The organism is Sphingobium sp. TomTYG65 (genome assembly GCF_055395525.1).
Window position 1 is genome coordinate 887182 of sequence record NZ_AP027330.1, and the last position, 227944, is coordinate 1115125.

A 227944-nucleotide genomic window follows, 5' to 3' on the forward strand; every position below is an offset into this window, starting at 1 on the left:
ACCCTCATCGCTCGGTCGGTCGTCCAGATGCTCCTTGACGCGCACGTCGCCGAAATCCTCGATCAGCACCAAGCCTTCATCCAGGTCACGGGCCAATATGGCGGGCGCGGCAAAGCCCTGCCCCAGCAAATGCTCGGCAATGGCGATAAAGGGACGAGGGTCCTCATGCGGCGGCGGCGCGTCCATCAGCACGGCGCGGCGTGCGCCGTCAATCACCCGGAAATAGCGGCGGAAGGAGGCATCGCCCGCCAGTGGGACGATCGCCGCATGCTCCCAGCCAGCAGCGGCGAGGAAAGCGGGAGCGGCGGCGGGCGGGATCATATCTGCGACCATCGGTCCGTCCAAGCGTCCGGCACACACGCTGTCAAGCGCCGAGCGCCATCGGGTTCAATGTCGATGTGGAGCCGCAGCGCATCGGGCCAGGCATCCGGCCCCAGACGATCAGGCCACTCGACGATCAGCAGGCTGTCCATGAGATAGTCGTCAAGCGCCAGCTCCTCTGCTTCCTCCGCATGATCCAGTCGATAAAGATCGACATGCGCGACCGGCAGCTTCACTTCGGGCACATCATAGGGCTGGACGATGGCGAAGCTGGGGCTGGGCGCCTCCCCTTCCAGGCCCAGTCCTTCCAATATGCCGCGAGCGAGCGTCGTCTTGCCAGCGCCGAGGCCGCCTTCCAGTGCGACGACGTCACCGATCCGCGCCAGATCGGCAAGACGGCGTCCGAGCGTCAGCATGGCCGCTTCATTCGCCAAAGTCAGAACCGGATCAGCCACGGGGAAGCTCGATCACGGCCATGGTGCCCTGGCCCTGCTCGGACACGAGCTGAAGACTGCCGCCATGCGCTTCGGTCAATTGCTTGGCCAGCGGCAGGCCGATACCTGCCTTTTCCCCATTGCGTGCCTGTTCCGCGCGTGCGGCAGCATCGAACATCGTCGCCTGACGCTGAGAACTGATGCCCGGGCCGTTGTCCGACACGACCAGCCTGGCGCTTTCCGCACTGCCATCGCCGTGGAGCAGCACCCGCGCGCCTCGCCCGCTATAGCAAACGGCATTTTCCAGTAGGTGGTCGAGCGCCTGTCCGATCCTGCGGCGGTCGCCCTGAACCTGGCCCAGCGTTTCATGCAGTGACAGAGCGAGGTCTATCCCCTTCGCAGTGGCTTCGCTCTTGATGCGAGCGACGCACTCCTTCGCCAATTCAGCCAGATTGACGGGGCTGCGATCGATCGGCAGCGTTCCCGCCTCGCCCTGGGTCAGGTCCAGAACATTGTCGATCAACATCGACAGACGGTTAGTGCTCTGCAGGATACCATCGACATATTCCTTCGCCGACTCGCTGATGTCGCCCGCATAGCCCGCGCTCATCATCTCCGCGAAGCCGGCGATGGTGGTGAGCGGAGTGCGCAGTTCGTAGCTCATATTGGTGACGAAGGCGGTCTTGACGCGGTCAGCCTGCTCCAAGGCTTCGTTGCGGTCGCGCAGCACCTGTTCGACGCGGCGGCTGTCGGTAACGTCGAGCATGGTGAAAAGGGCGTTGCCGTCGGGCAGCGGGATCGCGGCAAATTCGAAAATCCGGCCATCCGCGAAGCCGACATGGCCGACGCGCTGCTTGCGCTCCACCGTCGCTGCACGGACCAGTTCGCGGACGAGATTGGCTTGTTGCGGCTTGGCAAGGCGCGACTGAACGGCGCGCATCAGTTCGTCGATGCGCGGATGCTGGGCCAGCAGGTCCTCGGAAATGTCCCAGATGGTCCGGAATCGGCTGTTCCACAGCGATAGGCGGCCGTCCGACGAAAACACGCCGATCGACTCGAACAGATTGTCGAAGGTCGCGGTGCGGACACGCAGCAATGTATCGCGCGCGCTAGAAAGCTGGACCTGTTCGGTGCGGTCTTCAAAGATAAGGAGGAGACCGCCGTCCGGCAGCGGCTGCGCATAGACGCGCAGGTGCGTGCCATCGGCCAGCAGCCAATTTTCCTCTCGCGGGTCGGGGGAGAGGAACCAATCCCGGCGTTCGGCGCGCCAGGCGGGGAAATCCCTATGCTCCGGCAAGCGGCGTGCTTCGCGCATGCGGTCCAGTACGCGTTCGAACATCGGATGCTCGGCCAGATGATCCTGGTCGAGGCCGAACAGGCTCATGAAAGGCTGGTTCCAGAAACGCAGCGTCCGATCGGAGCCGAAGCGGGCAACGCCTGCCGACAAGCGATCGAGCAGGTCACGCTGGGCATCTTCCAGTCGGCGATGCTCGACGCGCGCCTGCTCCAGCTCGTTCTGGTCCATCGCAAAGCCTGCGACACCCGCGTCACCCAGCGGCACATCGACGACGCGCATCGTGCGCCTTTCACCATCGATCGTCGCAGGGACCATGCGTTCTACGGCGCGGCTCTCCGTCAGGGCCTGCTCCGCTGCGCCTTCGGGGCTCAGTCCAGCGACCGTTTCGACCAATTCTATGCCTTGTGCGATCACCTCGGCCGCATTCTCCCCGTCGACCGCGCGCACATAGGCGGCATTGACCAAGCTGAGGCGCATGTCGGGCGTGCGATGCCACATCGGGAAGGGGGCCGCTTCGACAAGTCCCGCCAGCGCCTCAAGCGCGTCGCGGAGCTGCTCCACCTTGCTCTTGAGCGCCTGGATTTCGGATTGGCTGTCGGTTGCGTCAAAGATCCAAAGGACAACCCCGCCGCTTTCGGCCAGCACCGGCCCGGCAGGCGCCCCGCGAACGAGAAGCAGGCGCGATGAGCCTTCTCCGCGCACCGGCAGCGCGAAGCTGCGTCCTGCGCGCTGGGCGGCGGCGATTTCCTGTGCGAGCGCGGCGGCGTCCTCTGGCTCCAGCCCGCCATCGGTTGCGGTGAGTTCCGATACGAAGGCGGGCACCCGGTCCTTGCCCAGCCATTTGGCGAGGCGGTCTGCCGCTTCGATCCGGCCGTCGGCATGGATGATGACAGGGGCTGCGGGAGCGGAGGCGAGCAGGCTGGAAAGGCGATCGAACTTGCCTTGCGCCTGCATTCCTTCACGCCGCATGCGCTGACCAGTGGACAAGGCCCAGACCGCCGCCGCCAGCCATCCAGCCAGCACGATCCCCAATATGACGGCGGCGAACGGGGTCAATGACGTCATCGCGCCTGTTTACCCCTTGTCACGACCTGCCAGCCCCTCTGCATGATTATCAGGGGACTAACCCAAGTCGGCAGCAGCGTGAAGCGGGCAGTTGGAAGAAATGCGCCGGTTCGCCAGGCCAAGAGATATATTTCTTTTCGTCATGCCAGCGATAGCTGGCATGACGAAAAGAAAAAAGGGGAGACCTTCGCCTCCCCTTCCATGTTGCTCAGTAGCGATAGTGGTCCGGCTTGAACGGTCCTTCAGGCGTCACACCGATATAGGCGGCCTGCTTGGGGGTCAGCTTGGACAGCTTGACGCCCAGCTTCTCCAAGTGAAGCGCGGCAACCTTTTCGTCCAGATGCTTGGGCAGGACATAGACGTCGTTCTTATACTGCTCCGACTTGGTCCACAGTTCGATCTGCGCCAGCACCTGATTGGTGAAGGAGGAGGACATGACGAAGCTGGGGTGGCCGGTGGCGCAGCCCAGGTTCACCAGGCGCCCCTTGGCCAGCACGATGATCTTCTTGCCATCGGGGAACTGAACTTCGTCCACCTGCGGCTTGATCTCGGTCCACTGCATGTTGTTCAGACCGGCAATCTCGATCTCGCTGTCGAAATGGCCGATGTTGCAGACGATCGCCATATTCTTCATCGCGCGCATGTGGTCGACGGTGATGACGGATTCGTTGCCGGTCGCGGTGACGAAGATGTCGGCGCGGGTCGCCGCTTCTTCCATCGTCACGACTTCATAGCCTTCCATCGCGGCCTGCAGCGCGCAGATCGGATCGACCTCGGTTACCAGCACGCGAGCGCCGCCGTTGCGGAGCGACGCGGCCGATCCCTTGCCGACGTCACCGAAGCCGGCGACGCAGGCGACCTTGCCGGCCAGCATGACGTCGGTGGCGCGACGGATGGCGTCGACCAGCGATTCCTTGCAGCCGTAGAGATTGTCGAACTTCGACTTGGTGACGCTGTCGTTGACGTTGATCGCCGGGAAGGGAAGCTTGCCCTTCTTGGCCAGTTCGTAAAGGCGGTGGACCCCGGTGGTGGTCTCTTCCGACACGCCCTTGATCGCGGCGACGGTCTTGGTGAGGTAGCCCGGACGCTCGGCCAGGAAGCGCTTGAGCGTCGCGACGAAGATTTCTTCTTCCTCGTTGCCCGGCGTGAACAGTTCTTCCCCGGCTTCGACGCGCGCCCCCCACAGGGCGAACATGGTGGCGTCGCCGCCATCGTCCAGGATCATGTTGCAGGTTGTGTCACCCCAGTCGAAGATGCGGATGACATAGTCCCAATATTCCTCCAGCGTTTCGCCCTTCACGGCGAAGACGGGAATGCCGCGCGCGGCGATGGCGGCAGCGGCATGGTCCTGGGTCGAGAAGATGTTGCACGACGCCCAGCGGATCTCTGCGCCCAGTTCCGCCAGCGTTTCGATCAGCACAGCGGTCTGGATCGTCATGTGCAGCGATCCGGTGATGCGTGCGCCCTTGAGCGGCTTGGCAGCGCCAAATTCCTGGCGCAGCGCCATGAGGCCGGGCATTTCGGTTTCGGCGATCTCGATTTCCTTGCGGCCAAAAGCGGCAAGGTTGATGTCGGCGATCACATAATCCTGCGCCTGAGCGGCGGGTGCGGTGGCCACGAGCGGGTCTCCATTGGTCTAGAATGTGCCGGAGCCGCTCGACGAACGAAACGGCGGCGATGGGCTGCGCTTTACCAATCGCCGCCGTTGAAGGCAACTCAATATAAAGTTTTCTTTATGTTACTCACCCGCATCGCGAGAAGCGACTGCGACGGGCGCCCTGCTTTCCCTTTCCTTTCCGGCGATCGCCATCACCACGTCGCAGCGTGCGCCGGACAGATGCGGGGTGACGCCAGCGGCATCAGCCAATTCCAACAGGGCCGAACGCGTGGGCGGCAAGGCATTTGCCGCGTCCGTGATCGACTGGAGATCGCGGCAGGCAAGCCCATCGGCTCCCGCTCCATAAACGTTGGCGAGCTGGGTAACATAATTGTCGTAAGCGCCCAATGCGCCGACCGGACCAGCCACTGAGCGGAAATGTTCGCGCAGTTCATCGTTAACCTGTGTCAGCGCCTCCCGCTTTTCGCGGATGAGGCGATTATAAGCCGCGAGGAAATTGCTGCCGGTTGAGCGGCAACGAAGCGCCGATACCATCAGCATCATCTCGAAATCGCGGATTTGCGCGGCTTCCACGGCGACCGGCTTCCAGCAGGTCGCGGCGCTGGCCGGCGCAAGCGGCATCGCTGCGGCAATCACTGCCGCCACAAACTTCTTCATAATGTGAACCCCCGTGCAAATCTCCTGGCCCGAGGGTGCGCCCGTCCGCTTGCCGCATCATCAACAGACAGGGTTAGCGGAATTTTACCGCAATCGGTTCAGTTACGATGCAGAAACAAGCGACTTCTGCCGCCATCGTTTCGCAGGGGGATCGGAAAAGATTCGTGAAAAATCTTCGAGGATGTCAGGCTGACCCGGCACCGCTCACAAGATGGGAGGCATCGACTCCGGCGGCAGCATAGGCGGCGGCCCATTTCTTGTCGGCAGGAACATTGAACAAAATATCCGCCGTGCACTCGGAGGGAAACCAGCTTTCTCCAGTCATCTCCCGGTCCAGTTGCCCCGCGCCCCACCCGGCATAGCCGAGCGCAACGATGTAACGGCTAGGGCCGGTTCCCTCCGCAATGGCTTTCAGGATTTCCAGTGAGCCGGACAGGCCCCAATCGGGTCCGACTTCCACCATGTCATGGCCCTTCCAGTCGAGCGAATGAAGGACGAAGCCGCGTCGGGGTTCGACAGGCCCGCCGCGCAGCACGGGCAGATCGGGCACGTTACGTGCGTCGATATCGAAACTGTCGAGCAGATCGTGCAGCCCTACCCCTTCGATCTCATCACTGACGGCGATGCCCAGCGCGCCATTTTCATCATGGACGCAGATGGCAACGACCGAATGATCGAAACGCATATCTTCCATGCCCGGCAGCGCGAGCAGGAACTGACCGGCATAGGAGCGGGACTGGTTCATGGTGCGAATATACGCTGCCTTGCGCCTTTGCCAATGGCGGGCTGTCGTTCGCAAAAGGCGGCGCGGCACATTCCCAGTCTTGACAGGGAAGGCTGCAGCGCCGACCTCCCGCCGACTAACGGCAGGAGACAGATCATGAGCATCGCCAAGGGGGATCGCATTCCCACCACGACCTTCACCAAAATGACTGAAAACGGTCCGGAGCAGGTCTCCTCCGACGACTATTTCGCGGCGCGCACAGTCGCTCTCTTTTCGGTTCCAGGCGCCTTCACCCCCACCTGCTCAGCCAAGCATCTGCCCGGCTTTGTGGAGAAGGCCGAAGCGCTGAAGGAAAAGGGCGTGGATGAAATCGCCTGCACCGCCGTCAACGACGCATTCGTCATGGGTGCATGGGGCAAGTCAGCCGGCGCGGATGAGAAGGTCACCATGCTGGCGGACGGCAATGGCGATTTCGTCAAGGCGGTTGGCCTCACCATGGACGGCAGCAAGTTCGGCATGGGCACGCGCGGGCAGCGTTTCTCGATGATCGTCAAGGACGGCGTGGTCGCCGAGCTGAATGTCGAGGAACCGGGGAGCTTCAAGGTTTCTTCGGCAGACCATCTTCTGGGTCAGCTCTGACCCGATAGGGCCGCGCGGCGCTCTTTACCGCGCGGCCTTCGCTTTCTTCCGTCACATATCTGCGTTAGCATCGGTCGATGACCAAAAGCATTGGCAGCGCAGCGGTTGCGCAACTCGACCGAATCTACCAGACCTCTATCGGAAATCTGCGCGAGGCCATGCAGGCTTATGCGCGTGACGGTAGCGTGCCTCCGCCAGAGGCCAGGTCTGATCGCCGATATTGCTATCCTGAGCTGCGCATCACCCATAAGGCGGAAACGGATGCGCCGCCGCCCGGCAGGTCCTTCGCACGCCTTTCAAAGCCCGGCCTCTATGTGACTACCGTCACGCGCCCGGCGATGTTCGCTGATTATCTGGCCGAACAGATCGACCTGCTTGTTCGGGATTATGGAGTCGAGGTTGAGACGGGCGTCAGCGACCAGCAGATCCCCTTCCCTTATGTGCTCGACGGGCTCGATATCAGCGCACTCGACGGCACGCCCCCGACAGAGCTTGCGCGTCACTTCCCGGCGACCGAACTGGCCGAAATCGGCGACGAGATCGCAGATGGCCTATTCATGTTGGATGCCGAGGGACACCGGCCGCTGGCGCTGTTCGACGGACTGCGGACCGATTTCTCGCTCGCTCGGCTGAAACATTATACCGGCACGCCGGCCGAACATGTGCAGCGATACATCCTCTTCACCAACTATCACCGCTATGTCGATGAGTTCGTGGCATGGGCCTGCGCGGAATTGCAGCGGGAAGGGACGCCCTATACAGCACTATCCGGAGCAGGCGGCGTCTATGTGACGCGGGAGACCGCCGACCCCGCGCGGATGATCGCCGACAGCGCGTGGCGCAGGCACCAGATGCCAGCCTATCATCTGATCGCCCCTAACCGGAGCGGCATAACGCTCGTCAATATCGGCGTCGGTCCTGCCAACGCCAAGACGATTTGCGATCATCTGGCGGTGGTGCGCCCCGAAGCGTGGCTGATGATCGGCCATTGCGGTGGCCTTCGCCCCAGTCAGCGGATCGGCGACTATGTGCTGGCTCATGCTTATCTGCGCGACGACAAGGTGCTGGACGACATGCTGCCGCCAGAGATACCCGTGCCAGCCATCGCGGAAGTTCAGGTCGCCCTCGCCAAAGCGGCAGAGGCTGTGCTGGGCGGCAATGACGAAGAGGATTTCAGGCGGCGTCTGCGTACCGGCACTGTGGTCACTACCGACGACCGCAACTGGGAGCTTCGCTATTCCAGTTCCGCCTTGCGCTTCAGCCTGTCGCGAGCGGTCGGAATAGACATGGAGTCCGCCACCATTGCAGCACAGGGCTATCGCTTCCGTGTTCCCTATGGAACGCTGCTCTGCGTTTCGGACAAGCCGATCCATGGCGAACTGAAGCTACCGGGGCAGGCCAACCGCTTCTATGAGGAAGCGATCGCTGGGCATCTGCGGGTCGGCCTTATGACCTGCGAACTGCTGCGGCAGGAAGGGCCCAAGCTGCACAGCCGCAAGCTGCGAGCTTTTAACGAGCCGCCATTTCGTTAAGCCTCAATCGGTCAGGAAATCGACCATAGCCTGCCCCAACTCCTTCCGGGTGACGGCATTCATATGGTTGCCCGGAATTTCCACATAGCGTCCGTGGGGCAAAATCTCCGCCAATTCTTGGGCCACGCCATTATCCTGATCATCCGCGCCGCAGATGACTTCGGTAGGCTGCATGAAAGTGGCGATCGTCTCGGCGGGCGTATCGACGAACGTGTTGAGGATGTGGAGCATCGCCACCGGATCACCCTTGGTGGTCTTCAGGAACGCCTCCGTCATCCATTCCGAAGTACCGCGCTCGAACGTGCCGAGGTTGGAGAGGACATTCTTGTAATAGCCGCCCTTGTCGAGCGTTTGGACAAGGCCGCGCAGACCCATGCCCGCCAGAATGACCCGACGAGGCGTTGCGCCACGCGCGAGCATGCGCACGCTGGTGCGCGCGCCAAGTGAGTATCCGCCCAGATCATAGTCCTTGAGGCCCAGTTGTTCGACCACGGCCAGATTGTCTTCAGTCAGCGCGTCCGGCGGATAGGCGGCGGCATCATGCGGCTTTCCGCTTTCGCCGTGTCCGCGCAGATCAGGCATGATCAGGCGGAAACCAGCTTCAATCAGCCGGGCGGCGTGGCCATAACGAACCCAGTTGGTCCAGGCGTTGGAAAAATATCCGTGGATCAGCATCAGGTCCCGCCCCTCGCCCGCCACATGGACGGCGATGGGCAAGCCGCCCAGCCCCTTGATCTCCAGCTTTTCCATCGCGAGGTCGGTCATGGCTACTCCTTGGCGTCGTCCGCGTCGCCGGATATTGGTTGACCCGCGCCTTGTCGAGAGCCGCGCAGGCCCAGGTACATCATTGCAATGAATGCACCCATCTGGGCGGCGGCCATGTCCTTCTGCGGGTCCCCCACATCCCCCTGCTGGCCATTATACCAGTCTGCAGTTGCTCCCGCGGCTACGATCGTCAGCAGCCATTCAAAGATTTCGTAGATGGCGCTCACAAAGCCAATGACTGCGAAGCTGAAGGCCAGCGCCCACTTGGCAGACATGCTGCCCTGTCGCCGGGCGACTTCCGCGAAAGGCAGGGTCAGCAGCAGCCCGAAGGCGAAGTGGACAAGGCGATCATAGCCGTTGCGGTTCCACCCGAATGTGCGGGAAATATCGTGACCGCTGATAGAGCGCGCCCAATCGTCATAGGGCACATAGGAATAGATGTAGCGACCGCCCAGCGTGTGCAGCAGCAGAAAGATGAAGATGCATGTGAAGGCCCCGTTCGTCAGCGGCCAGCGGCGGAGTGCCCATGGCGCAGCGAGCGCCAAGACAAGCGTTGGTCCATGCTGAAGCGGGGCCAGTTCGGGATAGGGCTGATCAACCTGCGCTGCGGCAATGGCCGCGATCAGCAGCAGGATCATCCGGCGCTGCGCTATCGGAAGCTTCTTCCAGACAGCAGCAGCGCCGGAGATCATCTTGAAGGGCTCAGCCCTTCTTCAGGTGACGGCGGCCCAGCAGTTCCGCGATCTGCACGGCGTTCAGCGCAGCGCCTTTGCGGAGGTTGTCGCTGACGCACCAGAGCGACAGGCCGTTATCGACGGTCGAATCCTCGCGGACGCGGCTGACGAAGGTGGCATAGTCACCGACGCATTCAACGGGGGTGACGTAGCCGCCATCCTCGCGCTTATCGACCAGCATCACGCCCGGAGCTTCACGCAGGATGTCCTGCGCTTCCTTGGCCGAAATCTCGTTCTCGAACTCGATGTTCAGCGCTTCGGAGTGACCGACGAACACGGGCACGCGCACGCAGGTCGCCGTGACCTTCACCTTGGGATCGAGAATCTTCTTCGTTTCCACGACCATCTTCCACTCTTCCTTGGTGGAGCCATCCTCCAGGAAGACGTCGATGTGCGGGATCACGTTGAAGGCGATCTGCTTGGTGAACTTCTTGGGCTCAGCCGGATCGCCAACGAAGATGTTGCGCGACTGTTCGAACAGTTCGTCCATGCCGACCTTGCCCGCGCCCGAGACCGACTGGTAGGTCGCAACGACGACGCGCTTGATCTTCGCGGCGTCATGCAGCGGCTTCAATGCCACCACCATCTGCGCGGTCGAGCAGTTCGGGTTCGCGATGATGTTCTTCTTCACATAGCCGTCGATCGCGTCCGGGTTCACTTCGGGCACGATCAGCGGCACGTCCGGATCCATGCGGTAGAGCGACGAATTGTCGATCACGACGCAGCCAGCCGCAGCCGCCTTGGGCGCATATTCAGCCGTCGGACCGGAGCCCGCAGCGAACAGGGCGATGTCCCAACCGGTGAAGTCGAAATGTTCGATATTCTTGCATTTGAGCGTCTTGCCGGTGTCACCGAAATCCACATCGGTGCCCTGCGACCGGGGCGAAGCAACCGCCGCGATCTCGTCAATCGGGAACTCGCGTTCAGCGAGAATGGTCAGCATTTCGCGGCCCACATTGCCCGTGGCACCAACGACGACGACCTTGTAACCCATGACTAAAGACTCCACTCCATGCAAAATTGCGGAGTGCGCGCCATAGCGCCGTTCCGACAATTGTCCAGCATGAAGCGGCTTTGCGGCGGCAAAGCATCCCTATTGGGGCGGATGTTCAGGCTCTGCCCAATGCCGCGCCAGGAAATCCTCTATCGTGCGCCACAGATGGACGCTGATACCGGGGCCACCGACCCGGTGTGTTTGGCCCGGATAGACCATCATCTCGAAAGGCACCGCAGCCGCCTGCATCTTCGCTGTCAGCGCCGTCGTATTGTCGAAGACGACATTATCGTCCGACATGCCGTGGATCAGTAGCAGCGGGTCCGCTATCTTGACGGCCTCGTCCACCGCTCCGGAAGCCGGATAGGCGCTCGGCTTGTCCTGCGGCATGCCAAGATAGCGCTCGGTATAATGGGTGTCGTACAGTTCCCATCGCGTGACTGGAGCCCCGGCGATTGCCGCTGAAAAGACACCCGGCGCCTTCTCCAGCAGCTTCACGGACATATATCCGCCATAGGACCAGCCATAGGTCGCGATCCGCTGGGGATCGACATAGGGCTGAGCTTTCAGCCACTCGACGCCCTTCAGCTGATCCTCCACCTCGACCGTGCCCATTGCGCGGTAAAGATGGTCCTCGAACGCTTTGCCCCGATCCGGCGTGCCGCGATTATCGACCGCGAAGACGATCCAGCCCTTATCGACGAGATACTGGTAAAGCGGCGAGCCCCATTGATTGGTCACGACCCGTCCCGCTCCCGGCCCGCCATAATGGAGCATGAAGACGGGATAGCGCTTCCCCGCCTCCAGCGGCGGCGTCATGATGCGGGTGTAGAGCGTGGTTCCGTCCGCCGCCTTGATCGTGCCAAAGCTGGTCTTCACATGGCTGGCGAGATAAGGCGCATAGGGGTGGCTGCCCGTCACCGCATTTTCCGACAGCCATTGCAGCCGTTTGCCGCTGTTGTCGGCCAGATAGACCTGCTTCGGCTGATCCGTGTTGCTACGGGCGACAACAAGCCGGGTAGCCTCATTGTCCATGACAGCATCGTTCCACCAGCCATTGCTGGTCAGCTGACGGAGCGTGCCCTTGCCCGACAGCGGCGCGACATAGAGCTGCTGCTCCAACGGCGTTTCCCGATTACCGGTGAAATAGACCAGGCCCTGTTTCTCATCGACGGCCACCACTTCGCGCACTTCCCACGCGCCATTGGTCAGCGCCGCCCATTTGCCGCCGCGCACATGGTAGAGGTGGCCATGTCCCGTCTTTTCGGACCACCACAGGAAGCTGCCGTCGCTCAGCGAGGTGAAATTATTGCTGAGGTTGATCCAACTCTTGGCTCTTTCGGTCAGCAGGACCTTCGCCGTGCCAGTCGCCGGATCGACCGCGAGCAGGTCCAACCTCTTTTGGTCGCGGCTCTGGCGTTGAACGTAGAGGGTCTTACAGTCCTTCGACCAATCGACACGCGCCAGATAAATGTCGCTTTCCTGTCCCAGATCGACCTTTACCTGGCCCGACCCGTCAGGCTTCATGACATAGAGATCGACTAGCGCATTGGGCGTTCCGGCGGCGGGATAGCGCTGCTGATATACTTTCGTGCCCTCCCCGCCGATGGCTGTGCGCGTGACGATGCCCACCGGCCCCTCATCCACGCGTGCAACGGCGATCAGCGCTTCGTCGGGCGACCACCAATAGCCGGTGCGGCGATCCATCTCCTCTTGAGCGACGAACTCGGCCACACCCCAGCTTACCGTGTCGCTCGCACCTTGGGTCAGTTGACGCTCGCGGCCACCGATCGGCTGCACGAAAAGATTGCCGCCCCGCACAAAGGATACAAAGCCACCCTTTGGGCTAACGACGCCATTAAGCTCGCCGTCGGGTGTGTTGGTGAGCCGCGTCACGCCGCCATCCAGTGCGGCCAGGAACAGGTCGCCATCGACGGGGACGAGGATGCTCTTCCCATCGGGAGCCCAGTCATAACTGACGATGCCGGTGTTTCCCGCGATCGATCTGTCGCGCTCACGCTGCATCTTCTCGGCCTCGGACAGTTCCGCGCCGCTGCCAACCTTTTTCGAATCGACCAACATCCGTTCGGCGCCGGTCGAACTGTCGATCGCCCATAGGTCGAGCCGTTCCTTCTCGTCAGCTCGGGGCTTCAACAGCGTGACGAGCTTGCCGTCCGGCGACAATTTCAAGGCGCGTGGCTGGGGTCCGGATAGGTCGGGGCTGGCGAAGACACGTTCCAGCGTCAGCTTTTCCTGCGCTCCGGCTGGAACTGCGGCGGCCGCCAGCAGCGCGCCAATGGCCGCGCCGCTCTTCGCATAAGAGGAGATCGTCATCCCGCGAAATTAGCGCCGGGGAACCGAAAAGATCAATGCAGGGAAATAATCTTTCTTGACCACAACCAGGAAGGTCGTGGTGGGCGCGACAGGGATTGAACCTGTGACCCCACCCGTGTGAAGGGTGTGCTCTACCGCTGAGCTACGCGCCCCCTGAAAGGAGGATGCGGCCATTGGCACCCGTCACTGCTCCTGTCAAGCAGGCGGTGAAACCGAAATCGCAAATTGGGCTTATTGCCTTTTTATGAGGCCGCTATAGTGGCTGGATCAGAAAGGGAGCGACTGTCTATGCGTCAAACCATTGCCCTCGTAATTGCGGGGATTCTTCTCACCGGCCTGGCCGCTTGCAATACCGTTCAGGGTGTCGGCCGCGATATTGAATCTGTTGGCCGCGCGGGCGACCGCGCCATGTAAGCTGAGCGGCTATCGCTCAGGTCATTGAAGAACGCGGCTGGCCACGGCCGCGTTTCTTTCCAGCCGGACGCCGTCGCAATCCGGTTCGCCGCAATCGCACGCGGCCAAGGTGTAGCGGACGCCGCACATGACCAGCACATCATGATCGAAGGTGTAGTTGGATATCCCCGCGCGCTCGACTTTTTCTCGCGCTCTGGCCTTCAGAGACATCTGGATTTCCTCCCATTCACCGACCTTCATGATCCGTGCTGCTGTGCACAAAGTCAATTAACCGGGATTGGTTCCTGAACAGATCGTCATAATTCCGTCCAGAAAATGACACGATCCAGCGCCGCGCACCACTATGCTTGCGTGGTAGCCCTTTCGATCCCATATGCCGCGCCATGAACGACCAAAGCTCCAGTTCCATGCCGGTCTGGCATGGCACCACCATCATGTCGGTACGCAAGAATGGGAAGGTGATCGTGGCCGGTGACGGCCAGGTTTCCATGGGTCAGACGGTGATGAAACCGAACGCCCGCAAGGTCCGCCGACTGCATGACGGCTCCGTCATCGGCGGCTTCGCCGGAGCGACCGCCGATGCCTTCACCCTGTTCGAGCGGCTCGAAGCCAAACTGGAGCGACACAATGGCCAGTTGATGCGCTCCGCGGTTGAGCTGGCCAAGGACTGGCGCACCGACAAATATCTGCGCAATCTGGAAGCGATGATGATCGTCGCCGACAAGGAAGTGACGCTGATCCTGACCGGCAATGGCGATGTGCTGGAGCCGATCGGTGGCGTGGCGGCCATCGGTTCTGGCGGCAATTTCGCCCTGGCCGCCGCCCGTGCGCTGGTGGAATATGAGGAAGATGCCGAAACGCTCGCCCGCAAGGCGATGGCCGTGGCCGCGGAGATCTGCGTTTACACCAACGACCAGTTGGTCGTTGAAGAGCTTGCCTCTATTACCTGATCCCCCGTTCGGGCTGAGCCTGTCGAAGCCCCTCCCTTTTCTTCAAGAAAGAATGCCCTTCGACAAGCTCAGGGCGAACGGATGTCTAAAGAGATGAACGATAATCTGACCCCCAAAGCCATCGTCTCCGCCCTCGACGCGCACATCATTGGCCAAGCCGACGCCAAGCGCGCGGTTGCCGTTGCGTTGCGCAACCGCTGGCGCCGCCAGCGCCTGTCGCCCGATCTGCGCGACGAGGTGACACCCAAGAACATCCTGATGATCGGCCCCACCGGTTGCGGCAAGACGGAGATCAGCCGCCGCCTTGCTAAATTAGCCGACGCACCATTCGTGAAGGTCGAAGCCACCAAGTTCACCGAAGTCGGCTATGTTGGCCGCGACGTCGAACAGATCGTCCGTGACCTGGTCGAGGAAGCCGTGCGCCTGGAAAAGGATCGCCGTCGGGAGGCAGTCCGTGAGGCGGCTTCCGAAGCGGCCATGGGGCGGCTGCTAGATGCGCTGACCGGCAAGGAGGCGAGCGAAGCCACCCGCCTCTCCTTCCGCCAGCGGATCGAGAGCAACCAGATGAACGATGTCGAGGTCGAGGTGGAAGTCGCCGACAGCCCCTCCATGCCGATGGAGATCCCCGGCATGGGTGGTCAGATCGGCATGATCAACCTTAGCGACATGATGTCCAAGGCGTTCGGACAGACCCAGAAGAAGCGCCGTAAGCTGCGCGTGGCTGAGGCTTGGGACAAGCTGGTCGAAGAAGAGCAGGACAAGCGTCTGGACCAGGATGACGTCGCGCGCGTCGCCATTGCCAGCGCCGAACAGAATGGCATCGTCTTCCTGGACGAAATCGACAAGATCGCAGTCAGCGATGTGCGCGGCGGTTCCGTTAGCCGAGAAGGCGTTCAGCGCGACCTGCTGCCCCTGATCGAAGGCACGACGGTTTCGACCAAATATGGCCCGCTCAAGACCGACCATATTCTGTTCATCGCTTCAGGCGCGTTCCATGTGGCGAAGCCCAGCGACCTGTTGCCAGAGCTTCAGGGGCGCTTGCCGATCCGCGTGGAGTTGAAGGCGCTGACCGAGCATGATTTCGTCGCCATCCTTTCCGACACCAAGGCGAGCCTTGTTGCGCAATATCGCGCGCTACTGGCGACCGAGGGCGTAACCATCGACCTGACACCAGACGGCATCCGCGCGGTCGCGAAGATTGCCGCCGAGGTGAATAACGAGGTCGAGAATATCGGTGCTCGCCGCCTGCAGACGGTCATGGAAAAGCTGCTGGAGGATGTGAGCTTCGACGCGGAAGACCGGCAGGGCGAAACGCTGGTGATCGATGCGGCTTATGTGGAGAAGCAGCTGAACGAGGTCGCCCGCAATACGGACCTTAGCAAGTATGTGCTGTAACTAATCTCCGTTCGCTTGGGGCGAAGTCGAGAAGCGGCTGCGTGGCCGTACTCGACTGCGCTCGACACGAACGGCAGTCGCGCGTCAGTAACTCCGCCCAACCAGCACGCGCTCTACCGCCTTCTCGCCAGTAAAGATGCACACTCCGTCCGCCGCATCCGCATCCGTCGGCACGTTGCGCAACGTCAGCTTTTCACCCTTCAACCACTCGATCACCTTGTCGAGCGCAGGCCCAGTCGGCTTGGCCCATTGCACCAAAGCCCAACCCGGCTTCTTGGTTGAAGCAAAATAAGCCTTCAGCGCATCAAGTGAAGCGATGGACGTATCGATGTTATCCTGTAGCCGCGCCTGTGCCTGGGCGAACAACGCCTGCTGAATTTCCTCCAGCATGCCCGCCGCCGCGCCGACAAAGTCGCCCTTCGCCACGATCTGGCTGTCGAGCTTGCCGTCTTCGCGATAAAGGCGATCGCGGCGCAGCACGGACACATTGCCGCCCGCAACATCGCGGCCGCCGACCTCTATCACGATCGGCGCGCCCTTCTTCACCCAGCCCCAACGCTTGTTGGCAGCCTTGGCTGGCCGCTTGTCGAGAAGGGCGCGAACCGGCTCACGGAACACATCCTGCTTGTTCAGTTCCACAACCAGATCGCCGCAATAATCCAGGATCGCCGCATCCTCATCATTGTCGCGCAGCATCGGCACGACAACGATCTGATAAGGTGCGAGCCGTGGCGGCACGCGCAGCCCGTCATCATCGCCATGCACCATGATGAGGCCGCCAATCATACGGGTCGATACGCCCCAGCTGGTCGTCTGGGCCAACTCCTGCTGCCCTTCCGCATTCTGGAACTTGATGTTCTGCGCCTTGGAGAAGGTCGTGCCCAGGAAGTGGGAAGTGCCCGCCTGCAGCGCCTTGCCGTCCTGCATCATCGCTTCGATCGAATAGGTCGCGACCGCGCCAGGGAAGCGCTCATTTTCCGGCTTCTCGCCCGCCACGACGGGAAGCGCTACGCACTCCTCTGCGAAGCTGCGATAGACTTCGAGCATTTTCATCGTCTCTTCCATCGCCTCTTCGACGGTGGCGTGAGCGGTATGGCCTTCCTGCCAGAGAAATTCTGCGGTGCGCAGGAACATGCGCGTGCGCATTTCCCAGCGCACGACATTGGCCCATTGGTTGATCAGCACCGGCAAATCGCGCCAGCTCTGCACCCATCGGGAAAATGCTGCGCCGATGACCGTTTCCGAAGTCGGGCGAACGACCAAGGGCTCTTCCAGCTTCGCTTCGGGGTCGGGCACCAGCTTGCCGTCTTTTTGGATCAGGCGATGATGGGTGACGACCGCCATTTCCTTGGCGAAGCCGTCCACATGCTCCGCTTCCTTCTCGAAATAGGAAAGCGGGATGAAGAGAGGGAAATAGCAATTTTCGTGGCCGGTCGCCTTGATGCGATCGTCCAGCAACTTCTGCATCCGTTCCCAGATGCCATAGCCCCATGGCCGGATGACCATGCAGCCCCGCACGCCACTTTCCTCGGCCATGTCGGCTTCGGAAACGACAGCCTGATACCAAGCGGCGAAATCCTGTTCACGGGTAACGGAAAGGGCGTGCTTCACGGGTCCGGCCTTGCTCTGCTCTCTGAAGGAAGGCGCGCCATAGGCCAAGCGCGCCGTCCCGTCGAGCCCGAACGGTGGGCTCAGCTCAGCTTGTCGATCTTCGCATTCAGGGCTGCGAGTTGCGCCTTCAGGTCGGCGATCTCGTCATCCTTGTCGTCGCCAGAGGCTGCGGCGGCTGGAGTCGGCGCTGGCGACGCGCCAGGCATACCGGGCATGACAGGCATCCCCGGCATTCCGGGTACGCCACCAAAAGCGCTCGCCGCCGCCTCGAACATCTGCATGTTGCGCTTGGCGATCTCGGCCAGCGGTCCGCCGCCAAACGCGCCCTTCATCGCCTCCTGGAACTGCATCTGGTTCTTGCGGAACGCCTCCATCGACGCTTCCAGATATTGCGGCACCATCGACTGCATGGAATCGCCGTACATCGCGATCAACTGGCGCAGGAAGTTGACCGGCAGCATATTCTTGCCCCGCTGTTCCTCCTCCATGATGATCTGGGTCAGGACATTATGCGTAATATCCTCCCCCGTCTTGGCATCCACGACCACAAACTCGCGCCCCTCACGAGTCATTTGGGAAAGCAGATCCAGCGTGATGTAACTTGACGTTTCCGTGTTATAGAGACGCCTGTTCGCATATTTCTTGATGATGACCGGCTCTGATTCATTGGCGGTCTTGGTTTTGGCCATGGATTCCTCTCCCACACCTGCACATTCCGCATTAGCACAAGGGGTTGCCGCACCGCAACATGGGCCACGGCCTTTGCCCCTTTTTCTCAGCATTTTATGGCGCGAAACGGAGGATGATCCTGATCTTCGGCGGCTCGCCTTTCAGGGCCTGCGTAAATATCAATCCGCTGAACGCCCTCCGCCGCCGCCAAGCCCTGCTGTGTTCGCCGATGCAGGCAGCGCCAAATTGCTGCGCTACGGCAGGGAAAATGGCCGCTCGCCGGTTGTTTTCATACCCTCGCTCATCAACCCCCCGCAGGTTCTCGACCTTTCCGAGGGACGCTCCATGTTGCGCCACATGGCTGCAGCAGGGCACGACGCCTATCTGGTCGATTGGGGCCATCCATCGGCCAGGGATGCGGGCCTGGGTCTCGACCATCATGTGACGCAAAAGCTGTTGCCTATGCTGGAGGCGCTGCCGCGACCGCCCATCCTGGTCGGCTACTGCCTGGGCGGCAGCTTGGCCATCGGTGCAGCGGCCCTTGCTGATGTGAAGGGCATCGCCACGATCGCCGCGCCCTGGCAGTTTGACGGCTTCCCCGATGAGGATCGTAACCTGATCGGTTCCCTCTGGCGAGGCGCAAAGGCGACAAGCGAGCGGCTCGGCTACGTCCCCATGGAAGTGTTGCAGTCGGGCTTCTGGGCGATGGATCCCGCGCGGACGATCCGCAAATATGCCGCCTTCATGAACATGGAGCCGGGTTCGGAGGCAGAGCGCGCTTTCCTCGCGGTGGAGGATTGGGCCAATGGCGGTCCTCCCCTGACCTTCGCTGCCGGGCGCGAGCTATTCGAAACCTTCTATGGCGGCAATGTTACGGGACATAGCGAGTGGGTGATCGACGGCGTCAAAGTCGATCCATCGCAGCTCCGCTGCCCTACGCTCTCGGTCCGCTCTGCAACTGACCGGATCGTCCCCGCCAGCGCAGCGCCTGAGCTTTCGGACGGCTTCACCCTGCAACTTGGTCATGTCGGAATGATCGTGGGCAGCCGCGCCCGCGAACTACTGTGGGAACCGCTCTCCCTTTGGCTTTCAACCCATGGGGGATGATGATATTCCGGCGACAGGCCGGCCTCTTTAACAAGGATCAGGACATTGTCAGACATCGTCATCACCGCTGCCAAGCGCACCGCAGTCGGCAGCTTCATGGGCGCGTTCGGGTCCACACCCGCGCATGAACTCGGCCGTACCGCGATCGTGGCGGCGCTGGCGCAGGCCGGGGTCTCGCCTGACGAGGTCGATGAAGTCATATTGGGGCAGGTCTTGACGGCAGCCCAAGGACAAAATCCCGCGCGCCAGGCGGCAGTCAATGCGGGCATTCCGGTCGAGCGGACGGCGATCGGCCTCAATCAGCTGTGTGGGTCGGGACTACGCGCCGTCGCGCTCGCGGCTCAGGCGATCAAGGCCGGGGACGCACGCATCATGGTGGCAGGCGGGCAGGAAAGCATGTCGCTTGCGCCGCATGCCCAATATCTGCGTGGCGGCGCTAAGATGGGGCCGATCTCCCTAGTCGATACGATGACGCATGACGGCCTGACCGACGCGTTCAACAACTACCATATGGGGGTCACCGCCGAAAATCTGGCGGAGAAATATCAGATCAGCCGCGATGCGCAGGACCAGTTCGCCGTCGCCAGCCAGAACAAGGCGGAGGCTGCGCGCGCGTCGGGCCGCTTCAAGGATGAGATCGTCCCCGTCACGATCAAGGGGCGCAAGGGCGACACGGTGGTCGATGCCGATGAATATATTCGGGCAGGCGCGACGCTGGAGGCGATGCAGGGCCTTCGCCCCGCCTTCAAGAAGGACGGCACCGTGACAGCGGGGAACGCGAGCGGCATCAACGATGGTGCGGCCGCGCTGGTCCTCATGACGGCGACAGATGCTGCGCAGCGCAACGCGCCGGTGCTTGGGCGCATCGCTGGCTTTGCGACCTGCGGCGTCGATCCCGCGATCATGGGTATCGGCCCCGCCCCCGCGTCGCGCAACGCCCTAGCGAAGGCAGGCTGGTCGCTCGCCGACCTCGACCTGATCGAAGCCAATGAAGCTTTCGCCGCTCAGGCGCTTGCGGTTGGGCAGGAACTTGGCTGGGACCCGGAGAAGGTGAATGTGAACGGCGGCGCGATCGCGATCGGGCATCCGATCGGCGCATCGGGTGCCCGCGTGTTGACCACCCTGCTCTATGAAATGCAGAAGCGGGACGCGAAGAAGGGCCTCGCCACCCTCTGCATCGGCGGCGGCATGGGTGTCGCCATGTGCATCGAACGCTGAGCTAAGCTTCCCTTCGCAAAGACGGCCGCCGCTCCCATGGATCGGCGGCCTTTTCATGCGATCAGTACCAAAGCCGGTCGAAACGCTCGCCAAGCCCGGTCAGCAACTCATATTGCGACAAGCCAGAAAGCGCAGCCGCTTGGGGCAGCGCATAGTCGATATCCAGCCAATCGCCTTCCGCCAGTGATGGCTGGGCCGACACATCCACAGCGATCAGGTCCATCGACACACGCCCGACAACCGGCAGAGGAGCGCCTCCGGCCTCCACCATCCCACGGTCAGAAAATCCCCGCAGATAACCGTCGGCATAGCCGATGTTCAGCACCGCAATCTCCATGTCGCGCTCGGCCACATGGGTTGCGTTATAGCCGATGCTGTCGCCCGCAGGTACATGGCGCCTCTGCAACAATTGCGCCTGAGGCTGAACGACCTGCGCGATCTTCCCTACCGCCTCCGTCCGTGGCACGCCGCCATAAAGCGCCAGCCCCGGCCGCGTCAGGTCGAAAGCATAGTCCGGCCCCAGGCAGATGCCCGCGCTGTTGGCGAGGCTGTAACGCCGTGCCGAAACGCCGGACTTCAACGCTGTAAAGCGGTCGAGTTGGAGCTTGCTAAGGTCGGTATCCTCGTCAGCGGAAGCGAGATGACTAAGCAGCGTATCAACTGACAGCCCCTCGATCGCACCCGCAACATCACCGCGCCAGTCGAGCCCCAACCGGTTCATTCCGGTATCCACCATGACGTCGCAAACGCCGCCCCCGGCATCCTTCCAGCGCGCGATCTGGCCGGGCGTGCACAGAACGGGCCGCGCACGCGAAGCCAGTGCGACCCCCATATCCTCCGCGCGCACGCCATGCAGCACCGCGAGCGAAATCCCCTCATCCACCAAGGGTTCAAGAAGCCTCGCTTCGCCCCAATTGGACACGAAAAAATCGCGGCATCCCGCATCGAGCAAGCGCCGCATCACCTCTACCGCGCCGGTGCCATAGCCGTCCGCCTTGATCGCAGCGCCACAGGCTGCTCCGCCGCTGCTCTGCTGCAGCCAGCGCCAATTATTCACAAGTGCGCGGCCATCGAGGCGCAGGCGCAGCGGAGCGGTAAATGCGGTCATCGGCTTCGCGATAGCGGCATCCACGCCAAGCGTCGAGCCGTCACGCTCCTAGCTTCGCCCCACGCGTTTCCGGCAGCGCTATGAGGCAGGTGAGCAGCGCGACGGCTACTACGGCGATCGTGTACCACAGACCCGCATAGGGATCGCCCGTCCGTGCTACGATATATTGGCTGACCAGCGGCAGGAAGCCGCCGAAATAACCGGTGCCGATATGATAGGGGATGGACAGCGAACTGTATCGGATACGCGCCGGGAAATATTCCGACAGCAGCGCTGCCACCGGGCCATAGGTGGCGCCAGACAATGTCCAGAGCAGCAAAAGTGCCAGGAACAGCAGCATGGCGCGCGGCCAGTCAGGCTTCACGACGCCGAAATCATAACCACGGGCGGTGAGCGCCGCGTCCAGGCCCTCCGCGCTCAGGTCGTTCACGGCCGCACCGCCTATCGTCACCGTGGGGCGATCCGCCATGGCCTTTTCATAGGGGATGCCACGCTTCGAAAAATGGTCGAGCAGCTTCCCGCAAGCGCTCGGCTGCACCTTGGCGAACGGGTCGAAGCTGCAGTCCGGCCCAGCAACCACCACCGGCGCGCGTTCTGCCGCCTGGTAGAGCGCCGGGTTCGCGACGCTGCCCATGAAATGGTAAAGCGGCATCAGCAGCAGCAGCACCAGCGCATAGCCGATAATGATCGGCTTCTTGCGGCCTACGTGGTCCGACAGCCAACCAAAGAAGATGAAGGCCCCAATGCCCGCAAAGGCGCTGCCGCCCACCAGCAATTGTGCGATGCCGGGGGACACATGCAAACCGCTCTGCAGGAAATAGAGCGCCTGAAACATCACCGTATAGGCGATGACGGTGAAACCCGCCGCGATCCCGATCATCGCGACCAGCATCCGCCGTTTATTGCCGGGATAGGTGAAGGCTTCCTTGAGCGGATTGCGTGATTGCACCCCCGCCGTCTTCATCGCGGTAAACACCGGGCTTTCCCGCAGCATCAGACGCATCCACAGCGAGACGGCGAGCAATGCGAGCGAGAAGAGGAAAGGCAGCCGCCAGCCCCAGGCGTCCCATGCTGCCTTGCCGACGATCCATTGCGTTCCAACGACCACGATCAACGACAGGATAAAGCCGCCGATCACCCCGGCCTGGATGAAGCTGGTGTAGAAGCCGCGTTTGCCGGATGGCGCATGTTCGGCGACGTAAATGGCCGCTCCGCCATATTCACCGCCCAGCGCCAACCCCTGAGCAATGCGGAGCAGAATGAGGATGATGGGCGCCGCAACCCCGATGGTCGCCGCCGAAGGCGTCAGCCCCACCCCGGCCGTAGCTCCGCCCATCAGCACGATCGTGGCCAGGAAGGTATATTTCCGCCCCAGACGGTCACCGAGATAGCCGAACAATGCTGCACCCAAAGGCCGAAAGCCGAAGCCTATTGCAAAACCAGCCAGCGAATAGAGCAGTTCAACGGTTGGATTGTCGGTGGGAAAGAAGGCGCGCCCGATGATAGGCGCAAGCACGCCATAGATGTAGAAATCATACCATTCGAACACGGTGCCGATCGCGGAAGCGGAAATGACCAGCCGGTCCCGCCTTACGTCCATGACATAGCCGCTGTCGGCTACCCCCTCGCTCATCCCGCTTCATTCCCCCTATCGTTGCAAATTCTTTTAGAGGAACGTCGGCCTTCGGCAAGGATGGATGGCTTTGCAGATGATCTTGCCTATGATAATCGAACATAATCGTTCTTTAACATAATGGAGGGGTAATTTGAGCGCGAAACAAGGCTCGCTCAGCCGCAGAGAAATCATGTCCGGCGCTGCCTCGATCACTTTGTCAGGGGCTGTTGTGGCGGGACCGGCAAAGGCGACAAGGCCTGACTCGACCGCTTCAGACTGCCCCGCGGCCCGAACCTTTCCTCCTCCAGGTTCGATCAGCAAGCCGGCGCAAGATTATCTGCGAAAAGGTGCGATGCAGCCGCCACCCAGACCTGTTCCACAGCCCGCTGACGGAGCAAGCTGGCACGCCTATATCGCCGAAGGGAACAAGTCGCTCCCGGCGGAAGCCATTTTGAAGATGCCCGGAGTGGACGTCGAGACACGGCAGATCGGTAGCGCGACCTGCTACGTAGCCACCCCGCGGAACATTTCCGATGAGCAGAGGCGGAAAGCGCATCTCAGCATTCATGGGGGCGGTTGGATATTGTTCGGCGGCCGTGCCGCCATGGCTCTGGCGAAGGTCACCGCTATGCAGTTCGGCGGCGTCACCTTTGCCGTGGATTACCGCATGCCGCCTGATCATCCCTATCCAGCTGGTCTTGATGACTGTTTCGCAGTGTATAAGGCCCTGCTGGCAGAATATGGCGCGAAGAACATCCTGGTGTCGGGCGGCTCTGCAGGCGGCAATCTCGCTGCCGCATTGATGCACAAGGTGAGAGACGCAGGCTTGGAGAAGCCCAGCGCTCTTGTCCTTGAAACTCCCGTCACTGACCTCACAAATTCCGGCGATAGCTGGAAGGTGCTGAACGGTCTCGATCCCATATTGCGGGACCCCGATGGCGTCGGTTCAACCCAACTTTACCTGAACGGCAATGACCCGCATCATCCCTATCTCTCGCCGCTATTTGGCGAGTTGGGGAGCGCCTTTCCGCCTACTCATCTCGTCACCGGGACGAGGGACCGGCTGCTGTCCGACACGGTCAGGATGCATGCTGCGCTCAGGGCCGCTGGCGTGGAGGCTGACCTCTATGTCGCCGAAGCCATGCCGCATAGCGGCTTTGGCAAACAGACCCCGGAGGATGCGGCGGTACTGGCAGACACGCGCAAATGGTTGAAGGGACGCTGGTCCGCCAGCTGATCGACTGACAATTATCTAGGATAAATCGGTGCTCCCGCCTAACAAGGCGGGAGCAGGCGACAGTCTTATTCCATTTCAAGGATGATGGCGTCCACAGGCAGGCTTTCGCCCTGCGCTGCCGACACGCTCTTCACCACGCCCGACTTTTGCGCGCGCAGGATATTTTCCATCTTCATCGCCTCGATCACGGCGAGCGGCTGACCCGCTTCGACCTTATCGCCTTCCTTCACGTGCAACGCGACCAACAGGCCCGGCATGGGGCAGATCAGGAAGCGCGACAGATCCGGCGGGATCTTTTCGACCATGTGCTTGGCGAGCGGCGCAGCATGGGCGGGCAGAATGCGCAGCTTGTGGCTCGCTCCATGAGCGGTCAGCAGGAAGCCCGCACGGACCGGCGCAATCTTCACGGCCAGCTGTTCATCACCAAATTCCGCCTCGATCAAGCGGTCGCCCGGCGTATATTCGAGCGCCATGTCGATCGCTTCGCCATCGACCGTGACATCGTCGCCGTTGATGACGACATCATGCTCAGCGTCGCCGATCTTGACCTGCCATCCGGTAGGCGCCTTCAGCTTCTTTCCAAGCTGTCCATCGATGCGGCGAGCCCTGTCAGCCTGCGCCATCGCAGCAAAAGCACCGATGGCCGAAAGGCGCTTCACCAGCGTCTCCGATGCCGGAGCCCCCGTGAAGCCCTCCGGATATTCCTCGGCAATGAAGCCGGTGGTGATGTTGCCCGAGCGGAAGCGCTCATGCTGCATCAGTGCGGAGACGAAATCGATATTGTGACCCGGCCCTTCAATCTCGAACTGGTCGAGCGCAGCGATCTGCTTGTCGATCGCTTCCAGGCGGGTCGGCGCCCAGGTGATCAGCTTGGCGATCATCGGGTCGTAGAACATCGACACTTCGCCGCCTTCGACCACGCCGTCATCGACGCGTACGCCATCGACCGCTTCAGGCGGATTGTAGCGGATCAGACGGCCTGTCGAGGGCAGGAAGCCGCGATAGGGATCTTCAGCATAGACGCGGTTCTCGATCGCCCAGCCATTGATCTTCACATCTTCCTGACGGAAGCTCAGTTCCTCGCCATTGGCGACGCGGATCATCTGCTCGACCAGATCGAGGCCGGTGATCTCTTCGGTGACCGGATGCTCCACCTGCAAGCGGGTGTTCATTTCCAGGAAGTAGAAGCCGTCCCCGGTCTTGTCCGCGCCAGACACGATCAGTTCGACCGTACCCGCGCTGAAATAGCCGACCGCGCGCGCCAGGGCGACGCACTGCTCGCCCATCTTCTTGCGCATTTCGGGGCTGACGAAGGGCGACGGCGCTTCCTCGACCACCTTCTGGTGACGGCGCTGGATCGAGCATTCGCGCTCGTTCAGATAGACGATATTGCCATGCTGATCGCCCAGGATTTGGATTTCGATGTGGCGCGGGCTTTCGATGAACTTCTCGATGAACACGCGGTCGTCGCCGAAGCTGGCGAGGCCCTCGCGCTTGGTCGCCTCGAAACCTTCACGGACGTCCTGCTCGGAATAGGCCAGGCGCATACCCTTGCCGCCGCCGCCGGCCGAAGCCTTCATCATCACGGGATAGCCGATCTCGTTGGAGATGCGGACGGCATGTTCGGTGTCCTCGATCACGCCGACATAGCCGGGGACCACGTTGACGCCAGCCGACTTGGCGAGCTTCTTGGACTCGATCTTGTCGCCCATCGCCGCGATCGCGTTGGCGGGAGGGCCGACGAAGATGATTCCCTCTGCGTCCAGCGCCTTGCGGAAGCTCTCGCGCTCCGACAGGAAGCCGTAGCCAGGGTGAACCGCGTCAGCGCCGGTCGCCTTGCAAGCCTCAATGATCTTGTCAGCCAGCAGATAGGACTGTGCAGCGGGCGGCGGGCCGAGGTGTACGGCCTCATCCGCCATCAGCACATGAGGGCTGCGCGCGTCAGCGTCCGAATAGACCGCCACGGTCTTGATGCCCATCTTCCGCGCGGTGCGGATGACGCGGCACGCGATTTCGCCACGGTTCGCGATCAGGATCTTGGTGATTGCCATCTTTATCCTTGCCCCAGTCCTATGTGCTGCCGTTCGTTGGTCACTTATGCACCGCCGTCATGCCGGACTTGATCCGGCATCCCGCTATGTTCCCATGCAACGGCAGCCAGGAAGCGGGACCCCGGATCAAGTCCGGGGTGACGGGCTTGTGCGTTGATGTCTTACTCCGCCGCCTCCAGATGCCCGTGCGGCTGCGCCATCATTGGCGTCAGCCCGAGCTTGGAAAGCAACGCGCTATCCTTGTCGTCTCCGGCATTGGCCGCAGTCAGCAGCTTGTCACCGGTGAAGATGCTGTTCGCGCCCGCCATGAAGCAGAGCGCCTGGCAGGCCTCGCTCATGCTTTCACGCCCGGCGGAGAGCCGCACCATGGATTGCGGCATGACGATCCGCGCGACCGCGACGGTGCGAACAAACTCCACCTCGTCGATCTTGGCGAGCGGCGTGTCCTTCAGCATATCGCCCAGCACGGTGCCTTCCACCGGCACCAGCGCATTGATCGGCACGCTCTCAGGATGCGGCATGGTAGCAAGCGCATGGAGGAAGCCGATGCGGTCGCTCCGTGTCTCACCCATGCCGACGATCCCGCCGCAGCAGACATTGATGCCGGCGTCGCGCACATTTTCCAGCGTCTCGATCCGGTCCTCGAAGGTCCGGGTGGTGATGACGTTGGCGTAATTTTCCGGCGAGGTGTCGATATTGTGGTTGTAATAATCGAGCCCTGCGTCGGCCAGCTGCTTCGCCTGATCGGCCGACAGCATGCCCAGCGTCATGCAGGTCTCCATGCCCATCTGGCGCACGCCCTTCACCATTTCGATGAGCTTGGGCATGTCCCGTTCCTTGGGATTGCGCCATGCCGCGCCCATGCAGAAACGACCGGAGCCATGGTCCTTCGCCTGCGCCGCCGCCTGCAGCACAGCCTGAACGTCCATCAGCTTGGTGGCCTTCAGGCCGCTTTCCGCCTCGGTTGACTGGCTGCAATAGCCGCAATCCTCCGGGCAGCCGCCGGTCTTGATCGACAGCAGGGTCGAAAGCTGCACTTCATTGCGCGGAAAGTTAGCGCGATGGATCGACTGCGCTTCGAACATCAGGTCGTTGAAAGGCAGGTCAAACAGCGCGGCGATCTCGTCGCGGCTCCAGTCGGTGCGGGCGGTAGTCTGGGTCAAGCGGCTTCCTCCAGCCCCGCGGGGGGCATGTTGTGGCCGAGGAGACGCAGCACATCGGCCGCGCACTCCACGACGTTCGAGCCAGGTCCATAAATGCCCTGCACGCCCGCGTCACGGAGATAGTCATAATCCTGCGGCGGAATGACGCCCCCAGCGATCACCTTGATGTCGTTGCGACCCTTGTCCCGAAGCTGCCTGATGAGTTCAGGAATCAGCGTCTTGTGTCCCGCAGCCAGCGAGGAAGCGCCGACGACATCGACCCCGCTCTCCAGCGCCAGCACCACCGTTTCCTCCGGCGTCTGGAACAGCGGGCCCGACACGATATCGAAGCCCATGTCCCCGAAGGCCGACGCGATCACATTGGCGCCCCGGTCGTGGCCGTCCTGTCCCATCTTGGCGATGAGTAGTTTCGGCTTGCGACCGAGGCGCCGCTCGACGGCCTGCACACCGTCAAGAACCTGTTTCCAGCGACTGTCCTGTGCATAGGGCTTGGAATAGACGCCCTTCACCGGCGTCGGCACCGTGCCGTAGCGGTTGAAGCTGTCCTCCATAGCGGACGAAATTTCACCCAACGTAGCGCGCGCGCGCGCCGCTTCCACCGCATGGGCGAGAAGATTGTTCTCGATCGACTGCGGACCGGCAGCAGCCTGACGCAGCGATTCCAGTGCAGCCTGGCACGCCGCCTCGTCACGCTCCGCCTTGACCCGGTTGATCCGGGCGATCTGCGCTTCGCGGACCTTGGTGTTGTCGACTTCCAGCGTTTCCAGCAGGTCTTCGTTGGCGAGCCGATATTTGTTGACGCCGACGATGACATCCTCGCCCCGGTCAACGCGTGCCTGACGGGCGGCGGCGGCCGTTTCGATCATCGCCTTGGGCCAGCCCGCGCCGACAGCCTTCGCCATGCCGCCTTCGGCCCCGACGCGATCGATGATCTCCTGCGCAGCATCGACCAGCTGCTGGGTCAGCGCCTCGACATAATAGCTGCCACCCAGCGGATCGACCACATTGCACATGCCGGTCTCTTCCTGGATGACGATCTGGGTGTTGCGCGCGATGCGAGCGGAGAAGTCGGTGGGCAGCGCGATAGCCTCGTCCAGCGCGTTCGTATGGAGCGACTGAGTCCCGCCCAGCATGGCCGCCATCGCTTCGATGGTGGTGCGCATGACGTTGTTATAGGGGTCCTGCTCGGTCAGCGACACGCCGGAGGTCTGGCAATGGGTGCGCAGCATTTTGGACCGTTCGTCCTTCGCGCCAAGCTTCGTCATCGCCCGATGCCACAGTACGCGCGCGGCGCGCAGCTTGGCGATCTCCATGAAGAAGTTCATGCCGATAGCGAAGAAGAAGCTCAGCCGCCCGGCGAACTTGTCGATGTCGAGGCCCGAAGCGACGCCATATTTCACATATTCGATGCCGTCAGCGATCGTGAAGGCCAGCTCCTGAACCTGCGTCGCGCCCGCTTCCTGCATATGGTAGCCGGAGATGGAGATGCTGTTGAACTTGGGCATCTCGCGGCTGGTATAGCCGAAAATATCCGAGATGATCCGCATCGATGGTTCAGGCGGATAGATATAGGTGTTACGGACCATGAACTCCTTCAGAATGTCATTCTGAATGGTCCCGTCGAGCAGCTTGCGCTCGACCCCCTGCTCCTCGCCCGCGACGATGAAGAAAGCCAGGATCGGGATCACCGCGCCGTTCATGGTCATGGACACGGACATCTGGTCGAGCGGGATGCCGTCGAACAGGATCTTCATGTCTTCGATCGTGTCGATCGCCACGCCCGCCTTGCCGACGTCACCGACGACGCGCGGGTGATCGCTGTCATAGCCGCGATGAGTGGCGAGGTCGAAAGCAACGGAAAGCCCCTTCTGCCCCGCAGCAAGATTGCGGCGGTAGAAGGCGTTGGATTCCTCGGCAGTCGAAAAGCCGGCATATTGGCGGATCGTCCAGGGACGCCCTGCATACATCGACGCTTTGACGCCGCGCGTGAAGGGCGCGAAGCCGGGCAGGCCGGGATCGACGGTCACGTCCTCGGCCGTGTAGAGCGGCTTCACCGTGATCCCTTCCGGGGTCTCCCAGTTCAGATTCTTGCCCTTCACCTCCTTGGCGGCGGCGGCGGCCCACTGATCCAGCGTCGGCTTCTCGGTCATACCTATCATCCTACCCATTCGTCATGCCGGACTTGATCCGGCATCCCGCTTCCCTCGCGAGCGGGACGTAAACAGCGGGACCCCGGACCAAGTCCGGAGTGACGAAACTCAATGCGCCTCTTTCGGCGTCTCCATGATCTCGGTCAGCACCCCGTTCATATCCTTGGGGTGGACGAAGAAGATCAACGTCCCATGCGCCCCGATACGCGGTTCACCGAGTACCTTCTTGCCCAGCCCCTCGAACCACGCCTTGGCTTCATAAATATCGGGCACTTCATAGCACATGTGATGCTGCCCGCCCGCCGGGTTCTTGGCGATAAAGCCATGAATGGGCGAGTTTTCGCCCAGCGGCTCGATCAGCTCGATCTGCGTGCCTTCGGTCCCATTCACGCCCGGCGTATCAACGAAGCACACCTTCACGCCCTGCGCGGGCAGGTCGAAAGGCTCATGCGTCAGCGTAGCGCCCATGACATCGCGATAATAAGCCAGCGACGCTTCCAACGAAGGCGTCGCCACGCCGATATGATTCAAGCGACCAAGCTTCATGACAGCCAATCCTTACAGCGGAATATTGTCGTGCTTCTTCCACGGATTCTCCAGGCTCTTGTTGCGCAGCTTGCGCAGGCCAAGAGCAATCCGCTTGCGGGTCGAATGTGGCTGGATCACCTCGTCGATGAAGCCCTTGCTCGCTGCGACGAAGGGGTTGGCGAAGCGGTCTTCATATTCCTTCGTCCGATCCGCGATTTCTTCCGGCGTCTTGCCGCGGAAGATGATCTCCACAGCGCCCTTCGCGCCCATCACCGCGATTTCAGCGGTCGGCCAGGCATAGTTGAGGTCGCCGCGCAGATGCTTGGAGGACATAACGTCATAAGCGCCGCCATAGGCTTTGCGGGTAATCACGGTGATCTTCGGCACGGTCGCTTCGGCATAAGCGAAGAGCAGCTTCGCGCCATGCTTGATGATGCCCGAATGCTCCTGCGCCGTACCCGGGAGGAAGCCTGGCACATCGACGAAGGTCACGATGGGGATCTCGAACGCATCGCAGAAGCGGACGAAACGGCCCGCCTTCTTGGACGAGTTGATATCCAGCACGCCCGCCAGGACCATCGGCTGGTTCGCGATGATGCCGACCGTCTTGCCCTCGACCCGGCCAAAACCGCAGATGATGTTGCCCGCATGCGCCGGCTGCACCTCGAAGAAGTCGCCTTCGTCGATGACCTTCCGGATCAGCTCATGCATATCATAGGGCTGGTTCGCATTGGCAGGAATCAGCGTGTCCAGGCTTTCTTCGACGCGATCCCACGGATCGGCGCTCGGACGCTCCGGCACCGGCTCCTTGTTCGACGCAGGCAGGAAATCGACGAAATCACGAACCGAAAGCAGCGCCTCGATATCATTTTCAAACGCCAGGTCCGCCACGCCCGACTTGGTCGTGTGCGTGACCGCGCCGCCCAGCTCTTCCTGCGTCACGATCTCGTTCGTAACGGTCTTCACGACATCAGGGCCGGTCACGAACATGAAGCTCGAATCCTTCACCATGAAGATGAAGTCGGTCATTGCGGGCGAATAGACAGCGCCGCCTGCGCATGGGCCCATGATCACGCTGATCTGCGGCACGACGCCCGATGCCAGCACGTTGCGCTGGAAGATTTCGGCATAGCCCGCCAGCGAAGCCACGCCTTCCTGAATGCGCGCGCCGCCGGAGTCGTTAAGGCCGATCACGGGAGCGCCGACCTTCATCGCCATGTCCATGATCTTGCAGATCTTCATGGCGTGCCGTTCGGACACCGCGCCGCCATAGACGGTGAAGTCCTGGCTGAAGACGAAGACCAGGCGGCCGTTGATCGTGCCCGATCCGGTGACGACGCCGTCGCCCGGAATATGCTGCTCGTCCATGCCGAAGTCGATGCAGTTATGCTCGACATACATATCGACTTCTTCGAAGCTGTCTTCGTCCAGCAGGACCTCAAGCCGCTCCCGCGCCGTCAGCTTGCCCTTGGCATGCTGGGCGTCGATGCGGCGCTGGCCGCCACCCAGGCGCGCGGCTTCGCGCTTGGCTTCCAGCTGTTCGATAATGGCGAGCTTCGACATATAGAATATCTCTCCGGTGACGGCACGGATGGCTATGTTCGCCCCTTTCCCATCTTTCACGCTTTTCGCAAATGCAAATTTGCCAATTTGCAAATCACCACTTCGCAAATTATGGGCGGGGAATGGCAAGAGGCAATCGCATATTCGCAGGTCCACGGCTACGCCAGCTTCGTTTGGATCACCGGATGGACCAGGCCACCATGGCGCAGGCGCTCGGCATTTCGGTCTCCTATCTCAGTCAGCTGGAAAATGACGATCGCCCCCTGACCGCCAAGGTGAAGGCCGCAGTTGCCAGCGCCTTCCCTACCGATTGGGCGAGTTTCGACAGCCGCGAAGAGGAGCAACTGCTGGGCGCCTTCACCTATGCGCTCGCCCATCCCGAACTGCCCGGCCCGGCCATGGAGCCTGAGCGGATCGAAAAGCTGCACCTCCAGTTTCCCGAGTTCGCCGCCCGCTATATCGATCTCTACAACGCCCATATGCGCGCCAATGAGCGGATCAACATGATCGAGGAGGCGATCGCCAACGATCATGAGGTGCAGGCGCGTCTCCCTTGGGAAGCGGCGCGGGACTGGTTCCACGAAGCCGGCAACTATGTCCATGCGCTCGACTGCCTGGCCGAGGACATGGCGAAGAGCTTCACTGCGGGGCAGGCGCTCGACGAGGGTATGCTGGTAGAGGCGCTGGCGCGGCGGCATGGCATCGAAACGCTGATCGCCGACACGCCGGATTCCGCTTTGCGCGCCTATTCGTCCAGCGACCGCAGACTGTTCATCAATGCCGCGCTGCCGACCGAAAGCCGCAAATTCATGCTGGCCCATCAGCTCATGATGCTGGAGGGACAGGCCGTCATCGCCGATGTCGTCAATCGCGCTGCGCTTCCGGTCGAGGGCGCCGATCGCTTGCTGACGATCGGGCTTGGCAATTATGCTGCGGGCGCGCTGCTCATGCCCTACGCCGAATTCCGCGAAGCTGCGCGCGCTGTCCGCCATGACATAGATCGTCTCGCCCGCCGGTTCGGGGTCAGCTTCGAACAGGCATGCCATCGCCTTTCGACGCTCCAGCGGCCGGGGCTGCGCGGCATCCCCTTCTTCTTCTGCCGCGTTGATATGGCAGGCAACATCACCAAGCGGCACAGCGCGACCCGGCTCCAATTCGCCCGCTTCGGCGGCGCGTGCCCCTTGTGGAACGTGCATGAGGCGGTCGCCATCCCCGACCGTATCAACGTACAGCTCGGGGAGACGCCCGATGGCGTGCGCTATGTTTCCATGGCGAAGGGACTGGTGAAACCTTCAGGCAGCTATTCGCGTACGCCCCGCCGCTATGCCGTCGTACTGGGCTGCGAAGTCGCCCATGCCGCGAACTTCGTCTATGCGGACGGCCTGCAACTGGAGATGGAGGGGGCGGCGACGCCGATCGGCATCACTTGCCGCCTCTGCTCACGCCAGGGATGCGACCAGCGTGCCTTTCCCCCCGCCGATCGCCCGATCCGCGTCGATCCGGACAATCGGCAGATCGTCCCCTATTGGATAGGCTGAACGGCAACTGGGCAGTCCCAGCTTGGGGAAACTGGCCCTGTCGCTCGTTTCCTCACACGCTTAATCTGGACATATGAGCGACGATATTTTCTTGGGCGGCGATATTCTTACGGATTTGAAGGACAGCGGTTTCGCCCACGTGGATGGGTGTGACATGCGCGCCCTGCTAGGCTCTGACAACTTGGCGTGGTGCGCCTTTGCCGATAGCTGGAATGACCTTGGCCCTGACCTCTACATGGCCGACGGCGGTCGTTACCGGCGGCGGCGGCATGCTGCGTTGCTGTGCCAGAACGGCCGGTTCGTCCGTAAACCACATCAGCCCCATTTCCAGAGCCGCGACTATAATCCGCTGAACGGAGACGTGCAGCGCTGGTTCGAAGAGGTGCATCAGGAAACGGTGGACAATCCTGTCATGCAGGCCGTCTTCGCCTTTTGCGCGGACAGCTTCGGAGCGACCGGCGCCACGCCCTGGCACGTTGAAATGCACCAGTTCCGCATCGAAACGCAGGAAGGCCAAATCGGCCGCCCTACCCCGGAGGGCCTGCACCGCGACGGTGTTGATTGGGTGTTCGTCATGCTGATCGAACGCCGCAACGTTCGCGAAGGCGTGACCCGCATCGGCGCGCCGGACGGAACAGCGCTCGGCGAATTCACGCTCGCTCAACCGGGCGACACGGTGCTGATCGACGACCGCCGCATTCTTCACGGCGTTACCGAAATCCACGCCGTCGATCCCGACCTACCCGCCTGGCGCGACGCGCTGGTCGTGACGTTCGTCGCGGAGAGCTGAACCTCCCATCCCCGTTCGCGTCGAACGAACGAGGGCCAGCATCACTTCAGCAGCACTAACTCTTCCGCCATGCTCGGATGCAGCGCGACCGTATCGTCAAACTGCTGCTTGGTAAGCCCGGCCTTCACCGCGATTGCCGCCGCCTGCAAAATCTCCGGCGCGTCCGGACCGATCATGTGCAACCCCACGACGCGATTGGTCGTGGCATCGACCACCATCTTGTAAAGCGCCCGCTCCTCTCGCCCGGCCAGCACATTCTTCATCGGCCGGAAGTCGGACGTATAGACCTTGACCGTGCCAAGCTTGTTCTTCGCCTGCGCCTCGGTCAGGCCAACGCCAGCCAGCGGCGGGTGGCTGAACACGGCGGAAGGCACGCAGTCATAATCCACCGTCCGCGGATTGTCGCCGAACACCGTATCGGCAAAGGCATGCCCCTCGCGGATCGCAACCGGCGTCAGTTGCAGGCGGTTGGTGACGTCGCCCACCGCATAGATGCTCTCGCAACTGGTGCGGCTATAGTCATCGACCTTGATCGCGCCCTTGTCGTCCAGTTCAACGCCCGCACTCTCAAGCCCCAATCCCTCGACATGAGGCTGCCGTCCGGTCGCGAACATGATCGTGTCGCAAGGTATGGGATCGCCATTGCTGAAATGCATGCACAGCGTTCCATCCACATTTTTCTCGATCCGCTCCATCTGCGCATTGAAGCGGAAGACGATGCCTTTCATCGTCGAAATCTGCATCAGCCGGTCGCGGATCTGCTCATCATAGCCGCGCAGCAGCGTCGCCGACCTATTGACGATGGTCACATGGCTACCGAATTCGTTGAAGATTCCCGCAAATTCATTGGCGATATAGCCGCCGCCGACGATGATGATGCGCTTGGGTGCGTCCTCCAGGTGGAAGGCTTCGTTGGAAGTGATGCCATGCTCCGCTCCCTCCATCTCAGGGATGGCAGGCCATGCGCCGGTCGCGACGAGGATATATTTGGCGCTCACCTCGCGCCCGCTCGCCAGCTTCACGCTATGCGGCCCAGTGATGGTCGCGCGGTCCGAAATCAGTTCGACCTTGTGGCTCTCAAGCGTGTTCCTGTAGAGCCCCTCCAGCCGGTCGACATCGGCCAGCACATTGTCGCGCAGCACTTTCCATTCGAAATCGCAATCGGGCACATTCCAGCCAAAGCGCCGTGCATCCTTCAGGTCCTCCGCGAAGTGCGCGCCATAAATGAGCAGCTTCTTGGGCACGCATCCGCGAATGACGCAGGTGCCCCCGACCCGATATTCCTCCGCGACCGCAACCTTCGCCCCGTGCGCGGCCGCAACGCGCGATGCGCGAACGCCGCCTGATCCCGCACCGATGACGAAAAGGTCGAAATCATAGTCGCTCATGCCGGTCTCCCTCTGGATGTGGCGGGATATGGCGGGAGACCGGCCGAGATACAATCATCTAAGCCCCAAGAGCTTCTTAGAACTTACGCCACGCCCAGCGCCAGATCGATCAACGCCATCGTCGAGGGATCAAATCCCTTCGCCCCTTCGGCTTCGATCGACTTCGCAATCTCCTTGCCAAGCTCCACGCCGAACTGGTCGAACGGGTTGATGCCCATCAGCACCGCGTTGGCGAAGGTCCGATGCTCGTAAAAGGCGATCAGCGCGCCCAGGGCATCCGGCGTCACGTCATTCAGCAGAATGGTCGTCGAAGGCCGATTGCCGGGATAAGCCCGCGCCGGATCAGCCTCATTTTCCTTCCCCCGCATGAGCGCTGCGCCCTGCGCAAAGCAGTTCACCAGCAGCGCCCGGTGATGCGCAGGATCGAGCGCGTGTCCCGGCTCGATCGAAGCGACGAACTCCACCGGCGTCAGGATCGTGCCCTGGTGCAGCAACTGGAACACCGCATGCTGCGCGTCCGTGCCTACTCCGCCCCAGGTGATGGGCGCGCTCGGCCCGTCGAGCGGCTTGCCGTCGCGCGTAACGCTCTTGCCATTGCTCTCCATCTCCAGCTGCTGGAGGTAGGATGGGAGCAGCCTCAACCGCTCGTCATAGGCGAACAGCGCCCGCGTCTGGCACCCGAGCACCCGCGCATAATATTGATCGACGAAGGCCGCGATCAGCGGTGCGTTCTGCGCCGGATCGGACAGGCGGAAATGCCGGTCCATGGCCGCCGCGCCCTCCAGCAGGCTTTCAAACGCGTCCCAGCCCAGAGCCAGCGCCGCCGGAAAGCCGATCGACGACCAAAGCGAATAGCGACCGCCAACGCTCTCGGCGAACGGCAGGATGCGCGTTTCATCCACGCCCCATTCGATCGCCTTATCCGGGCTCGCCGTCAGCGCAATGACCTTGCCGTAGGGATCTTCGACGCCCGCCTCGACCAGCCAGTTGATGGCGCTCGCGGCGTTGAGCATTGTTTCGGTGGTGGTGAAGGTCTTGGACGCCACCGCGATCAACGTCGCCTCGGGATCAAAGCGGGAAATCGCCCGCTCCAGCGCCGTGCCGTCGACGTTGGACACGATCGCGACGTCATAGCGCGCTCCGTCGCCGCCCAGCGCATCGACGATCAGGTCGGGACCCAACGCGGAGCCGCCAATGCCGATATGCAGGATATGGCGGATCGGCCCCAAAGCCTCGCCTTCGATCGCATCGATCAGCGCGCGCATCCTGGCGTGCAGCATCTTGGCGCGGGAGACGCTTTGCGCATTGCCCTCTCCCCGCTCAGCGGGATGTTCGGCGGCACGGCCTTCGCTGTTGTTGATCGGCTCACCCGCGAAAAAGGCGTCGCGCCACCGGGCGAAGTCCATTTCCTCCGCCAGCTTGAGGAACCCATTCAAGGTTTCGCTCGTCAAATGGGTCTTGGACCAGTCAAAGCGGAGCGGCCCCTGTGTCAGCGTGAATTTGCTCAGCCGGTTCGGGTCCGCCGAGAAAATGGACTTCAACTCGGGCTGCGGGAGGGCGGCAATGGCCTCCAGTGCAGGGCTGGACATGAAAGGGTAAATCCTCTTTTCCGTTGATCGATACCGACGCTGCACCTGTCGATTCTCTTCTTCTTACTCAAGCGTAACGGCCAATGCACCGCCCCACGCGCTTGACGGCAGGTTTCCAACGCAGCAAAAGCCGCAGCGGCCTGTTTTCAAGGCAAATCGAAGGACTAGACGAACAGGCATGAGCGCAAAATCGGAAACGCGGGACTTCATCTGGTTCCTCGCAAAGCTGGCGGTCTTCGTCTTCATTCTGCGCAGCTTCATCGTCTCTCCGTTCAATATCCCGTCTGAATCGATGCAGCCGCGCCTGCTGATCGGCGATTATCTGCTCGTCGCCAAATGGCCCTATGGCTATTCGCGCTACTCCCTGCCCTTCAACCTGCCGCTCATTCCTGGCCGCATTCTCGCCTCCACGCCGAAGCGCGGCGATGTCGTGGTGTTCAAGGCGCCACCGAGCCAGAAGAACGACTATATCAAGCGCGTGATCGGCTTGCCCGGCGACATGATCTCCGTGCGCGGCGGCACCGTGTATCTGAACGGCCAGGCGATCCCGAAGCAGCGGGTTGCCGATCTGGTCATTCCGGTCACGCCCAACATGCTGGACGCCGCTGCCAAGGAAGGCAGCCCTTCCCCCTGCTATCGTCCGAAGTTTGAGGAAGAGGCGCCCGGCGGTGGCCGCCAGTGCCGCTATCCCCAATATCGCGAAACCCTGCCCGGCGGCAAAAGCTACAATGTTCTAGACCTAGTGCCCGATGGTGCTGCGGACGATCGCGACACCGTACTTGTGCCTGAAGGCCATCTCTTCATGATGGGCGACAATCGCGACCGCAGCGCCGACAGCCGCTTCCCCGCGGTCGAGGGCGGCGGCATCGGCCTGGTTCCGGAAGAAAATCTGGTGGGCAAGGCCATGATTTCGGTCTTCTCCACCGATGGCAGCGCAAACTGGCTGCTCCCCTGGACCTGGTTCACCGCAGCGCGCTGGGACCGGATCGGGGAAGGCTTTTGAGCAAGCCCGACACGGCAGGCTGGCTCGCCGCGTTGATCGGGCGAGCGCCGAAGGACGCCGTGCCTTTCCAGCAAGCGCTGACCCATGGCAGCGCAAACGCCGTCAATTATGAGCGGCTGGAATTTTTGGGCGACCGGGTGCTCGGCCTGATCATGGCCGAATGGGTCTATGACCGCTTCGCCGGAGAGCCGGAGGGAAAGCTTTCCCGGCGTTTCAACGCGCTTGTGTCCGGCGAAACCTGCGCCGAGGTAGCGCGGGCGGCCGGTGTGCCGACCCATCTCGTTCTCGGCAAGCAAGCCCGCGATGACGGCGCGGCCGACAGCGACAATGTGCTGGGCGACGTCATGGAGGCGCTAATCGGCGCGCTCTATCTCGAAGCCGGCCTGGAGGAGTCTCGCACGCTCGTCCGCCGCCTATGGGCCAACCGCGTTGACACCCAGGAAAGCGCGCCCAAACACCCCAAGTCCGCCCTACAGGAATGGGCCGCCGCCAACCGCCGCAAGCCCCCCGAATATGCCCTCACCGACCGATCCGGCCCCCATCATGCGCTGAAGTTCACCGTCACGGTCAGCATCAAAGGCGCAGGCGAAGCGAGCGCAACCGGCGGGTCGAAGCAGGAAGCAGAGACCGCAGCGGCCAAGGCGCTGCTGGAGAAATTGTCCGGCTGAGTCGCTTCCTCTGCCGACACCAATCCCCTATCGTGATCCCGGGCTTGAGCCCGGATCACGCCTCCCTCCGGCCGAGGAAGGAAAAAACGGGACCTCGGCTTCCGCCAGGATGACTAAACGAACGCGCGAACGGAATAGGTTTGGAACAGAATATCGATAATCAACGCTGCGGCGTCATCGCCATCGTAGGCGCTCCCAACGCGGGCAAATCCACGCTGGTCAATGCGCTGGTCGGCCAGAAGGTGGCCATCACCAGTCCCAAGGCGCAGACAACCCGCACCCGCGTCATGGGCGTCGCGATCGAAGATGACGCGCAGATCGTCCTGGTCGATACGCCCGGCATCTTCCAGCCCAAGCGCCGCCTAGACCGCGCCATGGTGCAGGCCGCCTGGGGCGGTGCCCAGGGGGCGGACCTCATCGCGCTCATCGTCGATGGGAAGGCGGGCCTTGGCCCCAAGATGGAGCCGATCGTAGAGGCGCTGACCCATCGGCCGGAGCGCAAATGGTTGATCCTCAACAAGGTCGACATCGCCATCAAGGAAAAGCTGCTGGTCCACACCCAGAAGCTCTACGAACGAATCGGCTTTGAAGAGACCTTCTTCATTTCCGCGGCAACTGGTGACGGCCTTGCCGAACTCAAAACCGCCTTCGCCAATGCCATGCCGGAAGGCCCCTGGCATTTTCCCGAAGATCAGGTGTCCGACGCCACCGATCGCATGCTAGCGGCAGAGATCACGCGCGAGCAGCTCTACCACCAGCTTCACGCCGAATTGCCCTATGCCGCCGCCGTGGACACAGAACAATATAAGGAGCGCGAGGACGGCTCGGTCGAAATCCACCAGCAAATCCTGGTCGGCCGCTCGAGCCAGCGCGCCATCGTCCTAGGCAAGGGCGGCCAGCGCCTCAAGGAAATCGGTTCGAAAGCGCGCGCCGAACTGGCGAACCTGCTAGGCGTCAAGGTCCACCTCTACCTCCACGTCAAGGTGAAGGAAGATTGGGAGGACGACCGCTTCATCTATCGCGACATCGGGTTGGATTGGGTGGAGTAACCTCCACCCCCGCCTTACTGCTTTACCGCCCTCTATCGCGCCATCCCCCCCCCCCGTTCGGGCTGAGCTTGTCGAAGCTCCTCCCTTCATCTCGGGAGAAAAGGAAGCGCCGCGACCAGCTGAGGGTCACTGGAGCCGAGCGGATTACTCCGCTGCCTCGGCCTTCTTCTTGGCAGGTGCCTTCTTCGCAGCAGGCTTCTTGGCCGCCGCCTTCTTAGGCGCGGCTTTCTTCTTTCCCTTCTTCGCCGGAGCCGCAGCAGCCCGCGCGTCGATCAGTTGCGCCGCTTCCTCCAGCGTCAAAGCCTCCTGCTCGACCGTCTTGGGCAGCGTCGCATTGGTGGTGCCGTCGGTCACATAAGGTCCATAGCGCCCCGCCATCAGCTTGATATCGGCCTCTGTGCGCGGATGCTTGCCCAGAACCTTTAGCGGCTCGCGAGAGGAAGAGCCCCGCCCGCCCTTGTTCGCCGCGTCAGCCAGCTTCGCGACGGCGCTGTTCATGCCCACCTCGAAAATCTCCGCGGTAGAAGACAGCCGCCCATATTTGCCGTCATGCAGCAGATAAGGCCCGAAGCGCCCAATGTTGGCCACGATCGGCTTGCCCGTCTCAGGATGCAGCCCGACTTCACGCGGCAAGCTGAGCAGCTTCACCGCCCAATCCAGCGTCAGCTCGCCATCGGGCAGGTCCTTGGGGATCGACCCTCGCTTTGCCTCCTTGCCCTCGCCCATCTCGATATAGGGACCAAAGCGGCCTGACTTCTTGACGATGTCCTGCCCGGTCTCAGGATGCTGCCCCAGCACCTCCGGCCCCGTATCCTCACCTTCCTTGCCACCCGGCTGCCCGAACTTGCGCGTATATTTGCATTCCGGATAATTGGAGCAGGCGATGAAAGCACCGAACCGTCCGCCACGCAGCGACAGCTGTCCATCGCCACAGAGCGGACAGGCGCGCGGGTTGGACCCGTCCGCCTTGGGGGGAAAGAGCATCGGCTCCAGGAACTTGTCCAGCTCGGCCGTGATGTCGGACGGCTTCTGCTCCATCACCTCGGCGGTCTTGGGCTTGAAGTCGCGCCAGAAGGCTTCCAGCACCGCCTGCCACTGCGCACGGCCGCCGGAAATATCGTCCAGTTCCTCCTCCAGCCCCGCCGTGAAGTCATAGGACACATAGCGTTCGAAGAAGCGTTCCAGGAAGGCCGTCACCAGCCGCCCACTCTCCTCGGCGAAGAAGCGGTTCTTCTCGATCCGCACATAGTCGCGGTCCTTCAGCACCTGAAGCGTCGAGGCATAGGTGGACGGACGCCCGATCCCCAGCTCCTCCAGCTTCTTGACCAGCGAAGCTTCCGAATAGCGCGGCGGCGGCTGGGTGAAATGCTGCTCGGCCGTCACCTTCTTCTTGGCCGGAGCATCGCCCTCAGCCATCCGCGGCAGCAGCTTGCTGTCGTCATCCTCGCTGTCGTCACGCCCCTCTTCATAGAGCGCGAGGAAGCCGGGGAAAATCACCACCTGACCCGTGGCGCGCAGAGCATGCTGGCCGGTGCCATCCACCAGGTCGACGGTCGTCCGCTCCAGCCGCGCCGAAGCCATCTGGCTCGCCAGCGCGCGCTTGAAGATCAGGTCGTAAAGCCGCGCATGATCGCCCGAACCCACCTTGTCCCGCGAAAACTCGGTCGGACGGATCGCCTCATGCGCTTCCTGCGCATTTTTGGCCTTGGTCTGATATTGGCGCGGCTTTTCGGGCAGATACCCCCCGTCATAGCGCTCCGCGATCGCCTTACGCGCTGCGGAAATGGCGCTGCCGTCCATCTGCACGCCGTCGGTACGCATGTAGGTGATCGCGCCGTCCTCATAAAGCTGCTGCGCGATCCGCATGGTGTGGCTGGCGGAAAAGCCGAGCTTACGCGCCGCTTCCTGCTGCAGGGTCGAAGTCGTGAACGGCGGCGGAGGGTTGCGCGAAACGGGCTTCGTCTCGACCTTCTCGACGGTGAAGCGTCCGGCCTCCACGTCCGCCTTCGCGGCCATGGCGTCACCTTCCTTCCCGATGGTCAGGCGGTCGATCTTTTCGCCCTTCCAGCGCACCAGACGGGCGGTGAAGCCCTGCCCGCCCTGCTCCATCTCGGCCGCGACCGACCAATATTCCTGAGCGACGAAGCTTTCGATCTCGCGCTCGCGATCAACGACCAGCCGCAGAGCCACCGACTGCACACGCCCAGCCGATTTGGCGCCGGGCAGCTTGCGCCACAACACGGGCGAGAGCGTAAAGCCCACCAGATAGTCGAGCGCCCGTCGTGCCCGGTAGGCGTCGATCAGATCCTCGTCCAACGCGCGGGGCTGCGCCATCGCTTCGGTCACCGCCTGTTTGGTGATCGCGTTGAACGTCACGCGATCGACCTTCTGCGGCAGCGCCTTCTTGGCGCGCAGCACTTCCTGCACGTGCCAGCTGATCGCCTCCCCCTCGCGATCAGGGTCAGTCGCCAGGATCAGGCGTGACGCCTTCTTGGCCTCATCGGCGATCGCTTTGAGCTGCTTGCCCTTGTCGCCATAATTTTCCCAACTCATGGCAAAGCCATTGTCGGGATCCACCGATCCATCCTTGGCGGGCAGGTCGCGGATATGGCCATAACTGGCCAGAACGTGGAAATCCCCGCCCAGATATTTCTCGATGGTCTTCGCCTTGGCCGGCGATTCAACGATGACAAGCTGCATTAATGCCCCGGTTTTTTGAGTGCTCTCACGTACACGCGCGAGTCTGGAAGGCGGTGGCGGTCTCCGTCAAGACCATCACGACAGGCTTACTTTACCGCCTGCATGCCGCTCAAGCCGCGCCGCCAGCTCCAGTTCCAGCAGCACGGTCTGGACGATAGCAGGACTGAGGCCCGAAAGCCGGATAATCTCATCCACCGGCGCCGGCGCATGACCGAGCAGCCCCAGCACAGCCTCCCGATCTCGCCCCGCGACATCGGACGAAACCGGTTCGCCAGCAAAGTCCAGCTTGCCCTGCCGCACCATCCGGCCATCGATCCCGCCAATCGCCTCGATCACATCCGCGCCATTCTGCACCAGCGTCGCGCCTTCGCGGATCAGCTGGTTGCATCCCTGCGCGCGTGGATCGGCTGGCGACCCCGGCACAGCCATGACCTCGCGCCCCGCCTCCACCGCCAGGCGCGCGGTAATTAGCGAACCAGATCGCGGCGCAGCCTCTACCACCACCGTTCCCGCAGCCAGCCCTGCGATAATGCGATTGCGTGCGGGAAAGTGCCGCGCAAGCGGCTGGATGCCCGAAGGATGCTCCGTCACCAGCAGCCCTTCGTTCGCCACCTGCTCCTGCAAATCGCCATTTTCTGGCGGAAACACCACATCCAGCCCGCAGGCAATAACCGCGATGGTGCCGGTCGCCACCGACCCCTGATGCGCAGCCGTATCAATTCCCCGCGCCAGTCCGGATACCACGACAGCGCCCTGCTGCCCCAGCTCCTGCGCAAGCGTCCTCGCAAAGCGACAAGCCGCCGCCGAAGCATTGCGCGCGCCCACCAACGCCACGCATTGCCGCGCCGTCAGCGCCACATCTCCCCGCACGATGAGCGCCGGAGGCGCGCCCTCCATTTGCTCCAGCAGGAAAGGATAATCCTTGTCGCCCATCAGTAGATAGCGCGCGCCCAAGGCCTTGCTGCGCGCAACCTCATGCTCGATGGCCGCGGCATCCGCTACACTGGCCTTGCCCCCGCCACGCGCCGCCAGTTCAGGCACCGCGCGCAGAGCATCGCCCGCCTTGCCGAAACGCGCCATCAGCTGCCGGAAGGTGACCGGACCGATACGGGGCGAACGGATCAGGCGCAGGCGATCGAACCGATCCTGCTCACTCACCCCTTCGACGCCCCGATCTTGGGTTCAGTCCCCTTGACAAGCCGCGCGATATTCGCCCGGTGCCGCCACAGCAGGATCAGCGCCAGCCCCAGCGTCACTGGAACCAGGTCGATCCGGCCCATGAACCACAACGCAATCGGCGCACTGATCCCCGCAGCCATGCCGCCGACCGACGACCATCGTGTCCCGAACAGCGTCCCCAGCCATACCAGGGCAAAGACGATTCCGGCGGGCCAATGTAAAGCCGTTACTACGCCCATCATTGTCGCGACGCCCTTGCCGCCAGAAAAGCGCAGCCAGATCGGATAGCAATGGCCGATAAAGGCCATTGCGCCCGCCATGGGCCCGCCGCCATCAACCAACGCCGCGCCGATCAGCACCGCCGCAGCCCCCTTCAGCAGGTCGAGCAGCAGCGTCGCGGCCGCGAGTCCCTTGCGCCCAGTGCGCAGCACATTGGTCGCGCCGATATTGCCCGACCCGATCTTGCGCAGGTCGCCCGCACCGGTGAAGCGCGTCAGTAGCAGACCGAAGGGGATCGAGCCCAGCAGATAGGAAATCAGCAGGACGAAAGCGGGAAGTAGCCAGGGAGGGTTCATGATCTCGCCGAATTGATTGCGGCGCGACCATAGCGTTCCGGCGGCCCGGGGCAATGCCAAAGGCGCAATCATCTCACCGCGACAAAACTCAACAGCTTGCCTGTTGCCGAGCCCCCTTGCGATGGTTAATCTAGGATAGAATGGTCGCCCGCGCAGTCGCGTACAAAAGTGCTCAAAAAATGCATATCGATGACGATCCCGCTATCGAGCAAAAGCGCGCGGATGCACGCCAGCGCCGGCTCCTCAAGGCACATATGCTTCACCCGCGTCACGGCAGGATCGACATCCTCGTGCGCGATGTGTCCGCACATGGGATAGGCGGCAAATGCGACATGGATCTGATGGCGGGGGAGGCGGTCACCATCTGCCTGCCCGCTCACCATCCCGTGCCCGGCCGCATCGCCTGGTGTGCACGGCGCGCGTTCGGCGTTCAGTTGGATGGTGGCATTGATCCCATCCTGGTTCGCAGTGCCTCCGAATCCGCGTCCCAACCCTATCAGCCACCGGAAAGCGCTATGCCTGCAGGCGATTTCAAGCGTCCAGGATTCGGACGGAACAGAAGAAGCTGATCTGGCCTCATCCACCCCAAGGCGCCTGTTGACAGCCTTTCTCTCTCCCGCGACATGTGCCCCATAATGAAAGTCGCCCCATCCGCCCCCCTGCTATTCTTCGATTCCGGTGTAGGCGGGCTCTCCATTCTCGCTCCCGCCCGCGCAGCGCTGCCGAACGCGCCGGTCGTATATGCCGCTGACAGCGCGGGCTTCCCCTATGGCACGAAGAGCGAGGCGGAAATCGCCGCCCGCGTCCCCGCCCTGCTCGGCCGCCTCGTCGAACGCTATCGCCCTCGTCTGGCTGTGATCGCCTGCAATACGGCTTCCACGATTGCCCTTTCGGCGGTCCGCGCTGCGCTCGATATCCCCGTCGTCGGCACCGTTCCGGCGATCAAGCCTGCTGCGCTTCTTTCCAAAAGCCGGGTCTTCGGCGTCCTCGGCACCGACGCGACCGTTCGCCAGCCCTATGTTGACCGTCTGACGGCGGAGTTCGGTGCTGATTGCACCGTGCTGCGCCACGGGTCGGCGGCCCTCGTCCAACTGGCCGAAGCCAAGCTGCGCGGCGAGACGCTAGACCCAAAAATCGCGCGCGACGCTCTGGCGGGGCTGATCGATCAGCCCGGTGGGGATCATATGGACACGGTCGTGCTTGCCTGCACCCATTTCCCGTTGGTGGAGGCTGAACTGGCCGCCGCCGCGCCGCAACCACTTACGTTCGTGCATGGCGGAGAAGGCATCGCCCGGCGCATCGCATACCTGACCCAGGGACAGGAATGGCCGGCGTCCCGTCCATTGGGCAAAGCCGTCTTCACCCGCCTCGACAATAGCGTCGCAACCCTCGCACCGGCCCTGGCCGACTTCGGCCTGACCCAGATGGAAGCATTGTGACGGGGTAGGACCTTTAGTCCAATCAAACTTCCTCTATCATTGTGATAGGTATTTCTCCCTAACTCTGCGAACGGTTATCGCTGGTAATAGCGCGCCGCAGCAGGTAAACGCACCGCCGGAAGGATGCGGGCCACAAGGGACTGGGCGTTACGTGAACTACAAGCATATCTTCGCACAAGCGATCGACCGGCTGCACAGCGAAGGCCGTTACCGCGTGTTCATCGATATCCTCCGGAACAAGGGCGCCTTCCCCAATGCGCGCTGCTTCCACGGCCATAACGGTCCCAAGCCGATCACGGTCTGGTGTTCCAACGACTATCTCGCCATGGGTCAGCATCCCAAGGTCGTCGCCGCTATGGAAGAGGCGCTGCACGATGTCGGCGCTGGTTCGGGCGGCACCCGCAATATCGGCGGCAACACCCATTATCATGTCGATCTGGAAGCTGAACTCGCCGATCTGCATGGCAAGGAAGCGGCGCTGCTCTTCACCTCGGGCTATGTCTCGAACGAAGCGACCCTTTCGACTCTTGCCAAGCTGCTGCCGGGCTGCATCGTCTTTTCCGACGAGCTGAACCACGCCTCGATGATCGCGGGCATCCGCAATTCGGGCTGCGAAAAGCGCGTCTTCCGCCACAATGACGTCGATCATCTGCGGGAGCTTCTCGCCGCCGAAGATCCCGACACCCCCAAGCTGATCGCTTTTGAAAGCGTCTATTCGATGGACGGCGACGTCGCCCCCATCGCCGCGATCTGCGACCTGGCCGACGAATATAATGCGCTCACCTATCTCGACGAAGTTCATGCGGTCGGCATGTATGGCGCGCACGGCGGCGGCATCTCCGAGCGGGACGAAGTCGCCCACCGCCTGACCATCATCGAAGGCACGCTGGGTAAGGCATTCGGCGTCATGGGCGGCTATATCGCGGCCGACCAGATGATCGTCGATGTGATCCGCAGCTATGCGCCGGGCTTCATCTTCACCACCTCGCTCTCGCCAGTTCTCGTCGCGGGCGTCCTCGCAAGCGTGCGCCACTTGAAGCAATCGAACGAAGAGCGCGAAGGTCAACAGGCCGCCGCCGCGACGCTCAAGCGCCTGATGGCCGAAGCGGGCCTGCCCGTCATGCCGTCCGTCACGCACATCGTCCCGCTGATGGTGGGTGACCCGGTCAAGGCCAAGCGGATCAGCGACATATTGCTCGCCGAATATGGCGCTTATGTGCAGCCCATCAACTATCCCACCGTCCCGCGCGGCACGGAACGCCTGCGCTTCACGCCCGGCCCGGCGCATAGCGTGGAAATGATGCAGGACCTAGTCTCTGCACTCGTCGAAATCTGGGACCGCCTGGAACTGGAAATCAGGAAGGCAGCCTAACATCGTCATCCCAGCGCAAGCTGGGATCTTGGGAGGCTATGGCGTGACATATCGCCTAAGATCCCGGCATCCGCTGGGATGACGATGTTAATGCTCAAACCCTGATCAACCCGCCCCGCACCGCATAGCCGCGATACAGCGCCCGGCTATGCGGAAATCCGCCCATGTCCGCCGCGACGCTTTCTAGCGCCTGCCTGATCCCGGCCCGCGGCGTAACATGAAACCGCTCTAGCCACCCGAATAGGGCGCGCTTCCACACCCCGGGCAACTCATCCTGCTGCCCGAAATCCACCACCTCCAGCCTCCCGCCGTCGGCCACGCACGACGCCGCCTGCCGCAATGCGCGCTGCCAGTCCGGGATCATCGACAGCGCATAGCTGATGAACACGCGCTCAAACGCTGCCCGCCCGAACAGCGCCCCCGCATCGAACGCACAGGCATCCCCGCGCGCCAGCACAACCCGATCCGTCATACCCGCCTTCGCCACTGCCTTGCGCGCAGTCTCAAGCATCGCCTCACTGATATCGACGCCGTAAAGCCGCGCCTCCGGCCAGGCCCTACCCGCCGCCATCAGATTCCGCCCAGTCCCGCAGCCAATCTCCAACACCGCGCCCCCGCGCGGCGGCACCAGATCTGCGATCAGCCCGTCGCGTCCCAGCAGATAATATTTGCGCGAAAGGTCGTAAATGTGCCGCTGATAGCGGTAGATGCTGTCCATCAGCCCCCCATCGGCCCTACTGTCCAGTCTGGCGCTCATCACGCGTCCTTCAGCACATAGAGATGGACGCCGCCATAAATGGCCGACCGGTCCCGCGCCGTGTAATCCAGTGACGCCTCCGCCGGGTAGTCCCAGCGAGACAGGAGCGCCTCATCAACCCGCCCGGGCAAAATGCTCGGCTCCCCCGCCGTCCGGAACAGCACTCGGGAGCCCGGCCGCGCCGTCCGCGTGATCTGCGCCCACAGCGCGTTCAGCTGCGCATCGTCCATCCAGTCCTGCGCATCCAGCAGCACATAGCGATCCGCCGACGCCGCCTCCTGCGCCGCCAGGAAGTCAGTGAAGTTCACATGCCGCACATCCACCCGCCCGGCCCGCTCCACCACGGCCGCATGGTTCGCCGCTTGCAAATAGGGCGGCAACGGCCCCTCACCCCCGGCATAGCCACGCCCGAACGCCTGCACCGCGAAATAATTGTCTTTAAGTTCAAAGCCGCAAGCCAGCTTCTCCAGCCGCGCCTTCAGCACAGCATCCATCCGTGCATCCCCCGCCAGCGCCTCATATTGCGCGGGAGGAATCCCCAAGCCGAACAGCGAAGCGGGCTGGCTGGTCAGCCACCGCATAGAGCCGCTATCGAACACCGGCGCCAGTTCCGTCTCGAAGATCGCCCGTTGTTCCTCCCGGCTCTTGGCGCCCAGCATCCGCCGGGGATTGACGCCATGCAACCGCGCCAGCACATGCGCCGCCCCTATGAAGCGCCCCAGCAGTCCATGCTTGTAAATACCGCGTGCAAATCCGCCGATCCGCCGCCGTCCCGTGAAGTCGCGCCCTTCCCAATAACGCCGCGTCGCATCATCCAGCACCGGAGCCACAAAGTCTCGATAAGCTGCCACATTCTCCCGGCAATCCGCCTTGGCGAAGAAGCGATGAAACGCCTCATGATCCGGCAATGCCCGCGCTGCCGCCAGCTTCAGCCGGTTGAGCGCTATATGCGCCGTGTTGAGGTCAACCGCCGTGATCTTCGCCGGATCAGCCGTCAGATAGCTCAGCACATTGCATCCGCCCGAAGCGATGGTGACTAGATGGCAATCGGGAGTGATCGCCAGCGCCTCCATATCCACCTCCGGATCTTCCCAGATCTGCGCGTAAACCAGACCCCGGAAGGCGAAGGTAAAAGCGCGCTCCAACAATCCCTGCTTCGACAAGTGCCGGTGCCGGTGCACCGCGCGCGTTATGTTCTGATGAGCCGTCGAAGCCATGGGCCGCCTCCTGCTGCCGGGTGAGTGTCGGCGCGCACCTAGGGCAATGGCGTGTCGGTCCCGTGACGATCGGGTTACGCCTGTATGAAGCCCCGCCGCCGCAGCCCCTTGCGGAACCGTTACGGCCCATCCCATCTTCTTGTCCCATGGCTCACTGGATCGAACCGCACCCGACCGGCATCTATGTCCGCCCCGCCGATGCGTGGATCGACCCTTCCGTCCCATGCGAGCGCGCGCTCGTCACCCACGGCCATGCCGACCACGCGCGCGGGGGCCATGGCCATGTCTGGGCCACCGAAGAAACCCTCGCCATCATGGCCCTTCGCTACGGCACCGCATCCGGGACCGCTGTCCCCTATGGCGAAGAAATCCGCATGAACGGCGTCACCATCAGCTACGTGCCCGCAGGCCATGTGTTGGGGTCTGCCCAGATTCTCCTCACCCATGCAGGTGAACGCGTGGTCGTCACCGGCGATTACAAGCGCCGCCCCGACCCCACCTGCAAACCGTTCGAACCCATCCCTTGCGACATCTTCGTGACGGAGGCGACCTTCGGCCTTCCCGTCTTCCGCCATCCCGACACCGGCAGCGAAGTCGATCGCCTGCTCGCCGCTCTGCATGCCAATCCGGACCGCTGCGTCCTTGTCGGCGCCTATGCCCTCGGCAAGGCCCAGCGCCTCATCTGCGAACTACGTGCCCGAGGCCATCACGACCCCATCCACATCCACGGCGCGCTGGAAAGAATGTGCGCCCTCTACGAACAGTTTGGCGTCGCCATGGGCGACCTGCGCCCAGCGACCGGCCTGCCCGCAAAGGACATGCGCGGCCGCATCATCGTCTCCCCGCCTTCCGCCCTCAACGACCGCTGGAGCCGCCGTCTGCCCGATCCCATCACCGCCATGGCGTCAGGCTGGATGCGCGTCCGCCAGCGCGCCCGCCAGCGCAATGTGGAACTGCCGCTGGTCATCTCCGACCATGCCGATTGGGATGAACTGACCGACACTATCCGCGAAGTCGCCCCCGCGGAAACCTGGATCACCCATGGCCGCGAAGAAGCCCTGCTCCACTGGTGCATGACCCACCAGATGCGCGCGAGGGCGCTCGAACTGGTCGGCCGCGAAGATGAGGATGAGGGGTGATGGAGCTCCACCACACCATCCGCTCGCTTCGAGCGAAGTCGAGAAGCGGGGAGCGCAGACATATCGTTTCTCGACTGCATTCGAAACAAACGGAGGCGGGCCAATGAGACAATTCTCCCAACTCCTCGACGGCCTCGTCTATACCCGCTCCCGCAATGGCAAGCTGGACCTCATCGCCTCCTACATGGCGAGCGCCCCCGATCCGGATCGAGGCTGGGCTTTGGCTGCCCTCACCGGAAATCTCGACATAAAGGCCGTCAAAGCCTCCACCATCGCCGAAATGACCCGCGCCCGCGTCGATCCCGTCCTCTTCGAAATGAGCCGGGACTATGTCGGCGACCTCGCCGAAACCGTAGCTCTCCTTTGGCCCAAGCCCGAAGATCAGCCGCAGGAAATAGACGACGGCTCCCTCACCCTGTCGGCGATCATCGACCGCCTCCACGCCACCAGCCGCGCCTCCGCCCCTCAGACCTTGGCGCAGATGATGGACCATCTCGACGCCTCCGGCCGCTTCGCCCTGCTGAAGCTCGCTACCGGCGGTCTGCGCGTCGGCATCTCCGCCCGCCTCGCCAAGACCGGCTTCGCCCAGGCATTCAACCTCGACGTCGATGATGTGGAGGAATGCTGGCACGCCCTCTCTCCACCCTACACCGCCCTCTTCGCCTGGGCCGAAGGGAAGGCCGACCGCCCAGACCCCGCAGGCACGCCCTTCTTCCGTCCCTTCATGCTCGCCCATCCTCTGGAGGCCGAAAGCGTTGACCTGACCGACTATGCCGCTGAATGGAAATGGGACGGCATCCGCATCCAGATCGTCGGGACGCCTAGCGAAACCCGCCTCTACAGCCGCGCGGGCGACGACATCACCGGCAGCTTCCCCGAAATCGCGGAGGCTTTCCGCCACCACGCTGTCCTCGATGGCGAACTGCTCGTCAAAGGCGAGTTTCAGGGCGGCGAAGCGGCAAGCTTCAACGCCCTTCAGCAACGCCTCGGCCGCAAGGCGGTAACGGCGAAGATGATGGACGAATATCCCGCTTTCGTCCGTCTTTACGACATATTGCTCGAGGCGGACGAAGACCTCCGCCCCCTTCCCTGGGAACAACGCCGCGCAGCCCTCGAAAACACCGTTCCCAAATTAGACCCGCACCGCTTCGACATTTCCGCTCTCATCGAAGCACCCGATTTCCAAAGCCTGGCCGACATCCGTTCAGGCGCCCGCGACGCCGCCATAGAGGGCGTCATGCTCAAGCGCCGCGACAGCCCCTATGTGGCGGGCCGCAAGGCCGCGCTCTGGTACAAATGGAAACGCGATCCCCTCACCGCCGATTGCGTGATGATGTACGCCCAGCGAGGCCACGGCAAACGCTCATCCTTCTATTCGGATTACACCTTCGGCTGCTGGACGGAGGACGGCGAACTGCTCCCCGTCGGCAAAGCTTATAGCGGCTTCACCGACGAAGAGTTGAAATGGCTCGACCGCTTCGTCCGCACCAACACGGTGAACCGCTTCGGCCCCGTCCGTGAAGTCGAAAAGTCTCTGGTGCTGGAGGTGGCGTTTGACAGCATCCACGAAAGCAAGCGGCATAAGTCAGGGCTAGCGATGCGCTTCCCCCGGATTGCACGGATCAGGCGGGACAAGCCTGCAGGAGAGGCAGATACGGTGGCAGGGCTGAGGAAGTTAGTGAGCTGAATCCACCGGCTCGCAACGGCTTGTACGCGCCCTAACAGAACCATAGGCTCCTGCACGTAAACGACAAAAGGGAGCCTGAAGAAAATGAGCATCGATCGAAGACAGGCGATAGCTGCCCTTTCGCTAACTGCATTGACCAGCATCTCCCTTCCTTCCACCAAGGTGCTCGCCAGGCCGGGACAGACGCCCTTCGCACCACAGGCCGGTCCTCGTGCGCGTGTGATGTTCGTCAATGACCTAAGCGGCGATGTCGATGGCCTGTTCGCTGCGATCCACGCGCTCTTGTCACCCTCGATCGATCTTCGCGGCATCATCGGGACGGGAACCGGCAACCGCACCGAAACCGCGGAAGATTCTACCGTCCTGGCGCAGGAGATGCTGCGCCTGACCGGCCGCGATGGCAAAGTCCCCGTCCACATCGGCGCCCCGCGCAAGCTGGCCACGGACAAAGCTCCAGACCGCTCGCCCGGCACGCAGGCGATTATCGATGAAGCAATGCGCGCGGACAGTGCTTTGCCCCTCTATGTCGCTGTAGGAGGCGGCCTGACCGAAGTAGCGAGCGCGATCATGCTCGAACCCTCGATCGCAGACCGCTTCACATTGGTCTGGATTGGCGGCACACTGGCCAAGGATGCGGCAGAGCGGGAGTATAATTTCGCCATAGATCCGCTTGCCGCACAATATATCTTCAACGAAACGGCCGTTCCCCTGTGGCAGGTGCCACGCGAAGCCTATGCCACATGCCTGGTGTCCGCTTCCGAATTGCAGGTCAATGTCGGCTCCTCCGGCAGAACGGGGCAGTGGCTTTATGAAAAGCTGCTTGCCGCCAATGCCAAAATGGCCGGGTTCCGCATGAATACGGGTGAAACCTGGATACTGGGGGACAATCCTCTGGTGGTGCTGACCGCCTTGACCGACTGGGTGCCCAGTCAGTTCGGACCCCGCCCCAAATATGAGCGAACCAGTTCCAGCGCCTTCAATGAAGTGCAGGCACCGATACTGGACCGCAACGGCAACCCGCAGCCAAGGCAGGACGGCCGAAAGATCCGCGTTTACAAAACTATCGATGTCCGGATGATGCTCGCCGACTTTTACGCGAAACTCCGCTTGGCTTCAGAGAAATAGCAAGTGCGTTGATAAACGGCGGCCAATCTGTTGATCTGCCAAGCAGTTGATCGGATAGATCGCAATCTTGAGAGGGAGCCTGCCTCATGCCCTACACCGGAAGCTGCCATTGCGGCGCAGTCACCTTCACCGTATCCGCCGATACGCCCGGCGAAGCCATGTCCTGCAACTGCTCCCATTGCCGGCGAAAGGGCTTCCTGCTCACCTTCGTGCCTGCCGACCAATTCACCCTGAACAGCGGCGCTGACAAGCTGACAGACTACCAATTCTACAAACACAACATCACGCACCAGTTCTGCAGCACCTGCGGTTGCCAAGCCTTCGCTCAGGGGAAGGGGCCAGACGGGTCAGCCATGCAGGCGATCAACCTGCGCTGTGTACCGGAAGTCGATCTCGACGCGCTCAAGGTCAACAAGGTGGACGGCGCCAGCTTCTGACGCCGCAATCCCTCGGCTCAGGAACCAAACCCCGGCGGCAGGAATGCCGCCATCGGCCGGGAACTGCCCGCTGATCCTTCAAGCACCGCCTGCGTGATACCAACGCCCCAACTGCTGTAGGCGACCACATCCGCGATGATCTGGGTCAGTACGATGGCGCCTACGCCCCACCACCACGCCGCATGCACCCTTCCATGTCGCCGCTTGTCGGCGATCATGCCGATCACCGGGAAGACCAACGTCACGACCATCATGATCCGCCACGCATTGGGCATGAACAGCGGCATCGGCAGCAGCCGTCCCAATCCTGGCCCGGTCAGGATCGACATTGCCGTCAGCATCAATCGCCGGTGCCAGCCCGTGTGACGGCGGCGACGCAACGCCACCATCACCATTGCGCCAAACAGGATCAACAGCATCGAATTGCTGAACAGAAACTCATTCTGGTCGAAGAAAAACGGGCCCCCGGTTCGCCGTAGCGCGGTGATCATGATGACAAACCCCATCACGATCATCAGCGGGACCCAGCCATAGGCGATCATGCCCAGCTTCCGGTGCAAAGCGATGCGATTTCCCGCGATCAGCCAGTTTTGTGCGACGTAGAGCGCTACCCATCCGAAAAAGACAAAGGCGTGAAGATGATAGACTGGCGGCACAGCAAAGGTGGATCGCCCCATCGCCAAGTTGACCGCAAAGCCCGCCACCACGATCGTCGCCATCACGATCGCCATCACCCGAAAAAATTGCCGCTCGGAATCCTGGAAACCGCGGCCAGGCGAAATATCACTGCTGATTGTAGCCATCTTTCCCTATCCCCATCGAGATTCCGGCGGGGACAAGTCTCACCTGAAAGGGAAAATGACGCAAGGGCAACGATGGATGATGGACAAGCTCCATGCCGTTGGTTCGAGCGCTCCTCCCACTCGTTCGTTTCGAGCTCAGTCGAGAAACCGCTATCGCAGCCCCCCTCTCCGCGCGGCGGGCCTACGTCCGAAAAGAACGGAGCCAAGGCAGACGCGCATGTCTGACTTTGCGCTGTAACGCCAACTCCCTATATGGGCGCTTTCGCGCATCGGGCGCGCTTCACGTATGGAGCAGTTGAATTGAGCAAGGTTCTGGTCATCGGCGCGGGCGGCGTCGGTTCTGTCGCGGTTCACAAGATGGCGATGAACCCTGATATTTTCAGCCACATCACGCTCGCCAGCCGCCGCATCATCAGCTGCGAGAAGGTCGCCGAATCGGTGAAGGCCCGCACCGGCGTCACTATCGACGTGGCCCAGGTGGATGCCGACAATGTCGAAGAGACGATTGCCCTCATCGAGAAGGTGCAGCCCAAGCTGGTCGTGAATCTGGCCCTGCCCTATCAGGACCTCGCGATCATGGACGCGTGCCTCGCGACCAAGACCGATTATCTCGATACCGCCAATTACGAGCCCCGCGACACCGCCAAGTTCGAATATAGCTGGCAGTGGGCCTATCAGGACCGCTTCAAGGAAGCCGGCATCATGGCGCTCCTTGGTTCGGGCTTCGACCCCGGCGTCACCAGCGTGTTCGCCAGCTACATCAAGAAGCATCTGCTCGACCGCATCGACACGCTCGACATTCTCGACTGCAATGGCGGCGACCATGGCCAGCATTTCGCCACCAACTTCAACCCGGAAATCAACATCCGCGAAGTCACCGCTCCCTCCCGCCACTGGGAAGGCGGCAAGTGGGTCGAAGGCCCCGCTCTGAAGCACAAGCAGGTGTTCGACTTCGATCAGGTCGGCGAAAAGAACATGTACCTCATGTATCATGAGGAACTGGAATCGCTCGCCAAACACTATCCCGAAATCAAGCGCATCCGCTTCTGGATGACGTTCGGCGATGCTTACCTCAAGCATCTAGAAGTGCTGCAGAATGTCGGGATGACGCGCATCGATCCCGTCATCTACAATGGCCAGGAAATCATCCCGCTCCAGTTCCTGAAGGCCGTGCTTCCCGAGCCGTCGAGCCTGGGTTCGACCACCAAGGGCAAGACCAACATCGGCGACATCGCCACCGGACAGAAGGACGGCCAGCAAAAGACGGTCTATGTCTATAATGTCTGCGACCATGAGGACGCCTATGCCGAAACCGGCAATCAGGCGGTCAGCTACACCACCGGCGTCCCGGCGATGATCGGCGCGGCACTCATGCTCACCGGCGCATGGAAGGGCGAAGGGGTGTTCAACATCGAACAGTTCGATCCCGATCCCTTCATGGACATGCTGAACAAGCACGGCCTGCCCTGGCAGGTGAAGGAATTGGATAAGCCGCTGGATTTCTGACGATCCCTCAGAGGATCGTCACCCCGGCCCTGAGCCGGGGTCCCGCTTCTTCTCCACCGTTGCTTGAGGCAGCGGGACCCCGGGTCAAGCCCGGGGTGACGGTGGAGGTGTCTGGAGTGGAACGACCCATGGAAACCAAAGCCGGCGACCCCGCCGCCTTCGCACAATTCGACCTCCACCGCGTCCCCTCTCCCGCCTTCGTCGTGGATGAGGCTGCGGTGCGCCGTAACCTCAGCATCCTGCGCGACATCGGCGATCGCGCGGGGATCAAGGTTCTTGGCGCGCTCAAGGCTTTCTCCATGTGGTCCCTCGGCCCCGTCGTCGCGGAATATCTCGACGGCGTATGCGCATCGGGCATCTATGAAGCCCGTCTCGGCCGGGAGGAATATGCTGGCGCCCACGGTGACAAGGAAGTCGCCACCTACTGCGCAGCCTATAAGCCGGACGATCTGGCCGAGATCCTCAAGATTTCCGACCACGTCATCTTCAACAGCCCTGGCCAAATTGCGCGCCTGAAACCGGTCATCGACAATGCTCGCATGAACGGTGTGAACTTCGACATCGGCCTGCGCATAAATCCCCTCCACGCGGAGGGTGAAGTGCCCAAATATGACCCCTCTCAGCCGCACAGCCGTCTGGGTTTCCCGATCGATCAGCTGCGCCCTGAACATCTGGACGGTGTCGATGGCCTCCACGTGCACAACCTCTGCGAACAGGATTTTCTGCCGCTCGAACGCACCTGGGCGGCGATCGAATCGCGCGTAATGCCGCATGTCCGCGGCCTCAAATGGCTCAACTTCGGCGGCGGCCATCATGTCACGCGCGCCGATTACCAAATTGACGACCTGATCGCCTTCCTGCTGCGGATCAAGGCGCAAACCGGCCTTGAACTCTATATCGAACCCGGCGAGGCCATGGCGCTCGACGCAGGTATTTTGATCGGCGAAATCCTCGACGTCATCGACAACGGCATGCCCGTCGCGATCACCGACATCTCCGCAACCTGCCACATGCCCGACGTCATCGAGGCGCCTTATCGCCCGGCCATGCTCCATGAGGAAATGGACGGCCCCGCCACTCGACTCGGCGGCCCCTCCTGCCTGGCAGGCGACATCATCGGCGACTACCGAGTCCCCGGCGGCGCGACTCCGGGGCGGCGGATCGCCTTCCTCGACCAAGCCCATTATTCGATGGTAAAGACCAACACATTCAACGGCGTGCCGCTGCCGGGCATCTGGCTTTGGAACTCAAAGACTGACGAACTCCAGGAAATCCGGCGCTTTTCCTACCAAGACTTCAAGTCCCGTCTCTCGTGACGCACATTTCATAGCTGGGCGCGCAACAAAATTTACACGCGCGCTTTACAGGGGGGACCCCTACGCATATATCGCCCTTCCGCTGCCCCATGGGACTTCCACCGCAAGGCAGCTTGTTTGCCACGACTACACTGGAGGTCCCTTGAGTTGCACAAGCACCATAGCGCGCTGGGGGTAGCAACCGCCCTCAAACCGGCAGCACCGGTAACGCTGATCCGCCCGCAGGCTGCGGCCCGCGCCGCCCGATTCTTCACTCAGAAGTTTCAGGGGCGCTCGCTCTATGCTGTAAAGGCCAATCCCTCTCCGGATCTGCTCCGGACCCTTTGGGACAGCGGAATAACGCATTATGACGTCGCCTCGATCGCCGAGGTTCGCCTAGTCGCGGAAACGCTTCCGCAGGCGAAGCTGTGCTTCATGCATCCGGTAAAGGCTGAGGAAGCCATTGCCGAGGCGTATAACATTCATGGCGTGCGCACCTTCTCGCTCGATACGCTCGACGAGTTGGCCAAGATCATGCGCGCAACCAACGACGCCACGGACCTGGAACTCTGCGTCCGCCTGCGCGTGTCTTCAGAACATTCGGAACTCAGCCTCGCGTCCAAGTTCGGCGCAGAGCTGGGCGAAACCCGCGAACTGCTGATGGCTACCCGTCAGGCCGCCGATGCGCTCGGCATCTGCTTCCATGTCGGCAGCCAGGCGATGAGCCCGCAGGCGTATAGCGACGCCATCGAACGCGTTCGTGCCGCCATCGTCGATGCAGCTGTCACGGTTGATATCATCGATGTCGGCGGCGGCTTCCCGTCCGTCTATCCCGGCATGGAGCCTCCTGCGCTGGAAGCCTATTTCGACGCCATCTACCGTGGCTTTGAAAGCCTGCCCGTCAGCTATTCGGCAGAATTGTGGTGCGAACCCGGCCGTGCTCTTTCGGCTGAATATAGCTCCATCATCGTTCGCGTAGAGCGTCGCCGCGGGACCGAACTCTACATCAACGATGGCGCATATGGCGCTTTGTTCGACGCTGCGCATATCGGCTGGCGTTTCCCCGTTGCACTGCTGCGCGAGGACGAGAGCGAGGCGGAGCTGACCGGCTTTTCCTTCTACGGCCCCACCTGCGACGACATGGACCATATGGTCGGCCCTTTCATGCTGCCAAACGATGTGGCTGCGGGCGACTATATCGAAATCGGCATGCTCGGCGCCTATGGCGCGGCGATGCGCACCGGTTTCAACGGCTTCACCTCCGAAGCCATCATCGAGGTTGAGGATGAGCCTATGGCCAGCCTCTACGCCGATCCGGTCCCCGCGCGCCGTCGCGCAACTGTCATCAAGCTGGGCTAAAAAGGCTCAAGCTCCCCTTTGGAGAGGGTGCCTGTCCCTCGCTGCAAATATGCGGCGAGGGACGATTTTTATCTCCGTCGGAAAGTCGCGGCCAGTTCGACATGTGTTGACCAGCGGAACTGCCCCACCGGCTTGACGCTCTCCAGCACATAGCCGCCAGCGACCAGATGCGCCGCATCCCGCGCGAAACTCGCCGGGTTGCACGACACATAAGCGATCAGCGGAACCGTCGACGCCGCCAGCTGCATAACCTGCTCCCGCGCCCCCGCGCGCGGCGGATCGATAACCACTGCCGCAAATCGATTAAGCTCCTCGGGCGTCAGCGGCCGCCTGAACAGATCGCGATGATCCGCCACCATCCGCCGCTGCGCACGGTTGCCCGCAAGCTTGAGCGACATCACCAAATCCCGCGCCCCTTCCGCAGCATAGACGGCCCGCCCGCTTCCGATCGCGAGGGCGAACGTGCCAAGACCACAGAACAGATCCGCCACCGCCCCTTGCGCAGGCAAAGCTTGACGCACAAACTCGACCAAGGCCGCTTCGCCATCCGGCGTCGCCTGGAGGAAGGCAAAGGCGGGAAAGCCCACCGCAACGCCGCCGAAGCTCACCGTGACTGGTTCAGGCTCCCATCGCACTTGCTGCCCATCACCCTCATCAATCGTCAGCCGTGCCAGTGTCCAGGCCGCCGCGAAGTCCCGCAGCGCCTCATCCGCTGCCAGTCCCTCGAGCCGGACGCCCTCCAGCAGCAGATCTATTCCCTGGTCCGTGATCGACATTCGGACATGCGCCGCCCTTTTGTCCGGCAGGATCAAAGGGAGCAACGCGCGAAGCGGTGCGATCAGCGCAAAGAGCCTCGGGTCCAATATCTCGCACATCTTGAGATCGATCAGCTTGTGACTGCCCGATTGAGCAAAGCCAATGACGATGCGTTGCCCTTCTCGCGCAGCCCGCAGCGAAGCGCGCCTACGCGTCCGAGGCGGCGAGACATGCGCCGGCAGCACGGTCTGCGCCGCGACCCCCTGTCCAGCCAAAGGCCCGGTAACACGCGCGGTGACAAAGGCGGCGAGACTTTCCTCATCCACATGCTGAAGTTCGCAGCCGCCACAAACCGGAAAGTGCACGCAGGGCGGTTCGGCATGATGCGGGCCGTATGATAGTCCGCCGTCCGCTAGTAGGCGATCGCCGGGGGCAGCAAGCGCTACATGCCGTCCACCGGCGGTCACGCCATCGCCTTTGGCGGCGATGCGAACGACAAGATCAGTATCGTTATGGGTCACAAGCGCGATGCGATAGCCGCTGGCAGCTGTGCAATCAAATCATCCGCAACAAAGGCCGCTCCAGCACGCCTCGCGGCTTCACAATGGAGCCATACGGCCTCGCATGCGGCCCGAAAAGGATCGGACGTGACGGCCAGCCTCCCCGCAACCAATCCCGCCAGCACATCGCCCGTTCCAGCTGTCGATAGCCAGGGCGAGCCAGTAGCCGAAACAGCAATCCGCCCGTCCGGGGAAGCAATCACGCTGTCGGCGCCTTTAAGGATAACCACCGAACGAGCGCGCTCCGCCGCATGCCGGGCGCGCGTGATCTTGTCGCCATTGAGATCAGCGAACAGCCGCGCAAATTCCCCTTCATGCGGCGTCAGGATCGAACCGGCGGGTATCGCATCTACTCTGCCGCCAAGCAGCGTCAGCGCGTCGGCATCAAGGACTAGCGGATATCCACAAATCAGGGCCGCGCCCAAACGTGAATTCGCGTCTTCATCTCGGCCCAGCCCCTGCCCGACAACCACCACAGCCAGTCGGTCATCGGCGAGGAGGTCCCCTAAGATCGCTGCGCTCTTGGCCTGTATCGTGACGATCGCATCCAATCCAACGGGGGCATCCTTGGGCGCAAGGTGACGCACCATGCCTGCGCCCGACCGTGCGGCCGCTTGAGCGGCAAGCCTTCCAGCACCCGCCATGCTGCCGCAAACGACCGCGACCAAGCCTCGGCTATACTTGTGGTCCGATGCAAGCGGCTGAACCAAATGCGGAGCGGACAGGCGATGCACTTCGTCCGGCGCAGCGATACCAATGTCCGCACAGACCAATCGACGAAAATAACCCGCCGCCGGATGCAGCATATGAGCCGGCTTCAGAGCTCCCAAAGCGATGCACACGCCGAAATGCGGCACGCGCGACAGCAATGCCCCGCTGTCGGTATGAACGCCACTCGGCACATCGATCGCATAGCTGAAGCTCGCCCGCCCGCTAAGCTCTAACAAACGGTCCGCAACGACCCCATCAAGTCCCCGGGAAAGCCCCGTGCCAAAAAGCGCATCGACGATCTGCGTAGCTGGCGCCGCTTCCCCCAACTGTTCAACAGGGCCATTCCACGCCGCTCGCGCCTTTTGACTCGACTCCGTCCTGCTGTCTCCCAAAGCGGCAACCCGCACAGGCACGCCGCGGGCGCGCAGCAGGCGGGCGATGACAAAGCCGTCGCCGCCATTGTTGCCCGGCCCGCAAAGCACCAGAAGGTCGCGCTTGGCCCCGCCGCGCCAGATGATCTCCGCTGCCGCTGCACCTGCCCTTTCCATCAATTCATATTCAGGAACACCGCTGGCGATTACCGCCTGCTCGGCCTCCCGCATCTGGGCAGCGGTCAGGACAGGCGTGCCTGTCATTGTTCAGTCGTCCCGGTAACGGTGGCGGGCAGACGATAACGGTCCCCACCTACCCCAATTTCGATCTGGCCCTTGTCGATGATGGCGACGTTCGCCGGTTCAGCGCCGTCCGCAGCAGCCAACCCCCGTCCATCATCCAAAATCGTGAACCGCCGAAATCCACCATCGGCATGGCGTAGGGTGAGCAGCGCGCCTTCCTGCTCAGCCCGACAACTTCGCGTCCACCCTGCCGCCGTTCCGATGGCGCAATCGGCAACGGCTTGATGGCTTGAGTACCCCGAAGCTACCGGCTCAGAATCACAAGCAGCCAGGGCGAGGCATAGCAGCCCCACCCCGGCGATCTTGTCAGATATCCGCATAGACATGGGTTTCGGCCTTCGCTCCGGGATGCGTCACCGCCCCCTTGTAAGCCGGTCCCACATTCTGTGCATAGCGCCACAGCGCGCCCGCCTGATAATCATTCTGGCGGGGTCTCCAATTCTTCTGACGCTCGGCCAGCACGGACTCGGACACCTTAAGGTCGATCGTCCCCGCCTCTGCATCGATGGCGATGATATCGCCATTTTCGACCAGCGCGATCGGGCCGCCCTCGGCCGCTTCTGGCCCGACATGGCCGATGCAGAAGCCGCGGGTCGCGCCTGAGAAGCGCCCATCGGTGATCAACGCGACCTTCTCGCCCATGCCCTGGCCGTAGAGCGCCGCCGTGGTGGACAGCATCTCGCGCATGCCGGGGCCGCCCTTCGGCCCTTCATAGCGGATGATGATCACAGAACCTTCGGCGATATCCCGCGCCTCAACGGCAGCGAAGGCATCCTCCTCGCAGTCAAAGACGCGGGCGGGCCCTTCAAACTGGAGCCGGTGCATGCCCGCCACCTTCACGATCGCGCCATTGGGGGCCAGCGTACCCTTCAGGCCGACGACGCCGCCCGTCGGAGTGATCGGCGACTTGACGTCATAAATGACCTTCTGGTCGGGGTTCCAGGTCACTTCCTCGATATTCTCGGCGATGGTCTTGCCCGTGACAGTCATGCAGTCGCCATGCAGCAGGCCGTTGTCGTGCAACGTCTTCATCAGCATGTAAACGCCCCCAGCGTCGTACATGTCCTTGGCGACATATTTGCCGCCCGGCTTCAGATCAGCGATGTAGGGGGTCGATTTGAAGATCTCGGCGACATCGAACAGATCGAAGTCGATGCCGCACTCGTTCGCCATGGCGGGCAGGTGCAGCGCGCCATTGGTCGATCCGCCCGTTGCCGCAACAATGCGGGCAGCATTCTCGAAAGCCTCACGCGTACAGATGTCGCGGGGCCGGATATTCTTCGCCAGCAATTCCATGACCTGACGCCCTGCAGCGACCGCGACTTCCTCGCGGCTCTTGTAGGGTGCGGGCGCCATGTTGCTGTTGGGCAGCGACAGGCCGATCGCCTCGCCAACGCATGCCATGGTGTTGGCGGTATATTGCCCGCCGCATGCGCCGTGACCGGGGCAAGCCACCTTTTCGAGCGCGATCACATCCTTCAGCGGGCAAGCGCCTGCCGCATATTTGCCGACCACCTCGAACACATCTACGACCGTGACATCACGGTTCTCGAACCGGCCAGGCAGGATCGATCCGCCATAGACGAAGATCGACGGAACGTTCAGGCGCAGCATCGCCATCATCATGCCCGGCAGCGACTTGTCGCAACCCGCGAAGGTCACGAGCGCGTCATAACAATGGCCGCGCACCGAAAGCTCAACCGAGTCCGCGATCACTTCGCGGCTCGCCAGCGAGCTTTTCATGCCCTGATGCCCCATGGCGATGCCATCGGTAACGGTGATCGTGTTGAAACGGCGGGGCATGCCGCCCGCTTCGTTCACCCCTTGGCGGCACCAATCGGCCTGCATGTCGAGCGTCGTGTTGCAAGGCGCGCTGTCGTTGCCAGCGGAGGCAATACCTACGAAGGGGCGGCCAATCTCTTCCTCGGTCAGGCCCATCGCATAATAATAGCTGCGATGCGGAGCCCGCTCCGGACCAACCGAGACATGACGGCTCGGCAGTTTCGACTTGTCGAACGTGTGAGACATAAAACCTACCCTTCTTGCGCGGCCTCCTTTCCAAAAAGGGACGAGTCACGCAAGGCTATTGCGGCATTGTAGCACGATGGGGCCTATTATGCTGGCGAAGCGGCTCTGCCCTTGCGGGTTAGCGACCAGGTCCTGCCGCATCTCGATCCCCAAATAGGGAATGCCGTTTGCCTCGGCATGTCGGTTCATCGTCGCGTTGAGCAGCTTACCCGAATAAGGGAGTTGATCCCCGACCTGCAGGCCAGCCTCCTCCAGCAGCGGAATGGCAATCCGCGCCGCGCGATCATCCTCATTATAGAGAACGCCGATGTCCCAAGGCCGTTCGGCATGAGGATCACTCGCCAGATTGGGCGTGAAGCTGTGGACCGACAGGATGAAAGGTGACGTCATGCCGTCCAGCAACCGCCCTATCTGATGGTGATAAGGATGGTGAAAGCGGATCATCCGCTCGGCCAGGTCGACCTGACGATTGCCCGGAATGACATGACCGTCGCTCATCACCGGCAGCAATCCGGGCGCATCGTCTTCGCGATTGAGATCAATCACCAGACGCGACACGCCGCCCAATATGGCCGTGCAGCCCAGTTGCTCCGCCAGCAGGCGACTGACCTCCGCCACGCCGATATCGATCGCGATGTGGTTGGTCAGCAGGGCCGCATCGATGCCAAGGTCGATGTCGGCAGGCACATGAGCCGAGGCATGATCCGCGATAATCAGCAGGTCGAGCGCCCCGCCGTCGATCTGTGTGAAAGCCTCTCTCACGCTCCCCCTATCTCCGTTTCCATGATCCACCAGCCAGGCCGTCGTGCGGCGAGCGCCTTGGCTGCTGCGCTCCTGCTTTCGGCTTGGTCAAATAGTGCGAAGCAGGTCGCCCCCGATCCCGACATGCGGGCGAGCTCGACGCCTGCCTGCCCGTGCAGCAACGCCAGCACTTCAGCGATAATGGGCGCCGCCTGGATTGCAGGCGGTTCCAGATCGTTGCGCCCCCTGACAACGAGATCTTCCAGCGTGCCGGCGTCGAGCGGCCCACGGTCCTGCTGATCCCAACCCTTGAAGACCTGCGCCGTTGAGAGCCCGACACCGGGATTGACCAGCAGCATCGGCATGCGCGTCAGTCCGTGCACTTGGCGCTGCTCCAGCACCTCACCGCGTCCGCGCACCATCTGCGTGACGCTGCTGATACACGCTGGAACGTCGGAGCCCAGCATCAGGCCGAACCGTTCCAACTCAGCTGTCGGCAACTGCGCTCCCCACAACCGATTGAGAAGCCGCAAAGCCGCGGCCGCATCCGCAGACCCTCCGCCGATGCCGGAGGCCACGGGCAAATTCTTTGTCAATCGGATCGCAGCGCCCCGCTTTCCGTCCAACTGCTCCTGCAACAGGCGCGCGGCCTTCATCACCAGATTGCCTTCGCCTGCCTCAAGCATGTCTGCGAAAGGACCGTCCAGCGTCAGGCTGATGCTTCCGTCCTCCGTGACCTCGGCCGCCAGCAGATCGCCATCACGCGCGAAAGAGAACATGCTTTCCAGTGCATGATAGCCATCAGCCCGCCGCTCCCGGACATGGAGGGCAAGGTTCACCTTCGCATAGGCCGTTTCCACCAGCATATCCGCGTCAAGGAGCGGCATATTCAGCCTTCATCCCTTCTCTCATCTTCGCATTGAGGCGCGTGGCTACATCGCCTTCCGCGAAAACCGCAGCCGCACGCCAGGCATAGCGCGCTTCATAGCGCCGACCGGCCGCCCATAAGGCGTCGCCCAAATGTTCGTTGATCGTGACGTCTGCTGGCGCTCCCTCAGCCGCACGTTGCAGAACTGGCACAGCCGCTTCCACATCGCCTGTCACGAACTGCGCCCATCCGAGCGAATCCGTAATGGAGGCGTCTTCCGGCTTGAGCGCGCTTGCCTTCTTCAACAACTCCAGCGCCGCCGGGACATTTTGACGCCGCTCGACCTGAGCGTAACCGAGATAGTTGAGGACCGCAGGCTCCTCCGGCGCCATTTTCGCGGCGCGTTCCAGCACCGCTCGGGCCTCATCCCACCGCCCGGCCTGCTCCAGTGCGCTTCCCTGGAACAGCAGCAACGCCCAGGGCGTCGCACCCGCTGGATATCGTGCCTCCGCCTTCCGGAAAGCATCTGCAGCGCCGCCAAAATCCCTCGCCTGGGCCAGCAATTGCCCAAGCCGTACTAACCTTTCCGGGTCCGCTCCGGGCGTCTCCGCCAACGGGCGGGCAAGCGCAATGGCAGCAGCGCTGTCTCCCGAGACCGCCAACGCATCGACCAGCGCGCCCTGCCCAAGCGAGCCGAACCAACCATCCGCCGCCACTTTGCGCGCCTGGAGCGCGCCCTCGTCGGCATAGCCTGCCTCGGTCAGCAACTGCGCCAGCGCGAGCGCCCCGTCTACCCCTTCCGGATTGGCGAAACTGGCGATCCTGGCCAGCCTGATCCCGAGCAGCCGCGTGCTGTCGTCCGACGAAATGTCCACCGCCAACCGCACCAGCAGCCGCGCAAAGCCCTGCCTAGGCGTCAGCGCGGCGCTTGCTTTCCCTGCACCGCGGCCACGCGCAACATCGGCCCGCGCGCGCGCATAAACGGCCTGAGTGTCGGGCAACAACGCCATGGCCTGCGCCTTCGCCCCCCGGCCGACCAACTGCGCAGCGAAAGTGAGTCTGAGTTCCGGCAAGTCCACGGTTCGCAACGCCAGCGCGCGATTGATTGCTGGCCCCGCTTCGACCAGATCGCCACGGGCCAGCGCCTGAAGCGCCACATGTTCATCAATATAGCGTCGTGCCAAAGACGCATAGCGATCCGCCGGGTCGATGCTGGGTGGCGCGCCCTTTCCTTCGCCCACGGCAATCCAGCTACGGACGATAGGCGCAAGAAAACCGAAATTGCCCTCACCGGCCATTCGGTCCGCCGCCTGTCGCGCACCGTTCCAATCCCTGCGCACCAGCGCATCGCACAGGAACAACAGCGTCCCGTCGCGGGGCAGCACGCCATTGCTGTCGAGAAGCCTGGCCGACCGCATAGCCAGCGCCATGTCCCCGCTGATCAAGCCGTGCAGGTAAGAGCGCCTGGCAACCTCAAGACTGGCCGGAGCCCCGGCCAGCGCATCACGATAGCTGCGCAGAGCTATCGCCGACGCGCCGTCGCTGTCTGCCAACCTGCCCCGTGCATAGGCATGCAGCGCGCTCGTTCGGTCCACCGACGCGCCAGCCGGAAAGACCGGCAGCATCGGCAACAGGATCGAAAAGAGCAGACGCCTACATGTTTGGATAGTTCGGCCCTCCACCGCCCTCGGGCACGACCCAGTTGATATTCTGCGTCGGGTCCTTGATGTCGCACGTCTTGCAGTGGACGCAATTCTGCGCGTTGATCTGGAAGCGCGGATTGCCCTCTTCCTGACCGACCACTTCATAGACGCCCGCAGGACAATAGCGCTGCGCCGGTTCGTCATAAAGGGGCAGGTTGTAGCTGATCGGGATAGACGGATCCTTCAGCTGCAGGTGAACCGGTTGATCCTCCTCATGATTGGTGTTCGACAGGAACACCGACGACAAGCGGTCAAAGCTGATGACGCCGTCAGCCTTGGGATAGTCGATCTTGTGACCGATTTCCTTCGGCCAGATCTTCTCGCAATCGGGCTTGTGCTTCATCGTGAAGGGCAAGCCGATCTTCAGCGTGCGCATCCACATATCGACGCCAGCCAGCAGCGTGCCGATCGTGTTACCGAACTTGGCGAGCAGCGGCTCGGCATTCTTCACCAGCTTCAGTTCGTCAGCGACCCAGCTGGAACGCAGGCGTGCTTCATAATCGTCCAGCACATCGCGCGCCCGCTCGTTCAGAATGGCCTCGAACGCTGCTTCGGCGGCCAGCATGCCCGACTTCATGGCGGTATGCGTGCCCTTGATGCGCGGCACGTTGACGAAGCCCGCAGAGCAGCCGATCAGCGCGCCCCCAGGGAAAACCAACTTAGGCACGGACTGCCAGCCACCCTCATTAATCGCGCGCGCACCGTAGGAGACGCGGCGACCGCCCTCAAGATATTCGCGGATGGCCGGATGCTGCTTCCACCGCTGAAATTCTTCGAACGGATAGAGATAGGGATTCCGGTAGCCAAGACCGACCACAAAGCCCAAAGCCACCTGGCCATTGGCCTGATGATAAAGGAAACCACCGCCATAGGCGTCCGTCAGCGGCCAGCCCTGAGTATGGATGACAAGACCCGGCTTGTGCTTCGCAGGATCGATGTCCCACAGTTCCTTCATGCCCAGGCCGTAAACCTGCGGCTCGCAATCCTTTTCCAGATCGAACTGCCGTTTCAGGATCTTGGTAAGGTGCCCGCGCGCGCCTTCAGCGAAGAAGGTGTATTTGGCATGCAATTCCAGGCCGGGCTGATAGTCGGCCTTCCGATTGCCTTCGCGGTCGATGCCCATGTCCCCGGTCGCGACGCCTTTTACCGATCCATCCTCATTGTAAAGGATTTCGGCCGCGGCGAAGCCAGGGAAAATCTCGACGCCCAGCCCCTCGGCCTGCTCAGCCAGCCAGCGGCAGAGATTGCCGAGCGAGCCGGTATAGGTGCCCTTGTTATGCATCCAGCGTGGCGTCGAAATATGGGGTACGGGCAGCTTGCCACGTTTTGTGAGGAACCAATGCTGATTGTCGCGAACCGGCACCTCCGCCAGCGAACAGCCCATGTCGCGCCAGTCTGGCAGCAGTTCGTCCAGCGCCTTGGGATCGATGACTGCGCCAGACAGGATATGGGCGCCGATTTCCGAGCCCTTTTCCAGCACGCACACGGCCAATTCCTGCCCGGCATCATCGGCCAGTTGCTTCAGCCTGATCGCCGCGGACAGCCCCGCCGGTCCCCCACCGACGATGACGATGTCATAGGGCATCGATTCCCGTTCGCTCATAGTCCCTCCATCGCGACGAGCCGGCTGGTTTCCCTCTCCTGTCCGGCTGCCGCATTACTCAAACGATTTACCACTCGCTGCCGATGAAGATTCTTGACCTCGGCGTCAACCTCTGGCCCTAGAAGATCGATGCGGGGAATAATGCAGGAAGACATGGCGGCCGCCGCCGGCGCCTATCTGGCGTGGTGGGATATGGCAGGCGTCGATTGCGCCACCGATGAGGCGCCCGTGAACTGGCTGCGTCCGGTGACCGCCAGCCCCTCGCCTTCGCCGTTCCCGGCCACTGCGCCCTCGGCAAAGCCCGCTACGCTCGAAGAATTCAGGACATGGCTTACCCAATCCCCCGATCAGCCTGAACGCCGCTGGCCCGGCACGCTGATCCTGCCCCAAGGGCAAGCGAAATCGCCGGTCATGGTGATAACGGACATGCCGGACCCGGTGGATATGGAGGCAGGATCATTGCTGGCCGACCGTGCGGGACGTCTATTCGACGCCATGCTCGCCTCCATCGGCCTTTCGCGCGACAACATTTATCTTGCGTCGCTCTTCTCCTCTCGGCCGCCGGGCGGCATGGTAGAGGCAGCAGACCTCAGCGTCGCGGCTGACCGCATGCGCAGCCATGTTTCGCTCGCAGCGCCCGACCGGCTGTTGATTATGGGCGACCGGACGATCCGCACCTTCCTTCCTGTCCAAGACAAGGCAGGAATGGATGATTTACACTTTTTTAACCATGATGGCGGCATTGTGCCTGCCCTTGCCACTTTCCATCCGCGGTTGTTGTTGGGACAACCGGCGGCGAAGGCGGAAAGTTGGCGGGCTTTGCAACGCCTGGCCGAGGAAATGCATTAGTGATTCGCGCCCTGACCCGATCGTCGTTCCTCGCCCTGGCCGCCATGGGAGCAGCAGCGGCCCTTCCCGCGCAGGCGGATACGAGCAGCTTCCCCACCGCCTTGAGCTCCAACGCACGATCCCCGCTGCAGGTCGATGACGCGGACAAAGCGCGCTACAACGCGATCTTCGCTGCTCTGGCAGGTCAGCAATGGGTCGAAGCCAAGGCGATGATACTGGCGCTCGATCCACAGGACCCGGTCCGGTCCGTCGCCCTCTCCGACCTTTACGTCGCGAAGGATTCCCCGCGCGTAGAGCTGTTCGACCTTCTTGAACTCATCAACAAATCTTCCTGGCTCCCGAACGCGGATCAGCTGTCGCGCCTGGCGCAAAAGCGCGGCGCGACCATTCTGCCCACCTTGCCTCAGGTGCAGAAGATGGTCTGGCTCGGCTCGGCTCCCCGCCGCGAATATGTTTCCGCGACGAAGACGGACATGGCTGCGCAAGCGCTCGTCGGGCAAATGACCACCTTCATAAAAAATGATGATCCCGCCGGCGCCGAAGCACTCCTCGCAGCTGGTGAAATGGGTCTCACACCTGAAGGGCTGACCGAAGTTCGCCAGCGCGTCGCTTGGTCCTATTATATCGAAAATGACGATGCGAATGCCCGCCGCATGGCAATCAAGGCGCTTGAAGCGCGCGCGGGCGGCGATTGGGCGGTACAGGCGCATTGGACCACTGGCCTTGCCTCATGGCGGCAGAATGATTGCACCGCCGCTGCGCCTGCCTTCGCCAATGTCGCCGCTATGGCCGGTAATGCCGACATGCGCGCTGCAGGCGCCTATTGGGCCGCCCGCGCCTATATGGTCTGCGGACAGGCCGAGAAAGTCGAAGCTCTGCTGAAGAGCGCCGCCCGTTCGGATGAGACTTTCTACGGCCTGCTCGCCCGCGAAACGCTGGGAATGCCGGTCGGTGGCGCGAAAGTTGCGCCGCGTTTCAGCATGGCTGATTGGCAGCAGTTGAAGGACAGCCCCAATGTGCGCGCCGCCATTGCCTTGGCGGCGATAGGACAGACGGCCAAGGCCGACCAGTTCGTGCGCCATCAGGCGCGTATTGGCGGCGCAGGCCAATATGATGCGCTGCTCCGCCTGGCTAGCGCGCTGAACATGCCCGCGACGCAACTCTGGCTCGCTCATAACGGCCCGGCGGGGAAGCAGCCCGACAGCTTCGCACGCTTCCCCGCGCCTGATTGGCGTCCAGACGGCGGCTGGCGCGTCGATCCCGCGCTTATCTATGCTCACACTCTTCAGGAGTCGGGCTTCCGCAGCGATGTCGTCAGCAGCGCGGGCGCGCGCGGGCTGATGCAGGTCCTGCCCGGCACTGGCAGCGACATGGGGCTGGCGTCCCCCGCACAACTCTTCGTGCCCTCCACCAACATGGAATATGGCCAGCGCTACCTGGAAAATCTTCGCAATATGAGCGCGACCGGCGGGCTGCTTCCCAAAGTGATGGCCGCCTATAATGCTGGTCCGCTTCCGGTTGAACGGTGGAACAGCGAAGTGAAGGACAATGGCGATCCGCTGCTCTTCATCGAATCGCTGCCCTATTATGAAACCCGCGCCTATGTGAACATCGTCATGCGTAATTACTGGATGTATCAGATCCAGGCCAAGGGCAGCGCCGAATGCTTGACAGGCATGGCGCAAGGCATGTGGCCGACCTTCCCCACCGCCAAAGGTGTGCGCATGGTCCGCCTGTCTCACAAGGGCAATTTGGCCGCGCCGAGCATTGCTGGCGGCTCCGACTGATGCCGATTGATGAAGACCGGATCTTTTTGCCGGTCCGCATCGCGCTTCTTACCGTGTCCGACACGCGCGGGCTGGCGGAGGATCGGTCCGGCGACATATTGGCAGAGCGGATAAAGAGCGCGGGCCACATATTGGCTGCGCGGCACATCGAAAAGGATGATCGCGCGGCGATTGTGGCGCGTCTGCATGCCTGGATCGACGATCCTCAAATTGACTGCATCATCACCACGGGCGGCACTGGCGTCACCGGCCGCGACGTAACACCGGAAGCTCTGGCGCAGGTGCAGGACAAAGAAATTCCGGGTTTTGGTGAGCTGTTCCGCTGGCTCAGTTATCAGACGATCGGCACCTCCACCATCCAGTCCCGCGCCACCGCCTGCGTAGCGCGCGGCACCTATATATTCGCGCTCCCTGGATCGACCGGCGCGGTGAAGGATGCTTGGGACGGCATACTCTCGAGCCAGCTCGACAGCCGTTTTCGTCCCTGCAACTTCGTCGAACTCATGCCGCGGCTCATGGAGCGCTAACCTAGCTCTCTTGCACTTATGTTCTCTTTATGTTCTAATTTCCTATGGCTGCGGAAAAAGGACGAGGTGCAACGCTGAACGGCGAAAGCCGCCGGTTCAATCTTGCCGAACATATCGCCGATGGCGATTGGCTCGACGCGCTGGAACTTATCGACGGGGCAAAGCCCCGCCGCCGGACTAAAGTGACGATCGAGCATCCCCGCACCATCATCAGCCGGAACAAGTCGCCCGACCTCTCCTTCGCACAATCGATCAACGCCTATCGGGGTTGTGAGCATGGCTGCATCTATTGCTTCGCACGGCCCACCCACGCCTATCATGACCTATCGCCCGGTCTGGATTTCGAAACCCGATTATTCGCAAAGCCCGACGCTCCAGCTCTGCTCAGGGCGGAGCTGTCAAAGCCGTCCTACTCTGTCTCACCAATTGCCATGGGGACCAACACCGATCCCTATCAGCCGATAGAAAAAGATTGGAAGATCACGCGGCAGTGCATTGAATTACTTGCGGAATGCCGTCATCCACTTTTCATCACGACCAAGTCGGACCGCGTGTTGCGCGACCTCGACCTCCTTACCCAACTAGCCAGCGATTGCCTCGTTGCGGTCATGGTCTCCGTCACGACATTGGACCCGAAAGTTGCTCGCACCCTCGAACCCCGTGCAGCCCACCCCCTCCGCCGCGTCGAAGCGATCCGTCAGTTAGCCGCTGCAGGTGTCCCCGTCGTCGCCAGTGTGTCGCCCATCATCCCGGCCATCACTGATCACGAAATCGAATCCATAATCGAAACCGTCGCCTCAGCAGGCGCCCGCGACGCCACCTTCATCCCCATCCGCCTGCCTCACGAAGTCGCCCCCCTCTTCCGCGCTTGGCTGCAGGAACATTATCCCGACAGATCCGCGCGTATTATGCACATCATTCATGAAATCAGGGGCGGACGCGATAATGATCCGAATTTTGGTACCCGAATGCGCGGTCAGGGAGTCTGGGCCGACCTCATCAGGACCCGCTTCATCAAAGCGCGAAAGCGGGCTGGCTTCTCCGGCGAGCGGCTAACCCTCCGAACCGATCTGTTCCGCCCTCCGCAGGGGCCACAACTTCAACTCTTATGATCAGGCGGTGGCCGCGATCAGCCTAAACCCCGACCGGCGGGTCCGCGCGCGATAGCCGTCCGCTTTCGGCTCCATCCGTTCAAAGCTATGAATGACCATCCCGGGGATCAGCGCGATAGCGTCCACCTGATCAGCGCCGATGAGATAATCGTCTCCCAGGAACAGCCGCGCCGCCTTCTCTCCAGCAATCGGCGCACGCAAAAACACCTCGCTCCGTCCCCCTTTGGCACTCGATAGTAGTTGCGCCAAAGCCTCGACCGCAGCCGGGTCTTGAGCGTCCACGACCAGTTCCATGCGCGACGCGCTGGCGAGTTGATGGAACTGCTCCACGCCGCGGATGGTAACCCGAGGCGTTTCCTCGCCCGGCATGCGATCCAGTTCCACCATCAACAACGCGCAATCACCTTCGCGCGCCATCTCCTCGATGGCCCTACAGGCGTCTTCCTCAAAGCAGCTAGCCTGAAACTGACCGCTGCTGTCAGAGAAGGTCGCCGCAGCATAGCGGGCCCCGCGCCGGGTTTCTCGCCAGCGGACGTCCTCCACCATCGCCGCCATGACCGCATTGGCACGCCCGCCCTCTGCCACTGGCTCCGCGCAGATCGCGCCATAGCTTTTCGCACCCCGCGCTTCTGCCAGATGCCGGTAGCGGTCAACCGGGTGGGCGGAGAAATAGAAGCCGAAGGCGTCCTTCTCTTGCGCCATGCGATCGGCCGTTGACCAAGTCTGATGCGGTGGGATGCGCACGTCGGCATGAGGTGTTTCCACATCGCCGAATAAACCACCCTGCCCGCTCTCCCGCGCTTCTGCTGCGCTCGCCGCAACGCTCAGGATGGTATCCGCCGCAGCATGGACGCCTGCACGGTCGGCGTGAATGCCGTCAAATGCTCCCGCCGCAGCTAGGCTCTCAAGCTGCCGGCGGTTGAGCAGGCGCGGCTCGATACGATCGGCGAAATCGTCAAGCGACTTGAACGGCCCGCCCGCATCCCGCTCTGCGACGAGTTGCTCCATCGCCTTTTCACCCACGCCCTTGAGCCCACCCAAGGCATAGCGCACGGCAAAGCCCAAGCGAGTATCTTCTCCGTCATACTCGACGGGCTCGACAGAAAAATCGGCAAGGCTGCGGTTGATGTCCGGCGCTAGGCAGTTGAGCCCCATGCGCCGCATATCATCGACGAAGACCGTCAGCTTATCCGTCAAGTGGATGTCGAAGGCCATCGAGGCGGCATAAAACTCGGCCGGATAATGCGCCTTCAGCCACGCAGTCTGATAGGCGAGCAGCGCATAGGCGGCCGCGTGAGATTTGTTGAAACCATATCCCGCGAACTTGTCGATCAAATCGAACAGTTCGTTCGCTTTGGCAGCTGGAATATCGCTCTTCGCACAGCCATCGACGAAGCGCGCCCTTTGCGCATCCATCTCCGCCTTGATCTTTTTGCCCATGGCACGACGAAGAAGGTCGGCGTCGCCCAGCGAATAGCCGGCCAGGATCTGCGCGGCCTGCATAACCTGTTCCTGATAGACGAAGATGCCGTAGGTCTCTTCGAGGATCGGCTTCAGCAGAATATGGGGATATTCGATGACTTCCTGGCCGTTCTTGCGGCGGCCGAACATCGGAATATTGTCCATCGGCCCGGGGCGGTACAACGACACAAGCGCGATGATGTCGCCGAAATTCGTCGGTCGAACGGCGGCAAGTGTCTTGCGCATACCTTCCGATTCCAACTGGAAGACGCCGACCGTGTCGCCACGCTGCAATAGTTCATAGACCGCCGGATCGTCCCAGCTCAGGCTGCTGAGATCGACCTCCACCCCGCGTCCCGCGAGCAGTTGCACCGCCTTTTGCAAGACGGACAGCGTTTTCAGGCCCAGAAAGTCGAACTTCACGAGACCGGCCCCTTCGACATATTTCATGTCGAACTGCGTCACGGGCATGTCGGAGCGCGGATCGCGATAGAGCGGTACAAGCTGGGAAAGCGGCCGGTCTCCAATCACGACGCCTGCGGCATGGGTCGAGCTATGGCGGGGGAATCCTTCCAGCTTCATCGCATAGTCGATCAGCCGCTTAACCTGACTATCATTGTCATATTCCGCCTTGAACTCGGCGACGCCGTTGAGCGTTCGTTCCAGCGTCCAGGGATCGGTGGGATGGTTCGGGACCAGCTTGGCGAGACGATCGACTTGGCCATAACTCATCTGCAGGACGCGGCCGGTATCCTTCAGCACGGCGCGGGCCTTCAGCTTACCGAAGGTGATGATCTGTGCGACGTGATCGACGCCGTATTTTTGTTGAACATAGCGGATCACCTCACCGCGCCGCGTTTCACAAAAATCGATGTCGAAGTCGGGCATCGATACGCGTTCGGGATTGAGGAAGCGCTCGAACAGGAGCCCCAGTTGCAGCGGATCGAGATCGGTGATGGTCAACGCCCAGGCGACGACAGAGCCTGCGCCGGAACCACGACCGGGTCCCACAGGAATGTCCTGCTCCTTGGCCCATTTGATGAAGTCGGCAACGATCAGGAAGTAGCCAGGGAACCCCATTTGGATGATGATATCGGTTTCGAATTTAAGCCGATCAAAATAGGGCGTTCGGGCTTCGTCATCGACGATACCGGCCTTCGCTAGGCGCGCTTCAAGCCCTTCCCTCGCCTGCTCGCGCAACATCTTAGCTTCGCCTTCAATATCGCCGGCGAGGCTTGGCAGAATTGGCTTGCGCTTCGGCGCGGCGACGGCGCACCGTTGCGCGACCAAAAGCGTGTTCGCCAGCGCTTCGGGGAGATCCTCGAACAGGCGCTTCATCTCGGCCGCCGGCTTCATCCAGGCATCGGGCGAGCTGGTCCGGCGATCAGGTGTTTCGACATAGGCGCCGTCCGCGATGCAGAGCATGACGTCATGCGCCTCGTGGAAGTGAGGCTCGGCAAAGCAGGTCGGATTGGTAGCAACCAAGGGCAGGTCACGGCTGTAGGCGAGGTCGAGCAGCGCGGCCTCCGCTTTCCCTTCAATGGGGTCGAGCCTACGGCAAATCTCAATGTAAAGTCGGTCGGGAAATAGCGCCTCAAGCCTGCTGGCATAATCCAGCGCCGCATCGGGCTGGTCTTCGGCGAACAAGCGGGCGAGCGCCCCTTCAGCACCCCCGCTGAGCGCGATCAGCCCGTCCGTTCGGCCTTCGAGCGCATCAAAGGTGATGTGGGGCACTTCTTCAACGGGCCGGTCGAGGTGAGCGAGTGACACCAGCGCGCAGAGATTGTCATATCCGGTCTCATCCTGAGCGTAGAGAGCGATCCAATCATGCACGGGAGCAGCATTGGAGGGCCTTCCGGGCCGCAAAATGCCCACCATCGCGCCGATGATTGGCTGAACCCCTTCACCCTTGCAGGCGTCGGAAAAAGCCATCGAGCCATAAAGCCCATTGCGATCCGTTATAGCCGCGGCAGGAAAGCCCAGCGCTCGCGCCTGCTTGGCGATCTTCTTGGGCTCAATCGCACCTTCCAACATGGTGAAAGAGGAAAAAATGCGAAGGGGGACGAAACCGGCATGAGGCATGGTGCAGTGATAGGCTGCACAGCCGATTCGATGCTAGCCCTTCATATGGAATGCTGTGGATAAGCGTTTCTGCCGCCAACTTTCGATCGCTGCTGTTCAATCACGCTTTTGAACCAGCTTTTCAGCGCATTAAGCAATCTCCAACTTCTCACCACTAGTTGGCGGCGCATGCGTTTGTCGACGATCACCAATTGGGCTTATGGCGCAACCGTTTTGCTGACCCTTGCGTCCGGCACGACCATGTTGATGGCGTCTGGTGCCGAAAAGGTGGAACGCGCAGCCGTCGAACGACGGGCGGTTTTCGATCAGCTTACCTCAACGCTCCTCGGAGATAGTTACCGGCAGACCGAACAGGCGCGAGCCTTTTCCATAACCGCCGATCCGACTCATATAATCGCGTATCGCCGGGAGAAGGCTGCACTCCGCTCCGTAGAGCACCGCATCAGCCAGTTGAAGGACGCAGGCGCGACAGAAACTGAACTCGCCGCCCTTCGTGATGCATTGCATTGGGCCAACGCACTCACGGACGAACAGGAAGCGGCGATCCATGCTGCAGAAGCGGGAAATAGGGATACTGCCCTTACCATCCTGTTCGGTGACGAATATGGGCGGGAATTGGACCGGATCGCCGCCCAGATCGGCAAATTCCAGTACATGCTCGATCAACGCACTGAAACGGCGATAGCGCGCGCCACCGCCACTGCCCGTCAGTGGCGTACCATGTCTGAGATCATGCTCGGCGCCACCGCACTGCTCTTCCTCTGCGTTCTCTATTTCATTCTCAAGCAGCGCATTTTGCACCCGGTCGTTCGCCTCAGCGATGTGGTGACACGCCTCGCCGCGCAAGACTTTGCCGCCACCCCACCCGAATTTTCCCATGTCGACGAGATCGGCGACATGGCTCAGGCGATCCGAATCTTCCGTGAGAATGGATTGGAGCGGCAGAGGCTGGAGAAGGAACGCGACGCCGATCGTATCATGCGCGACCTTCTCTCACGAATGACACAGCGCCTGCAGGGCTGTGACAGCAGTTCCGATCTCGTCGATGTGGTCCGACGGTTCGCTCCTGAGATCGCGCCCGGCTTCTCTGGACGGCTCTATATCCATGATGCTCGCCGTAATGCCGTGCGCCAGGCATGTGATTGGCTATCCCCCCTTCGGTCGGGAGAAGAATTTCCACCCTCTGCCTGCTGGGCATTACGCCGTGGCCAGATCCACCGCCCTGCAGGAAACATGATCGACATTGCCTGCGATCATTTGGGAGAACTATCCAGCGCTAGAAGCATTTGCATTCCCTTGTCGGCGCAGGGCGAAACCATCGGGCTGCTCTATTTTGAAGAACCGGAAAACATCGCCAACGATCAGATCGAGAGAACGGAAAAATATCTGGAAATGCTGGCCGAGAATATTGGTCTGGCCCTCGCCAACCTTCGGCTTCGCGATGCACTGCGCGAGATGGCTATGGTGGACGCTCTCACGGGACTGGCCAACCGGCGGCGTTTCGACATGGCGATTGAGGAGGAGGTGGCGCTCAGCAGCCGTAACCAGTCACCCCTCGCCTGCCTCATGGTCGATATCGATCTTTTCAAACGCTTCAACGACGCATATGGGCATGATGCGGGAGATGCGGTGCTCAAGGCTGTCGGCGGCGTGCTGGCAGACTCGCTGCGCGAGGACGGCTATGCCTTCCGCCTGGGAGGTGAAGAGTTCGTACTGCTGATGCCAGGCTTCTCCCTGGATCAGGCTTTTGCCCGCGCGCAGCAGGTTCAAGACCGCCTTCAGAGGCTCCAGGTGGAGCATGGCCGTCAGGAGCTTGGCCCAATAACCGCATCGTTCGGGCTGGCCGTTTATCCCGATCATGGCAAGCCTGGAGCATTAGTTCAGACTGCCGACGCGGCCCTCCTCCGTGCGAAGGCACAAGGCCGCAATCAGATCGTAGTCGCTACAGTCCGGGACGATATGTCAGCCCAAGCCTGACGCCTCTTCCAGCAAGCCTTCATGCAACCGCACCACGCGGTCCATTTTCTCCGCAAGCCGTTCATTATGCGTGGCGACCAGGGCTGCTGACCCTTCCTCCCGCACAAGCCGCAGGAACTCTGCCAAGACTACGTCGGCGGTCCGCTCGTCGAGATTACCTGTAGGCTCATCGGCTAGAATTAGGGCCGGCCGGTTGGCCAGGGCTCTGGCAACCGCGACGCGCTGCTGCTCGCCGCCGGAAAGCTGGCTTGGGCGATGGTCAAGCCTATGGCCAAGCCCCAATGACGTAAGGAGAGATTCCGCGCGAAGACTTGCCGCATCCATGTCGGTGTCGCGGATGACTTGCGGCAAAATGACGTTCTCCGCAGCGTTGAAGTCCGGCAGCAGATGGTGGAACTGATAGACAAACCCTAGGGCGTCCCTGCGCAATCGGGTTCGTCCGTCATTGTCGAGCCGCGCGGCCTCCTGACCATCGATCCGGATCGATCCGTCGAACCCCCCTTCGAGCAACCCAACAGCTTGAAGGAGTGTCGATTTCCCGGAACCCGAGGGGCCTAGTAGCGCAACGATTTCGCCCTGCCCCACGGTCAGATCAACTCCGCGCAAAACCTCGATCGTCACGCCACCCTGAGTAAAGCTGCGTTTGAGGCCGGTGACCTTCAGAATGTCATTCATAGCGGAGGACCTGCACAGGATCAGTATTGGCGGCCTTGAACGCGGGGTAGAGCGTCGCGAGGAAGCTGAAAATCAAGGCCATCAAACATATTATGGTGATTTCAATCGGATCCGGTTTGGCAGGCAATTCGGTTAAGAAACGAATGGAGGGATCCCATAGATTCTGCCCGGTGAGAAACTGGATCGCGTTCACCACGCTCTGGCGGAAGAATAGGAACGTGAACCCCAGTACCATGCCCGCAGCCATGCCTAGCGAACCGATGGTCACCCCGACGGTCATGAAGATTTTGACGAGGCCGGCTCGGCTCGCGCCCATTGTCCGCAGGATCGCGATATCCCGCGTTTTCGCTCGCACCAGCATGATCAGAGAAGAGAGGATGTTAAACACCGCGACGAGGACGATGATGGAGAGCACCACGAACATTGCTACGCGTTCGACCGCCAGCGCTTCGAACAGGGAGGCATTCATCTGCCGCCAGTCTGTAACCACCGCGCGCCCAGCCACCTTGCCCGCCAAAGGCTGCAATATCGCGCCCACCTGATCGGCATCAACGGTTTCAACCTCAATCATGCCGACCACATCACCCAGCAGCAACAACGTCTGTGCATCCTCCATCGGCATGACGACGAAGGCCTTGTCATAATCATAAACGCCAACTTCGAAGATCGCGGCCACTTGATAGGCAACCTGCCGGGGAACCGTGCCGAACGGCGTCGATCTGCCCGCTGGATTTATGATGGTTATGCTGTCGCCAAGCTGTAGGCCGAGATTTTCGGCCAGTCGGGACCCGATACCCACCTTGCCACCATTGGCCGTCAAGTTATCCAGGCTTCCGGCAAGTACCTTTGCTTTCAGTGTCGAGTTGTTGCGGATATCGCGCACAGTCATACCGCGGACTAGCACGGCTTCTACCCGCCCTTGGAAACTGCCAAGAAGCGGCTGCTCGATCAGCGGTGTGGCGCTAGTGACACCAGGCGTCGCCTGCGCCTCCTTCAGGATGGACCGCCAGTCTGGCAGACGTCCGCCATAGCCCTGAACCACGGCATGCCCATTCAATCCCACGATCTTGTCGAACAACTCTGCCCGAAATCCGTTCATGACGCTCATCACAATGATGAGAGCGGCAACGCCCAGCATCACGGCAGCCAGGCTGATGCCCGCAACCAGGAAGATGAACCCTTCCCCTTTGCCCGGCAGCAGATAGCGCTTGGCGATCATGCGTTCGTATCGAGATAAGATCATGATGGCGCGGACGGCCTTTTACGTGAGACGAGATCCTGCCCGTCTAGCAGGGTCTCATCTAACGGCAAGTATTGCGGATTGTTGCACCTCAGCCACAGGGGCGGAGGGAAAATTTTCCGCCGCGGAAATAGGCCGTGACAGCAGCCTGTCGGAGCCATAGCAAAGTCAGCGAAGCACAGGTTAATGGCCGTGGTTCAGGGATACTGCATCCCACTTCGAGCTTAGGGGGCTAAGAAGTGGTCGAGGCAGGCCAAGGGGGAGACGAGCAATCGTCCATTAGTGCCCGGATCGTGGAAACGCGGTCCGGGCACTTTTGATTCACCCCGCATCAGTCCCCTTGAATCCGCCCGCATTCCAACCATATCACTGACGCACGGCCGCCTTAAGGGGCCGGGCACCGTATCGCCGGATGCCTTTTCGGGTCCGGCATGTTCATTTTGCTCTGATGGAGATTATGACATGCGTGGTTTTGATCTTACCCCCTATCGTCGCTCAACCGTCGGCTTCGACCGTCTTTTCGACCTGATCGAAAATAACGCTCGGCTGCAGCAGGGCGACAATTATCCTCCTTTCAATATCGAGCGGCTTTCGGAGGATCGCTATCGGGTGACGCTGGCAGTGGCTGGCTTCCGCGCCGACGAAATCGACATCACCGCTCAGCAGAACCTGCTCCAGGTTGTTGGCCGCAAGGACGACAATGCTGGCTCGGATCGTTCCAAATTCCTGCATGTTGGCATTGCCAATCGCAGCTTTGAACGGCGCTTTGAGCTGGCTGATTTCGTGCGGGTGGAAAAGGCCGATCTTGCGGACGGCCTGCTGACCGTCGATTTGGTCCGCGAAATCCCGGAAGCGATGAAGCCCAAGAAGATCGCTATCAATGGTGGTCATCTTGTTGAGATCGGCAGCGATCGCGACGCCGCCTGATCAGCCATATTGAAAGATGAGATTTGGGCGTGGCCATCTAGCCACGCCCTTTTTTAGATCAGATTTCCACCTGACTGCCGAGTTCCACCACGCGATTCGTCGGCAGGCGGAAAAACTCCATCGCGCTTTCCGCGTTACGCAGCATCCAGGCGAAGATCTTTTCCCGCCAGAGGGGCATGCCCGGCTTGGCCGAAGGCAACAAAGTCTGGCGCGCCAGGAAGAAGCTGGTTTCCATCATCCTGAATGCCTGGCCGCAGCCAGTAACATTCTTAAGGGCGGCGGGCACATCAGGCTCCTGCATGAAGCCATATTGCAGGACCAGACGAAAGAAGCCCCTGCCCAAATCCTCCAGCTTGCAGCGCCCATCTTCCTCAACGACGGGCACGTCCCGGATTTTCACAGTCAACAGGATCACGCGCTCATGCAGCACCTTGTTGTGCTTGAGGTTGTGAAGAAGGGCATGAGGTACACCGTTGGAGGTTGAGGTCATGAACACTGCCGTACCAGGAACGCGCACCGCGCTGTTAGCAGCGGAAGCGACGAACACTGGGATCGGCATGGCGGCCTCCCGCAGCCGATCCTGAACCAACCGGCGTCCGCGCGACCAGGTCGTAAGCAGGGTGAAGACCACAAAGCCAATCAGCAGAGGGAACCAGCCCCCGTCCGGGACCTTCGTGAAATTGGCGGCGAGGTAAGCTCCATCGACAAGGAAGAAAACGGCCAGCAGCGGCGCTGAATAATACCAGCGCCATTGCCATAGGCGGTAGAGCAGCACCGTCAGGAGCAGATTGTCGATGAACATCGCGCCGGTAACGGCAATCCCATAGGCGGCGGTCAGGTTTGAAGAGGTCTGGAATACAAGCACCAGCAAGATCACCATGACCATCAAACCCCAGTTTATCAGGGGAATGTAGATCTGGCCCGCAGTCGATGCGCTCGTATGGGCAATGCGCAAACGGGGCATGAAGCCTAACTGGATGGCTTGCTGAGTGACTGAAAAGGCGCCCGAGATTACGGCTTGGCTGGCGATGATCGCAGCCATGGTCGCGAGGGCGATCAGCGGCAGTTGGGCCCATTGCGGAGCCAGATGATAGAAGGGGCTGTGGAGCGCTGCCGCGCCCTCGCGGAAGAGAAGAGCCCCCTGCCCCATATAGTTCATCATCAGCGCGGGCAGAACGAAGCAGAGCCAGGACACGCGTATCGGGTTCCGCCCAAAATGCCCCATATCCGCATAAAGCGCTTCGGCCCCGGTCACCGCCAGCACAACGGCTCCCAGCGCCAGGAAAGCGGGCAACGGGTCGGTCAAGAAAAACATGACGGCCCAGTAAGGATTTAGGGCATAGAGAATGCCGGGCGTCTTGACGATACTGATGACGCCGAGCGCCGCGATCGTGATGAAATAGATCAGCATGATCGGACCGAAGAGCGTCGCCACCCGGGTGGTCCCCAAGCCCTGTATCCAGAAGAGACCGACCAGAATTATGACTGCTGCAGGCAGGATCGCCGGAGCGAGCGCCGAATTATAGACGGCGAGACCCTCGACGGCGGACAGGACCGACACCGCCGGCGTGATCATGGAATCGCCATAGAAGAGCGATGTCGCAAAAACGCCCAGCAGCACAATACCGCGAGACCATCGTTGCGTCTTGGTCTGGCCGTTGATCAACGCGAGCAGTGCAAGGCTGCCGCCTTCCCCCTTATTGTCCGCGCGCATGATGATCGTGACGTATTTAAGCGTCACCACCAGCATCATGGACCAGAACATCAGGCTGATCACGCCCAGAATATGGTCCGGGTCCAGCGCGAGGTGATGATGTCCAGCGAAAGTTTCGCGGAAAGCGTAGAGCGGGCTGGTCCCGATGTCGCCGAACACGATGCCGATCGCGCCGACGACCAGCTTTAGCGTCGCCTTCTGACCCGCGTGGCTATGTCCTTGGCCCTCATCTTCATCGGCATGCGCAACGCCGCTCGCCAATTGGTCAGCCATGGAACAAACGCCGAATTGTCATGATCGTCAGACACCCGAGCCAAGGTAGCCTGCGGGACAGTCCCGCTCGCCCCTGAAAAACGCCGCGCCCTATCACGCTTGATTGGGCAGCGCAAATGATGGAGCGATGCCTCAAGGAGCCGACTGCGGACCCGCAGTTAGCATGGCGTCGATACGCGCGATATTGAGGTCCAGTTCCGCTTTGATCTTCGAACCCTCTGGCGCGCTCGCAGCCAATGGCGCCCAAAGCTCTCTTGCGGCTTGCAGCTGACCTGCCCTAGCCAAGGCGAGGCCGTAGAAGTAGCGGGGCGCGGGTCCCGATGGATCGAGAGCCATAGCGCGACGATAGGCAAAGTCCGCGCCGGGCGACACGACGCCGTCAGCATGGGCGACGAGCGCGTTTCCTAGGCCGAGCCACAGATTAGAATCATCAGGCGACTGCTTCAATCCGGCGAGCAGGACGTTTGCCGCCTCTTTGGTTTTGCCTTGTCTCCCGAGCCCATCCGAAAGCATCAGCCACTGCCCCGCCGGCCCATAGCGTTCAGCCATGCCGCGGCGTTGCTCAGCGAGTTGCTCATCAAACTGCCCCTCCCTGCTGAGGCCGGCCATTTTTGGCGCACCGGCCAGTCCAGGATGGCCTTGCCAGGCATAGCCGGCCAAGCCCAACAACAGCGCCGCCGCCGTGATTTCCCAGGCTGTGCGAGGAATCCGCCCGAGCGCTACCAAGGCCGCCATCAGAACAATCGCCAGCCCTGCTGCGATAATCCATCCTGTCACGACCGCCTTCCTTTCTTGATGCGGCCGCGCAACAGCAGCAGGCCGAGGCCGATCAGGAGTAAAGGCGCACCCCACAGAGGCCAAAGGACCGGATCGGCCGTGGGCTCATAGCTCACCCAATCGCCATAGCGCTCGATCAGCCATGCACGGATATGTTCTGGCTCTTCGCCAGCCATGATCCGCTCCCTGATCTGGGATCGCATATCCCCGGCAAGGCTCGCATTGCTGTCCGCAATCGACTGGCTCTGACAAGTCAAGCAGCGGATGGTTTCCATCAACGCCTTCGCTTTCCGCTCAAGCGCCGGGTCGCTGATCTGCCGATCCGCGTAAGGGGCTGGCGGAAGGGCCGACTGGGCCAGTAGCGGCGTGCTCAACAGTAGCGTGATCAGTGAGAGCAGCGTCTTCATCGTGCGTCCTTCAGCCGCTGCAAGATCATCGGAAGGTCGTCGGCGCGTATGTCGCCCACATGCTGATAGGTAATCCGGCCCTTCCCATCGATGACGAAACTTTCCGGCACTCCAGACGAGCCGATTGCAATCTGGACATTGCTACGCGCATCCAGACCGATGCGCGAATAGGGATTTCCGTACCGACGCAGGAACCGATCGACATCCGGCCGGGCGTCGCGGATCGCGATGGCATCAATTTCCACACCGGCGTCTTTCAGCGCCATGAGCTGCGGCGCTTCGGCGGCACAAGGCACGCACCAACTGGCAAAAATGTTAAGGAGGCGCGGCTGTCCCGTCGCCAATTCGGCGCTTGTCAACGGCGGTCGATCGCTTGCCGCCGCCGGAAGAGTGAACTCCGGAAGCGTCTTGCCGACTAGTTTCGATGTGATCACCCTGTCATCAGGCTTCAGGAGCCCACTGGCGAACAAGATGAAAAAGCCCGCAAACAGGACAAGGGGCAGCCAGATCAGCAGCTTCCTCATGCCGCTGCCGCCCTTGCCCGCCACTTGAGCAGCCAGCCCCTCCGCTCACGCCCGAGCAACGCCAGCGTCCCGCCGAGCGCGATCAATGCACCGCCCAGCCAAATGAGGGTGACAAAGGGCTTCCACCAAACGCGAAGCTGCCACCGGCCCTGATCTGCTTCCTGACCCAAGACAACGTAAAGTTGACCATTCCAGCGGGTCAGCAGGGCAGCCTCTGTCGTCGTGGTCGGCGGCGACGCGAAGAAGCGCGACTGCGGATGCAACATCACGGGCGATCCACCATTGCGGCTGACTTCCATGTCTGCCTGCAAAGCTGTCCAATTGTCGCCAGCTACCGGCGAAATCTGAAGCAGCCGCAGCTTCCAATCAGCGGCTTCTACAACATCGCCGGGTCTTACGGCCGCAAGCTTTTCTACCGTGAAGGCAGAATCGCTCGCCATGCCGGCCAGACTGACCGCGCATCCCAAATGAGCGATGACCATGCCCCAGGTAAAAAGGGGCGTGCGGCGCAGATTTCGCTTCCACAAGGGAGCGACACTCGCCGCACCAACTGCCAGTGCTATGACAAGGCCAAGGAAGGGCAAAACCCCTATCCTTCCCCATGCCAACGTTGCGAGACCGGCGACGACGAGCAGGGCGACAATGGCTGGCACGATCATGCGGCGCGACACCTCACTCAACCGGTCCCGGCGCCAGCGCGTAAGAGGTCCCGCGGCCATGACAATCATCAGGATGAGTGCGATCGGTCCGGCGATCCGGTCGAAATAGGGGGCGCCTACCGACACCTTGTGGCCGAAGGCTTCGGTCAGCAAGGGATAAAGGGTGCCGATGAGGACAAGGCCCAGTATGACCGAGAGCAACAGATTATTGACGACGAGCATCGTCTCGCGGCTGACAAGTTCGAACGGCGCACCTTCTCGAACAGCGCCCACGCGCCATCCGAACAGAGCGAGCGCTCCGCCAATATAAAGGCCGAGCAGCACAAGGATGAAGGTGCCGCGCTCCGGATCGACGGCAAACGCATGAACACTGGTCAATATGCCCGATCTGACGAGGAAGGTGCCGACCATCGACATGGAAAAGGCAATCACCGCCAGCATCACCGTCCAGGCCCTGAGCGCGTCACGCGTGGCGAGGACCGTCACACTGTGCAACAGCGCCGTGGCAGCAAGCCAAGGCATCAGAGAGGCGTTTTCAACGGGGTCCCAGAACCACCAGCCACCCCAACCCAACTCGTAATAGGCCCAATAGCTGCCCGCGGTGATCCCCAACGTCAGGAGTATCCAAGCGGCCAGTACCCAAGGCCGCATGGCTCGCGCAAAAGCCGCATCTACTTGGCGCGTGAGCAACGCCCCGACGGCGAAAGAGAAGGCAACGGAGAGGCCGACATAGCCGAGATATAGAGTGGGCGGGTGGAAGGCGAGCCCTGGGTCCTGCAACAAGGGATTAAGGCCTTGCCCGTCAGGCGCCGGCGGATTGATCCTGGCGAAAGGATTGGAGGCAAAAAGCAGGAAAGCGTAGAAGCCAAGGCTGATAGCGGCCTGCCCCCCGAGCGTCGCTATGTGGGTCTCGCGGCGTAATGCTCGTTCGAACAAGGCGACCGCCGCACCTGCCATCCCCATGACGGTGACCCACAGCAGCATGGACCCTTCGTGGTTACCCCAAGTTCCGGCAAATTTATAGAGCCAAGGCTTCATTGAATGGCTGTTGGTGACAACCAGCAGCACCGACATGTCGGACCGCATGAAAAGCGTGATCAGCGATACAAATGCAATCGCGGTCAGCAAACCCTGTGCGACAGCGACTGGCCGGACGGCTCCCAGCAGTTCCGGCTTATTGGCAGCAAGGCCGATACCCGACAACATCAGTTGAAGCAGCGCTAGCGCAGCGGCCAGCCACAGCGCCGCAAGACCGGCTTCAGCGATCATGCGTCATTCCTCAGAATGTCCGAAAAAGCTGCCGAATAGATGATGCTCACTGTTCGGCTTTCATCTCGTGAGTGTTCTCGTCATAACGCATGCCTTCCAGTTCGCGGGGCATGTAGCGCTCATCATGCTTCGCCAGCAGGTTAGTGGCGACGAAAGTACCGGCTCTGTCGAACGAGCCTTCGGCGACCACGCCCGATCCTTCCCGGAACAGGTCGGGCGCTATGCCCTTGAACATCGCTGAAACAGTGGCCTTCCCATCGGTGACGTCGAAATGGATCGTCACGCCGTCGGCCGCACGCTTTAGACTGCCTCTTACGACCATACCTCCCAGGCGAATAGCCTTGCCGGGCTCCACACCTTTCGTTCGAACGTCGGTCGGGGCGTAAAAATAGGCAGCCTCGTCCCGGAGCGCAGACGCCGCAAGCAGGCCCGCACCGATCAGCGCAAGCAAAGCCACCAACGCTAATATCAACCGTTGATGCTTGGCCTTCATGACTTATCCGAGAGTCTTTGCGCAGCGGCTTCGGCGTTCCGCATAGAGCGCCAGCAAGACAGGCATAGCACGGCCGTGCCTGAAAAGGTCAGCGCATAGGCGCCGATCACAAAGCCCCACTGGTTCATTTTGGCTATCCTCGCGCCAACCGCTGCATGCGCGCTTCCACCTTGTTGCGTGCCAATATCGTGCGCATCCGCATTAGAACGATAGCCCCAAACAACAGGGAAAAGCCGGTCAGAGTAAAGCCCAGCGGCCAAAGTAGTGACACATCGATGCTCGATCCGCGCAAGGTGATGCTGGGCCCCTGATGCAGGCTGTTCCACCACACCACGGAACGATTGATGATCGGTATGTTCACCGCACCCACTAACCCAAAAATAGCGGTCACCGGGCTCACGCCCCCCTGTTCCTGACGAGCGCTCGCATTGGCGAGCGCGATATATCCGAGATACAGGAACAGGAGTACCAGCATCGACGTCATGCGGCCATCCCATTCCCACCATGTTCCCCAGGTCGGGCGCCCCCAGATTGATCCCGTAGCGAGGCAAATTGCGGTGAACAATGCACCCGGCGCAGCGATCGCCCGCCCGGCGACGGCTGCAAGCGGATGCCTCCAGACCAATTGCATCAGCCCCGCGATCGCGATGCCCATCCACCCTGCCATACCCAGCCAGGCTGCAGGCACATGAATATAGAGTATCCGGACAGTATCGCCCTGCAGATAATCCGCCGGCGTGACGAACAAACCGCAGCCTGCACCCGCCAGAAGCAACAGCATGCCCGGCCAGAAGAGCCAGACAGTGAGCGGCCGTGCGATCTTTAGGAAGCGGGCAGGATTGGCGAAGCGATGCATTTGGAAAGGCTCTTTAGCCGCGCACAGTCCGCAATGCCAGTGGCGCTTTTAGCTCCTCTCAACGCAGAAAATCCGCAACCTAAACGGCAGAACAGGCTTTTTTGTTACTAGCAGGCGACAAATCGCAATCGAACCACTATATGCGCGCGGAGCAGCCCACTGAGGCGTACAGCATCGGCTATGGATCCGCGCGCACCCATGTTTACGACTAATCCGTTCGACGACGACAAGCTGCGTGAAGAATGCGGCATTTTCGGGGTCATTCAGGCCGAGACCGCTTCTGCGATCGCGGCGCTTGGCCTTCATGCGCTTCAGCATCGCGGCCAGGAAGCCGCAGGCATTACCAGCTGGGACGGTCATGATTTCCACACCCATCGTGCAATGGGCCATGTCGCCGGCAATTTCGACCGCGATGAGGTGATTCGCGGACTTCCCGGTGATACGGCTGTAGGCCATGTCCGCTATTCCACTACCGGGGAAACCTCGCTTCGGAACGTGCAGCCGCTTTATGCAGAACTCAACTCAGGCGGGTTCGCGATCGCTCATAACGGCAACCTCTCCAACGCGATGAAGCTGCGCCGCGAGCTTATCCGCCGTGGGTCCATCTTCCAATCGACGTCCGACACCGAAGTCATCATCCATCTGGTGGCAACCTCCACCTACCGGACGCTGCTGGACAAGTTCATTGACGCCCTGAAGCAGATCGAGGGCGCCTATTCGCTGATCGTCACGACACCCGAAGGCATGATTGCATGCCGCGATCCGCTCGGCATCCGGCCGTTGGTTATGGGCAAGCTGGGCGATGCCACCATCTTCGCCTCGGAAACAGTGGCTTTCGATGTCGTGGGCGCTGAACATCTGCGTTCAATCGAACCTGGCGAACTGGTTATCGTGACCCATGACGGCCAGATTCGCAGCCATCGTCCCTTCGGCGATGTGCACCCCCGTCCCTGCATCTTCGAACATGTCTATTTCAGCCGTCCCGACTCGATCGTCGATGGATCGAGCGTCTATTCGGTGCGCAAGGCGATTGGCGCTCAATTGGCGGTTGAAAATCCTGTGGATGCGGATCTGGTCATCCCGGTGCCCGATAGTGGTGTGCCTGCTGCCATCGGCTATGCCCAACAATCGGGAATCCCGTTTGAACTCGGCATCATCCGTTCGCACTATATCGGCCGGACCTTTATCCAGCCTGGGGACAAGGTCCGCCACCTTGGGGTCAAGCTCAAGCACAATGCTAACCGCGCGTTGATCGACGGTAAGCGCGTAGTGCTCATCGACGACTCGATCGTACGCGGGACTACCAGCCTCAAGATCGTGCAGATGATGCGGGAAGCTGGCGCCAAGGAAGTGCATATGCGCATCGCCAGCCCGCCAACGCGGCACAGCTGTTTCTATGGCGTTGATACGCCAGAGCGCACCAAGTTGCTGGCCCATCGTCTGGACATCGGCGGGATGCAGGATTTCATCCACGCCGACAGCTTGTCATTCATCTCGATCGACGGGCTTTACAAGGCGCTGGGAGAAGCGAAGCGCGCGGACATCCGGCCGCAATATTGCGACGCCTGCTTCACCGGCGATTACCCGACGACGCTCACCGATCAGGATGAAGTCGTGGTTCAGAACCAGCTAGAACTGCTGGCTGAGCGGGTCGTCTGATCCGTCACCCGAAACGGGCTGGCTGCTCGTCATGAGCAGCCCCCTTCCCACCTAACGAACCAGCCCTCTCGTCGGAGACGGGCGAATAGGATAGTTCATGTCCACTCTTCCTCTTTCCGGTAAGCTCGCTCTGGTGACTGGCGCTAGCCGGGGCATCGGCGCCGCTACGGCCGAAGCCTTGGGTGCTGCAGGTGCACATGTCATCCTGACAGCCAGGACGGTCGCTGGCCTGGAAGAGGTGGAAGAACGCATTCATAAGGCCGGCGGGCACGCCACTATTGCTCCCCTCGATCTTATCGATGGCGAGAGCATAGGACGGCTGTCACAGGCGGTGTCCGACCGCTGGCAAGCGCTGGACATCCTGGTGCTCAATGCCGCAACGCTGGGCAGCCTTGCCGCCGTACCCGCGATTGATGCGAAGGAATTTGCCCGGCTCCTGACGCTGAACATCGCCGCCCCTCAGGCGCTGATCGCCGCGTTCGATCCGATGCTACGCGCTAGTTCTAGCGCGCGCGTGATCGCCGTTACATCCTCCGTCGGGACCGCGCCCCGGGCCTATTGGGGCGGCTATGGCGCGTCAAAAGCCGCTCTTGAAACGCTGGTCGGCGCCTATGGCGAGGAGGTGAAAAATATCTCCGCGATCCGCACCCATATCGTCGATCCCGGCGCCACGCGTACCGCGATGCGGGCGCGCGCTTTCCCCGGGGAAGATCCGGCGACTCTCAAGGGCCCCGAAGTGGTCGGCCAAGCCATTGTCGATCTTGTCCTGGCTGACCGGCCGAACGGCTATCATCACCGCGTCGATTGATGCTCAGCGCGGCTTGACCAGCGTCACCTGCGCAACGTTGATCATGCCGCCGCGAAAACCGCCTTCACAATACATGAGGTAATAGCGCCAGAGCGCGACAAAATGCTGGTCAAAGCTCGGGGGGAGCAGGCCGCGATCGACGATCTGATCGAATCGCTCTCTCCAGCGGCGCAGCGTCTCGGCATAGTGCAGGCCAAGGTGGTTCACGTCACGCCATTCCAGCCCATTGGCCTCCGCGAGCGCCCGGAAACGGCTTTCGGAAATGAGCATGCCGCCCGGGAAGATATAGGTCTGGATGAAATCCGCGCTGCGGGCATATCGGCAGAAGATAGCGTCATCGATCAGAATATACTGGATCGCCGCCCTGCCGCCCGGCTTCAGCAGTCGCGTTACAGCGCCTAGATAGGCTGGCCAATATTCCTGGCCCACGGCTTCGACCATTTCGACGCTGGCGATCGCGTCATATTCACCTTGGGCGTCACGATAGTCCGTGAGCAGGATATTGGCGCCTGACCCCAGCCGCTCCCGCGCATAGGCAGCCTGTTCCGCAGAAAGCGTCAGCCCATCATAGCTTATACGCCAACGCGCCATCGCCTGTTCAGCCAAGCCGCCCCATCCGCAACCGATCTCCAGAAGGCTGCTTCCGTCCTTCAGATCGAGCCGATCCAATATGGCATCGACCTTGCGTTGCTGCGCCCTCTCCAAGCTTTCTTTCGGGTCATCGAGATCCCGAAACAGGGCGCTGGAATAATGCATCTGCCGGTCGAGCCAAAGGCTGTAGAAATCGTTCCCCAGATCATAATGATAAGCAATGTTCCGGCGCGATCCTTTGCGATGATTCCGCCGCGCCCAGTGGAACAGCCGACCGAACCATCGTCCCGGTCCGTTTGGACGCGCCACATTCCCCAAGGTCACGGCATTTGCCATGAACAATGCAAACAGGGGAACGGGATCCGGACTGGTCCAATCACCAGCCGCCCATGCCCGGTACCAGCCAGCAGAGCCGCCCGCAATCAAACGCAGCAAAGCGCGCCAACGAACAAGCCGGACCTCGCAAACCGGCCCGTCAGCGCGCCCGCCCAAGATCCGAAAGCTGCCGTCGGGCAGCATCGCTTCCAAACTTCCCTTGGCAAGCCCCGCGTCTATCCGATCCAACAAACGGTGAAACTGCGGCGCGACAAGACGTGATGTCCACCCCGCCGAGCGCTCGACCACAGAGTGGCGCGGGGAAAGTGCACGCCGTCCACGCCTGGGATCAATCGCATTCATAGCCGCACCTCTGCCCCTTGATCTCTCATTCCGTTAGTCCTGCTTTGCCGGTAAGCGGCCAATGCTCGCTCACGCGCCTCTCTGTGACCGATGCGCTTGGGCGGATAAGCGGAGGGACGCGCGTCATGTGATTCGGGATCGTGGATCGCCTTGTCGTCGAGGTGCGCCAATTCGGGCACCCACTGCCTAATATAGTCCGCTGCATCGAATTTTGGAGACTGCGTCAATGGCGCCATAATGCGTGTAAATAGATTGGCATCGACGCCGCTTCCTGCGACCCACTGCCAATTGACGCTGTTATTGGCGTAATTTGCGTCCACCAATGTGTCCCAAAACCATCGCGCTCCTTGGCGCCAGTCAATGAGCAAATGTTTGATGAGAAAGCTCGCGGCGATCATGCGAACGCGATTATGCATCCAGCCGGTAGTCCAAAGTTGGCGCATGCCTGCATCGACAATCGGATAACCGGTTCGCCCCTTCTTCCAAGCGGTGAAGTCAGCCTTGGCTTCGCGCAGGTCGCGCCAGGGCATCCGATCGAATTCCGATCGGGCATTTTGAGAGCCATAAGTGGATAATGCCCATATCTGCGTATGCGCATAGTCCCGCCAGATTATCTCCTTCAGGAAGGCGGTTGCATCGCCCGGAGCGCTGCTGACCCGATGCCAGACATAGGCTGGCGACACTTCCCCGAAGTGCAGATGAGGCGATAACCGCGATGTTCCTTCTATCGAAGGCAGATTGCGCGCGACATCATAGTCTTTCACCTCATCAAGAAAGGAGGCGACGTTTTGACGGGCGCCGGTTTCGCCAGGTGTCCAGTCCTGGCCGAAAGCCGCCGCCCAATCAGGGTTGGTGGGAAGCAGGCCCCAATCGTCCAGCGAATCACTCGCCGGCCACTTGGAAGGCGCATTTATATGCGACGGTGCAGGCTGAGGCTGGTGAGGAGGCATGTGAAGCATCGTAGCGCGCGCGAATGGCGTATAAATCTGATAGGGCGTCCCCCCAGACGTTTGGACGCATCCAGGCGGCAATAGCAGCATCCCATCGTGAAGTTGCAGATCCAACTCCTTCGCCACCGCTTTCTCGATGTTCCGCCACCATGGCTCATAATGGGACAACGCATGCACCCGCCGACTGCCCGTTTCCTGAGCGACCCGCTGTAGTTCCTGAACGCAATCGCCGCGCCGCAGGATGAGCCGTGAGCCCTTTGTGCGGAGACTTTCATCCAAGGATTTCAAACTGTAGTGCAGCCACCACCTTTGCGCCGCCCCGATCTTCCACTGTTTCGGGGCTGCATCATCAAGGACATAGACCGGGATTACCGGCCCATCCTTTACCGCTGCAATAAGAGCGGCTTGGTCGGACAAGCGGAGATCCTGACGGAGCCAAAGAATGACGGGATCGGACATGCGCCAGCTTTGCCACTGGTGAAGCGCACTTCCAATCCCCCGGCGCGCTTCAGCGCGAAAAGCTGTCCGGACAAAGCGCTGAGCGTCTTCGCCGATGGACTGACTTCATTTCAGCTATTATCATTGCACTGCACAACGCCGCCCGGAAAGGGCGGGCGGCAGGGACAATGATCAGGGGACGTCATGGCGTCAGTGCCAAATGATTCGGAGCTTGGATACCGGCCTTGCGTCGGTGTGATGCTCGTCAACATGGATGGTAAGGTCTTCGTCGGCCAGCGGATCGACAGCCAAGTCGAAGCTTGGCAGATGCCGCAGGGAGGCATCGACGATGGCGAGGACGAGAAGGCAGCTGCCCTGCGGGAATTGGGCGAAGAAACCGGCATCAGCCGGGACCATGTTGAGATCATCGCCAAAGCGCGTGACGAACATTTTTACGACCTGCCCTCTGAGCTGGTCGGAAAGCTTTGGGGTGGAAAATTCCGCGGCCAGCGGCAAGTCTGGTTCCTGGCGCGGTTCCTGGGCAGCGATCAGGATATCAATATAGCTACCCACGAACCGGAATTTTCCGAGTGGAAGTGGATTATTCCCGAGATGCTGCCCGACGTCATCGTGCCGTTCAAACGCAAGCTGTACCGCGACATCCTGCAAGAATTCAAAGCTTTGATCTGAGAAGGCGCGCGAGACTGGAGCGCAAGCGGCCCCTCTGATAAGCTCCTGCAGATGAACGGCCTTTCGTCGTCCGAACGCGCGCTAATGGAATGCGCCTCTGCTGTGCCGATGCTGGATCAGGTGCAGAAATGGGCTGCGGTCAACAGCGGTTCGCGCAATCTGGTGGGACTGGCAACCATCGCGGACCTGTTGGCAGATGCCTTTTCGCTGCTCCCGGGCGAAATTCAGCTGGTTGCCCCGGAAGACGTCGAATCGGTCAGCCCGGCAGGGCATGTCGAACTTGTGGGCCACGGACAACATCTGCTGCTTTCAGTGCGGCCGAATGCAGCCCGCCGGCTGCTTCTCACGGGTCATATGGATACGGTGTTCCCGGCCGATCACGCTTTTCAGACGATAAGGTGGGTTGATGGAGATACGCTAAATGGTCCCGGCGTAGCCGACATGAAAGGTGGTCTTGCCGTCATGCTCGCGGCTTTACAGGCGCTCGAAAGCTCCAAGCATTTCGCGGACGTGGGCTACGACGTAGTCATCAACAGCGACGAAGAATTGGGTAGCCCCTCTTCGGCAGGACTTCTGCGCAATGCCGCAAAAGGCAAACTTGCCGCCTTTACTTACGAACCCGCGCTTCCCGACGGGACATTAGCTGGAGCGAGGAGCGGCAGCGGTAATTTCTCCGTCGTCGTCACAGGCCGTACCGCACATGCGGGCCGCAATCCCGAGGCGGGCCGTAACGCGCTGTTAGCTGCGGCAGATCTTGCTCTACGATTGAAAGCGGGCAGCGGCGCTGGTCTGACTTGCAACCCAGCCCGGATCGACGGCGGCAGCCCAAATAATGTGGTTCCTGATAAGGCGATCCTGTACGTCAACTTCCGCCCGCGGACAGCAGAAGCTGAACGGTACGCGCAACAGCTTATCAGCCGCTCGGTTGAAGACGTATCACGCGACCATGATGTCACCATGACCGTGCATGGCGGTTTTGGCCGCCCACCCAAGCCGATCGACGACAAGGCGATGAGGCTTTTCACGCTGGTCCGGCAATCCGGCTCCGACTTGGGCCTGCAAATCGACTGGCGCGATACTGGAGGCGTATGCGACGGAAATAACATCGCTGCTTGCGGCGTGCCGGTGGTCGATACGATGGGGGTGCGCGGCGGCGCTATTCACAGCGATGAGGAATATCTGATTGTCGAAAGCCTCGCTGAACGGGCGCAGCTTTCCGCGCTGACGCTGCTGCGCATCGCGCAGGGCAAATTACAGGGGGGACTAGCTTGAGCTTCGTCATGCGCACGGCGCGGTTGGATGATTTGCAAACCCTGTATGAATTAGCGAAAATAACCGGTGGCGGTTTTACGAACCTGCCGGCGGACCGGCATGCTCTCGAACAAAAGCTGGAAAGAACCGAACTTGCCCTCGCCCGCGACACGGATGAGATCGAGGACGATCTGATAGTGCTGGTGCTGGAAAACAGCGCAACAGGGCAAGTCCGCGGCACCTGTCAGATCTTCAGCAAGGTGGGGCAAAGCTCTCCCTTCTATTCCTATCGCCTGGGCGTCCTGACCCAGCATAGTCGCGAACTGTCGCGCACGTTCCGCGCCGAAATGCTGTCATTGGTCACCGACCTTGAAGGCTCTACCGAAGTCGGGGGCCTGTTCCTCCACCCGCGCGAGCGAGCCGAGGGGCTGGGTCTGCTGCTCGCCCGCAGCCGCTACCTCTATATTCGCAACCATCGGTCTCGCTTTGGTGATCGCGTCATCGCCGAATTACGCGGCGTCATCGATGAGGCGGGCGGTTCTCCCTTCTGGGATGGCCTCGCAGGGCGCTTCTTCGGCATGACCTTTCAAGAGGCGGATGAGTTCAACGCGATCCATGGCAACCAATTCATCGCTGACCTGATGCCCAAAACGCCGATCTACACCGCGATGCTCGACGACAGCGCTCGATCCGTGATTGGACTGCCCCACCCCAATGGCCGCGCTGCGATGAGGATGCTGGAGACGGAGGGGTTCACCAACCCAGGCTATGTCGATATTTTTGATGGCGGGCCGACAATGATAGGGCAGATCAACTCGCTCCAGACCATCGCCCACGCCCAAGACGTGATATTGGCGGCCGTACATGATGGCGGTGGCGAGAAACAGCTTGTAGCAGCCGGGCAGCTTGCCAACTTCCGTTGCACATATGGCTTTATCCGTCGCAACGACAAAAAAGAGGTGATATCGCTCGACAAGGAGAGCGCGACGCTGCTGGGCCTTGAAATCGGGCAGCAGTTTACGATGGTGGCGCGCGCATGACGGTCCGCGAAATCAACTTCGACGGGTTGGTAGGCCCAAGCCACAATTATGCGGGACTGAGCCTCGGTAACCTCGCTTCGACCCGCAATGCCCAGGCTGTATCGCATCCGCGTGCGGCAGCCCTGCAGGGTATCGAAAAGATGCGCGCGAACCTGCAACTCGGGCTGGTACAGGGCATCTTCCTGCCGCAGTGGCGTCCCGACGCGCAATGGCTGGATGCGCTAGGAACGAACATCACCAATGCCGAACCGGCGATCCGGGCTGCGGCCATGTCTGCATCCTCCATGTGGGCAGCCAATGCCGCGACCGTGTCACCCGCAGCCGACACGGAAGATGGTCTCACGCATTTGACCGCCGCCAACCTTGTGACAATGCCTCACCGCAGTCATGAGTGGCCGCAGACCCTCGCGCAACTGCGGATAGCCTTTTCCGATCGACGGGCTTTCGCTGTTCACCCGCCTGTCCCTGCGCCCTTCGGCGACGAAGGCGCCGCCAACCACATGCGGCTGTGCGAAAGCCATGCAGATCGCGGCGTTGAGATATTTGTTTACGGGCAATCAGGCGGACCATATCCGGCACGACAGCATGTCGAAGCGAGCAAGGCCGTCGCGCGACTTCATCGTCTCGACTCCGCTCGCACGATTTTCGCCATGCAGTCCCCCGACGCGATCGCGGCAGGAGCGTTCCACAATGACGTGGTCGCCGTCGCCAATGAAAATGTGCTCTTCGCACATGAACGGGCCTTTGCGGACAAGGAACGCCTCTACGCAGAAATACGTAACCTACTGCCTGGCGTGCATATTATCGAAGTGCCCGATCACGCCGTCAGTCTTGCGGACGCCATCCAAAGCTATCTGTTCAACGCGCAATTGGTGACGCTGCCGGACGGCGGCATGGCGCTGATCTTGCCCTCAGAGGCGAGCAGCGTCGGAAAGGTCTGGGCCTGGTTGGAACAGATGATCGTCGGCAATGGCCCGATCCGGCAGCTCATCCCCGTCGATGTGCGTCAATCCATGGCCAATGGTGGCGGCCCCGCCTGCCTGCGGCTGCGTGTCGTAGCGGACCCGGCGAATGTTGACCCCCGCTTCCTGGTGCACGAACGGAAGCTCGATGAGATCGCCGCCATAGTAGCGCGCTACTGGCCCGAAGAAATCGCCGCGGCCGAGTTGGCGGACACCCGCCTGATCGCCCAGATCGAACAATCATGGTTAACACTTGTTGACCATTTGCAACTTTCGGGCGATCTAATTCCCTAGAGCCAATTGCCGCTCGAGTGGGACCGATGGAACGGATCAAGCGCCTCTTCACGATTAAGACGAAGTTTGAAGCGTTCCTCGTCATCTACGCACTTGCCCTCGGCGCCACAGAGCGCGGCATCGTCTATATGCAGCAATATCCCGGCACTGGCGGCCATCTCCTCGCCTTGGCGTGCACCGGCTCCGTATTCATGGCGGGCAGCAAGATTCTGGATGCTGTAGACTTGCAACGCCATCTGCTTGGCTAGGTCGCTTCTTTGCGGATAGGTTGACCTGTAGCAGAAGGCCATGCAGGAGCGGCGCCATGACCGCGCTCATGCTTCAAGGGACTGGTTCCGACGTCGGCAAATCGGTGCTCGTCGCCGGGCTGTGCAGGGCTCTGGTTCATCGCGGCCATCGGGTCCGGCCTTTTAAGCCTCAAAATATGTCGAACAATGCTGCCGTCACTATAGACGGTGGTGAAATCGGCCGGGCACAAGCTCTGCAGGCGTTCGCCGCAGGCGTGGAAGCCCACAGCGACATGAACCCGGTATTGCTCAAGCCCCAGGCAGATCGAACGTCTCAGCTGGTCGTCCATGGAAAAGTGCGTGGCTCACTTGGGGCCGGCAACTTTCGCACGGCGCGCGGCGAACTGCTCCAGGCGGTTATGGAAAGCTATCACCGGCTCCAGGAGCAATGCGATTTCGTCATCATCGAGGGCGCGGGGTCACCCGCAGAGATCAATCTACGCGCAGGCGACATCGCCAATATGGGCTTCGCCCGCGCTGCCGATGTGCCTGTCATTCTGGTTGGGGACATAGACCGCGGCGGGGTGATTGCGGCGATAGCAGGGACGAAGGCCGTCATCGATCCTGCCGATGCCGCCATGATCCGAGGGTTCCTGATCAACAAATTTCGTGGCGATCCTTCGCTGTTCGAAGACGGGTACCGTCAAATTGAGCAGCTTTCAGGATGGCGTGGATTGGGCGTCGTCCCCTGGTTGAAGGCAACCGCGCGATTGCCGAGCGAAGACGCCGTCGTGCTGGAGCGCGCAACCGAAAAGAAGGGCGAGCGACTTGTGATTGCCTGCCCTATCCTGCCGCGCATCTCCAATTTCGACGATCTGGACCCGTTCAAGCTTGAGCCGGGGGTCGATCTTGTCATGGTGCCGCCGGGCCAGCCCATTCCAGCCGAGGCAGGCCTGATCATATTGCCGGGGTCGAAGGCGACAATCGCGGACCTGCGCGCACTTCGGTCAGAGGGATGGGACATCGACATCCTCGCCCATCACCGCCGGGGAAAGCCGATCATGGGCATCTGTGGCGGTTATCAGATGCTGGGCCGAACCATTGCCGATCCAGAAGGCATCGAGGGCGCACCGGAGATGATCGAGGGTCTCGGGCTGCTGGACGTGGAAACGCGGCTGACCGCGTCCAAAGCATTGGAAAGCGTGACTGGCCAGGCTGCTGGACAAAGCTTCAGCGGATACGAGATGCATGTCGGCGTCACCACGGGGCCTGATTGCGCCCGCCCCTTCGCGGAACTGGAGGGAAGCCGACGCGATGGCGCCAGGAGTGCTGACGGGCGCGTAAGCGGTACATATATTCATGGACTGTTTGCCAGCACGGGTCTTCGCGCGGCCATGATAACGGCGATCGGAGGGCAGACGGCAGGAGCGGATTACAATTTCTCTGTCAATCAGGCGCTCGACGAGATCGCAGCGCAACTGGAAGAGCATAGCGATATAGACGCAATGATCGCGATTGCGTCCAATCGGTGATCTGTTTTGGCCCATTTGGTCCAACGGCTATACTTTTAGGCATATTTTAGCGCCCCCGCCTTTTCATTATCATTCCTGCTCTTGGGGCGACTTCCACGATATGGGGCCGGGCATGATACTGGACCTTGGTCATCCGTCGGATATCATGGCCGGGGCGCTGGCGTCCTGCCGCCGGCATTTTTTATCCTCTCTTATCTTCAGCGCGCTCCTGAACCTGCTCTATATCGCGCCGGTTCTCTACATGTTGCAGGTCTATGATCGTGTCGTGTCGGAACATGGGATCACCACCCTCTTCTTCCTGACGCTGATACTGCTCATTTCCCTGGCGGCGCTGTCCTTGCTGGAGTTTGTGCGATCGCGGTTGCTGGTGAGGGCCAGCGTTCGCCTCGACAGACAACTGGCGGGCGTCCTGCTCGACACCACCCTGATGGGACGCGGCTCCACTTCCGACACGATGAACAAGCAGGTTTTGCGGGAATTCGACACGCTTCGCCAGGCGCTGACCGGCCCGACTATCCTGGCGATTTTCGACATTCCATGGAGCCCCATATATGTCATCATCTGCTTCATCATCCATCCTGCCATTGCCGCGCTTGCCGTGGCGGGCGGCGCGGCCCTGCTCTTCATCACTTTCAGGAACGAACGGCAGACCGGTGAGCCACTGACCCGCGCCAATGAAGCAGCGGGAAAGGCCTATGTCAGCCAGGAGCAAACTCTCGCCGGAGCGGAAATCATCCGGGCGTTGGGCATGCGGCAGGCGCTGGTTCATCGCCATCTGGCCGAGCGGCAGACCATGCTGCGGCTCCAAACCGAAGCGAGCTTTGCCGGTGGGCGCCATGTGGCGCTCAGCAAGTTTCTCCGGCTTTCGTTACAGTCGCTCGCGCTGGGGCTGGGCGCTTGGCTTGCCGTCAACAGCGCCATTTCAGTCGGTGCGATCTTTGCGGCGTCCTTTCTCGTCGGTCGGGCATTGGCGCCTATCGATCAATTGCTGAACACATGGCGCAGCTTCGTGAAGGCGCGCGGCAGCTACCGGACGCTGAACGATCTTTTGGAAACGCGCGAAGCAGATGTTGCGCTGACCCAATTGCCCGCACCGGCCGGGCATATTGCGGCAGAACATGTGACGTTGCTGAGCGCCAAGGGGGACTCAGCGATCCTCGCCGACATCAGCTTTGCAGTCGAACCGGGCGAAGTCATCGCCATAGTAGGCCCAAGCGGCGCGGGCAAATCGACGTTGTTGCGGATGCTATCGGGTGCAGGCCGGCCCCACCGCGGCACGATCCGCTTCGACGGAGCGGACATCCGCGATTGGGATACGGAACGCCTGGCGCCTTATGTCGGCTATCTGCCGCAGGATACGTCGCTATTCCCGGGGTCGATCCGAGACAATATCGCACGTTTCCAAAATTACTTCGACAGAGATGATGGCGCAATCGATGCCGCTGTCGTCGACGCCGCCCGAGCCAGTGGCGTCCACGACATGATTCAGCGTTTGCCCGGAGGCTATAATCAGGTGCTGGGCTGGGGCGGACGCGGCTTGTCCGCCGGCCAAGCCCAGCGGATCGGACTGGCTCGCGCCCTTTACGGCGATCCACACATCATCTTCCTCGATGAGCCCAATGCCCATCTGGACGCGGAAGGTGAAGTGCAACTGGTCGCCACGCTGGCGGATCTCAAGAAGAAGAAGGCCTCCGTCATCGTGGTCGCGCACAGGATGGGGATATTGGGTGTGGTGGATAAGATCATGGTCATGCGTGATGGCCGCATCGAAACCTTAGGACCTCGCGACGAAGTGCTCGGCAGGCTCAAGGCGATCCGGTCCAACGATCCGAACCCGATCAAGGCCGCGGAGGCATGAGGATGGTCGAGGGAGGTGGCGCATGAACAATCTCACCGGACCAATCCGGCCTTTTGCTTTCAGCCCAGGCGGCGAAGCGATCGACATCGATGATGGGGCAGATCCCGACATGCGCATCGGCGTTATCGTCGCGGTGCTGTTCTTCGTCGTGCTGCTCGGGTGGGCCGCGTTCGCACGTCTTGATGCCGCAGCCTATGCACCGGGAAAGCTGACGGTGGCGGGGCAGCGGCAGACGGTGCAGCACCGCGATGGCGGCGTCGTCGGCGCGATCTTCGTGAAGGAAGGACAGCATGTCGCGCAGGGACAGCCCCTCATGGAACTGGCTGCAGCCGAGGTACGAGCGCAAGCGCGCATGTATGGCGCTCAGTTGATCGAACTCAAGGCCCAGCGAGCGCGGTTGATTGCCGAGCAGTTAGGGACCGAGGCGATCCACTGGCCAGCGGAGTTCGCCGGACTGATAGGACAAGACAAGGCCGACGCCCAGGAAGCCATGACGCTTCAGACGCAGCAATTTCAGGCGCGTGCGGCGGTTCTGTCCGCCCAAACAGGTGCACTGCGCGAGCAGGCAAATCAGGTACAGCAAACCTCCCGCGGCTACCGTTCGCAACTGGATGCGTCTGCAGAACAAGCGCGGCTCATCAATGACGAATTGGAAAGCCTGCGCGGGGTAGCCGAAAAGGGTTTCGTCTCGAAATCGCGCATACGCGCGCTGGAGAGAGCGAGGGCCGATCTGCTGGGACAGTCGGGTCAATATTCAGCGAGTATTGCCCGATCGGCTGCGGAAGCGGGCGAAAACCGGTTGAAGTCGCTTGAGGCGGCCAAGGCTTACAAGGAACGGGCCGCGTCTGAATTGAGGGACGTGGAATTTTCGCTGAACGAGATATTCCCGAAATATCGCGCGGCCAAGGACCAGCTCGCCCGTCTTCAAATCAGGTCGCCTGCAACCGGGACCGTGGTCGGACTGAATGTTTTTACGGTGGGCGGCGTGATCGGGGCTGGGCAGAAGTTGATGGATGTGGTCCCTGATCGTGCTGGGCTGGTGATAGAAGCCCGGATCGCACCAGATGACATCGACGATCTTCGTACGGGCCAGGAAGCGCAGATCCGCTTTACAAGCCTGCATGAACGTGACCTGCCGATCATGAGCGGTCAGCTTACCCGCTTGTCCGCTGACAGCTTCCAGGATGAGAAGACGGGGCTGTCATACTATACTGCCGAAATCACGGTCCTCCCGAAAGAACTGGAAGCGATCCGCAAGGTGCGTGGCCATGACTTCGCGTTGCGCGCAGGGATGCCGGTGCAAGCGCTGATACCGCTGAGGAAGCGGACGGCCCTGCAATATATATTCGAACCGCTCTCGCAGCTGCTCTGGCTATCCTTCCGCGAACATTGAGCATCCGAAAAAGCTATTGCAGTTCGGGAAAGCGCGCGGCTGTGCCTAATTCCTCGTAGATCTTGCGATATTGCGCGATGATGGTGCTCCGATCATAATCGCTCAGAACGCGCTCCTGCAGCGCCTGGCCCATTGCACGCCGCCCCGGAGGATCGCGCAGCAGTCTCAAGATCGCCTGAGCCGTGTCATCCGGGTTGACCAGCCCAGTGACAATCCCGCCGAGTGGGTCAGTGCCCCCGCGCCGTCCCTCTATCAGTTCGCGGCAGCTGCCGACATCGGGTGCGACTGCAGGGATACCGCACGCCCCGGCCTCCAATATGACGAGCGGCTGCGCTTCCGACAGGCTGGTCAGGACCAATATGTCTATGCGCGGCATCCAGTCCGTTACATTCACACGTCCTTCAAAGCGCACGGCGTCGTCGATGCCGAGATCCTTCGCCAGCCTCTCGCAATCATCCGCATAATCTGGATCTTCATCGAGTGGACCAAGGATCGCGAAGCGGACCTGCGGCATATCGGCCAGAACAATGGCTGCCGCTCGAATGAATGTCTTGATATCCTTGATCGGCACCACCCGACCGATCAAAGCGACCAGGGGTCGAGCCGGATCGCAAAGGCGGTTGATATGCGCGAAATTGCTCGGATCGATTCCGTTGGGTATCACCCTCAGGCGATCCGGCCGCGCTCCGTGACGCCGCTGCGTTTCGTTATTGGCGGTATAGAGCGCCACGATCGGGTTACAGGCGTCATAGCAGGCGCGAGTGTAGGTCTGGAACACGGCCAGCCAAAGATCGCGCAGATCATGTCCCTCGCGATCCAGTGCGAGCCCCGTATCGATCTGATCCCCGATCCAATCCGCCATCATGATCTCGATCTGCCTTTCAAGCAGGTAGATGCCATGTTCCGTGATGAAGGCCGGACGCCCTGTTTCATAAGCAGCGCGCGCTGCGAGAAGACCTGCGAAGCCCGTCGATATCGTATGATAAACGCGCGCCCGCGGCAGCGGCGTCAGCAGCATCTTGATCAGCCCGCCCAGTAGCACCCGCATCGCCCAGAAAAAGTGATGGAAGGAGGCGGAGCGGAATGCCGTCTCATAATAGCGGGTGAAAACCGCAAACATTTCACCATTGGAAAGCAGGTCGCCCGCCGTGGGCTTCGGGTTCAGCTTCGCAAGCGCCTCCGTCAGCCGGACGAGGTCCTCCTTGCTGCCAGCCGAGAGAAAGGCGAGCAACAGCCGCCCGATCAGCCGCATCTGCCTGGGTGGATAGCGCCGCGGGGGTGAAGGTTCAACGATCAGGGGAACTTCGACGATCTGCGCCACATTGGGCGGCGGAACCATCCGCCAGGGCTGCGCTGCTGCTCCAGCCTTGATCGCGACCACGGAAAAACGAATATCCGGCATGCTGAGGATCAGGTCCTGCAGCCAGTTTGAAACGCCTCCGACGACAAATGGATAGGCGCCCTCGACTATCAGGCACACATCGCACTCGTCGCCCTGGTCCATCATGTGGCGACCTCCAGTGGCTGGACGCGGGCTGTGGGTGAGACATCCTTGTGATGGATCATTTCCAGCATGACCTGCGAACTGATCGTGCGCAGCGGGCGTTGCCGCACGTCGCCTTCGGGGAGCATCTTGGCAATCTCACGCACCTGCGCCGCCGCTTCCTGACAGAGGCGCATGCGCTGCGCGTGGGGGAGCAACTGATTGTGGCATCCATGGTCCGCCAGCAGGATCGCCAATGCGTAACGGTCATCCATATTCTGGCTAGGTGCGATTTTTGCTTCCAGTTCCTGACGCTGCTGCGTCAGATTGTAGCTGATCTGGGCTGCCGCCGCGGCAGCGAGAGCACGAATGGTCTGATCTTCATCCGACAAAGCTATGATGATCAGAGGCGACAGCCGCGGCTCGAAGGACGTAACGACGGTTTCCAGGGCCTTGTAGCGGGACTGCAGGCTGCCATGTCGCAGCATTCCTGCCAATGACCCTACTTCGTCCACTTCGGGATAGCGTATTCGCTCGTCGAGGATGCGGGAGAGCCGTTCGATCGGGTTGATGGCCCTTGCACCATAATAACGGCGAGACCGGGGTGGCCGATATGTCAGCTGCCGCTTTCGTCGGAGAATACGCAGATGCGGAGCCAGCAGGATGAGCGCCAACATACCGCATGGCCCAAAGGCTGCACCGATGGGCAATACGAGCGTTCGCGCTGTCGCCGCACCGACCGAACACCCTATGCAGGCCCGCAGAGCCGCCAATGTCAACGCCAGATGTGCAACAGCAAACCCGATCGAGCCTCCGGGTAGCCAAGCGGACGCGCCCAACAACAACATATCGCCCACGGCACAGAGGCTCAGCGTTCGGATCACGCCACCTTGCCTCCTGGCACCAGCCACTTGCCTTGCGCGAACATATGTTCGCCCCCGAACAGCGCCGGGCAGTTGCCTATAAGCTCGGCCATATGGGCCAGTTCGGCCACGCGGGCTTCAGTGATGCGCAAGTTGGGTGCGCTATGAATGACGATCATCCCACCCAACTCATCTTCGTCGCGGAAAACCGGCAGCGCGACGAGGCCGAAATGCGCCAATATACCTTGCTCGGCAGGATGGCCCTCATGCAGCGGGCGGGGATCTTCCATCATGGCGTGAGCAAGTGCCGAACGGGACAGATCCGCCGGCCGCCCTGCTGCGTCCCGCCCCGCGAACCGGGCGACAACCTGCCCTGCCCTTATGTCGTAGAAGGTAAAATCTTCGGTCTGGGTAGCCAAGGCGATGAGCCGAGCGAGCGCATCAGTCTGCAGCGCGGGATCGGGTTCCGCCAGGCCCACTGCCGCGGCAACGGCTTGGTTCACTGTTCGCTGTTCCGTTGCGATCCGTACCTGCAGCTTGCGATTGATGCTTGTAAGGCGAGCGATGACCTCCGCCAAACGCTGCCAATTATTGTCCATCGCCTGATGGCGCTCGTCCTGCGCGGCAAGCCGGGCCATGCGGACTGTCGTTACCTCGCCTGCGACAAGCGCCGTCACCATCCAGAGCAGAGGCATGATGGAAAGGTGCAGCTGCATTTCGAGCTGGTCAGGCATATTCATCGCCGCATGCGGCGCTGAAAGCCAGGTTGCGGAGGCCACAAGTCCAGCCAGCAGCCCCATGCCAGTGCCATAAGTGATTGCCATGACCAGCACCGGTAGCCAGTAGGGATTGGGATTAACCTCCTGAAACGCGTCTCCGTTGAGCAGCATGTGGTCAACAGCCATCAGCGCCGCGAACATCACCAGCATCTCGGCGCATTGCAGAAAGACAGGCCTCTGTTTCAGCATCAAAGCCTCCCGAGATAACGTGTAAGCGCGACACGCAGATAAAGTTGACGGCCCGATATGCCCGGCCGGCTGATGGAGCTTACGCCCCCACTTGCCTGCAGACGCCATCCATCGCTGAGCCGCCCCGTTGCGCTCACATTGGCTGTCGGACCGTCGGTGTTTCCCAGCCGGTCGAAGGTCCAGCCGGCTGCACCCGTCACTTGCCACTTGGTCCACGATTTCCCGGCCACCAACTGGAAGCTATGGTTTTCGCGGTCGCTGAGTGGGATATAGGCAAGGCCGTTGGCGCGCTCACGGACTCGTCCAACATATTCGGCGTCAAGCCGATAGCTGAGGGCCAAAGAGGGTGACTGACGGCGAAGCAGATAGTCAACGCCGCCAGACACCGATATGCTCCGGGTGCGATCACCAGTGCCCCGCAGTCCGTAGCCGTTCCAACTGCCATCTGCCTGCACCGACAGTTCCGGGGTCAGCCTCAGCGTTCCGCCAATGCCCACCCGGCTTACATAGCCGCCAAAGGTCGATTGCTCAGGCGTGGCGACATCCGGCAGGCGATAGGCGAGCAGCAAGCGGCCTTGCCGTTCGGGCGGCCCGGCAAAAAGGCGCGCCCCGCCCCCGAAAACGCTCTCATCCAGCTGCGCGCTTCCTTGAAGCTCCAGCCGGACCGTGCGCGCCAATTGCACATTCGCCAGCAGATCGGCGATGCTGGTATGCGAAACCACATCGGTCAGAAGGCCGGCCGGGCCATAGACGACATCGGCCTTGCTGCGCGTGTAACGAAAGCCCGCTCCGACCGAGATATGAGGCCCCAACGGAACAAGCGCGTTCGTCGCAGCTTCGGCTTGCGAAAAAACCTTCCCTCCGCGCAAGGTCAGCGCGGCGGCAACATTGCCTCCCGCCTCCGCCAGGGTGCGGCGGGCAAAGGGGTCATCTGCCGCAATCTCGCGATAGCGTGCAGCGCCGAGGATCAGGGCGCCCTCGGCGACGTCCAGGTCCGCAATCATCCGCTGGATGCGTTTGTCACCAGGATATTTTTTCGCGAGGGGAACCAGACGACGACGCGCCATGTCCGGATATCCCGACGCCGCGTCGGCCTCGGCGCGGGCAATGGCCAGTTCACGTTCGGGGTCAGAGCTTTCGGCGATCGCGGGCGGAGGCGCTGTCGCCCCGACTGCAGCCCCGTCCGGCAGGAACCGGACAGCCAGCTTGCTGCCCTCGACGGCCGCCTTGATCCTGCGGCCCGACGCTGCGCGCATCACAAGGCTGTTATCGTTCCACCGCAGATCAGCCAAATCGGCTCCTGCGCGCTGGGCGAAGTCCTTGAGCGCTGCGTCCGAAATGGGACGGTCGAACCGGACGACAAGTTCATAAGAGCCAGGCTCCAACTGCAGATGGACTGGTCCTGACCAACTCAAACTGACCAGCCGCTCCTCTGAAACCGATGAGGGCGCGGTGACCTGATCGTCGGTCAGCATTGCCATACTGAGAACGGGCAGCGAAGGCGCCGAAAGCAGCAGGGCAGCGACCAGCATCATGGCCGCAGCACCTTGCGAGCCTTACCCGGATCACCGGCCGCGATCAGCAGCCGGGCATATTGAATATCAAGCTGCCGGTCGCCGGGCGACTGCTGGCGCAGAGCCTCGAACAGCGCGATGGCGTCGGATGTCCGGCCGAGCTTTGTCAGCAATTCGGCGCGCTCCCGCGACATAGCAGGAGTGAGTGGCAGCAGCCGAGCGAGCCATGGCTTTTCTCTTGAAGGGCCGCCCAGCTTGGCCTGCGCCGTCGCCATCGGCCGCAATGCCGCTCGGTCCTGCGGCCTGTCGCGCAGATAAGCCGTCAGTTGCTCAACTGCCCCGGAAGCATCCCCGCTATCCCATGCTGCCCACGCGAGCGTCATATGATCATCGGGACGGCCTTGGCCCGCATTTATACGTGCGCGAGCGAGGAGCGGGCCATAGCGACTAGACATAGCGGGAGAACCAAGCGCGGAGGCCGCATATTTGATTGCCGCCGCGTCAAGGCTGCGGCCGTCGAGCAGCAGATCAAGCGCCCTCCCCGCTGCCTCCTCATCATGCGCGGCATTGGCGAACCTTACGCGGTCAAGCAGCGTAGCTGTGTCGCGCGCATTCGGCCGTCCCTCCAGGAACGCCAGCGCACGAGCAGGCTGTTCACGGTCCAGATAGGCGGGGATCCATTTGGGATCGCTCACGGCGCGGGCGCGAAGCCAGGCGAGGTCTTCTGCGCCGGGCCGCGGTCCCATCAGAAAGAGCATGCGGCTGGCGGAAGAATCGCCGGTTGAGCGGCCTGCAGACTGCTGCCGCAGCAGAGCGATGGCGTCCTGACGGAACCCTTTTTCGAGCAACTGCTGCGCAACGGCGGCGCGATCCTCCTGACCTGTGGCTGCGTGCTCCAGCAGCAGGCGGCGCATCGCGCCACGGTCGCCCGAAGCGATCAAGATGCTCTCCCTCGCCGCTGTGCTGCCTGACGGCAAACGCGCGGCGTAGCGCAACGCTGCAGCGGTATCCCCCGCCCGCTGCGCCAGGGTCATGGCTAGCCAGGGATTGTCGCCGCGCCAGGACGACGTCCCAGCTCGATCGATCCGCCCGATCAATTCATATCGCTTTTCGCCATTCGCCCAGGAAGCGAGATCAAGCGATTGGGCGCGGGTGAGCGGAGGGATCGCGCCATGTTCCGCCGCCGTGATCAACATGTCAGGCCGGGCGAGCGCGTAGGACGCTTCCACGATATCGTGAGAGGGTGCTCTTCCTTTCGCCAGGGCGGCAGCGCGGAGCAGGTCGGCCGCCCCCTGATCATCGCCAAGCTTGCGATGCAGGTCGAACTGTAACCGCCACAGGGAGGGCGAATGTACGTCTGGCCGGCTTTCCAGAAAGGCGAGAGCCGCATCACTACGCCCGCTGGCGAGAATGTCGTAGGTGATGCGGTCGGTCGGAACATGAATGCCAGACCCTTCGAGCTGACTTACCATGCGCGACAGCAGTGGCGCGCTCGCCGTCGCAGTGGACGCGGTCAGCAAACGGCGCAGGTCGGTGTCCGTCAGCGGTTTGCCTTGGGTGAAGCGCCGCATCAATTCGGCTGGCGTGGCGGGGGGCAATATCGCTGCGGGCGCAGGGGCAATGAAGGTCGCTCGACGGATCGCGTCGGCGATCTGCCCTCGGTTCGGAAGGAGCAGCGCCGTCGCTGCCAGCAAGAGACCGCCTCCGGCCAGCGGACCGATATAGGCCATCTTTTGACCGCGGAACGTCATCGTCTTCATGATCTTGGCTCCGGTATGAGCCGGTCGAGCGCCAGCGTTGAAACATAAGGCTGGAACCCGGCGGCACGTTCACGCGCATAGAGGGCGGCGACGGTCGCCTCATCGGATGGGTCCCAATAATCCAGCGTCATGAGGTTGAGGCGAGGATTGGCGGCGCGGGCGGCGTTCAGCTTCACGGCCTGCCATTCCCAATCCTCGGGCGAGGTCAGTTCGTAACGCTTTTCGCTGAAGCTCCAGCGAGACGCCATGGCCTCGGCCAGGACAATGTCGATGTGGGACACGACCTTCGGCAAAATCGCGTAACCCCGGTTCATCATGATGGTCATGCCGGGGAAGCGCTTCCTGATCTGCTGGATCAGGTCTGCCGCGCTCGCAAGCATACCGGGCTTCTTCCGCTCAAGCGCCTCGGCATTGTCGAGCGTGTCCATGAAGATGCCGTCATAGCCCTTCAGCAGGATGGCGGGCACGAGTTCATCCAGCACCATCTTCTGCCAGGCGGGATGGCGGAGGTCGGCGTAGCGGGCGTCGCGCCAGTTGGGATTAGGATCACCCAGCGCGCCAGCCTTTGCGAGGGCGGGCGCGAAGGGACGGTTCATGTGGACCTCGCCAAGGCTGATGTAGCCCAGGATCGTCGCACCCTTGCCGCGCAGAGGCGCTAACGGGCGGTCGAAGCCGGGTTCGAGGACCAGAAGATTATAACGGCGGGCGAGCGTGGGATCCGTTTCGCCGCCATAGTCGATGCCCCACAGCTGCGGGCCGGGATCAGGGGAAGCACCGGCGGAGAGGCCGAAAACCATGAAGGAAATGGCAAGAAGATCGCGTCTGCGGAAGGGGAGGACGGTCATGGCCATAGCCTCCCTTGGCCAACGACGGCGGGGTTGTTGCCGACGAAGAGAAGATAGGTCAGCTGTGTTGTCGCTTCTGCGACCAGAGCAACCGCGACGGAGGCGGCGGCAACCGCGCCGGTCAGATAGCCAAAGCCGAAGCCCGCGATTCCCGCGCTGCCATAGACGAATGTGGCGGATGCGCTGACGATCAGGAACACGCCCCATACGGCGATGATGCGGCCGAAAAGGTCGTAATAGGACAGGATGATGCTCATCTGGATCGCGACCAGATGGAAGACCACGCCCAGCGCGGTGAGGCGGAAACCGAAAATACCGCGGGCGTCCAGGTGGAGGAAACGGATGATTTCCGAAGCCAGCACCCAGCAGAAGGCAGCGATGATCGCCTGTTCGACCATCAGCAGCCGCAAATCCCGCCGGATGACAAGAGCGACCTTGAGTCGGGCATTTTCGATGCGGCGGCGATTGGCGGTGCCGGTGCAATGTTCCATCAGCGAACCAAAAGCGCGGTCGAAGCGTGTCTCCGTCGTCACGAGGATCAGCGTCAGGCCGGGAATCATCGTCAGCAGACCTAAGAAGCTCGCCTGATCATTCACCGGATTGACGCGGAGTGCGCCGAGGGCGGCCATGCTGCCGGGCGCCCACCAGAGCATCCATTTGTCGATCCACACAGCCATGGCATTGGCGAGCCCGGCGAGCCCCAGCGCAAGCGCGCCGTGATTTTGATGCCGCCAATCGGGGCGCCAGGCTGGAACCGAGGGGAAATCTTCCCTGATGGCGGCAAGCAGCAGCGCCAATGTCACAAGCAGGCCGCCGCAAATCGCCGCGAGCACCGCAGCAGGGTGACGGGGCGCAACGAGGAGCAAAGACAGCGCCGCAAGCGCAATCCCGGCCAGATAGGCAACGAAGATCGGGACATAGCGGCGGGTCGCGAGGAGGAAAGGCCCCGCAACCCAAATCTGGGAGAAGAGCGTCATCATCGCCGTCGCCAGCAGAAACAAAACCGGATGCATCCCGGCCGCAAGACCAAAGAGGAGCGTGCCCGCGGTCAGCGAAGCTGCGGCGGTCCAAAGCAGCGCGGTCAATAAGATCGAAGGCAGGGCATCCCTGTCGCCCAGATAGAGACGGTCCGAAGCCAAGCGGGTCGCAACCGTCGCTATGGGTGCAGTGACGACGGCCGATATGCTGAACGCATAGACGATGCTGGTTTGAAGCAGCATGTGGTCGGCGGGCATCATGGTCGACCGAGCCCATCCGTTCAGGATAAGCACGGCCGAGGCGGTCACCAGCCAAGGGCCTGAACTGATGACCGCCCCGTGACAGGCTGCACCGGCAATGCCGCGCAGCCCGCCTTCCCTGGCAAGTCGATCGAGTCTGAAACCGATGCCGGCCATTTTCCGCCCCTCCCCCGCGCTAAAGGACGAAATCGGCGGCCGTTAGCGTGTGGCTCCCCAACAGCTTGATGGAAAATTCGGCAGTCGCGGGGTTGCCATCCACATTGCCCTGAATGATCGTGTCGCCTGCGCCGTCGATGAAATAGCGGACCTGGCCCGGCAGCAGGAACGGGGCTGTACCCTGGAAAGAGAAAGCCTGGTTGCCAAAGAGCAGCGTGCTGGCGTCGATGGCCGACAAGTCGATGCGATCGGTCCCTTCCAGGAAATCGGTGATGATGTCGGGCGCTGCAACCGTACTCTGGTTGGTCGCGGTGTAGATGAACCTGTCCACGCCCGCGCCGCCGGTCAGCGTGTCGCTGCCGACGCCGCCGGTGAGTTGGTCATTTCCTGTCCCGCCATCCAGGAAGTCGTTGCCATTATTGCCCAGCAGCCTGTCGTTACCGCCCAGGCCATTGAGGTGATCGATGCCGCCCGCACCAGTCAGCGTGTCTTCCTCGCCCGTCCCATTCAGCGTAGATCCCCCGGCCAAGGCAGTGAGCCTGATGCCTGCGACATTGGTAACGGCCACAGACAGATCCTGGAAATCCTGCAGGCCCTGCGCGTCCGTGGCGACTATCCGCAGTTGATAGATATTGTTCACATTGGCGTCGGTCGGCGTTTCATAGTCCGGCGCAGAGTTGAAGCTGAGCACGCCAGTGACCGGATCGATAGTGAAAAGCGCACCGTCAATGGAGGACGCCGCGATCGAATAGGTTAAGCCGCTTCCCGCACCGTCCGGATCGGTGGCGATCACGGTGGTCACCGCAGTCTTGTTTTCCTGAACCTGGATCGTCGCGGTAGTGCCGCCGCCGTTGGAGGTGATGACCGGCGCTTCGTTGACGTTCGTGACGGTGACGGCGATTGCCTGATCATCGAACAGCGACCCGTCAGAGGCGCGCACAATGACGTCATAAATATTGTTCGCACCGACGTCCGTTGGCGCTTCGAAATTCGGCGCCGTGATGAAGGTCAGCGCGCCATTGGTGCTGTTGATAGAGAATTTGGCTTGATCGGCGCCGCCAATGATCGAGTAGGTCAGCGTTGTTCCCGCATCGGGATCGGTGGCCTTCACCGATGTGACCGAACGGATTCCTTCAGCGATCGAGATCGCCGCCGTTGCGCCCCCGGCATTGGACGTGATGACCGGCGCTTCGTTCACATTGGTGATGGTGATAGCGATCGCCTGATCGTCGAACAGCGATCCGTCAGACGCGCGGACGATAACGTCATAGACATTGTTGCCGCCGACGTCGGTGCGTATTTCGTAGTTCGGCGCGGTAATGAAGGCGAGCGCACCCGTGGTTGGATCGATGGTGAATTTCGTCCGGTCCGCGCCGCCGACGATTGAATAGACGAGCGTTGTGCCCGGATCCGGATCCGTCGCGGTGACGGTCGTGACGGCCGTCTGATTTTCGGGGAAGGCGATCGCCGCAGTCGCGCCGCCCCCATTGGAGGTGATGATCGGCGCGCCGCTGAAGGTCAGGGCGACGTTATGCACGCCAATCGCGCCTATATCGAGGGTGACGATATCACCAACCTGGCTGACGACGGTAGCGCCAGTGACCGCCATTTTCGATGCACCAAGGGCCGCGATGTCGACGACCACCCTGCCCTCGCCCTGGATGGAGAAGGAGAGGTTGCGCCCGTCGCCCACTGCCGACAACAGCACTGCGCGCATCGGCAGGCTGGTGATATGGGTCACATCATCCTGCGCGGCCCCAAGGGTGATGGTGAAGGTGCCACCGCTTTGCGGCAGGAAGACGCTGTCATTGTCATAAGCGTACCAGCCAGCGACATTCTGGATCACCAGCGAACCCTGCCGATCGACGTCCAGCGCCATGTTGCCGACATTGGAGCCGGTCACGCTGGCTGTGATGGTGTTGCCGTTGACGGTGCTGGTGACGGTTGCCGCTTTCAGCGCGGACATGCGCAGGGCAAGATCGTCCAGCGTCACAAATTCCATGTTCGCATTGGCCGCCCGTGCGATCCAGTCAGTGAACATCTGCGTCGAATAGGGGCTATCTGCGCCGGGGCTGCCAGAGACCCAGTCCGCAGCGCCATAATCATGCCATGGCCAGACGATGACCGGCGTTTCACCACCCGCAACAAGCTTGTCGAATTCCGCAGCCCAGGCGGCACTCGCTTCGGCGATCGTCTTGTGCTGAAATTCGATCAGGGTGAAGTCGAACGATGTATTGGGCGCGAAGTAGATCGCATTCTGCTGATCGGGTGCGATATAGCCGAAAGCGTTGGGGTAGCCCGCTCCCTGCGCGGCATATCCGCCCGTCAGATAATGCTGAACATAGGGCAATATCTTTTCAGCGGTTGCGAGTGTCTCCGGCATGCCGGGCAAGGCAATGCCCTGGATCTGGAAGGCTCGACCAAGATAGGCGCTCAGCTGGCTGTTCAGGGTGCTGGTGCTGGTGCCAAATTCGAACTGGATCTGCGACGCGTTCAGCAGGTTCGTGTCTTCAGGATGGGTATAGCTGTGATTGCCAACCTCATTTCCGAGATCGAGGATCGCCTTGTAATAGGGCAGCGATTTGGACCAGTTCGTGGCCTGCCCATTGTTCGGATCGTTGCCGATATTCAGATAGAAGCTGCCCACGAAATTATAGGCGGACTTCCACTGCGTCAGTATCGGCAGGAGCTTGTCATATATCCCCGGAGTATTGCCGGCGGGATCGACATCCTCCATTTCCTGGCTCTGGTCCATATCGACGCGGGCAGCGACGATCCCCGCCTGCCGGGTCAATTGCAGTCCCACGGACGGCCCGGTGCCGTTGACCGAATAGCTGATCGCCTTTTGCAGCATGTTTGCGTCGGCCATCACGCCTTCGCTGGAAAAAATGACGTTGCGCCCACCCGTCTGCGTTGCGAGCGCGGCGGCATAGGAGTTGCCGCCATCGATCGTTTCCGTCGCGATGGTCTGGCCCGTGCCGCTGACGCTGGTGAAGGCATTCCAACCGACGCCCGTATAGCTGTTGACGAGCTGGCCATTGCTGTAGCCGTCCAGGACGAGGCCGGACGGGTCGGTGGCGGTCACCGTCACATTGCCCGTTCCGCCGGTGACGCGCGTGGCGTCGAACAACAGCTTCATCGTGGCATAGGGGTCGCCCGGTAACGGATCATTGTTGGGGGCGTTCGTCATGAACTCCCCAGCGGTGATAAGGCCGATGCCGAGTTGCTTGCTCGCCTGTTCGAGCGTGTGGGAGATTGCCGCCACCTGAGACGGATCGACATTGCGGAAGGAGGGGAAAATCAGCGTGTCGTAATGCGCGAGCTTGGCAAGGTCCGTAAGGTCGGATTCCGTCAGAATGTCGAACGGGATGCCGGCCTGCATCGCCTGAGATTGGACGGACATGAAAAGCTGCGAATAGGCGGTTTCGCTGAAATAGGCGTGGGCAGTCGTTTCTGAATAAACGATAGCGATCCGCGTATCGGAAGATCGTGTGACACCGGTGTCGTTGAAGATGGTGAACGGGGCAAGGCTGTAATTGCTGGGAAGGAAGACCGAGTCATTGATGTCGTAAAGGGTATCGATGGCTGCAGGATTGCCTATTGCGGCGCTGGGCAAGCGAAATTCGACGATCGTGTGGTCGGCGGACCAGGCGGCGGTCAGTCCCGACAGGATCAGCGTTTGACCTGCTGCTCCACTGTAGAGATTGACTGTGCCGTCGGCGGCGAAATTGACATTATATTCGGCGCCACCAGCAAATCCGAATATTTGAAAGCCGGTAGAACTATTGCGATCGGTATTGAGCCACGCAGTAGTATTTGTACCGATGGCCGTGGGAGCCTTTAACGCGAAGACGAAATCGCCATTATCAACGGTCGCGTAGATTTCGTAACCGGCGGTACTATTGCCGTCGATCCTGTCTGCGGCGAACCAGTCGCTCAACGAACCATCTATCGTGACGCTGTGACCGGTAGGCATGGCTGCTCCCCATCGTTATGGACCAAGTAGATCCACGTTCAGGTTAGCGACCCATTCTAGTTATATTTGCGAATCTCGTATTTCTCTCAAATTATCTGGTAACATTCGCGGTCGTTCATCTACCAGTATCAATAAAGATAAGGGCGGATATAACCCTTTATTTCTGGTGACAAATGGACGGCACTGACATGGCACCACTCCTCTGCTTCAAAGCAGATGGTTATTGCCCCCAGATAACCTGTTATCACGCGCCGGCCCCTTGATGGGGATGCAGCAGCGATCCTGATTGGGCTTATTGCCCATTGGAGCGGAGCGACTCGAATGCCAACCTTCCCGCTTATGGTTAATTCATAACAAGCCCAGTCCTAAGTCAACGCGAATGTTTTTTCATCATCGAAAGCCGCAGAATAGCCCATATGAAGGCAGATGGCTACTGTCGGAGCGATGCGTATATGTCGATGGATATATGCCTATTTCCATAATTCTACTTGCTTAGATTGCCTCTATTGGGTGACCCATCCTATTATGCTGCGTTGGACTTGCAGCCCGACAGCGGCTTAGCGAGTCCTTCTTTGGGATAGTGGCTGCTTGCTGGCGGGAGCGCGGTGAATGGCGGCGCGGCACGCAATGCGTTTGAGGAACATGGGCGCCACAGCCTTGGCGGCGGCGTTGCTGGCGGTCAGCGGATGCGGAGGCGGCGGGGGCAGCAATGGCTCCGGGACGCCCACACCAAGCCCGTCGCCGTCCCCTACTCCTGCACCGTCGCCCACTCCGTCACCCTCCCCTACCCCCTCGCCGTCCGCCCTTCCAAGCTGGGACTGGATTTTGCAGAGCCAGGGCCTGCCCGCGACGCCGCCAACGGTCGATTATCTGGATGTCGATGGCTTCGACACGGCGGCGAGCTACGTGACGCTCGCCAAGTCTCGCGGGATCAGGACGATCTGCTACCTGGATGTCGGATCGGCGGAGAACAACCGGCCGGATTATGCCCGGCTGTCCGCGATATCCGGCCTGCTGGGGAACGCCTATCCTGGCTTTGCTTCGGAGCGTTATATCGACATTCGTCGCTATCCCGAATTCATCCAGATCATGGATGACCGCCTGCGCATGTGCCGAGACAAGGGCTTCGATTATGTCGAGTTCGACGTCATGGACGCGTTCGAGGATGGCGCGGCGGCGACCGGCTTTCCGCTGACCGAGCAGGACATGATCAATTATGTTACGGCGCTGTCCTCCCGGGCGCGCGGCTATGGGCTGAAGCCAGTGCAGAAGAATGCGAGCGGGTCCGCCACGAAGCTGGTGACGCTGTTCGACGCGATTTTGTTCGAAGACTGTGTGCTGGGCAATTTCTGCGGCGACGCCGCGCCCTATGTGAATGCGGGAAAGCCTGCCTTCAATGCCGAATATCCGGAGAACTGGCCGGGCAGCTTTGACCGGGCAAGAACGTGCAGCGTATCGGCTACAGCCAAGGTGTCGACGATCATCACGGTGGTGGATCTAGACCGGCCCGCGCCGGATCGATGCAGCTGAGACGATCCTGCTGGATCGCCTGATAAGCTGCTCATTTTCTTGGAAAAGAAAAGTGGCGCGCCCGGAACGATTCGAACGTCCGACCCTCAGATTCGTAGTCTGATGCTCTATCCAGCTGAGCTACGGGCGCGTTGTGCAGCGGCAGATAGAGGGGGGCAGATGATTGGGCAAGCCCCTTTTTCACTTTTTTTACCGCGGCGCGGGCGCAGTTTCGCAATCGCAACTTTTGGCCGTATCCGCTCGTTCCGGATCGGGGAAAGGAGGCGAGGCATGGCTTTCACTTTGAACGAGATTTCGCTGCTGGTCATTGCGCTGCTGGCCGGGCTGGTGCTGGGCCTGATGATGAGCGGGCGCGGCAAGTATAAGCGGCTGTGGCGCGACGAGCAGATGGCGCATCGGCAAACGATCCGGGAGCGCGATGCTCGCATGGCGGCTGCTCCGGCAGCGGTGAGGGACGACGGCACTGGCCAGGACGATCTGACGCGGATCAGGGGGATTTCGGCGCAGGACGCAGCGGTGCTGCATGAGGCAGGCTATCATCGCTATGACCAGATCGGGGCGATGAGCGATGAGCAGCAGGCGGCGCTGGAGGCACGGCTGAGGCGTGAGCCGGGAACGGTCGCGCGGGAGGAATGGCGCACGCAGGCGCGGCTGCTCGGGACCGGGAAGGTCCGCGAGCATGAGCGGCGCTATTTGGAGACGTAAGGTGGATGCCCACCCCTAACCCCTCCCGCATGCGGGAGGGGGTTGATGGGTTATCCCTACTTCTTCGTCAGCGCGGCCTGGGCGGCGGCGAGGCGGGCGATCGGGACGCGGTAGGGCGAGGCCGAAACATAATCCAGGCCGGTAGCCTCGCAGAAGGCGATCGAGGCGGGGTCGCCGCCATGTTCGCCGCAGATGCCGAGCTTGATCCCCGGACGGGTCGCGCGGCCACGCTCGGCGGCGAGTTCGATAAGCTCGCCCACGCCCTCCACATCGATGCTGACGAACGGGTCGCGGGCGAAAATGCCCTTGTCCACATATTGCGTCAGGAAACGGCCAGCGTCGTCACGGCTGATGCCGATCGTCGTTTGCGTGAGGTCATTGGTGCCAAAGGAGAAGAATTCGCCGACCTCTGCAATCTCGCCTGCCTTGAGCGCGGCGCGCGGCAGTTCGATCATCGTGCCGACGAGATATTCGACCGAGGCGCTCTGCTCCGCGAAGACTTCACTGGCGACGCGATCAACGATCGCCTTCATCAGTTCCAGCTCCTTCTTCGTCGCGACGAGCGGGATCATGATTTCGGGGATCGGCGCTTCGCCCGAACGCTGCTTGATGAGGAGCGCGGCTTCGAAGATGGCGCGGGCCTGCATCTCGTAGATTTCGGGATAAGTCACGCCGAGGCGGCAACCGCGATGGCCGAGCATCGGGTTGAACTCATGCAATTCAGCGGCGCGGCGCTTCAGCGCATCCACCCCGACGCCCGCAGCCTTGGCCACTTCCTCAAACTCCGCCTCGCCATGCGGCAGGAATTCGTGCAGCGGCGGATCGAGCAGGCGGATGGTGACGGGCAGGCCCGCCATCACCATGAATATCTGCGCGAAGTCGTCGCGCTGCTCGGGCAGCAGCTTTTCGAGCGCGGCGCGGCGGCCCTTCTCGCTGTCCGCCAGGATCATTTCGCGGACTGCGGTGATGCGCGCCGCGTCGAAGAACATATGTTCGGTACGGCAAAGGCCCACGCCTTCCGCGCCGAAATCACGCGCGGTCTGGCAGTCCAGCGGGGTTTCGGCATTGGCGCGGACCTTCAGGCGGCGGACCTTGTCGGCCCAAACCATCAGCGTGCCGAAATCGCCGGCCAGTTCGGGCTGAACGGTCGGGACCTCACCGGCCATCACTTCGCCGGTCGACCCGTCGATGGTGAGGATGTCGCCTTCCTTCAATTCGCGCCCTTCGATGCGCAGGGTCTTCGCCGCATTATCGATCGACAGGCTACCCGCGCCGGACACGCAAGGACGGCCCATGCCGCGCGCGACCACCGCCGCGTGTGACGTCATGCCGCCACGCGCGGTCAGGATGCCCTTTGCGGCGTGCATGCCGTGAATGTCTTCTGGGCTGGTTTCGACGCGGACGAGAATGACGGAATCACCAAGCTCATTGCGGCGCTCGGCCGTATCGGCGTCGAACACGATCGCGCCGGAAGCCGCGCCCGGCGATGCGGGCAGGCCTTTGGTCAGCACATCGCGCGGCGCCTTGGGATCGAGCGTGGGGTGGAGAAGCTGGTCGAGCGCGGCGGGATCGACGCGAGCGACGGCTTCCTCCTCGCTGATCAGACCCTCGGTCGCCATGTCGACGGCGATCTTGAGCGCGGCCTTGGCGGTGCGCTTGCCCGAGCGGGTCTGGAGCATCCAGAGCTTGCCCTGCTGCACCGTGAACTCGATATCCTGCATGTCGCGATAATGGGTTTCGAGGATCTGGAACACCCGCGCTAGTTCGGCGTAGGTTTCCGGCATCGCCTCTTCCATCGACAGCGGCTTGGCCCCTGCCCGCTCGCGCGCCTGCTTGGTCAGGTACTGCGGGGTGCGGATGCCCGCGACGACGTCTTCACCCTGGGCGTTGATCAGATATTCGCCATAATAGGCGTTCTCGCCGGTCGCCGGGTCGCGCGTAAAGGCAACGCCGGTAGCCGAGGTGTCGCCCATATTGCCGAAGACCATCGCCTGCACGTTGACGGCAGTGCCCCAATCATGCGGGATCGAATTCAGGCGGCGATAGACCTTGGCGCGATCCGCCTGCCAGCTGCCGAAGACGGCGCTGATCGCGCCCCACAGCTGATCATTCACATCCTGCGGGAAGGGTTTGTTCCAAAGCTTTGAAACGAGCGCCTTATATTCGGTAACGAGCGCCTTCCAATCGTCGGCGGTCATTTCCGTGTCGAGCGTGTAGCCCTGATCTTCCTTGGCGATCTCAAGCGCTTCCTCGAACGCGCCATGGTCGAGTTCCAGCACGACGTCCGAATACATCTGGATGAAGCGGCGATAGCTGTCCCAGGCGAAACGTTCGTCACCCGACGCGGCGGCGAGGCCCAGGACGGTTTCGTCGTTGAGGCCGAGGTTGAGAACCGTGTCCATCATGCCGGGCATCGAAATGCGCGCGCCCGAACGAACGGAAACGAGCAGCGGGTCGGCCGCATCGCCGAACTTCTTGCCCGTCACGCCTTCAATATGGACGATGCCCTTGGCGACTTCCGCCTTCAGGCTTTCGGGGAACACGCCCCCATCCTGATAGTAGCGGGTGCACATTTCGGTGGTGATGGTGAAGCCCGGAGGCACCGGCAGGCCAATGGCGGCCATGCCGTCCAGATTGGCGCCCTTGCCGCCGAGGAGGTTCTTGTCACCCTTGCCGCCGTCATCGACACCGCCGCCGAAGCGATAGACATAGCGCGTCTGCGTGGTGCTCATGCTGGCCTCTTCCCTTGTCAACATAGTCGCGGCTCTCCTGCACTGATTGCCGTGTGTTTGTGCGATGCAACAATATTCAAACAACAAGCAGGCGGCGAACGCACCTGCTTTTACGATAATTGCTCTCTCACTTCATCGATTTTCCCGGTTAGCCGGGTATCTTTCGGTATTAACCCGCAATTTTCGAGAAGTCGGCCACCGCGTGAACGGCGTCGCGGACCCGCGCCAGCAGCGCCAGACGGGCGGCGCGCTTCGCAGGATCAGCGTCGTTCACCGTGACCTTGTCGAAGAAGGTGTCGATGGGAGCCCGCAATGTCGCAAGTGCGGCCATGGCGCCTTCGAAATCCTCCGCCTGCACCGCTGCGGCTGCACGGGGTTCGGCGGCGTCGAGGGCGGCGATGAGGTCGGCTTCGGCGGGTTCGGGGGTGTAGGTGAGTTCAACCTTCTCGGCAGTTTCAACGCCTTCCTTCTTCAGGATGTTGGCGGCGCGCTTGTATCCGGCAAGGAGGTTCGTGCCGTCATCGGTAGCGACGAAGGACTGGAGCGCCTTCACGCGGGCGAGCAGGCGGACGAGGTCGTCCTCACCTCCGAGGGCGAACACCGCGTCGATCAGGTCGTGGCGGACGCCTGCTTCTTTCTGCTGGACCTTGAGGCGGTCGGCGAAGAAGTCGAGGAGGTCGCCTTCCGCGATGGCCAGCCTCAGGTTGTTGGCCGTAACGATCTGGATAATGCCGAGCGCGGCCCGACGCAGAGCGAAGGGGTCTCGCGAACCGGTGGGCTTTTCATCGATGCCGAAGAAGGAGCGTAGCGTGTCAAGTTTGTCCGCGAGCGATACTGCGATAGTGACAGGCGCGGTGGGCACGTCATCACCTTGCCCGACCGGCTTGTAATGGTCGCGGATGGCGTCTGCCACCGCGTCGGGCAGACCTTCAGCGCGGGCGTAGTAGCCGCCCATGACGCCCTGGAGTTCGGGAAACTCGCCGACCATTTCGGTGACGAGGTCGGCCTTGGCGAGGCGGGCGGCCTGTTCTGCTAGGTCGGCAAGCCCACCCCCGGCCCCTTCCGCCTGCGGGAGGGGAGCAATGATGCCCTGCTCCACCAGCCAGCGAGCGAGCTTTGCTACGCGCTCCACCTTATCCGCGACCGTGCCGAGCTTTTCGTGGAAGGTGATGCGTTCCAGCTTCTTGGCGTGGTCTTCCAGCTTGGTCTTGCGGTCCTGTTCCCAGAAGAAACGGGCGTCAGACAGGCGCGCGGCGAGGACCTTGCGGTTGCCGGCGATGATCGCCTCGCCGCCATCCTTCGCCTCGATATTGGCAGTGCAGATGAAGGCGGGGGCCAGCTTGCCGCTGGCGTCGCGCAGGACGAAATATTTCTGATTTATCCGTAGGGTTAGCTGGATAACCTCAGGTGGCACATCAAGGAAGGCGGGATCGAAATCGCCGAGCAGCGGGACCGGCCATTCGGTGAGGCCGGCGTTCTCCGCGACGAGGCCCTTGTCCTCGATGACGGAGTAGCCCTTCGCGGCGGCGGCTTCGTTCGCCTTTGCCTCGATGATCGCCTGGCGTTCCTGATGGCTGACGATCACATGGCAAGCGCGCAGCTTTTCGACATAGTCGTGCGCGCCGCCGATGGTGATCTCACCGGGGTGGTGGAAGCGGTGTCCGAGCGTGGCGTAGCCGCTGCGTATGCCTTCGATCTCGATATCAACCAAATCTTCGCCAAGGATGGCGACGATGCCCTGGAGCGGGCGGACCCAGCGGAGGCTCTCGGTCGTCTGCGAGGCGGCGCCCCAGCGCATGGATTTGGGCCATGGGAATGCGCGGACAATCGCGGGGACGGCTTCTGCGAGGACTTCGGCGGTGGAGCGGCCGGGCTTGTTGACGGTGGCGAACCAGACGCCATCGCGGTCTTCAAGCTGGTCCTGGCTCAGGCCAGTCTTGCGGAGGAATCCCTCGAGCGCCTGTGCGGGCGCGGAGGTGCGGGGGCCCTTGAACTCCTCGCTGACGGCAGCGGTTTCCAGCGGGAGGTTGCGCGCGATCAGGGCGAGGCGGCGGGGCGTAACGAAGCTGTCGATGCTTTCCGGCTTCAGGCCAGCCTTCGCCAGTTCCTCGGTGAAGAGGCCGGCGAGATCTTCCGACGCTTTGAGCTGCATGCGTGCGGGGATTTCTTCGCAGCGCAGTTCGAGGAGGAAGTCAGTCATGTGCCGACACCATGATATTGGAAAGAGAGATGAAGGGCTTCGATAGGCTCAGCCCGAACGGGGATAGGCTGATCTCCATCACGCCGCCCACCCGTTCACTTCCATCCACTTCTCACACGCGCCCTTGGCGAGGTCGCGGACGCGGCCGATGTAGCTGGCGCGTTCCTGCACCGAAATGACGCCGCGCGCCTGGAGCAGGTTGAAGACATGACTCGCCTTGATCGCCTGGTCATAGGCGGCGAGCGGGACGCCTGCCTCGAGCGACGCCTTGCACTCGGCCTCGGCGTCCTTGAACCAGCGGAACAGCTTTTCGGTGTCGGCGATCTCGAAATTCCATTTCGACATCTGCTGCTCATTGGCGAGGAAGACGTCGCCATAAGTGACGCCCGCGTCATTGAACTTCAGGTCATAGACGCTGTCGACGCCCTGAATATACATGGCGAGGCGTTCGAGGCCGTAGGTCAGCTCACCAGCGACAGGCTTGCAGTCGAATCCGCCCATCTGCTGGAAATAGGTGAACTGGGTGACTTCCATGCCATCGCACCAGACTTCCCAGCCAAGGCCCCATGCGCCGAGCGTCGGGCTTTCCCAGTCATCCTCGACGAAGCGGATGTCATGGACGAGCGGATCGATGCCGATCTCGGCCAGGCTTCCCAGGTAGAGTTCCTGGAGGTTCGCCGGGGACGGCTTCATGATGACCTGATATTGGTAATAATGCTGGAGACGATTGGGGTTTTCGCCATAGCGGCCATCGGTCGGGCGGCGGCTGGGCTGCACATAGGCGGCGTTCCAGGGGTTCGGCCCGAGGCTGCGCAAGGTGGTGGCGGGATGGAAGGTGCCCGCGCCGACTTCCATGTCATAGGGCTGCAGGATGACGCAGCCTTGGCGGCCCCAATAGGCGTGCAGGGTCAGGATCAGGTCCTGAAAGGAGAGCGGCTTGCCTGTCGCCACGGACGGTCCCTTGCGAAAATGACGGTTTGATCGCGCGCGCCTTGGCGCAGGAGGGCTTTAGGGTCAAGGGAAAGAGGGCGCGGAGGCGGTTAATCCGCTTGCCCTGAAGGCCCCTGCCCCGCATGGATGGCGGCGAAACCTTTCGATATGGATCGACGCCGATATGAAATGGCCCCTTCCCCGCTTGCTGGCCGCCGGCCTGCTCTTGCTGACCGGTTGCGCGCAGGAGCAGACCGCCTCGGCGCGGCCCGCTGCGGCGAAGACGGCCTATGTGACGCCCGCGCTCTGGCGGGTGAAGGATGCGGATACGACCGTCTATCTGTTCGGCACGGTTCATGTGCTGAAGCCCGGAATCGAATGGTTCCAGGGCGGGATCAAGCGGGCGTTCGATGGATCGGACGAGCTGGTGCTGGAGATTGTCGAGCCTGAGGACCCGCAGGCGATGGCGGCTTCGATGGCGCATACGGCTCTGGCGCGGGACGGCGTTAAGCTCTCCGACCGGCTGAGCGCCGACGAACGCGGGAAATATCAGGCGGCGATGGCGGCAAACGGCCTGCCCTGGCAGATGTTCGAAGCGTTCAATCCCTGGATGGCGGGCATGGCGCTGTCGGTGCAGCCGCTGGAGAAGCTGGGCTACAAAGCGGATCTGGGCGCGGAGAAGACGCTGACGGCGGCAGCCAAGGCTGCGGGGAAGAAGGTGGGCGCGCTGGAGACTGTGGAGCAGCAGCTCGGCTATTTCGCGGGCCTGCCGATGGAAAGTCAGCTCAAGTTCCTGAACGCGACGGTCGAGGGCCTGCCAGACATGGATGCCGAGTTCGCCCGGCTGATCGCGCATTGGAAGGAAGGCGATCCCGAGAAGCTGGCGGCGGAGATGAACGAGTCGCTTGAGACGACGCCGGAACTGGCTCAGGTGCTGCTGATCCAGCGAAACGCCAACTGGGCGAAGTGGATCAAGGGACGACTGGCGCAACCGGGAACGGTGTTCATTGCGGTCGGCGCGGGGCATCTGGCAGGCAAGGGCAGCGTGCAGGATCAGTTGAAGGCGCTGGGAGTGGCGTCGGCCAGGGTGGCTGAGTGAGGTTGCTGCGATGGCTGGGCCTGTGCGCGCTGCTGCTGGTGGCGGCGTGCGGGCGCGAGCCGGTAGCGCCGCCAGCAGGCCAAGGCCCGGCATTGTGGCGCGTGGAAGGACATGGGCTGGACGGGTGGCTGTTCGGGACCATCCATGTGCTGCCCAAGGGCGTGGCGTGGCGGACGGACAAGATCAGGGCGGCGATCGAGGAATCTGACCAGCTGGTGCTGGAATCGGCGGAAATCCAGGACCGCCCGCGCACCATGGCGCTGTTCGAGAAAATGGGGCGCAGTCCTGGCCTGCCTCCTCTGGAAACCCGCGTGCCCGCCGAAGAGCGGGATGAACTTCAGCGGATTGCTGGTGAGGGTGGGACGAGCACGCAGCTTCTGTCAGGCTATGAAAGCTGGGCGGCGGCCATGCTGTTATCGGCGGCAGCGCAGCAATCCTTGCATGTAAGCGGGGACGAGGGCGTCGAACCCGTACTGATCGATGGATTCCGGACAGCGGGCAAGCCGATCAGCGGGCTGGAAACAGTGGCGCGGCAGTTTGGCGCCTTTGATACGCTTCCGGAGGCCGCCCAGCGGCGATTGCTGGCGCAAACGGTGGAGGAAGCGCGGGGGATGAAGGCCCTTTATGAGCGCATTTTGCGGGCGTGGCTGGAAGGCGACATGGCAGCGATCGCGCGGGAAGATGAGGTGGGGGAGCAACCCGATCCTGTGGTGGAGCAGGCGGTGCTGATTGCGCGCAATCGGGACTGGAGCGAGGCGGTGGGGAAGCTTCGGGGGCGGCCCTTCATTGCGGTGGGAACGGGGCATCTGACCGGGCGGGACAATCTGATCGGCCTGCTGGAGGCCAAGGGATACAAGATCACGCGGGTACAGTGACCGGTTCCTCGACTGCGCTCGAAACGAACGGGGTTGAGGGTGTCGCTTGCCTTCTCCCGCTTTTCTGCTATTGGGCCGCGGTCCCGGCATGGTCATCCCTGGAGGCGTGACGGGCGCTTACATCAATTTGCTTTTGGAGACACGCAATGAGCGAGCAGCTTACGCTGTCGGCCGAGGCACGCGATCGGGCAGGCAAGGGAGCCTCCCGCGCTCTCCGCCGTGAGGGCCGCGTACCCGCCGTCATCTATGGTAACAATGAAGAACCGCAGTCGATCCACATTGAGGAAAAGCTCCTCAACAAGCTGCTCGGCACCGGCCACTTCTTCAACTCGGTCGTCATGGTCGAGGTTGGCGGCAAGCAGGTCCGTACCCTGCCCAAGGACGTCGCCTTCCATCCCGTGAGCGACCGTCCGCTGCACGCCGACTTCCTGCGCGTTTCCGAACACGCCACCGTCCACGTCAACGTGCCGGTCATCTTCAAGAATGAAGATGCTTCGCCGGGCCTGAAGAAGGGCGGCGTGCTGAACATCGTCGCGCATGAGATCGAACTGATCGTCGATGCGGCCGAAATCCCCGACGATGTCGTCGTCGACTTGACCGGCCTGGACGTGGGCGAATCGATCCATATCGGCGCGCTGAAGCTGCCGAAGGGCGCCAAGGCGGCCCATGTGGAAACCGACTTCACCGTCGCGACCATCGTTGCTCCGTCGGCTCTCAAGAGCGCCGAGGGCGACAACGAAACTCCGGCTGAAGGCGCCTAAGCCTTCAAGATCGTCGGTGGCGGTTGACGCCATTTGCTCACCCCCGTTCGGGCTGAGCTTGTCGAAGCCCTGCTCTTTCGCTCGAAAGAGACATGGAGCCATTCGGCAGGCCAGCGCGAACGGGGGTTTGCTCATTTGGAGATTTTTGGATGCAGATCTGGGTGGGGATAGGCAATCCGGGCACGCAATATGCGATGCACCGGCACAATGTCGGCTTCATGGCGGCCGATGTGATCGCCGACCTGCACCGCTTCTCTCCGCCGAAGAAGCAATTCCAAGGCTGGGTCCAGGAAGGGCGCATCGGCCCGGAGAAGATCATCCTGCTGAAGCCTGGCACGTTCATGAACGAGAGCGGCCGCTCAGTGGGCGAAGCCATGCGCTTCTACAAGCTGACGCCGGAGGATGTGACCGTCTTTCATGACGAATTGGACCTTGCGCCGATGAAGGTGAAGGTGAAGCGCGGCGGCGGCAATGCGGGGCATAACGGCCTGCGATCGACGGACGCGCATATCGGGCCGGACTTTCGCCGCGTACGGATCGGCATCGGGCATCCGGGTCATAAGGACCGGGTGCACGGCTACGTGCTGGGCAATTATCACAAGAGCGAGATGGACGCGCTTTCCGACATGCTGGGAGCGATCGGGGCTGAGGCGGAATGGCTGGCCAAGGGCGACGATGCGCGGTTCATGAATGAGGTTGCGCTGCGGCTGGCGGATTGACTGGGGCGTAGCGCGGCGACAGGCAGCGTGCTCCTGCGCTAGCAGGAGCCTAGGCCCGACGTCAGAACTGGACTCCTGCCTGCGCAGGCGCACTGTAGCGCTTCCGACATTCGCCTGACCGGCGCTCCCGCGCGATAAACCGCGATGAACCGATTGCCCCTTGTCGCATTACCGGGCCATAGAGGAACCTGACTTTCCATTTTCCCAAGGGGATGCGGGTGATCCAGACCGTCGCGACGAAGCCTTTTGCCGACCAGAAACCGGGCACATCCGGATTGCGCAAGAAGGTCCGCATTTTCCAGCAGCCCCATTATGCGGAAAATTTCGTCCAATCGGTGTTCGACAGCCTGGAAGGGTTCGAAGGGCAGACGCTGGTCGTGGGCGGCGACGGACGGTATCTGAACCGCGAAGTCATTCAGATCGTGCTGAAGATGGCGGCGGCCAATGGCTTCGGGCGGGCGTTGGTGGGCAAGGGCGGCATCCTGTCCACCCCTGCGGCTTCGCATCTGATCCGTTCTTCGGGAGCATTTGGCGGCCTTGTGCTGTCGGCCAGTCATAATCCGGGCGGCCCGGATGAAGATTTCGGGATCAAATATAATGTGTCGAACGGTGGTCCGGCTCCCGAAAAGGTGACGGACGCCATCCACTCCCGGACCTTGGCGATCGACAGCTATCGCATACTGCAGGCCGATGACGTAGATATCGACACGCCAGGCAGCAGCGATCTGGGCGGCATGACCGTTGAGGTGGTCGATCCCGTAGCGAGCTATGCCGACCTGATGGAGCAACTGTTCGACTTTGCTGCGATCAGGCGCATGATTGCGGAGGGCTTTACCCTTTCCTTTGATTCCATGAGCGCTGTTACCGGCCCTTATGCGGTCGAGATATTCGAAAAGCGGCTCGGCGCGCCTGCCGGGACCGTTCGGAACGCAACCCCCCTCCCCGACTTCGGCCATCATCATCCGGACCCCAATCTGGTCCATGCCAAGGAACTATATGACCGCATGATGGCGGCGGATGCGCCGGACTTTGGTGCAGCTTCGGACGGCGACGGCGACCGCAACTTGATCATCGGACGGCATTGCTATGTGACGCCATCGGACTCGCTTGCAGTGCTGGCGGCCAATGCGCATCTCGCGCCGGGCTATGCGGACGGCCTGAAGGGCATCGCCCGGTCCATGCCGACCAGCGGCGCGGCCGACCGGGTTGCGGAAAAGCTTGGCATCCCACTTTATGAAACGCCGACCGGCTGGAAATTCTTCGGGAATCTGCTGGACGCGGGCATGGCGACGATTTGCGGCGAGGAAAGCGCCGGGACCGGGTCAGACCATGTGCGGGAGAAGGACGGCATCTGGGCTGTCCTGCTGTGGCTCAACATATTGGCTGTTCGGCGGCAGAGCGTGGCGCAGATCATGGCCGAACATTGGGCGACCTATGGCCGCAACTATTATGCGCGGCATGATTATGAGGCCATCGCCAAGGATCGCGCCGATGCGCTTATGGCAGCGTTGCGGGACAAGCTAGCGGCGCTGCCGGGCACGGTGAATAGCGGCGGCACCGTGAAGAGCGCGGACGACTTTGCCTATACCGATCCCACAGATCAGTCGATCAGCCGCAATCAGGGGATCCGCCTGTTGTTCGACGATGGATCGCGCATCGTCTTTCGCCTGTCGGGCACCGGCACGGAAGGCGCGACCCTGCGCGTCTATATCGAGCGCTATGTGGGCCAGGGGGGCGATCTGGGGTTGGAGACGGCGGAGGCGCTGGAGCCGCTGGTTCGCGCGGCTCAGGAAGTGGCCGACATTGCAGGCTTCACCGGAATGGAGCACCCAAGCGTCATCACCTGACCGGTCACGAAAAGTTACGTTCAGGACATGGCGAGGCAACGGCAAACGCCTAATGGCGCGCCATGTCCCGCTTTCAAATTCGCCGCGCTCTGGCGTCGGCTGCCTGCTTCATATTAGTGCCCTGGCTGAATGTCGCATCCGCCAAAGCCGCTACCGCGGGGGATGAACAGGTCTGGATGAACCTGACCGCCATGGGTCCGGTGTCGGGCGATCTCATCTATTTCGCGGAGATCCAGCCTCGTATCGGCAATGGCGTGTCGCGGGTGGATCAGACCATATTGAGAGGCGCGGTTGGCTGGAAATTCTCACCCAGCCTGTCGGTCTATCAGGGCTATGCCCATGTGATCTTGCCGACACAGGCGGGCCGTGAGGTCAATGAGGAGCGGAGCTTCCAGCAGATCAGCTGGACGATCGGCAAGCCCTGGAACGGCGAACTGTCTTCACGCACGCGGCTGGAGCAGCGATGGCGCTCCGATGGCAACGGCATGGGATGGCGACTGCGGGAGATGCTGCGCTACGAAAAGCCGCTCAGGCCGGGAAGCGAGGCGGTCAACGCGCTCGTCTATGCTGAGGGCTTCGCCGCGCTCAACAGCACCGATTGGGGGCAGAAGGCCGGATTCGACCAGCTGCGAAGCTTCGTCGGCGCTGAGATCAAGCTGATGGGAAAGTCTACGGCGGAAATCGGCTATCTGAACCAATATGTCGAGCAGGGTAGCGGCGCCAAGCGGATGAACCATGTGGCGGCGATCACACTCTTCTTCCGGCACTGAGCACAGGCTGGCCTTTGGCCAAGGAACAGGCTATCGGCGCGGCCATCATTTTGACGTGAAGGCTGATCCATGGGTTTTCGTTGCGGTATCGTCGGGCTTCCCAATGTGGGCAAGTCCACCCTGTTCAATGCGCTGACCGAGACGCAGGCGGCGCAGGCGGCGAACTATCCCTTCTGCACGATCGAGCCGAACGAAGGCCGCGTCGCGGTGCCGGATGATCGCCTGCAGACCATTGCGAAGATCGGCGGGTCGGCCAAGATCATCGAAACCCAGCTTAGCTTCGTGGACATTGCCGGCCTGGTGCGCGGCGCGTCCAAGGGCGAGGGTTTGGGCAACCAGTTCCTCGCCAATATTCGCGAGGTGGATGCGATCGTCCATGTGCTGCGCTGTTTCGAGGATGACGACATCACCCATGTCGAGGGCAAGGTCGATCCGATTGCCGACGCGGAGACGGTAGAGACCGAACTGATGCTGGCGGATCTGGAAAGCCTGGAGAAGCGCGTTCCCAACCTCGCAAAGAAGGCTGCGCAAGGCGACAAGGAAGCCAAGGCCGCCGCGTCGGTGCTGGGCCAGGCCCTTGATTTGCTGCGCGACGGCAAGCCCGCTCGCCTCACCGTTCCCAAGGATGTCGAGGAAGAACGCCTCTTCGCGCAGGCCCAGCTGCTGACCGCCAAGCCGGTCCTCTATGTCTGCAACGTCGAGGAAGAGAGCGCGGCGACGGGCAATGCCCATTCGGCGCGCGTGTTCGAAAAGGCGGCGGCGGAAGGCGCGAAGGCGGTCATCGTCTCGGCTGCGATCGAGGCTGAACTTGTCACGATGCCGATCGAGGAGCGCGCGGAATATCTGGAAGCGCTGGGCCTCACCGAAGCGGGCCTCGCACGGATCATCCGGGCCGGATATGAACTGCTGGGCCTCATCACCTTCTTCACCGTGGGGCCAAAGGAAGCGCGGGCCTGGACGGTCACCAAAGGGTCGAAGGCTCCACAGGCCGCGGGCGCGATCCATACCGATTTCGAGAAGGGCTTCATCCGCGCCGAGACCATGGCCTATGCGGACTATGTCCAGTTCAATGGCGAGGCCGGGGCCAAGGAAGCTGGCAAGTGGAGGTCCGAAGGCAAGGATTATGTGACACAGGACGGCGACATCATGCTGTTCCGGTTCAACGTCTAAGCCCATGGCGCTGCGCCCCGGCCAAATGCCTGCGCAGCGCAAAGCCGCCTTTCCGCCGAGCGTCGATGAAGGCACGCGGCTTCTGATCCTGGGCAGCCTGCCGGGCGACGCATCGATCAAGCAGGGCGAATATTATGCGCATCGGGGCAACGCCTTCTGGACGCTGATGGGCGGCGTTCTGGACGAGGATCTGCGCGCCCTGCCCTATGCCATGCGGCTGAAACGGCTGCGGGCGCGCGGGGTCGGCCTGTGGGACGTGATCGAAAGCGCAGACCGCGACGGAAGCCTCGACAGCGCCATACGCGGGGCGGAGTTGCGGGACCTTTCGGCTTTCGTTGCCCGCCTGCCCAAGCTCGAGGCCGTCGCGTTCAATGGCAAGACGGCGGCGCTGCATGGGCGGCGGCAGATCGGGACGGCGCAAGAGCTGACTCTCATCGATCTGCCATCCTCCAGCGGCGCCTATGCCATGCTCTCGCGCGAGAAGAAGGCGCAGGTCTGGCAAGGCTTGCGACAGTGGGTCCATTCGCAAGATTGACGTTAACGTAAGGCACCCTTAGATTGCAGCCAATCAAGGAGCCACGTCATGGAAGAAACCGTTTATTTCGAGGATGTGGCTGTCGGCGACACCATCCATTTCGGACCGCTCACCGTGACCCGGGAAGAGGTCATCGCCTTTGCTGCGGAATATGATCCCCAGCCTTTCCACTTGTCCGATGAGGAAGCAGCAGCGACTCATTTCGGCAGCCTTTCCGCCAGCGGATGGCAAAGTACCGCGCTGTTCATGAAAATGTTCGTCGCCGAAATGCAGAAGGTGCCCGGGCGGCAGGAAGCCAGCCTGGGCGCGGTCGGGGTCGATGAGCTGCGTTGGTTAAGGCCGGTGCGTCCGGGCGACACCCTGCGGGGAAAATCTGAAGTCATCGAGACGAAGGCGTCGCGCAGCCGGCCGGAAATGGGCGTGGTGCGCAGCCAGGTGACGATGGTCAACCAGCATGACGAACCGGTGATGACGATGAAGCCCATCGCCATGTTCCGCACCAGGCCCGCCTGACATCAGAAGTCTTTGTCGGTATCGGCCGATGGAAGCGGCCGGTTAGCGGCGGCATCGGCAGCCATGATGCGAATTTCGCGTCCAGGCGCGTCGGCAATCTGGACAGTGTGCAAACCTGGCTGAAGATCGAACCAGACGATCTTGCGAATCCCTGAACATTCCGGCCCATGGCCGTGATCGGCCGAGGGTTGAGACGCGCTGCCGGTCACTATGTCCACCCACGCCGGGGCGGAGAGCGCGATGCCGATGCGTGCGGGCGCTTTTAACGCCAGGGTGAACAGGCCCCCATAGCTTTTGGCGTCACTCTTGCCAGGGGTCACGGCAAACTGCACCTGCGCGACCGGCCGGAGTGTTGCCCCGAGCGGCTTACCCAGGATCAGGCGCGGCGCGGATGCCGCTTCACCACCCGCTATGGCGTTGCCGCTCTGCATCCAACTCGTCCAGGGTTCCGGCGGCGGCGGTGCGTCCTTGCACATCGCTGAAGGTTCCGCGTGCGCCAGCGGCGGCATCAGGCACCAGGCGAGCAGGAAGACGGTCATGCGCATCGTCACTTCCTTCCGAACAGCTTTTCTATGTCGCCATGGCCAAGCTTCACCCAAGTCGGCCGTCCATGATTGCACTGCCCGCTACGGGGCGTGATTTCCATCTCACGGAGCAGCGCGTTCATCTCCGCCACGCTCAGCACGCGACCGGCACGAACCGAGCCGTGGCAGGCCATGGTGGCAGCGACCAGATCGAGCCTCTCCTTGAGCGACAAGGCGCTGTCATAGGCGGCAAGATCATCGGCTAGGTCGGACACGAGCCCCTGCACATCGCCCTGCCCCAGCATCGCGGGGGTCGCGCGGACCAGCATGGCGGCCGGCCCGAACCGCTCCAGTTCCAGACCGAATTCGCGTAATTCCTCTATCCGCGTTTCGAGACGATCACAGGCGGGTTCGTCCAACTCGACCACTTCGGGCAGCAGCAGCGCCTGGGCCGCAACCCCCTGCCCATCCATGGCGCGGCGCATGCGTTCGAGCGTCAGCCGCTCATGCGCCGCATGCTGATCGACAATCACCAGCCCATCCTCAGCCTCCGCGACGATATAGGTGCGCGCCACCTGGCCGCGCGCGACGCCGAGAGGGAAGCTGGAACCCTCTGGAGCAGGTGCGGCAGCGGGTTCGGCCCGGGCCTGTGGCGGCGGAGCGGTAAAGGTGGGGCGGCGGTCCGCGAAACCAGCCGGGGACGGCGCGGCATAGGAGGAGGGAAAGGCCGTCTCAAAGATCGGCAGGGCGCTGATCGGCGTGGGAGAGACAGGCTCCGTTCTCCACGCTGCGAGCCCGGCGGGGTCAGCTTGCTGCACCGATCGAAAACCTTCGGCGTCCAAAGCGCGGCGCAGGCCCGAGACGATCATGCCGCGGATCAGCGCCGGGTCACGAAAGCGCACCTCGGTCTTGGCCGGATGGACATTCACATCGACTTCCAGCGGCGGGACGTCGAGGAACAGGGCGACGACCGGATGACGGTCTCGCGCCAGCATATCCGCATAAGCGCCCCGCACCGCGCCGACGAGCAGGCGATCGCGTACCGGGCGGCCATTCACGAAGAGGAACTGATGATCGCCCACACCGCGATTATAGGTCGGCAATGAAGCGACGCCCGACAGGCGAACGCCCTCCCGCTCCAGCGAGACGATGACGTGATTCTCGGCAAGCGCCCGGTCCGTCAGCGTGGCCACGCGATCCTCCCGCGCTTCTCCCCCCTGCACGCCGAGCGCACGCCGGCCGTCATGCTCCAACGTAAAGGCTACCGAAGGATGCGCCATGGCGAGGCGGCGCACGATGTCGAGGCAGGCGGCATATTCCGCCTTGGCCGAGCGAAGGAATTTGCGGCGGGCAGGCACGCGGGCGAACAGTTGCTCGACCGTCACCCGCGTGCCGGGCGGGAGCGCCGCGGGACCTTCCGATACCAACGCGCCATTGTCGATCGTCCGGTTCCAGCCATCCTGTCCCTTGGGGCGGCTGTCGATCGAAAGCAGGGCGACGCTGGCGATGGAGGGAAGCGCTTCACCGCGAAAGCCAAGGGTCGACACATTTTCTATGGCGTCATCCGGCAATTTAGAGGTCGCATGCCGCTCAAGCGCGAGTGCGATTTCCGCCGGCGCCATGCCGCAGCCGTCATCGCTGACCTCGATCCTGTCGAGGCCGCCATTGGCTAACCTTATGGAAATGCGGGACGCTCCGGCATCCAACGCATTTTCAACAATTTCCTTCAGCGCGCTGGCGGGTCTTTCAACCACTTCACCGGCGGCGATGCGGTTGACCAAATGTTCAGGCAGGCGGCGTATTGACATTGATTAGTGACTAGCCCAAGCGAGCGCTTTCCGCGAGCCGTTGCCCCCGAAAATTTTGCCTCCCCACATGGCGGGGATGACAGGGACGCCGGAACGTGGCAGGGACCTCCGAACGCCCCGGTTCGCGTCGCCGGGACGGGCGGGCTGAACAGGAATGCGCATGTCGATCTTTTCGCGACTTTTCAAACTCTCCTCCCAGGATATGGCTATCGATCTCGGCACGGCTAACACCGTTGTCTATGTGCGTGGCCGCGGGATCGTACTGAATGAGCCGTCGGTCGTGGCGGTGGAGACGCTGAACGGCGTGAAGCGGGTCAAGGCCGTGGGCGACGACGCCAAGTTGATGATGGGCAAGACCCCTGATTCGATCGAGGCGATCCGTCCTCTGCGCGACGGAGTCATCGCCGACATCGATGTCGCCGAGCAGATGATCAAGCATTTCATCACCAAGGTGCATGGCGGCAAATCGCGGCCCTGGCGTTTCCCAGAAATCGTGATCTGCGTTCCGTCGGGTTCGACCAGCGTCGAGCGCCGCGCGATTCGCGACGCGGCTAGCAATGCGGGTGCTTCTCAGGTGTTCCTGATCGAAGAACCGATGGCGGCCGCAATCGGCGCCGACATGCCGGTGACTGAGCCGATCGGTTCGATGGTCGTCGATATCGGCGGCGGCACGACGGAAGTCGCGGTGCTGTCCCTCCGCGGCCTTGCCTACACCACCTCGGTACGCGTTGGTGGCGACAAGATGGACGAAGCAATTGTGTCCTTCGTGCGCCGTCATCACAATCTGCTGATCGGTGAGGCCACCGCCGAGCGGATCAAGAAGCAATTCGGTGTTGCACAGCCGCCTGAAGATGGCGTCGGTGAGACGATCCACATCAAGGGCCGCGACCTGGTGAACGGCGTGCCCAAGGAAATTTCGATCAACCAGGGCCAGATCGCCGACGCCCTGGCCGAACCGATCAGCACCATCGTCGAAGGCGTGCGCATCGCTCTGGAAAACACCGCCCCTGAACTGGCGGCGGACATTGTCGATCAGGGGATCGTTCTGACTGGCGGCGGCGCGCTGCTGAAGGGCCTGGACGATGAACTGCGCGACGAGACCGGCCTTCCCGTCACCATCGCCGAAGATCCGCTGACCTGCGTCGCGATCGGCACCGGCCGGGCGATGGAGGATCCGATCTTCCGAGGCGTGCTGCAGACCGCTTAAGGTCGGGGAGACCACCACATGGCGCGGCCACCCAGCCGACGTCCCGGCCACAACCGCAAGGCGCAGTATAGCCTGTTCGCCAGCTATGTGGTGGCGATGACGGGTGCGGCTGTCGGCCTGCTGCTGATCGGGGTCGCGATCTTCGATCCCACAGGGTTTGCAGCGATCCGGACGGCGACAGCAGAAATCTCGCGCCCAGCCTCGCTTGGACTGCGCAATATGGTGAGCGGCGTCAGTTCGATCGACGAAATCCTGACGGCTTATTGGCGCGCCGGGTCGCAGAATATCGCGCTGCGCCATCAGGTTGAGGCGGATCGCAACCGCATCATCGAAGCAAAGGCGATCGCGCAGGAAAATCTGCGCCTGAAGAGGCTGCTGAAACTGGTGGATGAGGATCAGAGCGATCTGCTGACGGCGCGCCTAATTTCCTCCTCTTCCTCCAGCCCGCGTCGGTTCGCCCGGTTGAATGCAGGACGCTGGCAGGGCGTTCGGCCGGGCATGCCGGTGCGTGCGTCCGAAGGCCTGGTCGGCCGCATCCACAGCGTAACACCCAACACGGCCGAAGTGCTGCTGCTGACGGACAGCAGCAACATCGTGCCGATCCGCCGTGCCACCGACAGCGTTCCCGCCATTTCGACGGGCCTTGGCGACGGGACAGTGGAAATCCGTTCGCTCGCGGCGGGCCGCAATCCGTTCAGCCCCGGTGACATCCTCGTCACTTCGGGCGTGGGTGGCATCTACCAGCCCAATATCCCCGTTGCGGTGGTCGTGCGGATAGAGGGCGAGATTGCCTATGGCGTGCCGCTCGCCAACCCGTCCAAAGTCGATGCCGTGGTCGTCGAACGCTCGTTTGAGGAAGCCGTGACGCGCGGCGAGCCTGCTCCTGCGGAAGGCGCAGTGCCGGACGTGGCGAGCAACGCCACCGCGCCATGATCGACCCGCATCTCCAGCATGTTCCGCGGCTGGGGCGGCATCCGTCGCGCTTCCGACTGACCGGCACGCCAGTGATCACGGTCATGCTGGGATCGGCGATACCGGTGCTGCCGGTTATCGCCCAAGCCCCGGTCATGCCGCCTTTCGGCCTGCTGCTCCTCCTGTCCTGGCGCCTGCTCCGCCCTGAACTGTGGCGGGCGTGGATCGGCCTGCCGCTCGGCTTGTTCGATGACATCATGAGCGGCCAGCCCGTCGGTTCTGCCATGTTCCTGTGGACGGTGATGCTGATCGGCATCGACGCCATCGAACATCGCATGGTATGGCGCAGCTACCGGCAGGACTGGCTAATCGCGTCCGCCGGGATTATCTTCTGCATTGCCGGCGGGGTGTTTTTCGCGCGCATCACCGGCGGAGGAAACATCAAGCTGCAATTGGTCGCGCCGCAAATGCTTTGGACGGTCCTGCTCTTCCCCTTCGTGGTGCGTCAATGCGCCCGGATCGATCGCTGGCGCGTGATGGCATGAAGCTGCCCAGGCTCAAGCGGAAGACCGTTACCGAAGCATCGCTGTCCTTTACCTTCACCCGCCGGGCGATGGTGGTGGGTGGATTGCAAGCGGGCATCGGCGCACTGCTGATCGGCCGGATGGGCTGGATCAGCGTTGCGGAGAATGAAAAATATAACGTCCTGGCGGAAAGCAATCGCGTCAACCTGACGCTGATCCCGCCGCGGCGGGGCTGGATACTTGACCGGAATGGCAAGGCGCTGGCGAACAACCGAACGGATTTTCGCGTCGACCTCATCCCGGAGCGGGTCACCGATCCTGAAGGGACGATCCGCAGCCTGACCCATTTGCTGGCGCTGGCACCCGAGGAAGTCGATCGCATCCGGACGGAGTTGGACAAGTCGCCGGGCTTCCGGCCCGTCCAGGTCGCCGAGAAGCTGACCTATGATCAGTTCGCGGCCGTCAGCGTCCGATTGCCCGACCTGCCCGGCGTTGCGCCGAGCCAGGGCTTTTCCCGCTATTATCCAGCAGGCGCCACGGTCGGGCACCTGCTGGGCTATGTGGGCGCGGCGTCGGCCAAGGATTTTGAAGAGCGTAAGGATCCGCTGCTGATCACGCCCGGGTTCAAGGTCGGCAAGGACGGGCTGGAGAAATCATTCGACCGGGAGCTGACCGGCAAACCCGGCGCGAAGCGGGTGGAGGTGACCGCGCGCGGCAAGATCGTGCGGGAACTGACCACGCGGCCCGACATGCCAGGCCACGCCATCAAGCTGACGATCGATGCTGGTCTGCAGGAATATGCCGGTCGGCGACTTGCGACACAGAGCGGATCAGTTGTCGTCCTCGATTGCCGGAATGGCGACGTGCTGGCGATGGCGTCGATGCCCAGCTTCGACCCCAACAGCTTTTCAGACGGCATCAGCCATCTGGAGTGGGAAATGTTGTCGAAGGACGACCATATCCCGTTGCGCAACAAGACGCTGCAGGGTCTGTATCCGCCCGGCTCCACGGTGAAGCCGATGGTAGCGCTGGCGCTGCTCGAAGCCGGCATATCGCCCGCGGACCGGGTCAATTGCCCAGGCGCCATTCGCGTGGGGAACACGCTGTTCCACTGTCACAAAAAGCGGGGGCACGGGTCGCTCGACATGCGCGGGGCTATCGCGCAGAGCTGCGACATCTATTTCTATCAGATGGCGCAGCGCATCGGCATGGACCGTATAGCCAGCATGGCCCGGCGCGTGGGCATGGGCCAGAAATTTCCCCTGCCCTTCCCCAGCCAAAGCTACGGCACGGTTCCCGATCCTGCCTGGAAGCTCAAGAAATATGGGCAAAAGTGGCAGGTCTATGACACGGTGAATGCGACGATCGGTCAGGGCTATATGCTTATCAACCCGCTGCAGATGGCGGTCATGGCGGCGCGGCTGGCGACCGGGCGGCAGTTGATGCCCAATTTCCTTCTGGGCGCGCACAGGCCGGAACCCGAGCCTGTCGGCGTGCCCGAAGAGCATCTGGTTACGATCCGTGACGCGATGAGCGCCGTGGTCAATGGCGGAGGCACTGGCGGCGCGGCGCGGATGAGCATTCCAGGCGTCATGATCGCAGGCAAGACCGGCACGGCGCAGGTCCGCCGCATCACCATGGCCGAGCGCGCAGGCGGCGTGCGCGGCAATGCGTCGCTGCCCTTCAAACTGCGGGACCATGCCTTGTTCCAAGGCTTCGCGCCGTTCGACAATCCCCGATACGCCATTGCGTGCATCATCGAACATGGCGGTCATACCAACCGCCTTGAGGACGCGCCCATGATCGCCAGCGACACGATGTCGTTCCTGTTCGATCAGGCGAAAGCTATGGAAAAGCTGGAGACGTTGGAAAAAGGCTGGGGCGGACCACCCGGAGAGCGGCTGGCGCGCCAGATGGGGGCGTTCCGGCTCGCCAAGGCGATCGAGAAGGGAGAAGCTCCTCCCCCAGCTGCCAACGCGAGCGAAGCTGCCAACGCCGCGGGGAATGCCGCCAACGCGACGCCTGGCGCGCCCGGCGATGATGACGCCCCGCCCCCGCCCGGCCCCAACGCAGGGGCCGCGCAATGAGCATCATCCCGCAACCCCTCACCGAATTTCCCTGGCGGGTGCTGGGCATATTGCTTGCGATCGCAGGCTTCGGCACGCTGGTTCTCTACAGCGCGGCCGGAGGCAGCATCACGCCGTGGGCGATCAACCAGGGCGTGCGCTTCGTCATTTTCTCCGCGATGGCGTTCGGGCTGAGCCGTGTGCCGCTTGAGTTGTTCGCCCGCTTCGCCTTTCCCGCCTATGGCGCGGTGTTGATGTCGCTGGTGCTGGTGGAACTGATCGGCGGGGTCGCGGGGGGCAGCCAGCGCTGGATCAACCTGGGCTTCATGCAGTTACAGCCTTCCGAATTCATGAAGCCGATCATCGTGCTGGCGGTGGCGCGCTTCTACGCCTTGCTGCCGGTCGGCGAGATACGGCGGTGGACCGCCATCTGGCCCGCGCTGGTGCTGATAGGTGTGCCCTTCTCGCTGGTGCTGGTGCAGCCGGACCTTGGAACAGCGACGATGATCGCGGCGGGCGGGGTCACCGTCATGTTCCTCGCTGGGCTGCCCTTGCGCCTGTTCGTGGGATCCGGACTTGCCTTTGCCGCGATCGTGCCGATCGCCTTCAGCTTCCTGCATGATTATCAGCAGAAACGCGTCCTGATCTTCATGGACCCGGAAAGCGATCCGCTAGGCGCTGGCTATCATATCAGCCAATCCAAGATCGCGATCGGGTCGGGCGGCATCTGGGGCAAGGGGTTCCTGAAAGGCACGCAGAGCCATCTGGATTATCTGCCCGAAGGCCATACCGACTTCGTCTTTGCCACGATGGCGGAGGAATGGGGGCTGGTCGGCGGCATATTCCTGATCGGCGCGTTTCTGCTCCTGTTCCGCTGGGGCATCGGCGTGTCGCTGCGAACGCAGGACAAATTTGCGCGGCTGGTCGCGGCGGGCCTTACCACCACCATTTTCTTCTATGTCGCGATCAACCTGATGATGGTGATGGGGCTCGCGCCCGTTGTGGGCATCCCCCTGCCCTTCATGTCCTATGGCGGATCGTCGATGCTGACCGTGATGCTGTGCATCGGCATCGTCATGGCCATCGAGCGATCGACCCGGCGCGGAGGTCAGCGGCGTGGAAACTGGGGCTAAAGGCCCACGCCGCTAAAAATTTCTGCAGCAAGGCAATTTACTGTTTGCAAAGCTGGACGACAATGCTAACTGCCCGCCCACGCCACGGCGAGCCCCCAAGTGGGATCATCCGAAAGCGAGTGTGGACGCATAGCTCAGTTGGTAGAGCAGCTGACTCTTAATCAGCGGGTCCTAGGTTCGAGCCCTAGTGCGTCCACCATTTTCCCAAACATCATAATAGATTAACCCAGCCGCACTACCCGACGCATGCACGCATCGGGACAGCTGGCCGCAGGCTCTAAAAAGGCGCAGGGCCTGGGACCGCCGCCGCTCTATTCGGCGGCAAGACCCGCACTTGAAGCAGGCGCGGTTCCGGTCATTGCAGCGCCGAAAGCGTAGCTCGACGATTGAGCGAACAGCTCCTTTTCAAAAAAGGCGCAGGTGATCGCCAATCCCTCGCTCAGCGGTATCCGCGGCTCCCAACCTAGCAGCTTCCGCGCTCGCCTTATGTCCGGGCGACGGCGGCGGGGATCGTCAACGGGCAAGGGTTTGCGGATGACGCGGGACGTCGTGCCGGTCTGCGCCTGGATCAGTTCCAGCAGCTCGCGGATGCTATATTCTTCCGGATTGCCCAGATTGACCGGCTGAAGGTCTGTGATGCGCGATTCCATCAAGCGCATGAGCCCATCCACCATGTCGGAAACATAGCAGAAGCTGCGCGTCTGCGATCCGTCGCCATAGATGGTGATGTCGTTGCCCGACAGCGCCTGGCAGACGAGGTTGGAGATCACCCGTCCATCGTCGGGATGCATATTTGGCCCGTAGGTATTGAAGATGCGCGCCACCCGCACATCCGCACGGCCTAGGCGGGCGAAATCGAACGCCATGGCTTCTGCGGCGCGCTTGCCCTCGTCATAGCAGGCGCGCGGTCCGGTGCAGTTGACCCAGCCGCGATAATCCTCCCGCTGCGGATGCGCTTCCGGGTCGCCATAGACTTCGCTGGTGGAGGTCAGCAGGAAACGCGCGCCATTCTGCTCCGCCAGGCGCAGCAGACGATCGGTGCCGACGACGCTGGTCAGCATCGTGTGTTCAGGGTCCGCCTGATATTGCGGGGGAGAAGCGGCGCAGGCGAGATTGTAGATGCGGTTGATGTCGCGGCGACGCGTCACGGCGTCGGGCAGCGGATCGACGATGTCGGCGCGAATGAAGGTGAAGGCGCGATGCCCTTCCAGCATTTCCAGGTTCACTTCGCGTGCCGTCTGCAGATTGTCGAGGCAAAGCACCTCATACCCCTCCTCCAGCAGCGCGCGACAAAGATGGGAACCGATGAATCCGGCTCCGCCTGCGACCAAGGCGACATTTTTTTTCATATTTTCCATCCGTTTCATCCTGGGTGTCATCCTGCTGCGGCAACCTGGCCCCGGGTCTGCATCGCCGCAGCGTCATGAAGGTAAGTCTCAAGCTGTTCGGCACGGTGCTGCGCCGTATGTTCGCCAAGGATGCGAGCGCGCCCTGCCTGGCCAATGCTGGCGCGATCTTCGTCCAGCGCGACGACCACCTGCTCCGCATTCCAGGCGAACAATATCTCCCGGTTCGGCGTCAGCAGATCGGCAAGGCCCGGCCACACGTCTGAAATGATCGTCGTCCCGCACGCCGCAGCCTCGAACAAGCGGACAGAGGGCGACCAGCCCGCCTCGATCATATCCGCGCGCGTGACATTCAGCGTGTAGCGCGACGCGGAGTAGAAGGTGGCGTGGTCCTGCGGCGGCAAATGGTCGATGCGTTCCACATTCGCGGGCCAGTCAATATCGGCGGGATATTGCGGGCCAGCGACGACGAAGCGTCGCTCCGGCATCAGCCGGGCAGGCTCTATCAGCAACCGTTCCAGCGTCGGCTGCCGGTCGGGGCTGTAGGTGCCGAGATAGGATAGATCCCAACGCTTGGGCACCGCCATGGGCTGATACGCAGCCGCATCGACGGAGCAAAAAAGCGCTCGCGCCATGGGCGAACCATAATGACCCTCCAGCAGGTCGAGCGTCGGACCGCCGGTGAAGGAGCAATAGACGTCGTAGCCCGGTATCAGATCGGCCGACAGATAGTCGCAGCTTCCCCCACGCAGACTGGCAAGCGTTACCGGCGTGTCTATGTCATAGAAAAGCGTGACGCCGCGGGCATGACGCTGGACATATTGCCCGACCGCGATGCCTTCGGGGACATAGGAGCCAACCATGACTGCGTCCGCGGCTTGGATCTCTGCCCGCCACGCATCCAGCGCGGCGAGATCCTCGTAAAGCTCAAGGCGGCAGAAATCCGGATCGGCAAGGTCCCGCTGGCTTGCATACCAGGGAACATCCCGCTCCAGGAAAAGCACCTCATGCCCCCGCGCAGCAAAGGCCGACAGCAGTGCGCGGAAGGTGGTGGCATGGCCGTTGCCCCATGAGGAAGAGAGGCTGAGACCGAGGACGACGAGTTTCATGCTCTCTCCATCTCCTGCTGGCGGTTGGACTTCGCGGCGGATCGGTCGCGAAGGATGGCATCGACCTGAGCGCCGCGAAGAGCGTAGCTATGTTCGGCGCGGACGCGGGATAGTGCGGCCCGGCCGATCAGGCGCGCGCGTTCGGGGGTCAGCGCGGCGAGATGGTCCGCCACATCCTGCCCGTCACGGGCCACCAGCACCTCTTCATCGGGCTTCAGGAACAGTTCGATCCCTTCCCAGGCATCGGTGATGAGGCACGCCCCTGCCCCGGCCGCTTCGAACACGCGGGTGGCGGGAGAAAAGCCGATATGCGCCATGCTGTCCCGCGCGACGTTCAGGACGGCGAGCGGCGTGCAGTTGAAGGCGTTATGCTCCGCCGTATAGACATGGCCGCGATGGCGGACATTGGCGGGCATCGCCTTCGTTTCCCAGCCGTTGCCGCCTATCAGGAAGCTGCACTGGGGAAGCAGCCCGGCGGGCTTGAGGAAGAATTCCTCCACCCGGCTTTCCCTGTCAGGCAGGCGATTGCCGAGAAACGCCAGATCGCAGGCGAAGCGCGGGTCCGGTTCGACGGGGAAATGGCTCTGCGGGTCGAGCGCGTTATAGACTGGAATGCACTCAGCCGCGCCGAAAGCGCGATAGGCATTCACCACCGGATCGCCGCCGCCATAGGTCAGCACGAGGTCCAGACCCGGAAGCGATCGCCTGACGGGGTGAGCTGGATCGGCGCGCATTTCATCGAGCGTGGCGGCGGCATCCACATCCCAGAAGATGCGCAGGGCATGGGGACGAGCGCGTTCCATCACGCCGTGCAGCAGTTCCTCGTCGAACACCCCTACCCCGCTGGCCTTCACGACCACATCTGCATGGGCGGCCTCTGCCATCACATCGGTCAGCGCATCGGCAGTTGCAGGGTAAACGACGACGCGCGCCCATTCGGGCGGGTCGATGTCGCGATGCTGCTGGCGATCGAAAGCGTCGGGTTCGTAGAAAGTGACGGCATGGCCCCGCTCGGCCAATTCGCGGAGGATGCCGCGATAATAGGTGGCGGCCCCGTTCCAGTAGGAGGAAAGCAGGCTCGATCCGTAAAAAGCAATCTTCATGCGACATTCCTTGCAAGGGGAGGCCGTGCGGCAGGCGCATCAAGCGAGGCGATAATTTCCATGAGCTGCTGGGCACGGTGGGCACAGCTGTGGCGGCTGCGGATCGTTTCCAGGCCGTTGCGCACCAGCGAGGCGCGCAGGTCCGGGTCAGAACTGACCGCGCGGAGATGGCGCGTCATTTCCTCGCCGTTGCGGGCAAAGAGGAAGTCCTCGCCCGGCCGGAACAGGTTTTCACTGTCATCCCAAGGCGCGGACAGCAGCGGTATGCCGCACGCCAAAGCTTCGAACACACGGATGGTCGGGATGCCGGGCAGAAGCTGCGTGTAATAGCGGCGCGGCACATGGACCGTCGCGAGATGGCGAGCGAAGATGCCCGGCGCACCGGCATTTGGCGCCCATCCATGATAGCGCACGCCATAATGCGCCAATGTGTCCAAAGCTCCAGCCGGATAGCGGACGCCATAAATGTCGAGCGGCGAAGCAGCCTGTGCTGCCGGACGAAAGAGGAAGTCTTCCAGCTCGGCCGTGCGTTCCCCGTCCCCCCAATTGCCGATCCAGACTAGGCCTTGCCGGTGGTGCTCGTTTGCGGGCGGATGGAAATGGCGCAAGTCGGCGGCTTCATGCCAGGTCCATACCCGGTCACCCCAGCCCCAGCGCCGATAGACTTGCGAAAGCGCCTCGCCAAAGGCCAGCACGCCGTCATAGCCGGACAGATCGAAGGCGCGAATGGCCTCCGGGTCCGATACGGCACGATGATGGGTGTCGTGGAACAGGAGTGTAAAGCTGGCTCCCCGCGCCCGCAGGTCGCCCAGAGCAGCTACCAGAGCGGGCTCATTCCATTCATGGACAATGACGACGTCGGCTCCCTCGACCAAGGCGTCGAGTTCGGCATCCGACCCGTAGCTGTAGGTGACGAGTTCCGGATAGGCTGCGCGAAAGGGCGCAAGCCCTGCCTCAGCATGATCGGCAAGGAGATTGGAAAGGCTCCAATTCCCTTCGGGTTCCAGAGCCAGCACCTCATGACCCAGCGCCGTAAGTTCGCGAAGCACGCCCCGCAGGAAATGCGCATTGCCATGGTTCCAGCAGGACAGCAGCGAGTGCGTGAAATAGCGTATCTTCATGCGGCAACCCTCCGCTCCGCAGTGGCGTAATGCGCGGCCATCGCAGCGGCCATGGCGGCAGGGCTGTAGCGGCGGGCGCGATCCTGGGCGGCTTGCCCTGCAGCGATCCGGGCCGGTCTATTCTGCAGCAGCTGTTCGATCGCCCGTGCAAAGGCAGCGGGGTCGCGGGGATCGACAAAGATCGCGGCCCCATCCCACAATTCGCGGAAAGTCTCTATGTCCGACAGCACCAGAGCGCACCCGGCGATTGCCGCTTCCAGCACGGCAAGGCCGAAAGGCTCGTAGAGAGCAGCCGATGCAAAAACGGGACGCTGGCTCAGCCGTTCGGCCAGCGCGGCAGCATCCAGGTTACCGAGCGGGGTGATGGCATCAAGGACCAGAGCCGCACCATGGGGCGCGCGGGTTGAACCGGCCGCGAAAAAGGGAGCGGAGAGCCGTGTGGCGGCTTCGTCGAGGATATGGACGTTCTTGCCTTCATCCCACAGCCGGCCTGCGGTGAAGACGTGGTCTTTCATCGGCCCGCCAGCGGGAACGGCGATGTCGCGCCCGTTATGAACGGCCACAGGGGTCACGCCATAGACCCGCCGGACCGCTTGCGCGAATGCCGCGCTTGGCGTGATGGCCAGAGTTGCGCGCTTCAGCCCGCGCGCAACCAGGTCGGTGCGCCAGGCGAAGTCATGGGGCATAGGGCCGCCATGGACTGCCGCCCACCATGTAGCGACGCAGCTATGCTGGACTGCGACGACGGGGCAGCTGTAGCGGCCGTTCGCGACAAGCGCAGGCGTATGAAGCTGCACAATGTCCGCATGCAGGTCGCCCGCCATTTCGGCCAGCCGGGCTTCGGCCGCCAGCACAGGCGCGGGCTCAGCAGCAAGCCATTCAAGCTCCAGCCCCGTTTCGACCAGATGCAGGTTGGCGATAGTTGCGGCGTCCGCCCGCTGCGCTTCGTCGGGCGCTGGTCCCATGACGGCCAGAGTGACTTGATAGCCGTGAGGCTCGAGCGCTCGGGCGAGGTCCGTCGAATATTGCCAGACCCCGCCCACCGCATCGCAGGATAGCAGGAGATGGCGCATGGCGGTCAAAGCGCCCTCGCCGCCACAGGCGCGACCGATGGGGGAGCCGCCTCCTGCCGCTCTGCGATCAGCCAATCGGCCAGATCGGCCACGCCCTGCCGCCACGGCTTGCGCGGCTTCAGATCAACCGCGGTTTGCAGCGCGCGCGTATCCGCGACGAAATAGCGCTGATCGCCCGCGCGCCAATCCGCCATGTCGAGATTGGGTGAGCGACCGACATAGTCGCCGATGAATTCCAATATCTGGCGCAGACTTACGGCATTGGCGGGACCGCCGCCCAGGTTGAAGGCGCGGCCACTCAGCCGGTCGATGTTGCGCCAGACGCCGAGATAAGCGTCAACGGCGTCGCGCACGTCGAGGATATCGCGAACCTGGCAGCCGTCGCCATAGAGGATGATCCGCCGCCCTTCGAGAGCGCTGATCAGGAAATGCGCGACCCAACCTTGATCTTCCGTCCCCATCTGCCGCTGCCCATAGATGCAGCTCATGCGCAGGACGGCCGTGGGAACGCCGAAGCTGCGGCCATAATCGAGGACATATTGGTCCGCCCCGCCCTTCGAACAGCCATAGGGGGTGTGGAAATCAAGCGGACGGCTTTCGCTGATGCCATGTTCCCGCAACGCAGCGTCTGCTGGATGGTAAGCCTCGCCTTCCAGGCGGAACTCAAGATCCTCCAGGCCGCCATAGACCTTGTTGGTGGAGGCGAAGATTACCGGCGGAGGCGCGACGCAGCGGCGCGCAGCCTCCAGCACGTTGAACGTCCCCAACATGTTGACTTCGAAATCGGCGCGCGGATCGGTGAAGCTGGTCGTAACCGCGACCTGTGCGGCCATGTGGAACACGGCCTTCGCCTTTGCGACCGCGCTGCCGAGCAAGCCCTCATTGCGCACATCGGCGATGATGGGGGTGATGCTGGCGCCGTGCCGCTCCTCCAGCCAGGCGAGATTGCGGTCCACACCTGGGCGGGCAAGGCTGTCATAGATGATGACTTCCTCCCCCTCACTCGCGAGGCGGTCGGCGATGTTGCTGCCGATGAAACCGGCTCCGCCCGTTACCAGGACGGGCCTGTGATCCGCGCCTCTCATGCCACCAGCCCCCTTGCCTCAAGTTCAGCGCGGGCCTCCGCGACGCGATCGTCCGCAGTCTGCTGCGCCACCCATTCGGCGAGTTCGGCAAGGCCGTGTTGAAAATCCTGCCGCGCGCGGAAGCCCAGCTTTTCTTCGGCCAAGCTGGTGTCGCAGAAACAGTGCCTGATATCCCCGGTTCTCGACTTGCCTACGATTTCGGGCTCCAGGTCATTGCGCCCCATCGCTTCCGCCAGCTTTTCCGCCACTTCCGTAACCGACCGGTCCTGTCCCGAACCGATGTTGAAGGTGCCGCCCGCCGCCTGCGGCAGTTCCAACGCATCGGCGAAGGCGCGCGCAACGTCGCTCACATGAACGAAATCGCGACGCTGCTCGCCATCCTCGAAGATCATCGGCTTTTGCCCGTTGAGCAGCCGCGAAGCGAAGATCGCCAACACGCCGGTATAGGGGTTGGAGAGCGCCTGCCCCGGCCCATAGACATTGAAGAGGCGCAGGCAGACGCCCTCCATCCCATAGGGTGCGGTCATGATGTGGGTCGTGCGTTCCTGCACATATTTGTTGAGCGCATAGATGGACGCGAGGCTCGGCCGCTTCCATTCCGGTGTCGCGATCGGCGTGAGCGGACGGCCCGAACTATCGAGGGGCTCCCAGATCTTCTGGTTGTCCCGGATTGCGCCACGTTCCGCGTCCTGGACGATCTGCCCGTCCGCGTCACGATAGAGCCCCTCGCCATAGATGCTCATCGACGAAGCGGTGACGACCCGCCGCACCGGATTGTCGATCAATCTTTCGAAAAGGACCGCCGTGCCGACGTCGTTCACCGATGTGTAGCGTTCCACCTCATACATGGACTGGCCAACGCCGACTTCCGCCGCGAGATGGATGACGCTGCCGATGCCCTGCAAGGCGCGGTCCACGGCATTGCCGTTGCGGATATCGGCGTGGATCAGTTCTACCTGGTCGTCCAGATCCTCCGGGCGCTCGCCTTCGCCATGGACTTGCTCGATGAGGCTGTCGAGCACGCGGACGCTGTGCCCGCGTGACAGAAGCTCCTTGCAAACCGCCCGGCCAATAAAGCCCGCTCCGCCGGTGACGAGTATCTGCTCCACGGCCAATCCCCTCGTGATGATGAAACTGCCGCCAGAAAGGCGGCTCATTGCAGTATTGCAACAACAGGTAACGCCAGCAGCAACATCTTCTTCTACCGGCTGGTTCCCCGAAAAAGTGGAAGTTCAGGGGATAATATGATCAATTATATAGCCAGTTAGTAACTTATTATAATGGCGATAACATGGATTTGTCATAAGCTTTTACTTGTCGATCTAAGTCAGATCGGATATGGAACTTTCCTATCTCCGCTATTGTTAGCAGCATCTATGTTGATGCTTGCTTCCTCCCAACAGTCTCTGGACACTCGATTTCATCTGGTGCGGCATGGGGCGCATGCAGAGCTGGGCCGGGTTCTGAGCGGCCGCGCCGGCAGCGTTGCCCTCTCCACAGAAGGACGGCTTCAGGCCGAGGCGGTGTCCGCCTGGGCAGGGTTGAACGATGTCAGAGCCATCCATTGCAGCCCGCGCCAGCGAACGATGGAAACCGCATCGATCATAGCGGACGCGCTCGGCCTGAAGGTCGAGATCGCCGATGCGCTGGATGAGGTGGATTTCGGTAGCTGGAACGGCATGGCCTTTGCCGAACTGGATGGCGATCCTCTGTGGCACGCGTGGAATTGCGATCGGGCCAGCAGCATCACGCCGGGTGGCGAGACCATGGCCCAAGCCGTGGGCCGAAGCGTCCATTATCTGGAGTCCCTCGCCCAAACCCAGCCAGGCGCGACGATCCTGTGCGTCACCCATTGCGACATCATCCGCGGCATGATCGCTCATTATCTGGGCCTCAGCCTCAACAATCTCCTCAAATTCAACATCGATCCAGGATCGGTCAGCACAGTGATGCTTGGCCCGGCTGGCGAACGCGTAACCCGAGTGAATGAGGTGCCAGCGTGAAGACAATGAAGATCGCCACCGACCATAAGGAGGATGACGAACTTCGTCGTCAGATCGAGGCGCTGGGCCCCTGGTTCCATAATTTGCGCATCGGCGGGATCGAAACCGCGCCCGATCATTTTCTGGGCGACTATCCCGCATTCAAATTCGCCCGATTTGCCGACGCATTGCCCGAGGACCTGAGCGGAAAAACCGTCCTCGATATCGGCTGCAACGCAGGCTTTTATTCGATCGAGATGAAACGCCGGGGCGCGGCGGAGGTGCTGGGCATCGATTCAGACGACCGCTACCTCGCGCAGGCCCGCTTTGCCGCCGAAGCGCTGGGCCATACCGGCATCAGCTTTGAAAATCTGTCGGTCTATGACGTGGGGAAGCTCGGCCGCCGCTTCGACGTCGTCATCTTCATGGGCGTGCTCTACCATCTAAGGCATCCGCTCCTGGCGCTGGACCTGATCCGCGAGCATGTTGCAGGCGACCTGCTGCTGTTCCAGACGATGCAGCAGGGATCGCCCGATGTGTTGCTGGTGCCGGAGGACCACCCGTTCCATGTGCCAGGCACCAACCGGCCGCCGACTTTCTTCGACAATCCCGCCTATCCCAGGATGCACTTCATCGAGCGCAAGTTCGCGCACGACTGGACCAATTGGTGGGCGCCCAACAAGGCGGGGGCCCAAGCGCTGCTGCGCGCCGCCGGCTTCACCATAGAGGCTGAGCCTGAAGAGGAAGTCTATCTCTGCCGCGTCGCCCCTGTCCCCTATGCGGACCTGATGGGCAGCGCGGCCGTCTATCCAGCACAAGGACCGGAGGAGGGAACGCAGGCATGATCGAAGCCGCGATGATCTGGAATGAACCCAACAACAAGTCGCATTGGGACCTGGAGATCGACCCTGACTGGTCCCGCTATGCCGACATGGTGGTCCGCGCCGGATCAGCCATTCAGGACGTCAATCCTGCGGTAACGCGCGTGCTGGGCGGCATGTCGCCGATCGACCCGCATTGGGTGAACAGGATGCGGGATCATGGCGCATTGGACGCCGTCGACGTGGTCGCTGTTCACGGCTTTCCGCTCGACTGGAACCTCTGGCCCATTCATGACTGGCCCGCCAAAATCGTGGAGATCGAAGCGGTGGTGCCCGACAAGCCGATCTGGGTGACGGAAGTCGGCGTGGGGTCCTTTGGCGCGGAAGAAGTGCAGGTGTTCGGCCTCAATCGCACCGCCGAACTGCTGATCGGGCGAGTGCCGCGCGTCTTCTGGTACAGCCTCTATGACCTGCCGCAGGAATGGGGCGCGACCACCCGGCATCGGGAAGCCGAGGGGTCAAGCTATTACCGCCATTTCTACATGGGCCTGATCCGCGCCGATGGCACGCCCAAGCCCGCCTTGGACGATTATGCCAAGGTGGCCGGTGAGATGGGGCTGATGCAATGGTTCCATTTCGAAGACCCGCGCCTGGACGACGCGGTTGCCTGGATGAAGCGGCTGGGCGTGCGGCATTTGCGGACAGGGCTGTCTTGGGCGGACAGTTTCCGGCCCAATGCAATCGACTGGTTCGATCGTCAGATGGAGGCGTTGGCCGACTTCAACGTGACGGTGACCTTCTGCTTCACGCCTGAGCATCTGGGTATCGCCCCCCACCACAGCAGCGCCGTGCATGAGCCAGACGCATTTGCCGATTTCTGCGCCTGGATGATCGATCGCTACGCGCCCGCGTCATCCGCCCTGCCCGCGGTCCGCACGGCCTGAAGGAGACCCGCCATGAAGCCATCGCCGCACAGCATCCCCCGGCAGGCGATCAACATCGCGATCGTCGGCGTGGGCAACTGCGCAAGTTCGCTAGTCCAGGGGCTCTCCCACTACCGCGCCGAAAGCAATGACCATCTTGGGCTGATGCACTGGGACCTTGGTGGTTATCGCCCCTGCGACATCAAGCTGACGGCGGCATGGGATATCGACCGGCGCAAAGTCGGCCGCGACATTGCCGAGGCGATCTTCGCCAAGCCCAACTGCACGCAAATCTTCTGCCGTGACGTCAAAAACAGCGGCGTCATGGTTGAAATGGGTCGCGTGCTGGATGGCTATGCCGAACATATGGGGGATTATCCCGACGAACGAACATTCCTGCCGGCCGATGCGCCGCAGCCAAGCCGCCGCGATGTCGTCAACCGCCTGCGCGAAGCGAAGGTCGATGTCCTGCTGAATTACCTGCCCGTTGGATCGCAGAAGGCGACGGAGTTCTACGCGCAATGCGCGCTCGACGCAGGCGTTGCCTTCGTCAACAACATCCCCGTCTTCATCGCCAGCGACCCTGAATGGGCGCAACGGTTCGAGCGCGCGGGCGTCCCGATAATCGGGGATGATATCAAGGCGCAGCTTGGCGCAACGATCGTTCATCGCGTACTGACCGATCTGTTCGCCAAGCGCGGTGTGAAGCTCGACCGCACCTATCAGCTGAACACCGGCGGCAATACCGACTTCCTCAACATGTCGAACCGTACACGGCTGACGTCCAAGAAGATTTCCAAGACCGAGGCGGTGCAGTCGGTCGCGGAAAGCCGCCTGGAGGACGAGAATATTCACATCGGCCCGTCCGACTATGTGGCCTGGCAGAACGACAATAAGGTCTGCTTCCTGCGCATGGAGGGTCAGTTGTTCGGCGGCGTACCGATGAACCTGGAACTGCGCCTGTCGGTCGAGGACAGCCCGAATTCGGCAGGAGTGGCAATCGACATGATCCGCTGTGCCAAGCTGGCGCTCGATCGCGGCTTGGCGGGACCGGTCCACCCGGCAGCCGCCTATTTCTGCAAGCATCCACCCGAACAGATGACCGACGACCGCGCGCATGAGGCGCTGGAAGCGTTCATCAATGGGGAGGGCGCTGTGGCGTTGGCGGCGGAATGATGGAGATGCTGGACGCTTCGATGAAACAGGACGACCAGGCGCAGGATGTGATTGACGCTCCGGTAAAAAGCATGCGGGCTGCAGTGGTGACTGGCCCCGGCGTTGTCCGGATTGATCATGTACCGGTGCCCGATCCAGCACCAGGACAAGTGCGCCTGCGGCTGGAAGGGTGCGGCGTCTGCGCGTCAAATCTGACCCCATGGGCTGGACCGGAATGGCAGCAATATCCGATCGAGCCCGGTTCGTTGGGGCATGAAGGCTGGGGCGTGATCGATGCCGTTGGCAAGGGCGTAACCAGCGTCGCGGTCGGCGACCGAGTGACGGCTCTCTCCTATGCCAGCTACGCCGAATATGACTTGGCCGACGAAGCCGCTGTAGTGCGCCTGCCGCCTGCTTTGGACGGCCTCCCATTCCCCGGCGAGCCGTTGGGCTGCGCGTTCAACATCTTTCGGAGGGCGGACATTCAGGCGGGGCAGACGGTCGCGATAGTCGGCGCCGGATTCCTGGGTGCGGTGCTCACTCAGCTTGCGACCGAGGCAGGCGCGCGGGTGATCGCCATCTCCCGCCGCCAATCCTCTCTGGATCTTGCCCGCCGCTATGGCGCGGCCGAAACCATCGTCATGGACGATCATCATGCGATCATCGCCAAGGTCAATGACCTGACCCAAGGTCGACTTTGCGAGCGCGTGATCGAAGCCGTCGGCAAACAATGGCCGCTCGACCTGGCGACGGAACTGACGGCGGAACGGGGCAAACTGATCGTCGCAGGTTATCATCAGGACGGCCCGCGTCAGGTGAATATGTGGCTGTGGAACTGGCGCGGCATCGATGTCATCAACGCCCATGAGCGCGATCCTGCCGTCTATGCGGCCGGCATCAGGGAAGCCGTGGAGGCGGTCGCTTCCGGGCGCCTCGACCCTGCGCCGCTTTATACCCACCGCTACCCGCTCGAAAAGCTCGAAGAGGCACTTAACGCGACGCGGGACAAGCCGGACGGTTTCGTCAAGGCGCTGGTGATTCCATGATCATTTCAAGCAACGCAGCCCCTGCGACGGCGACCAGCGTGCGTCGGCCACGCGTCGGATTTCTGGGTGTCGGCTGGATCGGCCGGAACAGAATGGAAGCGATGCTCGCGACCGGCGGAATTGACGTTGCAGCCATCGCCGACGCGCTGCCCGGCAACACGGCCGATGCCGCGCTGCTCGCGCCCCAAGCCGTTCAGCTTGACGGCCTTGAGGCGCTATTGGAGCAGGATCTGGACGGCATTGTCATTGCCACGCCCAGCGCACTGCACGCCGAACAGTCGATCCTCGCGCTGGAACGCGGCATCCCGGTCTTCTGCCAGAAGCCGCTGGGCCGAAACCTGGCGGAGGTTCAAGCGGTGATCGATGCCGCGCGGGCTGCCGATTGCCTGCTGGGAGTCGATCTTTCCTACAGGGGAACGCAGGGGATGCGCGCGATTTATGAGCGCGTTCGTGCGGGCGACCTGGGCGATGTCCATGCGATCGATCTGACGTTCCACAATGCTTATGGGCCGGACAAGCCATGGTTCTATGACCCGAAGCTTTCGGGTGGCGGGTGCTTGATGGACCTGGGCGTTCACCTGATCGACCTGGCGCTCTGGATGCTCGGCTTTCCGGATGTCGAAAGCATCGACGCCGACCTGTTCAGCAAGGGAAAGCATCTGGTCGATCGCGGCACGCAGGTTGAGGATTTTGGCATTGCGACGCTACGGCTCGCCACCGGTTGCGTGGTCCGGATCACCTGCTCCTGGCATCTGCATGCGGGGCAGGACGCGGTGATCGCCGCCGAATTTTACGGCGACAAGGCTGGAGCCAGCTTCCGGAATGTGAACGGCTCCTTCTACGACTTCCAGGCGGAGCTTTTCCACGGAACTGGACGGGAAATCTTGGCCACGCCGGGCGACGCCTGGGGTGGGCAGATGGCAGGCGAGTGGGCAGAGCAGCTTGGCCGCTCCCGCCGCTTTGATCCGGCTTGCGAGACATTCGCCCATGTCGCCGCCGCGATGGACGGCATCTATGCCGCCGCCATGGGCAGGTCCTAACGCTGCTGAAGCGACTGGCGCGAGAAGCGCCGCTCCAGTCGATCGAAGGCGGCGCCGATCCGTCCGCGCGAATAGGTGAGGCCATGATAGAGCTTCAGCATTGTGCGCCCCCAGGACAGGAACAGCTGGGGTCGCTTCATCCGCTTCGCGATCCTGAACAGCCTGCTGCTGCCGCGGCTGATATGATAGCGAAGGCGATAGATGAGCTTGCGGCGCAGCCCTAAATGGCTGCGGGCCGCCTCCACTCTCTTGCGAGGCTTGACGCCCCGCCGGTGCCAGGCAAGACGATAGGCGAGCCCTTCCCGCCGCTGACGAAAACCCGCCGCCTGTGTTTCCCGGACGAACTCCGCATCGACAGGGGCCAAAGCGACACGCCCTTGCCCGATCGCGTCGCGCAGCATTTCATGCAGAATGGGGGAGCGGACGACCACGACATTGGTGCCGCGTCCATCGGAAGAATAGGGCTCCACCCACGCGTCGCCGAAGCTGATATCGGCCGTCTCCGCCACCACATCATCACAGAAATCGCAGGCTGGATTTTGAAAAAAGCCCGATCCCCAATCTCCATCGACCAGATGCCACCAATCCTGACGATGCTGCTCCCCTCCCCGGCATGACAGCTGAGCGGTGTACCAGTTGGCGGGGCGATGAGGGTCCTTGAGCCGATATTCCACCCGCTCCACATCAGGCAGATCGACACCCATCTGCCAGCCGAAGCTCTCTACCATATCACGGCTCTTCATGTGCCCGCAGACCAGACCCAGCGTGAAGGCTATCCGTTCGCGCAGGACGCTATCCTGCGCCCGGGCCAGGTGTATTGCCTTAATAAAACACGGGATTCCGACGATGGCATAGCGTCCAGGAACGGTGTGAACTTCGCGCAGGACCTCCGACATGTCGACCGGATAATAGCGCGACTTCGCCCCTCCGCTGAGCGCCTCCAGATCCCGCGAAATACGATATTGGAAGAAGCGCCCGCCCGACGCCGGATCGGCTGGAGCCACATGCGCGACACCATCGACAAGGCCCCGGCGCAGCAGTTCCGCCGCGACCCAGCTGACCATTCCGCCGGAGCTTCCCTGTTCGCGATAGCCCGCTTCCGCCGCGTGCCCGACATAGGCGGCCTCGAACCGCCCTATCCAGCGATCGTCCTGAGAAGCGGCGGGGAAAAGCCGCGCGGCGAGACTATCCTCATCTTCCGCATGAGGAGAAAATGGGCACAGCCTGGAAAATTCTGTCGTCCGCGCGGCGCGCCACTCTCGGGCGCCGTGCGGCTTCAACTGCCCTTCTTCGTCCCAGTCCATGCGCGCGGCGGATGGACAGCCCTGCGCGACGCACGATCCGCATCCGGTGCACAGGCTCGACCGGGTCATGTCCCGAGGACTCACCAGCCGCTCCCTAGGCATGACAAACCGCCAAGGATTTATGCAGGAAGTCCGCCGATCGCCGCCGTAACTGAGCCACACATTCGCCAACGGCAGGGTCCAGCGGCTCGGAGAGTAATGAGGCGTAGCCGTCGGCGTCCGTCTCCGGAGTTGCGATATGGCGCTGCGTTCCGAGCCTGAGCATCAAGTCATGCACCTTGTTGACGCGGTAGGCCGAGGGCACGGTCACAAACGGCCGCTGATTCAAGACCGCAAACACGCAGCCATGGAAAAAGCTCGTAACGACCCCGTCCGCCCCTGCTACCAACGCAGCAAACTCGTCCGGGCCTGCCGCCAGATATTGTTCGTCGGCCCAATCATTGCGGTAACCGATGCTGAGTACGCGCTTCCCGTTCGCGCGCGCATAGGCGCGGATGCTGTCAGACAGCCAAGCCGGAAAATTATGCCCGTAAAGTGCGATGTAGCCCTCCCGCCTCACCTCCATATCCTGCCAGGCGCAGAGCGGAGGAAATTGGAGACAGGGGTCGAGGACCAGTTCCGGATCAATACCCAGCGCCGCCCGGACGATGCTGCGGCTATTTTCATCCCGCACCGAAAGCGATGAAAAATTCCGCAATCGTCCCGCCCAATAAGTCGACAGGCCGTCAGCGGCATCCTGATTTCCGAAGCTGGCGGCGTAGGCGACCAGGGGAGCGCGGAGCCCTTCGCCATAGAAGGTTGAGCATCCGCCATACCAGGGATGGCAGAGGTTCCAGACCTCATCACTACCGACGATAATGGCGTCAAATTCCTCCACCTCCTCTGGCCGCTCCAGTGCGAATGCGTGCGACAGCGGCAGGCGGTTGAAGGCTTCAAGGAACTTCCGGATCTTCTGCGCATAGGCGGGAAAATCGGAGCGCGGGGTGGCTGCAGGCAAAATCGGACGAAAAGCGCAGCGCAGTTCCGCACTCGCTACCTCAGCGGACTGGTGATCGAGCAGCACCGCTTCCGCGCCCATGCTTGCCAACCCTTCGACCAGAGATCGTGCCTGCCAATAGGAGCCGTAGTTGATGCAACGGTGAAAGGTTAGAACGCCGAGGCGCTTGCCCTGCAAATGCTGGCGCCGCCCGTGCATCAGGAACTCCGTCCTGCAGCAGACGCATCACTTGAGCCCCGGCGACGCATTATTTCAGGTGGCAGGGCGGAGGCGTAGCTTTTTTCCTCCACCAATTCTGATTCCAGCAGTCGGTTGATCTCCCGCTTGATGGCGGCGCGGCGGTCATTCGTCTGATAAACGGATCGCGCCAGTTGGACGAAGGCTGGGCCGAATTGCGCGGCCGCCTCCTCTCCCCGGATCGCGTCCTCGATCCGCCAAAGCTCTTCGTTCACCCGCTTCAATTCGCGGCAGAGCGCCCTCACGGCCGGAGCCTCCAATGCCTCTGCCCCAATGATGCTGAGCAACTGATATTCTCGGCCGACATTCCTGCGCGCGGCAGGCGCGGCGATCCGCTCCTGCTTGATCTCCAGGATCGTCATCTTGTCCAGGAGTTCACCCCAGGACACAGGCACGGACGGCGTTGGCATATGTCCCATAGACTGTCCTTACGCCTCCTTGGCACGTCGGTCCGCAAGGTCCCGCCGGACCTGCTCCAGCACAGGCAGCCAATCCCCTGCCTCTTGCTGCGTGTAGATGCGCATGGACGGATACCAGGGCGTGGAGTCACCTTCGTTAGGCCAGCGCCAGTCCGGATTGGCCTTCAGCAGCAGCCAGACCGGCTTTCCAATCGCGCCCGCCAGATGGGCGATCATCGTATCGACCGTAATGACCAGACCAGTTGCAGCAAGCAGTGCTGCGGTCGCGTCCATGTCGAAGGGACAGCCACTGCGATTGAGAACGGCCAAATTGGTTGGCTCAGGCATCAGGCTGATGCACGGCACCTCCGTGCACAGCGGGGCAAGCAGGTCCGGCGGAATTGAACGGGAAGGATCCCACTCACCCGCGCCGTAGCAAAGCCCGACAGTTCCGCGCGGCAGGACGCCTCGACTCACCGTCAGATAGGGCATGGCCCCATCGGCCGGCGTGGCGCGCAACGCGAAACCCAGTTCCGTGATTTCCAGGTCACATTCAGATGGGGGCAGCGGGCGTGCCTCATCGAACGGAACAAAGCGGATCATAGTCTCGCCAGCCCGCGCAGCGGATCGCGCCAGCAGATCCAGCAGACGCGGCTGCACTTCAACTGTGAGGGATGCGGCCTGGGCGCGCAACAGAGGTAGGAAGCGGGCGAACTGGATGGTATCGCCGAGCCCATGATAACAGCGCACAAGACAGTGCCTGTTTCTATATTCCCGGCCGTCCCATACCCAGCGAAGATGATAGGGAAGTGAGGGATCGTCGCGCTGAGCAGGATCGCGTTCTTTCAACTCCCGCTCGGCGAGCGCCCAGGCGGCCGCATATTCCCCTGCCCGCATCGACTCAATCCAATGTGACATGCGGTCATTCATGCCTTCCCAATCCGCGCGGGTGGGACAAGTTCATGTTGGTTGTGTGTATCTCAGGTTAGTGCGGTGAACCCGTCCCGCGCTCGTCCGGTTTGACCATCTTATTCACCGGACCCGAGGACTGATGGACAAGCATATCCGCGAGCCATTGGAAGCTTCTTCCCTCAAGCCATCCGTCCCGCGCGGGCTGTTCAAAGTTCTGGGCGCGGGCGTCGTGACAGGCGCTGCGGATGACGATCCGTCTGCCATTGGCACCTACGCCAGCGCCGGGGCCAAATATGGCTTGGGGTTTCTGTGGATTGCCCCGGTCCTGCTGCCCATGATGTATGTCGTCGTCTATCTGTCGGCGAAAATCGGGCAGGTATATGGCAAGGGCCTGTTCGCCTGCATTCGCGAACAATTTCCACGATGGGTGCTGCTGCCGATGGCGACGATGGCATTCATCGGCAACATCATAGAAGCTGCTGCCGATCTTGGCGGTGTCGGTGCGGCGTTGAACCTGCTGGTGCCTGTCCCTATTCCGCTGCTGGTCGTGGCTTCGGCCGCCCTTATCTTCACCATTCAATATTTCGGCTCATATACTCTCATCCGGCGCCTCTTCCGCTGGCTGGCGCTTGTGCTGTTTGCCTATGGCGCGGCGGCCATTCTGGCCCGGCCGGACCCGATGGAAATCATCCGCGCCACCTTCATCCCGCAGTTGAAGATCGACGCTCAGTCATTGTCGCTGATTGTCGCCTGCATCGGCACATCGCTTTCCGCTTATGTCTATACCTGGCAGTCGAACCAGGAAGTGGAGGAGCAGATCGCCATAGGCCGACGACAGCTATGGCAGCGTAAAGGCGCCAGCGCGCGGGAGATGAAGCGGACCAGCCGCGACGTGCTGACCGGCATGATCTTTTCCAACATCATCCTCTATTTCATCCTGCTGGCCACAGGGGTCACGCTGCATGGGTCGGGCCAAACCGATATCGAAACAGCCGCGCAAGCTGCCGCCGCGCTCGAGCCGGTGGCCGGCCCGGCTGCCAAATATCTGTTTGCGGCCGGTATCATCGGCGTCGGTTTTCTCGCGGTGCCGATTATGACTACGGGAGCGGCTTACGACGTTGTGCAGGGGCTTGGTCGGGAAGGCAGCCTTCACGACGCACCAAACGAGAACCGGCTATTCTACGCCATCATCGCGGCCGTAACGGCGCTGGCGGTAGCCATGAACTTCCTTGGCTTCAATCCGATGAAGGCGCTCGTCTGGTCCGGTATCGTACAGGGTTTTTCGGTTCCACCGCTGCTGTTGCTGATGATGCTGCTGACGAACAGCCGGACTGTCGTAGGAGCCCGAACCAATGGCCGCTGGACCAACCTGCTGGGCTGGATCACGACCATCGTCACTTTCCTGTGCGCAATGGCGTTGATCGGCAGTTGGCTTCACTGACGATCAGGAAATGGTGAGGACCCCCTGATAGGCCGAGTCCTCCAACGCCTTACCTGCCCCCATGGCCACGCACATGAGGGGCGTGTCGGCGATTTTAACCGGCAGTCCCGTTTCTTCCATCAGCGCTTCGTCGAGCCGCCGCAGCAATGCGCCGCCGCCGGTCAGGGTGATGCCCTCTTCGATGATATCGGCGGCCAGTTCCGGCGCGGTCTGCTCCAGAGCGGTTCTGACGGCCATCTTTATCTGCCCAACGGGCTCGGCGAGCGCATCGACGATCTCGGCCTCACTGATGGTCATCTCTGCAGGGCGGCCATTAACCAGGTCACGCCCCTTCACGATGATCCGCCGACCCTCGCCATCAGGCGCCGTCGCGGCGCCGATGTCGCACTTCACCCGTTCGGAGGTCGCTTCCCCTATCATCAAATTATGGTTGCGGCGGATGTGTGACGCGATGGCGTCATCCATCCTGTCGCCGCCGACCCGCGCGGAGTTGCTGTAGGCGATGCCGCGGAGTGACAGCACGGCCACCTCGGTCGTGCCGCCGCCTATATCGACCACCATCGCCCCGCGTGGTTCGGTGACGGGCAGTCCTGCGCCAATAGCGGCGGCCATGGGCTCCTCGATCAATTGCACATGAGCCGCACCGGCATTGGCCGCAGCGTCCCGGAGCGCGCGCCGTTCAACCATTGTGGAGCCCGACGGAACGCAGATCACGACTTCATGGCGCCGCCCGAAACGGCTGCCGTTCAACGCCTTGTCTATGAAATGCTTGATCATCTGCTCTGCGACATCGATGTCGGCGATAACGCCGTCGCGTAGCGGTCTGATCGCCTGGATGTTCGCCGGGGTCTTCCCCATCATCAGTTTGGCTTCGTTACCGACTACCTTCACCTTGCGAAAACCCTGACGGGTTTCGATGGCGATCACGGACGGTTCGTTCAGCACGATGCCCCGGTCGCGCACATGTATGACAGTATTAACAGTGCCAAGGTCGATGGCCATGTCACAGGCGGAGGACGATAGAAACCGAGGCAATTTCATTGAAGGGGAGCAATCTTTTTCTAAGAAGGCAGCAGGAAGCCGCCCCCTGCCCATCCCTCCACATCAGCAGAAGTGCCGTGCGATGACCCGTCCGGTTAGCGGGCTCAAGTGAAGCGAAACGCGACGGACCGCATGCAAAGGGTAGCCCAAGCGAAGAAAACCCCCGCCTCGCAGGAATGAGAGGCGGGGTCAGTTTGGGTCGCAATGCGGGCAAATGCCTGCGTGTGCCAATAGGTCATGAACGAGGATTTATTACAAGGCCGGTAAAGGCTGATCTGGATAAGAACCGGCTCACATGAAAGGAAATTGTGCAATGTACCTAGAGGGATAGCGTCGTACGTAATGAACAGGTTTGATGCAGTTTAAGCAGATTTTTTCTCATCTGGCTCGCAGCGGCCACCCGTGGAGACGAAAGCCACGAAAGTTCGGCCACCCCTGCAAGATGGGGGATAGCTTCCGCTCCACTTCAACTGCGCGATCCGTCTCTCCATAAAAGCTGATCCGGCCTGGCTGGGTGACCGTTTGAGCCTCCAACTTGTAAACCGCTTCGCCAGGCTGAGCTTGACGCGCTGCTGGAAGTAACTCGACAGCACGATCGCTGAGGCGCAGCGTTCCCTGGCGCGCGCGCCGGTAGGTCTGAGTCGCCTCAGTTGCGACGGGCCCGGTCTCTATCGCCACTTGGACCGCCTTGCCGCCACGGAGCCATGGCTCAGCCGCATCCAGGATGAGTTGAGGATCCGTCCGATATGCCATAACGACAAATTCGCTTATAGACGAAATGGCAGCCTGAGCAGCCGAAATCCCAGCCGAAGAATTCTGCATCCACCAGGGTACATCGACCGCGACAGGGCGGCCCCAGGCCGCAGACACCTCTCGCACAGCCGTCGCCCATCCCCTCCAGCCCGCCTCCGGATCAGCAGCGAAACCGGGTTGCCCATAGGGTTCGATATCCAGTTCGAGCATGAGGCTTTCCGGAGCCCTGTGCTTCGCCAGCCGATGCCGCAAGTGGCTAATCCGTGCGACGGCCGTTTCAAGTCCTTCAGGCGTAGCCATGGATGGGTCGCCGTCGAGCAATCTCATCTCGATACCGCGCTGTTCAAGCGCCTCGATCAACTGGACCAAGACCGCATCCGCCTTTGCAGGCACCTGAACCGCCAACTCGTTGAAACCTGCGGCGGCAGCAGCCTCCGCGAAGCCCTGGGGGTCTGAGCGCCAGTCTTCCTCCCTCCAGACCCAGCTACCCCGCCCGATCGCGGCCGCGCTGCTTGTAGCGGGCGCAAGCATTAGGGAGTCGAGCCGGGCAGACGCACCCTCAGCGGGACAGGCAAGGACGAGCGACTGACCGTGCTGCTCGGTGAAGGCAAGGCTGATCCCTTCGCCATTCCAATAACCCGCAGTCAGAGCCGACGCATCTTCTCCTGTCCGGACCTGAGTAACCGCTATGTTTGTATCGCTCCGGCCCTTCAACAGCCACTGCCCATGATAGCCGCCTGGAAGGCGAAAGCCGGGCCAGCTCAGCACGAGACCGGCGGGAGCGCTTCCCGGCTTGCAATCTATCGCGATCCCCCCGCCTTCCTCTCGGACATAGACCCGTTCCTCGATACCGAAGGGACGAAGCTGAGCCAAAGCAACGACATTCTCGCCCAAGGGGATCAACGACGATGAGGGGGCGCCGGATGGTTGCGCGATCATGGCCGAATCCGGACGAAAAACGCCGCCGTCCATCGTGCCGTGGACCTCGATCCATTCTGCTTCACGCCAGCCTTTCACCGCTGGAGCCTCCCACATCAATTGGGCCTCCGCCATGCCGCCGCTCCCCATCCCCGCGACAAGCAGGCAAAGATAGGCTCGCCTCACCCGCGCGAAAATCCCGCTCGGCCCGCAGCGGCCCAGCGATTATCCTTCCGGTAAAAACGCCACATGCCATAGATACGGAACGCCAGATTAGCTTGGCGATAGCCAAGATTTTCCACGACAGCGGCGATACCGATCATGAAGAGATCGCGCGCGCTCGGCGTACGTCGCAGTTGCACCTCTTCGAGCGCCAATGTGCCAAGGCTGATCGCGGTTCCGAACAGAACGGTGATCGAGAAGAAGGCCAGAACGATCGTCCCTGATTCCACACCCATGAAATAAAGGAGCGGGATGAGCAGATAGCCGAACAATTCACACGGCGGACCCAGCACATCCTCTATCACGATCAACGGCATGCCGATCAGACCTATGCGGCCATAGCGCGGGTTGAACAGCATGCGGCGGTGTTCGACGATAGTTTCCAACGCACCCTGCTCCCAGCGTGCGCGCTGATTGCGCAGGCCGCGCCAGCTTTCCGGAGCGTCTGTCCAACAGACGACTTCGGGGACAAAGGCTACCCGATAAGGCCGCTTTTCCTCCCGCATCCGGCGGTGGATGCGAGTGACGACCTCAAGATCCTCTCCGACCGTGTCGTGCCGGTAGCCGCCAATTTCTACCAGTGGAGCGCGCCGGAACATGCCGAACGCCCCGGAAATCAGCATCAACATGTCCAGCCTGGCGTTGGCGATGCGTGCGGTCAGGAAGGCCCGCAGATATTCCAGGATCTGATAACGCGGCAGCCAGCGGCTTGGCAGGCGGATCTGGCGTACATGGCCTCCTTCGACGATGGAGCCGTTGGCAATACGGATCGCGCCGCCGACCGCCAGCAGAGACCCATCATCCGTCATGAACGGCTCAGCAGCGCGCAGCAGGCCATCAGGCTCTATGATCGAATCCGCATCAATGACGCAGACCAGCGGCGCAGCGGCGAAGCCAAGACCTGCGTTGACGGCATCAGCCTTTCGCCCATTTTCCTTGTCGATCAGGATCAGGTTCGGGTAGCGCGCCGAACCATAGATGCCGCGGATACGGGTTTTTTGCAGGACCGCCAGTTGTTCGCGCTCGATAGGGCGCAACTCGAATTGCTCGATCAACACTGAAAGCGTGCCGTCGCTCGACCCGTCATTGACCATGATCACCTCATGGTCGGGATATTCCAGCGCCAGCAAGGCGCGCGCGCTGTCTGCTATCGACAGTTCTTCGTTGAAGCACGGCGCGATGACCGAGATTGGCAATGCAAGATCGGCGTAGCGGGACCAGAGATCGTAGGATCGCTGTGCCGGCTTGATCCGTGTCGCGAACACGCGCGCGGCAAGCAGCAGTTGAATGGTCGAAACGAGGTTGCGAGTCGCCACGACGAGAAAGCAGACGGCGCTGATCGCCACCAAAGTCGCCACGCCAACGCCATGAGCGGCCGAAAAGATGGTTTCGACGAGCATCAGGCTGGCTCCAACACCTGCTGAGCCTGTTGGGCGCGCAATCTTACCCAAGGCGAGGGATCGTGGCGCAACTCAGCGATCGCGGGTAGCCCGTCGGTCAGCCGCATGATTTGACAGGCGCGTATCGCGCGCGCCCGCACCGGAGGCACGGGATCTCTCAACAGCGGCATGATCCAACGCGCGCTGCTCGGATGACCGAGCTTGGTTGCGGAATCCAGCGCAGCCAGCCGTACGGGTGGATGGGGGTCATGAGCGGCCGCCGCCAAGATCGGCAGGGCTGAAAAATCCTCCGTCCACCCGAGCGCATCAATCACCAGCGCCCTCACCGCCGGCGGCAGGTCTTCGGAACGTGCGAGAGCAAACAGTTCGGTCGGGTGCCGCGACGCGATCAGCCTGAACAAGGTCCTGTGCAGGGGCGTTATGCGAGCGCTGTGCAGGGCAAGATGCTCGATCAACTCGTCAGGCTGCGGCAGAGCGTCGAGCCGGGCGAGCAGAGACGCCGCCTCCAATCGCGTATCAAGACGTGGATCTTCGCGCAGGACGGCGTCTAAAGTCGCGACAGCCTGATCTCCACCGATACCGCCCAGCAGGCGCAGCGCATCAATCTGCTGGCGCGGCTGGGAGCGTCTGGCGCGGCGGAGCGCGTCCTTCAGCAAGCCTTGCTCTTCGGCCAGGGCGACGAGCCGGTCCCTATCCTCGCCACGCAAGAGCTGTATGAGATGACTGATCGCGGCGAGCCGTTCGGCAGGACGCGCCTGACGGAAGGCGGGTGACGCAGCCACATTCTCACCCGCTCCCATGATCTCCCGCGTCAAGGCGCGTGTCAGTTCGGCAGCCATATTGGCAGCCCGTTCCTTGCGATCGCGGCGCATCACCAGGAACAGCAACAGGGCCGCCATCGCCAGAGCGCCATAGACCGAAATGAGGATGGCGATCCTCGCTACATCATCTGCGACAGCTATGCCGGGCACGATCAGAACCTGACCTGTATGCCCAGCGACGCACCCTTGCGCTTGTAGGTTTCGCGCCGCCGATCATAGTCGACACCCGCGCGCAGCGAGACCTTTTGCGTCAGCGGCACGGTGCCGCCAGCAAATAGCGAGTGAACCTGCCTTGTGATCCCGGCCTCAGTATCGGGATAAGTGGCGGCTCCGGCGAACAGCGTAACGCCGCTGGAAAACGCTTTGTCGACGCGACCCGATACGCCGGAGCGGTGTGTCCCATCCTCATCCCAGAGGTTGATCATACGGACCGTGGCATTCACCCCCAGCTTGCGCACCGTAAGGCGCATGCCCGGTTGAAACACCGTCACTGACGCGTCCTGATATTCCGCATGCCTGATATCGGCGAGCAATGTGGCAAAAGACGCGACATCTGCCTCTATGCCCCCGGTCACCCCCCATTTCTCCCGAAAGTTGGCGTTTGGTGTGGCGGCCACAGCGACATAGCCCCGCAGAGCTGACCCGAATTGCTGATCAAGTCTGGCTTCAAAACGCGTGTCCGTAGCGGTACGCCGGTCCTCCCGGTCCACACCAAAGGAGATGGCAGTCTCGCGGCCTACATTGCCGAAGACAGCAAAGCTTGTGTCCGCCCACGTCCGGCTCGGCCTGTTGGCGAAGGTGACATGGGAAAAGCTTTGAGCAGCCGCAAAGCCCCATCTTCTTCCCGCCTCTTCGATTGAAGAGTCTTCCTTCTCGAACTGCTGCCGGATAGCTGCGGCGTCCGCATTGCCGGGCGACCGATCCTCTATCCCTGCTACCTCGATCTGCGCGGCCCTGCGATCGCCGGACCAGAGGTAAGCGCGAGCGAGAGCGGCGCGAATATCCATGTCGTCAGGAGCCAGCATTGACGCTCGACGCAGCGTTGCGATCGCCTGAGGATAGCGTCGGTCGAAAGCATAAGCGCTACCCAGCAGGCGCAAAGTTTCCGGATCATCAGGATGGGTCGCATCGGTCTGTTCCAACAAACCTATCGCCGCGGCGAAGTCCTGCCGAGCCAAGGCTAGGCGGGCTTGAGTAATCTGTTCATTCCGTGCGGTGAGGACCGCCGATTCCTGGGTCGGCGGCGCGGCTGCAACCATCGAGACGAGCAGGATCACTGCACCCGTCCGGCAGTCTTCAATATGGCATTGACCCGGACGACAAGTTCGTCGGGTATGAAAGGCTTGGTCAGATAATCACGGGCACCCGCGGTGAGGGCCGCCAGGACGTCCGCCTGCGCCTTGCGCGAGGTCAGCATCACGATCGGCATTTCTGGCCGCTCGGCCGCTAGAGCTCTCAGCACGTCCGGACCAGACATCACCGGCATCATGGCGTCGAGCACCATCAGGTCATAATCGCCGCCACGCGCTTCTCGAAGGGCCGAAGCGCCGTCCTGCCTGATCGTCACGTGATGACCAGCGGCCTCGAGCTTGAAGCGGACCAATTCACCCAACAGGTCGTCATCATCTGCAACCAGGATATGCGCCACTCGACCCTTCCTTTTTCTTCCGCTGCTCATCCCTGAATAGCAGCGACGGCCATTGAGTGCGAAAATTTTTCTTTCTTAACAACGCATAAAGCACCATTCCGGTGCAATTCGACGTAACGGAAAAACGGCTCAACCCGCTGTTGCGAGCCGGCCTGTTAACCCGGTGGGGCTCGCGCGGGCGCCAAGCCAGGTGAAACGAAATAAAAGAATAAAGGACAGGAAGAAGATTTCGCCTTTCGGGGTCAGCTCCTATAGCCTCTTGGATTGATCAGCTCTGCCGCTAAATCCGACGCTCGACATAAGGACCAATTTTACTCCTCAGCTATGGCGCGAATGGCTGCAAATGCCCTTCTCTTTTTTAGCCAAACTTACTATTTTACTAACATGAGCGATTGGCGCGCTCCGGGGCATTTGCAGATGATCGACCTTTCACCTCAACCGCAAGACAAAAGCTCCGGTTCGGCGGATCTGCAGCCGCGTCATGATCCGATCGTTAGCACTCCTATAGAAACAACTCGAAACCGTGGTCGCTGGCCTTTCACCTATGACGAGGCTGAGGCCGGAATAGAGTTGCTGTCCCGCTGGGCTGGACCAGCCGCTTTGGTCATCACACTGGCGCTGATCGTCTGGTGGCTCATCGGGTGAGTCGGGAGCCGGGGCGATTTTGATTCGCCCAAGGGCTTCGATTGAACGGTAAATTTTCGCTTGCAAAACTCATCGGCCAAATTTCAGGTCGTCGCACAAGCGGGGCGGCACGTCCCTGCATACCAACGGATCGTCGGAAAAGACCGTCCAAGCATCCCAGCCATGATTGCTACTCCCAAACATTTATGTCCTGCTGCTCCGCAACATAAATCACAAGGCAGCGGATGTCTGATGCACGCAAGCCGATCTTCGGGTCGGCTAGTCGTTTGACGTCAGGACATAAAAAGGGTTGCAGATGTCGAAAATTGATCTGGCGATCGAAGGGTCTCCTAGTCGCCAGCCCGTAACGGCCGCTGTTCAGCGGAATGTGAGGCTTTGGCTGTGCTTGTTGCTGCTGGTGGCCGATATGGCCGCGCTGGCGACAGGATTTGCGCTGGGCCTTCGTGCGGCTGGCATTCCATTGTTGTCGGGCGAGTTCTGGCAGCCGCTTGCGGGCGGCATGATCGTCTATGGCGTGGTCGCCTTTCACAACCAGGCATATAATCCCGTTTGCCTGACCCGCGTGACGCCAAGCTTGCGGAATGCGTGCCTTGCCTTGGCGGGGACTTTGCTGATCTTCCTGCTCGCCGTCTTTTCCTTGAAAGCAACAGGGCAGCTGTCGCGGCTGGGGATATCTGCAGGCATTCTGTGCAGCAGTGCGCTGCTAGTGGTGCAACGGCTGCTGATCGTGCGGACGGTGCGGCGCAATTTCAGTGACAACCTGTTCGCACAATTGCTGATCATCGATGGCGGCACGATCCCGGATGATGTAAGCGGCATGGTGATCGTCGATGCCGAAGCCGCGGGGATCAAGGCTGATCTTGACGACCCCTACATGCTGCACCGTCTGGGCACCTTGCTCCGCGATTTCGACAGGGTCGTCATATCCTGCCCTGCCGATCGCAAGGCCGACTGGGCACAGATGCTAAAGGGCGGCAATATTCTGGGCGAGATTATCGTCCCGGAGTTGGACCATATGGCGCCGTTAGCCGTTCAAAATTATCGCGGCGTATCCACGCTGGTCGTGGCGCGCGGGCCGCTCAACCTCGCGAACCGGGCGAAGAAGCGTCTGCTGGATATCGCCATTACGGTGCCGCTGGTCATCGCCTTGGCGCCGCTGATGGTCGCCATCGCCATCGCGATCCGTCTCGACTCGCCTGGTCCGATCTTTTTCAAGCAGGAGCGGATCGGCCGTGGGAATCGGCTGTTCCATATCCTGAAATTCCGCAGCATGCGCGTCGAACAATGCGACTCGGCTGGTGCAGCCTCTACGCGCAGGGATGACAACCGGATTACCCGCGTCGGCGCCTTCATCCGGAAAACCAGCATCGACGAATTGCCTCAGCTGATCAATGTGCTGCTGGGCGAGATGAGCCTGGTGGGCCCACGTCCACACGCCTTGGGGTCAACTGCCGAGGAGCAGCTTTTCTGGCAGGTCGATCGCCAATATTGGCATCGCCACGCTCTCAAGCCCGGCATCACCGGCCTGGCGCAAATCCGTGGCTTCCGCGGAGCCACCGAAACGCGGCGCGACATCCTGAACCGGGTCGAAGCGGATCTGGAATATCTCCATGGCTGGAGCTTGATGCGGGACATCGCGATCCTCATCGGGACCTTTAACGTCTTGGTTCACCGCAACGCCTACTGATCCAGTCGCCGCCACCTCGGCGGCGACTGGGCTTTTTGCACCACGCCCTTGATTTTGCGACGAAATGATGACGTTTTCACTGGTCTGAGAACTATTTGTTAACCGTAAAATAGGATATGTCCGTTATCACGAACAGGGCGGACAATAAACGTGGCGGACGATTTTGCGGCGGTTGCCGTTGCGCAACCTTCTTCCTTGAACAACACGGCGAGCGAGCGCAGCAGGCTCACCTATGAGGCTCGCCCCGAGATTTTTGCCGATCGGGCGGAACGCGGCGTGGAAACCTTTTCGCGCTGGGCTGGCATCATCAGCTTCGCAGCCGCGATAGCGGCAATCATCTGGTTCATCTTCTAACCAGACTCGCCCCGCGACCTTTCTGCCAGATGAACGGGAGGCTGTGCTAACCTTGCTCCCGGATGAACAGCTTTAGACAGCAACTAAGTTGTTCGCTTTAGCCATTTTTGCGACCAACTGAACCGTTGCATAGGCGCGACAAACCGCTTCAACGGTGGTTCGTTTTGCGTGCAAACGCGACTAGCATGCCTTCATTGCTGCAATGCAATAAAGGGTCGCACGTTTGGTTATTGCTTACACTCCCGGTTTTCGGAGACGCTTGTTCGCGTCCGCAAAACAAGAATTATCTTGGTCTCGCTGCGCGGCAGCGGCGGTGCTGAGCAGCGCCGTCATGGCTGCTGCCTGCCTTCCGGCGAATGCACAAACGGCCAACGCACAAACTTCAACAGTCAATGACGACGCCCGCATCAAGGCGATGGGGCTGCAGGCCACGGCTGGGCTTGATCTGCTGTACGACGACAATGTCTATCGGGTGGATGACCGTATAGAGAATCCCACCAAGGACCTGATCGTCACGCCTTGGGTAGAACTCACCTATGGCAAGCCCATAGGCAGGCATGATCTGCTGCTCAGGGGACGAGTCGGTTATGACCGGTTCATCTCCGAAGGACAGCGGAGCAAGCTGCGGCTGGACACAGAAGCCAAGGCGGTAATCCGCTTTGGCGCGACCTGTTCGATCACGCCGATGGCATCCTATCGCCAACAGCGCGCGGACTATGGCGACATCAACCAGCAGACCGAAAATCTCCAACGCTTCACGACGTTGGGCGCGGAACTCGGATGCGAGCGGCCAGGACTGTTTCCGGTGGCAAGCTACCGGCGCGATCTGACGCGTAACGACGATGCGTTCGACTATGCCGATCAGACCAGCGACACTTATCTGGCAGGGATCGGCTATAATATGCCGAGCCTTGGAACGATCACGGCCTTCTACGAGCGGGTAAACAGCGACCGCCGGAAGCTGGGCATCGAGAACCGGACCAACAGCTATGGCGTCCGGTTCAAGCGCGCGGTCTCACCGATCACGCAGATCGATGCGGAGGCCCGCTGGCTGGACGTCAACAGCGACTCCCCGGCGGTGGGCAGTTACAATGGACTCGGCTGGGATGTCAGTCTGTCGAGCAGCATCGTGCCAAGGCTGAAACTGACCGCTACGACCGAGCGCAGCATCGTCAATGACAGCCTGATCGCCAGTGGTTTCGCAATCCGTACCCGCCATCGCATAGAAGGCGAGTTCGCCATTTCCGAACTGACCTCGGCAGGGCTGTATGGAGAATGGGAACGGCGCAAGTTCAGGCAGGACGCAGCGCTGCGCCCCTTCTCAATCACCGCAGACCGGAACCAGCGCTTTGGCGCAATGCTGAAGCGCAAGCTGACCGATCGCGCGGACATTACCCTCGATGCGCAGCACTATAAGCGGCGCACCGACACGGATGTCGCGGAATATAGCGGCACCCAGGTGACGCTGGGCGCGGCGCTTCGATTTTGACCCTCAAACATGAAGGAGCATGAGCTGTGAAAGCAGAGACCCTCCTGACCAGCCTTTCGATCTTCCTTGCCGCGGCCGGTTCAACGGCGGCGGCGTCAGCCCAAACAGCCGGAGCGGCCGCAGCCACCGCGGCTGCTCCGGCGCAGTCGGTTGCGGACGCCGGTTATCAACTGGGCCCAGATGACGAAGTGAAGATCGCAATTTTCGGTCAGCCCGACCTTTCGACCACGACGCGGATCAAGGAAGATGGCACGGTTACGCTCGCGCTGATCGGGCCGATCTCCGCCCGCGGAAAGACCACGTCGCAACTCGCTCAGGCGATCTCCAGCAGCTATGCAAGCGGCGGCTTCCTCACCAACCCCTCCGTCAATGTGGAGGTGAGCAACTATGTGAGCCGCTTCGTCACAGTCCTGGGCAATGTGCCGCAAGCGGGCAATTATCCGCTGGATCGCGGCTATACGGTGGCATCCATGCTGGCCAAGGCCGGCGGATCGACCAAGGATGGAGCGAACGCCGTCATCCTGACCCCAGCCGATGGCAGCGGGCCGGTGCGCATTTCACTCGCCGACATGGCGGTGGGCGGCAGCAGGCAGTTGAAGGCCGGGGACATCTTGTTCGTGCCGCCAGCCGAGAAAGTCTATGTCTATGGCCAGGTGCAGCAGCCGGGCGCCTTTTCTTTCGTGCCAGGCCAAAGCTTCCGCCAAGCGTTGGCGCTGGCGGGAGGCCCGACGCTGGCCGGTTCCACAAAACGCATAAAAGTACGCCGGGGGGGGAAGGAAATACAGGCGAACCTGGATGATCCGGTTCAGCCTGAAGATGTCCTCATCATCCGGGAGAAGCTGTTTTGACCGCAATCGATCATGGCTTCGTGAACGACCGGCCCAGTGGAATGCTGGACTGGCTCATGTCCTTTCGCCGCAACATGGCGAGAACCGACGCGCCTACGGGGGAACCACGCGTGATAGCGGCTGAGCCCCTGCTACTCGACACGCCGGCCCCGCCGGGGTTTCGCTCGATCCAGCAGGAGGAAGTAGCTGACGAAGGCCCCCGCCCCCTTTCGATGGGCGCAATGGCCGCGCCGCTGAAGCCGATCAGCCTGCGCCGGGACTCCATCTACAGCGCGTTCAGCACCGCAATGCCGGTGACGGATCGTCATGGCCTGGCCGGCCGCAACAACGAACTGGAGAAGCTGGTCGAAGCGATCGTCGTTCAGCGGAAACATGCGGTGATCTTCGGAACCCGAGGTTCGGGCAAAACTTCGCTGGCCCGGGTGTTCGGCGATCTGGCGGACGAGGCCGGCTGCGTTGCGCTTTACGGGTCAGCGAGCGGCGACGCCGATTTCGACTCGCTGTTCCGGCCCTTCCTTTCCGAACTGCCGATGAGCGCGTCCGGGCAGGAAAAGGCGCGCAAGCTGATGAACGAGCCGCTGGACGTGACCCGACTGGCGGCTCTGCTGGTGGAGGATGTCCGTCAGCGTTCGATCCTGATCCTGGATGAATATGACAGGGTGCGATCGGACGAGGCGAAGTCCGATGTCGCGACGCTGCTGAAGCTGCTCACCGATATCCACTCGCCGGTTCAGGTGGTGCTGGTCGGCATCGCAGGCGATGTGGACGGTCTGATTGCGGCCCATCCCTCCCTGCGGAGGCATATCGCACCGCAACGGGTAGCGCCAATTCCCAAGCCGGAGCTGGAAAGACTGCTGATGAGCTGCGCTGATAATGCACGCTTGGGTCTGGATCCCGATGCGCTGGATGCGCTTGCAGGAGCAGCGATGGGTTCCCCCTATCATGCGAGACTTTTCGGGATGCAGGCGGCGCTTGTCACGGAAGCAGGCGGACGGGACCGAATGACCCTTTCCGACGTGGAACAGGGTCTTGCATCTGCTCTGGAAGACTGGGCCGAGATGAGCGGGGCAACGCATGCGCTGTTCCGGCGGGTATTGTGGGAAGCCAGCGCCAGCCGGCGCATGATTGCGCTTGCGGGCGTGGCTGCATCGCAAATGTCGATGATTTCCTATGACCGGCTGGTGCGGCTTGGCCATGAAGTGTTGGGCGGCGGGACGGTTAATGAAAGCCAGGCGGCTGACGCGATGCGGCGGCTGGAGCCGGTACTCACATCCGTGCCGGGCGGCGAGCTGTTCATGTTCGAAGACACGCTGGCGCCGCAATTTCTGCTGCTGATGGCGAAGCAGCCAGTGCCTAGCGCGCCCCCTGCCCCGACACCTGCCGAAGAAATGCGGGCCATGCTGAAGGGAGTGGACGGGCTATGACCATGAACCCAATCGATCTGCTGTCCGCAGTGCAGGCCCGCTGGCGGATGGCGGCGGTCATCGGGGGCATATTGTTCCTGATCATCGCGATCGCCGCCTTCAGCCAGCCACGGCAATATATGGGCACGGCATCACTGCTGCTGGACCTGTCGCAAACCGACCCGACCGACACAAATGCGGCGCAGGGAGCGAAGCCCGACACCGATGCGATATTGGGGACCCAGACCGACATCATCCGCAGCGGCAAGGTGATGAATGCAGTCGCCAAGGCGGCCGGCTTCGTCGATGCGCAGCCGGCCGACATGCCAGCCGACGCGCGGGTACAATCGGCAGCCTCGCAGGTTGCCAAGAACATGACGATCACGACCGGGCGGCAGAGCAATGTGCTGCAGATACAGTATCTGGACCCCGATCCGCAGGTTGCCGCGAAGGTCGCCAATCTGATCGCCACTACCTACATGCGCGAGCAGGTGGAACTGCGCGCTTCCCCGGCTCGCGGCTCGGCGAAATGGTTCGATGACCAGACGCAGGAAGTACGCCGCCGCTATGAGATGGCGCAGAAGCGCCTGTCCGATTTCCAGCGGGCGCATGACATCATCGGCCTCAACCGCATGGATCTTGAAGCCGAAAAGCTGAAAAACATGTCCTATCAGCTGACGCAGGCGCAAGCCGAAGCGGCCGCCGCGCGTGGCAAGGCTGGTGCGGGCGCGGTGTCGGACATCGAGGGTTCGCTGATCGTGCAGAACTTGCAGGAGCAGGTCGCGACCCAGTCGGCCAAGGTTTCCGAACTTTCGAAGACGCTGGGACCCAACCACCCCAGCATGACGGCCGCAAACGCCTTGTTGGCGGAGCTTCAGTCCAAACTGGCGGGGGCACGGGCGAGCCAGGCCGGTGCAGTCAGTGCGAACAGCGTGGCTGCGAACCGACGGGAAGGCGATCTCAAGTCCAACCTGTCGGGACAGGAAGACCGCATGATCCGCATGTCGGAGGTGCAGGATCAGCTCATGGTACTCCAACGCGACGTCGATGCGGCGCGGCAGACCTATGACACGGTGCGCCAGCGTTTCAACGAGGCCACCCTGAAGAGCCAGATCTCCCAGCCAAACGCCAGTCCGTTGGACGAGGCCAGCGTACCCCTGCTGCCCGCCAAGCCAAACCTGATGCTGTGGCTGATCGCAGGTATCGCGTTGGGGCTCGTCGGCGGCGTGGCGGCTGTCATCGTCGCCGAAATCCTGAAGCCGCGCGTTCGCTCCGCTGCTGGAGTGGCGCGCGCGACGGAAGTCGAAGTCATTACCGAACTGATGCCGGTCCCGGTCCGGGGCGGCTGGTTCTTCAAACAGCAGGAGGCCGCATGAGACTGCGTTCCACGGCAGGCGCCCCACCCCATATGATGCCGGGCGGTGGCGCAACGGCTGCCTTGCGCCCCCGCGTGCGGGACAATCACAGTTTCGCCAAGCTGGCCGTCGACCATGGATTCCTCGCGGAATCCGATGTGAACCGCGTGGATGCGCATGCCCGGAAACAGGGCCTGCCCTTCCATGAAGCGGCCGTCGAACTAGAGATGCTGGACAGCGAGGCGGCTGGGCTGCTCGCAGCGCTGGCGGGCGGCTTCTCGCTACTGCCGGCGGGAGATCAGCGGATCGACCCGTTCGTGGTCGCCGCGTTCGATCCGGCAAGCCCATATGCCGCCAAGATACGGACGGTTAGGGCCAAGCTGAAGGCTGCGGCCAAAGCTGGCGACCCTTCCTCTCTGCGGCTGGCGGTGCTGTCAGTCGATGCCGGAGACGAAGCGGCGATCATGGCCGCCAACCTGGCGGTGGTCCTCGCACAGATGGACGGCGCAACGATGCTGGTCGACGTGGACATGGGCAATCCGTCGCTCGATCGTCTTTTCCGTGTCGCGAACAAGTCTGGGCTCGCCGAGCAGTTGATGGGCAGCGCGGCGCTGCTCCCGGCCGCCAAAACCGCGATCGAGGGGCTCTGGCTGATGACTGCTGGTCGGGCTTCGGGCAGCGCGTCAAGCATGATCACGCGGGGGCCCCTCGCTGAAACCGCCAATGGCTGGGGGCTAAAGGAAACGTCGATGCTGTTCTACCTTGCCGAGCGCAAGGGTGAGCAGACGCCTTTCGGCAGCATCCTGGCGGGGTTCGACGCCGTCGTCATCGTCGCGCGGCGAGGTGATACCGCAATCGCCGACATGCGACGCATCATCGACGATCTGGACCGGCAGGGCGTGCCGATCGCCGGGACGGTAATCGCATGAGTGCCGAACAGGCGCTGCGCCAGCCCTTTCCTTCGACGGATGGAACGGAGAAAAGCGTGATGGTGGGGGGCGTGCCCGTTTCCACCCTCTCGCTCGATGCGCTGATCAACAAGATGGTGCGCGATGCGCCGCTTCGACGGATGCAGAAGGAAGCGCCCTTGCTGGTGTTCGACTGCAATGGGCAAGGACTGTCCATGAATGCGAGCGATGCAGCATTCCGGGCGGATCTAGCGCAGGCGGACCTGATCCATGCTGACGGGCAGATCATCGTCCTGGCGTCTCGCTGGTTCAGCCAGACGCCGATCGCGGACCGTTCCAGTACGACCGACATGTTCATCGACAGCCTTGGCCGGGCAGCGGAGCATGGCGTGCGCTACTATCTGCTCGGCGGCGAGGAAAAGGTGAACGCCGAATGCGCCCGCCGCATCACCGAGGCGACGCCGGGATTGGAACTGGCCGGACGGCGCAACGGCTTCTGGTCTCGGGAGGAAGAAGACGCGCTGATCGAGGAGATCAACGCGGCTGCGCCCGATGTCCTTTGGGTAGGTACGGGCAAGCCACGCGAGCAGGCATTCTGCGTGCGCAACCGCGACCGGATCAAGGCAGGGTGGATCGTCACCTGCGGCGGACTCTTCAACTATGTGACGGGTGATTATCCGCGAGCGCCGATGTGGATGCAGAATGCCGGGCTGGAATGGCTGCACCGGATGGCGACGCGGCCACGGCAACTCGCCTGGCGCTATATCACGACCAATCCGCATGCCCTGTGGCTGATCTGGAAGCATCGCCATGGCTGATGGCGCGGCGGCGGCGGGCCGCATGAAGAGCCTCGGTAGCCTGTTCGGCCGCTTCGGCCTGGCCAGCCTGTCATCCGCGATCGTTTCGGTCAGCCATCTGGGCGTGCAGCTGTTTTCGATCCATCATCTGGGCACGGCGGCGATCGGGACGCTCGCCTTTCTGCTGGTGATCATCCAGTTCGGCTACAGCCTGTCCAATGCTCTCGTTTCGACGCCCTACACGATTGCGGTCAACCAGGGCGAGGAAGCCGATGGCAAGTCCTTTGACTTCTTCTTCCCGGTGAACTTGTTGCTGGCGCTGAGCCAGGGCCTGATCTGTGCAGGGATAGCATGGGTCACGGCGTCGCCAGCAGCCGCCATAATGTTCGGATTGGCAGGGACATTGTCGCTGATACGCTGGTTCGGGCGGTCCAACGCCTATGCGCATCACACGCCTGCCCGCGCCGCGCGGTCGGACCTTGCTTATGCGGGAACGATTGTCGCCGGACTGCTGATCGCGAGCCGCACCGGCGCGGATCTGGCGAGCATCGGCGGAATGCTAGTCGCGGCGAGCATCGTAGGACTGCTGCCCTTTGGCTTGGCCTATGTGCAACGCCACGTCGCGATGGGTCCAGGCAGGGCGCTCAGCAGCTACCGCCCTGTGTGGCGCGAGCAATCCGGCTGGACACTGGTCGGCGTGCTATCAACGGAAGCGACCTCCAACTCACACAGCTATATCGTCACCTTGCTCGCGGGCCCCGCAGCCTTTGCTCCGGTCGCGGTGGGGATGCTGTTCTTCCGACCGGTGAATGTGTGCATCACAGCGCTCACCCAGTTGGAGCGGCCGCGCATGGCCCGAGCGGTGGCGAATGGCGATCATGACGCAGCAATCAAATCAGAGCGCATCTTCATGGGCGCGCTCGTCTTCCTGTGGGCCGCCACCTGCCTCGTAGCGGCAGTCGTGCTCTTTGGGTTTCCGCAGTTGATCCTGAAGCCCACACTCGATCATGAACTGGTCGCCATCGCAGTGGCTCTCTGCGCGCTTCTTTCGCTGGTCCAATGCGTGCAGACGCCGATGAGCGTGATGACGCAGGCGCGCAAGGCTTTTCGGCCGCTTGCGAGCCAAAGCCTGCGCAGTTGCGGCGTAGGGATTGCGGCCGTGCTGCTGCTGACAATCACGACGGCGCCCATCTTCTCGATCGCAGGCGTGGTCCTGTCACAGCTGGTGATGATGCTCGGCATTTGGCAGCTCGACCGGAAATGGCGTGCTCAGCAAGGAGCGCCGCGCTGATGGCGTCTACCTGGCAACGGATCGGCCATGCCCCTGCCCCCGCCCCTTCTGCCGCCGCGCAGGAGAGCCGGATGGTGGTGGTCGCGCAGATTTTCTATTTCATTTTCCTGATGATGGTCTTCATCGGTCAGCAGCCATTTGCGTCGCGTACGCAGGACGAGCTGGTGGCGATGGCTGCGGACAATGACGGATCGGACCTGTTCAAGCAGGCGCTGTTCATCGGCTTTGCGCTGCTTCTGACGGCGGTGCAGGTGCTGCGCCAGCACCCGTTGAAATACCGATTCACCTTCTGGCCGCTGGCGATCATGCTGGTCTGGTTCCTGATCACATGCAGCTGGGGCGTCGATCCGTTCGTATCCTTCAAGCGGGTGATGCAGCAGTTCATCGTGATCTACATCACCTTCTGCGCCCTTGCGCTGATGGGGCCGGAGCGACTGTTCACAGCGCTGCGATGGGCATTGATCACCTCGCTGCTGATCTGCTGGACCTCGATGCCGCTGACGTCCGCTGCGGTGCATCCGCCGACCGAGAGCGACAAAGCGCTGATCGGCGCATGGCGCGGCTTCTTCTTCCACAAGAACATCGCGGGCGCGGTGATGGCGCTGTGCTTCATCGTGTGCGGCAATGCGTGGATCGACCGGCGCAAATGGTATTATGCGCTGTTCGCGGTCATGGCCTTTGTCTTCGTGATCGGAACGAAGAGCAAGACGTCGCTGGCGCTCTGCGTCGGCATGCTGGCGATCAGCAACATCTATCGCGCGCTCAGCGACAATACGCAGAAGCGAGCCATTCTTCTGCTGATGCTCGGCTTTGGAATGGTCGGTTTCCTGGCCCTCTACATCGCCTATCAACCCACAATCGAGCGGCTGTTTGCCGACCCTACCAGCTTCACGGGACGCGTTTCGATCTGGCGGGTGGTGTTCGATTATCTGGCGGATCACCCCTATCTCGGCGCCGGCTTCGGCGGCTTCTGGCAGGTGGGCGCCAATTCGCCCGCCCACGACTATCTGAACCAGGAGTTCCAGATGCTGACCGCCCACTCGCATGACGGTTATCTGGAGATACTGGTGACAACCGGCCCGCTCGGCCTCGTCATGTTGCTGGTGAGCTTTCTCGCGCTGCCCGCTTATTGGTTCCTCACCGGATCGACCAAGGAAAACCAGCATCTGATGGTGCCAGCCTTCGCGGTCTGGGTGTTCGTCATGTACCAGAATCTGCTGGAAACCTCCTTCTTCGACAAGGACCGGCAGGTCTGGGTGATCTTCCTCGCGGCGGTCGCAACCGCGCATGCAACCTTCAAGGCCAAGCCGCGCCCGCAGTGGCGGCGGCGGCAGCTTGCCTCATCGGAGACGGCCTATGGCTAGGATCACCATCTGCGTCGCAACGTGCAACCGGCCGCAGGGCCTCCGGCGGACGCTGGATTCGATTGCAGCACTCGATACACGGCACAGCATTGAGGTGCTGGTGGCTGACAATGACGCGGATCGCCAGGAAGGCATCGGCGTAGTCGAGCGCCTTGCGTCGCAAGGCTATCGCTGGCCCATCAAGGCCGTGCTTGTGGCGGAGAGAGGCATACCGCTGGTGCGCAATGCGCTGGTGGCGCAAGCCATGGCGCGCCCCGGGATCAGCTATGTCGCGATGCTCGACGATGACGAAGCTGCGTCGCGCAACTGGATTGACGCCATGGTCGACGCGGCCGAACGGTGGAACGCCGATGTCGTCGGTGGCGCGGTGGCGCGCGAGATGGACAGCCACCTTGCCCCTTGGGCTGCGCGGCATCCGTTGCTGCAGGCAAAACGGCGCGGCAAGTCTGGACTGGTAACGCTGGTGGACAGCACTGCCAATGTGCTGATCGCCGCCAACGCATTGCGCCAGATGGGCGAGCGGCCCTTCGACGACCGCATGGCGCTGACCGGCGGGTCGGACAAACAGTTGTTCAGCCGCATGGCCCGTAAGGGCTTCCGCTTCGCCTGGGCCGAAGAGGCGCTGGTGACGGAGTTGATCCCCGCCAGCCGCGTGACGGCCAAATGGCTGCTGATGCGCGGTTATCGCCTGGGCATGACCGACATGATGGTCGAGCGGTTCCACAAGGGCCGGATGCGGACCTTGCTGGGCGAAGCTCCACGCATCGCGGCGGGCGTTCTGGTGGGCACATTAGGCGCGGCAGCAACGCTGGACCGGGGGAAGCGGGTCGTCAGGCTGGGCAAGCTTTATCGGGCGGCGGGCAAGATCGCCGGCATTGCCGGGTTTCAATATGAAGAATATCGAAAGGTGCACGGCGCATGAAAGATGCAGCCCCCTTCTTTTCCGTTGTCATTCCCCTCTACAACCGGGCCGATATCGTCGGCGACACGATCCGGTCTGTGCAGGCGCAGGATTGGCAGGATTTTGAGATCGTCATCATCGATGACGGGTCGCGCGACAATCCCGCGCCGGTGATCGAAGCCATCGGCGACCCCCGCGTGCGTTATATCCGGCAGGACAATGCAGGCGGTGGAGCTGCGCGCAATCGCGGGATCGAAGAGGCGCGTGGACGCCACATCGCTTTCCTCGATTCCGATGATCTCTTTTTGCCAGGCAAGCTGTCAATCATGGCCAACGCACTTGCGGATGATGATGGCCGAACCGTACTTTATTCGCGGATGAAGGTTGATCGCGGGGTCGATCGTTACTGGATCCGCCCCGATCGTGGCATCCGCGATGGCGAGGATGTCGGCGAGTATCTGTTTTGCGCCAATCAATTCATGCAGACATCGACAATGGTCGTGCCCGCCGAACTGGCGCGTAAAGTGCTGTTCGACCCGGCGCTGAAGAAAGGGCAGGACCTGGACTTCTGCGTCCGCCTGCAAGGGGCTGGCGCGCGTTTCCGGATGATCGAACAGCCACTCACGGTATGGCTGGATGCTACCGAAGCGGGCCGCACCTCCTATGTCCGGGGCTATGAAACCTCGCTCGACTGGCTCGACCGCTGCGGCCATATGCTGACGGATCGCGCGCGGCGGGGCTATCGCGCTACGGTGCTCGCCTACCACATGGCGCCAGTGCGGCCGGTAATGGCGTTACGCGACCTTATCGTCGGGCTGTTGGCAGGCGGAGTGCCACCTAGGGTAGTCGCCCGGCAGGTGCTGCGCTCCTATCTGCCCAAGCCGCTCTACCGCTCGCTGGTCAATGGGTTCGTGCTGCGCTTCGGCAAGGGCGAAGCGGCGCATGGCGGGGCGCAGTCGTGATGAGCGCCTGGCAACCCCCATCGCAGCTGCAAGCTGCCGTCGCCCAGCCCGTCTTTTCCATCGTAATCCCCACCTATCAGCGGCGCGATGCGGTCGTCGCGGCCGTGCTCTCAGCCCTGGAGCAAAGCATTGCCGTCATCGAGGTGATCGTCATCATCGACGGATCGACTGACGGCACGGAATTAGCGTTGCAGGCGATCAAGGACCCGCGCCTTAAAATCATCGTGCAGCAGAACAGAGGCGCGTCTGCCGCCCGCAATGCAGGGATCGACCATGCCCGCGGGCGCTATATCGCTTTCCTGGATTGCGACGACCGCTTCCTGCCGCATCATCTCGCGGACCTCCTGCCGTTGCTGGAGGAGAGCGATGACGTCGTCGCCTATGCGCAGGTGCTGGCCGACCGGGGTGGCGGGCGTAATTTCCTTAAGCCTCCGCGCGCGATCGCGCAGCATGAACGAGTTGACCGCTATCTGATGTGCGATCGCGGGTTCATCCAGACGAGCAGCGTGGCGCTTCGCCGCTCCCTCGCGGAAAAGGTCCGCTATCGCGAGGATGTAAGGTTCGGCGATGACACGGACTTCGCTTTGCGCCTGTCGCTGGCGGGCGCGCGTTTCGTCATGGCGGACCGGCCGGGGACCATCTGGGCGGACAGGCAGGCGCAGGACCGATTGTCGCAGGTGCGCGGCAATATCGGAAATCTGTCTTGGCTCGTCGACCTGCGGCCGCATATCTCGCCGCAGGCCTTTTCCGGCTACATGGGTTGGCACGCAGCGAAGAGCATCTGGCCGACGAGTCGCAGCCGCGCGATCCGTTATTATCTCGCAGCGCTGCTCCGTGGCGCCTATGGGCCGCGTTTGGCGGGTGCGGTGCTGATGCAGATCATCCTCCCTGATGCCTTGTATCGCCGCATTTGCGATCGCTGGATCGACTTCACACGAATGTTGATCGGCCGGAGGCAAAGACTGTGAGGCGGCGCGATTTCCTTGCAGGCGCGGCTGCGCTGGCCGCCTGTTCGCCCCTGCCCCCCGGCGTCGCGCGGGATGTCTCTCGCTACGGCCTTGCGCAGCATGCGCGCCGGTCTGGCCGCCATTTCGGCGCGGCCGTCAAGTCGCGGTTGCTGCGGGAAGACGCAGCTTTTCGTGCCGCGATCGCTCGGGAATGCGACATGGTCGTCCAGGAATATGAACTCAAGCGCGGCACCACCGAGCCGAAGCCCGGCAAATATGATTTCAGCGGCGCAGACCAGATCATCGATTTCGCCCAAGAACATGGCATGCGCGCACGCGGGCATGCGCTGGTCTGGTATGCGGCCAATCCTCCTTGGCTGGAGCCTGCGCTGAAGGCCGCGAACAACGGCCGGGATCGGCAGCGCTTGATGACCAGCTACATCGATGTGGCGATGCGCCGCTATGCCGGGCGGATAAGCGAATGGGACGTCGTCAACGAGGCGATCGAACCCAAGGAAGGCCGCGCGGATGGCATGCGGATGGGCAGCATGTGGATGAAAGCGCTGGGCGAACATTATATCGACACCGCATTTCACATGGCGCGGGAGACGGACGGGCGGGCGACATTGTTTCTGACGGATTTCGGTCTGGAACATGACTCTCCACGCTGCGAGCGACGGCGTACAGCGATGCTGAAATTGTTGGACCGGCTGCTCGGGCGCGGCGTGCCGATCGACGCCATCGGGATCCAGGGGCATCTGAAACCCTATAAGGAGCAGTTCAATGAGCGGCAGTTCGCCGACTTCCTGCGCACCTTGAGCGGCTACGGCCTTAAGCTATCCATCACCGAATTTGACGTTGCCGACCGTGGCGGCCCGCCGAGCCCTGAAAAGCGCGACCGGGAAGTCGCCTCCGTAGCGAAGGCTTTTCTGGACGTGTCGCTCGACAATCCCGCCATGGGGTCGATTCTCTGCTGGGGTCTGTCGGACCGCTATTCCTGGCTGTCCAATTTCCCGGAATATAAATGGCCTGACGGCCAATTGTCGCGCGGACTGCCGCTTGACGCGCGGATGGGCCGCAAACCGCTATGGGATGCGATCGCCGCTGCCTTCGATGCCGCGCCTGTTATCGGGAGGCGCAGCGCATGAGAGTGGCGTCACTTACCGGGCTGCGCGGGGTCGCTGCCGTTTCGGTGCTGCTGTACCATATCCCGCATCAGCCAGCTTTCGCTCAGTTCGCCATCCCCCTCTTCTCGCGGGCCTATCTGGCGGTTGATCTGTTCTTCATTCTCAGCGGGTTCGTGATTTCCTATGGCTATCACGATCGAGTGGTGAAGCATTTGGGGACGTCGAGTTATATCGACTTCCTGGTCAACCGCATGGCTCGCGTCTGGCCGCTGCACCTGATCGTGACCCTGGTGTTCGGATTGCGCATCCTGCTCAATGTCTCGGGCAACCAGTCTATCGACCTGACAGCTGCGAATATCGTCAGCAACCTCTTCATGGTGCAGAGCTGGGGCTGGGGCACGCAGCCGATTGCAGGCAATAGCTGGTCGGTGAGCACCGAAGTTGCCGCTTATCTTATCTATCCCCTAATCGCGATCATCGCCTTCTCCCGCTGGGCATGGGCGCAGGCGGCGTTGTGCATCGGGCTGCTGGCGCTGGTCGCTTCATCGGGACTGGGCTCCAGCGGGCCGCTGGATGTCAATGACAGCGACAGCGTGCTTACGCTGCTCCGTTGCCTCGCCGGCTTTTCCTTGGGCGTGCTGACCTTCCGGGCTGCGGACAAGCCCTGGTGCAGGGCGCTGATCGATCGTCGGGGTGGCTTCGCGCTGGTTTGCGGCCTGATTGCGCTGGCGCTGCTGCTGCCTGGTGCAGATGTGCTGGTGGTCTGTCTGATGCCTGCACTGGTATTGAGCTGCTATTATGACGGGGCTGCAGCGCGGGCGGTGATGGCCAATCCGCTGAGCTTCCATCTCGGGCTGATCAGCTACTCCATCTATCTTTGGCATCCACTGGTACGCGACGTCGCCGCGCGCGCGATGGGCGTGGCGCAGCGGCATGGGATTGTCGGCTTTGACGGGCTGTTCGTGGCTGGAATGCTTGGCGCGACTTGGCTGATCTGTTGGGTAAGTTATCTGCTGATCGAAGTACGCGGGCACCAACTGATCAAATGGCTGCAGCGCGGCAGGCCGGAGCGGCCGCGCGTTGTCGAGGCCGCGGCGCCATGACCACAGGCAAGGCAATCTGGATCGCCATACCGACCTTCCGGCGCCCGGCGGAACTGCACCACCTGCTGGTGACGCTCGCAGCCATGCTGGACCGACGCGACGTCATGCTGCTGGTCGCGGACAATGATGGCGAAGCGCAGCAAGGGGCCGCTGTCGTGCAAGCGTTGCAGGAGGAAGGCTATCCGCTTCCCCTCATGCTGCTGCCGGTGCATGAACCGGGTCTCTGTGCTGTGCGCAATGCGATATGCGCGGCCGCGATGGCCGATCCAGCAATGCGCTTCATCGCGATGATCGATGATGACGAGTGGCCTCAGCCAGGATGGCTGGACGCGCTGCTCACCTGTCAGGCGCAGGTGGGCGCCGACGTCGTCGCTGGCCCCGTTGATTTTCATTTCACCGGCGCCCCACCGCGTTGGGCGCGCCAAACGCTCGTGTTCAGGCCGGAACAGCGTGCCTGGGGCGCAACGGATATGCTGTGGGCAAGCAATAACCTGCTAGTGAGCCGGAGAGCATTGGAGCTCATCAAGCGCCCCTGGTTCGACATGCGCTTCAACCGCAGTGGCGGCGAGGATCTAGATTTCCTGGCGCGCCTGCGGGAAGCGGGCGCACGTTTCGCATGGTCTCCCCAAGCGCGGGTGAGTGAATGGGTGCCTGCCGAGCGCGCGAAGCTTTCATGGGTATTGAAGCGTATGTGGCGGATCGGTTTCACCGAGACGCTTGCCCGCCGAAAGCAGCGGCCTGGCCATGTGGGACAGATGATATTGCTTGGCCGGACCTTGGGGGTCCTGACGATCCGGACCGCTGGGCTTGCAGCGCTCCTGCTGCCCGGCACGCGCCGTGTGGACATTGCCGGGCAGTGGATCAAATGCTGGGGACGCCTTTATGCCCTCTCGGGCGGCGCCCACAGCCATTATGGCGCGCTATAGATGCGGAAGCTCTTGATGACCATGTCGCCCGAGCCGTCATCATAGGCGCTGTTGGCTTTCACTGCCACGTCCATGATGGGATACCAGCGATGGCCCTGGAAGGGATTCACCGACTGGTAGGTCTCCACACCATCAACGAACCAGGTGATATAGTCCCGCTGGATGTCCACTGCGAAGCGATGGAAGTCCTGGGAATAGCCCTTGAGCCCATAAGCCTGTTCGGTCTGGATGGTGACGCCCCGCTGAAAACTCCGCACGCCGCCTGAGCCGCCATGGATGGTTTGCCCGATATGCCGGTCGAAATCCCAATAGCTCTGGTAGCCAAAACCTTCATAAATATCGATTTCGGGTGGCCAGCCGCTGGTCGAGATCAGCCAGAATGCGGGCCAGGAGCCTCGGCGGTTCGGCATCTTGGCCTCCCATTCATATTGGCCATAACCAATTTGCGAGGCGAGGAAGTTGCGGCCATCCAGTACCGATGCGCCATAGTACCAGTTTTGCCCTTCATAATAGATCGGCGTTTTCAGCTTCTGGCTGTGCAGGACCAACCCCTGCGTACCCCAATAGACTGGCCCTTCGACCCCGGGGAAAATGCTGGAATCGAGGTACAGACCAGTCTCGCCATTGGCGACCTGGGTCCGGCCATGCGACAGCGACGTCGCCCAGCGATCCCAGCCCCCGTCCGGCGAACGTTTATGGGTTTCCTTCTTGAGTTCGAACTGAAGCGTGCCCGTGGCGGCAAACGTCCGCGGTTGACGGAAGGCCCCGCTCGCCTTCGCGGTCGGCGTGACGCTGCTCGTTGCCGTGATGGTGGCGAGCGACTGGCCCTGCAACCCACCCCAAGGCGCCTCGCGCAGCTTGAGCTGGAATTGCTGGCCCTCCGCAGCGCTGATGATAGGGACCTCCACCGTCTGGACGAGTGGATCCCCCGGGCGGAAGATCACGACCGTATCGACCGTCTGGTAATTATAGCCCGACAGCGCGCGTAACATGCCCGATCCGTTGACAGTGATGATACGAGCAATGATCGTGTTCGGCGTCGGACGATCCAGGGTCACCGGCACGTAGGCGGTGCCGCTGCCTGGATGAACAGTGGCATTGCCGAGTGAAAGCGTGGCCTTCTCCGGCAATTTTGTGCCACTCGCGAAATCAAACGTCGAAAAGCTGGATGTGATCGTCGCAGTCGTGCCGCTCGTTGGCGAAGTCGTGGAAGTTCCTGTTCCAGCTTCGACGGAGCCGAGTAGAGTCGTAGTCGATCCTGTTGCCGTTCCCGTTGTTGTCGATCCAATGGAAAGAATGGTCGCAGCCCCCGCCGCCGCCACGCAAAAAATCGATATTCCGGCTCCAACCATGGAGCCGGTCAGCCTGATATTCATGTTTGCAACCCCCGCTATTTAGCCCCTTTAGGGTCCTATAGGGAGGTTAACAAAATCTTCCGGTCAAGCACGGCTCACCGCAAAGCCGCAGCATTTGCGATGAGCCGCTGCCAAGGATTATTCCGCCGCCTGGATCAATGGTTCAGGCTCTGGGGTCGCGCCGCGACCAACGCTGACATAAGCGAAACCGGCGGCCTCAGCATCTTCGCAACGGTAAATGTTGCGCAGGTCAACCAAGCCATCGCCGCTCATCACGGATCGCAAACGCGGTAAGTCGAGCGCCCGCAGCGCGTCCCATTCCGTCACGATCACTACAGCTGCTGTTCCTTCAGCGGCAGCGTAGGGGTTGGCGCAAAATTCCACGTCGTGCAGCATCGTCCGCGCGGCATCCATCCCTTCGGGATCATAAGCACGCACCTGCGCGCCCGCGTCCTGGAGGGCCTGTATAATCGAGAGCGACGGCGCATCGCGCATGTCGTCCGTGTTTGGTTTGAAGGTAAGACCTAGCACCGCGATGCTCTTGCCACGGACCGAACCGTTGCATACCGCCACGACCTTGCGGGCCATTGCGCGCTTGCGGCTTTCGTTGATGGCGACAGTAGTTTCGATAAGGCGGATCGGCGCGCCTGCATCCTCCGCCGTCTTAACCAGCGCCAGTGTGTCCTTGGGAAAGCAGGAACCACCATAACCGGGACCGGCGTGCAGGAACTTGCTGCCGATCCGGTTGTCGAGACCGATCCCGCGAGCAACCTGCTGCACGTCAGCTCCGACATGTTCGCACAACTCGGCGATTTCGTTGATGTAAGTGATCTTCATCGCCAGGAAGGCATTCGCGGCATATTTGATCAACTCGCTCGTGCGACGGCCGGTGAACTGAATCGGCGCCTGATTGAGATAGAGCGGGCGATAGACTTCTTCCATCGCGGGACGAGCCCGATCATCCTCTATGCCGATGACGATCCGGTCTGGACGCTTGAAGTCCTGGATTGCCGCACCTTCCCGCAAAAATTCCGGATTAGAAGCGACGGCAAACTGAGCCGAGGGATTGGTTTCCCGGATGATGCGGTCAACCTCGTCCCCAGTGCCGACCGGAACAGTGGATTTGGTCACGACGACAGTAAAGCCGTTTAGCGCCGATGCGATCTCCCGCGCAGCATCATAGACATAGCTGAGATCAGCATGCCCATCGCCCCGGCGGGCAGGCGTACCTACCGCGATGAATACGACGTCAGCTTGCGCCACCGACGCGGCGAGGTCGGTTGTGAAGGTCAGCCGGCCTCCCTTTACATTGCGCGCTATCAGGTCTGCTAAGCCAGGCTCATAGATCGGCACTCCGCCGTCGCGAAGAACGGCGATCTTCGATGCATCCTTGTCTACGCAAATGACATCATGGCCAAAGTCCGCAAGGCATGCGCCAGACACCAGTCCGACATAGCCCGATCCGGTCATCACGATCCGCATCACCTATTCTCCTTCTAAAAAGCGGCACATCCCTGGAAACCGGTCCGTCGAAGCAGGACGCACGAAGCCGCCCGCAGAATTGCGGAAGAACTCGGCTCAGCCATTCGCCATTGACCGGGCTCGGGTTTGAAGCCCAACGACCCATGCTGTTTTAGCCAGCAATTGATGCAGCGCAGCATAGCGCGCCCCATGCTCCTCATGCAACACGGCCTACCGCTCTCGCACCACATATGGACGCGGATCAGGGACTTACAGAGCCGCTGGTGAGTGACGACGGAAGACCACGGAACTCGTCACCAGCGGTAGCAGGAACTCCCGACTGGACGATTAATCAAGAAATGCCAGCTTCGCCCGAGCGGATTTGGAAGCGCCTAAATCCCGCCAGCGACCACCGGCCATCCCCCCTGCTCCAGCCCAGCGCTAAGGTCAGCGACGCAACGGTCGAGTTCAGCTGCATCCGTTGAGCGGATGACGAAATTCGCGCCTGTCCGCCCTTCACGAAAAAAGGGATAGCTGCCGATCTGACAGCCTTCATGCGCGCGTTCGGTAGCCGCAAGGAGGTCCGCTATCTCGCTTTCCGCGACCCAGCAGCCGATCTGCGCCGAAAGCACCGGCTGGCCGCCCTCTAGCGTGCCGGTCAGCGTATCGAGCATGCCTGCCGTGATATGCGGGACCCCGGCCATGATGAAGATATTGCCGTGGCGGATGCCAGGCGCGCCCGACATGCGATTTTCGATCAGGCTGGAGCCGGCGGGCACTCGTGCCATACGCAAGCGGGCGTCGGTTAGGCCACCGCGTGTCTCATAATAGCCCTGCAGCATGGCGCGCGCTTGAGGATGGATTTCCACATCCACCTCCAGTGCCCGGGCGATCGCATCGACGGTGATGTCGTCATGGGTCGGGCCAATGCCTCCGGTCGTGAACAGATAATCATAGCGCACCCGCAGCGTGTTCACGGCTTCGACAATCGCATCACTGTCGTCGGCAACCACGCGGACCTCGCGCAGGCGGATGCCCTGCACGTTGAGCCAGGAGGCGATCTGGGAGACATTCTTGTCCTGCGTGCGGCCGGACAGAATTTCGTCTCCAATAACGATCAGCGCGGCTGTCCAGATGCGTTCGGGTGCTGGCATGAGGCTGGCCATAGCCTCTGCATGTCCTGCTGCCTAGCCCGGTGCGAACGGGGCCTCGCAATATCCGGTTCGGCCGCTTATAATCACTTGTATGACCGAATATATGACGATGACGGCGGACGCGCCGATTTCCCGATCGACGGCGATCAAGCTCTATGACACGGCAGGTTTTGAGGGCATGCGTAAGGCCGGGCGGCTAGCTGCCGAAATATTAGATGCGCTGGTTCCCCATGTGATGCCCGGCGTGGCCACCAGCGAGCTGGACGATATCGTCCGCCGCATGACGCTGGACGGCGGCGGGGTGCCCGCCACTCTGGGTTATCGCGGCTATACGCACAGCTGCTGTATCTCGCTCAACAATGTCATCTGCCATGGAATTCCGGGCGAACAGAAGCTGAAGGAAGGCGATATCCTGAACATCGATGTGACGCCGCTGGTCGATGGCTGGCATGGCGATACAAGCCGGATGTTCATTGTCGGCGAGACCAGCATCAAGGCGCGGCGGCTGGTGGAGGTGACTTACGAATGCCTGATGCTGGGCATCGAGCAGGCTAAGCCAGGCAACCATCTGGGCGACATCGGCTACGCGATCCAGAAGCATGCGGAGAAGCATCGCTATGGAGTGGTACGCGATTTCTGCGGCCATGGGCTGGGGCGCGTGTTCCATGACAGCCCGGAGGTCGTCCATGTCGGTCGCCCCGGCACCGGCCCAGAGCTGCGCCCGGGCATGTTCTTTACCATCGAACCAATGATCAACATCGGCAAGCCCGGTGTGAAGATGATGGAGGATGGCTGGACCGCCGTTACCCGCGACCGCACTCTCTCGGCGCAGTTCGAACATAGTATCGGTATCACAGAAACGGGCTGCGAAATCTTCACAAAGAGCCCTGCCGGGTTGGATGCGCCGCCCTATTGAACGGGCGTCAAGCTGCCCAAAAAACAGGCACCATGTGATTATCTTGCCATGATTTCGGGCAATATGGACAAAGATTGCCGCATCGCCGAAAGCGGGACTTAGCGATTCGCCAATTGGCACGGTAATTGATTGTCGCAAGGGACGGCGCATGTCTCGGGGGGCATGATGATCGTCGCTGGAACGAAGGACTGGACGGCGGGGCATCCCGTCATAAAGCGCGCGCGTGGGTTGGGATTAAAGTGATGAAAAAGATCGAAGCGATCATCAAGCCGTTCAAGCTCGACGAAGTGAAGGAAGCCCTGCACGAGGTAGGCGTGTCCGGCATCACCGTCACCGAAGCGAAGGGATTTGGGCGCCAGAAAGGGCACACCGAACTCTATCGGGGCGCTGAATATGTCGTCGACTTCTTGCCCAAGGTGAAGCTGGAGGTCGTCGTCGATGACTCGCTAGCTGACCGCGTGGTGGAGGCGATCTCCGCCGCGGCGCAGACGGGACGGATCGGTGACGGCAAGATCTTCATCACCGCGATCGAAGGCGCGGTGCGCATCCGCACCGGCGAGCGCGACAGCGACGCCATCTAAAAACGCGACACTCCGTTTTCCGGCGGCTTCGCAAGAGGCCGGCGTATTGCAACATCCACTACCCCTTCGGGGGGGTATTTTTGAGAGAAGGGCAAGTTCACATGGCTAACACGCCAAAAGACATCCTGAAGATGATCGAAGAAAAGGAGATCGAATGGGTCGATGTCCGCTTCACCGATCCCAAGGGCAAGTGGCAGCACCTGACCATGGTCGCTTCGGTGCTGGGCGAGGATGAACTGACCCAGGGCCTGATGTTCGACGGCTCGTCGATCGAAGGTTGGAAGACGATCAACGAATCGGACATGATCCTGAAACCCGACCTGGACGCCGTCTATGTCGATCCGTTCAGCGCGACCCCGATGCTGATCCTCTTCTGCGACATCGTCGAACCCGACACCGGCGAACTCTACAGCCGCGATCCGCGTTCGACCGCGAAGCGCGCGGAAGCCTTTGTTAAATCGGCTGGTTTTGGCGACACCGTCTATGTCGGCCCCGAAGCCGAATTCTTCATGTTCGACGACGTCCGCTTTGAGAATGACTATTCGCAGAGCTACTTCAAGATCGACGATATCGAACTGCCGACCAATACCGGCAAGGAATATGAAGGTGGTAACCTTGGTCACCGTCCGCGCGCAAAGGGCGGCTATTTCCCCGTCGCTCCAGTCGATCCGGCCACCGACATCCGCGCCGAAATGGTTTCGACCATGCTCGAAATGGGCCTGCCCTGCGACAAGCATCACCATGAAGTCGCCGCTGCCCAGCACGAACTCGGCCTGACGTTCGGCACGCTGGTCCAGACCGCCGACCGCATGCAGATCTACAAGTATGTCGTGTGGAACGTCGCCCAGGCCTATGGCAAGACTGCGACCTTCATGCCGAAGCCGATCGCGCAGGACAATGGTTCGGGCATGCACACCCACATGTCGATCTGGGAAGGCGGCAAGCCGCTCTTCGCGGGCGAAGGCTATGCCGGTCTGTCCGACACCTGCCTCTACTTCATTGGCGGCGTCATCAAGCACGCCAAGGCCCTGAACGCCTTTACCAACCCGACCACCAACAGCTACAAGCGTCTGGTGCCGGGCTTCGAAGCGCCGGTTCTGCTGGCCTATTCGGCTCGTAACCGTTCGGCATCCTGCCGCATCCCGTACGGCGCCGGCGCCAAGGCGAAGCGGGTGGAATTCCGCTTCCCCGACGCGATGGCCAACCCCTATCTTTGCTACTCGGCCCTGCTGATGGCAGGTCTCGACGGCATCGAGAACAAGATCCATCCGGGCGCCGCGATGGACAAGAACCTGTACGACCTGCCGCCGGAAGAACTGAGCCAGGTGCCGACCGTGTGCGCTTCGCTGCGTGAGGCACTCGACTCGCTGGCCGCCGACCACGACTTCCTGCTGAAGGGCGACGTGTTCACCAAGGATCAGATCGAAGCCTATATCGAACTGAAGTGGCCGGAAGTGTACCGTTGGGAAATGGCTCCCTCGCCGGTCGAATTCGACATGTACTACAGCGCCTGATTTCGTTCAGGAACTGCAAGAAACAAGGGCCCGGTCGCGAAAGCGGCTGGGCCTTTTTCCTGCTCTCCTAAAGCGGTCTGAGCGTCCCCAGTTCGCTACTATTGTCTACTCCTCTTCCGTTCGGAAGAGAGGGTACCGAGCGGCGGTACAGCCCGCAAAGAAAAGCACAATTGCGAAAGGGCATCCGCCTCTCCCTCGCCCTATAGAGGGAGAATGGCTGGACGCGGCCAGAACCTGAAGACGGGGGTGAGTCACCGTGTCAGCGAACCGAAGAGAAGCTAACTCCGCTTGCCCATCCCAAGCTCCTCCGCTGAACGGGAAAGGCTACGAGCGAAATCCACGCCCGCTTCGCCCTGCCTCACCGCAGACAGCTATCCAACCCATCCCGCTGCACAATACCAATCCGGCTGGTGATGCTGTTCCCGTAGCGCCGGGTAAATCCCGTGGGCGCAATTGCAGCGCGCTTCTTGGGCAACGGCAGCACCGCGGCGATCTTCGCTGCCTCCGCTCGGGTGAGTTGGCCCGCGCCATGATGAAAATAGCGCATCGCTCCCGCCTGCACCCCATAGGTGCCGATGCCGGTCTCCGCGACGTTCAGATACACTTCCATGATCCGCCGCTTGCCCCATATTGCTTCGATCAGCATCGTGAACCAGGCCTCAAAACCCTTTCGAATGAAGCCGCCACCTTGGAACAGGAAGACATTTTTCGCTGTCTGCTGACTGATAGTCGATCCGCCGCGGATGCGCCCGCCGCTGGCATTATGGCGCATCGCCTGAGCGATTGCGACCGCGTCGAAACCATGGTGGCTGCAAAAGCGGCTGTCCTCGGCCGCGATCGCTGCTCGCGCCATGTCGGGATCAATCTCGTCCAGGCTGACCCAGTCCTTGGTGATGCCATTCGGATCGAACAGCATGGTCAACGTCACCGGTGGCGGCACAAAGCGATATATCAGCGCGAAGAGCAGCGACAGCGCGATAAAGCCGCCGATGACCTTGAAAATGATGGAAATCCAACCGGAACGGCGGCGGGGAGCGGCAGAGGAAGGACTCATGCGCCCGTCGTAACGCGATCGCGCGTGCGTTCAAGCGGCACAATGCAAGTGGCTCATCCCTCATTGACGTACGCGTCAGAGAGCATCCGTGCTATGCTGCTTGAAAAGGGTCGCTGCTGCCTCGCCAAATGCCTGCTTGATGCAGAGGAGAGTTTATGCGGTCCGATATTTCACCCGCCTACATTCTGCAAATCGGCATGGGGTTCTGGGCCTCCAGAACATTGCTCAGCGCGGTCGAACTTGGCCTGTTCACGGAACTCGCTGAAGGCCCGAAGACGGGGGTCCAGTTGGAGCAGGCGTTAGGTCTGCACCCACGCGCGACCTATGATTTCCTTGATGCCCTGGTCTCGCTTGGGCTGCTTGACCGTGAGGGCGATGGCCCGGAAGGGGTTTATGCCAATACGCTGGCAACCGCAGCCTTTCTTGACCGGAGAAGTCCGGAATATATCGGCGGCATCCTTGAGATGGCTGCAGGCCGCCTTTTCCGCTTTTGGGCGGACCTCACCACCGCGCTAAAGACCGGGAGGCCCCAGAATGAGATCAAACTGGCTGGCCGGTCGATGTTCGACACTCTCTATGCCGAGCCCGCACGGCTCGAACAGTTTATGGATGCCATGAGCGGCGTCTCGATGGCGAACTTCGAAACCTTCGCGCAAAAATTCGACTTCAGCCCCTATCGCACGCTTGTCGATATAGGCGGGGCGACGGCGCAACTTTCCTGCTTCGTCGCGGGGCATCAGCCCCATATGCGCTGCGCCTCCTACGACCTGCCCGTCGTTCAGCCCATTGCAGAGCGGCGCATCAGCGAAGCCGGATTGGGTGAACGGGTCAAAGCAGGATCGATAGACTTCTTCGACGATGAATTTCCCAACGCAGACATCATTACCAAGGCATGATCCTGCACGACTGGAATCTCGACGCGAAGAAGATGCTCATCGCGAAGGCGTATCGCGCGCTACCGGATGGCGGCGCCTTCGTAGCGATCGAAAATATCATCGATGACGACCGGCGGCAGAATGTCTTCGGGCTGCTGATGTCGCTCAACATGCTGATCGAATTCGGCGAAGCATTTGACTTCACCGGCGCCGATTTCAGCCAATGGTGCCTTGAGGCAGGCTTTTCCCGTTGTGAGATCATGCCGCTGGTCGGCCCGGCAAGTGCTGCCATCGCCTACAAATAGAACCGAGAAAAAAGCCCCGGATCATTCCGGGGCTCCTTCATTTCACATTAGGATGATCAGGCCAAAGCCAAACGTATCTTGCCGATCCGGTCGCCAGCTATGCGCATCATCGCCTTCTGCAACTTCTCAAAGGCCCGCACCTCGATTTGGCGCACGCGTTCGCGCGAGACGCCATAGACCTGGGATAGTTCCTCCAGCGTCTTGGGCTCTTCAGCCAAGCGCCGCTCGGCCAGGATGTGCTTTTCCCGGTCATTGAGGTCGTCCATTGCCTCGACCAGCATGTCGTGACGCAGAGTCTTTTCCTGCTCGTCCGCAACGCGCTCGTCCTGCAACGGATCGGTGTCGGCCAGCCAATCCTGCCATTGACCTTCGCCATCTTCACGCATCGGAACGTTGAGCGAGGTATCTCCGCCCATCGCCATGCGGCGGTTCATGGAGATAACGTCTTCCTCGGTCACGCCCAGATCGGTCGCGATCTTCTTGACGTCATCGGGATGCAGGTCACCGTCCTCGAACGCTTCGATGTTATTCTTCATCCGGCGAAGGTTGAAGAATAACTTCTTCTGCGCCGCGGTGGTGCCCATCTTCACAAGGCTCCAGCTACGGAGGATGAATTCCTGGATGGACGCACGAATCCACCACATGGCGTAGGTCGCTAGGCGGAAGCCACGATCGGGCTCGAACTTCTTTACACCCTGCATCAGGCCGATATTGCCTTCGCTGATCAATTCGCTCACCGGCAGGCCGTAACCGCGATAGCCCATGGCGATCTTTGCCACCAATCGCAGGTGCGACGTCACCAGCTGCGCAGCCGCCTCGGGATCCTGATGTTCAGCATAACGCTTGGCGAGCATATATTCCTGCTCGGGAGCCAGAATCGGAAACTTGCGGATTTCCGATAGATAGCGGTTGAGGCTGGCTTCACCGCCCAGCGTCGGCACCGCGGGGACATTGCTTTTATCAGCCATGTCGCTTCACCCTTCCTTTCATGCGCGGCGGGACCCAGAAGAGGCGTCCGATGCACCGTCGCAAACTTGTCAAAACCTATACGAGAAGCTCGCTTAACAGTTCCTGCATGTCGGTAGGCAGTGCACTGTCAAAGCTGAGTTTTTGCCCCGTTACCGGATGTATGAACCCCAGCCGTTTCGCGTGCAATGCCTGCCTTTTGAAACCCAGCGTTTCCAGTATTGATTTGAAACCTTTTCTGTCTCTACCGTAAACCGGGTCGCCAATCAAGGGGTGTCCCAGATGCGCCATATGCACGCGAACCTGGTGTGTCCGCCCGGTTTCCAGCCTGCATTCGACCAACGCTGCTCCACGAAGCCGCTCCAGCACACGATAATGGGTCACAGCATGCTTGCCACGCCCTTCGCGATGCACGGCCATCCTCTTGCGATCGGCGTCCGAACGGCCGATCCATGTATCGATCGTCCCGGCAGCGGGCTGTGGTATGCCAAAGACAATCGCAGAATAGAGGCGATCGATGCTGTGCGTCTTGAACTGCTGCGCAAGGCCCTCATGAGCCTTATCCGATTTAGCAACGACCAAAAGGCCGGAAGTATCCTTGTCGATGCGATGGACGATGCCAGGACGCGCTACGCCGCCGATCCCGGATAGCTGCCCTCGGCAGTGATGCAGCAGGGCGTTGACCAGCGTACCGTCCAGGTTGCCCGCCGCCGGATGCACGACCAGCCCAGCGGGCTTGTCCACTATGATCAGGTCGGCATCTTCATGCACAATATTGAGCGGAATGTCTTGTGCGATGGCTTCGGCTTTGACTGGCGGGGGCAGCGCGATAGCGAAAGCCTGTCCAGCCGCTACCTTCATCGACGGATTGAGTGCGCGGCCCTGTGCCGTCACCTGACCTTCGACAATCAGGCTCTTCAACCGCTCGCGCGAAAGCTCCGGCAGCAGATCGGCCAACGCCTTGTCGAGCCGAAGCCCATGCTGCGCTGCGCCGATCGTCGTTTCGATGATGGAATCCCCCGAACCCATTGAGTAAGCATGTAGGAATGAAGGTCGGAATTTCAAGGTCGCTGCTGGAACAAATCATGTCCTTTGCGGCAGCGGACGATAGAGAAGTTTGCGGACTGCTCCTCGGCGAGCTCGGTCGTATCAAGGAAATCCGTCCAGCCCTCAATGTCGCTGCTGATCCCGCGCGGCATTTCGAGTTGGACCCCGCGACTCTCCTCGCCGCGCACAAGGCTACCCGCGCCGGCGGGCCCACTATTCTCGGCCATTATCATTCTCATCCCTGCGGCCTTGCCGAGCCTTCCGCCACGGATGCGGCCAGCGCCGCGCCCGATGGCAGCCTCTGGCTCATCATCGGTCGGGGTGAAGCGCGCCTATGGATTGCGGCCGCTGGCCAAGGCGGCGGGGCGAGCTTCATCCGCGGCTTGCTCGATATCATGTGAGGCAAAGGCGGCAGGCCGGGGTTGCATCATCCAGCCGGGCAGCGCATTAGCCTGTCATCCTTCCAGTTTTCACCGGCGGCAGCATCCTTCATGACCAATCCGACCGACAGCATCGAATTTGCCAGCCTGCTCTGTTCACGTCTCTGTCACGATCTGTTGAGCCCCGTGGGCGCGCTCAACAACGGGCTGGAGCTTATGGCGGATGAGACCGATCCGGAAATGCGCCAGCGCTGCCTCGACCTACTGGGCGATAGCGCCAAGACTTCGGCCAACAAGCTTAAATTCTTCCGCTTGGCTTTCGGTTCGGCGGGCGGTTTTGGCGATGCCGTTCCCACGCACGAAGCCCGTGTGGCGATCGAAGGCATGTTCGCCCAATCAGGCAGGGTGAAGATAGGCTGGCTTGTCGAGGATGACATGCTCGACAAGTTGCCTGTCAAGGTCCTGCTGAATCTCGCCCTGATCGCTGGCGACGCACTGGTGCGCGGCGGCCAATTGGATATCGGCGCAGAAAAGCGGCCGGGGGTGACGGAGATCGTGGTGCGAGCGGAAGGGCCCAAGCTGGTGCTCGACCCGGACCTGCGCTCAGCGCTTGCAGGCACGCTTCCCGTCGAGGGCCTCGCCTCCCGCACAGCTGCGGCCTGGATGGTCCGTAGTCTAGTGACGAACGTTGGCGGCGAAATCGCTCTTTCCCCTGCAGGTGAGGCGGTGCTGCTGTTTGGCGCGTCGATCCCCGATCAAGGCTAGTCTTCGGCTGCTGCACCCTGTCCGCTGGGTCGATCCCACCTTTCATAATCGCATTGCACCAGAGAAGCGCCTCTCAGCCGTCGAATATCGTAGGCGTAACGGTGCGAAAGTGGAAATTCGGCAGCGAGAAGGAGAGGATGCGGGTTTCAGACGTTAAAGCGAGCATTCGCGCTCCGATCTGAAGGTTCTGGCCCTTGCCCGCCCACGCGTGACATCCCCAACAGTGAAGGTCCACCCTGTCAATCATGGCTCTCAGATCAGCGGGGATATGGGCAATCAGTGCTGGCGGGGCAAACACGCCGGCCCTGGCTGCTTCCAGGCGCTCTACAGCATGGTGCCACGCAGTTTCGATCTGAAAGTGAAACTGCGTCATGTCCCTTAAGAGACGAGCGTTACAATCGTCAGAATCGCCTCCGCTACTGATGCAACAGGTGATCGCGCGATCAAGGAAACCGCCGGTCGCCCTTAGGACAGGCAGGAAGGTTGGCACGCTTAGATCAAATAGTGATATCGCGGACTGCCGCACCTTGAGCCAGTTCGGCGCACACGCATAACAGCGCGGCGCGAAATAGCGCGAAGCGCTATGGATGGTCTTGTAGGCTTCGAGGTGCGATCGCCCAAAAGCCGCTCTCGAACACGCATTTAAAAGGACAGGCAGGGCTTCACTAGGCTCCGCTCAGCAGGTCTTCCCATCCGCTCCGAATTCCGGCTCTTATCTCTCAAGAAAAAGGCCCGCCTGGACTACTCCTGGCGGGCCATTCACATGCGATCTTGAGCCGACTTAGGCGGCGTCTTCGGCACGCTTGTCTTTTTCGCTGAATACGCGAATCGGCTCCTTGGTTCCGGCGACGACATCCTTATCAACCACCACCTCGCCTACGCCTTCCATTGACGGCAGGTCGAACATGGTATCGAGCAGGATCGCTTCCAGGATCGAGCGCAGACCGCGCGCGCCCGTCTTGCGCTCGATCGCCTTCTTCGCGATCGCAGTCAGGGCGTCGTCGGTGAAGCTGAGTTCGACATTTTCCATGTCGAAGAGCTTGGCATATTGCTTCACCAGAGCGTTCTTCGGTTCGACCAGGATCTTGACTAGCGCCGTCACATCGAGGTCTTCCAGCGTTGCGATGACCGGCAGACGGCCGACAAATTCAGGAATCAGCCCGAACTTCAGCAAATCTTCCGGCTCGCTCTGACGCAGCAATTCGCCGGTCTTCCGCTCTTCGGGTGCAGCGACATGGGCACCAAAGCCAATCGACTTGGCCTCCAGACGGTCGCCAATGATCTTTTCCAGACCTGCAAAAGCACCGCCGCAGATGAACAGGATGTTGGTCGTATCGACCTGGAGGAACTCCTGCTGCGGATGCTTGCGGCCGCCCTGCGGGGGAACCGAAGCGGTCGTGCCTTCCATCAGCTTCAGCAGCGCCTGCTGCACGCCCTCGCCCGACACATCGCGGGTGATCGACGGATTCTCCGCCTTACGGCTGATCTTGTCGATTTCATCGATGTAGACGATGCCGCGCTGCGCCTTTTCGACATTATAGTCGGAGGCTTGGAGCAACTTGAGGATGATATTCTCGACATCCTCACCCACATAGCCAGCCTCGGTCAGCGTGGTGGCGTCAGCCATGGTGAAGGGCACGTCGAAGGTCTTGGCCAGCGTCTGGGCGAGCAGCGTCTTGCCGCAACCGGTCGGTCCGACCAGCAGAATGTTCGACTTGGCCAGCTCCACCTCGCCCGGCTTGGTGCCGTGATTGAGGCGCTTGTAATGGTTGTGGACAGCGACCGACAGGACACGCTTCGCCCGGTTCTGACCGATCACATAATCGTCCAGCACATCGCAGATTTCCTGCGGGGTCGGCACGCCGCCATCCTTCTTGCCGACGAGACCGCCCTTGGTCTCTTCGCGAATGATGTCGTTGCACAGTTCCACGCACTCGTCGCAGATGAACACGGTCGGCCCCGCGATCAGCTTCCGCACCTCATGCTGCGACTTCCCGCAGAAGGAGCAATAAAGCGTGCTTTTGGAATCAGAGCCTGTAAGCTTAGTCATTCGCCAATCTTTCCTCCCTGCCCTTCGCGGAAACCGCCGCTGGCGAGGGATGTTCTGGTCCTAGGATCATCCTAGACCGCGGCACGCCAGTTTCACAAGGGGAGAAAGCGGCGCGCGCGATTAAGATCCATGTTAACCTTCTGCCGTCTCGGGAGCTGCCGGACGACGATCAAATACCTCATCCACCAAACCGAACGCCTTTGCTTCGTCCGCTTCGAGGAAGGTGTCGCGATCCATCGCCCGCTCAACCTCTTCCAGCGACTTACCGGTATATTTGACATAGAGGTCATTGAGGCGGCGGCGAATCCTAAGGATTTCCTTGGCCTGGATCTCGATGTCGGACGCCATGCCCTGAGCGCCACCGGACGGCTGATGCACCATGATGCGCGCGTTGGATAGCGCGATGCGCTTGCCCGGTTCACCCGCAGCCAGCAAGAAGCTGCCCATCGAAGCCGCCTGACCGATGCAGACGGTGCCGACCTGCGGACGGATATATTTCATGGTGTCGTGGATCGCCATACCGGCCGTCACCACGCCGCCGGGCGAATTGATGTACATCCAGATGTCCTTCTTCGGATTTTCCGACTCGAGGAACAACAGCTGGGCGACGATCAGCGACGCCATATGATCTTCGACCTGGCCGGTGATGAAGATGATCCGTTCGCGCAGCAAGCGGGAGTAAATATCGAAACTGCGCTCGCCGCGGTTCGACTGTTCGATAACGATAGGAACCAGCGCGGCCATGGGATCAGACATGATATCGGTCATTTTGCTCTTTCAGGGTGATTTTTGCCCGGTCTCTACATCGGCACAAAAGCGAACGGGTTCAAGGGGTCCTGTGAAGCCCAATGCAGCTTCAGCTACGCGGTCCAAAGTCGGACGGTGCGCGGAAGGTGAGATAGGCTAGCCTTCGCACTTCGCGGCGTCCACGCACCACCGTATCAAGTATCAGTCCGCACATGCCGGACAGCGTAGCCAGGATCATAAGGCCTGTCACCAGGATCGCGGTCGGAAAACGAGGGACGAGGCCCGTATCGAGATAGGTAACGATCAGCGGAGTGGCCAGGACCAGCCCGACTGCGGCGAGCAACGCAGCGATCAGGCCGAAGAAGAGAATGGGCTTTTCGATGCGGAAGAGCGTGAAGATCGTCCGCAGGATACGCCAACCGTCGCGGTACGTAGAAAGCTTGCTCACCGATCCTTCGGGCCGCGCGCCATAGGCCGTGACAACCTCAGCCACCGGCATGGCGAGTTCCAGAGCATGAACGCTAATCTCCGTTTCGATCTCAAAACCCGCAGAGAGGACGGGGAAGCTCTTCACGAACCGGCGGGAAAAGACGCGGTAGCCGGACAGTATGTCGGTGAAGCTGCGGCCGAAAAGCTGTTTGAGCAGGCTAGTGAGCGCCCAATTGCCGAAGCGATGTCCGCGACGATAGGCTTCCTCAATCTCGCTCCGGCGGGCGCCGACGACCATGTCCAAATTGTCGTCCAGCATGGCAGCGACAAGGCGCGGCGCCGCTGCGGCCTCATAGGTCGCGTCTCCATCCGCCATGACATAAATGTCGGCGTCCACATCAGCGAACATGCGGCGGACCACATGGCCCTTCCCCTGCTGCGCTACGCGGCGGACGATCGCGCCTGCATTGGCGGCCAATTCGCGACTGCCGTCCGTACTGTTATTGTCGAAGACATAAACCTCGGCTGTCGGGAGGGCGCGTTGGAAATCCTCCACCGTCTGCACAATCGCACCCGCTTCATTATAGCAGGGAAGGATGACAGCTATGCGCGGGCCTTCGACGCCCTGCCCGCTCACCACCGCCGGAAATTCTTTCATCAGCCCCACACCTTCCGCCGAACGCCCTCGCATGGACGGCCGAGATTAATATTTCCTCTGCCACTCACCAAAGGAAAAGCGCCCGCGCTTCCAATGAAGCCGGGCGCTTGTTCGTTCAAGCCATGACGGCCTTATTCAGCCTTGGCAGCGGCCTTCTTGGCAGGAGCCTTCTTCGCCTTGGGCTTTTCCTCGGCGTCCGCTTCTGCAGCCACAGCATCGTCCTTCTTGGCAGCAGCCTTCTTTGCTGGAGCCTTTTTGGCGGGCGCTCCTTCAGCAGCTTCGGCAGCAGGTGCTTCCTCAGCTTCAGCCGCCTTCTTCTTCGGCGCGGCCTTCTTCGCCTTGGGCTTGTCGCCATGATCATGATGATCATGGCCGCAGCCCGGGCCATGAACGTGCGGCTTCAGATCGCCATCTTCCGCCTCGATCGCGGCTTCTAGCTCTTCACGGCTGACGGCGCGGTCGGTGACTTCAGCCTTGTCGAACAGGAAATCGACGACCTTATCCTCATACAGCGGCGCGCGCAGCTGAGCGGCGGCCATCGGGTCCTGGCGGACATATTGGACGAAACGCTCACGGTCCTGCGGGCTATATTGCTGGGCGGCCTGCATGATGAGGCGGCTCATTTCCTGATCCGAAATGGTGACACCGTTAGCCTGACCGATTTCCGAAAGCAGCAGACCCAGGCGAACGCGGCGGACGGCGATGGCGCGATAATCTTCCTTTTCCGCTTCCATCTCAGCGAGAGCAGCAGCCGGATCTTCCTCATGGCCCGCTTCATGCTGAAGCTGTGCCCAGATCTGATTGAACTCCGCTTCCACCATGCTCGGCGGCACGTCGAAATCATGGGCGGCGGCGAGCTGATCAAGCAGCTTGCGCTTCATATAGGTGCGCGTCAGGCCGTTATGTTCCTGCTCGATCTGGCCTTTCAGCAGCTCCTTGAGCTTGTCGAGACCCTCAAGCCCCAGCGACTTGGCGAAATCATCGTCCAGCTTGGGCTTATCGGCGTTCAGGATCGCCTTCACGGTGACGTCAAAGGTGGCTTCCTTGCCGGCGAGGTGGGCCGCGCCGTAATCTTCCGGGAAGGTAACAGTGATCGTCTTTTCATCGCCCTTCTTCACGCCGGTCAGCTGCTCTTCAAAGCCCGGAATGAACTGGCCCGAGCCGATCTTCAGCTTCACGTCCTCGGCCGAACCGCCTTCAAAGGCTTCACCATCGACCTTGCCGACGAAATCAATGGTCAGCGTATCGCCGTCTTTCGCCTTGTGGCTGGCGGGATGCTCTTCCAGAGCGCCCTGCTGAGTCGCGATGCGACCGGCGGCTTCATCGACCTGCGAATCGGCCACTTCCGCCGTCAAACGTTCCAGCTTCAGCCCCTCAATGCTGGGGGTCTCGATTTCGGGCAGGACTTCCAGCTCGACCTTCACTTCAGCATCGTTGCCGAACTCGAAGCCTTCATCCAGTTCGACAGATGGCTGCATCGCGGGGCGCAGCTTGTTATCGGCGATCAGCTTTTGAATGCTTTCCTGGATCGAATTGTTGAGCGCGTCCCGCTGCAGCGACTCGCCGTGCATCTTCTTGACGAGGTTGGCGGGAACCTTTCCAGGGCGGAAGCCGGGCATGCGCACCTGCGGTGCGATCGAGGCCACTTCCTTTTCGACGCGGGCGTCGATGTCCTTCGACGTGATGGTCACGGTGTAGGCGCGCTTCAGGCCCTCGTTCAACGTCTCGACAGTCTGCATCTCTTCTCTCAAACGCTTTCTTCAGCTGAATTCAGGTGGCGCCTGACATGATTTGGGCCTGGCGCACTGGTGCGGGCGAAGGGACTCGAACCCCCACATCTTGCGATACCAGAACCTAAATCTGGCGCGTCTACCAGTTTCGCCACGCCCGCATCGGCCGCCGGTGCTGTTTTACTTGGGTCCGCGTAACCTTCTTCTCGGTCCAGAATGCGGTAAATTGAGGCAATTCCCTCGCCCCCACGTCCCACACTCTGAGCGCTCCCAGATAAAACTCCGGGCGCGGAAATAGCAGCATCGAACGCTTGCGCAAGCTTAAAAGCGTCGGAGAGCATGGAGTCGTTCACGTGGGCATAGCGGAGCGTCGTTTCGATCCGCTTGTGGCCCATGAGCTTTTGAATGACCCTGAGATTGATGTTGGCCTGGACGTATCGTGTTGCCCTTGTGTGACGGCAGGCATGAAAAACGAAATCCTTGTCACCCTTCAGGCCGATAGACGCTCTGGCCTTATCCCATTCGTGGCGCAAGCGAGCTTTGGTGGGCATCCCGTCACGAATGAGGCTCAAAAGGTCCTCACGCCGCTGAGGACCTATAGGGACCGAACGAGGCTCAGCGTTTTTCGTTTTCCATAGGTGGACCCATTCCGCCGCTACCTGTTTCTCCTCCAGCATCAGGATTTCCGAACGGCGCATCCCGGTCTCAATTGCCACGCCTATGACCTTAGCAACGTCCTCAGGGGCAGCGTCGATCATGTCGCGCTCCTCATCATGGGAAAGCTCATGTTGCATCCCCCAATGACCCATGAGCGTAGCCAAGCCATCGCAAAGGCCCGCGCCGCGCCAGCCCGACAATCGGCACGAAAGACGACGCCAGCCGGAACCCCTACCTGTCCTCGCTGCGCCGCTTCCTAGTCTGGAGCATGGAGCGAGAATATCGGACGGCGAAGCTCCCCAAGTTTGAATGGAAGGATGAGGACGAAGGTCGGATACGCTGGCTTCCCAAAAGCACCTGGCTTCCTCGCGTCGTTCTTCGTTTCTGCGCCCATTCGTCTCCTTCAGATGATCCAGACGCGAAAGGCACCTGAGATGACCGGGATTACAACAGGCGCGATTATGGCAGATATGGTCTACCTCCCACCCTGGAGGAATAGGTCCTCGCCTGGAGCGATAGCGGTTGATGGTGGCATCCGCCCTCCCACGCCCCTGTAGCTCCTCAATCATATCGTCAACATGGGGCGTGGCGATGGCGTCCAGGGGCATGTCCCCTACGATCTCCAGGATGGCCCCTAGCTTCTGGTAATTGCCCTCCTCCGCTGCCTTGCCGTGCCATAGGCGACCCTTGGCTTTTGTGATGGCTTGGGAGAACGTCATGGGCTGATGGTCCCTGGCGTATATCTCGACCGGGGATAGCTTGGGCCTGGCTGTTGTGTCGCCACTCTCCAGGCGGGCAAATAGCTCAGCTTCCAGCTCCTTCGCCTCAGCCAGCGTATTCCTGCGCCCCCTGAGCCGCTTCTTGCCCCTCTGAGCCTCCACCGCAAAGCGTCCGGTTAGAACGCCGTTCTTACGATCCGGGTAGATGGACATGGAAAAGGGACACCTTTGAAGCCGCTGGACTCCCCATAGTCGATGATGAGGAGTCTAGGAGCAAGCTCAAAGAGCGAGCGGTAAAACATTGAGTCAGAACGGGACGATTGCACCAAGGAGGCGATATAATTATACGAACACACCGGGAACAACCATCTTGGTTTTGCGGGGGATCATACAAGTGAATAATGTTATCCGTCTGGTCGATCCACTAACGGATTTGGAACGCTGCCCACAGTGCGGGGCATACAAGCCTACCTTAGAGTTTCTCCACGCAGATGTAGACCTAAGAGGAGGCAAGAGCGCAGGTCTAGGCTGGGCGGTTTATCGCTGCTCTGGCTGTTACAACATCGTAGCTTTCAAGGCCAAACTTTCGCGACCAGCCAGCCATCAAAGTTGGACAGCCTATTTTCACGTTAATCATTTTGCCGCGATCGAGATGCTACCTGCCGGTAACGAGAAAGCGGCGGACGCACTTCCCAACAAAGCCGCCACGTATCTTCAGCAAGCTATCAATGCGATCCATGCCCCTGATGGCGCTGTCATGCTGGCAGGCTCTGCAGTTGATGCCATGCTGAAAGATAAGGGCTATAAAGAGGGCAGCGTATATGGCCGCATTAAAAAAGCCGTTGAGGACCATCTGCTTACGAAAGAGATGGGAGAATGGGCGCATGCGGTGAGACTGCAAGCCAATCAGCCGCGCCCTGCTGATGAGGAGGACCCGCACGCTACGATTGAGGAAGCTCGTCAGTCGATTGAATTTGCCAAGGCCTTGGGCGACTTCCTCTTTGTCCTTCCCGCACGGATAGCCAGTGGGACCCAAGCTGCTGAGGCTGCATCCAGCAACTCGGGACATTGATGCATGAGCGCCGAGCCGAACGGACAGGCACCTACTGTCTCAGATAACGAGATCGCCATCGCGCAGCTATTCGTCGAAAAGCTGGCCAGCAAACAGGCTGAGGCCGGAAAGTGGATGTTAGGCTCTCTATTGGTGATTAACGGAGGCGCACTAGTAGCTCTTTTCTCAAATGAGAGCGTCGGCCCCGTTATGCTTAAAGCATCATCGACTTATTTTGTCGCTGGTATCGTTCTGTCCATAGTGACTGGCGCAATGTCATATCTGATGAACGAAATAGTCGCTCAAAGATACTTGTCGCGCATCGGCATAAAGCTGCACATCGCAGAGGAAGATGCAAAAGTCTACGAAGACAAATCATTGCATGGCTTCGTTGCAGTGACACTCCTTTTAGCGTCATCGGCTTCTTTAGGGGCGTTCATCCTTGGATCGGTAGCGGCATCAGACGCGGCATACTATGAGGACCAAGAATCATCCGCATCGAAAGCTCAAGAAGCTGCTGACAATGCTTCAAAAGCGGCAGATGCCGCAATGAACGCTGCTCTGGAAATGGCTAATAACGCGACCAGAGGCCGCTGAAGTTTCGGCAGGCCTCCCTGCTCTGCAAAGCCGGAACAACAACAATCAACAAAGGGCTTTAACCCTTTTTTTGAAGTCACCCCTGTCAGATGGCGTTGGGACTCCAGCCCCCTCGGATGGGACCCGTTAAAGATGGGACCCAACGCGATAGGGGTCCAATCGCCATCCCCTGCTCGGTAGGCTTCCACATTGCGGATAAGGCAACTCGCCAGCCAGGCTTCCCGCTTCGCTCAGTTGCCAGAGGTCGCAACGGGGAGGAACCAAGCCAAGGTGGCGAGGGATGCCCTTAGGAAGCTCTCAGATGAGGCCAGGGACGCCCCATTCTTCGCTAAGCGTGAAGCTGATGCAGCCAAGGCCCAAGCGGCGGACGATGCCGCACGGATGGCCCAGGAAGGCCGCAGAATCGGCATTGCTAACGACCTCCAGGACATTGTGGGCGATGGCGGCTTCAGGTCCTCCGTCTATGAACGGACGGGGCTTAGGCAATCGGCGCAGGATGCGGGGATTCTCCGCCTCTACCATCAGGGCGCGATCAGCGAGGAGGCTTACAAGGCTTTCCTTGCTGACCCGGCGAAGCTCATGGAAGGTAACACAGGAAACGCCATCATCGATCGCCTTGGGGCAATGGCCGAAAAGGGAACGCTGAAGCGAGACCCGAACTGGACCCCGCGCCCGAAGGTCCCCATGTTCCAGGGCCAGCCGCCAGCGATCTATAGCGCCGGGGAGGTAGCGCCTCAGCCTTGGGCCACTGAGGGCGGGGGGATGGCGATCGATATTGTCGCTCCTGCTGCGCCCACATGGAAATCCAGCGACCAAGGCATCACTGAAGCCCAGCGGAACTTCGCGAAGGCTTATGAGGCTTGGTCTGATGAATTGGACAAGGCCGCTCCAGACCGGGATGCAGTCAATTCCCTGTATGATGCCAAGGAGAAAGCTGGTCGCATCCTGGATGCTGAGATTTTCCAGCACGGCCAACAGGCGCAATCCGGTCCTGCTAGAGCCCTGAAGGCCCTGTTGAAATTGGCATTTGTAGGTATTGTCCAACGTTGGATTGTTGTGGCCCTGGCGTCGTGAGTGAGGCGCAGGGCGAGAGGCAGCGACAGGACCCTAGCTATAGGTCAATGTTCGCTGTTTTTCGGAGGGCGCTAAGTCGCGCTCCGGGTAAATGAGGGTTTTATTCCAGTTTTCGGAAATCCGCCGAAACGGACGCTTTCTGCGGGACGGCCCCGAGGATCATGCGGGACAGGGCCGTTATAAATCTCAAGGGGTCTGATGGTTAAGAGGTGCCTTTAAGGTAAAACGCCCGTCCCCGTAGCCTTAGCAGCCGGGTCAACATGGAATAAGCCCTCGTTAGGGCGCGGCCCTGGGTAAATGAGGGTTTTAGCTGCCTAGCGGGTAAATGGGGGTTTTATTCCCTCATCGCGGCGCAGCCTCATAGCTGGCCCCCTGGCTTGCGGCCTCTACCTCCTCCACCGCCGCCTTCAGATCGGGGACGACATAGCGCCAATTCTCCCCGTCCAGCCTATCGGCTTGGGTCCTGAGGTCACTAACCGCTGTGTCCAGATCATCAACCCGCTCAGAGAGCCGCCGATACATTAGCTCCGCCCGGTCTGCCCTGAGGCGCTGCTTTTCCGTTTCGACGCTGGAGCCGCATCCCGCCAGCATCAGGACCAATACGGCAGAAAGGCTCATCCTCATGGCCTCGGTCTCCCCCTGCTAATGAGCGCTTCCCTTGCGGAATCCGCTCGCGTAAGTCGGTTCGCGTCTGAAATGAAATAGATAGCAGGAAAAGGCAATATGGAACTGATCGATGCAAAAGGCCAAAGCGCTCCTGTCACAGTGGAGCATATCGGCCCTGATAAAATCCGCCTTACGCAAACGGGAGAGGACGGGCGCATCAACAGCGTTGTTCTGCCGGTAGACCTTGCAATGGTGCGGGACATTGAGGGACATTTAGAACGCAGTTCACACAAAAATATCTGACGCGTCCCTCACCAATCTCATTTTTACTGTGAAGTTTCTTTGCGGGAGGGAAAGTAGATACTTGGTGAGGGGAATAGACCTCCCGACAGTATCGACAGAAAAGCCCAAGCAGAGATTTTTGGACCTGAGCCAAGAGGGCTAGAAGCAGGCGAAAGTATCGGGGACCCTACATCATGGGTCCCGATCAGAAGGTCTACGACTTCGATTTTTCCATTCACCGCACCGGGTCTCACCCTCACCCAAAGGCTTCAAGACTCGCAGGAAACTCAGGAATCCCGCGCTCTGGATCGAAGGCTGGGTCTTATTCGGTCCCGCCTGGGGGAACCTAAATCTGGCGCGTCTACCAGTATCGCCACGCCCGCATCGGCCGCCGGTCGGCGCGGCATAGAGAAAAGCATCCGGGGAGGCAAGCAATTGTGGATAAGTCCGGCGGGAACCCATTCAGCGCTCTGCGCGTAGCCATCTACAAAGGAGAGAAGCATGGCCACCCAGCCCGATCCAGAACCCATCGGCGTTCCGCCTCCGGACACGATCCAGCCGCAGTCGCCGCCCGAAACTCCTGCCCCCCGCACGCCCGACGAAACGCCTGGTGGAGAGCCGCCCGGATTCGTTCCCACACGGCCAGATTATGATCAGCCGGACCGCTCAATCCCAGAACTGCCGCCGGACTGATCCAAGCGGCCTCAGTTCTTCTGCTACAGCGAAAAGTTTTTTTCGCCAGCTGATACAAATCGCACACCCGGTGCTGGACAGCCCCGTGCAGGCATGATTGAACATTATTACAAATAAAAGAAAGCGGGAGAGGCGCGGCTGACATCAAGGGGGTCAACGTGCATCGAGTTCGCGCCAAATTGGATTGGTTCAAGACGGTCATATTGCCGCAGGAGGCTGCGCTTCGGGGCCGTCTGCGCAGGATATTGCCCTCAACGCATGAGTTGGAGGACATGGTCGCAGAGGTGATGGCTCGCGCCTATGCCACGGAAAACTGGGAAAATGTGACCACCGGCCGGGCCTATCTGTTCACTATCGCCCGCAATCTCGTCATCGACACGGCGCGGCGGAACAAAGTGGTGAGCTTCGAAACCATCGCCGACTTGGAACTGCTGCAGGGTGACAATAATGTCGAAGCGCAGCTTCACGCCCGTGAAGCGTTGCGGCAGGTCGAGGCGATCGTCGAATCGCTACCCACCCAGTGCCGCAGGGTCTTCATTCTTCGGCGCATTCAAGAAAGATCGATGATCGAAATAGCGGCGGAAATGTCTCTGTCCGTTTCTACAGTTGAAAAACATCTGGCCAAAGCCATCGCTATAGTTATGCGGGCATGGGCAGAACGTGAGGAAACGGATTTCGAACGTGCAAGCGTCGGGGCCAGGGTCAAACAGCAGGGACGAGATCGAGGCGGAAGCCGCGCGCCTGCTGGCTAGGCTTAACAGTGACCCGACCGCTGAGGACGAAGCCGCGCTTTGCGCCTGGGTCGAAGCTGATGCCCGCCATGCCGTAGCTTTCTCCCGCGCCGAGGCTGCTTGGGAAGCAGCCGAGCGGCTGAAAAGCGCCGCCGCTGACGTTACTTTGCCGCCGATGGCGGAAATTGTCAGCGAAGAAAGGCAGCGACGCCTGTCGCGCAACATCATGATCGCCGCGGCTGTCGCTGTGCTGCTGTTCATTCTCGCAGCTATCGTCACCGTACAAACCTTCAACGACATCGACCGTTACGACACTCGAGTCGGCGAAATCCGCACCATCGCGCTGGCCGACGGATCGCGCCTTCACCTCAATAGCGATAGCGCCGCGGAGGTACGCTTCACCAAAAACGGGCGAAAGGTCCGTCTGCTCAAAGGAGAGGCGGGGTTTGAAGTAACGCATGATCCGCAACGCGCGTTCGAGGTTGAAGCACGTTCAGCCCTGGTCCGAACGGTCGGCACAGCCTTCAACCTGCGCTTGCGTCCTGCGCTGATCGAACTGACGGTGACACAGGGCGCGGTTACCGTGCGCTGCGGCAATCATTCGCCGCGTCGCGTCGCCGCAGGCAATGGCGCGGTGCTGCAGCCGCGCAGCTTGGTGCTAACTCACCTCGATCCGAAAGTGATACGCCAACGCACCGCCTGGCGGCGCAAGCTGGTACAGTTGGACGGCGAAACGATCGAGCAGGCCGCCGGCGAATTCAACCGCTATCGGACCGCTCCCATATTGATTGGCGATACACGCGTGTCATCGCTGCGCATCGGCGGGCAGTTCCATATCGCCGATAGCGTCAAGTTCCTGTCCGCGCTCCAATCCCGCCTGCCCGTCCGTGTTGTCGATGGTGAGGACGGCTCGGTCATGCTGCTCTACCGCGACCTGCCCTCTGACGGGGCTGGCGGCGACTAAGCCAGCAGTTCCCGGACAAGTTCGGGCACCAGTTGGCTCGCTGGCCCGATCCGGCTTTCCTCGAAATAGAAGCTGCCGACGGATGGTTCCAAGTTAAGTTCGAGGGTGCGAGCGCCGACGTGGCGCGCGGTCTGGACAAAGCCTGCCGCAGGATAGACAGCACCGGAAGTACCGATCGACACAAAGAGATCAGCGTGTCGCAATGCCTCGTCGATCACCTCCATCTGATAGGGCATTTCGCCGAAGAAGACGATGTCAGGGCGCAAGCTGGGTTTGCCGCAACCCTCACAGTGCGCGCCAGGCGGCAGCGGGCCAGGCCATGGCTCCGCCCTGCCGCAGGACGCACACAGCGCCGACCGCAATTCGCCGTGCATGTGGATCAGACGCTTGGCCCCAGCCCTTTCGTGCAGGTCATCGACATTCTGGGTGACGATCAACAGATCGCCTGGCCACTGAGCGTCAAGCGCAGCCAGTGCCTGATGCGCGGGATTGGGATCGACTTCATGCAGCTTCGCACGCCGTTCGTCATAAAATCGATGCACGAGGGCCGCGTTACGCGACAGCGCTTCTGGCGTGCAGACCTCTTCGACATGATGTCCTTCCCAAAGGCCGTCGGGGCCGCGAAAGGTGGCAAGGCCGCTTTCGGCGGAGATACCCGCCCCGGTCAGGATCACGATATTGGCTATGTCGTCCATTCCCTGAGCCTATCGCGCCGCGTCCATCTTCTGCAAGCAAGGACCTCCCATGCTGGTTACAGATGACAAGGGCGGGACGTTCTGGCATCGGGCAGGCGGACATTTGGGGACCAGCGACACAATGACGAAGATCGGACTTTTCGGCGCAGCGGGCCGCATGGGGCGAGCCATCGCTCAGGTCGCGACCGAGGCCGGGCTGAAGATAAGCGGCGGCACGGATCGGGAAGGAAGCGGCGAGATTCTGCCGGGCTTAGCCATCACGTCAGATCCGTTGGCGTTGGCTGAACAAAGCGACGTGTTGATCGATTTTTCTGTGCCTGGAGGGCTTTCCGCTCATTTGGACGCCTGTGTCGCTGCGAGGAAGCCGATCCTTATCGGTACGACCGGACTTGAGCCTGTTCACCACGCGCTGATCGACGAGGCTGCCCGGCTAATCCCGGTGCTGCAGACGGGGAATACGTCGCTGGGCGTCAACCTGCTGGCGGCGCTGGTCGAGCAGGCAGCTTCGCGGCTTGGGGATGATTGGGACATCGAAATTGTCGAGATGCATCATCGGCACAAGGTCGATGCGCCGTCCGGCACTGCGCTTCTGCTCGGTGAGGCCGCTGCTCGCGGGCGGGACATCAGCCTGGCCGAAAATAGCGAACGTGGGCGGGACGGCATCACCGGCGCGCGGGCGCAGGGCACGATCGGCTTTGCTGCGCTCCGCGGAGGATCGGTGGCGGGTGATCACCAGGTCATCTTCGCAGCCGATGGAGAGCGGATCGAACTGGGCCATCGTGCCGAGAGCCGGATCATTTTCGCGCGTGGCGCAGTGAAGGGCGCGAGTTGGCTGATGAACCAGCCGGCCGGACGCTATGACATGAAGGCGGTGCTCGGCCTTTGACCCATCCATGAAAAAGGATCAAATTTTCGAATTCTTCAGCCGCCTGGCCGAAGCCAATCCAGCGCCCCGTACGGAGCTGGAATATGGAAACGATTACCAGTTACTGGTTGCGGTCGTGCTTTCTGCCCAAGCCACGGATGTCGGCGTCAACAAGGCGACCCGCACACTATTCCGCGAGGTCGAGACCCCGGCGCAGATGGTGGAACTGGGCGAGGAGGGGTTGAAGGCACATATTAAGACGATCGGCCTCTTCAATGCCAAGGCTAAGAACGTCATCGCGCTGTCGGAGATATTGGTGCGCGATTTCAGCGGCGAAGTACCACAAGATCGCGACATATTGACGACCCTGCCCGGCGTCGGCCGGAAGACAGCGAATGTAGTGATGAACACTGCATTCGGTCATGAGACCTTTGCAGTCGATACGCATATCTTCCGCGTCGGCAACCGAACTGGCCTCGCTCCGGGCAAGACACCACTGGCGGTCGAGCAGAAGCTGGAAAGGCGCGTCCCTGGACCATTCCGCCGCGACGCTCATCATTGGCTGATCCTGCACGGCCGCTATGTGTGCAAGGCGCGACGTCCCGAATGCTGGCGCTGCATCGTTGCCGACCTGTGCCGCTACAAACCGAAAACGCCTGCTCCGAAGGGAGCCCTAGCCACGGACTGAGCCTAGCGTCATTATCGAGCGGTTCAGCCAACCTATGCTAGATACAGGGACGGAACGCGCGATTTGGCGGCGTGTTACTCGTGACGATAATGAGGAGAGACAAACAATGTTCGTCCCCGCTTCCCCGGCCGTTCGCTTGGGCATGGCCGTGGCGCTCATGTCGCTGGTCGCGCCAGCTACGGCGAAGACGCGGCCCGACAATCTGGTAGCTTCCGGAAAGCCGGTCGATTGCGTTCAGATCAACAACATCCGTCAAACCGATGTTCGCGACGATCGCACGATCGACTTCATACTGAACGGCAACAAGGTGTATCGCAACATATTGCCGAACAGCTGTCCCAGCCTGGGATTTGAGCGCCGCTTCATGTACAAGACCAGTCTGTCCCAGCTTTGCTCGGTCGACATCATCACCGTCCTTTACAGTTCGCCCAACCTGATGCGCGGTGCGAGCTGTGGTCTCGGCAAATTCCAGCCGATGGTGAAGGCCAAATAGATTGGCGTGTCGTGATTTTGGTGCTGGCGTCAGCAGTTGCGCTTTGCTAAGCGGCCCTTCGCACCAAGCGATACGCACCCATAGCTCAGCTGGATAGAGCGTTGCCCTCCGAAGGCAAAGGCCAGAGGTTCGAATCCTCTTGGGTGCGCCACCCCCTCTCCTGCCGTAGCACGGCCTGTTCATGATGGAGCAGGTGCCGCTTGATCTCCAAGCCGCCTGCAAAGCCAGTCAGCGCCCCACTCGAACCCACTACCCTGTGGCAGGGCGCGATGATGGAAAGAGGGTTGCGGCCATTGGCGGCCCCCACTGCACGCGAAGCTGAAGGGCGGCCAATTTCCCGCGCTATTTCGCCGTAGCTGCGCGTTTCGCCAAAAGGGATGCGGAGCAACGCGGCCCAGACCACTTTCTGAAAATCCGTACCATGGAAATCGAGAGGAAGATCGAAACGGGTCAGGCGGCCTGAGAAATAGGCTCGCAACTGCCTGGCGGTTTCCAGGAGCAGAGGATGGCTCGGCGCTTCTTTCCCTCGCGCCAAGCGGACGCGGGTTGGATCGTCATTCTCCCACAGCAACGCCGCCAGTCCATTTTCGTTCGCCACCATGGTGAGCTTCCCCACTGGCGAAGCGAATATGCCGAACGCGAAGCTCATGACCGGTCCTTTCTTCCTGACGCGTTCCGACAATAAGGCGGAGTTACGCCGAGCGCCTCCCGTCTCTTGCTTTCAAAGGAGCCGCTTCAGCGAGCCTCTACCCCCTCGGGCAAAACGACGGCCGCCCAGCTCTTACCCGGCGACAGATATTTGGCCGCAAGTGCCTGAAGTTGAGCCGGCGTCACAGTCAACATATCCTGAGCCATCGTTTGCATCGCCTGCACATAGCGCGGGTCGTGCGTCGCCCCCTCCATTTGGTTCATCCAGAACGCGTTGCCGGTACTCGCACGCATTAGAAGCTGCCGCATCGGAGCGACTGCGCGTTGCAATTCGTCATCGCTTACCGGGTTCTTGGCGAGGTCGGCTGCCGTGTCTTTCACGACGCCATAGAAATATTTGACGCGATCAGGCCGCACCTGGCTGGTTACAAGGATGTAACCGCCACTCTCATAGGAGAATGGCCAGTTATTCTGCACGCTGGGCGAATAAGCGGCACCCTCTGTCGATCGGAGTTTGTCGAACAGGCGATCGTTGAAAATCTGAGTGAGAATTTCCAGCTGACGAGCTTCCTGGGTCAGCGCAAAGCCGCCTGCAGTGGGCCAAGCCATGACGGCTGCAGCCTGCTCCTTATCGCCCTTATGTCGCAGGATGACAGGGGTGGCGACCGGCGCCGGGAAGCGCATCTGCTTGTTGACGGCCGGGGCGGGAATATCCTGGCGCGGTGGCATCGCGCCAAAGGTCGCCGCAACCGCTGCGATCGCATCGTCGGCTTTGACTTGGCCGAAAATCTGCACCTCTATGGGGCCGGAGGCCAGCAGCGGTTCCCAGGTGGCGCGGAACTGCTGTGGCGTCAGCGCCTCAATTTCGGTCCGGGAAGGCGTGCGGAAGCGAACGTCCTTGTCATGCAGCAGCCAGTTGAGATCGCGGGCCAATACCGAATCCGGAGCTCGCGCCATGGCATCATAGGCGACAGCAGCGCCCGTCTTCACACGGGCTATCGGCGCAGGGTCCCAGCCCGGCGCAGCGAGCTTCGTGGCGAATAGTTGGAGCTGGTCCTTGTAGTCGGCAGGCCGCGTCACCGCTTGCAATTCGAAGGCATCGTCGTCGATCGAAAAATCCATGCCCATGCGGCGGCCATTGGTCAGGTCATCGAGTTCACGCTGACCGAGCTTGCCAATGCCGCTCGCCACCAGCGCATAATTCGCCGCCCAGCCGGGCGCGGGTTTGCTGGGCGAAAATGCCTGCTGGCCATGACCAAAGCGGACATTGATGCGGACCTTCTCCGTTTCGGCGTCATTGGCGAACAACGTCAGCTTCACCCCATTGGCGAAGACGACGCTCTCCATTCCCGGCAAGCCGACGGGCGTGCGAGAGACGACCCGTCCCGGAGGTCCGAGCTTCGGGAGGTCGGCCATGGTGATCGCCTTGTCCGCCAGCCGGGCATTGGTGGCGGCCTTGACGGGTGCAGCAACGGCGGCAGCTAGTTTGGCCTCCATGCCCGGCACCGTTTTCCCGGTGATCAGCAGCGCGCGGAATACGCCCGCGGTAAAAAGCCGGCGCGTGGAATCCAATATCTTCTGCGGCGTCATCGCCGGTTTGCCTGAGCGGAATATATCCAGCGCCGCCTGCGGGCTAACCGTGGTCTCACGAATATCGACCGCGCTTACGAGGTCGCTCGCTTGCTTCGCGCCTGCTTCAGTATCGGCATTCTCCACTTGGATCGCGAGCGCCGTGTCCAGCTGCACATATTCGCGATCGATTTCGAGCTGGCTGGGTGGAGTGGCCTTGGCGTCCTCGATGATCGCACGGACGTCGCCCAGCGCTTTTTCCCAATTTTCTCCCGTAGGCACGATCGTCACGAAAGTGCCGTCCGCCGAACGGCTGACATCCTGCTGATCAACGCTCGCCTGAATGAAGCTGCCGCCGCTGCGCGCCGCCTGCTCCAGGCGTCGGCTGATGATCTGCAGCGCCAGCATGTCCGTCAGCTTGTCCTGATTATATACGATGGTATCGGCATGTGGCTTCCACGGCCGGAGCCAGGCCATGGTAAGACCGGTCGGTGAGCCTGGCTCAACCGTGACTTTGGTGGCGGAAGCTTTGGGATCAGGCTCGCCGAAGTCGGGCAGCGAAGCCCCCTTCCCCGGCACTGACCAAGATGCGAAATTATCCTTGATGACCTGCTCAGCCATTGCAGGGTCGATGTCGCCCGCGATCGAGATCACCGCATTTTCCGGGCGATACCAGCGCTGGTGGAATGCCTCCATCTTCGCGGCCGTGGCGGCGTTAAGGGTGGCTACCGTGCCGATCGGACTGCGATCCGCGAGCGGCTGCCCCGCGAAAAAGTGGCGGCGGCTGGCATCGGAAATGCGCATCTGGGGACCGTCGCCTTCACGCCGCTCCGCCAATACGACCGCACGCTCGGCCTCGACGGCATTATCCACGATATTGGGATCGGCCATCATGCCGGCCAGGATCTTGAGGCTCTCACCCAAACTGGCCTGCGTCGCCTGAGGGAGATCGAGGGCGTAGGTCGTGCCGGTGGGCGTAGTCTGGGCATTGGAGTCGCTGCCGAAGGTCACTCCCAGCCGCTGCCAAATCCGCTTCGATTCGCCGTCCGGCACATGGCGCGACCCGCGAAAGGTCAAATGCTCCATGAAGTGTGCATAGCCCAACTCATGGGGCTGCTCCATCAGCGAGCCAACATCCATGCGCAGCCGGATGGAAACCTGCCCCGGCGGCACGCCGTTGCGACGGACTGCATAACGCAGGCCGTTGGGCAGAGTGCCGAAGCGCCATGCTGGATCGATCGGCACATCGCTATTTTCATAAAGCCAAGGGCGGACCTGTGCCCTTATATCGCTGGTGGCGACTGTAGATTTGGCGGTGACGGGTTCCGTGCGCGCCGATAGCGAAGCGGGCGATCCCGAAAGCAACAGCGCGAGGACGGACAGCGAAACGGCGGAGCGCCGGGGAGAAAAGCTCATGGCGCGATAGCCTAGAGCCAAAATCCTGAATGGCTACTGACAAAGAACGGGGGCGCTATCCGCCCCCGCTGTAATCATTCGTGTCGAGCGCAGTCGAGGCACGCGACACATCACGCCTTCTCGACTTCGCTCGAAGCGAATGGGGAAGTGAGAGTTACCGCGCGCCGGTCTTCTGCACCGCGCCCTTGTGAGCGCCAACGCCACCGCGGCGGCGGCGGAAGTTCTTCTTTGCAGGCTTGGCTTCGCCATCGGGCCGGTGAGCACGTTCGGCAGTGCCGCGCTGCTGACGCTGTTCGTCCTGGTAACGGCGCTGACCATCGACGCGCTTCGCCTTCTGCTCCGGCGTCTGCTCGCGGCCCTTGCGCTGGGGCGCGGGCTTGGGGAGATTGCGAACGATCTCCATGAAATTCTCAGGCAGCGGCACGATGTCGAGCTTGACGCGCGTAGTGCGCTCGATCGCCTTCAGATAGGGCTTTTCATCGTCCGCCACGAAGCTGATCGCGATGCCTTCCGCCCCAGCGCGGGCGGTGCGGCCGATGCGGTGAACATATTGTTCAGGGACGTTGGGCAGCTCAAAGTTGATGACATGGCTGACGCCCGACACGTCGATGCCGCGCGCTGCGATGTCGGTCGCGACCAGCAATTTTACGCGACCATCGCGGAATGCCTGAAGCGCGGTGGTACGCTGGCCCTGGCTTTTATTGCCGTGGATGGCGAACGCTTGAATCCCGGCGCCTTCGAGGAAGCGCACAACGCGGTCGGCGCCATGCTTGGTACGGGTGAAGATCAATGCGCGGTTGATCGTCTCGTCCTTGACGGTCAGCGTCAGCAGAGCCTGTTTTTCCGCCTGGTTGACGAAGGTCGCCTGTTGGCGGATGCGCTCGGCCGTGGTCGATTGCGGCGCAACGCTGACCTTCACCGGATTGTGGAGGAACTGCGAAGCCAGCGCCTCAATCTCCTTAGGCATGGTAGCGGAGAAGAAGAGGTTCTGCCGTTCCTTGGGGAGCAGCTTGGCAATGCGCTTCAGGGGATGGATGAAGCCCATATCCATCATCTGGTCGGCTTCGTCGAGGACGAAGATTTCCGTGTCCTTGATGGTGAAGGCGCGCTGGTCGATGAGGTCCAGCAGACGGCCTGGGGTAGCAACGACGATATCGACGCCGCGGCCCAGCGCCCGGATCTGGCGGTTGATGGGCACCCCGCCGAAAACGACTTCAACCGACAATTTCATAAAGCGGCCATAGTCGCGGAAGCTCTGCGCGATTTGGGCGGCGAGTTCGCGGGTGGGGGACAGGACGAGCATCCTGCACCCCTGCAGCGGGGTCGGTTTCGGATTGCGGGCAAAATGATCGAGGCTGGGCAGCGCGAAAGCGGCTGTCTTGCCAGTGCCGGTCTGCGCGATGCCGCACAGGTCCTTGCCCTGGAGCAGGACGGGAATCGCCTGCGTCTGGATGGGCGTTGGGGTGGCGTATTTCTTGGCGGCGAGCGCCTTCAGAATGGGCTCGGCGAGACCAAGGTCAGTGAAATGCATGAATGAACTCTCGAAATAAAAAGGCTCAGGCGCCAACGAGTTGCATTTCGCAACCGGACGCAAGGCGGGTTACGAAACGACCCGCGTGAAAAGGGAAGCCTCAAAGCTTGGCGCAGACTTTCATTGGCCGGCCCCGTCACCCTGTAAAAAGGCCGGAACGATCACGCTGCCAATCGCTGATGGGCCATGAAGGCCGCCCGCTGCGTTGCGGGCCATATGCTTTCATTCGTGCAAAAAAGCAAGGGGCTCCGCCTTTTAGGGAGCCCCGAGCCAAATCAGAGCGACACTTCCACATGCTTGCCGCGCATTTCATCGCGCACATCGCCGCCGAACATCTGCTTGAACACGCCGCCCAGCGACATGTCCGCGCGCCAGATTTCGGCATGGCCAAGGTCGAACCGCAGCATCAGGAGATTGGGGTCCTGCCGCCCGCCCGGATACCAGGCGGCGACTTCATGGGTCCAATAGCGGTCGATCACGGCCGGATCGGTTTCCGGAACCAGCGTGCCGTCGATGCATGCGAAGAGATAATGGCCCTTGCCCGCGAACTGCGCCATGGCGGGGCCGCCGGCCGCCAGCCGGTTTTCCTTTGTCGTATAGAACCAGAAACAGTGATTTGCGCCCGGGTCCAACTGAGCCGTCATGGGCAGGCTATGTTCATGGGAACCCTGCAATCCGATCATCAGGAAGGGGCTCTGCGACAATTCGGTCCAGAAACGGTGGCGGATATCGGCCTCGTTGCTCATCCTCATTCTCCTGCTCGTGCAAACATGGACTCAATTGACGGCCACAGGTGAAGTTCCGATCATCCTATCACGAAAGCTTGATCTTAAGCAGGCTTCTCTCCACATAGCGGCCATGCTGATCGAGACCGAACCCACGCCCAACCCGGCAACCGTCAAGTTCATCCCCGGCCGTGTGGTGATGGGCATGGGCACGCGCGACTTCGCGACGCCCGAGGAAGCGGAAGCCTCTCCCCTGGCCGCCGCGCTGTTCGGGCTGGGAGACGTTACCGGCGTGTTCTTCGGCGGCGATTTCATTTCCGTCACCATCGCGCCTGGCGCGCAGTGGAGCGACGTCAAGCCGGAGATATTGTCGATCCTGCTGGATCACTTCTCGGCCAACATGCCGCTTTTCGCCCCGGGATCAGCCTCTGAAATCTTCGTTCCAGAAGAGGAGGAATTTGCCGATGATCCGGAAGATGCCGAGATTGTCGCGCAGATCCGTGAGTTGATCGACACGCGAGTGCGGCCCGCCGTCGCCAATGATGGCGGCGACATCGTCTATCGCGGCTTCGACAAGGGCACGGTCTATCTGCGCATGCAGGGCGCCTGCTCGGGATGCCCCTCCTCTACCGCGACGCTGAAGAACGGCATCGAGCAGCTGCTGAAACATTATGTCCCCGAAGTGACGGAAGTGCGCGCCGTCTGAGAAAGACGGTGGCGGCATTTGGCAAATCCGGCCGGATCGACTAACCGCATCGAGAGGTCATTTACCCGAGCCGGTTCTACAGGGGATTTTCTTGCGCATTCTCGTCATCGACACCGCGACGCAAGCGCTGTCCGTGGCGCTGCTCGATGATGGGGTTCCCGCAGGACATTTCCACGAGATCGTCGGGCGCGGACATGCCGAAGCCCTGATGCCCGCCATCGCCGCACTGCCTGACGGCGGGCGCGCCGACGCGATCGCGGTTGATCTGGGGCCAGGCAGCTTCACTGGCGTTCGTATCGGCATCGCGGCCGCACGCGCGCTTGCCCTTGCCTGGTCGATACCCCTAAAGGGGTATGGCGCACTTTCGCTGATCGCGGCGAAGGCGGCGCAGGACCATAGCGGCGGCCCGATCGCGGTCACCATCACCGGAGGGCATGGCGAACTGTTCTGGCAAATTTTCGAGCCCGACGGCCTTACCCCCATCACCCAGCCCGCATCCACGCCGATCGCCGCATTGGCCGCTATGCTGGATCAGGCGGTTCTGTACGGCACCGGCGCGGAAGCCCTGGTGACCGCGCGGGGGCATGGCGCCGCCGTCAGCCTCTATCCCAATTCGGCGGACTATCCGCTGATCGCGGGCATGCCACCGCTTCCGCCCTCCCCCATCTACTGCCGGGATGCCGACGCCCAGCCGATGCCCACCGCGAGCCGTTCATGATTCCGGGCTTGGTCCTGGACAGCTATGAGGATGGCGAGCGCAACGCGCTGGCCGACGCCATGGACGTCATGACCGAAGCGTTCGACCCGGCTTACGGCGAGGCGTGGACATTGCCGCAGCTGGCTGGCGTCATGATGATGCCGGGGACCTGGCTGACGATCGCACGCGTGGATGCGGCGGCGCTCGGCTTCGCGCTGGTGCGATCGGTGCTCGACGAATGCGAATTGTTGCTGTTGGCCGTTCATCCGTCATGGCGCGGACGCGGCATCGGCAAGGAATTGTTGATCGATAGTCTCAAGACGGCGCGTCGGCGCGGCATCCGGTCAATGAATCTCGAAGTACGTTCGTCAAATACAGCTATCAAACTATATGAGAAAATTGGGTTTGAATATGTGCATCGCCGTCCCGGTTACTACCGAGGAAGCGACGGACAACTTCACGATGCGCTCAGCTTTCGTATAGAAATGCTCGGATAGTCTGGAACGCCCTTGCTAATCGCCAAATGAGCGTATAACGCTGATGTACCGCTCGTGAAACGAAATTACCTGGGCGGGTCGCAATTCAAATCAGCCTTCGCAGGATAAAAGAAATGGAAATCGAATCGGCGCAGAGCGAGCTGCTCATTACTTTGACTTCAGACATTGTTGCGGCGCATGTATCGAATAACAGCGTAGCCGTGTCCGATGTGGCGACGCTTATCCAGAATGTGCACGCCGCTCTTTCGGGTCTGGCGACTCCCGCCGTTGCTCCGGAAGTAAAGCCGGAACCCGCAGTGTCGGTGCGTTCTTCGATCAAGCCCGACTATATTATCTGCCTGGAAGACGGCAAGAAGTTGAAAATGCTGAAGCGGCACCTGATGACCCATTATCAGATGACGCCGGAAGATTATCGCGCAAAGTGGGGCCTGCCGGCCGACTATCCGATGGTCGCGCCCAACTATGCGGAACAGCGCCGTTCGCTCGCCAAGAAGATCGGTCTCGGCACAAAGCGCCGCCGTACCCGCGCGAAATAAGCACGGCCTGCGGGCAATCCGTCATAGGAAGGGGCGCATTTGCCGTGCGCCCCTTTAATAATGGGGGAAATGCCGCTAAATTTCGACCGATTATCTGACAAATTGAAAATGAGCGAGCCCGCATGAACCGCAAGATCGACGTAGAAGCCCTTTGCCATGAAAAGGGTCTGCGCATCACCGAGCAGCGCCGCGTGATCGCTCAAGTGCTGAGTGACGCATCGGACCATCCCGACGTCGAGGAATTGCACAAGCGCTCTTCCGCGATCGATCCGGGCATTTCCATCGCGACCGTCTATCGCACGGTGCGCCTGTTCGAAGAGGCAGGCATTTTGGAGCGGCATGATTTCGGCGACGGACGCGCCCGCTATGAAGCGGCCCCCGAAGCGCATCATGACCATCTGATCGATGTGGAAACCGGCAATGTGATCGAATTTGTCGATCCCGAGCTGGAGCAGTTGCAAAAGCAGATCGCCGAAAAGCTCGGCTTCCGCCTGGTCGATCACCGCATGGAATTGTACGGCGTGTCGCTCGACCGCAAGAACTGAACGCTTGGGGCGGCTGCGTTTTTTCTGCCGATTGGGCGCGCTGGCGGGCAGCCTGATCCTTTGCCTCATTCCGCATCTGCTCTGGCGTGCGGCCGGCGTGCGATCGCCCTGGCCGCGCCGCTTCCTTGGGCTGGCGGCCCGCGCGGTGGGCGCACGGGTGCGGATAGAAGGGCATCCCTTTCACGGCGACAGCTTCATCATCGCCAACCATGTGAGCTGGATCGACATATTGGCGCTGGGCGGTGCGACCGGAGCCGCATTCGTCGCGCATGACGGAATTGCAGGCTGGCCGCTGATCGGCTGGCTGGCGGCGCAGAATAATACGCTGTTCGTGGCGCGGAACCGGCGCGGGGCGTTGTCGGGACAGATTGAGGCGTTGCGGGCCGCGCTGGCGGGGCATCAGCCGGTTGCGCTGTTCCCCGAGGGGACGACCAGCGATGGCGAGTTGCTGCCGTTCAAGCCGTCACTGCTGGCGGTGCTGTTGCCCCCTCCGCGCGCGGTGATGATCCAGCCTGTGCATATTGATTACGGCCGGGCGACGGCGGAGATCGCCTGGCACAGCAATGAACCGGCGGGCGCGAATGTGAAACGGCTGCTGGAACGGCGCGGCAGGTTGGACCTGACATTGCGCTTTCTGGAGCCTTTCGATCCGGCTTTACATCCCGATCGCAAGCAGTTGGCGGCGGTCACGCGAGACAAGATCGCCGCGAGCATTGCCATGCACCTGCCGCCTTTCGCTCCGGCCACTGCCCCTGTATAGCTGGACGGCATGAATCGTAACGACGCCCAAAAGACTCCAGCGACATTCCACGTCAAATCCTTCGGCTGCCAGATGAACGTCTATGATGGCGAGCGCATGGCCGAGATGCTGGGCGAACGGGGCATGACCGCCGCGGCCGATGGTTCGGAGGCGGATCTTGTCATCCTGAACACCTGCCACATCCGCGAAAAGGCGGTGGACAAGGTCTATTCGGACATTGGTCGCCTCAATCGAGAAGACGGCACCCGGCCGATGATCGCGGTCGCGGGCTGCGTCGCGCAGGCCGAGGGGAGCGAGATCAGCCGCCGGGCGCGCAATGTCGATATCGTGGTGGGGCCGCAAGCCTACCATCGCTTGCCCGACCTGATCGAAAAGGCGGGTCGCGGCGAGGAAGCCGTTGATACCGACATGCCGCTGGCGTCGAAATTCGGCGCCCTGCCCGCGCGGACGAAGCAGGCGCGGCCGACCGCTTTCCTGACCATCATGGAAGGCTGCGACAAATTCTGCACCTATTGCGTGGTGCCCTATACGCGCGGCGCGGAGATCAGCCGGACCTGGGGCGCGATCATCGATGAGGCGAAGGCGCTGGTCGATGGCGGGGTGCGGGAAATCACGCTGCTGGGGCAGAATGTCAACGCCTGGACTGGCGAGGATGACAAGGGCCGCGTGCACGGGATGGACGGCCTGGCGCGTGAGCTGGCGAAGCTGGGTGGTCTAAAGCGCATCCGCTATACGACCAGCCATCCCAATGACATGAGCGACGGCCTAATCGCAGCGCATGGTGACGAGCCCAAGCTGATGCCCTTCCTGCATCTGCCGGTGCAGTCGGGCAATGACCGTATCCTGAAAGCCATGAATCGCAGCCATAGCGTGGACAGCTATTTGCGGATCATCGAGCGCGTGCGGGAAGCGCGGCCGGACATTGCGCTGTCGGGCGACTTCATCGTGGGCTTTCCGGGCGAGACGGATGCGGAGTTCGAAGATACTCTGAAGATCGTCGAGCAAGTCCGTTACGCGCAATGCTATTCGTTCAAATACAGCCCACGGCCCGGCACGCCTGCCGCTGACATGGACGGGCAGATCCCGGCCGAAGTGATGGACGAGCGGCTGGCGCGGTTGCAGGCGCTGATCAACCGGCATCAGGTGGAGTTCAACGCTGCCACGGTCGGCCGCCGCACGGACATTCTGCTGGAGCGCAAGGGCCGCCATCCGGGCCAGTTGATCGGAAAGACGCCTTGGCTTCAGTCCGTCCATGTCACCGCGCCGGAACTTTTCATCGGCGACATGGTCGAAGTCGATATCATCAGTGCCGGTCCGAACAGTCTGGCCGGCGAACCTAGCAGGAGGAAAGCCGCTTGAACCCATTCCAAGTCGTTCCCGTCGCTACGGGAGCCCATCTCCGGACCTGTCCGCCAGGATTGATCGGCAGGAGATGGATATCCGCCCCTGCGGATATGACTGACGGAAAGGGAGGCTGCTGAATGTCCAAGAAACCGAACCAGAGCCAGCGCAGCGACACCGCCGAACGGGCGCGGCTGGAAGTCACCTTCGACCGCCCTCACCTGCTTGGTGCGCTGTTCGGGCAATATGACCAGAATCTGGTGGCAATCGAAAACCGGCTGGGCGTCTATATCGCGGCGCGCGGCAACAAGCTGCAGATCGAGGGCGAGGCGGAAGCGGCTGCGCGGGCGCGTGACGTGATGACCGGCCTCTACAACCGGATCGCGGCGGGGCAGGAAATCGACAGCGGCGCGGTGGAAGCGGTGATCGCCATGTCGGCCGAACCGACGCTGGACGGCATCATCCGCCATGACGTCGCAGAACCGCCCAAGGTGATGATCCGCACGCGCAAGAAGACGATCGTGCCGCGATCGGCGACGCAGGTCACCTATATGGAGGCGCTGACGCGGAACGACATCATCTTCGCGCTAGGCCCGGCAGGCACTGGCAAGACCTACCTCGCGGTCGCGCAGGCGGTGAGCCAACTGATCACCGGCAGCGTGGATCGGCTGATCCTGTCGCGCCCTGCGGTCGAGGCGGGCGAGCGGCTGGGCTTTCTGCCCGGCGACATGAAGGAGAAGGTCGATCCCTATCTGCGGCCGATCTATGACGCGCTATACGACACGCTGCCCGCCGAACAGGTGGAGCGGCGGATCGCGAGCGGGGAGATAGAGATCGCGCCGCTGGCCTTCATGCGCGGGCGCACGTTGTCCAACGCCTTCATCGTGCTGGACGAAGCGCAGAATACGACCGTGGCGCAGATGAAGATGTTCCTCACCCGCTTTGGTGAAGGGAGCCGGATGGTGATCTGCGGCGACCCACGTCAGGTGGACTTGCCGCAACCGGGCGTATCGGGACTGGCCGATGCAGTGGCCCGGCTGGAAGGCGTGGATGGCATCTCGGTCGTGCCGTTCAACATCGCGGACGTCGTGCGTCATCCGGTCGTCGGACGGATCGTTCAGGCTTATGAGGGGCCGGATGCTTGAGCATTTCTCGACTTCGCTTGAAACGGACGGGGCGTAAAGAATGATTGAAGTTGCGGTACTTCACGAGGCCGGCTGGCCGGGCGAGGATTGGGAGTTGCTGGCCCAGAGGGCGGTCGCCGCCGCCATCATCCACAGCCCCTATGCGGCCTTCGCCACGGATGAGGCGCTCTACGAAGTCGCGGTCAAGCTGACCAATGACGAGGAGGTGCACAACCTCAACCGCGCCTATCGCGACAAGGACAGGCCGACCAATGTCCTGTCCTTTCCGATGGTGCAGCATGACCTGCTGGAAGCCACCGGCAACACCGACGATGGCGAAGTTCTGCTGGGCGATATCGTGCTGGCCGAGGGGGTTTGCGCGACCGAAGCGGCGGAAAAGGGCATCTCCATTGCGGATCATGCCACGCATCTGATCGTCCATGGGACTTTTCATTTGCTGGGATATGATCATATGGAAGACGCCGAGGCGGAGGCGATGGAAGCGCTGGAGACCCAGTCGCTGCAGAGCCTCGGTATTTCCGATCCCTATGGGGATCGCCAGACAGGATTATAGGAAGAGAAATGGCTGAGGGCAGTCCGAAGGACGGCAACGGTTCAAAGGAATCGGACAGTAGTAGTCACGAGGGCGGTTTATGGAGCGGCCTAAAGTCGCTGCTCTTCGGTGAGGAAGAAAGCCCCAGCCTCCGCCGCGAGTTGGAAGAGGCGCTGGACGAATATGATGAGGAAGAGCAGGACGAGCGCGCATCCCCCCCTGCCAATGGCGACCTGTCGGCGATCGAACGCCAGATGGTCCGCAACCTGCTGCATTTTTCGGAACATACGGTCGATGACGTCGCAGTGCCGCGCGCGGATATCGTCGCGATCGAGGAAAAGGCGAGCTTCGCTGAACTGGCGGCGTTGTTCGCGGAAGCCGGGCACAGCCGCATTCCGGTCTATCGCGAAACGCTCGATACCATTGTCGGCATGGTCCACATCCGCGACGCTTTCGCCATATTGGCGGGCAAGGCGCCAGTGCCGGAGACACTGGAGCCGCTGATCAGGCAACCGCTCTATGTACCCGAAAGCATGGGAGCGCTGGACCTGCTGGCCGAAATGCGGGCCAAGCGCACGCACCTCGCCATCGTATTGGACGAATATTCCGGCACCGAAGGGCTGCTAACCTTCGAAGACCTGGTCGAGGAAATCGTCGGCGATGTCGAGGATGAGCATGACGATGCCCCCGAAGCGCTGCTCGTGCCGCTGGCTGGCGGCATGTGGGAAGCCGACGCGCGGGCCGAACTGGAAGACGTCGCCAAGGAGATCGACGATCGGCTGGCCGATGTCGAGGAAGATGTCGATACTTTGGGCGGACTGGCCTTCGTCATCGCGGGAAGGGTGCCGGAAGCGGGCGAGATACTCGATCACGAACAGAGCGGCTGGAAGCTGGAAGTGGTGAGCAGCGACGGGCGTAGGGTGACGCGGCTGCGGCTTCATCCACCCGTGCAAAGGCAGGATGACGGGGACGAGTGATGCCCCAGGCCAGGATCGATTTCTCCGTTTCGGCCATTAGGCTGTGAAGGAGAGATCGATGCTGAAACAGATCAGCTTGGCGATCCAAAGATGAACTGTAACGACAAGAAACAGTCGGTTGGATGCCCCTTCATCCGCGACGACGGGCATGGTGCCCCGTCGCTCATGAGCGGGAAAAGGCTGACGGTGGCGGTAAGCATATTCTTGGCAGCTACGCCTTCCCCCTTGCTCGCGGGGCCGCCCTTTCTGACCGACGACCCGGAACCGACAGAGCTGGGCCACTGGGAAATTTACTCACCGCTAATTGAAGCCGATGGAAAAGGAGAAAGCTTTTCCGGTTCAGTGGGAGCGGAGTTGAACTATGGGGCTGCACCCAACCTTCAACTCACCCTTGGCCTGCCTGCAGCATATGAGCATGGCGATACTGGTTGGCGATGGGGAGCCGGCGATCTCGCCTTTTCCGCCAAATATCGCTTTTATCACGACGCGGCGCATGGGTTTTCGATTGCCGCTTTTCCTAGCCTCACCTTTCCTACCGGCACTAACGGCATGAGCACTGGAAAGGTCACCGCCTTGCTGCCGATTTGGGCGCAGAAGGACATAGGGCCTTGGTCGATATTCGGCGGCGGCGGATATGCGATCAATCCCGGTTTGGGCAGACGTGACTATTGGACCTCTGGCATAGCGTGCACGCGCTCGTTCAGCGAGCATCTGCTCCTTGGTCTTGAGGCGGACCGTCAAGGTGCAGATACCAAGGATGGCCGCGGTTCAACGAGCCTGGGTTTCGGCGCTATCTACCAGTTGAAAACTCCACTGCGCCTGCTCGCGTCAGGTGGGCCATCATTCGATGATGCTGGCGGCAGGGCAGGTTTTCATGCGTTCGCAGCCCTGGGGCTCGATTTTTGAAGGTGCCGTGATGACCGAAAATGGATTCAGAGAAAATCTTGTAAAAGTGCCCGCGGTGACGCTCGGATTCTGGATAATAAAAATCCTAGCCACGACCCTTGGTGAGACAGGCGGCGACGCCGTCAGCATGTCTTGGCTTGGCGAAACCACTTCTCAAGCGGGGCAGTCGGGCCTCAACGGTTATCTGGTTGGCACGGGGATCTTCGGCCTTTTGCTAATAGCGCTTATATGGTTTCAAATCAGGGCGCGCAGCTTCAATCATTGGCTTTATTGGGCGACGATCATCGCATCGACAACCGCGGGAACGACATTGGCGGATTTCGCCACTCGATCGTTGGGGATTGGCTATCCTGGTGGATCGCTGCTCCTGTTGGGCTGTGTTCTGCTGTCATTGTTCAGCTGGCATCAGATGTTGGGCAGCGTTTCGGTAAATACGGTGTCAGGTCCTCGTGAAGAGCTGTTTTACTGGATCACCATCACCTTCTCGCAGACGCTCGGCACGGCCTTGGGGGATTGGATCGCCGACAGCAGCCTTGGCTATTCGGGTGCCGCGCTCGTGTTCGGCAGCGCGCTGGCAATTATCGCCGCGCTTTATTTCTCGACGAAGATAAGTCGCGTGGCGTTATTTTGGGCCGCTTTCATCCTTACGCGCCCGCTCGGTGCGACCGTGGGCGATTTTCTTGACAAACCGGTTGCCAAGGGCGGGCTGGATTTCAGTCGACCTTTGGCGACCGCAGTCCTGGCCGCCGCCATTATGTTGCTGATCATTTTTGTGCCCCAACGCGCCGCGCCACACTCTGAAGGCTGAGAGGGCGCTATCTCCCTCTCCAGTAAGGGAGGATTGATTGGGTAACCGCGACTGAGGCTCGCGTTGACGCTGTGTTACCGATTGGAGGTTATAGCTGGCCCTTCCCGCTAAGGGCGCGGGATGATGAGTTGAAATGGGGACCATGCGGCAGGACAGGTTATCGATATCGCGTGGCGACGCATCTCACCTGCCCTTTGCTGTTCCGGCGAGCGCGATGCAGTCATGGCTCCTGGCGCTCATCTGCGTCGCGACCTTTGCCTTTGCGGTTCTCACGCCGCCTTTTCAGGCGCCCGATGAAAATCAGCATTATATGAAAGCGCTGATGCTGTCCGGCGGGCGGGTTCTGACGGAGCAGCGGGGCGGATCGACTGGTGCGGAGTTGCCGCGATCGGCGGTTGATCTGCATGGCGTGGACTTTCCGACCGATGCAGGGCCCGGATCGCGCCAGTTCGACCGGACCATGCTGGAAAAGGCGTGGAAGGCGGATGCCGGGCGTCCCGGCACAAGCTTCGCCGATTTCCCGAACGTCGCCAATTATGCGCCGAGCCTCTATGCGCCGGGCGCTGTCGGGCTGCTGTTGGGCGAGGCGCTCGGTCTGCCCCGGCTGGGGAGATTCTACGTCGGACGGCTGACGAACGCGCTGTCTGGCCTAGCGCTGTTGGGTGCGGCGCTGGGGCTCATCCCGTTCGGTCGTAATGCCTTGCTGGCGACCGCTCTACTTCCGACATTCTGTTATCAGACGGGGTCGCTCTCGCCCGATGCGGTGATCAACGGGATCGGATTTGTTGCATTGGCGCTGTCGCTGCGCGTCGCCGCCATTGGCAGCAATGCCGCGCGCTCGGCCGGGTTGTGGATTACCGCACCGCTGCTTGCCCTGGCTAAGGGAGTCTATCTGCCGCTGATGGCTGCTGGGCTGCAATGGCCGCAGCATCGCCGGGATTGGAGGCCATGGCTGCTATTGGGAGCGATGGCGGCCGGCGCGCTGGTATTCATTCTCTGGATGAA

The 227944-nt window shown here is 61.5% G+C and carries 204 protein-coding genes, 5 tRNA genes and 3 pseudogenes (2 of these 212 running past the window's edge); 111 read left to right on the top strand and 101 right to left on the bottom strand.

Annotated elements, in window-relative coordinates; translation table 11 throughout:
• The 6 genes from ACZ5Y5_RS04425 to ACZ5Y5_RS04450 form a co-directional block, all read right to left on the bottom strand.
• On the bottom strand, window positions 1-321 hold the 5' end (the start) of the coding sequence (locus tag ACZ5Y5_RS04425) for an aminoglycoside phosphotransferase family protein (RefSeq protein ID WP_464810469.1). Its footprint begins 666 nt before the window's first position; only the first 321 of its 987 coding nucleotides appear in the window; it begins with the start codon at window positions 319-321; its stop codon lies off the left edge, out of view.
• Entirely contained in the window at window positions 318-776 is a 459-nt protein-coding gene (tsaE, locus tag ACZ5Y5_RS04430; RefSeq protein ID WP_464809975.1) for a tRNA (adenosine(37)-N6)-threonylcarbamoyltransferase complex ATPase subunit type 1 TsaE, read from the bottom strand. Before tsaE ends, ACZ5Y5_RS04425 begins: the two co-directional genes overlap by 4 nt.
• Window positions 769-3117, bottom strand: a complete 2349-nt coding sequence (locus ACZ5Y5_RS04435) for a PAS domain-containing sensor histidine kinase (RefSeq protein WP_464809976.1) — start codon at window positions 3115-3117, stop codon at window positions 769-771. The genes tsaE and ACZ5Y5_RS04435 overlap by 8 nt, the downstream gene beginning before the upstream one ends.
• Window positions 3118-3325: 208 nt before the next feature.
• Window positions 3326-4735 (bottom strand): adenosylhomocysteinase, encoded by a 1410-nt coding sequence (gene ahcY / locus ACZ5Y5_RS04440; RefSeq protein ID WP_464809977.1) that lies wholly within the window; start codon window positions 4733-4735, stop codon window positions 3326-3328.
• Between the two features lie 120 nt (window positions 4736-4855).
• The gene (locus ACZ5Y5_RS04445) at window positions 4856-5392 is read right to left on the bottom strand and encodes a hypothetical protein (RefSeq protein WP_464809978.1); all 537 of its coding nucleotides are present in this window, start codon (window positions 5390-5392) and stop codon (window positions 4856-4858) included.
• A 184-nt stretch (window positions 5393-5576) separates the two neighbouring features.
• Entirely contained in the window at window positions 5577-6137 is a 561-nt protein-coding gene (locus ACZ5Y5_RS04450; protein ID WP_464809979.1) for a YqgE/AlgH family protein, read from the bottom strand.
• Window positions 6138-6272: 135 nt separating this feature from the next.
• Between ACZ5Y5_RS04450 and ACZ5Y5_RS04455 the strand changes: the two genes are divergently transcribed.
• Together ACZ5Y5_RS04455 and ACZ5Y5_RS04460 are read left to right on the top strand one after the other, a co-directional pair.
• Entirely contained in the window at window positions 6273-6755 is a 483-nt protein-coding gene (locus ACZ5Y5_RS04455; RefSeq protein ID WP_464809980.1) for a redoxin family protein, read from the top strand.
• 77 nt (window positions 6756-6832) lie between these two features.
• Window positions 6833-8287, top strand: a complete 1455-nt coding sequence (locus ACZ5Y5_RS04460; RefSeq protein ID WP_464809981.1) for an AMP nucleosidase — start codon at window positions 6833-6835, stop codon at window positions 8285-8287.
• A 3-nt stretch (window positions 8288-8290) separates the two neighbouring features.
• Here the strand turns inward: ACZ5Y5_RS04460 and ACZ5Y5_RS04465 are convergent, their stop codons facing one another.
• The 5 genes from ACZ5Y5_RS04465 to ACZ5Y5_RS04485 form a co-directional block, all read right to left on the bottom strand.
• Window positions 8291-9052 carry an alpha/beta fold hydrolase gene (locus ACZ5Y5_RS04465; protein ID WP_464809982.1) on the bottom strand — a complete coding sequence of 254 codons (762 nt, stop codon included), beginning with the start codon at window positions 9050-9052 and terminating at the stop codon, window positions 8291-8293.
• A gap of 2 nt (window positions 9053-9054) precedes the next feature.
• The gene (locus tag ACZ5Y5_RS04470; protein ID WP_464809983.1) at window positions 9055-9744 is read right to left on the bottom strand and encodes a DUF2238 domain-containing protein; all 690 of its coding nucleotides are present in this window, start codon (window positions 9742-9744) and stop codon (window positions 9055-9057) included.
• A gap of 10 nt (window positions 9745-9754) precedes the next feature.
• Window positions 9755-10780: an aspartate-semialdehyde dehydrogenase gene (locus tag ACZ5Y5_RS04475; protein ID WP_464809984.1), complete on the bottom strand. Its 1026-nt coding sequence runs from the start codon at window positions 10778-10780 to the stop codon at window positions 9755-9757.
• Between the two features lie 99 nt (window positions 10781-10879).
• Entirely contained in the window at window positions 10880-13114 is a 2235-nt protein-coding gene (locus ACZ5Y5_RS04480) for a DPP IV N-terminal domain-containing protein (RefSeq protein ID WP_464809985.1), read from the bottom strand.
• Window positions 13115-13191: 77 nt separating this feature from the next.
• A tRNA-Val gene (locus tag ACZ5Y5_RS04485) sits at window positions 13192-13266 on the bottom strand.
• Between the two features lie 136 nt (window positions 13267-13402).
• Here ACZ5Y5_RS04485 and ACZ5Y5_RS04490 point away from each other — a divergent pair.
• A complete protein-coding gene (locus tag ACZ5Y5_RS04490) occupies window positions 13403-13528 on the top strand; it encodes an entericidin A/B family lipoprotein (protein ID WP_464809986.1) in 126 nt (41 codons plus the stop codon).
• Window positions 13529-13549: 21 nt separating this feature from the next.
• Here ACZ5Y5_RS04490 and ACZ5Y5_RS04495 read toward each other — a convergent pair whose 3' ends face one another.
• The gene (locus tag ACZ5Y5_RS04495; protein ID WP_464809987.1) at window positions 13550-13738 is read right to left on the bottom strand and encodes a hypothetical protein; all 189 of its coding nucleotides are present in this window, start codon (window positions 13736-13738) and stop codon (window positions 13550-13552) included.
• A 173-nt stretch (window positions 13739-13911) separates the two neighbouring features.
• On the opposite strand from ACZ5Y5_RS04495, the gene hslV reads away from it, so the two are divergent.
• Together hslV and hslU are read left to right on the top strand one after the other, a co-directional pair.
• Window positions 13912-14478, top strand: a complete 567-nt coding sequence (gene hslV / locus ACZ5Y5_RS04500; RefSeq protein ID WP_464809988.1) for an ATP-dependent protease subunit HslV — start codon at window positions 13912-13914, stop codon at window positions 14476-14478.
• Window positions 14479-14571: 93 nt separating this feature from the next.
• Window positions 14572-15873 (top strand): ATP-dependent protease ATPase subunit HslU, encoded by a 1302-nt coding sequence (hslU, locus tag ACZ5Y5_RS04505; protein ID WP_464809989.1) that lies wholly within the window; start codon window positions 14572-14574, stop codon window positions 15871-15873.
• Between the two features lie 84 nt (window positions 15874-15957).
• Here the strand turns inward: hslU and proS are convergent, their stop codons facing one another.
• Together proS and phaR are read right to left on the bottom strand one after the other, a co-directional pair.
• Window positions 15958-17484 (bottom strand): proline--tRNA ligase, encoded by a 1527-nt coding sequence (gene proS / locus ACZ5Y5_RS04510; protein ID WP_464809990.1) that lies wholly within the window; start codon window positions 17482-17484, stop codon window positions 15958-15960.
• Between the two features lie 80 nt (window positions 17485-17564).
• Window positions 17565-18173 carry a polyhydroxyalkanoate synthesis repressor PhaR gene (gene phaR / locus ACZ5Y5_RS04515; protein ID WP_464809991.1) on the bottom strand — a complete coding sequence of 203 codons (609 nt, stop codon included), beginning with the start codon at window positions 18171-18173 and terminating at the stop codon, window positions 17565-17567.
• On the opposite strand from phaR, the gene ACZ5Y5_RS04520 reads away from it, so the two are divergent.
• Complete coding sequence (locus tag ACZ5Y5_RS04520; protein WP_464809992.1) at window positions 18172-19260, top strand: alpha/beta fold hydrolase; 1089 nt, start codon at window positions 18172-18174, stop codon at window positions 19258-19260. The genes phaR and ACZ5Y5_RS04520 overlap by 2 nt on opposite strands.
• Before the next feature lie 45 nt (window positions 19261-19305).
• Window positions 19306-20478 (top strand): acetyl-CoA C-acetyltransferase, encoded by a 1173-nt coding sequence (locus ACZ5Y5_RS04525; protein WP_464809993.1) that lies wholly within the window; start codon window positions 19306-19308, stop codon window positions 20476-20478.
• A 61-nt stretch (window positions 20479-20539) separates the two neighbouring features.
• Here the strand turns inward: ACZ5Y5_RS04525 and alr are convergent, their stop codons facing one another.
• The 3 genes from alr to ACZ5Y5_RS04540 are packed head-to-tail and all read right to left on the bottom strand — an operon-like array spanning window position 20540 to window position 23522.
• Complete coding sequence (alr, locus tag ACZ5Y5_RS04530; protein WP_464809994.1) at window positions 20540-21586, bottom strand: alanine racemase; 1047 nt, start codon at window positions 21584-21586, stop codon at window positions 20540-20542.
• Between the two features lie 40 nt (window positions 21587-21626).
• Window positions 21627-23219 (bottom strand): MFS transporter, encoded by a 1593-nt coding sequence (locus tag ACZ5Y5_RS04535; RefSeq protein WP_464809995.1) that lies wholly within the window; start codon window positions 23217-23219, stop codon window positions 21627-21629.
• A gap of 33 nt (window positions 23220-23252) precedes the next feature.
• Window positions 23253-23522: a hypothetical protein gene (locus tag ACZ5Y5_RS04540; protein WP_464809996.1), complete on the bottom strand. Its 270-nt coding sequence runs from the start codon at window positions 23520-23522 to the stop codon at window positions 23253-23255.
• A 31-nt stretch (window positions 23523-23553) separates the two neighbouring features.
• On the opposite strand from ACZ5Y5_RS04540, the gene ACZ5Y5_RS04545 reads away from it, so the two are divergent.
• Window positions 23554-24438, top strand: a complete 885-nt coding sequence (locus ACZ5Y5_RS04545; protein WP_464809997.1) for an alpha/beta hydrolase — start codon at window positions 23554-23556, stop codon at window positions 24436-24438.
• Between the two features lie 65 nt (window positions 24439-24503).
• Here the strand turns inward: ACZ5Y5_RS04545 and ACZ5Y5_RS04550 are convergent, their stop codons facing one another.
• The 5 genes from ACZ5Y5_RS04550 to ACZ5Y5_RS04570 all read right to left on the bottom strand — a co-directional run bounded on the left by ACZ5Y5_RS04550 (window position 24504) and on the right by ACZ5Y5_RS04570 (window position 31893).
• A complete protein-coding gene (locus tag ACZ5Y5_RS04550) occupies window positions 24504-26489 on the bottom strand; it encodes an acetyl-CoA carboxylase biotin carboxylase subunit (protein ID WP_464809998.1) in 1986 nt (661 codons plus the stop codon).
• A gap of 161 nt (window positions 26490-26650) precedes the next feature.
• On the bottom strand, window positions 26651-27652 hold the full coding sequence (bioB, locus tag ACZ5Y5_RS04555; protein ID WP_464809999.1) for a biotin synthase BioB: 1002 nt from the start codon (window positions 27650-27652) through the stop codon (window positions 26651-26653).
• Complete coding sequence (scpA, locus tag ACZ5Y5_RS04560) at window positions 27649-29802, bottom strand: methylmalonyl-CoA mutase (protein WP_464810000.1); 2154 nt, start codon at window positions 29800-29802, stop codon at window positions 27649-27651. The genes bioB and scpA overlap by 4 nt, the downstream gene beginning before the upstream one ends.
• A gap of 108 nt (window positions 29803-29910) precedes the next feature.
• Window positions 29911-30348 carry a methylmalonyl-CoA epimerase gene (mce, locus tag ACZ5Y5_RS04565; RefSeq protein ID WP_464810001.1) on the bottom strand — a complete coding sequence of 146 codons (438 nt, stop codon included), beginning with the start codon at window positions 30346-30348 and terminating at the stop codon, window positions 29911-29913.
• 12 nt (window positions 30349-30360) lie between these two features.
• Entirely contained in the window at window positions 30361-31893 is a 1533-nt protein-coding gene (locus ACZ5Y5_RS04570; protein ID WP_464810470.1) for an acyl-CoA carboxylase subunit beta, read from the bottom strand.
• Window positions 31894-32015: 122 nt separating this feature from the next.
• Between ACZ5Y5_RS04570 and ACZ5Y5_RS04575 the strand changes: the two genes are divergently transcribed.
• Together ACZ5Y5_RS04575 and ACZ5Y5_RS04580 are read left to right on the top strand one after the other, a co-directional pair.
• A complete protein-coding gene (locus ACZ5Y5_RS04575) occupies window positions 32016-33431 on the top strand; it encodes a helix-turn-helix domain-containing protein (RefSeq protein WP_464810002.1) in 1416 nt (471 codons plus the stop codon).
• A gap of 73 nt (window positions 33432-33504) precedes the next feature.
• Window positions 33505-34221 (top strand): 2OG-Fe dioxygenase family protein, encoded by a 717-nt coding sequence (locus ACZ5Y5_RS04580; protein WP_464810003.1) that lies wholly within the window; start codon window positions 33505-33507, stop codon window positions 34219-34221.
• A gap of 41 nt (window positions 34222-34262) precedes the next feature.
• Here the strand turns inward: ACZ5Y5_RS04580 and gor are convergent, their stop codons facing one another.
• The gene (gor, locus tag ACZ5Y5_RS04585; RefSeq protein WP_464810004.1) at window positions 34263-35609 is read right to left on the bottom strand and encodes a glutathione-disulfide reductase; all 1347 of its coding nucleotides are present in this window, start codon (window positions 35607-35609) and stop codon (window positions 34263-34265) included.
• Window positions 35610-35692: 83 nt separating this feature from the next.
• Window positions 35693-37198: a glucose-6-phosphate isomerase gene (pgi, locus tag ACZ5Y5_RS04590; RefSeq protein ID WP_464810005.1), complete on the bottom strand. Its 1506-nt coding sequence runs from the start codon at window positions 37196-37198 to the stop codon at window positions 35693-35695.
• A 178-nt stretch (window positions 37199-37376) separates the two neighbouring features.
• Here pgi and lepB point away from each other — a divergent pair, with 178 nt between their 5' ends.
• The 3 genes from lepB to era all read left to right on the top strand — a co-directional run bounded on the left by lepB (window position 37377) and on the right by era (window position 39918).
• On the top strand, window positions 37377-38201 hold the full coding sequence (lepB, locus tag ACZ5Y5_RS04595; RefSeq protein WP_464810006.1) for a signal peptidase I: 825 nt from the start codon (window positions 37377-37379) through the stop codon (window positions 38199-38201).
• Window positions 38198-38869: a ribonuclease III gene (rnc, locus tag ACZ5Y5_RS04600; RefSeq protein WP_464810007.1), complete on the top strand. Its 672-nt coding sequence runs from the start codon at window positions 38198-38200 to the stop codon at window positions 38867-38869. The genes lepB and rnc overlap by 4 nt, the downstream gene beginning before the upstream one ends.
• A gap of 140 nt (window positions 38870-39009) precedes the next feature.
• Entirely contained in the window at window positions 39010-39918 is a 909-nt protein-coding gene (gene era, locus ACZ5Y5_RS04605) for a GTPase Era (protein ID WP_464810008.1), read from the top strand.
• Between the two features lie 144 nt (window positions 39919-40062).
• Here the strand turns inward: era and topA are convergent, their stop codons facing one another.
• The 4 genes from topA to ACZ5Y5_RS04625 form a co-directional block, all read right to left on the bottom strand.
• Window positions 40063-42618 carry a type I DNA topoisomerase gene (topA, locus tag ACZ5Y5_RS04610; RefSeq protein WP_464810009.1) on the bottom strand — a complete coding sequence of 852 codons (2556 nt, stop codon included), beginning with the start codon at window positions 42616-42618 and terminating at the stop codon, window positions 40063-40065.
• Between the two features lie 75 nt (window positions 42619-42693).
• Window positions 42694-43776, bottom strand: a complete 1083-nt coding sequence (gene dprA / locus ACZ5Y5_RS04615; RefSeq protein WP_464810010.1) for a DNA-processing protein DprA — start codon at window positions 43774-43776, stop codon at window positions 42694-42696.
• The gene (plsY, locus tag ACZ5Y5_RS04620) at window positions 43773-44372 is read right to left on the bottom strand and encodes a glycerol-3-phosphate 1-O-acyltransferase PlsY (protein ID WP_464810011.1); all 600 of its coding nucleotides are present in this window, start codon (window positions 44370-44372) and stop codon (window positions 43773-43775) included. The genes dprA and plsY overlap by 4 nt, the downstream gene beginning before the upstream one ends.
• A gap of 125 nt (window positions 44373-44497) precedes the next feature.
• Entirely contained in the window at window positions 44498-44956 is a 459-nt protein-coding gene (locus ACZ5Y5_RS04625; protein ID WP_464810012.1) for a hypothetical protein, read from the bottom strand.
• Window positions 44957-45007: 51 nt separating this feature from the next.
• Here ACZ5Y5_RS04625 and murI point away from each other — a divergent pair, with 51 nt between their 5' ends.
• Together murI and hemA are read left to right on the top strand one after the other, a co-directional pair.
• Window positions 45008-45811 carry a glutamate racemase gene (gene murI / locus ACZ5Y5_RS04630; protein ID WP_464810013.1) on the top strand — a complete coding sequence of 268 codons (804 nt, stop codon included), beginning with the start codon at window positions 45008-45010 and terminating at the stop codon, window positions 45809-45811.
• A 151-nt stretch (window positions 45812-45962) separates the two neighbouring features.
• On the top strand, window positions 45963-47183 hold the full coding sequence (gene hemA, locus ACZ5Y5_RS04635; RefSeq protein WP_464810014.1) for a 5-aminolevulinate synthase: 1221 nt from the start codon (window positions 45963-45965) through the stop codon (window positions 47181-47183).
• Window positions 47184-47277: 94 nt separating this feature from the next.
• On the opposite strand, the gene ACZ5Y5_RS04640 is transcribed toward hemA, so the two are convergent.
• Together ACZ5Y5_RS04640 and ACZ5Y5_RS04645 are read right to left on the bottom strand one after the other, a co-directional pair.
• Window positions 47278-47940 (bottom strand): class I SAM-dependent methyltransferase, encoded by a 663-nt coding sequence (locus tag ACZ5Y5_RS04640; RefSeq protein ID WP_464810015.1) that lies wholly within the window; start codon window positions 47938-47940, stop codon window positions 47278-47280.
• Complete coding sequence (locus tag ACZ5Y5_RS04645) at window positions 47940-49157, bottom strand: BtaA family protein (protein WP_464810016.1); 1218 nt, start codon at window positions 49155-49157, stop codon at window positions 47940-47942. The genes ACZ5Y5_RS04640 and ACZ5Y5_RS04645 overlap by 1 nt, the downstream gene beginning before the upstream one ends.
• Before the next feature lie 146 nt (window positions 49158-49303).
• Here ACZ5Y5_RS04645 and ACZ5Y5_RS04650 point away from each other — a divergent pair, with 146 nt between their 5' ends.
• From ACZ5Y5_RS04650 to ACZ5Y5_RS04665, 4 genes are all read left to right on the top strand, one after another.
• The gene (locus ACZ5Y5_RS04650) at window positions 49304-50296 is read left to right on the top strand and encodes a ligase-associated DNA damage response exonuclease (RefSeq protein WP_464810017.1); all 993 of its coding nucleotides are present in this window, start codon (window positions 49304-49306) and stop codon (window positions 50294-50296) included.
• A 103-nt stretch (window positions 50297-50399) separates the two neighbouring features.
• A complete protein-coding gene (locus ACZ5Y5_RS04655) occupies window positions 50400-51983 on the top strand; it encodes a cisplatin damage response ATP-dependent DNA ligase (protein WP_464810018.1) in 1584 nt (527 codons plus the stop codon).
• A gap of 132 nt (window positions 51984-52115) precedes the next feature.
• Window positions 52116-53108 carry a nucleoside hydrolase gene (locus ACZ5Y5_RS04660; RefSeq protein ID WP_464810019.1) on the top strand — a complete coding sequence of 331 codons (993 nt, stop codon included), beginning with the start codon at window positions 52116-52118 and terminating at the stop codon, window positions 53106-53108.
• Between the two features lie 86 nt (window positions 53109-53194).
• Complete coding sequence (locus tag ACZ5Y5_RS04665) at window positions 53195-53545, top strand: GFA family protein (RefSeq protein ID WP_464810020.1); 351 nt, start codon at window positions 53195-53197, stop codon at window positions 53543-53545.
• Window positions 53546-53562: 17 nt separating this feature from the next.
• Here ACZ5Y5_RS04665 and ACZ5Y5_RS04670 read toward each other — a convergent pair whose 3' ends face one another.
• Entirely contained in the window at window positions 53563-54348 is a 786-nt protein-coding gene (locus tag ACZ5Y5_RS04670) for a hypothetical protein (RefSeq protein WP_464810021.1), read from the bottom strand.
• Between the two features lie 300 nt (window positions 54349-54648).
• Between ACZ5Y5_RS04670 and ACZ5Y5_RS04675 the strand changes: the two genes are divergently transcribed.
• The 3 genes from ACZ5Y5_RS04675 to ACZ5Y5_RS04685 all read left to right on the top strand — a co-directional run bounded on the left by ACZ5Y5_RS04675 (window position 54649) and on the right by ACZ5Y5_RS04685 (window position 58508).
• Entirely contained in the window at window positions 54649-55854 is a 1206-nt protein-coding gene (locus ACZ5Y5_RS04675) for a saccharopine dehydrogenase family protein (RefSeq protein WP_464810022.1), read from the top strand.
• A 128-nt stretch (window positions 55855-55982) separates the two neighbouring features.
• Window positions 55983-57170, top strand: coding sequence for a carboxynorspermidine decarboxylase (locus tag ACZ5Y5_RS04680; RefSeq protein WP_464810023.1), 1188 nt, complete (start codon window positions 55983-55985; stop codon window positions 57168-57170).
• A gap of 147 nt (window positions 57171-57317) precedes the next feature.
• Window positions 57318-58508, top strand: coding sequence for a type III PLP-dependent enzyme (locus ACZ5Y5_RS04685; protein WP_464810024.1), 1191 nt, complete (start codon window positions 57318-57320; stop codon window positions 58506-58508).
• 68 nt (window positions 58509-58576) lie between these two features.
• Here the strand turns inward: ACZ5Y5_RS04685 and ACZ5Y5_RS04690 are convergent, their stop codons facing one another.
• From ACZ5Y5_RS04690 to ACZ5Y5_RS04725, 8 genes are read right to left on the bottom strand one after another with little or no spacing between them, the layout of a single operon-like run.
• Window positions 58577-59785 (bottom strand): class I SAM-dependent RNA methyltransferase, encoded by a 1209-nt coding sequence (locus ACZ5Y5_RS04690; protein ID WP_464810025.1) that lies wholly within the window; start codon window positions 59783-59785, stop codon window positions 58577-58579.
• Entirely contained in the window at window positions 59782-61170 is a 1389-nt protein-coding gene (locus ACZ5Y5_RS04695) for an NAD(P)H-hydrate dehydratase (protein ID WP_464810026.1), read from the bottom strand. Before ACZ5Y5_RS04695 ends, ACZ5Y5_RS04690 begins: the two co-directional genes overlap by 4 nt.
• A complete protein-coding gene (locus tag ACZ5Y5_RS04700) occupies window positions 61167-61529 on the bottom strand; it encodes a hypothetical protein (protein ID WP_464810027.1) in 363 nt (120 codons plus the stop codon). Before ACZ5Y5_RS04700 ends, ACZ5Y5_RS04695 begins: the two co-directional genes overlap by 4 nt.
• Window positions 61516-63237, bottom strand: coding sequence for a dihydroxy-acid dehydratase (gene ilvD / locus ACZ5Y5_RS04705; RefSeq protein WP_464810028.1), 1722 nt, complete (start codon window positions 63235-63237; stop codon window positions 61516-61518). Before ilvD ends, ACZ5Y5_RS04700 begins: the two co-directional genes overlap by 14 nt.
• A gap of 45 nt (window positions 63238-63282) precedes the next feature.
• Window positions 63283-63999 carry an N-formylglutamate amidohydrolase gene (locus ACZ5Y5_RS04710; protein WP_464810029.1) on the bottom strand — a complete coding sequence of 239 codons (717 nt, stop codon included), beginning with the start codon at window positions 63997-63999 and terminating at the stop codon, window positions 63283-63285.
• Window positions 63996-64865 carry a 4-(cytidine 5'-diphospho)-2-C-methyl-D-erythritol kinase gene (locus ACZ5Y5_RS04715; RefSeq protein WP_464810030.1) on the bottom strand — a complete coding sequence of 290 codons (870 nt, stop codon included), beginning with the start codon at window positions 64863-64865 and terminating at the stop codon, window positions 63996-63998. Before ACZ5Y5_RS04715 ends, ACZ5Y5_RS04710 begins: the two co-directional genes overlap by 4 nt.
• Window positions 64852-66471 (bottom strand): tetratricopeptide repeat protein, encoded by a 1620-nt coding sequence (locus ACZ5Y5_RS04720; RefSeq protein WP_464810471.1) that lies wholly within the window; start codon window positions 66469-66471, stop codon window positions 64852-64854. Before ACZ5Y5_RS04720 ends, ACZ5Y5_RS04715 begins: the two co-directional genes overlap by 14 nt.
• A 28-nt stretch (window positions 66472-66499) precedes the next feature.
• A complete protein-coding gene (locus tag ACZ5Y5_RS04725) occupies window positions 66500-68152 on the bottom strand; it encodes an electron transfer flavoprotein-ubiquinone oxidoreductase (protein WP_464810031.1) in 1653 nt (550 codons plus the stop codon).
• A gap of 153 nt (window positions 68153-68305) precedes the next feature.
• On the opposite strand from ACZ5Y5_RS04725, the gene ACZ5Y5_RS04730 reads away from it, so the two are divergent.
• From ACZ5Y5_RS04730 to ACZ5Y5_RS04745, 4 genes are read left to right on the top strand one after another with little or no spacing between them, the layout of a single operon-like run.
• Entirely contained in the window at window positions 68306-69001 is a 696-nt protein-coding gene (locus tag ACZ5Y5_RS04730) for a uracil-DNA glycosylase family protein (protein ID WP_464810032.1), read from the top strand.
• On the top strand, window positions 69001-70788 hold the full coding sequence (locus ACZ5Y5_RS04735; RefSeq protein WP_464810033.1) for a lytic transglycosylase domain-containing protein: 1788 nt from the start codon (window positions 69001-69003) through the stop codon (window positions 70786-70788). Before ACZ5Y5_RS04730 ends, ACZ5Y5_RS04735 begins: the two co-directional genes overlap by 1 nt.
• A complete protein-coding gene (moaB, locus tag ACZ5Y5_RS04740; protein ID WP_464810034.1) occupies window positions 70788-71315 on the top strand; it encodes a molybdenum cofactor biosynthesis protein B in 528 nt (175 codons plus the stop codon). Before ACZ5Y5_RS04735 ends, moaB begins: the two co-directional genes overlap by 1 nt.
• Before the next feature lie 44 nt (window positions 71316-71359).
• On the top strand, window positions 71360-72427 hold the full coding sequence (locus ACZ5Y5_RS04745; protein ID WP_464810035.1) for a PA0069 family radical SAM protein: 1068 nt from the start codon (window positions 71360-71362) through the stop codon (window positions 72425-72427).
• Here the strand turns inward: ACZ5Y5_RS04745 and dnaE are convergent, their stop codons facing one another.
• Window positions 72428-75970 carry a DNA polymerase III subunit alpha gene (dnaE, locus tag ACZ5Y5_RS04750; protein ID WP_464810036.1) on the bottom strand — a complete coding sequence of 1181 codons (3543 nt, stop codon included), beginning with the start codon at window positions 75968-75970 and terminating at the stop codon, window positions 72428-72430. It lies immediately after the preceding gene.
• A 168-nt stretch (window positions 75971-76138) separates the two neighbouring features.
• On the opposite strand from dnaE, the gene ACZ5Y5_RS04755 reads away from it, so the two are divergent.
• Window positions 76139-77947, top strand: coding sequence for a sensor domain-containing diguanylate cyclase (locus tag ACZ5Y5_RS04755; RefSeq protein WP_464810037.1), 1809 nt, complete (start codon window positions 76139-76141; stop codon window positions 77945-77947).
• Here the strand turns inward: ACZ5Y5_RS04755 and ACZ5Y5_RS04760 are convergent.
• Together ACZ5Y5_RS04760 and ACZ5Y5_RS04765 are read right to left on the bottom strand one after the other, a co-directional pair.
• Complete coding sequence (locus ACZ5Y5_RS04760) at window positions 77933-78622, bottom strand: ABC transporter ATP-binding protein (protein ID WP_464810038.1); 690 nt, start codon at window positions 78620-78622, stop codon at window positions 77933-77935. The genes ACZ5Y5_RS04755 and ACZ5Y5_RS04760 overlap by 15 nt on opposite strands.
• Complete coding sequence (locus tag ACZ5Y5_RS04765) at window positions 78615-79865, bottom strand: lipoprotein-releasing ABC transporter permease subunit (protein WP_464810039.1); 1251 nt, start codon at window positions 79863-79865, stop codon at window positions 78615-78617. Before ACZ5Y5_RS04765 ends, ACZ5Y5_RS04760 begins: the two co-directional genes overlap by 8 nt.
• 459 nt (window positions 79866-80324) lie before the next feature.
• Between ACZ5Y5_RS04765 and ACZ5Y5_RS04770 the strand changes: the two genes are divergently transcribed.
• A complete protein-coding gene (locus ACZ5Y5_RS04770; protein ID WP_464810040.1) occupies window positions 80325-80789 on the top strand; it encodes an Hsp20 family protein in 465 nt (154 codons plus the stop codon).
• A gap of 58 nt (window positions 80790-80847) precedes the next feature.
• Here ACZ5Y5_RS04770 and ACZ5Y5_RS04775 read toward each other — a convergent pair whose 3' ends face one another.
• From ACZ5Y5_RS04775 to ccmC, 7 genes are all read right to left on the bottom strand, one after another.
• Window positions 80848-82776: a potassium transporter Kup gene (locus tag ACZ5Y5_RS04775; RefSeq protein ID WP_464810041.1), complete on the bottom strand. Its 1929-nt coding sequence runs from the start codon at window positions 82774-82776 to the stop codon at window positions 80848-80850.
• Window positions 82777-82908: 132 nt separating this feature from the next.
• Window positions 82909-83553 (bottom strand): tetratricopeptide repeat protein, encoded by a 645-nt coding sequence (locus ACZ5Y5_RS04780; protein ID WP_464810042.1) that lies wholly within the window; start codon window positions 83551-83553, stop codon window positions 82909-82911.
• Window positions 83550-83960, bottom strand: a complete 411-nt coding sequence (locus ACZ5Y5_RS04785) for a cytochrome c-type biogenesis protein (protein ID WP_464810043.1) — start codon at window positions 83958-83960, stop codon at window positions 83550-83552. The genes ACZ5Y5_RS04780 and ACZ5Y5_RS04785 overlap by 4 nt, the downstream gene beginning before the upstream one ends.
• Entirely contained in the window at window positions 83957-84484 is a 528-nt protein-coding gene (locus ACZ5Y5_RS04790; protein ID WP_464810044.1) for a DsbE family thiol:disulfide interchange protein, read from the bottom strand. The genes ACZ5Y5_RS04785 and ACZ5Y5_RS04790 overlap by 4 nt, the downstream gene beginning before the upstream one ends.
• Window positions 84481-86412 (bottom strand): heme lyase CcmF/NrfE family subunit, encoded by a 1932-nt coding sequence (locus tag ACZ5Y5_RS04795; protein WP_464810045.1) that lies wholly within the window; start codon window positions 86410-86412, stop codon window positions 84481-84483. Before ACZ5Y5_RS04795 ends, ACZ5Y5_RS04790 begins: the two co-directional genes overlap by 4 nt.
• A gap of 46 nt (window positions 86413-86458) precedes the next feature.
• Window positions 86459-86905, bottom strand: coding sequence for a cytochrome c maturation protein CcmE (gene ccmE, locus ACZ5Y5_RS04800; protein ID WP_464810046.1), 447 nt, complete (start codon window positions 86903-86905; stop codon window positions 86459-86461).
• 133 nt (window positions 86906-87038) lie between these two features.
• On the bottom strand, window positions 87039-87761 hold the full coding sequence (gene ccmC / locus ACZ5Y5_RS04805; protein WP_464810047.1) for a heme ABC transporter permease CcmC: 723 nt from the start codon (window positions 87759-87761) through the stop codon (window positions 87039-87041).
• A 180-nt stretch (window positions 87762-87941) separates the two neighbouring features.
• On the opposite strand from ccmC, the gene purF reads away from it, so the two are divergent.
• A complete protein-coding gene (gene purF / locus ACZ5Y5_RS04810; protein WP_464810048.1) occupies window positions 87942-89420 on the top strand; it encodes an amidophosphoribosyltransferase in 1479 nt (492 codons plus the stop codon).
• A gap of 97 nt (window positions 89421-89517) precedes the next feature.
• Complete coding sequence (locus tag ACZ5Y5_RS04815; protein WP_464810049.1) at window positions 89518-90228, top strand: SDR family NAD(P)-dependent oxidoreductase; 711 nt, start codon at window positions 89518-89520, stop codon at window positions 90226-90228.
• Between the two features lie 3 nt (window positions 90229-90231).
• Here ACZ5Y5_RS04815 and ACZ5Y5_RS04820 read toward each other — a convergent pair whose 3' ends face one another.
• The gene (locus ACZ5Y5_RS04820; RefSeq protein WP_464810050.1) at window positions 90232-91497 is read right to left on the bottom strand and encodes a class I SAM-dependent methyltransferase; all 1266 of its coding nucleotides are present in this window, start codon (window positions 91495-91497) and stop codon (window positions 90232-90234) included.
• Complete coding sequence (locus tag ACZ5Y5_RS04825) at window positions 91494-92906, bottom strand: cryptochrome/photolyase family protein (RefSeq protein WP_464810051.1); 1413 nt, start codon at window positions 92904-92906, stop codon at window positions 91494-91496. The genes ACZ5Y5_RS04820 and ACZ5Y5_RS04825 overlap by 4 nt, the downstream gene beginning before the upstream one ends.
• A gap of 183 nt (window positions 92907-93089) precedes the next feature.
• Here ACZ5Y5_RS04825 and ACZ5Y5_RS04830 point away from each other — a divergent pair, with 183 nt between their 5' ends.
• The 8 genes from ACZ5Y5_RS04830 to ACZ5Y5_RS04865 all read left to right on the top strand — a co-directional run bounded on the left by ACZ5Y5_RS04830 (window position 93090) and on the right by ACZ5Y5_RS04865 (window position 102132).
• Window positions 93090-93575, top strand: coding sequence for an RNA pyrophosphohydrolase (locus ACZ5Y5_RS04830; RefSeq protein WP_464810052.1), 486 nt, complete (start codon window positions 93090-93092; stop codon window positions 93573-93575).
• A gap of 51 nt (window positions 93576-93626) precedes the next feature.
• Window positions 93627-94847, top strand: a complete 1221-nt coding sequence (locus ACZ5Y5_RS04835) for a hydrolase (protein ID WP_464810053.1) — start codon at window positions 93627-93629, stop codon at window positions 94845-94847.
• Window positions 94844-95866, top strand: coding sequence for an arginine N-succinyltransferase (locus tag ACZ5Y5_RS04840; RefSeq protein ID WP_464810054.1), 1023 nt, complete (start codon window positions 94844-94846; stop codon window positions 95864-95866). Before ACZ5Y5_RS04835 ends, ACZ5Y5_RS04840 begins: the two co-directional genes overlap by 4 nt.
• Complete coding sequence (locus ACZ5Y5_RS04845; protein ID WP_464810055.1) at window positions 95863-97122, top strand: N-succinylarginine dihydrolase; 1260 nt, start codon at window positions 95863-95865, stop codon at window positions 97120-97122. The genes ACZ5Y5_RS04840 and ACZ5Y5_RS04845 overlap by 4 nt, the downstream gene beginning before the upstream one ends.
• Before the next feature lie 26 nt (window positions 97123-97148).
• On the top strand, window positions 97149-97370 hold the full coding sequence (locus ACZ5Y5_RS04850) for a hypothetical protein (protein ID WP_464810056.1): 222 nt from the start codon (window positions 97149-97151) through the stop codon (window positions 97368-97370).
• A 56-nt stretch (window positions 97371-97426) separates the two neighbouring features.
• The gene (locus ACZ5Y5_RS04855; RefSeq protein ID WP_464810057.1) at window positions 97427-98881 is read left to right on the top strand and encodes a cobyric acid synthase; all 1455 of its coding nucleotides are present in this window, start codon (window positions 97427-97429) and stop codon (window positions 98879-98881) included.
• A gap of 112 nt (window positions 98882-98993) precedes the next feature.
• On the top strand, window positions 98994-100739 hold the full coding sequence (locus ACZ5Y5_RS04860; protein ID WP_464810058.1) for a type I secretion system permease/ATPase: 1746 nt from the start codon (window positions 98994-98996) through the stop codon (window positions 100737-100739).
• Between the two features lie 22 nt (window positions 100740-100761).
• Window positions 100762-102132, top strand: a complete 1371-nt coding sequence (locus ACZ5Y5_RS04865; RefSeq protein WP_464810059.1) for an HlyD family type I secretion periplasmic adaptor subunit — start codon at window positions 100762-100764, stop codon at window positions 102130-102132.
• A gap of 13 nt (window positions 102133-102145) precedes the next feature.
• On the opposite strand, the gene pelF is transcribed toward ACZ5Y5_RS04865, so the two are convergent.
• The 8 genes from pelF to ACZ5Y5_RS04905 all read right to left on the bottom strand — a co-directional run bounded on the left by pelF (window position 102146) and on the right by ACZ5Y5_RS04905 (window position 114935).
• Window positions 102146-103639, bottom strand: a complete 1494-nt coding sequence (pelF, locus tag ACZ5Y5_RS04870) for a GT4 family glycosyltransferase PelF (protein ID WP_464810060.1) — start codon at window positions 103637-103639, stop codon at window positions 102146-102148.
• Complete coding sequence (locus ACZ5Y5_RS04875; RefSeq protein ID WP_464810061.1) at window positions 103636-104292, bottom strand: hypothetical protein; 657 nt, start codon at window positions 104290-104292, stop codon at window positions 103636-103638. Before ACZ5Y5_RS04875 ends, pelF begins: the two co-directional genes overlap by 4 nt.
• A gap of 203 nt (window positions 104293-104495) precedes the next feature.
• A complete protein-coding gene (locus tag ACZ5Y5_RS04880) occupies window positions 104496-105446 on the bottom strand; it encodes a hypothetical protein (RefSeq protein ID WP_464810062.1) in 951 nt (316 codons plus the stop codon).
• Window positions 105446-106981: a hypothetical protein gene (locus ACZ5Y5_RS04885; protein ID WP_464810063.1), complete on the bottom strand. Its 1536-nt coding sequence runs from the start codon at window positions 106979-106981 to the stop codon at window positions 105446-105448. The genes ACZ5Y5_RS04880 and ACZ5Y5_RS04885 overlap by 1 nt, the downstream gene beginning before the upstream one ends.
• Window positions 106978-108720 (bottom strand): tetratricopeptide repeat protein, encoded by a 1743-nt coding sequence (locus ACZ5Y5_RS04890; protein WP_464810064.1) that lies wholly within the window; start codon window positions 108718-108720, stop codon window positions 106978-106980. The genes ACZ5Y5_RS04885 and ACZ5Y5_RS04890 overlap by 4 nt, the downstream gene beginning before the upstream one ends.
• The gene (locus ACZ5Y5_RS04895; protein ID WP_464810065.1) at window positions 108717-109565 is read right to left on the bottom strand and encodes an endo alpha-1,4 polygalactosaminidase; all 849 of its coding nucleotides are present in this window, start codon (window positions 109563-109565) and stop codon (window positions 108717-108719) included. Before ACZ5Y5_RS04895 ends, ACZ5Y5_RS04890 begins: the two co-directional genes overlap by 4 nt.
• Complete coding sequence (gene pelG, locus ACZ5Y5_RS04900) at window positions 109562-110959, bottom strand: exopolysaccharide Pel transporter PelG (protein ID WP_464810066.1); 1398 nt, start codon at window positions 110957-110959, stop codon at window positions 109562-109564. The genes ACZ5Y5_RS04895 and pelG overlap by 4 nt, the downstream gene beginning before the upstream one ends.
• A gap of 19 nt (window positions 110960-110978) precedes the next feature.
• The gene (locus ACZ5Y5_RS04905) at window positions 110979-114935 is read right to left on the bottom strand and encodes a cadherin domain-containing protein (protein ID WP_464810067.1); all 3957 of its coding nucleotides are present in this window, start codon (window positions 114933-114935) and stop codon (window positions 110979-110981) included.
• A gap of 642 nt (window positions 114936-115577) precedes the next feature.
• Between ACZ5Y5_RS04905 and ACZ5Y5_RS04910 the strand changes: the two genes are divergently transcribed.
• A complete protein-coding gene (locus ACZ5Y5_RS04910) occupies window positions 115578-116465 on the top strand; it encodes an endo alpha-1,4 polygalactosaminidase (RefSeq protein WP_464810068.1) in 888 nt (295 codons plus the stop codon).
• Between the two features lie 53 nt (window positions 116466-116518).
• Here the strand turns inward: ACZ5Y5_RS04910 and ACZ5Y5_RS04915 are convergent.
• Window positions 116519-116595, bottom strand: a tRNA-Arg gene (locus ACZ5Y5_RS04915).
• A 140-nt stretch (window positions 116596-116735) separates the two neighbouring features.
• Between ACZ5Y5_RS04915 and ACZ5Y5_RS04920 the strand changes: the two genes are divergently transcribed.
• A complete protein-coding gene (locus tag ACZ5Y5_RS04920) occupies window positions 116736-117170 on the top strand; it encodes a hypothetical protein (protein ID WP_464810069.1) in 435 nt (144 codons plus the stop codon).
• A gap of 56 nt (window positions 117171-117226) precedes the next feature.
• Here ACZ5Y5_RS04920 and ppdK read toward each other — a convergent pair whose 3' ends face one another.
• From ppdK to ACZ5Y5_RS04935, 3 genes are all read right to left on the bottom strand, one after another.
• Complete coding sequence (gene ppdK, locus ACZ5Y5_RS04925; protein ID WP_464810070.1) at window positions 117227-119926, bottom strand: pyruvate, phosphate dikinase; 2700 nt, start codon at window positions 119924-119926, stop codon at window positions 117227-117229.
• A gap of 145 nt (window positions 119927-120071) precedes the next feature.
• Window positions 120072-122102: a glycine--tRNA ligase subunit beta gene (gene glyS, locus ACZ5Y5_RS04930; protein ID WP_464810071.1), complete on the bottom strand. Its 2031-nt coding sequence runs from the start codon at window positions 122100-122102 to the stop codon at window positions 120072-120074.
• 78 nt (window positions 122103-122180) lie between these two features.
• On the bottom strand, window positions 122181-123053 hold the full coding sequence (locus ACZ5Y5_RS04935) for a glycine--tRNA ligase subunit alpha (protein WP_464810072.1): 873 nt from the start codon (window positions 123051-123053) through the stop codon (window positions 122181-122183).
• A 163-nt stretch (window positions 123054-123216) separates the two neighbouring features.
• Between ACZ5Y5_RS04935 and ACZ5Y5_RS04940 the strand changes: the two genes are divergently transcribed.
• The 9 genes and pseudogenes from ACZ5Y5_RS04940 to ACZ5Y5_RS04980 form a co-directional block, all read left to right on the top strand.
• Window positions 123217-124131: a TraB/GumN family protein gene (locus ACZ5Y5_RS04940; RefSeq protein ID WP_464810073.1), complete on the top strand. Its 915-nt coding sequence runs from the start codon at window positions 123217-123219 to the stop codon at window positions 124129-124131.
• Window positions 124128-125006: a TraB/GumN family protein gene (locus tag ACZ5Y5_RS04945; RefSeq protein WP_464810074.1), complete on the top strand. Its 879-nt coding sequence runs from the start codon at window positions 124128-124130 to the stop codon at window positions 125004-125006. Before ACZ5Y5_RS04940 ends, ACZ5Y5_RS04945 begins: the two co-directional genes overlap by 4 nt.
• Before the next feature lie 146 nt (window positions 125007-125152).
• Complete coding sequence (locus tag ACZ5Y5_RS04950) at window positions 125153-125767, top strand: 50S ribosomal protein L25/general stress protein Ctc (protein WP_464810075.1); 615 nt, start codon at window positions 125153-125155, stop codon at window positions 125765-125767.
• A 149-nt stretch (window positions 125768-125916) separates the two neighbouring features.
• A complete protein-coding gene (pth, locus tag ACZ5Y5_RS04955) occupies window positions 125917-126486 on the top strand; it encodes an aminoacyl-tRNA hydrolase (RefSeq protein WP_464810076.1) in 570 nt (189 codons plus the stop codon).
• A 218-nt stretch (window positions 126487-126704) separates the two neighbouring features.
• Entirely contained in the window at window positions 126705-128333 is a 1629-nt protein-coding gene (locus ACZ5Y5_RS04960; protein WP_464810077.1) for an alpha-D-glucose phosphate-specific phosphoglucomutase, read from the top strand.
• A 62-nt stretch (window positions 128334-128395) separates the two neighbouring features.
• A complete protein-coding gene (locus tag ACZ5Y5_RS04965; protein WP_464810078.1) occupies window positions 128396-129103 on the top strand; it encodes a DUF2490 domain-containing protein in 708 nt (235 codons plus the stop codon).
• A 69-nt stretch (window positions 129104-129172) separates the two neighbouring features.
• Window positions 129173-130273 (top strand): redox-regulated ATPase YchF, encoded by a 1101-nt coding sequence (gene ychF / locus ACZ5Y5_RS04970; protein WP_464810079.1) that lies wholly within the window; start codon window positions 129173-129175, stop codon window positions 130271-130273.
• A 4-nt stretch (window positions 130274-130277) separates the two neighbouring features.
• Entirely contained in the window at window positions 130278-130808 is a 531-nt protein-coding gene (locus ACZ5Y5_RS04975) for a DNA-deoxyinosine glycosylase (RefSeq protein WP_464810080.1), read from the top strand.
• Window positions 130809-130853: 45 nt separating this feature from the next.
• Window positions 130854-131321: pseudogene (locus ACZ5Y5_RS04980) on the top strand (MaoC family dehydratase); the annotation flags it as partial.
• Between the two features lie 2 nt (window positions 131322-131323).
• On the opposite strand, the gene ACZ5Y5_RS04985 reads toward ACZ5Y5_RS04980, so the two are convergent.
• Both ACZ5Y5_RS04985 and mutL read right to left on the bottom strand, forming a co-directional pair.
• Window positions 131324-131866 (bottom strand): hypothetical protein, encoded by a 543-nt coding sequence (locus tag ACZ5Y5_RS04985; RefSeq protein WP_464810081.1) that lies wholly within the window; start codon window positions 131864-131866, stop codon window positions 131324-131326.
• 2 nt (window positions 131867-131868) lie between these two features.
• Window positions 131869-133653, bottom strand: coding sequence for a DNA mismatch repair endonuclease MutL (gene mutL / locus ACZ5Y5_RS04990; RefSeq protein ID WP_464810082.1), 1785 nt, complete (start codon window positions 133651-133653; stop codon window positions 131869-131871).
• A 160-nt stretch (window positions 133654-133813) separates the two neighbouring features.
• On the opposite strand from mutL, the gene ACZ5Y5_RS04995 reads away from it, so the two are divergent.
• From ACZ5Y5_RS04995 to ACZ5Y5_RS05020, 6 genes are all read left to right on the top strand, one after another.
• Window positions 133814-134860 (top strand): rod shape-determining protein, encoded by a 1047-nt coding sequence (locus ACZ5Y5_RS04995; protein ID WP_007685698.1) that lies wholly within the window; start codon window positions 133814-133816, stop codon window positions 134858-134860.
• An 18-nt stretch (window positions 134861-134878) separates the two neighbouring features.
• On the top strand, window positions 134879-135793 hold the full coding sequence (mreC, locus tag ACZ5Y5_RS05000) for a rod shape-determining protein MreC (protein ID WP_464810083.1): 915 nt from the start codon (window positions 134879-134881) through the stop codon (window positions 135791-135793).
• On the top strand, window positions 135790-136317 hold the full coding sequence (gene mreD / locus ACZ5Y5_RS05005) for a rod shape-determining protein MreD (RefSeq protein ID WP_464810084.1): 528 nt from the start codon (window positions 135790-135792) through the stop codon (window positions 136315-136317). Before mreC ends, mreD begins: the two co-directional genes overlap by 4 nt.
• Entirely contained in the window at window positions 136314-138383 is a 2070-nt protein-coding gene (gene mrdA, locus ACZ5Y5_RS05010) for a penicillin-binding protein 2 (protein WP_464810085.1), read from the top strand. Before mreD ends, mrdA begins: the two co-directional genes overlap by 4 nt.
• Window positions 138380-139495, top strand: coding sequence for a rod shape-determining protein RodA (rodA, locus tag ACZ5Y5_RS05015; protein ID WP_464810086.1), 1116 nt, complete (start codon window positions 138380-138382; stop codon window positions 139493-139495). Before mrdA ends, rodA begins: the two co-directional genes overlap by 4 nt.
• 123 nt (window positions 139496-139618) lie before the next feature.
• Window positions 139619-139694, top strand: a tRNA-Lys gene (locus ACZ5Y5_RS05020).
• Between the two features lie 112 nt (window positions 139695-139806).
• Here the strand turns inward: ACZ5Y5_RS05020 and ACZ5Y5_RS05025 are convergent.
• Genes ACZ5Y5_RS05025 through ACZ5Y5_RS05055 form a run of 7 tightly spaced genes read right to left on the bottom strand, consistent with a single transcriptional unit; the run spans window position 139807 to window position 147441 of the window.
• Window positions 139807-140862: an NAD-dependent epimerase/dehydratase family protein gene (locus tag ACZ5Y5_RS05025; protein WP_464810087.1), complete on the bottom strand. Its 1056-nt coding sequence runs from the start codon at window positions 140860-140862 to the stop codon at window positions 139807-139809.
• Window positions 140863-140870: 8 nt separating this feature from the next.
• Window positions 140871-141950, bottom strand: coding sequence for a CgeB family protein (locus ACZ5Y5_RS05030; RefSeq protein WP_464810088.1), 1080 nt, complete (start codon window positions 141948-141950; stop codon window positions 140871-140873).
• Window positions 141947-143053 carry a CgeB family protein gene (locus ACZ5Y5_RS05035; protein ID WP_464810089.1) on the bottom strand — a complete coding sequence of 369 codons (1107 nt, stop codon included), beginning with the start codon at window positions 143051-143053 and terminating at the stop codon, window positions 141947-141949. The genes ACZ5Y5_RS05030 and ACZ5Y5_RS05035 overlap by 4 nt, the downstream gene beginning before the upstream one ends.
• The gene (locus tag ACZ5Y5_RS05040; RefSeq protein WP_464810090.1) at window positions 143050-144174 is read right to left on the bottom strand and encodes a CgeB family protein; all 1125 of its coding nucleotides are present in this window, start codon (window positions 144172-144174) and stop codon (window positions 143050-143052) included. Before ACZ5Y5_RS05040 ends, ACZ5Y5_RS05035 begins: the two co-directional genes overlap by 4 nt.
• The gene (locus tag ACZ5Y5_RS05045) at window positions 144171-145247 is read right to left on the bottom strand and encodes a glycosyltransferase family 4 protein (protein ID WP_464810091.1); all 1077 of its coding nucleotides are present in this window, start codon (window positions 145245-145247) and stop codon (window positions 144171-144173) included. Before ACZ5Y5_RS05045 ends, ACZ5Y5_RS05040 begins: the two co-directional genes overlap by 4 nt.
• A 5-nt stretch (window positions 145248-145252) precedes the next feature.
• Window positions 145253-146332 (bottom strand): SDR family NAD(P)-dependent oxidoreductase, encoded by a 1080-nt coding sequence (locus ACZ5Y5_RS05050; RefSeq protein ID WP_464810092.1) that lies wholly within the window; start codon window positions 146330-146332, stop codon window positions 145253-145255.
• On the bottom strand, window positions 146329-147441 hold the full coding sequence (locus ACZ5Y5_RS05055) for an SDR family NAD(P)-dependent oxidoreductase (RefSeq protein ID WP_464810472.1): 1113 nt from the start codon (window positions 147439-147441) through the stop codon (window positions 146329-146331). The genes ACZ5Y5_RS05050 and ACZ5Y5_RS05055 overlap by 4 nt, the downstream gene beginning before the upstream one ends.
• A gap of 267 nt (window positions 147442-147708) precedes the next feature.
• Here ACZ5Y5_RS05055 and ACZ5Y5_RS05060 point away from each other — a divergent pair, with 267 nt between their 5' ends.
• Genes ACZ5Y5_RS05060 through ACZ5Y5_RS05085 form a run of 6 tightly spaced genes read left to right on the top strand, consistent with a single transcriptional unit; the run spans window position 147709 to window position 153299 of the window.
• On the top strand, window positions 147709-148335 hold the full coding sequence (locus tag ACZ5Y5_RS05060; RefSeq protein WP_464810093.1) for a histidine phosphatase family protein: 627 nt from the start codon (window positions 147709-147711) through the stop codon (window positions 148333-148335).
• 5 nt (window positions 148336-148340) lie between these two features.
• Window positions 148341-149159, top strand: a complete 819-nt coding sequence (locus tag ACZ5Y5_RS05065; RefSeq protein WP_464810473.1) for a TIGR04290 family methyltransferase — start codon at window positions 148341-148343, stop codon at window positions 149157-149159.
• Window positions 149156-150079 (top strand): glycosyl hydrolase, encoded by a 924-nt coding sequence (locus tag ACZ5Y5_RS05070; RefSeq protein WP_464810094.1) that lies wholly within the window; start codon window positions 149156-149158, stop codon window positions 150077-150079. Before ACZ5Y5_RS05065 ends, ACZ5Y5_RS05070 begins: the two co-directional genes overlap by 4 nt.
• Window positions 150080-150091: 12 nt before the next feature.
• Window positions 150092-151234, top strand: coding sequence for an inositol-3-phosphate synthase (locus tag ACZ5Y5_RS05075; protein ID WP_464810095.1), 1143 nt, complete (start codon window positions 150092-150094; stop codon window positions 151232-151234).
• 20 nt (window positions 151235-151254) lie between these two features.
• Entirely contained in the window at window positions 151255-152259 is a 1005-nt protein-coding gene (locus tag ACZ5Y5_RS05080; RefSeq protein WP_464810096.1) for an MDR/zinc-dependent alcohol dehydrogenase-like family protein, read from the top strand.
• A gap of 38 nt (window positions 152260-152297) precedes the next feature.
• The gene (locus ACZ5Y5_RS05085) at window positions 152298-153299 is read left to right on the top strand and encodes a Gfo/Idh/MocA family protein (RefSeq protein WP_464810097.1); all 1002 of its coding nucleotides are present in this window, start codon (window positions 152298-152300) and stop codon (window positions 153297-153299) included.
• Here the strand turns inward: ACZ5Y5_RS05085 and ACZ5Y5_RS05090 are convergent.
• Genes ACZ5Y5_RS05090 through ACZ5Y5_RS05105 form a run of 4 tightly spaced genes read right to left on the bottom strand, consistent with a single transcriptional unit; the run spans window position 153296 to window position 157153 of the window.
• Entirely contained in the window at window positions 153296-154687 is a 1392-nt protein-coding gene (locus ACZ5Y5_RS05090) for a Coenzyme F420 hydrogenase/dehydrogenase, beta subunit C-terminal domain (RefSeq protein WP_464810098.1), read from the bottom strand. The two genes, ACZ5Y5_RS05085 and ACZ5Y5_RS05090, sit on opposite strands and share 4 nt — an antisense overlap.
• Window positions 154688-154697: 10 nt before the next feature.
• A complete protein-coding gene (locus ACZ5Y5_RS05095; RefSeq protein ID WP_464810099.1) occupies window positions 154698-155798 on the bottom strand; it encodes a polysaccharide pyruvyl transferase family protein in 1101 nt (366 codons plus the stop codon).
• Window positions 155798-156256 (bottom strand): DUF6165 family protein, encoded by a 459-nt coding sequence (locus ACZ5Y5_RS05100; protein ID WP_464810100.1) that lies wholly within the window; start codon window positions 156254-156256, stop codon window positions 155798-155800. The genes ACZ5Y5_RS05095 and ACZ5Y5_RS05100 overlap by 1 nt, the downstream gene beginning before the upstream one ends.
• 9 nt (window positions 156257-156265) lie before the next feature.
• Window positions 156266-157153: a glycosyltransferase family 9 protein gene (locus tag ACZ5Y5_RS05105; RefSeq protein WP_464810101.1), complete on the bottom strand. Its 888-nt coding sequence runs from the start codon at window positions 157151-157153 to the stop codon at window positions 156266-156268.
• 133 nt (window positions 157154-157286) lie between these two features.
• Between ACZ5Y5_RS05105 and ACZ5Y5_RS05110 the strand changes: the two genes are divergently transcribed.
• The gene (locus ACZ5Y5_RS05110; protein WP_464810102.1) at window positions 157287-158588 is read left to right on the top strand and encodes an NRAMP family divalent metal transporter; all 1302 of its coding nucleotides are present in this window, start codon (window positions 157287-157289) and stop codon (window positions 158586-158588) included.
• A 3-nt stretch (window positions 158589-158591) separates the two neighbouring features.
• On the opposite strand, the gene ACZ5Y5_RS05115 is transcribed toward ACZ5Y5_RS05110, so the two are convergent.
• From ACZ5Y5_RS05115 to ACZ5Y5_RS05140, 6 genes are all read right to left on the bottom strand, one after another.
• A complete protein-coding gene (locus ACZ5Y5_RS05115) occupies window positions 158592-159629 on the bottom strand; it encodes a rod shape-determining protein (RefSeq protein WP_464810103.1) in 1038 nt (345 codons plus the stop codon).
• A gap of 378 nt (window positions 159630-160007) precedes the next feature.
• Window positions 160008-161435, bottom strand: a complete 1428-nt coding sequence (locus tag ACZ5Y5_RS05120) for a hypothetical protein (RefSeq protein WP_464810104.1) — start codon at window positions 161433-161435, stop codon at window positions 160008-160010.
• 47 nt (window positions 161436-161482) lie between these two features.
• Entirely contained in the window at window positions 161483-162922 is a 1440-nt protein-coding gene (locus ACZ5Y5_RS05125) for a glycosyltransferase family 2 protein (protein ID WP_464810105.1), read from the bottom strand.
• Entirely contained in the window at window positions 162922-163893 is a 972-nt protein-coding gene (locus ACZ5Y5_RS05130) for a HEAT repeat domain-containing protein (RefSeq protein ID WP_464810106.1), read from the bottom strand. Before ACZ5Y5_RS05130 ends, ACZ5Y5_RS05125 begins: the two co-directional genes overlap by 1 nt.
• Window positions 163894-163895: 2 nt before the next feature.
• Window positions 163896-165020, bottom strand: a complete 1125-nt coding sequence (locus tag ACZ5Y5_RS05135) for a YaiO family outer membrane beta-barrel protein (protein ID WP_464810107.1) — start codon at window positions 165018-165020, stop codon at window positions 163896-163898.
• Window positions 165017-165391, bottom strand: coding sequence for a response regulator transcription factor (locus ACZ5Y5_RS05140; RefSeq protein WP_464810108.1), 375 nt, complete (start codon window positions 165389-165391; stop codon window positions 165017-165019). The genes ACZ5Y5_RS05135 and ACZ5Y5_RS05140 overlap by 4 nt, the downstream gene beginning before the upstream one ends.
• Before the next feature lie 333 nt (window positions 165392-165724).
• Between ACZ5Y5_RS05140 and ACZ5Y5_RS05145 the strand changes: the two genes are divergently transcribed.
• The 17 genes from ACZ5Y5_RS05145 to ACZ5Y5_RS05225 all read left to right on the top strand — a co-directional run bounded on the left by ACZ5Y5_RS05145 (window position 165725) and on the right by ACZ5Y5_RS05225 (window position 183498).
• Window positions 165725-166036, top strand: a complete 312-nt coding sequence (locus ACZ5Y5_RS05145; protein ID WP_464810109.1) for a hypothetical protein — start codon at window positions 165725-165727, stop codon at window positions 166034-166036.
• Between the two features lie 295 nt (window positions 166037-166331).
• Entirely contained in the window at window positions 166332-167723 is a 1392-nt protein-coding gene (locus ACZ5Y5_RS05150) for an exopolysaccharide biosynthesis polyprenyl glycosylphosphotransferase (RefSeq protein WP_464810110.1), read from the top strand.
• Between the two features lie 150 nt (window positions 167724-167873).
• Window positions 167874-168077, top strand: coding sequence for a hypothetical protein (locus ACZ5Y5_RS05155; protein WP_464810111.1), 204 nt, complete (start codon window positions 167874-167876; stop codon window positions 168075-168077).
• Between the two features lie 415 nt (window positions 168078-168492).
• Window positions 168493-169566, top strand: a complete 1074-nt coding sequence (locus ACZ5Y5_RS05160) for a hypothetical protein (RefSeq protein ID WP_464810112.1) — start codon at window positions 168493-168495, stop codon at window positions 169564-169566.
• A gap of 26 nt (window positions 169567-169592) precedes the next feature.
• Window positions 169593-170414, top strand: a complete 822-nt coding sequence (locus tag ACZ5Y5_RS05165; RefSeq protein ID WP_464810113.1) for a polysaccharide biosynthesis/export family protein — start codon at window positions 169593-169595, stop codon at window positions 170412-170414.
• Complete coding sequence (locus ACZ5Y5_RS05170) at window positions 170411-171838, top strand: ATP-binding protein (RefSeq protein ID WP_464810114.1); 1428 nt, start codon at window positions 170411-170413, stop codon at window positions 171836-171838. The genes ACZ5Y5_RS05165 and ACZ5Y5_RS05170 overlap by 4 nt, the downstream gene beginning before the upstream one ends.
• Window positions 171835-173193, top strand: a complete 1359-nt coding sequence (locus ACZ5Y5_RS05175; RefSeq protein WP_464810115.1) for a GNVR domain-containing protein — start codon at window positions 171835-171837, stop codon at window positions 173191-173193. Before ACZ5Y5_RS05170 ends, ACZ5Y5_RS05175 begins: the two co-directional genes overlap by 4 nt.
• Window positions 173190-174101 (top strand): P-loop NTPase family protein, encoded by a 912-nt coding sequence (locus ACZ5Y5_RS05180; RefSeq protein ID WP_464810116.1) that lies wholly within the window; start codon window positions 173190-173192, stop codon window positions 174099-174101. The genes ACZ5Y5_RS05175 and ACZ5Y5_RS05180 overlap by 4 nt, the downstream gene beginning before the upstream one ends.
• Complete coding sequence (locus ACZ5Y5_RS05185) at window positions 174098-174898, top strand: WecB/TagA/CpsF family glycosyltransferase (RefSeq protein ID WP_464810117.1); 801 nt, start codon at window positions 174098-174100, stop codon at window positions 174896-174898. Before ACZ5Y5_RS05180 ends, ACZ5Y5_RS05185 begins: the two co-directional genes overlap by 4 nt.
• A complete protein-coding gene (locus ACZ5Y5_RS05190) occupies window positions 174891-176168 on the top strand; it encodes a lipopolysaccharide biosynthesis protein (RefSeq protein ID WP_464810118.1) in 1278 nt (425 codons plus the stop codon). The genes ACZ5Y5_RS05185 and ACZ5Y5_RS05190 overlap by 8 nt, the downstream gene beginning before the upstream one ends.
• Window positions 176168-177532 carry an O-antigen ligase family protein gene (locus ACZ5Y5_RS05195; protein WP_464810119.1) on the top strand — a complete coding sequence of 455 codons (1365 nt, stop codon included), beginning with the start codon at window positions 176168-176170 and terminating at the stop codon, window positions 177530-177532. Before ACZ5Y5_RS05190 ends, ACZ5Y5_RS05195 begins: the two co-directional genes overlap by 1 nt.
• Window positions 177525-178454: a glycosyltransferase family 2 protein gene (locus ACZ5Y5_RS05200; protein ID WP_464810120.1), complete on the top strand. Its 930-nt coding sequence runs from the start codon at window positions 177525-177527 to the stop codon at window positions 178452-178454. Before ACZ5Y5_RS05195 ends, ACZ5Y5_RS05200 begins: the two co-directional genes overlap by 8 nt.
• Window positions 178451-179395 (top strand): glycosyltransferase family 2 protein, encoded by a 945-nt coding sequence (locus tag ACZ5Y5_RS05205; RefSeq protein WP_464810121.1) that lies wholly within the window; start codon window positions 178451-178453, stop codon window positions 179393-179395. Before ACZ5Y5_RS05200 ends, ACZ5Y5_RS05205 begins: the two co-directional genes overlap by 4 nt.
• Window positions 179395-180363 carry a glycosyltransferase family 2 protein gene (locus ACZ5Y5_RS05210; RefSeq protein WP_464810122.1) on the top strand — a complete coding sequence of 323 codons (969 nt, stop codon included), beginning with the start codon at window positions 179395-179397 and terminating at the stop codon, window positions 180361-180363. Before ACZ5Y5_RS05205 ends, ACZ5Y5_RS05210 begins: the two co-directional genes overlap by 1 nt.
• Complete coding sequence (locus tag ACZ5Y5_RS05215; protein WP_464810123.1) at window positions 180360-181490, top strand: endo-1,4-beta-xylanase; 1131 nt, start codon at window positions 180360-180362, stop codon at window positions 181488-181490. The genes ACZ5Y5_RS05210 and ACZ5Y5_RS05215 overlap by 4 nt, the downstream gene beginning before the upstream one ends.
• On the top strand, window positions 181487-182572 hold the full coding sequence (locus ACZ5Y5_RS05220) for an acyltransferase family protein (RefSeq protein ID WP_464810124.1): 1086 nt from the start codon (window positions 181487-181489) through the stop codon (window positions 182570-182572). Before ACZ5Y5_RS05215 ends, ACZ5Y5_RS05220 begins: the two co-directional genes overlap by 4 nt.
• Complete coding sequence (locus tag ACZ5Y5_RS05225) at window positions 182569-183498, top strand: glycosyltransferase family 2 protein (RefSeq protein ID WP_464810125.1); 930 nt, start codon at window positions 182569-182571, stop codon at window positions 183496-183498. Before ACZ5Y5_RS05220 ends, ACZ5Y5_RS05225 begins: the two co-directional genes overlap by 4 nt.
• Here ACZ5Y5_RS05225 and ACZ5Y5_RS05230 read toward each other — a convergent pair.
• Window positions 183483-184628: a glycoside hydrolase family 16 protein gene (locus ACZ5Y5_RS05230; protein WP_464810126.1), complete on the bottom strand. Its 1146-nt coding sequence runs from the start codon at window positions 184626-184628 to the stop codon at window positions 183483-183485. The genes ACZ5Y5_RS05225 and ACZ5Y5_RS05230 overlap by 16 nt on opposite strands.
• Between ACZ5Y5_RS05230 and ACZ5Y5_RS05235 the strand changes: the two genes are divergently transcribed.
• On the top strand, window positions 184612-184896 hold the full coding sequence (locus ACZ5Y5_RS05235) for a hypothetical protein (protein ID WP_464810127.1): 285 nt from the start codon (window positions 184612-184614) through the stop codon (window positions 184894-184896). The genes ACZ5Y5_RS05230 and ACZ5Y5_RS05235 overlap by 17 nt on opposite strands.
• Window positions 184897-184991: 95 nt before the next feature.
• Here the strand turns inward: ACZ5Y5_RS05235 and ACZ5Y5_RS05240 are convergent, their stop codons facing one another.
• Both ACZ5Y5_RS05240 and ACZ5Y5_RS05245 read right to left on the bottom strand, forming a co-directional pair.
• On the bottom strand, window positions 184992-186335 hold the full coding sequence (locus ACZ5Y5_RS05240; protein ID WP_464810128.1) for a UDP-glucose dehydrogenase family protein: 1344 nt from the start codon (window positions 186333-186335) through the stop codon (window positions 184992-184994).
• 371 nt (window positions 186336-186706) lie between these two features.
• Window positions 186707-187468, bottom strand: coding sequence for a competence/damage-inducible protein A (locus tag ACZ5Y5_RS05245; RefSeq protein ID WP_464810474.1), 762 nt, complete (start codon window positions 187466-187468; stop codon window positions 186707-186709).
• Between the two features lie 91 nt (window positions 187469-187559).
• On the opposite strand from ACZ5Y5_RS05245, the gene map reads away from it, so the two are divergent.
• From map to glnA, 3 genes are all read left to right on the top strand, one after another.
• On the top strand, window positions 187560-188384 hold the full coding sequence (gene map, locus ACZ5Y5_RS05250; protein WP_464810129.1) for a type I methionyl aminopeptidase: 825 nt from the start codon (window positions 187560-187562) through the stop codon (window positions 188382-188384).
• Between the two features lie 242 nt (window positions 188385-188626).
• Window positions 188627-188965 carry a P-II family nitrogen regulator gene (locus tag ACZ5Y5_RS05255; RefSeq protein WP_464810130.1) on the top strand — a complete coding sequence of 113 codons (339 nt, stop codon included), beginning with the start codon at window positions 188627-188629 and terminating at the stop codon, window positions 188963-188965.
• 101 nt (window positions 188966-189066) lie between these two features.
• Window positions 189067-190479 carry a type I glutamate--ammonia ligase gene (gene glnA, locus ACZ5Y5_RS05260; protein WP_464810131.1) on the top strand — a complete coding sequence of 471 codons (1413 nt, stop codon included), beginning with the start codon at window positions 189067-189069 and terminating at the stop codon, window positions 190477-190479.
• Window positions 190480-190837: 358 nt separating this feature from the next.
• Here the strand turns inward: glnA and mtgA are convergent, their stop codons facing one another.
• Window positions 190838-191533: a monofunctional biosynthetic peptidoglycan transglycosylase gene (mtgA, locus tag ACZ5Y5_RS05265; protein WP_464810132.1), complete on the bottom strand. Its 696-nt coding sequence runs from the start codon at window positions 191531-191533 to the stop codon at window positions 190838-190840.
• Window positions 191534-191688: 155 nt separating this feature from the next.
• On the opposite strand from mtgA, the gene ACZ5Y5_RS05270 reads away from it, so the two are divergent.
• Together ACZ5Y5_RS05270 and ACZ5Y5_RS05275 are read left to right on the top strand one after the other, a co-directional pair.
• Complete coding sequence (locus ACZ5Y5_RS05270) at window positions 191689-192429, top strand: methyltransferase (protein ID WP_464810133.1); 741 nt, start codon at window positions 191689-191691, stop codon at window positions 192427-192429.
• Window positions 192426-192713, top strand: a complete 288-nt coding sequence (locus ACZ5Y5_RS05275) for a methyltransferase (protein WP_464810134.1) — start codon at window positions 192426-192428, stop codon at window positions 192711-192713. Before ACZ5Y5_RS05270 ends, ACZ5Y5_RS05275 begins: the two co-directional genes overlap by 4 nt.
• A gap of 56 nt (window positions 192714-192769) precedes the next feature.
• On the opposite strand, the gene rpoH is transcribed toward ACZ5Y5_RS05275, so the two are convergent.
• Together rpoH and ACZ5Y5_RS05285 are read right to left on the bottom strand one after the other, a co-directional pair.
• Entirely contained in the window at window positions 192770-193681 is a 912-nt protein-coding gene (gene rpoH / locus ACZ5Y5_RS05280; protein WP_464810135.1) for an RNA polymerase sigma factor RpoH, read from the bottom strand.
• Window positions 193682-193757: 76 nt separating this feature from the next.
• The gene (locus tag ACZ5Y5_RS05285; protein WP_464810136.1) at window positions 193758-194708 is read right to left on the bottom strand and encodes an RluA family pseudouridine synthase; all 951 of its coding nucleotides are present in this window, start codon (window positions 194706-194708) and stop codon (window positions 193758-193760) included.
• A 17-nt stretch (window positions 194709-194725) separates the two neighbouring features.
• Here ACZ5Y5_RS05285 and ACZ5Y5_RS05290 point away from each other — a divergent pair, with 17 nt between their 5' ends.
• Window positions 194726-195127 carry a M67 family metallopeptidase gene (locus ACZ5Y5_RS05290; protein ID WP_464810137.1) on the top strand — a complete coding sequence of 134 codons (402 nt, stop codon included), beginning with the start codon at window positions 194726-194728 and terminating at the stop codon, window positions 195125-195127.
• Between the two features lie 90 nt (window positions 195128-195217).
• Complete coding sequence (locus tag ACZ5Y5_RS05295) at window positions 195218-195871, top strand: histidine phosphotransferase family protein (RefSeq protein WP_464810138.1); 654 nt, start codon at window positions 195218-195220, stop codon at window positions 195869-195871.
• A gap of 73 nt (window positions 195872-195944) precedes the next feature.
• On the opposite strand, the gene ACZ5Y5_RS05300 is transcribed toward ACZ5Y5_RS05295, so the two are convergent.
• The 7 genes and pseudogenes from ACZ5Y5_RS05300 to ACZ5Y5_RS05330 all read right to left on the bottom strand — a co-directional run.
• On the bottom strand, window positions 195945-196397 hold the full coding sequence (locus ACZ5Y5_RS05300; RefSeq protein WP_464810139.1) for a DUF1993 family protein: 453 nt from the start codon (window positions 196395-196397) through the stop codon (window positions 195945-195947).
• Between the two features lie 255 nt (window positions 196398-196652).
• Entirely contained in the window at window positions 196653-197921 is a 1269-nt protein-coding gene (gene clpX / locus ACZ5Y5_RS05305) for an ATP-dependent Clp protease ATP-binding subunit ClpX (RefSeq protein ID WP_464810140.1), read from the bottom strand.
• Window positions 197922-198053: 132 nt separating this feature from the next.
• Window positions 198054-198689, bottom strand: a complete 636-nt coding sequence (clpP, locus tag ACZ5Y5_RS05310) for an ATP-dependent Clp endopeptidase proteolytic subunit ClpP (RefSeq protein ID WP_464810141.1) — start codon at window positions 198687-198689, stop codon at window positions 198054-198056.
• 88 nt (window positions 198690-198777) lie between these two features.
• Window positions 198778-199755 carry a glycosyltransferase family 2 protein gene (locus ACZ5Y5_RS05315; protein WP_464810142.1) on the bottom strand — a complete coding sequence of 326 codons (978 nt, stop codon included), beginning with the start codon at window positions 199753-199755 and terminating at the stop codon, window positions 198778-198780.
• A gap of 131 nt (window positions 199756-199886) precedes the next feature.
• Window positions 199887-201494: a trigger factor gene (gene tig, locus ACZ5Y5_RS05320; RefSeq protein ID WP_464810143.1), complete on the bottom strand. Its 1608-nt coding sequence runs from the start codon at window positions 201492-201494 to the stop codon at window positions 199887-199889.
• A gap of 67 nt (window positions 201495-201561) precedes the next feature.
• A tRNA-Leu gene (locus ACZ5Y5_RS05325) sits at window positions 201562-201646 on the bottom strand.
• A gap of 195 nt (window positions 201647-201841) precedes the next feature.
• Window positions 201842-203074, bottom strand: a pseudogene (locus tag ACZ5Y5_RS05330) (tyrosine-type recombinase/integrase); the annotation flags it as partial.
• A 181-nt stretch (window positions 203075-203255) separates the two neighbouring features.
• On the opposite strand from ACZ5Y5_RS05330, the gene ACZ5Y5_RS05335 reads away from it, so the two are divergent.
• From ACZ5Y5_RS05335 to ACZ5Y5_RS05345, 3 genes are all read left to right on the top strand, one after another.
• Window positions 203256-203933 (top strand): DUF4145 domain-containing protein, encoded by a 678-nt coding sequence (locus ACZ5Y5_RS05335; RefSeq protein WP_464810144.1) that lies wholly within the window; start codon window positions 203256-203258, stop codon window positions 203931-203933.
• 3 nt (window positions 203934-203936) lie between these two features.
• The gene (locus ACZ5Y5_RS05340; protein WP_464810145.1) at window positions 203937-204509 is read left to right on the top strand and encodes a hypothetical protein; all 573 of its coding nucleotides are present in this window, start codon (window positions 203937-203939) and stop codon (window positions 204507-204509) included.
• A gap of 381 nt (window positions 204510-204890) precedes the next feature.
• Complete coding sequence (locus ACZ5Y5_RS05345) at window positions 204891-205583, top strand: hypothetical protein (protein WP_464810146.1); 693 nt, start codon at window positions 204891-204893, stop codon at window positions 205581-205583.
• A gap of 342 nt (window positions 205584-205925) precedes the next feature.
• Here ACZ5Y5_RS05345 and ACZ5Y5_RS05350 read toward each other — a convergent pair whose 3' ends face one another.
• Window positions 205926-206201 carry a hypothetical protein gene (locus ACZ5Y5_RS05350; protein ID WP_464810147.1) on the bottom strand — a complete coding sequence of 92 codons (276 nt, stop codon included), beginning with the start codon at window positions 206199-206201 and terminating at the stop codon, window positions 205926-205928.
• Between the two features lie 105 nt (window positions 206202-206306).
• Here ACZ5Y5_RS05350 and ACZ5Y5_RS05355 point away from each other — a divergent pair, with 105 nt between their 5' ends.
• The 4 genes from ACZ5Y5_RS05355 to ACZ5Y5_RS05370 all read left to right on the top strand — a co-directional run bounded on the left by ACZ5Y5_RS05355 (window position 206307) and on the right by ACZ5Y5_RS05370 (window position 208859).
• A complete protein-coding gene (locus tag ACZ5Y5_RS05355; protein WP_464810148.1) occupies window positions 206307-206492 on the top strand; it encodes a hypothetical protein in 186 nt (61 codons plus the stop codon).
• A 480-nt stretch (window positions 206493-206972) separates the two neighbouring features.
• Window positions 206973-207164, top strand: a complete 192-nt coding sequence (locus ACZ5Y5_RS05360; protein ID WP_464810149.1) for a hypothetical protein — start codon at window positions 206973-206975, stop codon at window positions 207162-207164.
• A gap of 158 nt (window positions 207165-207322) precedes the next feature.
• Window positions 207323-207916, top strand: coding sequence for an RNA polymerase sigma factor (locus ACZ5Y5_RS05365; RefSeq protein WP_464810150.1), 594 nt, complete (start codon window positions 207323-207325; stop codon window positions 207914-207916).
• A complete protein-coding gene (locus ACZ5Y5_RS05370) occupies window positions 207846-208859 on the top strand; it encodes a FecR family protein (protein WP_464810475.1) in 1014 nt (337 codons plus the stop codon). Before ACZ5Y5_RS05365 ends, ACZ5Y5_RS05370 begins: the two co-directional genes overlap by 71 nt.
• Here ACZ5Y5_RS05370 and ACZ5Y5_RS05375 read toward each other — a convergent pair.
• Window positions 208856-209554, bottom strand: a complete 699-nt coding sequence (locus ACZ5Y5_RS05375; RefSeq protein WP_464810151.1) for an NAD-dependent deacylase — start codon at window positions 209552-209554, stop codon at window positions 208856-208858. The genes ACZ5Y5_RS05370 and ACZ5Y5_RS05375 overlap by 4 nt on opposite strands.
• A 121-nt stretch (window positions 209555-209675) precedes the next feature.
• Here ACZ5Y5_RS05375 and dapB point away from each other — a divergent pair, with 121 nt between their 5' ends.
• From dapB to ACZ5Y5_RS05395, 4 genes are all read left to right on the top strand, one after another.
• Window positions 209676-210440, top strand: coding sequence for a 4-hydroxy-tetrahydrodipicolinate reductase (dapB, locus tag ACZ5Y5_RS05380; protein ID WP_464810476.1), 765 nt, complete (start codon window positions 209676-209678; stop codon window positions 210438-210440).
• 7 nt (window positions 210441-210447) lie between these two features.
• Complete coding sequence (nth, locus tag ACZ5Y5_RS05385) at window positions 210448-211107, top strand: endonuclease III (RefSeq protein WP_464810152.1); 660 nt, start codon at window positions 210448-210450, stop codon at window positions 211105-211107.
• Window positions 211108-211213: 106 nt separating this feature from the next.
• On the top strand, window positions 211214-211600 hold the full coding sequence (locus ACZ5Y5_RS05390; protein WP_464810153.1) for a hypothetical protein: 387 nt from the start codon (window positions 211214-211216) through the stop codon (window positions 211598-211600).
• 74 nt (window positions 211601-211674) lie between these two features.
• Window positions 211675-211751 (top strand) — tRNA-Arg (locus tag ACZ5Y5_RS05395).
• A gap of 24 nt (window positions 211752-211775) precedes the next feature.
• Here the strand turns inward: ACZ5Y5_RS05395 and ACZ5Y5_RS05400 are convergent.
• From ACZ5Y5_RS05400 to ACZ5Y5_RS05415, 4 genes and pseudogenes are all read right to left on the bottom strand, one after another.
• Window positions 211776-212249 (bottom strand): annotated as a pseudogene (locus ACZ5Y5_RS05400) (methylated-DNA--[protein]-cysteine S-methyltransferase); the annotation flags it as partial.
• A gap of 86 nt (window positions 212250-212335) precedes the next feature.
• Window positions 212336-215233, bottom strand: coding sequence for a M16 family metallopeptidase (locus ACZ5Y5_RS05405; protein ID WP_464810154.1), 2898 nt, complete (start codon window positions 215231-215233; stop codon window positions 212336-212338).
• Window positions 215234-215387: 154 nt separating this feature from the next.
• Window positions 215388-216764 carry a DEAD/DEAH box helicase gene (locus tag ACZ5Y5_RS05410; protein ID WP_464810155.1) on the bottom strand — a complete coding sequence of 459 codons (1377 nt, stop codon included), beginning with the start codon at window positions 216762-216764 and terminating at the stop codon, window positions 215388-215390.
• A gap of 275 nt (window positions 216765-217039) precedes the next feature.
• The gene (locus ACZ5Y5_RS05415) at window positions 217040-217510 is read right to left on the bottom strand and encodes a pyridoxamine 5'-phosphate oxidase family protein (protein WP_464810156.1); all 471 of its coding nucleotides are present in this window, start codon (window positions 217508-217510) and stop codon (window positions 217040-217042) included.
• A gap of 112 nt (window positions 217511-217622) precedes the next feature.
• Between ACZ5Y5_RS05415 and ACZ5Y5_RS05420 the strand changes: the two genes are divergently transcribed.
• The 13 genes from ACZ5Y5_RS05420 to ACZ5Y5_RS05480 all read left to right on the top strand — a co-directional run.
• Window positions 217623-218195: a NifU family protein gene (locus ACZ5Y5_RS05420; protein ID WP_464810157.1), complete on the top strand. Its 573-nt coding sequence runs from the start codon at window positions 217623-217625 to the stop codon at window positions 218193-218195.
• Between the two features lie 91 nt (window positions 218196-218286).
• The gene (tsaB, locus tag ACZ5Y5_RS05425) at window positions 218287-218913 is read left to right on the top strand and encodes a tRNA (adenosine(37)-N6)-threonylcarbamoyltransferase complex dimerization subunit type 1 TsaB (RefSeq protein ID WP_464810158.1); all 627 of its coding nucleotides are present in this window, start codon (window positions 218287-218289) and stop codon (window positions 218911-218913) included.
• Complete coding sequence (gene rimI / locus ACZ5Y5_RS05430) at window positions 218910-219389, top strand: ribosomal protein S18-alanine N-acetyltransferase (RefSeq protein ID WP_464810159.1); 480 nt, start codon at window positions 218910-218912, stop codon at window positions 219387-219389. The genes tsaB and rimI overlap by 4 nt, the downstream gene beginning before the upstream one ends.
• A gap of 113 nt (window positions 219390-219502) precedes the next feature.
• Window positions 219503-219925 carry a Ros/MucR family transcriptional regulator gene (locus ACZ5Y5_RS05435; protein WP_464810160.1) on the top strand — a complete coding sequence of 141 codons (423 nt, stop codon included), beginning with the start codon at window positions 219503-219505 and terminating at the stop codon, window positions 219923-219925.
• Between the two features lie 122 nt (window positions 219926-220047).
• Window positions 220048-220470, top strand: coding sequence for a Fur family transcriptional regulator (locus ACZ5Y5_RS05440; protein ID WP_066529439.1), 423 nt, complete (start codon window positions 220048-220050; stop codon window positions 220468-220470).
• A gap of 4 nt (window positions 220471-220474) precedes the next feature.
• Entirely contained in the window at window positions 220475-221230 is a 756-nt protein-coding gene (locus tag ACZ5Y5_RS05445) for a lysophospholipid acyltransferase family protein (RefSeq protein ID WP_464810161.1), read from the top strand.
• A 9-nt stretch (window positions 221231-221239) separates the two neighbouring features.
• The gene (gene miaB / locus ACZ5Y5_RS05450; protein ID WP_464810162.1) at window positions 221240-222589 is read left to right on the top strand and encodes a tRNA (N6-isopentenyl adenosine(37)-C2)-methylthiotransferase MiaB; all 1350 of its coding nucleotides are present in this window, start codon (window positions 221240-221242) and stop codon (window positions 222587-222589) included.
• A 122-nt stretch (window positions 222590-222711) separates the two neighbouring features.
• Window positions 222712-223716 (top strand): PhoH family protein, encoded by a 1005-nt coding sequence (locus tag ACZ5Y5_RS05455; RefSeq protein ID WP_464810163.1) that lies wholly within the window; start codon window positions 222712-222714, stop codon window positions 223714-223716.
• Window positions 223717-223756: 40 nt separating this feature from the next.
• Window positions 223757-224269: an rRNA maturation RNase YbeY gene (ybeY, locus tag ACZ5Y5_RS05460; protein WP_464810164.1), complete on the top strand. Its 513-nt coding sequence runs from the start codon at window positions 223757-223759 to the stop codon at window positions 224267-224269.
• A gap of 8 nt (window positions 224270-224277) precedes the next feature.
• Window positions 224278-225225, top strand: a complete 948-nt coding sequence (locus ACZ5Y5_RS05465) for a hemolysin family protein (RefSeq protein ID WP_464810165.1) — start codon at window positions 224278-224280, stop codon at window positions 225223-225225.
• 165 nt (window positions 225226-225390) lie between these two features.
• Entirely contained in the window at window positions 225391-226131 is a 741-nt protein-coding gene (locus tag ACZ5Y5_RS05470) for a transporter (RefSeq protein WP_464810166.1), read from the top strand.
• Window positions 226132-226141: 10 nt separating this feature from the next.
• On the top strand, window positions 226142-226939 hold the full coding sequence (locus ACZ5Y5_RS05475) for a COG4705 family protein (RefSeq protein ID WP_464810477.1): 798 nt from the start codon (window positions 226142-226144) through the stop codon (window positions 226937-226939).
• 142 nt (window positions 226940-227081) lie between these two features.
• On the top strand, window positions 227082-227944 hold the 5' portion of the coding sequence (locus ACZ5Y5_RS05480; protein WP_464810478.1) for a DUF2142 domain-containing protein. It continues 625 nt past the right edge of the window; only the first 863 of its 1488 coding nucleotides appear in the window; the start codon lies at window positions 227082-227084; the stop codon falls past the right edge of the window.

What these genes read in the sequence shown, in the direction of transcription:
- ACZ5Y5_RS04435 (WP_464809976.1), bottom strand. Translation starts at nt 3,117, where the DNA reads ATGACGTCATTGACCCCGTTCGCCGCCGTCATATTGGGGATCGTGCTG.
- ACZ5Y5_RS04445 (WP_464809978.1), bottom strand. Translation starts at nt 5,392, where the DNA reads ATGAAGAAGTTTGTGGCGGCAGTGATTGCCGCAGCGATGCCGCTTGCG.
- ACZ5Y5_RS04450 (WP_464809979.1), bottom strand. Translation starts at nt 6,137, where the DNA reads ATGAACCAGTCCCGCTCCTATGCCGGTCAGTTCCTGCTCGCGCTGCCG.
- ACZ5Y5_RS04455 (WP_464809980.1), top strand. Translation starts at nt 6,273, where the DNA reads ATGAGCATCGCCAAGGGGGATCGCATTCCCACCACGACCTTCACCAAA.
- ACZ5Y5_RS04460 (WP_464809981.1), top strand. Translation starts at nt 6,833, where the DNA reads ATGACCAAAAGCATTGGCAGCGCAGCGGTTGCGCAACTCGACCGAATC.
- ACZ5Y5_RS04465 (WP_464809982.1), bottom strand. Translation starts at nt 9,052, where the DNA reads ATGACCGACCTCGCGATGGAAAAGCTGGAGATCAAGGGGCTGGGCGGC.
- ACZ5Y5_RS04470 (WP_464809983.1), bottom strand. Translation starts at nt 9,744, where the DNA reads ATGATCTCCGGCGCTGCTGCTGTCTGGAAGAAGCTTCCGATAGCGCAG.
- ACZ5Y5_RS04475 (WP_464809984.1), bottom strand. Translation starts at nt 10,780, where the DNA reads ATGGGTTACAAGGTCGTCGTCGTTGGTGCCACGGGCAATGTGGGCCGC.
- ACZ5Y5_RS04480 (WP_464809985.1), bottom strand. Translation starts at nt 13,114, where the DNA reads ATGACGATCTCCTCTTATGCGAAGAGCGGCGCGGCCATTGGCGCGCTG.
- ACZ5Y5_RS04490 (WP_464809986.1), top strand. Translation starts at nt 13,403, where the DNA reads ATGCGTCAAACCATTGCCCTCGTAATTGCGGGGATTCTTCTCACCGGC.
- ACZ5Y5_RS04495 (WP_464809987.1), bottom strand. Translation starts at nt 13,738, where the DNA reads ATGTCTCTGAAGGCCAGAGCGCGAGAAAAAGTCGAGCGCGCGGGGATA.
- hslV (WP_464809988.1), top strand. Translation starts at nt 13,912, where the DNA reads ATGAACGACCAAAGCTCCAGTTCCATGCCGGTCTGGCATGGCACCACC.
- hslU (WP_464809989.1), top strand. Translation starts at nt 14,572, where the DNA reads ATGAACGATAATCTGACCCCCAAAGCCATCGTCTCCGCCCTCGACGCG.
- ACZ5Y5_RS04520 (WP_464809992.1), top strand. Translation starts at nt 18,172, where the DNA reads ATGGATTCCTCTCCCACACCTGCACATTCCGCATTAGCACAAGGGGTT.
- phaR (WP_464809991.1), bottom strand. Translation starts at nt 18,173, where the DNA reads ATGGCCAAAACCAAGACCGCCAATGAATCAGAGCCGGTCATCATCAAG.
- alr (WP_464809994.1), bottom strand. Translation starts at nt 21,586, where the DNA reads ATGACCGCATTTACCGCTCCGCTGCGCCTGCGCCTCGATGGCCGCGCA.
- ACZ5Y5_RS04535 (WP_464809995.1), bottom strand. Translation starts at nt 23,219, where the DNA reads ATGAGCGAGGGGGTAGCCGACAGCGGCTATGTCATGGACGTAAGGCGG.
- ACZ5Y5_RS04545 (WP_464809997.1), top strand. Translation starts at nt 23,554, where the DNA reads ATGCAGCCGCCACCCAGACCTGTTCCACAGCCCGCTGACGGAGCAAGC.
- ACZ5Y5_RS04550 (WP_464809998.1), bottom strand. Translation starts at nt 26,489, where the DNA reads ATGGCAATCACCAAGATCCTGATCGCGAACCGTGGCGAAATCGCGTGC.
- scpA (WP_464810000.1), bottom strand. Translation starts at nt 29,802, where the DNA reads ATGACCGAGAAGCCGACGCTGGATCAGTGGGCCGCCGCCGCCGCCAAG.
- mce (WP_464810001.1), bottom strand. Translation starts at nt 30,348, where the DNA reads ATGAAGCTTGGTCGCTTGAATCATATCGGCGTGGCGACGCCTTCGTTG.
- ACZ5Y5_RS04570 (WP_464810470.1), bottom strand. Translation starts at nt 31,893, where the DNA reads ATGTCGAAGCTCGCCATTATCGAACAGCTGGAAGCCAAGCGCGAAGCC.
- ACZ5Y5_RS04575 (WP_464810002.1), top strand. Translation starts at nt 32,016, where the DNA reads ATGGCAAGAGGCAATCGCATATTCGCAGGTCCACGGCTACGCCAGCTT.
- ACZ5Y5_RS04580 (WP_464810003.1), top strand. Translation starts at nt 33,505, where the DNA reads ATGAGCGACGATATTTTCTTGGGCGGCGATATTCTTACGGATTTGAAG.
- gor (WP_464810004.1), bottom strand. Translation starts at nt 35,609, where the DNA reads ATGAGCGACTATGATTTCGACCTTTTCGTCATCGGTGCGGGATCAGGC.
- pgi (WP_464810005.1), bottom strand. Translation starts at nt 37,198, where the DNA reads ATGTCCAGCCCTGCACTGGAGGCCATTGCCGCCCTCCCGCAGCCCGAG.
- lepB (WP_464810006.1), top strand. Translation starts at nt 37,377, where the DNA reads ATGAGCGCAAAATCGGAAACGCGGGACTTCATCTGGTTCCTCGCAAAG.
- topA (WP_464810009.1), bottom strand. Translation starts at nt 42,618, where the DNA reads ATGCAGCTTGTCATCGTTGAATCGCCGGCCAAGGCGAAGACCATCGAG.
- plsY (WP_464810011.1), bottom strand. Translation starts at nt 44,372, where the DNA reads ATGAACCCTCCCTGGCTACTTCCCGCTTTCGTCCTGCTGATTTCCTAT.
- murI (WP_464810013.1), top strand. Translation starts at nt 45,008, where the DNA reads ATGAAAGTCGCCCCATCCGCCCCCCTGCTATTCTTCGATTCCGGTGTA.
- ACZ5Y5_RS04640 (WP_464810015.1), bottom strand. Translation starts at nt 47,940, where the DNA reads ATGAGCGCCAGACTGGACAGTAGGGCCGATGGGGGGCTGATGGACAGC.
- ACZ5Y5_RS04645 (WP_464810016.1), bottom strand. Translation starts at nt 49,157, where the DNA reads ATGGCTTCGACGGCTCATCAGAACATAACGCGCGCGGTGCACCGGCAC.
- ACZ5Y5_RS04650 (WP_464810017.1), top strand. Translation starts at nt 49,304, where the DNA reads ATGGCTCACTGGATCGAACCGCACCCGACCGGCATCTATGTCCGCCCC.
- ACZ5Y5_RS04655 (WP_464810018.1), top strand. Translation starts at nt 50,400, where the DNA reads ATGAGACAATTCTCCCAACTCCTCGACGGCCTCGTCTATACCCGCTCC.
- ACZ5Y5_RS04665 (WP_464810020.1), top strand. Translation starts at nt 53,195, where the DNA reads ATGCCCTACACCGGAAGCTGCCATTGCGGCGCAGTCACCTTCACCGTA.
- ACZ5Y5_RS04670 (WP_464810021.1), bottom strand. Translation starts at nt 54,348, where the DNA reads ATGGCTACAATCAGCAGTGATATTTCGCCTGGCCGCGGTTTCCAGGAT.
- ACZ5Y5_RS04680 (WP_464810023.1), top strand. Translation starts at nt 55,983, where the DNA reads ATGGAAACCAAAGCCGGCGACCCCGCCGCCTTCGCACAATTCGACCTC.
- ACZ5Y5_RS04695 (WP_464810026.1), bottom strand. Translation starts at nt 61,170, where the DNA reads ATGACAGGCACGCCTGTCCTGACCGCTGCCCAGATGCGGGAGGCCGAG.
- ACZ5Y5_RS04700 (WP_464810027.1), bottom strand. Translation starts at nt 61,529, where the DNA reads ATGCGGATATCTGACAAGATCGCCGGGGTGGGGCTGCTATGCCTCGCC.
- ilvD (WP_464810028.1), bottom strand. Translation starts at nt 63,237, where the DNA reads ATGTCTCACACGTTCGACAAGTCGAAACTGCCGAGCCGTCATGTCTCG.
- ACZ5Y5_RS04715 (WP_464810030.1), bottom strand. Translation starts at nt 64,865, where the DNA reads ATGCCGCTCCTTGACGCGGATATGCTGGTGGAAACGGCCTATGCGAAG.
- ACZ5Y5_RS04720 (WP_464810471.1), bottom strand. Translation starts at nt 66,471, where the DNA reads ATGCTGCCGGTCTTTCCGGCTGGCGCGTCGGTGGACCGAACGAGCGCG.
- ACZ5Y5_RS04725 (WP_464810031.1), bottom strand. Translation starts at nt 68,152, where the DNA reads ATGAGCGAACGGGAATCGATGCCCTATGACATCGTCATCGTCGGTGGG.
- ACZ5Y5_RS04730 (WP_464810032.1), top strand. Translation starts at nt 68,306, where the DNA reads ATGGCGGCCGCCGCCGGCGCCTATCTGGCGTGGTGGGATATGGCAGGC.
- moaB (WP_464810034.1), top strand. Translation starts at nt 70,788, where the DNA reads ATGCCGATTGATGAAGACCGGATCTTTTTGCCGGTCCGCATCGCGCTT.
- ACZ5Y5_RS04745 (WP_464810035.1), top strand. Translation starts at nt 71,360, where the DNA reads ATGGCTGCGGAAAAAGGACGAGGTGCAACGCTGAACGGCGAAAGCCGC.
- dnaE (WP_464810036.1), bottom strand. Translation starts at nt 75,970, where the DNA reads ATGCCTCATGCCGGTTTCGTCCCCCTTCGCATTTTTTCCTCTTTCACC.
- ACZ5Y5_RS04755 (WP_464810037.1), top strand. Translation starts at nt 76,139, where the DNA reads ATGCGTTTGTCGACGATCACCAATTGGGCTTATGGCGCAACCGTTTTG.
- ACZ5Y5_RS04760 (WP_464810038.1), bottom strand. Translation starts at nt 78,622, where the DNA reads ATGAATGACATTCTGAAGGTCACCGGCCTCAAACGCAGCTTTACTCAG.
- ACZ5Y5_RS04765 (WP_464810039.1), bottom strand. Translation starts at nt 79,865, where the DNA reads ATGATCTTATCTCGATACGAACGCATGATCGCCAAGCGCTATCTGCTG.
- ACZ5Y5_RS04770 (WP_464810040.1), top strand. Translation starts at nt 80,325, where the DNA reads ATGCGTGGTTTTGATCTTACCCCCTATCGTCGCTCAACCGTCGGCTTC.
- ACZ5Y5_RS04775 (WP_464810041.1), bottom strand. Translation starts at nt 82,776, where the DNA reads ATGGCTGACCAATTGGCGAGCGGCGTTGCGCATGCCGATGAAGATGAG.
- ACZ5Y5_RS04785 (WP_464810043.1), bottom strand. Translation starts at nt 83,960, where the DNA reads ATGAAGACGCTGCTCTCACTGATCACGCTACTGTTGAGCACGCCGCTA.
- ACZ5Y5_RS04790 (WP_464810044.1), bottom strand. Translation starts at nt 84,484, where the DNA reads ATGAGGAAGCTGCTGATCTGGCTGCCCCTTGTCCTGTTTGCGGGCTTT.
- ACZ5Y5_RS04795 (WP_464810045.1), bottom strand. Translation starts at nt 86,412, where the DNA reads ATGATCGCTGAAGCCGGTCTTGCGGCGCTGTGGCTGGCCGCTGCGCTA.
- ccmE (WP_464810046.1), bottom strand. Translation starts at nt 86,905, where the DNA reads ATGAAGGCCAAGCATCAACGGTTGATATTAGCGTTGGTGGCTTTGCTT.
- ccmC (WP_464810047.1), bottom strand. Translation starts at nt 87,761, where the DNA reads ATGCATCGCTTCGCCAATCCTGCCCGCTTCCTAAAGATCGCACGGCCG.
- purF (WP_464810048.1), top strand. Translation starts at nt 87,942, where the DNA reads ATGGATCCGCGCGCACCCATGTTTACGACTAATCCGTTCGACGACGAC.
- ACZ5Y5_RS04815 (WP_464810049.1), top strand. Translation starts at nt 89,518, where the DNA reads ATGTCCACTCTTCCTCTTTCCGGTAAGCTCGCTCTGGTGACTGGCGCT.
- ACZ5Y5_RS04820 (WP_464810050.1), bottom strand. Translation starts at nt 91,497, where the DNA reads ATGAATGCGATTGATCCCAGGCGTGGACGGCGTGCACTTTCCCCGCGC.
- ACZ5Y5_RS04825 (WP_464810051.1), bottom strand. Translation starts at nt 92,906, where the DNA reads ATGTCCGATCCCGTCATTCTTTGGCTCCGTCAGGATCTCCGCTTGTCC.
- ACZ5Y5_RS04830 (WP_464810052.1), top strand. Translation starts at nt 93,090, where the DNA reads ATGGCGTCAGTGCCAAATGATTCGGAGCTTGGATACCGGCCTTGCGTC.
- ACZ5Y5_RS04835 (WP_464810053.1), top strand. Translation starts at nt 93,627, where the DNA reads ATGAACGGCCTTTCGTCGTCCGAACGCGCGCTAATGGAATGCGCCTCT.
- ACZ5Y5_RS04845 (WP_464810055.1), top strand. Translation starts at nt 95,863, where the DNA reads ATGACGGTCCGCGAAATCAACTTCGACGGGTTGGTAGGCCCAAGCCAC.
- ACZ5Y5_RS04850 (WP_464810056.1), top strand. Translation starts at nt 97,149, where the DNA reads ATGGAACGGATCAAGCGCCTCTTCACGATTAAGACGAAGTTTGAAGCG.
- ACZ5Y5_RS04855 (WP_464810057.1), top strand. Translation starts at nt 97,427, where the DNA reads ATGACCGCGCTCATGCTTCAAGGGACTGGTTCCGACGTCGGCAAATCG.
- ACZ5Y5_RS04860 (WP_464810058.1), top strand. Translation starts at nt 98,994, where the DNA reads ATGATACTGGACCTTGGTCATCCGTCGGATATCATGGCCGGGGCGCTG.
- ACZ5Y5_RS04865 (WP_464810059.1), top strand. Translation starts at nt 100,762, where the DNA reads ATGAACAATCTCACCGGACCAATCCGGCCTTTTGCTTTCAGCCCAGGC.
- pelF (WP_464810060.1), bottom strand. Translation starts at nt 103,639, where the DNA reads ATGATGGACCAGGGCGACGAGTGCGATGTGTGCCTGATAGTCGAGGGC.
- ACZ5Y5_RS04875 (WP_464810061.1), bottom strand. Translation starts at nt 104,292, where the DNA reads ATGTTGGCGCTCATCCTGCTGGCTCCGCATCTGCGTATTCTCCGACGA.
- ACZ5Y5_RS04880 (WP_464810062.1), bottom strand. Translation starts at nt 105,446, where the DNA reads ATGCTGAAACAGAGGCCTGTCTTTCTGCAATGCGCCGAGATGCTGGTG.
- ACZ5Y5_RS04885 (WP_464810063.1), bottom strand. Translation starts at nt 106,981, where the DNA reads ATGATGCTGGTCGCTGCCCTGCTGCTTTCGGCGCCTTCGCTGCCCGTT.
- ACZ5Y5_RS04890 (WP_464810064.1), bottom strand. Translation starts at nt 108,720, where the DNA reads ATGAAGACGATGACGTTCCGCGGTCAAAAGATGGCCTATATCGGTCCG.
- ACZ5Y5_RS04895 (WP_464810065.1), bottom strand. Translation starts at nt 109,565, where the DNA reads ATGACCGTCCTCCCCTTCCGCAGACGCGATCTTCTTGCCATTTCCTTC.
- pelG (WP_464810066.1), bottom strand. Translation starts at nt 110,959, where the DNA reads ATGGCCGGCATCGGTTTCAGACTCGATCGACTTGCCAGGGAAGGCGGG.
- ACZ5Y5_RS04905 (WP_464810067.1), bottom strand. Translation starts at nt 114,935, where the DNA reads ATGCCTACCGGTCACAGCGTCACGATAGATGGTTCGTTGAGCGACTGG.
- ACZ5Y5_RS04910 (WP_464810068.1), top strand. Translation starts at nt 115,578, where the DNA reads ATGGGCGCCACAGCCTTGGCGGCGGCGTTGCTGGCGGTCAGCGGATGC.
- ACZ5Y5_RS04920 (WP_464810069.1), top strand. Translation starts at nt 116,736, where the DNA reads ATGGCTTTCACTTTGAACGAGATTTCGCTGCTGGTCATTGCGCTGCTG.
- ppdK (WP_464810070.1), bottom strand. Translation starts at nt 119,926, where the DNA reads ATGTTGACAAGGGAAGAGGCCAGCATGAGCACCACGCAGACGCGCTAT.
- glyS (WP_464810071.1), bottom strand. Translation starts at nt 122,102, where the DNA reads ATGACTGACTTCCTCCTCGAACTGCGCTGCGAAGAAATCCCCGCACGC.
- ACZ5Y5_RS04940 (WP_464810073.1), top strand. Translation starts at nt 123,217, where the DNA reads ATGAAATGGCCCCTTCCCCGCTTGCTGGCCGCCGGCCTGCTCTTGCTG.
- ACZ5Y5_RS04950 (WP_464810075.1), top strand. Translation starts at nt 125,153, where the DNA reads ATGAGCGAGCAGCTTACGCTGTCGGCCGAGGCACGCGATCGGGCAGGC.
- pth (WP_464810076.1), top strand. Translation starts at nt 125,917, where the DNA reads ATGCAGATCTGGGTGGGGATAGGCAATCCGGGCACGCAATATGCGATG.
- ACZ5Y5_RS04965 (WP_464810078.1), top strand. Translation starts at nt 128,396, where the DNA reads ATGTCCCGCTTTCAAATTCGCCGCGCTCTGGCGTCGGCTGCCTGCTTC.
- ychF (WP_464810079.1), top strand. Translation starts at nt 129,173, where the DNA reads ATGGGTTTTCGTTGCGGTATCGTCGGGCTTCCCAATGTGGGCAAGTCC.
- ACZ5Y5_RS04975 (WP_464810080.1), top strand. Translation starts at nt 130,278, where the DNA reads ATGGCGCTGCGCCCCGGCCAAATGCCTGCGCAGCGCAAAGCCGCCTTT.
- ACZ5Y5_RS04985 (WP_464810081.1), bottom strand. Translation starts at nt 131,866, where the DNA reads ATGCGCATGACCGTCTTCCTGCTCGCCTGGTGCCTGATGCCGCCGCTG.
- mutL (WP_464810082.1), bottom strand. Translation starts at nt 133,653, where the DNA reads ATGTCAATACGCCGCCTGCCTGAACATTTGGTCAACCGCATCGCCGCC.
- ACZ5Y5_RS04995 (WP_007685698.1), top strand. Translation starts at nt 133,814, where the DNA reads ATGTCGATCTTTTCGCGACTTTTCAAACTCTCCTCCCAGGATATGGCT.
- mreC (WP_464810083.1), top strand. Translation starts at nt 134,879, where the DNA reads ATGGCGCGGCCACCCAGCCGACGTCCCGGCCACAACCGCAAGGCGCAG.
- mreD (WP_464810084.1), top strand. Translation starts at nt 135,790, where the DNA reads ATGATCGACCCGCATCTCCAGCATGTTCCGCGGCTGGGGCGGCATCCG.
- mrdA (WP_464810085.1), top strand. Translation starts at nt 136,314, where the DNA reads ATGAAGCTGCCCAGGCTCAAGCGGAAGACCGTTACCGAAGCATCGCTG.
- rodA (WP_464810086.1), top strand. Translation starts at nt 138,380, where the DNA reads ATGAGCATCATCCCGCAACCCCTCACCGAATTTCCCTGGCGGGTGCTG.
- ACZ5Y5_RS05025 (WP_464810087.1), bottom strand. Translation starts at nt 140,862, where the DNA reads ATGAAACGGATGGAAAATATGAAAAAAAATGTCGCCTTGGTCGCAGGC.
- ACZ5Y5_RS05030 (WP_464810088.1), bottom strand. Translation starts at nt 141,950, where the DNA reads ATGAAACTCGTCGTCCTCGGTCTCAGCCTCTCTTCCTCATGGGGCAAC.
- ACZ5Y5_RS05035 (WP_464810089.1), bottom strand. Translation starts at nt 143,053, where the DNA reads ATGAAGATTGCTTTTTACGGATCGAGCCTGCTTTCCTCCTACTGGAAC.
- ACZ5Y5_RS05040 (WP_464810090.1), bottom strand. Translation starts at nt 144,174, where the DNA reads ATGAAGATACGCTATTTCACGCACTCGCTGCTGTCCTGCTGGAACCAT.
- ACZ5Y5_RS05045 (WP_464810091.1), bottom strand. Translation starts at nt 145,247, where the DNA reads ATGCGCCATCTCCTGCTATCCTGCGATGCGGTGGGCGGGGTCTGGCAA.
- ACZ5Y5_RS05050 (WP_464810092.1), bottom strand. Translation starts at nt 146,332, where the DNA reads ATGAGAGGCGCGGATCACAGGCCCGTCCTGGTAACGGGCGGAGCCGGT.
- ACZ5Y5_RS05060 (WP_464810093.1), top strand. Translation starts at nt 147,709, where the DNA reads ATGTTGATGCTTGCTTCCTCCCAACAGTCTCTGGACACTCGATTTCAT.
- ACZ5Y5_RS05065 (WP_464810473.1), top strand. Translation starts at nt 148,341, where the DNA reads ATGAAGATCGCCACCGACCATAAGGAGGATGACGAACTTCGTCGTCAG.
- ACZ5Y5_RS05070 (WP_464810094.1), top strand. Translation starts at nt 149,156, where the DNA reads ATGATCGAAGCCGCGATGATCTGGAATGAACCCAACAACAAGTCGCAT.
- ACZ5Y5_RS05075 (WP_464810095.1), top strand. Translation starts at nt 150,092, where the DNA reads ATGAAGCCATCGCCGCACAGCATCCCCCGGCAGGCGATCAACATCGCG.
- ACZ5Y5_RS05080 (WP_464810096.1), top strand. Translation starts at nt 151,255, where the DNA reads ATGAAACAGGACGACCAGGCGCAGGATGTGATTGACGCTCCGGTAAAA.
- ACZ5Y5_RS05095 (WP_464810099.1), bottom strand. Translation starts at nt 155,798, where the DNA reads ATGCACGGGCGGCGCCAGCATTTGCAGGGCAAGCGCCTCGGCGTTCTA.
- ACZ5Y5_RS05100 (WP_464810100.1), bottom strand. Translation starts at nt 156,256, where the DNA reads ATGGGACATATGCCAACGCCGTCCGTGCCTGTGTCCTGGGGTGAACTC.
- ACZ5Y5_RS05105 (WP_464810101.1), bottom strand. Translation starts at nt 157,153, where the DNA reads ATGTCACATTGGATTGAGTCGATGCGGGCAGGGGAATATGCGGCCGCC.
- ACZ5Y5_RS05110 (WP_464810102.1), top strand. Translation starts at nt 157,287, where the DNA reads ATGGACAAGCATATCCGCGAGCCATTGGAAGCTTCTTCCCTCAAGCCA.
- ACZ5Y5_RS05115 (WP_464810103.1), bottom strand. Translation starts at nt 159,629, where the DNA reads ATGAAATTGCCTCGGTTTCTATCGTCCTCCGCCTGTGACATGGCCATC.
- ACZ5Y5_RS05120 (WP_464810104.1), bottom strand. Translation starts at nt 161,435, where the DNA reads ATGGCGGAGGCCCAATTGATGTGGGAGGCTCCAGCGGTGAAAGGCTGG.
- ACZ5Y5_RS05125 (WP_464810105.1), bottom strand. Translation starts at nt 162,922, where the DNA reads ATGCTCGTCGAAACCATCTTTTCGGCCGCTCATGGCGTTGGCGTGGCG.
- ACZ5Y5_RS05145 (WP_464810109.1), top strand. Translation starts at nt 165,725, where the DNA reads ATGGCTGCAAATGCCCTTCTCTTTTTTAGCCAAACTTACTATTTTACT.
- ACZ5Y5_RS05150 (WP_464810110.1), top strand. Translation starts at nt 166,332, where the DNA reads ATGTCGAAAATTGATCTGGCGATCGAAGGGTCTCCTAGTCGCCAGCCC.
- ACZ5Y5_RS05160 (WP_464810112.1), top strand. Translation starts at nt 168,493, where the DNA reads ATGGGGCTGCAGGCCACGGCTGGGCTTGATCTGCTGTACGACGACAAT.
- ACZ5Y5_RS05175 (WP_464810115.1), top strand. Translation starts at nt 171,835, where the DNA reads ATGACCATGAACCCAATCGATCTGCTGTCCGCAGTGCAGGCCCGCTGG.
- ACZ5Y5_RS05180 (WP_464810116.1), top strand. Translation starts at nt 173,190, where the DNA reads ATGAGACTGCGTTCCACGGCAGGCGCCCCACCCCATATGATGCCGGGC.
- ACZ5Y5_RS05185 (WP_464810117.1), top strand. Translation starts at nt 174,098, where the DNA reads ATGAGTGCCGAACAGGCGCTGCGCCAGCCCTTTCCTTCGACGGATGGA.
- ACZ5Y5_RS05190 (WP_464810118.1), top strand. Translation starts at nt 174,891, where the DNA reads ATGGCTGATGGCGCGGCGGCGGCGGGCCGCATGAAGAGCCTCGGTAGC.
- ACZ5Y5_RS05195 (WP_464810119.1), top strand. Translation starts at nt 176,168, where the DNA reads ATGGCGTCTACCTGGCAACGGATCGGCCATGCCCCTGCCCCCGCCCCT.
- ACZ5Y5_RS05200 (WP_464810120.1), top strand. Translation starts at nt 177,525, where the DNA reads ATGGCTAGGATCACCATCTGCGTCGCAACGTGCAACCGGCCGCAGGGC.
- ACZ5Y5_RS05205 (WP_464810121.1), top strand. Translation starts at nt 178,451, where the DNA reads ATGAAAGATGCAGCCCCCTTCTTTTCCGTTGTCATTCCCCTCTACAAC.
- ACZ5Y5_RS05210 (WP_464810122.1), top strand. Translation starts at nt 179,395, where the DNA reads ATGAGCGCCTGGCAACCCCCATCGCAGCTGCAAGCTGCCGTCGCCCAG.
- ACZ5Y5_RS05220 (WP_464810124.1), top strand. Translation starts at nt 181,487, where the DNA reads ATGAGAGTGGCGTCACTTACCGGGCTGCGCGGGGTCGCTGCCGTTTCG.
- ACZ5Y5_RS05225 (WP_464810125.1), top strand. Translation starts at nt 182,569, where the DNA reads ATGACCACAGGCAAGGCAATCTGGATCGCCATACCGACCTTCCGGCGC.
- ACZ5Y5_RS05240 (WP_464810128.1), bottom strand. Translation starts at nt 186,335, where the DNA reads ATGCGGATCGTGATGACCGGATCGGGCTATGTCGGACTGGTGTCTGGC.
- ACZ5Y5_RS05245 (WP_464810474.1), bottom strand. Translation starts at nt 187,468, where the DNA reads ATGCCAGCACCCGAACGCATCTGGACAGCCGCGCTGATCGTTATTGGA.
- map (WP_464810129.1), top strand. Translation starts at nt 187,560, where the DNA reads ATGACCGAATATATGACGATGACGGCGGACGCGCCGATTTCCCGATCG.
- ACZ5Y5_RS05255 (WP_464810130.1), top strand. Translation starts at nt 188,627, where the DNA reads ATGAAAAAGATCGAAGCGATCATCAAGCCGTTCAAGCTCGACGAAGTG.
- glnA (WP_464810131.1), top strand. Translation starts at nt 189,067, where the DNA reads ATGGCTAACACGCCAAAAGACATCCTGAAGATGATCGAAGAAAAGGAG.
- mtgA (WP_464810132.1), bottom strand. Translation starts at nt 191,533, where the DNA reads ATGAGTCCTTCCTCTGCCGCTCCCCGCCGCCGTTCCGGTTGGATTTCC.
- ACZ5Y5_RS05270 (WP_464810133.1), top strand. Translation starts at nt 191,689, where the DNA reads ATGCGGTCCGATATTTCACCCGCCTACATTCTGCAAATCGGCATGGGG.
- ACZ5Y5_RS05275 (WP_464810134.1), top strand. Translation starts at nt 192,426, where the DNA reads ATGATCCTGCACGACTGGAATCTCGACGCGAAGAAGATGCTCATCGCG.
- rpoH (WP_464810135.1), bottom strand. Translation starts at nt 193,681, where the DNA reads ATGGCTGATAAAAGCAATGTCCCCGCGGTGCCGACGCTGGGCGGTGAA.
- ACZ5Y5_RS05285 (WP_464810136.1), bottom strand. Translation starts at nt 194,708, where the DNA reads ATGGGTTCGGGGGATTCCATCATCGAAACGACGATCGGCGCAGCGCAG.
- ACZ5Y5_RS05290 (WP_464810137.1), top strand. Translation starts at nt 194,726, where the DNA reads ATGAAGGTCGGAATTTCAAGGTCGCTGCTGGAACAAATCATGTCCTTT.
- ACZ5Y5_RS05295 (WP_464810138.1), top strand. Translation starts at nt 195,218, where the DNA reads ATGACCAATCCGACCGACAGCATCGAATTTGCCAGCCTGCTCTGTTCA.
- clpX (WP_464810140.1), bottom strand. Translation starts at nt 197,921, where the DNA reads ATGACTAAGCTTACAGGCTCTGATTCCAAAAGCACGCTTTATTGCTCC.
- clpP (WP_464810141.1), bottom strand. Translation starts at nt 198,689, where the DNA reads ATGACCGATATCATGTCTGATCCCATGGCCGCGCTGGTTCCTATCGTT.
- ACZ5Y5_RS05315 (WP_464810142.1), bottom strand. Translation starts at nt 199,755, where the DNA reads ATGAAAGAATTTCCGGCGGTGGTGAGCGGGCAGGGCGTCGAAGGCCCG.
- tig (WP_464810143.1), bottom strand. Translation starts at nt 201,494, where the DNA reads ATGCAGACTGTCGAGACGTTGAACGAGGGCCTGAAGCGCGCCTACACC.
- ACZ5Y5_RS05340 (WP_464810145.1), top strand. Translation starts at nt 203,937, where the DNA reads ATGAGCGCCGAGCCGAACGGACAGGCACCTACTGTCTCAGATAACGAG.
- ACZ5Y5_RS05345 (WP_464810146.1), top strand. Translation starts at nt 204,891, where the DNA reads ATGGCCCAGGAAGGCCGCAGAATCGGCATTGCTAACGACCTCCAGGAC.
- ACZ5Y5_RS05350 (WP_464810147.1), bottom strand. Translation starts at nt 206,201, where the DNA reads ATGAGCCTTTCTGCCGTATTGGTCCTGATGCTGGCGGGATGCGGCTCC.
- ACZ5Y5_RS05355 (WP_464810148.1), top strand. Translation starts at nt 206,307, where the DNA reads ATGGAACTGATCGATGCAAAAGGCCAAAGCGCTCCTGTCACAGTGGAG.
- ACZ5Y5_RS05360 (WP_464810149.1), top strand. Translation starts at nt 206,973, where the DNA reads ATGGCCACCCAGCCCGATCCAGAACCCATCGGCGTTCCGCCTCCGGAC.
- ACZ5Y5_RS05375 (WP_464810151.1), bottom strand. Translation starts at nt 209,554, where the DNA reads ATGGACGACATAGCCAATATCGTGATCCTGACCGGGGCGGGTATCTCC.
- dapB (WP_464810476.1), top strand. Translation starts at nt 209,676, where the DNA reads ATGACGAAGATCGGACTTTTCGGCGCAGCGGGCCGCATGGGGCGAGCC.
- nth (WP_464810152.1), top strand. Translation starts at nt 210,448, where the DNA reads ATGAAAAAGGATCAAATTTTCGAATTCTTCAGCCGCCTGGCCGAAGCC.
- ACZ5Y5_RS05390 (WP_464810153.1), top strand. Translation starts at nt 211,214, where the DNA reads ATGTTCGTCCCCGCTTCCCCGGCCGTTCGCTTGGGCATGGCCGTGGCG.
- ACZ5Y5_RS05405 (WP_464810154.1), bottom strand. Translation starts at nt 215,233, where the DNA reads ATGAGCTTTTCTCCCCGGCGCTCCGCCGTTTCGCTGTCCGTCCTCGCG.
- ACZ5Y5_RS05410 (WP_464810155.1), bottom strand. Translation starts at nt 216,764, where the DNA reads ATGCATTTCACTGACCTTGGTCTCGCCGAGCCCATTCTGAAGGCGCTC.
- ACZ5Y5_RS05415 (WP_464810156.1), bottom strand. Translation starts at nt 217,510, where the DNA reads ATGAGCAACGAGGCCGATATCCGCCACCGTTTCTGGACCGAATTGTCG.
- ACZ5Y5_RS05420 (WP_464810157.1), top strand. Translation starts at nt 217,623, where the DNA reads ATGCTGATCGAGACCGAACCCACGCCCAACCCGGCAACCGTCAAGTTC.
- rimI (WP_464810159.1), top strand. Translation starts at nt 218,910, where the DNA reads ATGATTCCGGGCTTGGTCCTGGACAGCTATGAGGATGGCGAGCGCAAC.
- ACZ5Y5_RS05435 (WP_464810160.1), top strand. Translation starts at nt 219,503, where the DNA reads ATGGAAATCGAATCGGCGCAGAGCGAGCTGCTCATTACTTTGACTTCA.
- ACZ5Y5_RS05440 (WP_066529439.1), top strand. Translation starts at nt 220,048, where the DNA reads ATGAACCGCAAGATCGACGTAGAAGCCCTTTGCCATGAAAAGGGTCTG.
- miaB (WP_464810162.1), top strand. Translation starts at nt 221,240, where the DNA reads ATGAATCGTAACGACGCCCAAAAGACTCCAGCGACATTCCACGTCAAA.
- ACZ5Y5_RS05455 (WP_464810163.1), top strand. Translation starts at nt 222,712, where the DNA reads ATGTCCAAGAAACCGAACCAGAGCCAGCGCAGCGACACCGCCGAACGG.
- ybeY (WP_464810164.1), top strand. Translation starts at nt 223,757, where the DNA reads ATGATTGAAGTTGCGGTACTTCACGAGGCCGGCTGGCCGGGCGAGGAT.
- ACZ5Y5_RS05465 (WP_464810165.1), top strand. Translation starts at nt 224,278, where the DNA reads ATGGCTGAGGGCAGTCCGAAGGACGGCAACGGTTCAAAGGAATCGGAC.
- ACZ5Y5_RS05470 (WP_464810166.1), top strand. Translation starts at nt 225,391, where the DNA reads ATGAGCGGGAAAAGGCTGACGGTGGCGGTAAGCATATTCTTGGCAGCT.
- ACZ5Y5_RS05475 (WP_464810477.1), top strand. Translation starts at nt 226,142, where the DNA reads ATGACCGAAAATGGATTCAGAGAAAATCTTGTAAAAGTGCCCGCGGTG.